The organism is Paenibacillus sp. VCA1, assembly GCF_031583795.1.
GTDB classification, from domain to species: Bacteria; Bacillota; Bacilli; order Paenibacillales; family Paenibacillaceae; genus Paenibacillus_AQ; species Paenibacillus_AQ albilobatus.
Map to the genome: position 1 here is coordinate 230,686 of NZ_JAVLSX010000003.1, position 230,686 is coordinate 461,371.

A 230,686-nucleotide genomic window follows, 5' to 3' on the forward strand; every position below is an offset into this window, starting at 1 on the left:
AAGCCAGCTGCCCAGGCTGATTTCGCTAACCTTTAGTCCGCTTTTGCCAAGTCTCCGATATTTCATCGCCACAAGCAAACCCTCCCCGTTAGAATATTCTTCCTCCCTTATTGTAAACAACCGCCGTTTCGATGGAAAGCGGGCCGGTTTCATTTCCTTAAAATATGGAAATAACTATGGTGTTGAATATGATGAGGAGGATACGCCATGCAACAATCAGAATCCTTTTCCCGGCGGTTGCCGCAGTTCCCCGAATCCCTATGGAGAGCGACGACGGAATTGCCCTCCTTCCCGCGGTTGGACGAGGATATCGAGGTCGACGTTGCGATCGTCGGCGCGGGCATCGCCGGCATTACGACAGCCTACCTGCTGTCGAAGCAGGGAGTCAAGGTGGCCGTGCTGGAAGCGGGAGTCATTTTAAACGGCACAACCGGCCATACCACCGCAAAAATTTCCGCCCAACACGGAAAAATTTACGATGAACTGCTGCACCATTTCGGCGAAGAAAAAGCGCAAATGTATTACAAAGCCAACATGGATGCCAAAGCTTTTATTCTGGGCACGGTAGGCGAGCTTGGCATCGAATGCGATCTCCGGCCCGAAAGCGCCTATATTTACGTGGATAAAACCGATGACATCCAAAGTTTGAAAAAAGAGTTCGACGCCTACATCAAAATCGGTATTCCCGGACAGTGGAGGGACGAGCTTCCGATCCCGCTGAAGGTGAAAGGCGCCATCGAAATGCCGGACCAAGGCCAATTCCATCCTCTGCATTATTTGAAGCCGCTCGTCGACGAAAGCGTAAAAAACGGCGCCAAAATTTACGAGCACACGACGATCACCAGGCTTGAAGAAGGCGGGCCTCCGTATACGCTTAGCGCCTATCACGGCAAAGCCAAAGTACGCTGCCGCCGGATCGTTTCGGCTTCCCATTTCCCGTTCCTGGACAAAAAAGGGCTGTACTTCGCCCGTCTGCATGCCGTCCGTTCCTATGCGGTGGCGTTCAGACCTGAACGTCCGTTTCCGGGCGGCACATACCTTAGCGTCGGCAACGCTTCTCCCAAACGTTCTCTGCGCACGGCGAACTATAACGGCGAAGATGTGATCATTGCCGGGGGCGAAAACCATAAAACCGGCCAAAGCATCCGCACCCACGACCATTACGAGCAGCTCGAAAAGTTCGGCTCGGAGCTGTTCGGCATCAAGGAAATTCCGTTCCGCTGGTCCGCCCAGGATTTGGAGACGCTCGACAAAGTACCGTACATCGGGCAGCTGACGCAGGGCGACGAAGGGATTTATGTGGCGACGGGCTTCTACAAATGGGGTATGACCCAAGGCACGTTGTCGGGGATGATCCTCTCCGATCTCATTTTGGGCAACGATAATCCGTATGCGGAGCTTTATACCCCTTCGCGTTTCAAAGCCGATCCTTCAATCAAAAACGTCGTCGTGCAAAATGCGGACGTCGCCGCCCATTTTGTTGCAGGCAAGGTCGGCCTCATCCAGCGAAAAGCGGACGATCTTAAACCCGGGGAAGGCGGCGTCATCTCGCATAACGGGAAACGGGCCGGAGGCTACCGGGACGATCAAGGCAACCTGTTCATCGTCGATACGACCTGCTCCCATATGGGCTGCGAAATCGAGTGGAACGAAGGCGAGCGCAGCTGGGATTGCCCATGCCATGGCTCGCGTTATACGTATGAAGGCGAGGTCATCGAAGGGCCTGCGACCAAACCGCTTGACAAGCTGGAGGAACGGATTTAATCTGCGGGCACAGATTTGCATACTGTAAAGGGGTTGCTTGGCCGTTTCGGGCGGATGTCTGGAATATAACGTAAAAAGGCGTTCTTCTTGCCGTGCGGCAAAAGGAGCGCTTTTTTATTGACAGAACTTGCCTGGGGACATACGCTGATTTCCATAAGCAACCTTTTCAGGAAATCATCCGTCATGATCATTGGAAGAAAAAAAGCAGCGATCCCTTCCGGGCTGCGAAAAGGAGAATTAGGATGAAAAGCACCCCATTTCATTTGCGGACCGCGCTTGGCATCATCGCAGCCGCGCTATCATTAACCGCCTGCTCCGGTCAAAGCGCGAGCGAACCGCCCGCCGCCAAAACTTCGGGACAACCCGTTTCCGAGCAAAAAAGCGATGCCGGGGCCGGCTCCGTTGCCGAAAAGCAGAAAACGCCGGAAGAAGCCTTCTACGCCGCATATAAGGAAAGCTCGTCCGATCAGGAAAAAATCGAAAACATGATGAGCCGCATCACCGATTTGGATTGGAAAACGTATCGCGAGCTCCAAAAAGACGTTCCTCTCATGGACGAAACGCTGGGCTATCTATACAGAAACCGCAGCATGATCAAGCCGGAACATTACAAAGCGATGTTCTCGGCCACCCAAAATCTGGACGGGGCCGGGAGCGAAAGCTACGCCGCACTTGTGAGCGAGCTGTTTTGGGCGGACAAAAAAGCCGCGATTCATGCGTTGTCCGTCATGGACAATCCGAATCGGCGGCAATCGGTCGTCGGCATGATTGCCTATGGCTTAAGTTATAAGGATACAAAGCAAGTCAAAGAGGAAATTGCAAAATGGCAAGCCGACGCCACCCTTTCGTCCACGGAAAAGGAGATCGTCCAGGAACTGCTTGAAGCCGTTGATCATCCTTATTGAAGATCTCTGTTTATAACACTCTGGCTTCTTATCCTCAAAGATATTTAGTAAGGCCGCTCCTGATAAAAGAAGTTCGGATAAACGATCGTATTGTCGTAAGATTGATGAAAAATATGAGTCGTCGCCGGAGACACCGGCGGGATGAGCCAATTCCAATACCCGGTCAGCTTCCGGCCGCATTTGGCTTCGCGCTGCTCGAACAGCTGGAACTGCGCCGCCGCGGTATGGTGGTCCACCATGCTGACGCCCGCCTGCTTGTACGAATGCAGCACGGCCACGTTCATTTCAACCAAGGCCCGGTCGCGCCACAGCGAGGTCTCGCTTGCGGTCGACAGCCCCATCAGCTCGGCTACTTGCGGTAGAACGTTGTAACGTTGTTCATCCGCGAAATTGCGGGCGCCGATTTCCGTTGCCATGTACCAGCCGTTAAACGGCGCCGCCGCATAATGAATCCCGCCGATGACCAGCTCCATATCGGAGATGATCGGTACGGCATACCAGCGCAGGCCCATATCCCCAAAGGCGGGGTAATCGGGATGCGTCAGCGGCACCTCCAGCACCAGTTCCTCCGGTATAGGATACAACGCCGGCTCCCGCCCTTCCGCCTGAATGACGAGAGGAAGAACGTCAAACCGCGTGCCCTTGCCCCTCCACCCCATCTTCAGACACACATTCGTAAACGGGACCGAAGCGGGATCGCCGACGATCCCGTCTTCCGCCCCGTATCCCGCATACCGGATCAGCTGGTGATTCCAGATGCGGACCCCGCTCCCCGACGGCCCCGCGGGCTTGAAAACCGACAGCGTCGGGACGATTTTGCCGCCGTTGGTCGCCTCTCCGATATGCGCCAGCAGGGCGGAATAGATGTCGTCCGGGTGCTCCAAATGCCGCTGGTCCCGCACAACCATCGAATCCCAAAACAGTCTTCCGATGCAGCGGTTGCTGTTCCGCCAAGCCATTTTCGCCCCATGCTCCAGTTCCTCGAACGTATGCCCGTAGGTTCCGGTCGACTCGATTTCCTTTTGAATGTCCGCAAGCCTCGCGGCAGCTTCCCGCTCCGTTTTTCCGAGCTCGGCATAACATGCCCTTATATAATCTTCCGCTTCCCGCAGCAGAACGTTATGATCCATCATCATCGCCCATCATCCTTATGCTCCGTCTATTGTTTTCGAACCTATTATAGCCCTAAAAGAGGCCGCGGGTTCGGGGCAAACTTGATATCTTCGTGAACTCGCTTTCTCGTTCTATCTCTCTACATGCACCGCTTCTTCTTTGACTTCGGCCGGTCTCGACGGCCAAAATGCGAAACGCCCGAGCAGCGTCGTGATCGCCGGCACCAGGAACGGCCGCACGATAAACGTATCCAGCAGCACGCCCACCGCCGTAATGATGCCGAATTGGACAAGAACCTGGATCGGCAGCGATGCCAGTACGGCAAACGTTCCCGCCAAGATCAGGCCGGCAGAGGTGATGACCGAACCCGTCTCCCCGACGCCTTCCTTAATTGCCTGCTTGAGCGGCATTTCTTTTCTCTTTTTCCAAATGCTCGAGATCATAAAAATGTTGTAGTCTTCGCCGAGCGCCACCAGGAATACGAACGAATACAGCGGAATCGCGCTCTGGATGGCATCGGCCCCAAGCCCGTAATGGATGATGATCCAGCCGAGGCCCAGCGCCGAAAAATAAGACAGAATGACCGTCAGCACAAGATATACGGTGGCGGTAACCGAACGCAAATAAAGGAGCAGCAGCAGCGTGATCATGCCGATCACGACCGGAATGATCACCATCGTATCCCGGTCGCCCGTTTCCCTCGTATCGTATTGGGTCGCCGTTTGGCCGCTGATCCATACTTTATCGGCAGGCGAGGCGATTCCGGCCTCCTGCAGCGATCGTTCCGCAATGCCGCGCAGATCCGGGATGAGGCCGATCGCCTCAGGCGAATACGGATTGATGTTCAGCTCGATATCGTAAGCGAGAATATTTGCATTTTTTTCTCCTTGTTTCGGCTCGGACACGCTGCTGACAAAGGACATGCCTTTGAGCTTTTCGCCCAGCAAATCTTCTTGGCCCCCGGTATCGACCATCAGCTTGACGGGCGCAAGCGTTCCAGGGGAAAACTGTTTGCCGATCAGGTCGTATCCTTCCCGCGATGCCATATTTTTCGGGAAAGAGGACATGATGTCGTTGGTGAATTTCACCTGGCTTGAAAAGGCTGCAAGTCCTCCGAGAACGACCAGCGTGACGATCACGATCAGCCACGGTTTCGTTACGACCCAGCGGCCGGCAAAGCTTTCCTTTTTCCGCTTCGGAGAACGAACCGGTTTGCCCTTGCGCCGGGCACGTTCTTCCTCCATCTCCGGCGTGCGCGGAATAAACGGGTAAAACGAAACGCGGCCAAAGATCGCGAGCAGCGCGGGCACAAGCGTCAAACTCGCGATGACCATCACGAAAATCGATACGCTGAACGGAACGGCAAAACGGTGATAAGCGCCGTATTTGGCCAGCAGCAACGCAAACAGCGACAGTACCACCGTAAACCCGCTCATGGCGATGGCGCCGGAGGTTTCGGTAATGGCGCGGACCAGCGCCTTGCCTTTGCCGGCCTCTTCCTTGAGAAGATGGCGGAAATGGGAGATCAGGAAAAGGCAATAGTCCGTACCTGCGCCGAACAGCAAAACCGTCATGATCGAGACCGCCTGCGAATCGACGGTAATCCAGCCTTTAGCCACCATCAGTCCCAGCAGCGGGCTGATGGCTCCGTATGCAAAGCCTACGGCCACAATCGGGATCAGCGCCAAAATCGGAGAACGGTAAATCAGCAGCAAAATGATCAAAACCAGCAAGACGGTCGCCATCATCAGCTTAAAGTCGGCGTTTTTAAACAGCCCGGACGCATCGATAGAGATGCCGGCGGGTCCCGTCACCCGGGCGCTTAGCTCATTGCCGGACTCCGCACTAGCCGCAAACAGATCGGCGCCGAACGTTTTGGCCGCCCGCTCCTTCAGCTGCTGCGCCCCTTCCTTCAGCTGGTCGCTGCTTGCGCCGCTGCTGAAAAGAACCGGCGTCACTAATGTGCTCCCGTCTTTGGACAACTGCGCCGTCAAAGCCTGAACGGGCACCTTATCCAGCGGCGGGACGAACTCCTGGTGCTGGACAGGGGTTGCTCCAAGCTCGGCGTACAGTTTCTGGACATGCCCCAGATCGTCATTTTTGAGGCCGCCTCCCCGATGCCAAACGATCAGAGCAGGGATGCCGGAGCTGCCGAATTGCTCTGCGGCCACCTTTTCCGCCTGAACGGACGGAGTGTCCGCCTGCAAATTGGCGGCATTGTTTTTCACCTCTTTGTTTACCATCGGCCATAAGGCACTGAGCACGCCCACGACGATGATCCAGACGGCAAGCGTGATCCATTTGCTTCGTTTTCCGGCAACGAATCGCCCAAATCCCGAATGCTGTTCCATAGTCTCCTCCTCACCCCGATCCGGGTGTAAATGGTATAGTTGTGTATATGCATGATCTAGAAGTGGTATATTCGTAAGGGATTACCTTATTCATACGTTCGCTCAATAATTAAATATACTGGAAGGTTAATTATTGAACAAGCATTTTTCTACGGAGGTAAACATGGAGCATTCCGCACACCAAGCCAAAACGAAACGTCCTCCCGGCCGCCCGAAACGGCAGGAACACGAGGAGGCGACCAGCCAGTTTATTTTAAAAACCGCTTCCGACCTGTTTATGGAATACGGCTATGAGCCGATATCGCTGCAGCAAATTGCCGATGCATGCGGAATTACCAAAGCGGCCATCTATTATCATTTCGAAAATAAACCGCAGTTGTTCACCGCGGCTGTTACGACCATGATGGAAAGGGCGCGGAAAACGTCGGAGGAGATCATGCAGCAGGAGCTGCCGTTATACGATCGGCTTGTTATGTTGGCCGAACGCAAGCTCCGGTTCCCGCACGGCGATTTCGAGACGATTCTGCGCAAGGCGTCCGATTCTCTTACCAAAGAGCAGCTGGAAAGCATCCGCCGGAGTGAGGAAAGCATTCATCATGTCCTGACGGTCAGCTTCACGGAGGCGATTCAAAAAGAGGAGGTTCGTCCGTTGCACCCGCTGCTGATGGCCCATACGCTGGCCTCGATGCTGATGCTCGGCAACCGGGAAGTGGCCACGGACATCAATCCGTCGCCCCAGGAGCTGGCCCGCGACATCATCGAATTGTTCTGGAACGGCGTCGGGATTGAACCGAACTTCCGCTCCGGGGGCGCCCAATGACCTTAACATGAAGCCGAATCCGATCGAACCTTTCTTTCTTCGCTTGCATAAGGTATATTAGCCCATCAAGTTGGAGAGGAGACCAGCCCCTTGAATCTATACGGAGCCTACTACCGGCCCTCAACGAGTCCCGACGCCGCGCTGGCCGGAGATCTGATCAAAGCCATCAATGGCGAATTTAGCTCGGTAACCTGTTACGAGCAATTGGCGAAACTCGCCCCATCCGAGAATGCCAGAAAACGCATTTTGGAAATTCGCGACGACGAAGTACGGCATCTGCGTTTTTTTCAGCAGGCATACCGTCATCTGACCGGACAAACGTCCGAGCCCGTTCAGACGGAAACGTGCCCGAAGCAGTACAAGGAAGGTTTGATATCTTCGTTCCTCGACGAACAGGAAACCGTTGATTTCTATTTGAAAATGTCCGACCGGGCGCAGGATCCTACCCTGAAGGACACGCTTCGCCGTATCGCCATGGATGAGCAAAACCATGCCGTCTGGTTCTTGTATTTGCTGAATCATGGTTAGACGGAACCGGAAAAAAGAGGCTTTCCCGGGGAAGGCCTCTTTCTATTGGAAGAATCTCTAAAGGAACGAATATTCTAGACAAGCAGAACTGAATAAAGCCGAATCAGCCGGAATAGAGAACGCGAAAAAGGATAGCATGCGCAGATGGCCACCTGCGGGTGCTATCCTTTTTTTATAAAGCGACAAGACGGTGCTCATTCCCGTTAACATTTATGAGGCGATGTCAGCCTCCACCTCGGCCTCCATCTCGGCCTGCCGGACCCGGCTGCGGTAAGCTTCGAGGGATTCATCGATGATGCTGCTTACCATGACCTTATCCGCCTCGGGAAGCAGGGTCAGCGCGTAATTCCACGCATTCTCTTCGATTTGGAGGGCCGCCCGCATTCGCGTTCCTTCGCTGAGGCTCATATCCTCCGTTTGTTCGCACAACGAGGACAGATCCGGATCTGCCGCATGACCAAGCTCATGGGCCAGCACAATCGCAAAGTATTCCTCCACCCGTTCAAGCGAGCCGAACATCTGCATGCACTGCTCCTCGATCGCCCCGGTGTACATCGTAATGCTTCTGGAATGCATGCCGAACTTCCCGCCGACCAGACGCCCGCCATAAAAACGGGATTCAAGCCGAACGGTAACATCAACCTCCGACCGCTCCAGCAGCTTTTGGGCGATCTGATTTAAGCGTATAGTCTCCAATTCCGTATCTTTATCCCCTTTTTCATCGAAATTCACAATAGTCATTATACGAGGAATTGGAAATAATGCAACAAGTTAGCAAGCATTTTCTATATATGATATTCGAAGTTGTTAGAGATTGATGATTTTTTTATGCCCCGGTTTGCACCTCAGCTTCCTTAGGCTTGGAGGACAAAACCTCTTTCTTCAAAAACCAGCACAATATGAACACGATGATCATCGCGGCAAAGGAGTACGTGTAGATATACTGGAACGACTCTACGAACATCGTTTTTACCGTCGTGACCAGATTTGGCGCAAGATCTTTAGGTATCCCGCCTGCGGCCAAATCCTGCATATGTCCTTTGACGCTCTCAGGCAGCTGCGGGCCTAAGCTTCCTATTTTCGAGATGAGCGTCGACGATAAGAGATTGCCGAACAAACTAACACCGATGGTTGCGCCAATCGTTTGAAATAATGGAACGGTTGCCAAGGCAACCCCTATGTGCTCTTTTTCAACAGACTCTTGTACAATCAAGTTATCGCTGCCGAACAGAACGCCCATGCCAAGGCCCGAGATCACGAAGAAAATGATAATCTGTACGATGGTCGTATCCATATTGATATGTGAAAAGAGGTAGAAACCGATCATCGGCAGAATAAATCCGATGCCAAATATTTCGCGGTAGCGAACCTTCGTTAACAAAAATCCGCAAACCATGGACGAAGCTACTGCGCCAACCATCATGGGCAGCTGCAAATAACCGGATTCCGTCGGCGTGAGCCCTAACACATTTTGCCCGAAATACGGAAACGACGAGAAGGCACCCATCAGTCCAAGACCCACTATAAATACAATCGTTGATAAAACCACAATATTGCGGTTCTTGAACAAATGCAGCGGAACGATCGGTTCCTTTACCTTGGACTCAACCCATACAAAGATTCCAAGCAACGCAGCTCCTAATACGAGTATACTTACAATGAGCGGTGAGTCCCAGGCGTATCCGTTATTTTGAACGAGCACGGGCGTGATCAACAGCGATACGATCGAAGCGACCAATAGAATGGCCCCGCCCCAGTCTATAGCCACTTTCTTCGCCTGCTTCGACTCGCGAAGTCCGCTTGCCAAAAAGATCGCCGCGATCACTCCGACCGGGATGTTCACGAAGAAGATCCAATGCCAGCTCACTTGGTCGACGAAAAAACCGCCCATCAATGGACCGAGCAGCATGGGAATGAACATGACCGGTCCCATCAAGCCCTGCACTTTAGCACGCTGCTCCACCGGAAACAGATCGCTCGATATAGTCATCGCAAGCGGCATCAAACCGCCGGCGCCGATCCCCTGAATGCCGCGTCCAATCAATAATAAGGTCATCGAATGCGATAATCCGCACACGATGGAGCCGCCGATAAATAAGGCCATACATATCAAATAAATCTTTTTCCGGCCAAACAAGTCCGCCAATTTCCCTAGAATCGGCATGAACGCCGACATGGCCAGCATGTAAATCCCGGCTACCCATCCATATAGGGACAGTCCGCCGAGCTCGCGGATGATCGTCGGCATCGCGGTACTGACGACCGTTTCGTCCAGTTCGGAAAATATAATTCCTATGAGCAAGCCGATCATGACAAGGACCTTGTGATTTTTCTTCTCTAGGATCCCCTGACCGCCTTTTAATGCATTTTCCATTTTTTCAGCTCCTTTAACTTTTGTACCACGATTATAAAAGGGCTGTATGAACTGAATATGAACTGAAATATTTTCAGAAAAAGAAGAGGGCCTCCCGGCGGGGAGTGCCCTCTCTTCTTTTTGGTGATGAAATTTCACATGATGCTTAGAATGCCGCTTTAAAGAATCGTGACGTATTTTCCGTAAACAAACGCCGTTTTCCCTTGGTAAACGACTTTAACCCAGCCGTAAGGCGCCGTTCCCGTCACTTCAAGCACAGTTCCTTTCGGAGCCGCGCCCAAAATTTTTGCCTTGGCGGAAGCCCCTGCCCGAATGTTCAGGTAATCCGCCGTAATTTTCGCCTGCTTGCCGGAAGACGGCTTCGGAGCCGGGTTTGCCGGTTTCTCAGGATTTGCAGGCTTGGCAGGGTCCGGTTTCTCCTCCGGTTTGGTCGAAGGTTTTTCCGCTTCAGGTTTTTCCGGCTTGTCCGGTTTTTCTACCGGCTGTTCCGGTTTGGCTGCCCCTTTGCGCGCCTCGTTCAGTTCGTGGTACAACTCGCCGTTCGTTTTTACGCCCGTCAGCAGCGCAGCGTCGACGCCCGCTTTTTCCGCCAACAAGGTCACGTCCTCCGCCTTGACCGGATCAAGGATATTGATGGAAGCGATGTTGGTATATTTGCCGTCCTCCGTGGCCGGCACGGTCAGAATGCCTGCATTGATCAGCTCCACCACGTCCGCGCGTTCTTTGGAGTTCGTATCGACGCCGACGATTTTCCAGTTGTTTTGGAGTTTCGCTTCGTATTTCCCGTTCATGACCTCCTTCAAGTATCGGATCGCAAGGTTGCGGATCGTGCCGCCGGTTTCGCCATAGGCGCTTTCCGCTTTCGACGTCCACAGCTTTTCGAATTTGCGGCCTTCGAGCGCGCCGCCTTTGGCAACCAAAGCGTCCATGCGGTAAGAGTTCATGCCGAGCGTCAGCGTATCATTCATCTGAATCGGCGTGCCGTCCATACGTCTCAGGTTGGCGATCCGGCTGCCGTAAGGTTGGGACAAGTCGATATCGTATTTGACGCCGCCAAAGAAATCGTTGGTGCTGTATTTGGAGGATCTGCGCTTTTTGTCGAAGCTGACCGTCACGTCGCCCGGACGGGTGCTGTTGAAATAACCTACGGCCCATTCCATATAGTCTTTTAAATCCTTGCCGGTGACTTTATAGTTGGTCACCTCGCCGAGCGCGAACTGATAGTTGTAGGCGATATCCTTTTTGCGGATCGGGCCTACGTCCAGTCTGGCTTTATCATTGTCGATCTGGTGCGCCACGACGTCCGCTTTGCTGTAATGCAGCATGACTTCGCTGAAAAAGTCGGACAGCGGCGTTTCCTGAACCTGCACGGCCGGAATACCCTTGATTTCATTTTCTGGCACCATATTATGCTTCCCGACCAACTCGCCGACGACGATATTGGCGTCCTTGCGGGCGAATTCATGGTAGGGCAGCAGCTCTTTTTCCAGATCCGGGTCGGAAACCGCCGGCGTGCCGTCTTCGCCTTTTACCGGAATGGCGGTGGCCGTTTTGTCTTTCAGCACCATTTTGCCGTCTTTATTGACGAAGGTGAGATCGATTCGGGACACATGCGTTCCGTATTTGTCCGGTTCGCCGATCAGCACGCCGTTGACCGTTGCGCTTTTCACCAGCGTGTGCATATGGCCCGCGAAAATGGCGGTCAGCTCCGGCACTTCATTGGCGATGTCCGTCACGCCGGTGCCCGGCAGGGCGTTTTCGTTATCCAGCCCCATGTGCATCAGGCCGATGATGACGTCGACTTTGCCTTCGAGCTCTTTGACGGCCTTTTTCGTTTCATCGATCGGATTTTTGACGACCAGCCCTTTCAGGTGATCGGTGTCTTTCTCGAAATCGGTAATGAGCGGCGTCGTCATCCCGATGATGCCGACCTTGATGCCGCCTCTATCGATGATCGTCGTGGCCGGCAGGAAACGTTCACCGTTCTCTTTGTACACGTTGCCCGCCAGCTTCGCGGCTTTAAACTGCCCCGTAATTTTGTCGAAGGTATCGAGGCCGAAATTAAATTCGTGATTGCCCATCGCCCAAGCATCGTACCCCATCTCGTTCATGGCGACCATCATCGGCGATTTCGGCTGGTCGTTAAACAGCTCCGCTGAATTGTCCTGAATGACGTCGCCCGCATCGAGCAGAATCGTGTTCGGGTTTTCGGCGCGAACCTTTTTGATCAGGGTGTACAACTGGGTGAAGCTGCCGTTCGTATTGGCCGTATCCATCGCGTAATCCCACGGCATAAACCGGCCGTGAACGTCGGAGGTAGCCAGCAGCGTAATGTGCGTCTCCTGATCTGCCTCGGCTTTGGCGCTTGCCGGCTGCAATCCGGCGGCTGCCGATACGGTCAGCACGGAAGCCAAAGCGAACCCCGCCAGCCTTTTAAAGCGGCTTTTGATGTTAAACATGTTTGAGTCCCCTTTTCTTTTTATACTTTTTTTGGAAAATGGTAGCGCTGTCAAAAGTTTTCCAAAGGCTCATTTTAATCTATAAATTTCCATACGTAAACCTTTTTGCTTAAAATAGTCCCGCAGGCGCAGTGTCTTGGCTTTCAAGCCGATTCCGGCAATTCCCGGTGGACGCTGAATTACACCCTTGCAGATTTTCAAAAAAAGAACGCCCCTCGTATCCGGAGCGTCCTCGTTTATGGATCAAGTCAAAATCCCTGAATTTTATGGCCGTTTCATCGGCCGTCTAGCCGACCTCCTGCACTTTTCCGCCCGTAAACTGGCTGTTGTACAGGTCGGCGTAAAAGCCGCCTTTGGCCAGCAGTTCCTCGTGCGTGCCTTTTTCGATGACGCTGCCGCCGTTCATGACCAGAATCAGGTCGGCGTCGCGGATCGTGGACAGGCGGTGCGCGATGACAAAGCTGGTCCGGCCTTTCATCAGCTCGTTCATCGCTTTTTGGATGTACACCTCGGTCCGGGTGTCGACGCTGCTTGTCGCTTCGTCGAGGATCAGGATCGACGGATCGGCCAAAATGGCGCGGGCGATCGTAAGCAGCTGCTTTTGCCCTTGCGAAATATTCGAGGCTTCTTCGTTCAGAACCGTATCGTAGCCGTCCGGCAGCGTCCGGATAAAATGGTCGGCATGCGCCGCTTTGGCTGCCTCCACCACATCCTCCTCGGTCGCGCCGCTGCGTCCGTAGGCGATATTTTCGCGGATCGTGCCGTTAAACAACCATGTATCCTGCAGCACCATTCCGAAAATGCTCCGCAGGTTGCTGCGCTTCAGCTTCGTAATATTGACGCCGTCGATCGTAATCGCCCCGTCATTGATTTCATAGAAACGCATCAGCAGGTTGATGAGCGTCGTTTTGCCGGCGCCGGTCGGCCCGACGATCGCAATCGTCTGTCCCGGCTTGACGTCGATGTGCATGTCCTCGATCAGCGTTTCGCCCTCTTTATAACCGAAGTTCACATGGTCGAAGGCAACCGCGCCTTTCGGGTTTTTCAGTTCCACCGCTTCGGCCGCCTCCGGCACCTCCTCCTGCTCGTCGAGAAGCTCGAAGACACGTTCGGCGGATGCGATCGTCGATTGAATGATGTTTGCGATATTCGCCGTTTGCATGATCGGCTGGGTGAACTGTCTGGCGTACTGAATGAACGCCTGCACGTCCCCGATGGTGATCGTTTTATGCGTCACGAAAATGCCGCCGACGACGCAGACCAGCACGTAACCGATGTTGCCGATAAAGGACATCATCGGCATGATCATGCCGGAGATGAACTGGGCTTTCCAACCCGAATGGTACAGCTTTTCGTTGATTTCGTTAAACGTCGCCACCGACTCGTCCTCGCGGCCGAACGCCTTGACGATTTTATGACCGGTGTACATTTCCTCGACGTGCCCGTTCAGCTGGCCGAGGGAACGCTGCTGCCCCATAAAATGCTTTTGGGAACGCGATGCGATCATACGGATCACGATAAAGCTGAGCGGAAGCGTCACGATCAGAATCAGCGTCAGCCATGGGCTGATCGTCAGCATCATCACGATGACCCCGACCAGGGTGACGATGGATGTCATCAGCTGCGTCAAGCTCTGCTGCAGCGTTGTGCTGATATTGTCCACGTCGTTTGTCGCGCGGCTGAGAATTTCGCCATGCGTTTTCGAATCGAAATATTTCAGCGGCAAGCGCGAGAGCTTGCGGTTGATCTGCTCGCGCATGTCGTACACGACCTTTTGCGCCACGCCGGCCATAAAATACTGCTGGAAGTAGCTGAAGACGGCGCTGAACAGATATAATCCGACCAGCATGAGCAAAATTTGCGTAATATAGCCGAAATCGATGGAAGCGCCAGGCACGCCTTGCATTTTGGCGACGATGCCTTCGAACAGCTTCGTGGTCGCTTTCCCTAAAATTTTCGGACTTACGATGCTGAACACGGTGCTCAGGATCGCCATCAGAAAAATGAAGGCAAGCGTCACGCGGCGCGGCCGCAAATAACCCAAAAGTCTTCGCAGCGTGCCTTTAAAATCCTTGGCCTTCTCGGCAGGCATCATCTGACCGGGATGGCCGCCCGGATGGCGGGGTCCCGGAGGACGGCCGCCGGGATGTCTTCTCTGCTCGCTCATGCAATCTCCTCCTCCGACAGCTGCGAGGATACGATTTCACGGTATACGTCGCAGGTTTCCATCAGCTCGCGGTGTTTGCCGATGCCGGCAATCCGGCCTTCGTCCAGCACGATGATCCGGTCGGCGTCCATAACCGTGCTGGCCCGCTGAGCCACGATCAACACGGTCGCGTCCGCCGTCACCTCTTTCAGTGCCGTGCGCAGCTTGGCGTCCGTCTTGAAATCAAGCGCGGAGAAGCTGTCGTCGAACAAATAAATTTCGGGTTTTCTGACCAGCGCCCGGGCGATGGACAAACGCTGCTTCTGTCCGCCGGATACGTTGTTGCCGCCCTGGGAAATTTCGGACTGAAAACCGTCCTTCATCTTGGAGATGAATTCAGTCGCTTGCGCGATGTCCGCCGCTTGACGAATCTCATCGTCCGTGGCGTCGGCTTTGCCGTAGCGGAGATTGTCCGCGATCGTGCCCGTAAAGAGAACCGCCTTTTGCGGCACAAAACCGACTTTAGCCCGAAGCTCCTCCTGGGTCATTTCCCTGACGTCCCTGCCGTCCACCATCACGCTGCCGCTTTCCACGTCATAAAATCGCGGGATCAAGCTGAGCATCGTCGATTTGCCGGAGCCGGTGCCGCCGATGATCGCCGTCGTTTCGCCCGGTGTGGCGCTAAACGAAATATGGCGGATCGCCGGCTGCTCGGCGCCCGGATAGCTGAACGTCACATCCCGGAACTCCAAGTAACCGCGTTTTTCCCCTTCTTTGCCTTCGGCGGCCGAATGGGCGGGATCGACGATTTGTGGCTCCATGTCCAGCACTTCGTTGATCCGGGTTGCCGACGCGGATGCACGGGGCACCATGACGAAAATGACCGACACCATGATCAGCGAGAACATGATCTGCATCGCGTATTGGATGAACGCCATCAAGGAGCCGACCTGCATATGGCCGTTGCTGATCCGGATGCCTCCGAACCAGACGATGGCGATCGTCGAAAAGTTCATGACCAGCATCATGATCGGCATCATGGCCGCCATGATTTTGTTGACTTTGACCGCCGTTTGCGTCAAATCGTAGTTCGCTTCATTAAAACGCTTCTGTTCGTGTTCGATCCGGTTAAAGGAACGGATGACCCGGATGCCGGTCAGGTTCTCGCGCAAAACGCGGTTGAGCTTATCCAGCTTGACCTGCATCGCTTTAAAGAGCGGCATCCCTTTTCCGGCGATGATAAAGATCGCCCCCGCCAAAACCGGAACGATCACGACGATCACCAGCGACAGCGTCGCGTCCTTGGATACCGCCATAATGATCCCGCCGATGCACATCATCGGCGCGCTGATCATCATCCGCAGGATCATCGTCAGCACCTGCTGCATCTGCGTAATGTCGTTGGTCGTGCGGGTAATCAGCGAAGCGGTGCCCAGCTTGTCGAACTCCTGCAGGGAGAAATGCTGAACATGCCGGAACACCCGGCTGCGCAAATTTTTGGCGAAACCGCCCGCCACCTTGGCCGACAAATAACTGGCTCCGATGGAACAGAATGCGCCGCCCAACGCTACGAGCAGCATAAATCCGCCGATTTTCCAAATATAAGGGATATCCCCGTGCACGATGCCTTTATCCACGATGTCGGACATCAACGTAGGCAAATAAAGATCCGACAGCGACTGGATGAATACGAGCAAAAAAACAAACAGAATCGGCGCGCTGTAAGGCTTCAAAGTCCGAAACAGCTTTAGCATGTTGGCACTTCACCTCCATCCGATGAATCATTCCGCATGTTACTTTCATAATACTGATAGGCCTTGTTCAGCAGCTCGGACAGCTTCTCGCTTTCCTCGATGCCCAAGTGATCGACAAGCCCCTTGAAGGAATGGATCGTCGCTTTACGGGCCTGTAAAATCACATTCCGCCCCTCTTCGCTGAGCTTGATCCGAACCACCCTCCGATCCACCTCATCCGGAGTCCGTTCAATCCATTTCTTCTTCTCCAGCGCTTTGACGAACTGGGTGACGGTCGGAGAGGTGACGCGCAGCATCGCGCTGATCTCAGACACTTTCAGTCCCGGGGTACCCGGCTCGACATGCCGCATGAGCAAAACCATCAATCCCATCTCGCTGAGCTTCAATCCTTCGACCACCCGCTGGCGAAACTCGCCTCTGTTAAACCGCATGACAGCCTGAAGCAGCTGGACAACGGTTTCGTGATGCCGATCATGTTCCTGCGGTTCTGCAGCCTGGCAGCCGTGTTCCTGCCGGTTATTGCCATCGTCGTTCATGACGCAGATCATCCTCCTTTCCAAAGCGTGTTATAAAGGGATGTTATCCCACACCAAAAAATAATTAGGTTACCAATTAAATAGGCAACCTAATTATATAACCTTTCCGATTTTTATGTCAATTAAAACATATATAAAAAAGTCCAACAATGGTGTACTTGCCTTTTTCCTTGGCTTTCCCGAAAAAAATGACGGTCAATGATGACCGTCTACTCCCTGTCTCCCATCAAGACCTTCTGCGTAAACGAAATCCACTCCCGCGCGGCAAACGACAAGTAGCGGTCCTTGCGCCAAATCATGCCCAGCTGCCAAGGAATGGAGGGGTTGATCAGGGGCAAAATGCGGATCCGTTCCTGGTCCAGTTCGCGGCAGATCGTTTCCGGCAGCAGCGCGATTCCAAGATTGGCGGCCACCATGCCGCTGATCAGATCCCACTGGGAGCTTTCGTACACGATGCGCGGCTGAAAGCCGACGCGAAGGCATTCGGTAATGATGCGGTCATGCAATGCAAAATCCTCCCGGAACAGCACGAAGCTTTCCTCCGCCAGTTCGTTCAGCGGTACCGCATCATGTCCGGCCAGCCGGTGGGAGGGATGGACGAGCAGCATCAGATTTTCCATGACGAACGAAAAATGGTGGAACAGATTTTCGTCGGTCGGCAGAACCGCCACGCCAACGTCGAGCAGTCCGCTCTCCACGTCCTTCATGACCTTTTTCGCCCCGTCCTCGAATACCTGCATCGTGACCTGCGGATAGGTTTTATGAAACCGCCCGATCACTTCGGGAAAAAAGCTGGAGCCGACCATGGGCGGCAGTCCGAGCCGGATATGCCCTTTTTGCAAATTTTTCAAATCGCCGAGCTCGGCGGACAAGCTTTGAAAAGCTTTTACAATCGGCTGCGCCTGCTCGTAAATGATTTTGCCGGCGTCGGTCAGCTCGATTTTTTTGTTGGAACGGTCGAACAGCGTCACCCCCAGCTCTTCCTCGATATGACGGATGGTCTTGCTGATGGTCGGCTGGGTGATATACAGCGTCTCCGCCGCCTTCGTAAAGCTCTGCAGCCTGGCGACCTCCATAAAATACTGCAAATGCCGGATATCCATGGCTGTCTCGCACTCCTTTCAAAGCGCCTTTGTCAGGTTCAAATACCTTGCTCCTTATTATAGAAAAAAGGAATGGTGATCATTCTTTTTATTCATTTTACTCATGAAAACAAGGGGTGTAAAATTTTCACGTAAATGAAAGGAGAGAATCCCTGTGAACAACATGGTCAAAGGAACGGTGCAGGTGGCGGCACTGATGGCATTTTCGCTGCTGATGAACAAGCTGGCCGGACTTTTGCATTTGCCGATTCCCGGCAGCATTCTGGGGATTATCGTGGTGTTTATTCTGCTGGAAGCCCGTGTTATCCGCCTGGAGTGGATCGAACTCGGCGCCAATTGGCTGCTTGCGGAACTGCTTTTGTTCTTCATTCCCGCAGCTGTCGGCATCATGAAATATATCCCGATGATGGAAAGCGACGGTATCCGCATTTTGATCGTGGTCGTTTTCAGCACATTCATCGTCATGGCCAGCTCGGGGCTGCTTGCATCCCGAATCGCCAAACAAAAAGAACGGAGGGCTTCGCGATGATCGGCCTTGTCTGCCTGCTCGTTACGCTCGGCATTTATTTCGTGTCCAAGCGCATTTACGGCAAATACCGCAAAATTTATTTATCGCCGCTGTTGGTTACGCCCATCATCCTTGTCCTTATTTTGATCTGGGCCAAAACACCTTATGAATCCTACAATTCCGGAGGCAAATGGCTGAGCACCATGCTGCAGCCGGCGACGGTCGCGTTTGCGGTGCCCCTGTACAAAAATTTCAAGGTACTCAAAAAGCACGCCGTCGAAATTATCGTCAGCGTGCTTACCGGTTCGTGTATCGCCATGGTTTCGTCGGCATTTCTGGCCAAATGCCTTCATCTGAACGGATCGCTCGTCACGAGCATGATTCCCCGCTCCATCACGACGCCGATCGCGATGAACGTCTCGCAGGTTCTCGGCGGCGTGCCTAACATCACTGCCGTGTTCGTCATCATTTCCGGACTTCTCGGTCCCGTGATCGGGCCGTTCGTGCTTCGCCTGTTCAAAATCGAAAGCGAAGTGGCCCGGGGCATCCTGTACGGCACCAGCTCGCATGGCGCGGGCACCTCGAAAGCCTTTGAGATGAGCGCCTTATCCGGCACGATCTCCAGCATTTCGATGATTTTGGCCGCCTTGTTTACGCTGGGTGTGGCCACCTTCATGACGGCCATCTCGTAGGATCAAAAAGATCATGCAGTCTCATTCATAACCGACGCGTACCGGCTTTCCGGTACCCGCGGATTCCAGCGCGGCGCAGGTGACGGCCTGCGTCTTGAACGCGTCGGCATAATCGGAACGGATCCGGGAGCGGTCACCCGTGCGCAGCGCATGGAGGAACGCTTCCGTTTCTTTTTGGTAAGGATTCGTGGATTCGCGGTATTCCGTCCGCTCTCCCGGCTGCATCCGGCATAGACGTTGCGGGTTCCAATCCAGCACTCCCTGATCCGTGTAAAAGGCCAGTCCGACGCCGTCCGCTTCGGTTCCCGCCGGCAGTATGCACGTATTGGATATGTTTGCGATCAGACCGCTTTCCAGTTTAAGCGTGACCGTACCTACATCCGCCACGTCCACCCCTTCCTCCTGCTCATGTTTGACGCGGCTCCCGTAAAGCGCATACACTTCCTGCACCTCGCCGGCCAAATAACGAAGCAGGTCCGCCAAATGCGTGGTCTGTTCGATAAACTGTCCTCCGGAACCGTTTTGCTTCCTCCACCAGGCAACGCCGGGCATGCTGTCCATCCAGCGTCCGAGAACCATGCCCGATTGCTGCCGCCGAAGAAGCTCCCTCATCCGGTCCACGTTGGATTGGTAACGGAAATGGTACCCGGCCGAAGTGATCAGTCCGGTTTCCTCGACCTCTGTCATGATGCTTCGCGGAAGCTCCGCGTCCAGTCCGAGAGGTTTCTCCACCAAAAACGGAATGCGGCGCCGGATCAGCTCCCGTTCAATCGCCCCGTGCGACATCGGAGGCACGCAAACGTATGCCGCGTCCAGCTGCTCCGTATCCAGCATTTCCGTCAGGTCGCCATAACCTGCTGCCCCGTAGGGCAGTGCCATACGCTCGGCCTTCTCCTTGCTTGTGCCCAAAAAAGCCCGTACCTTGACGCCTTCGGCCGCCGCCAACAAATCCGCGTGTACCTTGCTGAACCAACCTGTCCCGATCATTCCGATCTGCAGAGTCATGACAGATCCCACCTCTCGCTTATTTATCCCATATCATACAGGACACCGGGAAGGCTGACCATCACTTTATACTCAACATTTCTCCGACAGCGGCATCAATCTTTCCACTCCTCGGGAAGCAGCGCCCGGTAATGCGGATGCGTAAAACGGTCGTCGATCAGCATCAATACGCCGGTATCCTGCTCCGAGCGAATCAATCGGCCGCCGGCCTGAAGCACCTTGTTCATTCCGGGCAAAACGTAAGCGTAATCGTAGCCGCTTTTGCCTTCGCGGTTAAAATGGTCGCGAATCAGGTTCCGTTCCAGCCCAAGCTGGGGCAGCCCGACGCCGACGACGGCCACGCCGATCAAGCGGTCTCCCTGAAGGTCGATGCCCTCCGAGAAAATGCCGCCAAGGACGGCGAATCCGGCCAGCGTCTCCGTATTGTCCGCCTGAAAAGCGGAAAGGAATCGCTCGCGTTCCTCCTCGGCCATGCCGGGACCCTGCACGATCGTCCGGACTTCCGGGTATTTTGCCGCGAAAACGTCGTACACGCTTTGCAAATATTGATAGGAAGGGAAAAAAGCCATGTAATTGCCGCGTTTTCCGCTAACCAGCCCATGCAGCAAATCCGCCAGCGCCTCGCGCGTCCGCTCCCGGTCCCGGTACCGGGTGGACAGCGGATGGATCTGAACCTCAAGCTGCTCCCTCTTGAACGGGGAGGGGATGGATACGGCATAATCGTCCGCGTCCGCCCCAAGCATGTCCCGGTAATAGGAAAGCGGGGTCAACGTCGCCGAAAAAAACACCGTCGAACGATACCCTTTTTCCGCCTGCGCCAGCAGATGGGACGGGTCCAGGCAAAACATGCGGATCATGACGTCGCCGCGCAGAACCTCCGCGTAGGTGACGTAGCGTTCGTCGTACAGCTTGGACGTGCGGATAAAATTTTGGGCGGCAAAATAAACGTCCAGCAGAAGCTGGTGCTCCCCCGAGCCCGCGGCCAATTCACGCTCCGCCTCGGCCGCAAAAACCTCGAGCAGACTTGCCAATTCCCCGGGAGCCTCCTGCGATACAAGGGTCCGCTCTTCGCCGCAAGCCTTCTTCAGCTCGATAAAATATTTGTTGACGGCGTCCGCAGCCTGGGAAACGGCCCGGTTTTGCTGTTTATAATCCCGTTTGATCTGCAGAAAACCGGCTTTTTCGATCCCGGCCGAAAACATCTCCCGCCCCCGGTCCACCAGGTTATGGGCTTCGTCCACCAGCAGGGCCGTCCGTCTCTTTTGCTCCTCCGGCAGTCTTTTCAAGGACACGCGCGGATCAAACACGTAATTGTAGTCGCAGATGACGGCATCGACCGCATAAGCCGTGTCGAGCGAAAACTCGAACGGGCAGACCCGGTGTTTCCGGGCGTAACGCTCCAGCACCTGACGCGTCATGATCGTTTCGTTTGCGAGGATGTCGAGTACGGCGTCGTTAATCCGGTCGTAATACCCATCCGCATAAGGACAGGCTTCCTTCGTACATACGGTCTCCTCCTGAAAGCAGATCTTTTCCTTGGCGGTGATCGTCACAGCCTGAAGGCGGAGCCCCTTCTCCTGCATCAGTTCTAACGCCTGCTCCGCAGCGGTTCGAGTAATCGTTCTTGCCGTCAGATAAAAGATTTGCCCGAGCAGCCCTTCTCCGATCGCCTTCACGGCCGGAAAAAGGGTCGACATCGTTTTGCCGATGCCGGTCGGCGCCTTGGCCAGCAGCTTTCTTTTCTCCAAAATCGCCCCGTAGACCGAACCGGCAAGTTTTCTCTGCCCTTCGCGGTACGCAGGAAAAGGAAACGGCAAAGCCCGGATGCTTTCATCCCTGCGCCGAACATTGTTCATTCGCAGAACTGCATAAGGAGCATAGCGCCGAATGGCATCCGTGATAAAATCCGTCAGCTCGGCGATCGTGCGGACGCGTTTGAACCGCCGTTCTTCGCCTGTTTTCGCGTCCACGTACGTCAGCTGAACGCCGATGCTCGCAAGCCCGTGATCCTTCGCTACGATATAAGCGTATGTTTCCGCCTGCGCCCAATGGACGGCCCTTCCGCCCTCCAGCATGTCCAAACCGGACGAGACCGATTTGATTTCGTCGATGGTCAGACCCTCGTCCGTTTCGATCAAACCGTCGCATCTTCCTTCAATTTGGTATATAATTCCGTCAAACGGAATCTCGGTTTTGAGGTATACTTCCTTTTGATCCCCTTCCCGGTACAAACGCTGCACCTGCTGATGAATCCGGGTGCCTTCAAGCATCGCCGACGCGGTCCGGAAGCCGGAATCAATGCTCCCGCCGCTGAATACATATTCCACGAGCGGCCTCACCGAAATATGGACGGTATTTGTTTGTTCTTCTACGCCAGTCAATGGGATCACCCGTTCCCCTTCTGTTTTTAATATCATACCACATCGTTTACCCCCGGCCCACCTCATATTTCCAGAAAAAGGTTTTCCGTTCCAGAATATTGTCTGAAATGTTTCGGAACGCAAAAAAAATATTGCCTGTTTAAAGTATTAAAGGGTTGAAGATTTCCGACACTCTCGTGTATAATTCTTGTTTAAATACAGATTCATGCTTACCGAATGCGTAAGCCTTAAGCAAGCTTCTTAATGCTTCAGCATTCTGTAATTTTGAATCCAGGATAAGGAGAGAAGCCAATGACATTTTTGCATGTAGAATTGCCTGCGGAAAAAAAAGCCAAAACGTATGTCAATGAAGTCTTCGAAACGGTGTGTAAAAGGAACCCGAATGAAAGCGAATTCCATCAGGCCGTAAAGGAAATCCTCGATTCGCTAGTTCCGGTGCTTGCCAAAGAGCCCAAATACATGGAAAACGGCATTCTGGAAAGACTCGTAGAGCCTGAAAGACTCATCACCTTCCGCGTACCTTGGGTAGACGATCAAGGAATCGTACGCGTCAACCGCGGTTACCGCGTTCAATTCAACAGCGCAATTGGCCCTTACAAGGGCGGACTTCGCTTTCACCCCTCTGTAAACTCCAGCATCATCAAATTTCTCGGTTTTGAACAAATTTTGAAAAACTCCCTGACAGGCCAGCCGATCGGCGGCGGCAAAGGCGGTTCGGACTTTGACCCGAAAGGCAAATCGGATGCGGAAGTCATGCGCTTTACCCAAAGCTTCATGACCGAGCTGTACAAATACATCGGATCCGACGTTGACGTTCCTGCCGGCGATATCGGCGTAGGCGCCCGGGAAATCGGATTTTTGTTCGGCCAATACAAGCGCATTCGCAGCGGCAACGAAGCCGGCGTCCTGACAGGAAAAGGCATCACTTACGGCGGAAGCTTGGCTCGTCCCGAAGCGACGGGTTACGGCACGGTATATTTCGTCAACGAAATGCTGAAAGCGCAAGGCGACAGCCTGGAAGGCAAAACGGTCGTCGTCTCCGGCTCCGGCAACGTGGCGATTTACGCGATCCAAAAAGCGAATCAATTCGGCGCCAAAGTCGTGGCCTGCAGCGACTCGGGCGGTTACGTGTACGATCCGGAAGGCATTGATTTCGAAACGGTAAAACAGCTGAAGGAAGTCGAAAGAAAACGGATCAGCGAATACGTGAATCTGCATCCGGGCGCAAAATACTTCGAAGGCTGTTCGGACATCTGGACCATCCCTTGCGACATCGCCCTCCCTTGCGCGACGCAAAACGAAATCGACGAAGATGCGGCGAAGCTGCTTATTGCAAACGGCGTGAAAGCCGTAGCGGAAGGCGCAAACATGCCTTCGACGCTGGCAGCCATCGACGTATTCCTTGAGAACGGCGTTCTGTTCGGGCCTGCCAAAGCGGCCAACGCCGGCGGCGTAGCGGTATCCGCGCTGGAAATGTCCCAAAACAGCATCCGCACGTCCTGGACTTTCGAAGAGGTGGACGAGAAGCTGCATCAAATCATGATCAACATTTACAACAACAGCGCCCAAGCGGCCGAGCAATACGGCTATCCGGGCAACCTCGTCGTCGGCGCGAACATTGCCGGCTTCGTGAAAGTGGCTGACGCGATGATCGCTCAAGGAGTCATCTAATCCCGGTATCATACGTTTATGGTCAAAAGCATCCGGTTCCGGAAGAAATTTGCCCCTGCGGTAAATAATTTTCTTCCTGGGTCCGGATGCTTTTGTTATTGGCGATTGAACGGCTCATTTACCGCTTTTTAACCTGAAATCCATTGTCAGGGGCTTTGACTTCTGTTCCTGCGAGGGGCATAATATTTTTATTATGATCCGGATTTTGCAAGCTCCCGACTCATGAAAGCTCCGAAAATTTCCGATGGATTGCCTGCTTCGCTGCCCGTTCGCGGGCGGCTGATTGTTTTTTAACGGAGGGAAGTCGTATCGTGTCACGTGAATCCATTGCCCAAGTACTAAAAAAACCGTTTGCGATCTTTACCGTCCTCTTGCTGTTAAAAGGATACCTTGCCTGGGCCGTAACGTTTGGCGACTGGCTCCCCTGGAGGGTGCTGATCACAGAGCTTCCTTTCATCTGGCTCGTATTTAGCCTGATTGAATGGTGCGCCTCCAAACGCAAGCTGATGGCCTATACGATCGTAAACATCATCCTAACCGGTATTTTTTTCGCGGTCATCATGTATTTCAAATATTACGGCGTTATCGTCACGTACCATGCCCTGGCGCAGGTCAACCAGGTAACCGAGGTCAAAAGCAGCGTTTTCTCGCTCATGGACCCGTATTACCTGCTTGTTTTTGCCGACATTATCGTGCTGGTCGTGCTCCTGCTGAAAAGCCGGAAGGTGAAGGAATGGAGAATCAGCATCAAACGCAAGACGAAAAAAAGCGTCGTGTCCGTCGTTTTCATTTTGTGCCTTGTCGTCTGCCTGTTTAACATTTGGCCGAACCGGGCCAGCATGAACGAAATCAAAAAAGCCCAGCAAATGGGGATTCTCAACTACGAGGCTTTCACGATTTTATCGCAGAAAAAGGAACCGCTTGTTCCGCTGAAAAACATCAACCAAGCGGCCATCGATAAGCTGAAGGGGATCAAGGTTCCGGAGCACCCGCAATTTTTCGGGAACGCCAAAGGGAAAAACCTGATCATCATCCAGCTCGAATCGTTCCAGAATTTCCTGATCAACCTGAAAATCGACGGCAAGGAAATTACGCCGAACATGAACAAGCTTGCCAATGAGCAGCTGTATTTTTCGAATTTCAACCAGCAGGTGGGGCAAGGAAATACGTCGGACGCCGAATTCGTCGTGAATACGTCCTTTTACGTCCCGCCGGACGGCGCGGCCACGCAGAAATATGTGGATAAAAAACTGCCAAGCCTGCCGCGGTTGCTGGGGGAAAACGGATATAACACGCTTACGCTGCACACGAACCAGGTCCACTTCTGGAACCGCGGCGAGCTTTATTCTTCGCTTGGCTTTCAGCATTATTACGACCAGTCCTTCTTCGGCGAAGAGGACATGGTATTTTTCGGCGCATCGGACGAGGTGCTGTACGCGAAGTCGGCCGAAAAGCTGCAGGCATTGGACAGGGAAGACAAACCGTTTTACGCCCAGATCATTTCGATGTCGGCGCATCACCCGTTTACCATTCCGGCCAACAAATACAAGATGGAGCTCCCTGAACGCTATCAGGGAACCTTTGTCGGGGATTACATCCGGGCTCAAAACTATGCCGATTACGCATTGGGGCTCTTCATTGACGATTTGAAGCAAAGAGGGCTATGGGACGACAGCCTGATCGTCATTTACGGTGATCATATGGGACTGCCGATTTATTCCCTCGACCATGACGACAAAGCGCTGATGAAGGAAATTTACGGGCATGAATATTCGTACACCGACATGCTGAACATACCGCTCATCATTACCGGCAGCGGCGTTTCGCACGAGCAAATCCGCGAGGAGGTCGGCGGGCAAACCGATATTATGCCGACGGTGGCGAACCTGCTCGGCATTTCCATGAAGGACCACATCCATTTTGGCCAGGATTTGCTTAATCAGACGTACAATCTGCTGCCTCAACGGTATTACCTGCCGTCCGGCTCGTTCCTGAACGACAACGCCATGTTTATGTCCGGCAGCGGCTACGAGGACGGAACCCAATACCCGCTGAGCGGAAGGGATTCGATCGGGAATGGCACCACCAAAGACGAATACGACCGCGCGCTCAAGCTGCTGAAGCTGTCCGACAGCTACGTGAACCAGCAGCCGCTTAAGTGAGCCTGCAAAAAAGCAGCAAGCCCCGCTTCTGACCTTTTGTCAGAGCGGGGCTTATTTGTGTTTTTAAGCTTCATAGGCAAGCTGGAATAGCAAATCCATGAGCACCTGCACGCCTGCCTCCAAATGCTCAGGTTTCGTATATTCCAAAGGCGAATGGCTGACGCCGTTTCGGCTCGGCACAAAAATCATCGCCGTGCGGCAGCATGCGGCCAATATTTGGGCGTCATGGCCCGCTCCGCTCGGCATCCGGCGGTAACTTAAGTTCCGCATTTGGCATAAGCGCTCGATGGCGCCCGTCAGCTCCGCATCCATGTCAACCGGCGCCGTATTCATCCAGCGTTCGACCTCGATACCGACATCCCGCCGCTCGGCAATCGAACGCAGCAGCCCGATCATGCGGGCGCAAGCTTCTTCCAGCCGGAGGCCGTCAGGATGGCGGACGTCGATGGTAAAAATGACTTCCCCGGGGATGACGTTTGGCGTGCCGGGAATCAGCTCCATTTGTCCAACCGTAGCGACAAGCGGAGCCCCAATCTGATCGGCGCTGTCCATGACGGCGGCCACCATTTCGCTTGCCGCCCGCATCGCATCCTTGCGGTATGACATCGGCGTCGTCCCGGCGTGGTTTGCTTCCCCTTTGACGCGGACGGTATAACGCTGCAAACCGACGATTTGCTCGACGATGCCGATCGTTTTCCCTTCCCGCTCCAAAATCGCCCCCTGTTCGATATGCAGCTCGATAAAGGTATCGATATCCTTGCGCGGTCCCCGTCCGTGGCTGCCCGGACCAAACCCCGATTCCCTCATCGCCTGCATGAAGGAAACTCCCCGCCGGTCGTGCGCATGTTCGATGTCCTTGTAATCCGCAGCGCCCGTCATAAAGGTCGATCCCCAATAGTTATAAGGGAAACGGCTTCCCTCCTCCTCGCAAAAAGCCGCCACTTCAATCGTTTTCCTGGGAGCGCCGTATCGATCGCGAAGTCGGGAAAGCGCCGCAAGGCCCGCCACGATCCCGTACGCGCCGTCGTATTTGCCTCCGCGCTGCACGGTATCCACATGCGAACCGGTTAAAATGCAAGGCGACTCCGGATCCGTCCCCTGCAAACGTCCAAACAGATTTCCGGCATCGTCAAAAGCCGGCTGCAAGCCAAGCGACTTCATCTTGTCCGCCAGCGCCTCCTGCGCTTCCTTCCAGGAACGCGTATATAAAAGGCGGGTAACCCCGCCGTCTTCATCCGCTCCATAACGGCTGAGCCACTCGATAAGTTGTTCTGTCGTCTCCATATGTTCCTTTGCTCCCATCTTAAGGTCGTCGGAAGCCTCCTGCAAAATCCGGTCCGAAAAACGGTTTATTGCATACTCTTCCTCACATCTATACACCATATCACTGCCGCGGGAAAATTTCTATGTATCGGTTAAGTCCGCTATTTTCTTGTCTCATCCGATCCAATTAATCTATAAATACGAACATTAATGACTGTGATATTGCACAAAGTTCGCTTTTTCCTTTGACGTGTCCGAAATGTACATGATATAGTTACAAGGCAGAAGAAACGAAAACACAACAAGACAAAGGAGTCCTTCAGCAATCATGAACACCACGAAATTATCTTGGTTAGATCGCTTCTTTAAGCTCAGCCATTATAAGACGAATGTTAAAACCGAAATTCTTGCCGGTCTCACCACATTCGTTACGATGGCATACATCATCGTCGTTCAACCGGACCTGATGAAAGCCGCAGGCATGGATCAAGGCGCCGTCATGGTTACGGTGCTGATTGCATCCGGCCTTTTCAGCATTATCATGGGTCTGTATGCCAAACGGCCGTTTGGCGTCGCGCCCGGCATGGGCGGAAATGTGTTTTTTGCTTACAGCATCGTGGCCGCAGGACTGGCGACATGGCAGCAGGGACTCGGGATGGTGTTCATCTCGGGCGTGGTTTTCCTGCTTCTGACCTTCCTTGGGCTGCGCGAAACGATATCACGCATCATTCCTAAAAATATTAAGCACGCCATTGGCGCCGCCGTCGGCCTGTTCATCATCGGCACCGGCTTTGCCAATGCAGGCATCATCGTACAAAATAAAACCGGAACGCTCACGCTCGGCAGCTTGCATTCGCCAACCGTGCTGCTTTCCTTGATCGGGCTGGTCATCATCATCGGCCTGATGGCGCGCAAATTGAAAGCGGCGGTGTTCATCGGGATCATCATTACGTCCATCATCGGGATCCCGATGGGCATTACGAAGCTTCCGCATTCCTTCGGCGATTTATTCTCCCTGCCGCCGGATCCGTCCTCGATCATCTTCCAGGTCGATATTCCGGGAGCTTTGAAGCTGGCGTTTTTCCCGCTTATGTTTACCTTCTTTACAGGGGAGTTTTTCTCCACCATGGGTACGGTGCTTGGCGTTGGCGCCAAAGCGAATTTGCTCGATAAAGAAGGCAATCTTCCGGACATCAAAAAGCCGTTTATCGTCGACGGCATCGCTACGGTCGGCGGTTCCCTGCTCGGACAAACGACCATTACGACCTACATTGAATCCGCAAGCGGCGTTGAAGCCGGCGGACGCACAGGCTTGACGGCCGTAACGACGGGGATCGTGTTCCTGCTCGCTTTGTTCGTCACGCCGCTCATTCTGCTCATCCCTAGTGCGGCAACGGCTCCGGCGCTGATCGTTATCGGCTTGTCCATGCTCGCGACACTGAAAAACATCAATATGGACGAATTGGAAGAAACCCTTCCCGCGCTGCTTACGGTCATTTCTGCAGGACTTACGTTCAGCTTGGCGAACGGAATCGTATTCGGCATTTTGTCTTACGTCGTCATTAAAGTATTTATGGGCAAATTCCGCGATATCCACATCGGACTCTGGATTTTGTGCATACCGCTCATTTATTACCTCTGGCTTAAATAATCTGGGATAAGGAGATCGATTCAGCATGAACCGCAAACTTATAGCCGCAGCGCGCGGCGATCATCCACTGGATTTGGCAATCAACAACATTCGGTTGGTCAACGTCTTTACCGGGGAAATTTATCCGGCGGCCATCGGCATCGTGGACGGTACCATCGTTCACGTGACCGCGCCGGGCGAAACGGAGCTTGAAGCCGCCCAAACGATTGACGGCCAAGGCAAGTTCGCCGTTCCCGGCCTGATCGATACGCATCTGCACATCGAAAGCAGCATGCTGACGCCCGCTCACTACGCCGAAGCCGTCCTGCCGCACGGTACGACCCTGATCGTCACCGACCCGCATGAAATCGGCAACGTCCTTGGCGAGGAAGGCGTCCGTTACATGGTCGAAGCCAGCAAAGTGCTGGATTTGCGCGTCATGACGCTGGCGCCTTCTTGCGTGCCGTCCGCTCCGTCCGTGGAAACGGCCGGAGCCGATTTCACCCCTGAGGTCATCGAACGGATGCTCACCTGGGACGGCATTGACGGCGTCGCCGAAGTCATGAACTATCACGGCGTCATTCATGAGGATCCGCGCATGATGGGCATCCTCGAAGCGAACGAACGCGCCGGCAAAATTCCGCAGGGCCACGCGCCGACGGTCGTCGGCCGGGAGCTTTCGGCATACCTCGTTGCCGGACCGGACTCCGACCACGAATGCCGCACGATGGAAGAAGCGATCGCCAAGCTTCGCGCCGGCATGATCGTGGACATCCGGGAAAGCTCCTTTTCGCTGAACATGGCCGAAGTGGCCAAAGCGATCGTCGGCAAAGGTTATCTGCCGAACGTCACGCTTTGCACCGATGACGTGCTTGCCTCCGATCTGGTCGAACGGGGCCATATCAACCATGTCGTCGTCCGGGCGATCGAAGAAGGCATTCCGGCCGTGGACGCGATCCGTTATGCGACGCTGAACGCCGCGAACCGCTTGAACCGCAAAGATGTCGGAGCGATCGCTCCGGGACGCCTTGCCGACATCGTGCTTGTCGACGCGCTCGAAACGATGAACGTGTCCGATGTTTTCATCGGGGGCGAAAACATCGTCAAGGAAGGCAAGCTGATCAAGCGCCAGCAGCATTTGGAGCCGCCGCAGGAGTATTTGCAAACCGTGCATCTTCCGGAAATCCATGCTGAGGATTTGCGCCTTGAGGTCGAAGATGCGAACGCGACCGAAGCGCGCGTACGCGTCATTGAATACGATTTTGCGCCGGGCCTTCCAACCGGTTTCATCGAAACGGTACTGCCGGTGAAAGACGGGGAGCTCGTCCCCGAAGCCTACGAGGGGCACAAAGGACCGCTGAACCGTGTCGCTGTTTGGCATCGCCACGGCTTGAACAACAACAAGGCGCTCGGGCTGCTTGCAGGCTTCGGCATTATCGAAGGCGCGGTAGCGACGACGGTCGCGCATGACAGCCATCATTTGGCGGTGCTTGGCGTCAATACGGACGACATGGTCATGGCAGCCAACGAGCTCCGCAAACGCCACGGCGGCATGATCGCCGTCAAAAACGGCGAAGTCGTCGCGTTCCTTCCGCTCCCGCTCGCAGGACTCATGAGCCTCGAAGAAGCCGATACGTTCGCGCCGAAAATCAAGGAATTTATCGATACCATCCATGGCGGCATGATGCCGGGCAAAAATCCGATCCACCGTATGATCGTCGCAACCCTCCCGGTCATCCCGGCGGCAAAAATTACGGACCTGGGATTGGTTGACGTCAATAAACAAGAGCTTGTTCCGCTCATCATCGAAACCAAATAACGTCGTTGAACCTTAAAAGCCCCCGAACCGCACCGGACATCCATGTCCATGCGGCTCAGGGGCTCTTTTTCGGTGCGGACCGAGTCCTAGGTTGTTTACACGACCGGCTCGCTTTTAGCCGGTTCCGGCAAAGGGGACAAATAGCGGTTTACAAAACGGGCGATGCGCTGCGCATACTCTTTTTTGTTCACAAAATAGGCGTTGGCATGGGCCGCAGTAGGCACGACATACAAGTCTTTCTCCCCTCCCGCTGCCGCCGCCAGACGATGTACCATAGGGAAAGGAACAAATGCATCCCTGTCGCCGTGGATAAACAAAATCGGAAGGCGCGTCCGGGCAACCTGTTTTAAAGCCGAACCTTCGCCGAAAAAATATCCCGCACGCAGTTTGCACACCAAGCTCGTCACCGGCAGCAGCGGAAACGGTGGCAGCTTGTACATCTGCTTCAATTGGTACGTCAAAATATCCTTAACCGAGGTATACGCGCAGTCCGAAACGATGCATTTCACCTGATCCGGCAGCTGCTCGCCGCTGGTCATCAACACCGTCGCGCCGCCCATGGAGACGCCGTGCAACATGATCTGCACATCCGGCCCGCTCCGCTCCAGGATATAATGAATCCACTGTACGATATCCCTGCGGTCATGCCAGCCGAAACCGATGTAATTCCCGCCGCTTTGCCCATGGCCCCGATTATCCGGCATCAGTACATGAAAACCCATTTCGCTGTAAAGTTTGGCGAAAGCGCCCATTTCCCTTCCTTGGCTGTTATAGCCGTGAACCACGATGGCCGTCCGGTTCGACGGCAGAGGGGCCGGAATGTAATATCCCGTTAAAGGAAGCCCGTCCTCTCCTTGAATATGCAGGGTTTCGACCGGCTGGCTGCCGAGCCATTCCTCTTCCATTTCCCACGGATGGTCCACCTTGACAAGCGCCGGATCCGTCTCGAGAAATTCTTTTTGGCTGCGCCTGATTCCGACATTATAAAAATACATGCTGGCCCCGATCAGGATCAGCACGATGACAATTGCGCATATAAGGACAATCGATGCCGCAGTCATGTTTTCCTCCTTGGCCTGAATTCGCGAAGAACATCCCCAGTAATCAGGGCTTTGCAAAATCCCCCAATATGTTCCTTTTTAACATACCATCTGGCGAAGTCTTTCACAATGTCCCATCGACGCAAATCCCCTCCGAAAGGGGCTTATATCATCAAAAAAGCAGCACGCGGCTTGACCACCACTGCTGCTTTTTAAGGCTTTTGAATCCAGATATCAGTCCTTCTTCTGTTTGCGGGCCATGGCCCGCAGCGCTTCGCGGTAGGCATCGTCGGAGCTTGGATCGGGTTTCGTTTCCGCCTTCGCCTGCTGAACCTCTTCCGGAGCATAACCCGCAAACTTGCGCAGCGCCTCGCGGTAAATACGGTCGCTTTCGCTTGCGGATCGGTGCGCCTCCGATTCGGCTTCGGTCAGCGCGGTCCTGTCCGCTGTCCGGGGCGCAACCGTCTTAACCGGCTCGGGCTTGGCCGCGGCTGGGGGCTCAACTGAAGGAGGAAGATCCTGAATGGACATCGCGGGCGGAGCTTCAGGCGTTGTTGGCGTTTCTTGCTTTGCAGGCTCTTCCCTTTTTTCTGCACGTTTGCCGGACCGTTTGGCGGCACGGGAGTTGTACACGAAAAGAAAAACGAGCGCTGCAACGGCGAGCACCACAAAAGCAATGACCATGTCCCGCTCACCTTACCTTGAAGCCGATGCAACCAGTTGTTTGGTTACTTCAGCCACCCGTCTGCCCAAAGCGCGCCCGAGGGCCAGGTCGTTTTCGCTCGGCAGGTTTTTGGGGTCCTCGTCGGACAATTCCACGGGACATGTGACACCGACGCCATAATAGGAGCCGTACAGCGCGTTTTCCGGAATGTTGCCGGGAAGCCCGACGACAATCATGCCGTTATGCAGCATCGGCGTGATCAGATTGATCAACGTCGACTCCAGGCCACCGTGAACGGTAGCGGTCGTGCAAAATACGCCGCCGACTTTTCCGACAAGTTTGCCCTGGGCCCATAAATAACCCAGACGGTCGATCCATGTTTTCAAGCCCGCACTGATCGTGCCGAAATGCCCCGGGCATCCCCAGATAATCGCATCCATTCCTTCAAGTTTATAAATATCGGCGTCGTTGACATGGGCGATCTCCGTTTCCGCCCCGTCAACCTCGCGTGCGCCTTCCGCCACGGAACGGGCGAGCGCTTCGGTATGTCCATTTTCGCTGTCATAAACCACGTAAATTTTCATGCGGATGATCCCCCTTAACCAGCTTTGATGCCTTATTTATCTCCATTACCCTCTGATTTATCCATAAGCGTTGCCGAATCTTACAAAAATCGACACGCCTGAATACGTCTTCCCCAATTAGGGGATGCTCTGTTTATCTGGCTGCAACTAGCTATCCAAGATTAGGAGGAGACTTAACACGTATGAACTCTCGCGCGCTACTCGTCAATGTCCTTGTCGTCATCATCGTGCTCGCGTTGGGCGGTGCGGCAATCTACTATTACAATCAAACGTCGAATTACGTCAAAACCGATAATGCGCAGGTGACCGGACAAGCCATTTCCATTAATGCGCCGGTGGCCGGAAGGCTTGCGAGTTGGAACGGGCAGGTCGGACACAATTACCAAACGGGCGAAGTGGTGGGAAGCATCGTGGCGCAAGGAACCCGGATGGATATCACGTTTCCGGTCAGCTCCACGATCGTACAGCAAAATGCCATTCCCCATACGTACGTCGCTCCCGGCACCACGCTGGCAAGGGCTTTCAATTTGAGTAATTTATGGATCAGCGCCAATATCGAAGAAACGAAGCTGGACAAAATCAAGGTCGGCCAAACGGTCGACGTCTATGTCGACGCATTTCCGGATACGACGCTGACCGGTAAAATCGACCAAATCGGCCTGGCTACCGCCTCGACGTTTTCGATGTTCCCGACGACGAACTCGAATGCCAACTACACGAAAGTGACGCAAGTCGTTCCGATTGTCATCACGATCGAAGGCTACAAAGGTCTCGGGCTTGTTCCCGGCATGAACGCTACGGTCCGAATCCACATTTAGCGAGGGGGCATGCCTGCCATGGCAAATGCTAGAGAATTTCATATGGGCCGAACGCTCACCGTCCTGCTGCTGGGAGCTTTCGTCTCCATTTTGAACCAGACGCTTCTGAACGTGGCCATCCCCCACTTGATGAATGAGTTCAACGTTTCGGCCACGACCGTCCAGTGGCTCTCCACCGCTTACATGCTCGTCAACGGCGTGCTTGTGCCGGTTACGGCGTTTCTGATCGAATCGTACGGAACACGCGCCCTGTTCATGTCGGCGATGGGGCTGTTTACCGCCGGAGCGGTCATATGCGCCATCAGCAACACGTTTGTCATTATGCTGATCGGGCGGATCATTCAGGCCAGCGGCGCCGGGATAATCATGCCTGTCGTCATGAACGTGTTTTTAACCGTTTTTCCGCCGGAAAAAAGGGGAACCGCGATGGGTACGATGGGGATCGCCATGATGTTCGCCCCTGCGATCGGGCCGACGCTTTCGGGGTGGATCGTCGAGCATTACACATGGCGCATTTTGTTCATCATGGTGATTCCGCTTGCGGTGCTGGACATTTTGTTTGCTTTCCGGTGGCTGACGAACGTCAACAAACTCACCAAGCCAAAGTTCGATTTCTGGGGAGTCGTCTTCTCGACGCTCGGTTTCGGCGCACTGCTTTACGGCTTTAGTTCGGCGGGGGACAAGGGCTGGACAAGCGCGATCGTGCTTGGCTCAATGTTCGTCGGGCTCGTCTTCATCGCTTTGTTTGTCGTGCGCGAGCTCAACATGAAAGTTCCGATGCTCGATTTCAGGGTGTTTCAGTATGATATCTTTACGTTTTCCACCATTATCGGCGGTTTGGTCAACATGGCCATGTTCGGCGCGATGCTCTTGCTTCCGATCTATTTGCAAAACATCCGCGGATTCACCCCGCTTCAGTCCGGTCTTCTGCTTCTGCCGGGCGCTCTATTGATGGGCGTCATGTCCCCGATTTCCGGGGCCATTTTCGACAAAACCGGGGCGCGGCCGCTGGCGATCATCGGCCTCCTTATTACGGCGCTGATGACGTTCGAGTTCAGCAAGCTGACCTCGGACACCACCTTTCCGCATCTGATGCTGTTGTACACGATCCGCAGCTTCGGCATGTCGCTGATCATGATGTCGGTGCAGACCGAAGGGCTGAACCAGCTTCCTCCCCGGCTTGGGGCCCACGGCACGGCCATGTCCAACACGATGCGGCAGGTGGCCGGTTCCATCGGGACGGCGCTGCTTGTGACGGTCATGTCTACCCGCACGACGATTCACGTTGAGCAGGCCGCGGAACTGTATACGCCCAACAATCCGTTTATGGCCGAAAACCTGGCCGCGGTGAGTCAAAGCATCGCCGCCTCTGCCGGGGTTCCGGCAGAAACGGGGTACGCGCTTGCACTGCAAAGCGTCATTGGCGTCGTGACCGAAAAAGCCACCATCGAAGGCATTAATGACGCTTTTATCGTGGCAACCTGGATCGCCATCATCGCATTGGTGTTGTCCTTCTTCCTGCGCCGGGCGCGAAAAGCCAAAAGGACCAAACCCGCGAAATAGACGAAACGAAAAATCCGCCCTTTTAATAAAGAGCGGATTTTTTGACGTTTCGAAAAGGTATCTTTATTTTTTCACGCCCCATGCTTTCAGGATCGCGTCATGCACGTACGTGTTTTCGTGAACGCCCGTAAAGAGCTCCGCGCCGCTTCCCATCGCCGTCAACGGGATGTCCACGCCGGTATGTCCGGAAGTCGTCCAATCGACGTAAAACTGCTCTTTCGACCCGAAGATGCTGAACGGTCCGTCCTCTTTCGAAATGCCGTCGCCGGATTCGTCCTTGTCGTCGACCGGCTCCAGCGAAAAGCCGCCGGTTTCATGGTCGGCCAGCACCAGCACGAGCGTGTCCGGATGTTTTTTCGCGAATTCTTTGGCGACGCCTACCGCTTTGTCCAGCTCCTGCCCGGCTTTGATCGTCAGCTTCGCATTGTTTTCATGCGCCATTTCATCGGTTCCTTCCTCTTCGACCATCAGGAAAAAGCCTTTTTTGTTGGAGGAAAGCGTATCAAGCGCTTTTTGCGTCATATCCTTTAGCGAAACGACCGGGTTGTATACATCCCCTTCGCCTTCCGGTTTTTGCTGGAACATTTCTTCATTGGCGAACAGGCCGAGAATTTTGCCGTTTTTCGCTTTTTGCAGCTCTTCCTTGCTCGTTACATATTGGTAACCCAGTTTTTTCGCATGCTCGACGAGATTGCCTTCCGTTCCTTTGCTTTCTTCGCTTGGATCTTCGGCCGGATGATCCGGGAATTTGCCGGGATTGCCTGCAGGATACCAAAAGTCTTCCCCGCCTCCCAGCAGCACGTCGACTTTGCTGTTATCCAGATACTGCTTGGCGATTTTGCTTTGCTGCGAACGGTCTTCGACATGGGCGCCAAACGCGGCCGGCGTGGCGTCGGTGATTTGGCTTGTCGTTACCAGCCCCGTCGATTTGCCGAGGCCTTTCGCCACTTCAAGCAGCGTTTTGACCGGTTTTTTGTTGGCATCGACGCCTACTGCTCCGTTATACGTTTTGACGCCGCTGGCAATCGCCGTTCCCGCAGCGGCCGAATCGGTCACCGCGACCGTGGAATGCGTGCGCAAAAGCGCCGAATAAGGCATATCGTCCATCTGCAGCTTACCGTTCAAACCGACCGTGTTCAGGCGGATGGCATCGCGCTGCGCCGCTCCCATGCCGTCCCCGACGAATAAAATGACGTTTTTCGCTTTGGCGGGCGCCGCGGCGTTCCCTTTGGCTTGGACGACTCCCCCGGAAATCACCAAACTGGCTGCCGCCGTGAGGCATAAAGCGGCTTGTACGATACTGCGTTTCTTTTTGCTCATCCCAATTCCTCCTTTATATCGGTCCTTCTTGAAGCAAGTATAGAGGGCAACTATGAAAAGAAATGAGGAGAAATGTAAACGCTATGTTTAATTGTTTTTCGTTTCGCGGCACTTTCTTTTTTTCGATTTCAATGAGGCGGAAGATTATGATATATTTCATATGGAGACAGGTCGGTTTCTTTCGGCCGGGTTGGCCTGGAAATGCGCCTTGGAAACGAATATGAACTCACGAGTGGTGAAGGAGGAAATGCTAGTGGAATTCAGAATCGAAAAAGACACCATCGGCGAAATTAAAGTTCCCGCGGATAAGCTGTGGGCAGCCCAAACGCAGCGGAGCTTTGAAAATTTCAAAATCGGTACGGAAAAAATGCCGCTGGAGCTGATCCGCGAATTTGCGATCCTGAAAAAAAGCGCGGCTCTCGCCAATAAAGAGCTTGGAAAGCTGAACGCCGAAAAAGCCGATGCCATCATCGCGGCGGCCGATGAGGTGATCGACGGCAAACTGAACGAACACTTCCCGCTGGCCGTATGGCAAACCGGAAGCGGCACCCAGTCCAACATGAACGTCAATGAGGTTATCGCAAACCGCGCCAACCAAATGCTGCAGGAAAAAGGCAGCGAGCAGCGCGTGCACCCGAACGATGACGTCAACAAATCGCAAAGCTCGAACGACACGTTCCCGACCGCGATGCATATTGCGGCCCTGATTGCCGTCGAGGATCAAGTCCTCCCTGCGATCGCAAAGCTGAAGGAAACGTTCCGCGAGAAAAGCGAAGCTTATATGGATATTATCAAAATCGGCAGAACGCATCTGCAGGACGCGACTCCGCTTACGCTCGGACAGGAAATCAGCGGCTGGCACCGGATGCTGGAAAAAAGCGAAGGCATGATCCGCGCAAGCATCGAATCGCTGCGTGAGCTGGCCATCGGCGGAACGGCGGTCGGCACGGGGATCAATGCGCATCCGAAATTCGGCGACATGACGGCGGCCAACATCAGCAAGCTGACGGGCAAAACCTTCACCTCCGCCGCAAACAAATTCCATGCCCTCACCAGCCATGACGAGCTCGTGTATGTTCACGGCGCGCTGAAAGCGCTTGCCGCCGATCTCATGAAAATCGCCAACGACGTGCGCTGGCTGGCCAGCGGTCCGCGCTGCGGCATCGGGGAACTCACCATTCCGGCGAACGAACCGGGAAGCTCCATCATGCCGGGCAAAGTGAATCCGACCCAAAGCGAAGCGATGACGATGGTCGTCTGTCAGGTGATGGGCAACGATGCGGCGATCGGTTTTGCCGCGAGCCAAGGCAATTTCGAGCTGAACGTGTTTAAGCCGGTTATCATCTATAACTTCTTGCAGTCTGCGCGTTTGCTCGCCGATGCGATGGTATCCTTCAACGACCACTGCGCGGTCGGCATCGAACCGAACCGTGCCGTCATCGAGCGCAACTTGAACCAGTCCCTGATGCTGGTGACTGCGCTGAACCCGCATATCGGCTACGAAAATGCCGCAGCGGTTGCCAAACTGGCGCATAAAGAAGGGCTGACCCTGAAAGAAGCGGCCCTGAAGAGCAACCTGCTCACCGAAGAGCAGTTTGACGCCGTTGTGCGACCGGAGCAAATGATCCATCCGAAAGAATAATGTTATATTTGCGAGGCGTGCATCGCTTGCTATGATTAATAAGGAGCCGTTCCAAAAGTCAGATGACCCCGGGCGGCTCCTTTGTCTGTTATAATTCTTGGTAAACTGGAAATACGATCCACCATTTACGAAAGGAACGGTATTTTGTTATGACTTGATGTATACGACTAAGAACATCCGTTAGCATCTGACTTGTCATGAAAGAATTTAACTATAGGGGTTAGAGTGTACCAAGATAGTAGTACATCAATACAAAAATGAGAATAAAGGTTAAAACTGCCCCTAATACATTTTGATTATGTGTGCTTTTATTGTTTTTTAAATTTTTGAGGAAATTAGTGAAATTTAAGAACCATAAAACCCCCAATAACGGCCCAACAACTAAGAGAGCATATACCATAAAAATAAGATCCCCCCATCATTCTACTTTTAAAAATATTATACAAAAAAATAAGAATTTACTTGATGAATTGGAAAAAACGCATGATTTTTGGTTTTTTCTTGCACAAAGCAAAAAAAACGAGCATTAGATAAACTCTCTAAAGCTCGTTTCCCTCTTTTTTTCAGAATTTATTAGTATTAATCAAAACTCCTTTTATTATACTCCGGAAAAGAAATTCCAATGATTGGAGTCTCCAATAATCGCTAACGCTAGTAGGGGCGTGACCTCCTTCTGAATTAAAAACTTTGATCAAAAAAGGCAGCTCGTCGACCGAGCTACCTTTTTTTCTGTACATTCTAACCCTTTTCTATATACTCATTGCTTTTAGCATTCCATTACAGAACAGATTATTTCTTCACCATGCTTTTAGCGAAGTTGATTACATCCATTTTTGCATTCTTAGCCGAAATCGAATAGTGCACCTGGTTTGCTGAATCCGTCCAATCTAAGTGATCCCTCCCATTTAACTCCGTTGTGTAAGTACATTCAACGCCATTGATTCCGAGGGTTTCCGTTTTTTGATCGGGATTGGAGCCTGGCACAGGTGTGCCGCCTATGGGATCCGAGGGCTTCACAAATGACGCAACCACTGACACCTCTACTTTGTTTTTCACGAACGTAAGAACGGCACTGGATTCTTCGACGACCTCCAAAGGTTTGGTGTACAAGATGTTCTTTCCTTGTGCTGCTTGTTCTTTCAATTCTTTATCCAATTTCTCGTATAATGCCGATGTTGGATCCGGATTTTGGGGATATAAGAATCCAGCTTTGAATGTATAACCTTTTGGTAAAGATACAGGCTTCGCGAGTGAAGGCGCGTTTATGTTCTTGATTTTGGCCAAATAATCGTTGTATTTCTGGAACACAAAACCTCTCCCTGCAAATGAGATCCGATCGGACGGGTTAAGCTTTGGATCCTTCACATAATAAGCGATGACTTGGCCTGGCTTAAGACTTGCGTACAGCTTATCAATCTGATCTTGTACAGTTGCGGGCTTTGGGTCTGCCTTGATTAGTGCAACGGCACCCCCCTTATTCAAGTCTTTTGGCAATACTGACGAAGTCGAGGCGTATGCGCTGACCGCTCCTGCAATGCTCATGACTGCCACAAGTGAAATAACGGTTTTCAATTTCGTTCCTAACATGTAAATTCGTGCTCCTTTCGGCCGCAAGGCCTTGCATATTTGAATTGATTACATAACATATAACAATCTGTTAACCCGAAAAGGGACACTTTTTATACAATTACGAAAACATTTCCACTCGTTCATTCACCCATGATTCCGGCTGCAATTTTGGCAAACTCTTCTTTGGGCAGAGGGTCTCTCGCGTCATCCGTGATGTTATATAATACATGTCCGGTCGCGTCAAGCCACGTTAATCTGCGATGATAGGATACGGCTGAACCCAATTCAGTTAATGACAGGAGCATCTCCTTTCCGTTTACCATCAGTTTCTCGGCATTTCCGGAAGGGACCTGAACGGTTGAATCCGTGGGCTTGGAGAAGGCGATGATGTTGATCTGATAGTCCCCTTTGCGATAACGAACCATCGATGATGCCCCTTTCGTTGGAGGAATCATTTTGTAAAATAACGCTTTGTCATTCGGGGATTTCTCCGCCATCGCCTTCAGTTCTGCGAGAAGATGTTCATATTCAGGAGTTCCCACGAAAGGTTCAGGTTTGGCCTGAATACTGCCAGAGTCAAATAAATACCCTTCCGGCATATAGGTTGGCTCTCGTAATTGGGGCGTATCCGTAGCTTGCATTTCTTTGGCAAATTCATCATAACTGCGGTGCATATACGGGACATACAGGAAATGAACCGGGTTTAGCGTCTCAGCCGCCTGTATTTGTTTGTCCTTGATATAATAGGCAGCCATCTCGCCAGGCTTTAATTTCTTCTTCAGCTCTGCTTCATACTTGTTCAATACGTCTATGTAATGGTTTGCGTAAGGGTATGATTGCTCTGCAATCGAAGTGATGACGATCTTTCCTTCATGATTTCTAATTTCAATGAATCTGGTGCCCGCGTATACAGTAATGGATGAGAGCAGGACCACAGCGCAAAATGAGGCGATAAGAACCATCCTCCGACGAGCACCTGAACGCTGAGAAGAGTTTCTTTCCTCGTATTGATAAATTTTGCGCATTACAGCGGATGTAACGTCGATTTGATCATGACTTTCCGTGCGTTCCATGTTTCTCAGAGCTTGACCTTGACCAGACCTTCCTCTATCTTGCATCCCTTCTCACCTTCCTTCTCGTTGATCAGCCGGATTACTTTTTGTTTTAATCGCGTATTTTTTTTCTTCACCGCATCGGTGCTTTTACCGAGAATGTCGGCGATCTCGGCGAATGTTTTTTCCTCGAAAACTCTTAGAATCAGAATACTTCGCTCATCCGCCGATAACCTGGACAGGGCATATTCAAGCGACGGACTGAACAATTGATGGTCGAGCTTCTGCTCCGCGCTTTCGGTGTACGTTGCAGGTTTAAAAAGTCGATATACCCGATCACGAATTCGGCGTTTACGAAGCATATTAAGACAGTGATGATAGGCAATCTTATATAACCATGATGAGAACGTCGCTCTCGACTCATATAAATCAAGCTTCGTGTAGGCCTTGAATAAAATATCCTGAACCGCGTCTTGCGCATCTTGCTTACACCCAAGCATACGCCTGCAGTATACATAGATTTGTTGTTGGTACATTTCTACAATCGGTCGAAAAGCTTCCCGATCGCCTGCTTTCACCCGACTGACATACTCCTCTGCTGAGTCCAACTCAGAGTTCACCCCCCACTTCTCTGTTTATCTGTTATAACACTTCAGATTGCTTAAAAGGGACATTTGAAATTTTTTGAATTGATGTTTTTTTGAGCTAACACGCCTAAGAAGGGAGTTGTTCGAGCAGCTATAGAACAAAATGGGCTGCCTATAAGGGCAGCCCTATGATTAGAATTAATTCACATAAAATTCTGTATTCACGACGCCCCATCGACCGAAGCGCTCTGAATCATTCCGTGCTATACGTTCCGGCGGCTCGTCGCCACGGGGTTACGCAGATACGCTTCGGCTCTTCCCCGTCAGCGGCTTCCCGTTTCGATTGGCGTAATATCGGGCGAACTTCACGGAATAAGCCAGCACGTAAACAACCAGCAAGGAAGCAAGAATATTCAGGACGATCAGCGACACGTTCATGTCGAAGAAATAGGTCAGCACGCCGGTGCCGACGACCGGAACGATGAATCCCGAATATCCGGCGAAATAGAAGGTCGAAATGACCTTCGACCGGGCTTCTGGATTCGGCAGTTCCCCGGCCAGGCGCAAACTGACCTGGAACGTCCACCCGCTGCCGAGCGCCTGAATCAAAACGCCAGCCCAGAGCAAGCCAATGCTTCCTGTCGAACCCGAAAAGACGACCAGCCAGGCGCCAAGCGACAGCAATGCAATGCCGACGCGCAGACGGTGGACCGGGTGTTTGACGAATGGCAGCAGCTGCAGCAGCGCGCCGCCTCCAAGCAGCAGCAAAATCAGCAGCCCGGATACCGACAAGTTCGACGAATGAAGCACGCTTTTCACAAACGAAGGAATCAAGGACAGGATGATGCCGTTCAGCGTAAACAACGTAAAGATCGGCAGCGCGCTGAAGGACCAGAAAGGGCTCCGTATTTCATCAGGAACTCCGAGGGAAATCGGTGCCGGAGGTGTTTTGGCAAGCTGTTTGCGAGCCTCGAAGTCCCGGTCTTTTAACGTTTCAAACGTGATAAGCCCGCTAAGCAAAAACAATGTCAAAATCCAAAACGGCACCCTCAGCGGCATGAGGTGAAGATATTGAATGACAAGCCCGGTAATGGCCGGCCCCAGGCCGAAGCCGACGGATACCGTTATTCCCGACAGCGCTAATGCTTTGCCCGTTTGCTCCTTCGGAGTCTGCTTTAGCAGAAAGGCTACGGCCGTTCCCGTAAAGGTGCCATACGCGATGCCTTCGAGAATTCTGGCGGCATAAACCAGCCATGCCTGCTGGCTCACCATAAAAACAAGCGTGGCGATGATGGATAACCACACGCTGAAGCGCAAAACTCTTTTAAGCCCCCACCTGCTCCCTTTGGATCCGGAAATAAGCAGGGACGGAAGCAAAAACAACGCATAAACCGCAAATAAAACGGTGATTTGCAGACTATTCAATCGATAGTGCTCCTGGTAAAGTGGAAATAAGGGCGAAGTAAACGTAGCCCCGATGGACATCATCAAAAACACCCATAACATGCGTTTCATTGGATTCTCTCCTTTTTTGGAATGTTCGTTCAAGAAAATAGAAAAAGAAAACCGTCTATCGACGTATTTTGAAAGATGACAGACGTATTTTCACAAACATTTAAAAGCGCCATAACTGAAAAAATAATACTTGAACGGTAATTCAAGAATTAATTAAAAAAAATTAGAACACGGTCGAAATCGTCACCTTGACAAAATCCTCCAATACGCTGCGGTCAGCCGCGCTCCGGGCCATGACATGCAAGCCTTGTTTGGCCCCTGTCAAAAAACGGGCCAATTCACGGGGGCTGTTTTTGCTCTTAAGACAGCCTTTTTTCTGCGCGCGCATCAAATAGCTGAAAAACAAAGATTCCGAGTTCGTGTAATACGCCTCCAGACGGCGCGCCACATTCGGCACGTACGCCACCGGCCCGAGCGTCGTATTTGTCATCAGGCAGCCGCGCCCGCGCGCCGCGTTGTTCATCGACACGTCGATGACTCTGGAGAAAAAGCGCTCCAGCTGTTCCCGCGGCGAATCGGCGTCCTCTTTTAAGATATAATTGTAATTTTCGTCCGCACGCTGGCTGAACCGGTCGAGGCAGGCCAAAAACAGCTCGTGCTTATCCCCGAACGTATCGTAAAGGCTGCCCCGATGGATGCCCAGATGATCGCACAAATCCTGGATGGAGGTGCTTTCGTAGCCCTTTTCCCAAAACAGGTCGAGAGCCTGGTCGACGGCTTTTTCCTGGTCGAACTCTTTATGTCTGCCCATGGCATTGCCCTCCTTTTCGTGTCTTATACTATAATTTTTCTTGAACGATAAGTCAAGTATTGGACATGGGTAAAATAGATAAATGGGCTGCATCAGAGCGGAAGGCAGATGGCTGTAACGACAAACAAGGGTGTCCCCACGAGTCATAGACCCGAAAGACACCCCTCGTAATCGCGATGATTTAGCTATGTTTTGTCCTTGAAGTTCGCCTCTAACTACTCGGATTGCTTCTCGCCGAACGCCTCTTTCGCGTCCTCGACCATTTCCTTCGCAAATTCCTCTCTTTGCTTGTTAGGCACCGGCATTTTGTTCAGCTCGGTTCTTTGCACTTCATATTTGCTCGGCTCTTGGGAATTGTTGTTGTCAACCATTCGATCGCACCCCCTTCGCATGCCATTTTAACCATATATAGGATGCGCGGATTTTGCGATCTTATTCATTCCCTTTACCATCCAAACTCCGGCCGGTCAAGCCGGTACAACCGGCGGTACCGCTCCGACGCCTCCATCAGCTCCGCATGGGAGCCCCTCATTTCGATGCGGCCGTTCTCCATAAAAATGATTTCATCCATATGCTCGGCACCCGTCAAATGATGCGTCACCCAGATGAGCGTTTTGCCCTTCATCGTTTCCAGCATCGTTGCAAGCAGATCCCGTTCCGTACGCGGGTCAAGCCCCACCGTCGGTTCGTCCAGGATGACCACCGGATTGTCCTGCAGCAGCACCCTGGCCAGCGCGATCCGCTGGCGCTCGCCGCCGGAGAAACGCTGCCCGGTTTCGTGCATCGGCGTCCGGTAGCCGAGCGGCAGCGATTCGATCAGACGGTCCAGCTTCGCCTGCGCCGCCGCGCGCCGGATCTCCTCGTCGGTCGCGTCCCGGTCGCCGAGGCGGATGTTGTTCGCTACCGTCGTATCGAACAGATGCGGGTTTTGGTTCAGCACCGAAACCACCTGCGGCATCGCGTCGCCAATGGCGCAAGCTTCCGTCCCGTTCAGACGAACGCTGCCGGACGTCGGCGCCAAAGCTCCTTCGATCAGCTTCAGCAGCGTTGATTTGCCGGCGCCGCTGCGCCCAATGACGGCAATCCGCTTCCCTTGCGGCAGGTCCAGGGAAATATCCTGCAGCGCCCAAGGGGAATGATCGTCATAACGGTAACACAGGTTCTTCACCTGTAAATGGACATCTTGTGAGTTTTCCCTGCTGAACCATCCGGCCTTCGCCGTTGTTCCGGCCATGTTTTCGCTGTTTGCCGCCCCCGAATGCCGGCTAATCTCGTGCAAACGCTGCAAAGAGCTTTGATACCCCGGAATTTTTTCAAGCGCCTCGGACACCGGCAGAAACGCATCCATCATCGGGAACACGACAAGCGCGAACGCGGCGATCAGCACGGCCGGGATATGTCCGGCGGCGTATTCCCCGGCGGACCAGACCACCATCGAAATGACACAGAGTCCCACCACGCTTTGCCCGATCAGCTGCCGCCAGCGCGCCCAGCTTTTGAGTTGGCCGTCCACTTTGGCCGCCTCCTGTGCCGCCGCTTCGTATGCAGTCAAAAACTGCAGCTCTCTCCCGCTGATGACCCAATCGCTCATGCCCAGCACGGCGTCGGTCAGCTTGGCGTACAGCCCGCTGCGCTGTTCTTTCGCCAAGCGGCTTTTCGCCCTGGTGATGAGTAGCGACACCCATGGCAGCACGGCGATCAACACCAAAATGTACAGCGCCATCATCAAAGCAAAACGAAGGTCGAACCGTCCCAAAGCCGCGATCGAGCCGATATACAGCACAAGCGCCGCCACGCTCGGAAATACCGTCCGCAGGTAAACGTCCTGCAAATATTCGATATCGTCGGCGAGCACGCCAAGCACGTCCCCGGTCCGGAACCGGGAAGAAAGAAACAAAGCTTGCGGCTCCAGCACGCGGTACAGCCGGGTCCGCATCCGCGACACAATTCGCAGCACGGCGTCATGGCTGACCAGCCGTTCCACGTAATGCACGACCGCACGGCCGATCCCGAAGGTGCGCACGAGTACGATCGGCACGTACACCATCAAAATGTTTTCCGGCCGCAGCGCCGCTTTGGAAATGAGAAAACCCGAGGTGAACATGAGCATCGCCGCGGTCAGGAGCGTGAGACAGCTTAGGGCGATAATGACGAGAAACCGTCCGAAATACGCCCGAAAATAAGGCCGAAGCCAGCTTTCTTCTCTCAATGGACTCCCTCCCGTTGCGATTCAATCAGTTCATAATAGGCTCCCTTGCGGGAAAGCAGCTCCACGTGGGTGCCGATTTCAGCCAGCTGCCCACCTTCCAGCACGATAATCAAATCCATGTCCGGCATCCAATGCAGGCGATGCGTCGCCAAAAATACCAGCTTCCCTTCAAACAGCGGCATCATCGTCTGCTTCAGCTCATATTCCGTCTCGATATCGAGATGCGCCGTCGGCTCATCCAGCAGGATGACGGGCCGTTCGCTTAAAAAAGCCCGGGCCAGCGCGACGCGCTGCCCCTGCCCTCCGCTTAACTGGCGCCCGCCTCCGCCGATAGTCTCTTGCACGCCGTGAGGCAGGCTCTGCGCCAGCTCCTTCAGCCCGGCCGCCGCCACTGCGCGCTCCACATCGGAGTCGGACGCATCCGGCGCATAAAATCGGATATTGTCCGCAAGCGTACCGCTAAAAATAAAAGGGTGCTGCGGAATATACGTGATCCGCTTTCTCCATTCCGCCAGCGAAGACGAATCCAACCGCCGGCCATCCACCGCCATGAACCCTTCGGAAGGCTTCAGAAATCCGCCAAGCACATCGATCAGCGTGGATTTGCCCGCGCCGCTGGCGCCGATAATCCCGATTTTGCCCATCCCTTGCAAATCGAGCGATATATTCAGCAGCGAATGCGGCCCCTCCTGCTGATGCCTCACGCCCACATTCGATAAGATCAGGCGGCTGTTCGCCGTCCAGTGCAGTTCCCTCTTTTCCCGGCCGGTTTTCACATCATCCGCATCTTCATTAAGCGGCTCATCGATGATGCTCCGCATAGCGGCTCCGGCTTCTTTGCCGTCCAGCGTGGCGTGGAAATCCGCGCCCACCATCCGCACGGGCAAAAAATACTCCGGCGCCAAAATAAGCACCGTCAGCCCGGTCACCAGCGCCAGATCGCCGCTGATCAGCCGCAAGCCCAGCCCAACGGCCACGACCGCCACCGACAGCATCGTAAAAAAGTCGAGCGAAAAAGAAGACAGGAACGCCACGCGCAGGGTGCGAATCGTCGCCGACCGGTACCGGTCGCTGACCCGTGCGACGCTCCCGATATGCTCCCGGCTTTGTCCAAGCAGCTTCAGCGTCTCGAGCCCGCGCAGCGAGTCGACGAAGTGGTTGGACAGCGTGCGGTACGTGTCCAGCTGCTTTTCCGTCGTTTTGCGCGCAGCCAGCCCGACCAGGATCAAAAACGCGATCAAAATCGGCATCGACAGGATCAGAATGATCCCCGAAGTGATATCCTGCAAAAAAATGTACGCCAGGATGATCCACGGGATGAGCGCCATCCCGGCCATCCGCGGCACGATCAGCTCCAGATAGTTGCGGAACTTCGACGTTCCTTCCAGAATGAGCGTGACCAGATTGCCCGTTCCCTCCTGCCTCGCGAACCTCGGCCCAAGCTGGAACAGCTTCTCCATCACCTGCTGCCGCAGGTCGGCTCCGGTACGTTCGGCGAAGGCATAACTCATTTTTTGCTGAATGAAACCGATGATGTGCCGGACCAGGAATGCCCCCAGAAACATCATCAATTTGTTGTATTGACCATGAAGCGGTTCGCCGGCAAAAAGGGCGGAGAGAGCCTCCGCCAGCCATCTTGCCAGCAGGATGATCGACAGGCTTTGTGCAAGCGTTAACGCCAACGAGGCGGCAAGAATTGGCTTTATCCCTTTATAGCCGAGCAAATTCCGATCCATTAATATTCCAAATGCCCTTTCTCGTGAACCCGTTTATGGAAAACAAAATAGCTCCAGATTTGATAGCCGAGCACGAAAGGCAGCAGGGATAAAGCCACGATCGTCATTACTTTCAGCGAATAATGTCCGGAGGCCGCATTGTCCACCGTCAGGTTAAAGGCGGCATCGATCGAACTGATCATGACGTTCGGGAACAATCCGATGAAAAACGTCGCGATCGCCAGCGCGATCACCGCGCCCGTCATGCCAAACGCCCAGCCGTCTTTTTTCTTGCCGGAAAATACGACCGCCAGCGCAAACGCGACGGCTAAAGCAGCCAATACGGCAATCAGAATGCCGCCGCGCGCTTCAAAAATGCCGGTATTGAAATACGTCAGCGTAAAGAAAGCGACAACCAGTACCGCCAGCGGAACCATCAGGCTGCGGGCCATGCGGCGCGCGCGCTGCTGAAGGTCGCCTGTTACCCGCAGCGTCGCAAACAGCAAGCCATGCACTAGGCAAAGCACGACCATCGTCAAACCGCCGACAACGGAATAGAAATTCACGATATCGCCGAAAAACGAAGCTTTCATTTCCATCGCCCGGTCGATCGGCAAGCCTTGAATCAAATCGGCGAACACGACACCCAGCAGAAGCGGCGGCAGCAGGCTGCCGATCAGGATGACGATGTCCCATGTTTTTTTCCAGGAAGCCTTCTCCACCTTGCCCCGGTATTCAAAGGCGACCCCTCGCCCGATGAGCGCAAGCAGGAGCAGGACAAGCGGCGTATAAAATCCGCTGAACAGCGTGGCGTACCAGTTCGGGAAAGCCGCGAACATCGCGCCTCCGGCCGTCAGCAGCCACACCTCGTTGGCATCCCAGAACGGGCCGATGGAATTGATCAGCACCCGGCGTTCGGTATCGTTTTTCGCCAAAACGCCCGTCGCCATCCCGATGCCGAAATCAAAGCCCTCGAGGAAAAAGAACCCCGTGAACAGCACCGCGACGAGCACGAACCACAGCTCATTAAGAGATAGCATGGCGGTATTCCTCCTTATCAAATGGATCGCTGGACGTTTCCGCCGGCGTCTCGGCGGCGTACGGTCCTTTTTTGATGACGCGGATAAACAGGTAGACCATAACGACGGCCAATACGGCATAGATTCCGGTAAATGCGATCAGGGAAAACAGCACCTGGCCTGCGGTTACGCTCGGCGATACGCCGTCCGCGGTCGTCATCAGCCCGAATACCGTCCATGGCTGGCGGCCGATTTCCGTCATAATCCAGCCCGAAGTGTTGGCGATGATCGGCAGCGAAATGGCAAATACCATAAGGCCCAGGAACCATTTGTTCCGGTTCTCCAGCTTTTTGCGCGCCGCCAAATACACCCCGTACATGCTGAGCAAAATGAGCAGCGAACCGCTGGCCACCATCACGCGGAAACTCCAGAAGGTCGTGCGCACCGGCGGAATATAATCGCCCGGGCCGTACTGCTGCTCATATTGGGCCTGCAGTTCTTTCATGCCCTGCACTTCCCCTGAAAATTTGCTGTACGACAAAAAGCTGAGCAGATAAGGGATCTGGAACTCTGCGGTATTTTTCTGATTTTTCGTATCGATGAACGCCGTCACCGTCCAAGGCGCAGGGTCGCCGCTGTTTTCCCACAGCGCTTCGGTTGCGGCCATTTTCATCGGTTGGGTTTTAACCAGGTATTGGGCCTGCTGGTGACCGACAAGCGCCACGCCGATCGAAGAAACGAGGCCGATCACGGTCGCAATGACGAACGATTTTTTGAAAAACTGCACATCTTTTTTCTTGAGCAGCTTATACGCGCTGACGCCGGCAACCAGGAACGCGCCCGTCATAAACGCGGCCAAAATCGTGTGCGGAAACTCAAGCAGCAGCTGGCCGTTTTTGATCAGCGCGAAAAAGTCGTTCATTTCGGCCCGGCCGTTGTTGATCGTAAAACCGACAGGGCGCTGCATGAAGGAGTTGGCCGCCAAAATCCAGAACGCCGACATAATCGTCCCGATGGCAACCAGCCAGATGCAAAGCGCATGCACTTTTTTCGAAAGCCGTTCCCAGCCGAAAATCCAAAGTCCGATAAACGTCGATTCCATGAAAAAGGCGAGCAGCGCCTCAACCGCCAGCGGAGCGCCGAACACGTCGCCGACGAACCGGGAATACGACGACCAGTTCATGCCGAACTGGAATTCCTGAAGAATGCCGGTGACGACGCCGATCGCGAAGTTGATCAGGAACAGCTTGCCCCAGAACTTCGCCATATGTTTGTACTCTTCCTTGCCTTTGACGACGTACATCGTCTCCATGATCGCGATCATGAACGCCAGACCGATGGACACGGGGACGAAGAAAAAGTGAAAAATCGTCGTTGCCGCAAACTGAATCCGCGACAGCATAATTACGTCCATTGTTCTTCCCTCTTTCTAATAGTTTTCAGTTCGAACCCTTGGGCGATGGATATACCCCATCCATTTGCTCCCCTAAAGATGCTGCAAACTTTCTTCAATCGTTCCCGATTGAAAAATCTCTTCTTCCTGTATTCTGGCAGACCGTCGTCATTCTAAATGTGATTTATGTCACAACCACAGGTCCAAAAGACCCAATATGTGAATTATGTCACAAAATATTAAAAATTTTAGACTTCGAACCAAACAAAAGGGACTCTCCCAAGCCCATACGGCCCGAAAAAAGTCCCCTAAAATTCGATATTTCCTCTATGTCTTCACCCGAACGACGGGCGTTTCGCGCAGATCCTGCTAGTCCCTCGCTACGTAATATTTGTTGGTCATGTACCAGGCATCGCCTTTGTCCGTAGCCACTTTGCCCTTTTTCTTGTCCAAAAACACGATCTCGTTGCATTTGGAACAATACCATTTGGTCGTGTAGTACTGGGAATAGGTCGTATAGGTCGTGCCGCATTTGCAGTCGACTTTGAAGTACACGCGGTTCTCTTCGTACGCTTTGGACAGCTGCTCGGTATTATCCGATTCCGCCTGGCGGTTGCCCACCGGCTTCAGCACTTCGGCGTAGTTGGAAAAACGGTTATGCACTTTGAAATCCGCAACCAGCTCTGGATTGAGGCCGAAAAACTCCTTACCAATAGCCGTGATGAATTTCGCGTCGGTACGATAGCACTCGATCCATTCCTGAATTTGCTTATTCGATAAAGGTACAGTTCCTTTAATGCCACTATTCAAGGTGTAGGTCATGATGGTCAGGTTCTCATTGTCTTCATAGAACATTAATTCAGAAACCTCCTTATGATTTCATCTATTAATGTACTACTTCTTTGAACCATAATCAAAGTGTGAAATATAGGCAGGAAAGTGCAAATGTTTTTCTTGGAAAAAAGACCGGGTAATTTTACCTATAAGGTACTTAAGACGCAGGCAGCTCGCGGAAAGCCAGCTTCCAAGCAACCAGATTAAGGATGAGCAGCAGGAGCATGTATAAATACTCTCCGTACGGTAAAAATGTAAAGCCAAAATGCGCACCCGCGAAGACGCCAAGCAGCACTATTAGCCCAAAAATAACAAACCCGCCGCCGGACTGGGCGTTCTGAAACGGCCTCGAAAACGGCAGCCCTTTTTCTAACGCCATAAAGCTGACGACCACATACAGCAGCACCCCGAGCAAAATGACGATGAGTTCCGGAATAATTCTCGCGCCAAAAATGATCAGGAAAATGACGGCCTGCAAAATGAATACCGGAGCGAACAGCCGGACGACCATCGCTTTCAGCGCTCCTTTATAGACGGAGGCGACGTCCGTTAACGGCGCGGTTTGATAAATCCATGCCCCTTTATAGTTTCCCGAGAATTTGAGCATCATGATGATGCTTGGGATCATAAGCCCGCAGAAGTACAAAAACAAATACCCTTTGCCCATTCGCATGGCGGCAAAACCGCCCTCCGAGCGCAGCATATTAAACATGAAAATAAACGGGAATATGATGGAAAAGCCCAGCTGCGGATAGACTTTAAGCTTAAAGTCCCGTTCCCGGCCCATCATGTCCCAGGAAAAGCGGAAAAAGAGCCTCTCAATCCGGCTCCGGCAAAAGAAACTGCCCAGCCCTTCCTGCAGGCGGAAACGGCTTGTATTGCCCCGCCCGTGATGGCTGGCGAGCTTCTGCAAATTCCGTTCGAATGAAGGCATCAACAGCGAATACAATCCCCAGGCGGCCGCCGTCCCGACGACCGAAAGGACGGAAAAGACGATGACCAGCGGCGACTTCCCTTCGCCAAGCAGCCATTCGAACGGGGAGGCGAACCAAGCCGGAAATATGAAAATCTCCCACCACTGCGGCCTAAATGCAACCTTCAAATCGATGACGCTGAACAATCTGGAGATAAACTGATACCCTACAGTCATAACGATCGTCAGCCCGATCTGAACGTAATTGATGATGTCCTTCAGCTTCTCCCCGTCGAAAAAGCGCAGTACAAGCCAGTAAAGCGCCGCCGTCAGCGCGACGATAAAAAAGTCCATCAGCACGATTTCCACAAGGAAAAGTAGGAAAAACAAGACGCCGTGCTTGAATAAACCGACCAGAAGCGGCACCACGGTCAACGATCCGGTCAACAGCAGCAGGTAAATCATCACGTGAAGCATTTTGGCCATACTGATCGTGCGGCGCTGCACCGGCTTGGAAAACAAAATGTTCCGGTCGCGTACGTCCAGCATTACGGATGAAAAGTCGGAGATCATGGATGTCGTGATCATGAACATCAGGATGCCGAACACCAGGCTCATCTGAAACATGTAATTCGTCTTCATGACGACAAACGGCACCAAGATGACGCTGATAATGACGTAAATCCACAGCGACTTGATAAATTGGTTGGACTGCTTGTCAGGGTCGGCATTTTTGGAGGATTTCTGAATAAGCGTCGGCACCCTGCGGCCGTCCATCAACAGCTTGACCTCCAAGATGCGGCGCATCATTTCGTAGTCGATCCCGGATCTTTCGAACAGCCCCCGCAGCGGATCCAGAATTTGCAGCCATTTCACGCTACCCATCCGCTACACCTCCTGAACGATCGACACGAACGAAGACGCCACATCCTTGTATTCGTGAAATCCGGTCAAATCATTAAAAATTTGCTCCAGCGACCGTTCATGCGACTGCTCCCGCAGCTCCTCGAAGCTGCCGTCGGCGACGATCCGCCCCCCGTTAAGCAGCAAAATGCGGCTGCTGATCTTCTCGACGACGTCCATAATATGCGAGGAATAGAAAATCGTTTTGCCTTCGGCCGCCAATGCCGCCAAAATCTCTTTTACGATCATGACGCTGTTGGCGTCCAGCCCGCTCAGCGGCTCGTCGAGGAACAAGATGTCCGGGTTATGAAGCAGACTGGAGATGAGAAGCACTTTCTGCCGCATCCCTTTGCTGTACGAGGAAATCCGGTCGAAATAAACCTCTTCGAGCCCGAATTTGGCCATCAGCCGTCTCGCTTTGTGATCCGCTTTTCGCTGCGCGAGCCCGTACAGCTCCCCCACAAACACCAAATACTCCTGTGCGGTCAAGCTGTCGTACAGCTCCGCCACCTCCGGCACATAACCGATGCGCCGCTTGTATTCGATGTCCCCGTCCGCGATGTCCCTGCCAAAAATCCGCACCTCGCCCTGGTACCCTTCGACCAGACCCAGCATGATTTTGACCGTCGTGCTTTTGCCCGCGCCGTTCGGGCCGATATAACCGATGATTTGCCCCTTATGCACGTCCAGATCGATGCCCTGCAAAATCGGCTTGCTTCCATAACTCATTTCCAGATTGCGGATCGATATGACCGGCTCCTGCCGATTTCCCGCCGTTTCAATCAATTCGTATCACTCCCTTGTTGCTGCTATATGTATTTTAAAAACTTATAGATGCGAGCGGCTGCCTTGATTATGGACCGTTCTTCCAAATAATAGCACATAATCCAGATCAACATGGCGGTTGAAAAGATATTTTTCCGGCAGTTTCGGCTCAGCAGATAAAAAAACTCCGACGAACAAGTTGGTTGCTCATCGGAGTCTTTACCTCGAATATATCCCATTCAAGCCCTAAAATGCTGTACAACCTTCCCTCGCCCAGCTTCCACTTCAACCTCGGCGTATGCGCCGTTGATGAAGGTAATCTGCGGAGGCACATGGCCGCAGTCGATGTCATAGATGACAGGTACCTGCAGTTCTTTCGCAAGCTCGCGGTATACATCCTCGGCGGTGTAGTTTTCCACCGGACGGTTGGCCGGACTTCGTCCGAACATCAGGCCGGAACAATGATCGAACCACCCCGCCAGCTTCATCTGCACCAGCGACCGGCGCAAATCGGCCGTATTCAGCTCGCAATTTTCGAGATACCACAAAATCGGTTCCCCGCCGATCCGCTCCTGCTGAAAAGTGCGGACATCGCCAAACGGCGTGCCGATCAAATGCCGGATCACGTCGACGCAGCCGCCGAGCAGGCGGCCCTGAACATGAACCTTGCCGCCGGTTACCGTTTTCCAATCGGTCGGTTCCGTCAAATGAAAGATGCATGGCGCCGGATTGGCATGGTCCCATTCTTTCTGAAACTTTGGCGACGAATGCTGCACAACCGATTCCCCGGTTTTCGTCGACAGCACGGTGCGCCACATTGCCGTCGTCTCGTCGGAATATTCGCCCCTCAAATCCACCAGATTCGTGCCATGGGCGGTGGCCAAGCCTGTTTTTAACGTCACGGCAAGCAGCAGCACGCTAATGTCCGAATAGCCGAGCATCCATTTTTCCGGCAGCTTCTCCAAATCGAGATGCTCCAGAATCTCAACCAGCAGCTCCCCGCCCCAAGGCGGCACGATCAGGTCAACCCCCTCGTCCCGTACCATCCGGTTCAGCTCGGCGGCGCGTACCTTGGCGGGAGCGGACTTTGCTTTGTTTTGAGTCCATACGGTTTCCCCGGTTATGACCCGAAAGCCATCCTTCTCCAAACGCCGGGTCGCTTCCCGAATCAAACCGTGCATGGTTTCCTCCACGCCGGACGAAGGCGCGGTCGTGCCGATGACGGCCCCCTCTTTTAAAATGGGATAACGTATCATTGCCGGTCCCTCCGTTTTTCACCTGACTTATAAAAGTAATGATAAATGAGATACGCTATCATCAGAAATAACGCGAGAACGAGCAAGCACCAAAACACGATGAGAACGGTCGAAGGGGTAAATTCCGCCAAGAAGTAGACAACAAAAACCAAAATCATGTAGACCCCGAAAAATAAGGGGATTCTTTTGTAAAAACCCATCACCGGTTCACCTCCAGCCGCTGCACGGTAAAACGTCCTTATCCATTAAACAATGGCGGCAGGCAAAAGTTAGCGCTTTTTTTCCGGTGTATGGTCCCAAACGGAGGATTTCGCCTTCCGTACCTACTCTCTGCTCTCCAACCTAACTGTCAGAGCGCTTTTGGACGGCATCTCCAGACGCAATACCTCTTTTCCGCGCAACTGGATAGCCGTGCTCTCCGAAACCTCGCTCTCGTTAAACAATACGGCTGCGATGGAACCATCCGTATTTTTAAAAGCAACGGAGCGAATCCGATCATGGCTGGTTGAAGCAATCCGCAGTGCCTTCGGACGGATCACCTTGCTGAAATGTGCCAGCGCGTAGAAATCCAGCGTATAAGTAAGCTCCTTCGTCTGTTGATTAACGGTAACAATCCCGCGACAGGTGCTTTCTCCAAAACCCGGCACAGTAGGTCCATTTTTCTCGTCCAGTGCCATATTCCACAGCACATAAGACTTACTGTGATTGCGTAGAATCTCAATGCCCATTCGCATCACATTGGAGAAGGCTTGCTCAAATGGCGGAATCCACTCCCCGCCTGATCCTTCCGTGAAATGAACCTCTTTGCCGGGAAAAGCCTCGAACACTTCCGATTGGGCCGACGGACTGCCGCCGTACCAATGCCAAGCAACCCCATCCACCGCGTCGCCCGCTTGCTCCAAGACGGTTAGCGGATAGTCCGGCTTATCCCAGTTATGGTCATAACAAAGGATTTTCGTATCGATATTGTTCTTCACGAATTGCGGCTTCAGATGATTCTTGATGAAGTCGCACTGCGCCTCAGGCAGCATGATCATACCGGGATAATGCCCCGGCGAATAGAGCGCTTCATTCTGTGGCGTGATTGCATAAATCGGCAGTCCATTGGCTTTATATCCCTGAATATAACGTACGAAATAATTTGCATACACCGAATAGTATTCCGGCTTCAGTTCTCCGCCGATCATCGATCCGCTCGTTTTCATCCAGCCTGGCGGACTCCATGGGGAACCCACCAGCTTCACATCCGGATTCAATCGCAGCGCTTCCTGCAGAAGCGGTATAATATCTACCTCGTCGTGCGCAATGGAGAAATGCTCCAGCCGGACATCCGTTTGACCTTCCGGCAGATCATTATAGCTGTAAAAATCCCGTGCGTAATCGGATGCGCCCATGGGTTGGCGCAATACCGATAAACCGATTCCTTCCTTCACATCGAATAATTGCTTCATGAGCTCCGAACGCTGCTCTGATTCCAATACTTGATGAATCAGATAAGCAGCGGAATCCGTAAATGACGCTCCAAAGCCATCTATTTCCTGAAACGTCTGCTCCTCGTCGATCAAAACCGTATTTAGCTGTGCATCCGGGGATACGGGTGAAAGCTGCTCCCTGGTTTTCTTAACGAATAATTCCTCTTCACCGTTTGACTGGTAGATGGTGATGTTCAGCATGTTGTTTCCCTCCGTATTTCTTATGGTATTCCTATCCCATGGCTATTTCAGCCCCAGCTTCTCTTTATTGGCCTTCATTTTCTCATTGCGGACTTCAACGATTTTATCCCAGTTGTTATCGCCTAAGAACTTTTTATATTCATTTAAGAGACTGTCGAATGTTGCATCGTCCTTCGAGCGAATCATACTCACGAGCGTGGTGTTCCATTTCGTATTGATCGCCGCCAAGGAGCGCGCTTCCGGTGTTCCCTGGTCAGGGTTGATATTCTCCAGAATAAAGTGAGGGGTCAGCTTTCCTTTGCCCCATTCCTGCATTTGCTTGATTGCATCCGGGAAGGCATCCCCGCTCAGCGCCTTGTGACGGTCATGCCCAAAGAACATGAATTCGCCCATACGGTAGTCTTTCTTGAAGGTATCCGGATTGTTCATTTGGAGATCCTTCACGGCAGGGAGAAACTCCACCGTTCCATCCGCATTCACTTGATAAGTCTCACCTTCAATGCCATAGTTCATCAGCATTTGTCCTTCTTCGCTCAACAAGTATGTAAAGAGCTGGATAGACTTGGCAGGGTCTGCGTTTCCCTTCGTAATAAAGCTGATCATCCAGCCCGTGATTCCGGATTGGTTCAGCGTCGGCGCATGTCCAACCGTACTTTGAGGTCCGTCAATAGCGATGTATTCTTTTCCTTTGTTATTGCTGTAGAAGCTTTGCAGATTACCGCCCTGCTGCGGCGTACCGTCCAGCATCATTGTTGCGTATTTACCCGCTTTGACTTTCTCCTCAAAAGCTGTTCCGTCATCGGCAAAGCTGTCATCACTGATTGCTCCGTCACGGTACACGGTATTGAGTGCCTTCACCCATGTCAGATAGTCTTTATCCAGGTTTCGGTTATAGAAGCCACCATTCTCGTCTTCCAGCGGAACGCCGATGAAATCCTGCAGCACGTCGCCAAGTGATCCCGTTCCTTCGCCGATGGAGTTGAATCCTAGCGGAATCAGAGCAGGAAATTTCTTTTTAATATCCGCGAGAACGGCCCGGAATTCTTCTGGCGTTCCCATGGACGGCTTGCCTAGAGCTTCATATACGTCCTTGCGGATGACAAATGCCGTTTTGGCGGGAATATTACCGCTGTCATAGTCTTTCTGCGTATTGGAGTAGTTCGGATATCCGTATGTTTTGCCGTCCTTCAGTTGGAACCAGTTCAGTGTATCCTGTGCTGCCACTTTATTGAAATAAGGATCGTATTTCTCGGCAAGGTCGTTCAAAGGCAACGCCCATGTCGCCGCTTTTTGCACGACCGGAGAGTTCGAATCAAACGTTGTGATCAGATCCGGCATCTTCCCACCAGCAAAAAACGTATTCAATTTGGTGTCGTCGCCCGTAATGAATTTGATGTTGATGTTCAGATCCTCCTTGATTTTCTTTGTCACCACGTCCTTGCCGAAATCCGTATTCCACCAGTCTGCATTCACATACCAAGTCAGCTCGGTGGGCTCTTTCTTTTTGTCCAGCTGCCAAGCCGGCTTCTCCGGGTCCGGCGTGTAACGGTCTTCGATCGAAATCCAATTTTCCTTCTTGGAATCGGTTTTGCCGCCTGATCCACCGCAACCGCTTACAATCAATACAAAAGCCATCAATACAGGAATCAGTGTAAGTCCTTTCTTGCCGAAAGCCTTGTTCACAAACATTCTTTACCCCTCCCTTTTCATAAAAGCGCTTGCCTCTTCGACTCTGGCTTTACATGTTAGCTTCCTTTCCACTCCCTTAAAGAGCAGCTCCCTACTCTTTAACAGCTCCGAGCATCATGCCGGAGATAAAATATCTCTGTAATATTGGATACATCACAACAATTGGCAGCGTAGTCACGACAATTGTTGCTAGTTGGACCCCTTTGGTGGTCGTTTGGATCGCCACAGAGCCGATATTTTGCATCGATTGCGTCTGAGACTGCACAATAATCTCATAAAGCATCATCTGTAACGGGTACAGCGATTGATCCGTGATATACAATTTGGTGGTCATAAAATCATTCCATTGCCCTACCCCATTAAACAAAGCAATCGTGGCCATGGCCGGCATAGAAAGAGGAATGAATATGCTCAGAAAAATTTTCCAGTCGCCCCCTCCGTCTATCTTCGCTGATTCTTCCAGGGAATCCGGTACATTACGGAAAAAATTCATCAGAATAATGACATCGTAAAAGCTCAATAGGGCCGGAATAATGTATACCCAGAAGCTGTTTAAAAGACCCAGGTCTTTAATCAACAAGTACGTCGGAATCATGCCGCCTGAGAAAAACATAGTGATGACGCCCATCGCAACATAGAACTTGCGACCGCGGACATATTTTTTACTCAAACCATATCCAACCATGGCACAGAAGAACACATGCGTGATGACCCCGACAACGGTTTTGGCCACAGAGACGAAGAAAGCTTGCCATATGCTCGAATCCCTGAATACAGCCTGATAATTCTCGAGAGAGAATTCGGCTGGCCAGAAAATAAACCCGCCCTCGGCAAGGGATCTGCCGGAACTGAAGGATGAAACGACAACGTTCCATAACGGAATGACAATGATAATAGTGAACATAACCAATATAATGATGTTAATCGCATCAAAGATTTTGCTGTCGATATCCCCTTTTACTGCTTTTAAATTCACCGTGCTACCTCCCTCTGCATGACCTATAAAACAGATTGATTATCATTTAATTTACTGGTCACCTTATTCGCCGTAATGAGCAGAATGACGGAGATGATGGATACCCCCAAACCAACGGCGGTCGCATATGAGAAATCGCCCTGCGTCATACCCATCCGATAAACGTACGAGTTAATGACTTCCGCCTTTTCTCGGTTCTGCGAGTTCATAAGAACCAAGGTTTGATCCAGATTCGAACCCAATAAACCGCTTACAGTCAGAATCAGATTCAAGCTGATGATCATTCGCATGTTCGGTATGGTAATGTTCCAGATTTGTCTCAATCGGCTGGCTCCATCTATTTTGGCGGCTTCATAGTAGGTGGGGTCAATCTTGGCCATAACCGCCAGGTACAAAATCGTCCCCCACCCTGCTTCTTTCCAAATATCCGATAGCGTCGCGATCCACCAATACTTGCTCGGGTCAAGCAGAATGTTTTGCGGCTGCGAGATCAGTCCTAGACCAAGCAATATTTCGTTGAACAAGCCTGATGTCGAAAACCAAGTAATGAGCATCCCGCCCAATACGATCCAGGATAAAAAGTGAGGGAGATATGAGATCGTCTGCACGAACTTTTTGAAACGTCCCATACCCGCCTCATAAATCATAATGGCCAGAATGATCGGAATGACAAAACCAACCGCCAATTTCAAGAAGCTGATGCCAAGCGTGTTGACTACTGAGTCCCAAAAATACTTGTCCGACAAAATGATTTTGAAATTATCCAGTCCAACCCATGGAGCAGAGTTCAGCGTGTCGATAACGGTGTAGCTCTTAAACGCAATCGTCAATCCATAAATTGGTATGTAGCAGAAGATAACCATAAAGATGACGCCGGGAATGATCATCGATTGAAGCTCCCACTGCCGCCTGAAATCGATGAAGCACTCCTTCATTTTCTGCCCCATTGGCTTCTTGCCGGCTGGTTGAACCCTATCCGTGCCAGTTGACTGGGCTGCAGCTGTTTTGCTCACCTACTTAGCCTCCTTTAATTAAATTCGTTTTGTCATAAAAACGTTTTTATTTTTAGAGAAAAAATCCCTTTATGCATGAAATCATTTAAAAAAAATAAATCTGAACTGGTATTCTGCCGCTTAAACTGAATCCTTCCGATCCACCCTCACATGACTGGAGCCTCGAACGACAAGCTCCCCTTGCAGCTTCTGAATCTTTCCCTTCTCTTTCTTCTGAATCATTCGAACCAGATGATCCACAGCCAAAATACCCTGTCTGGCAATCTGATTACGTACCGTCGTTAGAGACGGCGTAAAATACTGCGCGATATCGATATCATCGAAGCCCACAACGCTGATATCTTGCGGAACCTCGTAACCAAGCGACTTAAGGGCTTTGATGCAGCCAATTGCACTCACATCGTTACCTGCCAGAAAAGCATCCGGTACTTTGCCGGGATGCAGATGAAGAAGCGATTTCACCGCCGAATAGGAGCCTTCTTCCTCAAAATATCCCTGTAGTATGTAATCTCCATCAATCGGGATTTGATATTCCCGCAATGCAGACAGGTACCCTTCCTTCCGCCGAACGCTGTCAAACATGGTATCCACGCCGGAAATATAGGCAATCTTCTTATGTCCCAGGTTGAGCAGATATTTGGTTGCTTCATAGCCGGCTACATAGGAATCGAAAACGATGCTGCCCATTGTCTCATTCTGAACCTCGCGATCCAGGAAAACCGCCTTAATCTTGTCCTTCTCCATGGCGGCGATGTCTTTATCATCGATCTTCAGCTCTTCGAAGATGATGACGCCGTCCACCCGGCCGCCCATAATGTTGCTCATAATCACTTGCCGATCCCTTGTAACAAACACGTTCAACCCATAACCTAAACGGTCGCATTCGCGTGACATTGACTCCACCAGTGTGTAGAAGTAAGGCCCAGATACACTTGTTGTAAAGAAGCCAAGCATCTTGGTCTTCCCTGATTTCAAAAGCTTTCCGTTCAGGTTTGGCACATAATTTAATCTCTCTGCCACCTTAAGCACATGTGATTTGGTCTCCGGGTTCAATACATCTACATCATTCAATGCGTTTGAAACCGTAGAAATGGAGACTCCGGCTTCTCTTGCCACATCCTTGATCGTAACCTTGGCCATATAACCCCATCCATTCCTGTTTTGCGATAAAAACGTTTTTACATTCACAAGTTACCATACTTGTGAGGCGAACACAACAACTTTTTGGAAGGGGTTACAAATTTTTTTCGTCCATCCGCTTCAGATTGGCCAAAGGGACTTTTCGGAAAGGACTCCAGGTTAGATGTTCGATACCGCCTTGTATTTCAACCCAAGTTGACCGCAAGCACGGGCAAGACCTTCACCATCAAGACCAAGCCCGCCAACGATCTAACCCGAAGCCTTCTGCGATTTCTGAATATCTGCCGTTATTTGCCCGGTAGGCCAAAGAATCCTTTGACAAATGAGGCAGGCCGATCCGATGATCAACACGACGACGCCTAATATGATAAATACCCTATTTACGCCCCATCCATGAATTAGCGCCCCGCCAATTAAGGGTGCGGCAATCATGATGGTGCTGGCGGACATGTTTTGGATGCCGAAAATTCTTCCGGTCATGCCTTCCGGCGTTTCCCGCTGCAGCACATAGTTGTAGGTGACGATGAACAGGCCGTTTCCAACGCCGATGACAAGGCCCAAAACAATGCTCCACAGTTCAGGCGAACCCGGCGTAAGCAGCCCCATGCTTCCAAAGGCCGCTCCAACGAGAACGACACCTCCGCCGATGCCGATTCCGTACTTTACTTTGCCGAGACGATTGAGGATCAGAATGGTGATGACCGCGCCTACCCCTGTCGCCGATACCATCCAGCCGAGCAGGGATTCATTATGGGGAGCGATTTCCCGATACAACGTCGGAAACTGAAAATCGATCATGAGAATAACGAGCATGACGGCCATGTTAACGATAAAGCTGCTGAGCAAAATCCGGCGCTGCAGAAGCGCGCTCCAGCCCTGCTTCCATAACTCGGCGAAACTTTGCTTGTGCTCCTCATCGCTCTGCGAATCACCGGGTCCTTTCGCCTTTCCTCCTGCCGCATTTGCGTCGATTTGCCGCAGCGTAAACAACAGCAAGCAGGAAAGCAGGCGCGTCATCGCATTCACAAGAATGCATAATTGCGGGGAGATGACCGCCAAAGCTACAGCCCCGAGGAGAGGACCCGCGATTTTGGAAAATTGGTTCACGAGGCCGTTGTAAGAGGTGGCCTTCAGCAGCTGATCTTCATGAACCACTTGGCGGGTCAGCGCCTGATGCGCCGGTACGCGGAAAACGCCCATGGCGGCACGCAGCGCAAGGAGCGGCAGCAGCCAGTACATGCCCGGGGCAAAAAGAAGCAGAACGGTAAGCACCGCTTCGGCCGCGTCGGCGATCAGCATCAGATTAACCTTTTTCCACCGGTCGGCGACGACGCCGGCGAACGACCCGAGCAGTATGCCGGGCAGAGCCATCATCACCGGAATCAGGGCGATCATAAACGGATCGGCGTGCCAGCGGTAAGCTACCAAAATTTCGATCGCAAAAGCATCGAACCATTCGCCGAAAGACGCCATGGCGTAGGCCGCGAACATTTTCGAATACGTCCGGTTGCCCCAAATCGATGCCGGACGGCTACCGGGTGCGGATGATACAGTTGACATGAAAGTTCCTCCATGAATCAGAATGCTTCCATATTAACGGAGAAATATCAGAAGAATATCAGACGGAGTCTAGAATCCGCTCGATCATCCGCTCAAGCGGCTGTTGATGCCCCGAAAGCCCGTACATCCGTTCAAATTCATCATAACGCGCTTGAAACTGCCGCTGCAGAGGAGGATCATGATGTACCGTTTCAAGGAAATCCAGCGTGCCTGCGACCGAACTCACCAGCAAAGGTGCATTATGCGCCGCTTCCCCGACTTCGAGGCCATGTTCAAAAGCGGCCAGCGCTTCTTTACGGCGGCCTTGTAGCAGAAGGAGCCTTCCTTTTAAGCCGTGATAGGTGCAGATTTCCCTTAAATAAGGAGCGTCGGCCAGCATGCCCTCGATCCGCTTCGAACATCGCTCCGCCTCCGGTACATGCCGCGCCTTCAGATGAATGTACATTTCCGACGTGGCCACATGCACCTTAAAACTATCAAGCTCTCCATCTAGCCTTTCGATGATCCGGTATGCCTCTTCGACTTTGAGCAAGTCTTCTTCGATGCGCCCGTTGTCTGTGTAAAGCCCGATGATGTTCAGCATTTCTAGTTCCCGCTGCATTTGAAACGGCATGATATTGGCCTTGATGGCCCGCTCAAAGTAATGGAGACATTTCTGCGGCTCTTTGTAAAAGGCATAATAGGAAACCAGCAGCCAGTATAATTTATCCCGGTCCTTCGCTTCCGTGCTGTGCAAAAACCAATCCAAATCCGCCTGCACAAAACGGAGAAACATCAAATGGAAGGTATCAATGTTCACGCCAAGCAGCTCCTGTTGGTTCGCGAGCGCCAGCATCGACCGGCTTTGTCCAAGCTTCTGATAGGTATCCAATAGCTCCGCGATTTGCTGCTGCAGGCCTCCGTCCGACCATGACGGGATATTGAACACCGGGGTGTCCTGCATGATTAAGCTGTAACCGAGTCCCCGCACGGTAGCCAGCCGGATCTTCCCGCTCCATCGCTTCAGCTTCTTCCGCAAGCGGTAAACATGATCGTCGACGGTACGTTCCCCGGGATATTCCATCGGCCATACCTGGTCCAGCAGCTGCTCCCTCGTGAAGGTCCGGCCTGCATGCTGATAAAGAAACCTCAGAAGCGCATATTCTTTCGCTAACAGCCTGACGGTCTCCGAACCATAGGACACCGAATAATCGTTTGGGTGAAAGTTCAAAAAAGCCATGCTTGTTTCTCTCCCCCTTGCGCTCCATTCAATAGTAGTAAGCCTATTAAATCATATACAGGATTTTACAGACAAGATCCCGCTGCATAACAGGCTGTGCTGACGTACTCGCCCTCTTCCCGCCAAGATTTTCAATGTTGAATCACAGCATCCAGGCTAAAATGGTTCCTTATGCAAAAACGGCTGCCCGCACCCCTTTTCGGAATGCAAGCAGCCGTTCCCTTTCAATAACCTGTGAAGTCAATCTGCAGCCTTATTTGATGCTGTCGCCGACTTCCTTCACCATTTCCTGCACGGACAGCAGACCGCCGCCGGAGAGGTACCAGTAGTTCGGATCGAGATACACGATATGCCCGTCTTTATAGGCATTCGTGTTTTTCACAAGGTCGTTTTCGACGGTTTGCTTCGCTTTTTCCCCGTCTTTATCGGTCGCTACCGCAGCGTCGCGGTCCACGACAAACAGATAGTCCGGATTTTTCTCGGCAACGTATTCGCTCGTTACGCTTTGGCCGTGCGTCGATACTTCAATTTTGTCATCCGAAGGGGCAAATCCGAGAACGTCATGGATCAGGCCGAAACGGGAATTCGGGCCGTACGCGCTCAGCTTGCCTTCGTTGGAAAGGACGATCAGCGCTTTTTTGCCGGAAGCGGCAGCTTTGTCATGCACTTCGGCAATCGACTTGTCGATTGCTTCGAGTTCGGTTTTGATTTCGTCTTCCTTGCCGAAGATTTGACCGACGGTGGTCATGTTTTCTTTAAAGGAGTCCATGAATTTGGTTGTATCCAGTCCAAGGTACACGGTCGGAGCGATTTTGCTCAGTTCATCGTAAGCGTCGGATTGTCTGCCGGAAATGATGATCAGGTCTGGGGACAAGGCGTTGATTTTTTCGAAATCGGGCTCTTTCAGGCTGCCGACATTTTTATAAGCGTCTTTATCGGCGTATTTGGACAGGTATGGAGGGATGTTCGCCTGCGGCACGCCCGTCACCTTGATGCCCAGCTTATCGAGCGTATCGAGAATCCCGAAGTCGAATACGACGACTTTTTGCGGGTTTTTCTTCACTTTTGTTTCGCCCAGCTTATGTTTGATCGTCAGTTCTTCCGAACCGGATGCATCGGAGGAACTGCCGGACGCATTGGCCGACGTTTCCGTTACCGGCGTTTCCGCCGTTTTGTTATTGTTGCCGCAAGCTGCCAGCACGAACACCAGCATCGCGGATAGGATCAGCATGAACATGTTTTTTGTTTTCACGGGGGTCACCTCATATTAAATGAATTTTTTCAACCTTTGCACGGCTCTCTTCTTACTACTAAGGTAACTAAATATGGTTCAAAAGGAGCGAAGGGGACGGAATCGTTTTGAAGAAGCGAAGCGTTCGCCTTTGTATCCGAATTTCTACATTTATGAAAAAATATAATAAGAAAATTTGGATACAACAGCGATCGGAAGAACGATCCGTCAACGTAGCGGGTTCACCGCACGCAATGCTTAAACAGAGCAAAATGTATAAATAATGCGACGCGAGTCCGTCCTGCCGGGCCCTGGCAATTGGCGGTGCATCGATCTCATTACCAAAGTCGGGAAACGCAGGTTTTACGCAAAATACACGCAAATGCGATGATTGTTGATCGTTTCGATCGGGATGTCCATGCCGTACACCTGCTTCAGCACGGACGAATCGATGATTTCCGCTGCCGGCCCTTCCTTGACGACTTGCCCGTTTTTTAGGGCGACGATATCGTCGGAATAGACCGAAGCGAAGTTAATGTCGTGAATGACGATAATGACGGTTTTGCCAAGTTCGTCGACCATCCGCCGCAGCACCTTCATGATTTGCACCGAGTGCTTCATGTCCAGGTTGTTCAGCGGTTCGTCGAGAAGCACGTATTCCGTGTTTTGCGCGATGACCATGGCGATAAACGCCCGCTGCTGCTGGCCGCCGCTAAGCTGATCCAAATATTGATGCTGCAAATCCTCCAACTCCATATAACGGATCGCCTCGTCGACGTATTGCCAATCCTCCGGCTTCAGCTTGCCCTGCGAATACGGGAAACGCCCGAAGCTCACCAGCTCGCGGATCGTAAGCCGCACATTGATATGGTTGGACTGCTTGAGGATCGATATTTTTTTCGCAAGATCGCTGCTTTTGCATTTGTCGATGGGCTGCCCTTCGATCCGAATGTCGCCTTCGTCCTTTTTGTTCAGGCGGCTGATCAAGGACAAAAGCGTGCTTTTGCCCGCGCCGTTCGCGCCGATGAAGGAAGTGATTTTCCCTTTGCGGATCGTGACGGACACGTCGTCCAAGACCGTTTTGTTGTTGTATCGTTTGGTTACGTTTTTGACCTCGATCACGACGATTTACTCTCCTTTAGCAGCAGGTAGAGGAAGTAGATTCCTCCGGCCAGATTGATGATAACGCTTAAGGTCGTGGAGAAGGTGAATACCCGCTCGACCAGCAGCTGCCCGCCCACCAGGGCGATGATGCTCAGCAGCATGGAGCCGAGAATCAGGAAATGATGTTTGTAGGTTCTCATGAACTGGTAGCCGACATTTGCGACAAGCAGCCCGAGGAACGTGATCGGGCCGACGAGCGCCGTCGAGATCGAAATGAGCACCGCCACCACCACAAGCATTCTTTTGACGACCTTGTCGTAATCCACGCCCAAATTCACCGCCTGGTCCTTTCCCAGGGCAATGACATCCAGGTACTTGGCATAACGCGCGAAGTATACCGCCACGCCCGCCATCAGCACGAGCGACAGGATGAGCAGCTCCGTGTTGACGTTGTTGAAGCTCGCGAACATTTTATCCTGGACGATCTGGAATTCGTTCGGGTCGATCAGCACCTCCATGAAGGTCGAAAGGCTCTGGAACAACGTGCCGAAGATCAGCCCGAGCAGAAGCAGGAAGTAAATGTTTTGCCCCTCCCGCTTGAACAGCAGTTTGTAAAAGACCACCGAAAAAAGCGCCATCAGGCCGACCGAGATGATGAAGTTCACGTTTTTGCCCATCGCCGTCAGGCCCGCCGAACCGAATATGTAAACCATAAAGGTTTGGAACAGCATATACAGCGAATCCAGTCCCATGATGCTTGGCGTCAGGATGCGGTTGTTCGTAATCGTCTGGAACACGACGGTCGAAAAAGCGATTGCCCCGCCGGTCAAAATCATGGCCAGCACCTTTTTGCCCCTGCGCGGAAGGACGTAATCCCAATGGCCTCCGGCCTGGATCAGCATGAACACGGCGATGAGGGCAAGTGCGATAACTGCCAGAAAAATGAGCTTTTTTTTCATGACGCATATGCCTTTCTTCTCAGGAGTAGGAAAATGAAGATCGCGCTGCCCAGCACGCCGACCGTCAGGCCGATGGAAATCTCATACGGATAAATGATGATCCGGCCCAAAATGTCGCAGAACAAGACGAACACGGCTCCGAGCAAAGCGGTATGCGTCAGGTTTTTTTTCAAATGGTCGCCCTGGTACATCGTCACGATGTTCGGAACGACCAGCCCGAGGAACGGAATCGTGCCGACCGTCAAAATGACGACCGACGACACCGCCGCGACCAGCACCAGCCCGATATTGACGACCGCCTTGTAGTTCAGACCCAGGTTGACCGCAAACTCCTCGCCCATGCCTGCGATGGTGAAGCGGTTCGCGAACAGGTATGCGATGATCATCAGCGGGATGCTGACGTACAGCATTTCGTAGCGCCCTTTCAGCACCGTCGAGAAATCGCCTTGCAGCCAGGCGGACATGTTCTGGATCAAATCGTTTTTGTAGGCGAAAAAAGTCGTGATCGAGCTGACGATATTGCCGAACATCAGACCTACCAGCGGAATGAAAATCGCGTCCTTGAACTTTACCCGATCCAGAATCCGCATAAAAATAAAGGTGCCCAACAGTGCGAACACGAAAGCGACCAAAATCTTCTCCAGCGTGCTCGCGTTCGAAAACAGCATCATCGCCACCAAAATGCCGAACCTGGCCGAATCCATCGTCCCCGCCGTCGTCGGCGAAACGAACTTGTTGCGCGTCAGCTGCTGCATGATCAGGCCGATGATGCTCATGCTGGTGCCGGCGATGATAATGCTGACAAGCCTAGGCAGACGGCTGATCCACAGTACCTGCTGCTGTTCCGGGGTCAGATGCAGCAAATCCCAAGGCGCGATGTCTTTGACTCCCACGAACAGGGATATGATGGATAACACGATAAAAGCTGCCCACAAGTACCAAATTTTCATTAGGAATCAGACTCTTTCTATCCAGACTATATGTCATCATATTACATATACTAAGAATGATATTCATTCTCAATTAGATCAACTCTGTTTATCATTCTACCAGCTGGACCGGTTTTGTCAATCGTTAAATCCCGATCAAATCAAGGAATTTTGGGATCAATACAAAATCACCGGACAACGAAAAAGCCGTAATCACAAGGATTACAGCCTGCCCACTTTGTGGATTTATGCACAAAACGGTATACAATTTATGCAAATACCGTCAGCAGCACCGCCACCGTGTTGGTCAACCCGTGAACGATCATGCCGGGAACGACGGAACGCGTTTTTTCATAGGTCCAGGCGAAAATCAGCCCGCTAGCGAAATTGAGGGGCAGCGTGTTATACGTCGGGATGTGGGCGACCGTAAACAATGCGGAGCTGAGAAAAAGCGCCCATCCCGGCCCGCAGCGCGTCCGAAACCAGCGGTATAGAAAACCCCGATACAGAATTTCCTCATAGATGGGCGAAATGACGCCTGCGGCCGCAACGGCGATCAGGATGCCCAGAACGCTCGCATGGCTTTGCAAACTATCGGTTTTACTGTTTTCGTAGCCGCCGCCAAGCACCGTCATCAGAAGCAGCATAGCCGCCCCGAGCGCCAGGATCGCAGCCGACCACAGCAGAATGGCGCTCCAATATTTGCGCGGAAAAGAACGGAGACCCACCTCGGACCATCCGGCTTTATGCGGGTAGAGCGCAATAAGATAAAGACTTGCCATGTACACGATGCTCAGGATAAAGCCCATCAGCGTACCCGCATACAACAAGTTGCCGAACCATTTTTCCAGAAACGCGTATAATTTGACTTCCACCAGCCATGGCACCAGCAGAAAAGCCAAAAAAACGATGGCGGCCAGCTCTTTGACCGACCAAGGATCTTTGGCCCAAGCTTGTTTGTTGTTTGCTTTCATTTGCACATTCCCCCTATATTTTCCTTCGGTTAAGGTGTAGTCTACAAGGTGACGCAACGTCACCTGCAAGCACAAATTTTTAAACCTGTAAGAAAGCGGGGGTTGATCGCCATGAGTCATACATGGACCACGGGGCAAGCGGCCGCGAAGCTTGGGGTGTCCATCCGCACCATTCGCTATTACGACCAAATCGGACTGGTCATCCCCGGCAAAAAAGAAGCGGGCGGCAGGCGGCTTTACACCGAAGAGGATTTATTGCGGCTTGAAAAAATATCGCTGCTGAAGTCCTTGTCGCTTCCGCTCGATGAAATCCGGCATCTGCTTGATGAACTATCCATCGGACAGATTTTGGAGGCGCACCGGAAGCATTTGAAAAAAAAGCTGGAGAATCTGCAGGAAAGCTTGAACAATACGAACGCCTTGCTGAATCTGCTCGAAGCGGAGGGTAAAATCCGGTGGGAGACGCTGCTGCCGCTGGTAAAAGGATCAAAAGAACGTACCGTCAGCTGGGAAAGTTATTTTGAAGAAGAGGAGCTGCTTGTACTGAAGGCGAAACTGCCCCGCCTCGAGGGCAGCGATGAACTGACGCGCGGCTGGGTGCAGGTGATTGCCCGGGTCGAGCGGTGTTTGCGGGAAGGTCTGGAACCAGAATCCGGGGAGGGAAAAGCGATTGCCGAAGAAATGGAGCGGCTGTCCGAGCTTACCTTCGGCGGCGACCGGAAACTGATGAACAAGTTCTGGGAGCTGCGCAGGGACCCGGCCTCGGCGAAGCACGGGCTCGCCCCGATCCGGGAAGAAGCGCTTGCCTTCGTGGAGGCATGCTTCGCATCCCATGAATTCCATTTGCCCTCTTCGGAAATCGTAACAGGGAACCCCATTTCCGAAGCAGAAGGGAGCGTGAATAAGAACATGACGGACAGCACGCGCGATTTCGTAAACAAGGTGCACGAGCAGCAGGAAAACCAGCGCAAAAACAAGCAGCGCGCCGCAGGCCAGCCTCAAGCTCAGCTGCAGAACAAACAGCACAGCACGAATAAGTAAGGCGCGATGAAAGAGCACCAGGCTCCCCGATTGGGGGGCGGGTGCTTTTTTCATGCTCTCGTGTCGGCAGGGTGTGTCGTCTCAAGCGGCGTTGCGCCGTTCCCGCTACATCCCCTATTCCGGGGCATTTTCATGAAACTTGCAGGGAACGACGGGTTTCCTCCGTCTAATTGAATATCGGGCACATGCAGGCACGGCCAGACCAAGGTCTAGTGCTTTAACTGGACCGCAGCCAGTTCCGAATGCTCTTCCGTTTCTTATAGAATGAACAATAGACGGAAACTCATTCCTGAAGATGTGAATGTTGTACTGCCCTTTGAATGAAACAACCGGACAATCCGGCCATTAGAGATAAAAGGAGATTGAATAATGGAGTGGATGAACCAACTGTTTGAACAATACGGCTACCTTGTGTTATTTTTCGGATTATTTTCGGAATCGCTGGCGCTTCCCTTCCCGGGCGAATTGGCGATGGCCATATCGGGCCATATGTCCTCATTCGGGGACTTCCATATACCCTTCATCATTTTTTATTCTTACGTGGGCGCGATCATCGGCACGACAGTGACCTTTTTTGTCGGCTACAGACTGGGGACCCCTTTTCTGGAACAGTACGGGAAATATGTGTTTCTCAATCAGGCCCGGCTTGCAAAGGTGACGGATTGGTTCGGGAAATACGGCAACAAGCTCATTCTGATCAGCTATTTCGTGCCGGGGCTTCGCCATTTTACCGGTTATGTGTCCGGGGTGCTGAAAATCCGGCCCCGCACCTTTTTCATTTTGAACTACATCGGCGGATTGGTATGGGTGCTGGTGTACGTCATGATCGGCAAAACGTTCGGCCCGAACATCGAGCAGCTGCTTCACGTCGCCTCCCGCTACTTTGCGCTGTCCATGGTCATTTTGGCGATCGTCGTGGCCGCGATATTTTGGTTCAAAAAAAGAAAAAGCAAAACAAAAAGACGCCTGTGATTCTAGGCGCCTTTTTGATGAAGCCGCACGATCCATTGTTTCAGGCAATACATCGGCGTGTGATTACGGCCTTTCAGACGCTTCGGCCGAATCCGCCGCGTGTTCGAGATTTTTAAACTGGCTTTCGAACATGCGGGCGTAAAAGCCCTGCCGCTTCATCAGCTGCTCATGATTGCCCTGCTCGACGATTTCACCATGGTCGATGACCATGATCGTATCGGCATCGCGGATCGTGTTCAGCCGGTGCGCGATAATAAAGGTCGTCCGGCCCTGCATCATCTGCAGGAGCGCATCCTGGATATGCAGCTCCGTCCGGGTGTCGATGCTGCTTGTCGCCTCGTCAAGAATGAGAATGGCCGGCCTCGCAAGCAGCACGCGCGCGATCGCCAGCAGCTGGCGCTGCCCTTGGCTCAAATTGCCGCCGTTCTCCGACAGCAGCGTGTCGTAACCATCCGGCAGACGCCGGATAAAGACGTCGGCATTGGCCATGGCCGCAGCCTCCCTGACCTCCTCGTCGGTCGCGTCCGGTTTGCCGTATTTGATGTTTTCCTTGATCGTCCCCGAAAACAAATACGTATCCTGCAGCACGAATCCGAAGCTGCGCCGGAGGCTGTCCCGCGTATAGTCCCGGATGTCCGCTCCGTCGATGCGGACCGAGCCTCCGGTCACGTCGTAAAACCTCGTCAGCAGGTTTACGATCGTCGTTTTGCCGGCCCCCGTCGGCCCCACGAGCGCTGTGCTGCTGCCGGGTTTGGCGGCGAAGCTGATATTTTTCAGGATCGGAACGTCCGGCCGGTACCCGAAGCTGACCTGGTCGAACACGACCTCGCCCCGAATCCGCTCGAGCACTTTGGCGTTTTCGGCATCGAGCGGCTCTTCCCGTTCATCCAGCACTTCGAAGACGCGCTCCGCCCCCGCAATCCCGGATTGCAGCAGGTTATAAATGTTGGCGAGATCGTTCAAAGGCCGGACGAATTGGCGGGAATAGCTGATAAAGCTGGCAATGACGCCGACGGTGATCAGGCCTTTGACGGCAAGCACCCCGCCGACCAGCGCCACGGCGGCAAATCCGATGTTGTTGATCACGTTCATCATCGGCATCATAAAGCCGGAACGGATTTGCGCTTTCAATCCCACCTCGAACAGCTTCCGGTTCACCTTCTCGAATTCATCGATCGCTTTATCTTCGTGGTTGAAGGCTTTGACCACTTCCATGCCCGAAATGCTTTCCTCGATATGCCCGTTCAGCATGCCCAGCTGCACCTGCTGTTCCTTGAACAGCACCTTGGTCTTCCGGGTAACCGTCCGTGTCAGCAGAAACAGGATCGGCACGGTGATCAGGCTCGCCAGGGTCAGGATCGGGCTTAATACGAGCATCATCACAAGCGAGCCGATGATCGTGATCGCGCCGGACATCAGCTGAACGGTCGACTGGGAGATGGTCGAGCTTACGTTATCGATGTCGTTCGTCAGGCGGCTCATGACTTCGCCGTGCGACCGCGCGTCAAAATACGATACCGGCAGCTTCTGCAGCTTTCCGAACAGCGCCCGGCGCAGCGAAGCGACGATCCGCTGGGATATGCCGGCCATCAGCCAGCCCTGCACGAAGTTGAGCACCGCGTCGGTCACGTAGGCCGCCGCCAGCACGGCGATCAGCACGAACAGCAGGTGAAAATCGACGCCGCCGATGCCGGGCGACATGGCGTCGATCGAACGGCCGATCAAATACGGCCCGACCAGCGTTACGCCGGCATCGACAATGATGAACAGCATAATCAAGGACAGCAGCTTCCGCTCCCTGCCGATATATCCCCACAATCGCCGGAGCGTTCCCGCAAAGTTTTTCGGTTTGCCGCCGGGGCCTCTGCCCATCATTCCCCGCATGGGACCCGGTCTTCCCCCGGGAACGCCCGGACCCTGGGGCGCAGGAGCCTGCGGCTGCTCGCGCGAAGCATCATGGTTCGGCATTCGGCTGCATCTCCTTTCCCATTTGGGACTTGTAAATCTCCTGGTACACGCGGCAAGTTTGCATCAATTCTTCATGCGTGCCGGTCCCGGCGATTTCGCCGCGGTCCATGACGACGATCCGGTCGGCGTCCATCACCGACGTGATCCGCTGCGCGATCAATATGCAGGTCAGCCCCTGCGCGTAGGTTCGCAAAGCCTGTTTGATCCGCCCTTCGGTCGCGACGTCCACCGCGCTGGTGCAGTCGTCCAAAATCAAAATTTCCGGTTGGCGGACAAGCGCCCTCGCGATGGAGAGCCGCTGCTTCTGCCCGCCGGAAAAATTGACGCCGCCCTGGCCGATCCGGCTCCGGTAACCTTCGGGCGAAGCCATGATAAAATCGTGCGCTTCCGCCATTCGGGCGGCCTGCTCCAGCTCTTCGTCCGTCGCGTCCTCTTTGCCCCAGCGCAAATTGTCCTCGACGGTGCCGGTAAACAGCATGATTTTCTGCGGCACGATCGCGATCGTCTCGCGAAGCTTGGCCGGATCCATATCCCGTACGTCCACGCCGTTCACTTTGACGGCGCCCGACGTCACGTCATAAAACCGCGGGATAAGGTGAACCAGCGATGTTTTGCCGGCGCCGGTCGAACCGATGATGCCGACGGTTTGTCCCGGCAGGCAGGTCAGCGTAAAGTCCCGGATGACCGGATCGCCTGACGAACCCGCATACGCGAAGCTGACGTGCTCGAAGTCGATTCTTCCCCGCTCCCCGCGCGAGGGCTCCGTCCCGGCCGCGCCGCCCGGCATCCCGCTCTCTTCGGCCATCACTTCGCCGATCCGGCCCGTCGAGGCTTTGGCGCGCACGAACATGTTGAACACGTTCGAAATCATCATGAGCGAAAACAAAATTTGCGTCATGTAATTAATAAAGGCGATGATGCTGCCGACCTGCATCTGCCCGTTGTCGACGCGCAGGCCGCCAAGCCATAACACCGCGATGATGCCGAAGTTGACCACCAGGGAAATGCCCGGGCCGAACACCGACATGACGCGCATCGAGGTCATGGACCGGGCCGTGAGCTCGTCGTTGGCCGCATTGAACTTATCCACTTCGTATTCGAACCGGTTAAACGCCTTGACGACGCGAACGCCGGACAAATATTCCCTCATCACGCCGTTTACCCCGTCCAGCGCGCGCTGAACCCGGATAAAAAACGGAAAACCGATCTTCATGTTCAGCAAGATGAGAACCGCTACCACAGGCACGACCACCGCGAGCACGACGGATAAATGAACATCGAGACGCACGGCCATGATCAAACTGCCGAGCCCCAGCAAGGGGGCTTTGACGAAAAAGCGCATCAGGCCGTTCACGAAATTTTGCACCTGCGTCACGTCGTTCGTCAGGCGCGTCACCAGCGACGCCCGGTCGAAGCGGTCCATGCGCTCAAACGAAAGCGACTGGATTTTGCGGAACAGATCCGATCGGACTTCCGCCCCGAAACGCTGCGACACGTGGCTTGAAATCACGTTGCGAATGGACGCGGACACGGCGCCGATTCCCGTCACCAGCAGCATCAGCCCGCCCAGCTCGAATACCTTGTTCATGCTCCCTTTCGCCACGCCGTCATCGATGACCTTGGACATGATGGTCGGCTGAAGCAGATCGCAGAAAGCCTCCAGCGTCAAAAAAAGCACCGCCACGCAAAACAGCTTCCCGTATTTCCGGACATACTTCCGCAAGAAAGACAAAGCAACACCCACCTCCCGCTCGTCAGACTTCAGTCCTTCTTTTCCGAACCCGAAACGGGTTTATGTACATATATACATACTCGCCGATTGGAGCGCTTCCGTCAATCTCTGAGCCAAACATCGAAAAAGTTTTTGTATCCTTCCTTCATCACCCGGCTCGAAAACTGGTCGAACGCATAATAACGGTTGTCCATCGAATGGGACTGCGGCAGCGCGGCCGCCATGTTCACAAGCTCGAACCAGTTCTCCTCATGCCCCGAAAACGAATGGCGGGCGTTAATATGACGATAGCAAGGATGCTCCGGCTTCACGACGATTTTGCCCATCGCAAGCGCCTCCGTAAGCGGCATGGCGAACGTATCGAAACGGGAGCAGTTCCAATACACCTTCGCGGTGTTCATCAACGCAAACACCTCGTCCTGGCTCAGCGCGAATTGCAGGCGCACGTTATCCGGGATATCGTATTTTTTCATGCTTTCCCGGTAGCGCTCGCCGCCGAATACCATAAACACTTCCTTGTCCGGATTCCGCCTGGCGTATTCTAGCACCAGGTCCGGCCGCCGGTTCTCCTCGTCCCTGCCGATCCATAAAATCCGGTTACGCACGACCTGCGAAGGATCAAAATGCTTTTGCGCCAAGCTTTCGCTAAATCCGATAGGGATGACGTCGACGTCGGTAATCCCGAAGTTTCTGGCAAATTCCTCTTTCAAAAATTCCGTCTGCACGATCGCCTTGTCCACGATTTGGTAAAAAGGCTTCATCATTTCGTATCCCGTCAAAGCCGGATCCGGGAAGCTGTGCGGAAAAAGGACGCTTTTTTCGATGAACATTTTCAGGTACGTAAAACCGGACACCGTGTAAATGACATGCTCGATGCCGTGTTCGTGGATCTGGTCCAGCACGATGTCGTAATTGACCAGATCCCCTTTTTCATGCTCGTATCCCGGCAGCCAATCATACCCGCTGACATGGCGCTCCGGGGAAATGAACACGATGTCCACGCCCAGCTCCTGCCCGATCGCTTTCAGGCGGTCCGCAAACACGCGCGGCCCCTGGTTTTCGCGAAACTGAATTTTTCTCATGACCAGTCCGACTTTTTTCATTGTTCAATCATTCCTTTATGTCTGTATGTTTATTCAAGCCAAAAGAGGCAGCGCGAGCAGCGCCATTTCCAGGCAAACGCGCCGCTCGGGCTCCAAATAATCTTCGCCCAAAATCTCCATCAGTTTATCCAGCCGGTTGTACAGCGTCTGCCTGTGGATATACAGCGCTTTGGCGGTATCGTTTTTGGAGCCCATGCATTTCAAATACATGTCGAGCGTCTGCAGCAGATGCAGATGATGCTCCTGATCATAGGCGATCAAGGCGCCCAGTTGGTCCTGAACGAACGATTCAAGCGATTCCGCCGGGATCGCCTTCAGAAGACGGTACACCCCGATCCGGTCATAAAAAAGACCGTCCTGCACCGCCACCCTTGATCGCGCCACTTCGAGCACCTGCTCGGCTTCCTTGAAGCTGCGGTGCATATCCGTCATTCGGTTGCGTACAAGGCCAAAACCGGCATGCAGCCGGAACAGGGGAACTCCGGAAGCCGGATGCTGCAGCCGTTCCACGATTTTGCGAATCGTCTGCTGCAAGGAAACCGGCGTATCCTCCTTGGCGGATCTATCCCGCGCGCACAGCACGTAGATCCGGCGGCCCTTTTGCATCAGCAGATTTTGAAGGGCGTATTTTTTCAAAAGCGCGCGCAACCGGACCAGCAAATCCTGCTGATCGGATTCGATCCTGTCCCGGTCCGCTTCTTCTTCATATTCGGTTTCGATCATCCCGCCCGCGAACCACATCTCGCTTTGCTTCGGCGGCCGCAGACCCATGCGCATTCGCGCTTCCTCTTCGTCTTTAATCTGGTGATTCAAAATGTCCTGGATGAGCTGGTTTTGATCGCGGAGCATTTTTTCCTCCAGAAAAAGCATCCTAAGGAGAAGCGAGGCAAGCGATTTGGCGGTGGAATCCAGCAGCAGCGTCAACCGCTCCTGCACGTGCCGGTTCGTCAGCACCAGCCCGACATGCGCCAGCGTCTGCCCGAGGCAGATGACAGGCTGCGTCAGCAGCAGCCTTTCTTGCGGCAGCGCAAACATGCCTGCCTCCTGGTGGGCCGATTCGCTTCCTTCTACCCGACCTCTGTACAAGGCCGTAATTTCTTCCGCTGCGGATGCGGAGATGCCGCGGGGCATAAATTTGTTCGTATCTACGGTGGAATAGTACACAACCTGCATTCCGGTGTATTCATATAATACATGGAGGATGGCGTTTACGTCGGTGCTCTGAAGCGTAATTTGCTGAAGCCTGCGGGAGAAAGCCTCCAAATCCTTCAGCATCTGGTGCTGCTGGTTGATCAGCAGCCCGTGAATATCCTGGGTGATTTCCACGAAGCGGACAGGCTGCTCGAACACGATCAGGGGAAAATCGGATGCGTCTGCAAGCTCGATGATTTCTTGGGGAATGTTTTCAATGCTCGTTCCGAGCTCCACGCACAGCCCCGCCGCTTCCTGGCGTATGAGCTGCTGCATGTAGGACAGGCGCTCCTGCTCATAATGCCGAAGCCAAAGCCCGGTCGTCATGATCAGATCGTTTTTCGTTACGTAAGGGGCCACGTTTGCGATTTCCAAGATGTGAACCCATCCGACCTTGCGGCCGGTTCCGCCCGCGCCTGCGATCAGCCGGGCTCTTTGAAACACGGGGCGCTCAAGCACGTCTCTGATATTTAGCGTAAATCCGCCCAAAGCCGTCACATCCCCTCTCTTTAATGGAGTCATTATAGAAGTTTGGCGTCCCATTTTCAATACGGCCGAAAAGCTCGTCCGGTTGAACATAATGTCCTGTCATGTGATCTATTCCATTGACAAGACGTATGATGCTTCACCCTAAAATCGATTGTAAACTTTTACTGTCAAGGTTTTGCGCGATCCGACAACACATGAATCTTAGGTTTGGAGAGGTGATCTGTCATGAACATCGGAATACCGAAAGAAATCAAAAACAACGAAAACCGCGTCGCCGTCACCCCGGCAGGCGCCCTGGAATTCATCCAGCATGGCCACCGTGTCTTCGTCGAGCGCGGCGCCGGTCTTGGAAGCGGATTCACTAATGAAGAATATGAACAAGCCGGAGCCGTCATTTTGCCGGAAGCCAAGGATGTATGGGGGCAGGCCGACATGATCATGAAGGTCAAGGAGCCGCTGCCAAGCGAATACGGATATTTCCGCAAAGGGCTGATCCTGTTCACCTACCTGCATCTGGCCGCCGAGCCGGAGCTCGCCAAGGCGCTTGTCGCATCAGGCGTACATGCCATTGCCTATGAAACGGTCAACGTCAACGGCACGCTGCCGCTCCTCATGCCGATGAGCGAAGTAGCGGGACGGATGGCCGCGCAAATCGGCGCGCAGCTGCTCGAGCGTCCGCATGGCGGCAAAGGGATTTTGCTCTCCGGCGTTCCTGGCGTCGCCCGGGGCAAAGTAACGATCATCGGCGGGGGCATCGTCGGCATGAACGCCGCCAAAATCGCCGTCGGATTGGGGGCGGACGTAACGCTGCTGGATTTGAGCATTCCGCGTCTCCGCCAGCTGGATGACATTTTCGGAAACCAGATCAGCACGCTCGCGTCCAGCCCGGCCAATATCGCCAAGGCGGTCGCGGATACCGACCTGCTCATCTGCGCCGTTCTTATTCCGGGGGCAAAAGCGCCCCGCCTCGTCACGGAAGCGATGGTCAAAACGATGAAGCCCGGTTCGGTCATCGTCGACGTGGCCATCGACCAAGGCGGCGTCGTCGAAACGATCGACCATATCACGACGCATGACGACCCGACTTACGTGAAGCACGGCGTCGTTCATTACGCCGTCGCCAACATGCCGGGAGCGGTGCCGCGTACCTCGACGCTGGCACTCACCAACGCCACGATGCCTTTTGCGCTCAAGCTTGCGGGCACGGAGCTGCAGCAGCTATTGGCGGCGAATCCGGCCATCCGCAGCGGCGCCAACGTCATTAACGGGCATGTGACGCATGAAGCCGTCGCCCGCGATCTGGGGTATGACTACGTTCCGGCTGAAAAAGCGTTCAGCCAAGTTACAATTTAACGGCTGCCGAAACGGTAATATAATGAAAAACAGGGTCCCTTCCGGCGGCCCTGTTTTTCTTTTCGTATGATGGCGTGCACCTAGATCAAGGTGCCCTTCTTCAGCATTTTGATAGGATGATCGTTGACGACCAAAGGCAGCATCTTCGTGCCGCTGACCATGGGCGAGTTGCAGTGGGCGCAAACCGGCTCCTGCTCAAAGGCAAAGTTATCCCGCATCCAGCCATTGCAGTCCTCGTTGGTGCAGGACCAAATCGCCGTATCCGCTTGAGGAATTTCCTCAACCACTTTTTTACCGAAGTACATTTAATCCCATCCTCATCCTATATTTTCGTCAGCATCCCAGCTGTTCCCTTAGTATGACCCGGAAGAGCCGAATTATGTTCGATCCGGAAAAGAATGGCCGGCCAGCCCTTCCGCCACTAAAAAGGGATGGTCTGTCTTACTATATATATTTCGTCATCCTACTAATATTGCATCTTTTTTACGGCATGCGCGAACGCCGCGGGTTCATCCAAAGCGAGATAAATGCTTTCGACCTGCTTCGGCATGAACAGCAGTCCTTGCACCGTCGTCGTTTCGGTAAGCGTAATTTTGACATTTGGGGTGACCATCGGCAAAACGGAATGTTTGCTTTCCGCCTTGCTTGGATGAAATTCGAGTGCGGTGTCCACGGCTGCAATCCATCGGTAAGGAATATCGGCCTGAATACGCATACCGTAGCGAATCCGCAGCCCGTCCGGATGCATTTCGATCGGCTGAATCGCCGAAGCGCGGCAATCCGCCCACAATATAAATAGCAGCCACAAATCCGCCGCTGTCAAAACCCACGCCGCGATTTCGGACCATCGCATCACCAGGACATGGACGCCGAAGGCTTCAATGGCAATGACATGCGTAAACACGGCCGCCATCACGGTTTGTCCTGACTTGCGGTGATAGGAAAACGCGGCGATGCCGGGCTGCTTCGGCTTCACTTTTCTTTTCCATGAAAAAAATAAATAATATGCGGCCAACAGATCATTGACCACCAAAGAGGAGAGGATCGACGGTTGTTTCATGCGTTGATCGAAGCTTAGCCTCAATGCTTCCGCCGGGTCTCCGCCGGTACGAAGCCCCCTCGCGTAACCGTTTGGCCAGTCCGTATACCAGTTTTGCTTCCGCGCCAATCAGCGCCGCTTCCAGCGCTGCAATCAGCATCTTCAAAGGCAGCGGGGCATGTTGCAACAGATCCCGTCCGGATGCGGGAAGCGCAAACCAAGCCAACAGAATACACGGGATCAAAACTTGGAGAACCTTAAGCCATCCTCTTTCCTTTTTTCGCGCAATCAACAACCAATACATAAAAGGAGCCACAAGGACAAAATCGAAGAGGAGCGCATAACTTAACCACTTTTGGTCGGAACCGAATGGCGTACTCCGAACAACGTAGCTGTCCGACAACATCATGAGGCACATGCAGCCTATAAATAGAGGCACGGCCCAATTGGCGGATTTGCGCGACGTCATAGCCAACCACCACCTTAACAAGGAAAATTTTTGACGGTGTTAAAACTTCTGGAAGTCCCCTTTAAATATATAATATGCCTGCGGAATATCCCAGAGGGAATCCGTTGACAATTCTGTGTAGCTGCAAGAAAAAACCACCCGACGGGGTGGCTCTTCATCTCATCATTTCTTTTCCATTTCATAATAGGCCTGATCCGCATAGGCCCGGTCGTTTCCCTTCAAGTAAGCCCGCACGATGCCCGGATTTTTAACTAAACACCAATCCCCATACTGGTCGAATTTTCGGCAAGAAGTCGTCATCAGCGCTTTCGTGACGGTACCGTATTTTTTTCCGTTCTGTTTACCCCATTTGTTCAGGCGGCTGGCAAATTCGATATCTTCGGCCATGAGCATCTGTTCGTTAAAACCGCCCACCGCTTCAAAATCCTTTTTGTAACCCCAGAAGAGCCCCACGGTTAACGGCCCGTATTTAAAAAGGAGCGGAACGATCAGCACAAGCGCCGACATTGCGATACCGAGCGAATTCCGTTCAAAAGCCGAGCGGACGCCGCCCCCGATATATTTGCCTGTCTGCAGCATCCGGTCGATTTCCGTCAGCATGTTGTCCGTCACCCAGCTGTCGGCGTCGATCGTGACAATGATCTCTCCCCGTGCGGCATGAATGCCGGCGTTCCGGATTTGGGACAAATTTTTGTTATCGATCGGCAGCGTGATAGCGCCGTAGGATTCGGCAATGTCGGCCGTCCGGTCCGTGCAGCGGTTGATCATCACGATCACCTCGACCTGTCCCGGATAAGCTTTGGCTGCGGCAACCAAGGAATCGAGGCAGCGGCCGATATACTTCTCCTCGTTTCGTGCGGGAATAATAACGGAAAACTTGATCTGTTGGTCGGAACCGGATGCAAATGTGCTCATTGTTCATCGCTCCTCAAGGAAATTGGGTTTATTTTTGAATCCCTTCGAGTAAAAGCTTCGTTGCTTTCCGGAAAAACTGTTTTGCATCTGCCTTGCCCATCATCTGGATATGGTCACTGAGGCCGGAATAATAACCGAGAATCATCATGGAAAGTTCCTGCGCATTGTCGCCCTTCCACTCGCCGCGGTCCAGGCCGGTTTGCACGAGTCTTTCGAAGCGCTGCATATACCCCATCAAAATACCCAGAAACCGCTGACCCACCTCGGAATCCGCGCCGACGCGGCTTATAAATTCCTCTCCCGCCTTATTGAGCGGCTTTTCGAGCGTGTCCACAAAATAATCCGCGTACTTATACAGCTGTTCCGTCGCCGTCATCGTTTCGTCGATCGCCTCATCCCAGTTCTGCCACGACACGGTAAACGCCTGATCGGCGATATAAATAAACAGATCCTCTTTGCTGCCAAAATGGTGGTAGAGGCCTCCCCTGCTGCAGCCGGCGGCGCTGCAAATATCGCTCATGGAGGTGGCCGCGTAACCTTTCACCGCAAACAGCCCCTTGGCGGCGTCCACAATATCCTGTTTCGTTTGTTCCGCTTCGTCTTTGCTTTTTTTCATGATCTCAATGCCTTTCGAATTTATGCGACCGACTGATCGGTCTGTATAAATTGTATCCCAGGTTTTCCCTTTTTGCAATATGTATTTGTGAACGTTTAAACAACCGGTGACACAAAATCAATCGTTACATACAAGGAAATGAAAGCGTTATACTTGATAACAGGGGACATTAAAAGACATCGGCAGGGATTTGAATAAACGGGCCTGTTCAGTTCACTTACTCACGAAGGCCATGCGGGCAACGGCAAGGAAATGCCTCCTTGTTGTCGAAGAAGTATAATAGACAAACAAGGATAGGAGCAACAAACCATGATTCGCAAACTGGCGCCGGAAGAGCTGGAGGCCATCCTCGCCTCGCTCGACCGCGAAAGACATCTTTTGTATTATTCGTATTTGACGTTCCGCAAGCCGCGCACGACGCATTACGGACAATTTACGGACCAAGGCGAGCTGCTCGGCGTTTTGGCTTTTCTGGAGGGGCTTCCGTTTTATGCTTTTTCCGTATTCCCCGTGCAACCATCGTTTGATTTCCCGGCCGTTCTGGCGTTGATGAAAAAAGAGCTCCGTCTGCCGGACGAGGCGATCGGCAGCTTTATCGTGCACGAGGAGGACATGGCCGATCTTTGCGGACAAATAGCATTCGCCAAACCCCCGGAAAAACTGCTTCTCATGAAGCATATACATCATCAGATGCTGCCTGCGGCCGATCCGCGGGTGCAGCGCTTGGGACCGCCCCATTTCGAACGGATTGAGGCTTTGATGAAAACGATCGGCACCATGGCATTTTCTACCGAAGAGCTTCAGTACCCTTTCTATGGTGTAATGGACAATAAACGGCTTGCCGCCGCAGGAGGGTATCACATTTACGGCAGGGATTACGTGGAGCTCGGAAATATCGGAACGGATCCCGCCTTCCGGAGACAAGGCATGGGGAAAATGGTTTGCGCACAGCTCACGCGCGCGGGTGCAGCCTTTTCTCCGAACGTTTACTTGAATGTCTTTGAAGAGAATGAAGCCGCCATCCGGCTTTACCGATCCATTGGCTACGAGACGGTCGCCATTCAGCACATCATCCAATTTTTCATGCCCGCTGATAGCCATAAATAACGCTTGCGAAAGGAAGTGAACCCCGATGTCCGATTTCAACGACGAATTCAGCTCCATGCTCATTCTGGACCGGATGAACCCCGATCCGCATCAGGACGCGCTGTACCCCTTTGCGCTCGACGAGCTGCTGTGCAAGGAGACCGGCAGGGGCGGACCGCCCTTGCTGCATATTTGGCGCCATCCCCGCTCCTTTATTATCGGTCTGCGCGACAGCCGCCTGCCGGGAGCGGCCAAAGCCTGCGCCTGGCTGGAAGCGCTCGGGTACAAGACGGCCATCCGCAATTCCGGCGGGGCGGCCGTGCCGCTCGACCTTGGCGTCGTGAACCTGTCGCTCATCCTGCCCAAGCAGGGCAAAGGCGACGAACGTTTTCGCGGCGATTTCGAGCGCATGTATGCGCTGATCCGCGAGGCGCTTGCCTCAACCGGCGTGACCGTCGACAAAGGGGAAATCGCCGGCGCGTATTGCCCCGGCGATTTCGACCTGAGCATCGGCGGCCGCAAATTTTGCGGGATCGCGCAGCGGCGGCAGGCGCATGCATTCGTGGTGCAGGCCTTTGTCATCGCCGACGGCTCGGGGCAGGAACGGGCCCAGCTCGTGAGGGAGTTTTACGACCGGGCGGGCAGAGGGGCGGACCCCGGCGAATTCCCGCAGGTGGACGGCGGCAGCACCGCCTCCCTTTCCGAACTGGCCGGTCTTGGCAAGGGAGCCGCGGCAAGCTTCGCAGAGGCGGTCAAAACCGTCATCCGCAGCCGTCAATCGGCCGAAGGCATCGCGGCTTCGGCCGCGCGGCTGACGCTCCCGGGCACGCGGGAGGTCACGGCGATGGCGGAGCAGCTCAAGCAGCGGTACGCTCCAAAGGAGCAGGTTTGACCCCGGAAAAGATACATTGCATTAGGCTGCATCCAACATCGGATGCAGCCTTTTTTCATGCCTTTCGCCTTCATCACGTACCGGGAAAAACCGTTATTGCATAGGATTCACTTGCGGGGTTATTTGCGAGGTTGTTTGCTGGGTTGCTTTGCGCTGTCGGACCTTCATCTCAGACCACAGACCGAGAATGATTTCCTTCCCGCGCCGTTATCCGGAAAAATCAGGATATTGTACACTCATATCAAATCCTGCGGCCTGGGGATTGTACGGAAGTCAGCCAGGACGCGAGTACCGGATAAAATTTATAAAAAGAAATGAGGCATACCCTTATGGAACTTTTCCGCAACGCTATGTTTGTCAGAATGTTTCTGGCCGCCTTCGCGTCCCAGCTCGGCTCGATGGTCGGCAGCATGGCCTTCGCCTTCTATTTGGTCGACCGGTTCAGCAATCAGCCTGCTTACGCTTCGGTCGCCGAACTGATGTATTCGCTGCCGACGCTGGTCGTCTTCCTGTTCGTCGGCGTGCTGGCCGACCGGCTGGACCGCAAGCGGATCGCCGTGCAGAGCGACTGGATTCGTGCCGTCTTGTCCGTCGTGCTGCTGCTTTGCATTCATCAGGACTGGATTATCCCCGCCTTCGCCATCCTGTTCCTGCGCAGCGCGATTTCGAAATTTTTCACTCCTGCCGAAATGAGCTTGATGCAGGGCATCATGAAACCGGAGCAATATGTGAAAGCATCCAGCCTGAATATGTCGATCATGGGCATCTTCATGCTGTTCGGTATGAGCCTGGGCTCCGCCGCTTACTATTACCTCGGCATTGAAGGAGCCATCATCATCGATACCGTAAGCTTCATCGTATCGGGCATCCTGCTTGCGACATGCCGTTTCCCGGCCGAAGTGCGCCAGCCGAACGGCAAAGCGAAGCTGAGCGACCTCAGCCTGAAAAGCATGGCGGCCGACTTTGGCGCAGGCTTCAAATATATCGTCCGTTCCCGGCTGCTCCTGGCCATCATTCTCGGCTTCTTTTTCTTCGGCATCGTGAACGGCGTGTTTTCCATTCTCCCTCTGTTCACGATGAAATACGAACTCAGTCCCGACCGTTATCAAGTGTATACCCCGCTGGTCATGGTGTTCCTTGGCATCGGCTACCTTGTGGGCAGCGCAATCAGTTCCCTGCTCATTAAAAAATGCGGCAAAGTCGCCGTGCTTATCACCGGGCTTTTCCTGACCATGGCGCTGACGCTCGCTGTCGGTCTTTGCGGAAACATTCAAATCTACCTGGGATTCATGGTGCTGCTCGGCATCCTCCTCGCCCCGGTCAACGTCGTGCTTGGCGGGTGGCTCCCGGAGCTGGTCGAACCGCAAAACATGGGCCGCGTCAGCGCCTGGATCGAACCGCTCAACACGACCGGGCAGGCGATTGCCCTCGGCTTTATCTCCGTGGCGTTTCCCGCTATCGTGGGCGTCACTGCTCTCTATTGGATTTTGGCCGTCAGCATGCTGATCGTCAGCGTATATTACCTGATCGCCCTACCGGGGCTCCACCGCAAGCATCAAAACGCTGTAAAGGCCGAAATGACCGCATAAACCGCATCTTGTCCGAATGCAACATTTGACTTTCCGGGAGAAATGTTTATGTTTAGATATCAGGATGCCAACTTTTAGACTCAATAAAAACGCAATCCTGATACCGCAACAAAACATGACTCCCGGACGCTTATCCGCCTTTTTTCGGTAAAGGGCAGGCAGGCGTTTGGCTTCGGGAAGCAAAGAGCAAACGGGGTGAACCGGCATGCGGCTCCTGGTAATAGAAGACGATAAGCATTTATCCGACACGATCTGCGCAACGACGCGGGATTTATACGAAACGGAGCAGGCGTTTGACGGCGAAGAAGGCCTGTATCTGGCAGAGCAGAACATTTATGACGCCATCGTTTTGGATTTGATGATGCCGGGTCTCAGCGGCTACGAAGTGCTCGGACGGCTCCGGCAAAAAGGCATTCTGACGCCGGTGCTCATCCTCACGGCCAAGGACGGGATCGACGATAAAATCCGCGGTTTCAAGCAAGGCGCCGACGATTACCTCGTCAAGCCCTTCCACCGCGAAGAGCTGCTGCTGCGCTTGGAGGCGATTTTACGGCGTTCGGTCGGCGGGTTCAAGCAGCATACGCTCTTGTTCAAAGAACTCAAGCTGAATTTGAAAAGCCGGGAGGTTCAGATCGGCGAAGACCTGCTTGCGCTGAACGGCAAGCAGATCGATTTGCTTGAATATTTGGTCAACAACAAAAACATCATTTTGACGAAAGAGCAAATTTTCGACCGCGTCTGGGGGATGGATTCCAGCACCACCAACACCGTCATCGAAGTATACATCAGCAATTTGCGCAAAAAATTCAAGCCTTTCGGTTACGACAAATACATCAAAACGATCCGGGGCATGGGCTACATGCTGTCCGAAAACGGAGACGACCATGAATAAAAACAAAGTCATCCGCAGCCAGCAGCTGCGGTTCATGGTCTATACGCTGATTGCATTTACCATGTTGTTCGGCATTTTCGGGGCGATCATTTTCGGCCAGATCAAAGCAACGCTGTACGCCAAAACCGATTCCGACCTGCTTGCGTCCAAAAGGATGCTCGAAACAGGCGGAGCCGCCGTGGAAGGCGGCAACGAGCCGTTCCCGGACAAATACGGCTTTATTCCCCGCGCCAAAGGCCGCTGGCCGCTTACTCCGCGGGTGATTCCGCTTCTGTGGAGCGACGGAAAAATCGTCAACGCCCAGCAAATCGGATTTATCGTTTACAATCATTATTTTAGCGACATGACCTTTAACCCCTCTACGATTGGCGTCATTTCCAACGTGACCGTTCAAGGCAAATACCATTTCCGGACCGTCTCCATCCCCTATCCTGAGGCTGACGGAGCCTATGTCCAGCTGTTAATCAACGTGGATTCCGAGCAGAATTTGATCGACAACTTCAGGCGGATCATTATTTTATGCTCGGCGGTATTCATTTTGCTGTCGATCAGCGCGAGCTATGTTTTGTCGCGGAAAATGATGAAGCCGATCATCCGCTCCTGGGAGAAGCAGGTGGAATTCGTGGAAAACGCCTCGCATGAGCTGCGGACGCCGCTCACGATCATCCAGAACAAGCTGGAGCTGCTGCAGACGATGCCGGAGAAGCGGATCATCGACACGTTTGAAAATATCGCCCTCTCCCTCTCGGAAACCCGGCGGCTGTCGCGCATGACGTCCGACCTGCTGACGCTGGCCAGGGCCGATTCCACCGAAACGCAGCTGGAGAAACAAACGATCGAGCTGGACGAATTCGTGGATAAGGTATGCAGTCCTTATAAGGAAATCGCGGAGCTGTCGGAGAAACGAATGTGGCTGAGCCTAAACAGCGGAATCCGGCTGAACGCCGACCCGGGGCGGCTGCATCAGCTGCTGGTCATCCTGCTGGACAACGCCCTAAAATATACCGGCGAGCATGACAGCATCGGCATCAGCACGTACGTCAAGGAGAACAAAACGTTCATCGAGGTCAGCGACACCGGCATCGGCATCAGTGAGGAAGGCCTCTCCCGCATCTTCGACCGCTTTTACCGCGAAGACCGGGCGCGCTCGCGCGAACAGGGCGGCTCCGGCCTCGGCCTCTCCATCGCGCAGTGGATCGTTCACAGCCATCACGGCACGATCCAGGCGCTGCACAACGAGCCGAAAGGCGTCATTTTCCGGATCCGGCTTCCGAAGCAGTAATCTTTGGATCTTCGAATATTCCGCCGTCTGTTCCAGTTCTTTCGGAGCTTGGAACAGGCGGCTTTTTAGCTTTGCCAAGATTGCCTGGCGATCCTATTTTCCTGGCGGTCCAACAAATAACCCCGCAAAGTGGGACCTATGGCTTCGAAGCCGATTAGGAACTTTGCGGGGACACCGGAAATGATAAATGCTTTTAGATGAGGATTTTGCAAAACCTTGAGATAAGAAAAAACGTCTATCGACGTATTTTCCTGGAAGACAGACCGCGAATCCCGTCCATAGCAATAAGGATCAGAAGGTTTCACGGTCTGCGTGCGGACAGCCGTCCTAACGAGTGCCGGAATCTGCCGCGGGGGCGCTTCATCGCTTTCCGCCTTCCCGCACTCTTCTCGACACCAATCTAACCAGATCGACGGTGAGCACCGGCAGCGACACCCAGTTGGGATAGGCCAAAAATCGCGGTTCCCATTCGGGGGCGAACTTTTCCTTGTATCTTCGCAGCCCCTTGAACCCGTACCAGTGCCCGCAGTATTGGAAGACGAGCGCGGCAAGCCTTTCCTCGCGCAGGGCGCTTTTGCTTTCTCCGACGCTGGAGAGCGGCGCATTGCCGAGGTTGAAGATTTGATATCCCTGCTCCTTGCACCATTCGAGCAGCTTTATAAAAAGGTAATCCATCGTACCGTTCGGTGTGCCGCTGCGGTGCCGCATCAAGTCGATCGACATCGTGCGGCCTTCGTCATACCCCGGCGCAAGCGAAGCGAACGCCAGGATGAGCCCCTGCGGGTTTTTCAGGAGCGCGACCGGAGCCTCCTCCAAATAGATGCGATCGAACCAGCCAAGCGAAAAGCCTTTTTCCCGCCTTCCCCGGATCCACTCATCCGATACGGTCTTGAGTTCTGCAAACAACGCATCGGCAAAAGGCGGCGTTACCACTTCAAAAAGATAGCCTTCGCGCTCAAAGCGGTTGCGGACGCTGCGCAAATCGGCCGCTTTTTTGCCGCTGAGCGTGAAGTTTTCCAAATGAACCAGCGCTTCTTCTCCCAGCTTGAAAAAACGGTAGCCGTATTCATGATAGATGGGCAGAAACTCGGGTGTCGCCTGATAAAACACGACGGACATGGCGTATTCATCGGCATATTGCTGGAATTCGGCGATCGCGTCCGGCACCAGCTTCGTCGGACCAAGCGGATCGCCAAGCACCACCAGTTTGTCCCTGGCTTTGGCATACGGGATCAGCACCTGATCCTGCTGGGCCCAAAAGAAGCTTTTATCTCCCGTAAACAGCATATGGGTGAGCAAATTGCCGTGGTGATCCTGAAGAAACAGCCGCAGCTTCCGAAGGTCCTCCGGCCCGGCTCCGGCCGCCATGCGCCGGTTCGGACGCAGCAGCAGCATCATCGTAAGCAGCAGCCATGCGCCGGCCAATCCGATGCAAGCGGTCATCGCATAAGGTTTCGGTCCGAACATCCAATGGATGCGGTCCGCCGTCGGCAGATGCCGAAGCCACCCGTGATGGACATGGCTTCCGATCCAGAAATACAGAAAAGCGATAACCGCGGACAATACGTACCACATCAAGTAGTTCCGAACGTCGATGGCGGCGCCTTTGCGGTAAAATCTCGATCGGGCCAGCCAAAGCGTGACGCCGACAACGAGCAGAAAAATCGCCTCCTCGAAATCAAACGCCTTGGTAAACGTGAAAATCGCGCCGGCAAGCAGCAAAATGCCCGTCCAGACATAGGCCCGGCGGATCCGCAGCGAGATGCCGCGCGAAAGAATGATCAGCATGAAACCGATGATGACCGACAGCAGATGGGAAATCCGCATGATCGGCATCGACAGGATTTCCTCCGACAGCTTAAGCCGGTACAGCAATCCCGGGGTCGCCGCCGACAGCAGCAGGACGATGCCGCTTATAAACACAAGCTTGCCGAGCGCCCATGCGCCCAGATCGCTGAGGAAGCGGAACTGGCCCGGCCAGCGCCACAGCCGCTGCCAGGCGTTCAAAGGCAGCTCCGTGGCCGGGTCCGCGCTCTCCCCGGCGCGCTTGGCCGCGCTGCCCAGCTCGAAGGCGGAGAGGATCAAGCCGATGAGCCACGGCACGATATAATAAAAGAGCCGGAACAAAACGAGCACCGCCATCGCCCGGCCGGATGGAAAACCCATCTGCTCCAGCCCGAGCAGCACCGTCAAATCGAACGCACCGATGCCGCCCGGCGCCATGCTTAAAATGCCGGCGATCGCGGCAATCGAATACATGCCGATCACGTCCCGAAAGGCTACGTCATGCAGAACGCTGGCGGTAATCAGCCAGAAGGTGACGCCGGCGCAGGCCCATTCCAGAAACGAAGCGCTGAGCGATACGCCGACGGTCGTCCACGGCGTTCTCCCCTCGCCGCGGTTAAACCATTTCGCAAACAGCGTGGACCGCTGCATCAAAACAAACAAGGGCAAATACAGCGCCATTCCCCACACGGCGAAAACAAGCCATCGATGCTCCTGCAGCAATCCGCCCACGGTAAACCATCCGAAGATGATCCCCCAGGAAAGGATCGACAGCCCCGTCACAACGACCGGGGAAAGGAACACGACGGCGGAAGCCATCAATGCAGGCGAAATCCCGCTTTTTTTATAAAGGATCGTTCGAAGGCCCGCTCCCGTCAATCCGGCGAATCCGATAATGTTGTTGAAGGTATTGGCGATCCACGCATACCGAAAGGTGCTCCAAAACCCTACCTTTAACCGGAAATGGCGGCGGATCATGAAATCGTAAAGGCTCATCGCCGCCACGGAAAAAAGGGCAAACAGGAAAATTTCCGCGACCGAGGAGGCCGGCAGCCTGCGCAGCTCGCCAATTGTTCGGCCAAAGGAAATCTGGCGCAGCTCCCGCTGGCCTTCCCAGTATACGAACCCGATCACGGCGATCGGGATCAGCAGGCGAACCGCCTTGATCCGGTATATAGAAGCCAGAATGCGGAAGATTTTGTACCGCTCCAGCTTTTCCTTCATATCAAGCACCCTTTCACTTGAAAAGATTGGAATTTCAGTCCCCTCCTATCCTAACATAAAGCCTGTCCGATACAAATATTTGGTCATTTTTCGGAATGGATATTTACATTTCTATAAAAATAGATATAATAAGACCCATGGATATATTATTAACGATCAAAGCATTGTCAAACGAAACCCGGTTCAACATTTTGGAATGGCTGAAGCATCCGGAAGAGCATTTTGGACCCCAGGAGCATATGCCGGCATCTTGCGATTTTAAAGGCGGCATTTGCGTCGGTTCGATTTCGGCGAAAACGGGGCTGGCCCAATCGGTGGTTTCGGGTTATCTCGTCAAATTGCAGAAGGCAGGCTTGCTGGAATCCCGCCGCGCGGGACAGTGGACTTATTACAGACGTAATGAGGAGGGAATAAGCCGCTTTATCGAACAACTCAAGAAAGAGCTTTAGGCTTAAGAGCTTTCATAATCATGGTCTGCCACTAAGCATAAAGCTCCTTCTTTTGATCTTATATATCTATTTTTATAGAAATGCAGAAAAGTAAAACCTAAACTTGGGAGGATACCATACATGAGCAATCAGCAGCAAAACGTCCGTTCTACCGCATCTCTATTTGAGCCCTACACGTTGGGCGGCCTGACGATTCCGACGCGTGTCGTAATGGCGCCGATGACCCGCAGCTTCTCGCCGAACGGCGTGCCCGGTCCGGATGTGGCCGCTTATTACCGCCGCCGTGCCGAAAATGGCGTCGGCCTCATCATTACCGAAGGCACGCTCATCGACCACCCGGCAGCTACCGACGACCCGAACGTGCCGAACTTCCACGGCGAAGCGGCACTGAACGGCTGGGCTGAAGTTGTCAGACAGGTCCATGAAGCCGGCGGCAAAATTATGCCGCAAATCTGGCACATCGGCATGACGCGCCCCGTTGGCGCCCAGCCAAACCCCGAGGCGCTGCCGATCGGTCCATCCGGACTCGACTTGAACGGCAACCCCGTGACCGAGCCGATGACGCAAGCGGAAATCAAGCGCGTCATCCAGGCTTACGCCGATGCGGCTGCCAACGCGAAACGAATCGGCTTTGACGGCGTGGAAATCCACGGCGCCCACGGATACCTGATCGACCAGTTCCTGTGGGAAAGAACCAATCGGCGTACCGACGAGTACAGCGGCGACATGATGAAGCGCGCCCGCTTTGCCATCGAAGTCGTGGCAGCCGTTCGCGCCGCGGTGGGACCGGACTTCCCGATCGCCATCCGCCTCTCCCAATGGAAGACGACCCATTACGACGCAAAGCTGGCGGACACGCCGGAGAAACTGGGACAGCTGCTGACCGCCTTGTCCGAAGCCGGCGTCGATATTTTCCACTGCTCGACGCGACGTTTTTGGGAACCGGAATTTGCAGGCTCTGACCTCAACTTCGCCGGATGGGCCAAAAAACTGACCGGCAAAACGGTAATTACCGTCGGTTCCGTCGGCCTGGACGAAGCGTTCACCAGCCTTTTCACCGAAGGCAAAGGCGCCGGCCAAAAGGACATCGACGAACTGCTGAAACGACTGGAGGACCAGGAATTCGACCTTGTAGCCGTCGGACGGGCGCTTCTGGCCGATCCCGAATGGGCTGCCAAAGTCCGCGAAGGACGTTTCGACGAGCTTAAGGCGTTTACGCCGGAAGCCTTAAAAACACTGGTTTAAGGCAGCCCGCTCCCCCTCTGAGGCATCACCTTAAACCTTGACATAGATTAAGAACCGGAAAGAGCCAAGGCTCCTTCCGGTTCTTTTGCTTTTTGCCTTCCTTACATAGGTTTGCCTCCGGTATCCTTGCCGCTTACATGGGCGACGTGCAGCTTGTTGCTGCTCCGCTTTTGCAGCTGCTCCGGCAGTGTGATCATCGCCGGAACGAGCATCGGCAGCAGAATGAAGCACAGCACGACCAATCCCACGATGACCGCCGATGCCAATTCGATCAAGAGGACCAAACCGGACGGAATCAAGGTGGCGAACGTTCCGCCCAAAATCACCATGGCGGAAATGATGACGCCGCCGACGCTTTTCGCCGCTTTGACGATCGCTTCGCCAGGGGCCATGTCGCCATGCTCCCGGTACCGTTCCATCAGGAAGATGCTGTAGTCGACCCCTACCGCCACGATCACGATAAAGGAGAAAAACGGCACGAAGGAGGAAACCCCGTCGGCTTTGATGATATAGGTCGTCACCAGATTGGATGCGCTCATCGCCACATAATAAGAAGCGACAAGCGACGCCACGATGAATACCGACGGCCAGAAAGAACGGATGACAAACAAGAGAACGACAAACACGCTCACGATCACGATCACGGCGGTGCTGTTAAAGGAATTCAGCTGCTCCTTGTTCATATCGTACGTCGTCGAGCTTGGCCCGGCCGCGCCGTACGTGGCGTTGCCCAGCACGGTTCCTTTCAGGCTGCTGTCGACCGTATCGTTGATTTTTTCGATCGTTTTCAGCGCCGCCGGAGAATAAGGATCATTGTCCAAAATGACGAGCAGCTTCGTGATTTTCCGGTCCTTGGACATAAAGCTGTCCTCGGCCTTCTTGAAGTCCTCGCTTTCCAGCGCTTCGCGCGGGATAAAGAAGGTCTTCGAACCGCTGAGCTGGGTCAGGAAATCGCCGGTTTTGCCCAGCCCCTCGGAAATGTCCCCGAGCCCGTTTCCGCTTTTGCCGATGCCGTCCTTCAGCTGCGACATGCCGCCTGTGAGGCCGGACAGCCCGTCGATCAGCCGTTTTTGGCCGCTTTGCACCTCCGCGAGCGCCAGGTTCAGCTTTTTCATGTTCGCTTCGATTTCCCGGGAGCCGCTGCTGCCCTGCTGAAGCCCTTTTTGCAGCTCATCCGCGCCTTTTTGCAAAGCCGCAAGCCCTGCGGACATCTGCTTCTGAGCAGCCTGGATTTGACCGAGTCCGCCCGAGGCCTCGCCGAGGGAAGCATTCAATTTCGTGAAATTGGCTTCCAGCTGCTGCAGCCCTCCGTTCAACTGGGCCAAGGAAGAGGCCAGCGTCGCACCCGTCGCCTTCAGCTTCGCATAATCCGGATCGTCAGCCAGCTCGCCGTGTTTTGCGCCCAAGCCGTCGATCAAAGCGTTCATGCCCGTCAACCCTTGCTCGATTTGCGGAATTTGTCCGCCAATCTGCTTATAGCCAGCCTCAAGGCCCGCGTAACCTTTGGCGATTTCCGACAGGCCCGCGCTGATTTTGCCGGTATTCGCGCCGACCGTATCCAATCCGCCTTTTAAACCGGCGATTCCTTTGCTCAGCTCGCCCGCGCCGCCGGCACCCTTGCCGATGCCCGCGGCAACCTGGCCGAGGGCGGCCGTAATTTGATCGTAGCCGTCTTTGACCTGTCCCGTGCCGTCCACGAGCTGATTGGCGCTCGACGTATCCGGCGTCGTCAGTTTGCCTGCGATCTGGTCCAGGCCGCTTTTGATTTGGTCCACGCCTTTTTTGGAGGCCGAAATGCCGTCCGTTACCGTTTCCGACTGGTTGCTGATATAAAACTCGTCGATCGGCTTCGACTGCGGCTGCGTCACGCTCGCCACCTGTTTTACCCCGTCGATGGCTTTCAGCTTATCGGTCAGCTTGTCGATGACGCCTAACGCGTCGTTATTGTCCATGGCCTTGTCGGCTTCGATCACGACGCTTGTAGGCAGCGCCTGCCCGCGGCTGAAGTGTTCGGCCACGATGCTGAAGCCTTTGGTGGACGGATAACCGTCGCCAAGCTCCTTGAGCTGGTCGAAGGAGAGCTTTTGCCCGCTCGTGAGCAGGGCCGGAATCATCAAAACGACGATGATCACCGTTACGATAACCGGATATTTGACCGATACGGACGTAAGCTTCGCCCAGAACCGGCTCTCTTTATGCCCCGCCGCCTTTTTCGAAGGCCAAAACAGCTTGGGACCAAACACCTTCAGCATAAACGGCGTCAGCGTCAGAATCTGCAGCACAAGCACGACGGTGCCGATGGCGACCACATTGGCCGATTTGTAGATGCCGAAGCTGGAAAAGCTCAATCCCGCAAAGGCGATAAAGACGGTGGCGATGCTGTAAATGATCGTTTTGCCGGCCGTTTTGTACGATGCGATGATCGCCTCGTCGACGGTGCGCCCATGCGACAACTCCTCTTTGAAACGGTTGAACAGCAGGATATTGTAATCCGTGCCGATCCCGAACAAAATGAGCACGAGCAGCATCTGCGTCACGCTTGTGATGGGAAAATTAAGCTTGTCGATGATCTGCGCCGCAATTCCCATGGAGCACAAATACGTGATGCCGACCGTCAGCAGCGAGACGAACGGGGTCAGGATCGAACGGAACATCACGACCAGCACGACGAGAATGAAAATGACCGTAAGGGCGGCGCTTTTTTCCACGCCCGCGGTTGTCGCTTTAATATAGTCGTTTTGGATGAAATCCTCGCCGCTCAAATAATACGGCACGTTGACGTCCTTCAGGACGTCTTTGAACTGTGTATCGATTTCATCCACGTTGCGTCCCATTTTATCCAGGCTGAAGCTGACCATCAGCGTGGTGTTGTCCGCGGATACGAGGGATGATTTGGCGTCGGGCGTCGTCACCGGATCGATCAGCTGGCTGAAGCCAAGCTCCGATTGGTGCCGGATCATGTTGTTGATCCCCGCCTCGATCTGTTTCATGTCTTGGTCCGTCAGCTTGCTTTCCCGATGAAATACGATGATGTCGCTGGTCCCGGTGGTGCCCGTCATTTTGTTCAGCAGCTTCCCTGCGACCTTCGACGGACTGTCTTCTGTCAGAGGGTCCTGCCCCCGCTCATGCAAAATGGCGTTTACGTCCGGCTGAAACACGGTCAGCAGTACGGTAGCCACAAGCCAAAGCACCAGGATCGCCCAGCGCCATTTGATGATTTGCCGCATGCTCTTGAATTTCCTCCTCGGCTGAAGTGTTAGTAAACAGGTGTTCATTTTTCAAACAAAAAAATAGAGCTTCCTATGCATCATATAAAGACGTCAAAAAAATTATTCGTGCCGAGCCCGGGCGGGGCGCCTCTTTATTCCGGACGCCCGCACATCAAGCCCGTATGGTATAGGCAAATGAACTCGTTGACGAGCCGCTTGACCGTCTCCCCGTCCTCGTGCTCGCGCAAAATCAGGCAGACGCCTTCGACAACGGTGCCCGCAAGCATCCGCGCGCTTTGGCGCTGCTCCGGCGTGAGCTTATCGACATGTTCGCGGCCTGAGGCAAACGCATCCTCCAAAATCGTGGCGATCAGCTTGACCATGTCGGCCTTCACCCCAGCGTACTTTGAGCCTGTGCTGCGGTTCATCAGGATCGTCAGCTCCGCGCTGTACGCGTCAAAAAGGCCAACGACCGTATCCTCGATCATGCCAAAATACTTGAATCCGTCGTTTCCGTTAACGTAGCTGCGGTCCAGCTCCTTTTTCAGGTCAAGCAGGTATTCAAGGAGCTTTTCGTAAACGGGTTTGACGAGCGCTTCGAACAATTCCTCTTTGTTTTTGAAATACCGGTAAATGTTGCCCGTCGTGATGCCCGCCGCCGCCGAGATCCGGCGCATGGAAGCATCGGCGTAATCATGGGATTTGAACTCGGTCAGGGCGGCCCGCAAAATGTTGAGACGGACGTCTTCTTTCAGCGTTTGCATAAATAAACACCTGTTTACTATTATTTTGATGAATTTTATTATAAAGCGTCCAATGCCGGTTGGCAACTCGCGGCCCAAACCGTAAATCAAAAGCGGCATACGAAGAAGGGCTAAGCCTGGCAGCCGCCTGGTTTAACCCTCTGTCGGGGGAGGAATACGTTCATGGGGAACGATCGGGGAGAAAGACGGGGCGCATAGGAGGCGAATTAAGCTTGTTTGCTTTCTCACCATCAGATTAGCAAGAAAAAGCTCTGAAAAAAACGAACTAAAGTTAGATATTTAAACATCATTTCCTTTTTCCAGGTCATAACTATTCAAATATACGGCGTGAAAAACGTCGCTTCCTGTTGATTTTTAGGTTCTCCCGTTGTTGTATCCGTCCCAATCATCTCTCTTCTTCATATCCGTTCGATGCCGTCCATCCGGTATTTCCGTCATTCCGAAAGATCCAAAAACCGGCCGATACCTTCACGGTATGGCCGGTTTTGAATGCTGGCATTTAAACATCTTCAACATCGATGTGATATCTTCTTTTTAGATAGCGGTATATCCGCTTGAAGTCTTCCGGCGTCAGCTCCTTCAGCTGCTTCCGGTCCGATTCGTACCCGAGGATAATGCCGATCGTCTGCGCCGCCAGCGCGTTGTTCGCCATGATCCGGGACGAGCCGTAGGCTTTGATGTCGGCCCCGATGTTTTTTCCGACGACAAGCACGTTGTCATATTCCTTCAGCTCGAAGGAGCGCAGCGGAATCCCGTAAGGACCCGGCACGCCGAGCCCGATCCCGTGCGGAATATGGACCGTGCCCTGCAGATCGACCGGATAAGCGCCGATGCTGACGTTATCCCAGAACATTTTGCCGCCCATCACATCCTCGTATTTCAGCACGTATTCCGTTTCGAACCGGTTGAAGTCGCGGATATACAGGTAGCTCGGAAATCCGTTTAATTCCGCCTTTTCGAAACCCGGCAGGTGGGTCCGCAAATAACCGAGGATACGCGGCGCTTCCGCTTCGCCCTTCCGCAGCGCCTCCTTGACGGAGGCATCGCTGGACGGATCGACGTTGTACATGATCAACCCGTTGATGATCACCTTCCCGTCTCCCTGGTTCGCCATGTTCAAGCCGCGGAGTCGGACGAGCTTCTCGGACGGTGTGTATTTGGCCATGACGTTGCTGAATCCCACCGCGAAATTCCAATCCGCATAGGTGTTGGGGCCGTATACCTTCTGAACGTTGGACAACGGGTAATGCTTCAGCACGTCTTTATTCAGCTCTTTCCAGTCCACGTTTTTCAAATTCAGCATGTAAGTCGCACCCATGTAGTCGGGGCTGTTGCTTTTTTCGATCGATTCCATGCCCGGAATCCGTTTCTTATGTTTCAGCTTGGCGGTGAGCGCGTTAAAATCGGTGTTTTCCACCCAATATCCGGCTTCCACTTTGTACATTTGATGGTTCCGGTCCTTATAGACAAGCGATTTTAAAATATGGCTTTTGCCTGCCGCCGCTTCTTCCACGCCGCTGATCGTAATGCCGCTTTTCAGCGTGACGTCTTGGATCAGCTTATCGTAATAAGCCTGGAATTCGTGCAAATCGCGGATTCGGCCCTTGTTGTAGCCGTCAAACAGGTTTTTGATCTCGCCTTGAACCAGGCTTCGCCGTTTTTGATCCATGGGTTCGTCGAGAAAAAGCATTTGGCCCTGGATCAGCTCCCCGCCGGGTTTCTCCCGGGGGTCGAGGATCAGGACGCTTCGTCCGAGATTTTGGGCTTCCCTGGCCAGAAGAACTCCCTGAATCTCGCTGCCGATGACCACGATGTCATAACGGCTGCAGCCTTCCCCGCACGAATCGGGCTGACTGATCTTCGTCAATCCGCGAGGAAGGAAAAAGGTAAGGATAAGCAGGAATATCATGGCCAGGAGCATAAGCTGCCAAGTTCTTTTTGACCGATGCACAGGCTATAATCAGCTCGCTTCTTGATAGAATGAGAATGAGAGCAGGTTTGAAAAATCATAATGTTCAAGCGTTTATTTCTATTTATTACTTTTTCTTCAAATCGCCTCCGTTCCCAATATACAATATTTAACACTCCGCTTACAATCATCGGGATGATTGTTAAAAAGTATATGCTAATTTTAGGGTTTACCTTCCATTTTTCGATCTAAAAAAGCCATCCTGTTAACAGGACGGCTTTCATTCGTAAAAAGTTACGTGAATGTAAAAAATATGAAAACATCAGCTTGGCGTTTCTTTTTGTGGATCGCCTTTCTTTTGCCGCGCAATGCGCCCGAAGACGCCCAATACCGGGAGCAGCAACACTCCCGCAGTCAAAATCGATGCCCGAACGGACGCCCTGCTGCCGATCCAACCGACCACGGGTCCGCCTGCGGTTTGGCCGAGCGCGTCGGATTGGCTGACCATGGACAGCACGGTGGCGCGTGTTTTTCTTTCAATCTATTTACTTTTTTTTGAAAAATCCTAAAATTAATTTGGTTATAAGCGGTTTCATATCGGGGTCACAATAATGTTTCGATCTCTTCCACCGTCAGCGAGGAACACGCCGCCCGGCCAGGATTCGCCATCTTGGACAGCACGTCCGTATCTTTGAGCAGGTTTCCTGTCAATATGCAAAGCGCCGTCTCGTCTTTATCGATGACTTTCTCGGCCAAAAGCTTGCGGAGGCCGGCCAAGGAAGCGGCCGACGCCGGCTCGCAGCCGATCCCGCTTCGATCGATGATTTGCTTCGATAGCAAAATCTCCTCATCCGTCACGCTGCAGGTGACGCCCCGGCAAAATTCCAATACGCGGCGCGCAGCCTTCCAGCTTGGCGGGTTCCCGATGTTCAGCGCGGAAGCGACCGTCTGCGGTTCCGGTTCGGGGCGCAGCTTCTCCGCCCCCGCCGCCATCATTTTATGAAAAGGGCTTGCCCCTTCGGCCTGAACCAGCGCGATCCGCGGGCACTTCGGGATCATCCCGAGCGTCCATAAATCCTCAAGCCCTTTGCCGATTGCAGTGACGTTGCTGAGCGCGCCGCCGGGTACAATAATCCAGTCCGGCAGCTCCCAATTCAAATATTGGGCCGCTTCATAGATGATGCTTTTCTGGCCCGCGATCCGAAACGGATTGATGGAGTTGCAGACATAAAGCCCCAAATCCTTTGCATACTGCTCCAAAAAAACGATGCCGTCATCATATGTGCCGTCAAAACGGATCACCTTCGCCCCGTACGCCAAAGTTTGCATCACTTTATTTTCGGAAATGCCGCTTTCCGGCACGAATACGAACGAAGAGCTTTCCCCCATGGCAGCATACATGGCCAGCGACGCGGACGTGTTCCCGGTCGATGAGCAGGCAAAACGCGTATAACCGAGATGCCGGCCATGGGAAACCGCTACGGTCATTCCGTTGTCTTTAAAAGAACCACTGGGGTTTTCGCTTTGGGCTTTGAAGTGCAGCCCGCGAATCCCTATGTTTTTCCGGATTGGTTCCGATGCGTAAAGGCCGGTATTCCCCTCGTATTTCGTCACGATTCTGTCCTTGGGAAGCTCCGGAAAGATTAATTCCTTATACCGCCATACACCGCTTGCGTATACCGACATCCGTTCCCTTAACCGTTCCCGAAAAATCTCCTTCAGCCTCTCCCCGTCAAGCCCGGCCACATCCCGTTTGATCTCCAGCCTGCCGCCGCATGGGCATTTTAAGATGAATTGCTGCCAATTCCATGTTTGGCCGCAGTTTAAGCACTCCAGTTTCATCCGCCGGTTCATCCTCTCCATTTTGAACTTGAGCATCGGATATAGCCCTTGCCCCAAGCTACTTGTCAGGATTAGAATAAGCAGAAACATCCTATAAATCTAATATATTATATTTCTGTTTTCATAAAATTTTGTTATGAGTTGGCCATCGAAGCTGCAAGAAAGGACGGAAAACCCGATGAACTTACATGCCCTGAGGTTTTTTAGCAAAGTGGCGGAAACCGGCAGCGTAACGCTCGCTTCCGAGATGCTTAGAGTCAGCCAACCGGCGGTAACGGCACAGATCAAGAGGCTGGAGCAAGAGCTTGGCATCCGGCTTTGGATTTCCCAGGGCCGCGGCGTGGCCTTGACCGATGCCGGGAGAATGCTGGCCGCCGAAGCGAAAAGGCTGTTTGACCTGGAACGATCGATCGAGGAACGGTTGGAAGGAATCAAAGAGGGCAAGGAAGGCAGACTGCATATTTCGGCGACGTATTTGCCCGCCAACTTTTTGCTGCCAAGGCTTGTTGCGGAGTATAAAAAACGGCATCCCGGCGTGGTGCTGGAATGGACGACGACCAACTCCGCCCAGGCGCTTGAGTTGCTCCTCCATTACAAAGCCGACATCGCGATCGTCGGCGGCATTCGCGAGGAACATCCGCTGCTGGACAAGACGGCGCTGCTGGAGGACCGTATGTGTTTCGTCGTGCATCCGAGCCATCCCCTCGCCGGCAAGAACGTTTCGCTGGCCGAGATGCTCGAAGTACCCTTTATTTACCGGGAAGAGGGGAGCTTCTCCCGGGAGCAGCTCCTGGCCTTGTGCAAAGTCCGGCGCCTGCCCGCCCCGGCCGCCGGTTTACAGGTAAACGGGCTGCATGAAACCCTTCGGGTGGTGATCGAGGGTTACGGCGCAGCCCTTCTTTCCTCGCTCGAAACCGAAACCTTTATAACGGAGGGACGTTTGGCTGTCGTACATGTGCAGGACGCGGAGCTGAGCAATCCGATCTCGGCGTATACCCGAAAAGAGCCGCTCTCCCCTGCCGCCCGGCGTTTTTTCGAAACGCTCGCCCGATGCGCCAAAGCATAGATCGTCCATCCGATACCCGGGCGATGCCTGCCCTTTTCGTGCTGCCGTTTTTCATGATTTCACAGTTCAAAAAAAGCGTCGTACAAATTAGAACAACGCTCGTCAAAATCCGTCAAAATGACCGTTTTTGCGCGGTTTGCCGGAAGAAGGAACGAAGGGTCATCAAAGCGAATGTAAGAATGATAAGATCCCGGATCGCAAGAACCGGTTGTTGAAAAACCAAATTCGTTCAAGGGATGGAGGATGAGGCATGGATTATCGGATCGTTGAAAAAGGAGCATTTACCGTGACAGGCAAAATTCGCGAGGTGTCTACGCAGGACGGCAGCAATTTGAGGGAGATCCCGGCATTTTGGCAGGAATGCGCGCAGGATGGAACCGCCATGAAGCTGGAGGCTTTGAATGAGGGAGGGGAGATGTACGGCATCTGCATGGATTTTACGGGGGAAGGCCGATTCAACTACATGATTGGGGTAGAAGCCGCTGCGGGTGCAGAAGGAACTGAAGGACTCGCCTCTCGTGAGATCCCGGCGTTGAACTGGGCCGTCTTTACGTCCACAGGTCCGATGCCTGGCGCCATCCAGCAGGTGTGGCAGCAAATTTACAGCGATTGGTTTCCGTCCAGCGGGTATGAGCATGCCGCCGGCCCGGAGATGGAGGTATATCCTCCCGGGGATACGACAAGCCCGGAATACCGGTGCGAGGTGTGGATTCCGGTGGTGAAAAAGCCTTAATGGAGGACAGGCCGCATTCCATGAAACCTTTCGGGAGATGGAAAAGCGCGTATTCCAGAAATTCAGCAAGGTTGCATGTGACAATATTTAAAACAAGCCTCGGAGCGAAACTCCGGGGCTTGTTGAATTGCGCTACAGGATTTTGCAAATTTCGATTCCGGCCGCTCCCGAGTATAATATACAGACGAATTAAGCCGCTTCGCTCTATATATGCTGATTGAAAGTCGCTTCTTTGGATTTTTTGCAATATCCTCATTATTTAGACCTAACTCAGCGTCGCGGCATTTTCCCCGACCTGCAAAGCGTTATGAAGTTCCATCAAGGCGATGCGATTTGCAATTATATGGGCCCTTTCGTCCTCATACGTATGATTGCCAAGTATGCATGTTTTCATAGGAAATGATCAGCGTGCCTCCTCCGCCTGCAGATGCTGCAACACGAGCCCTGCCGCTCCGATCGCGCCCGCCTTATTGCCCAGCAGCGCGGGACGCACATCCGCGTTCAGCTTCAGATTCGCCATCGATTCCGTCAATAAAGGCCACCAGATCCGCTGCGAATCGATCAGCCCTCCGCCCAAAATGATAGCCTGCGGATTCAGGCCCAAATGGAGATGGTTGACCGCAATCGCCAAATGCTCCGCAAACCGTTTCATTACGTCGGCCGTTTGGGGCACGCCTTTCACGTAGTCATCCAAAACTTCCATACCGGATGCATACGAACGGCCCGCCGCCTCGCTCGCCGCCCGGACCAAAGCCGTTCCCGACAAATATTGCTCCATGCAGCCGCGAAGACCGCAATTGCATGGAAGTCCGCCCGGCACCAAAATGGTATGCCCAAACTCGCCTCCATTCCAGTGGGCTCCCCGGAACAGCTTGCCTTCGATCATATTGGCCCCGCCGACCCCCGTCCCAAGCGTCAGCATGGACACGTCGTCCAGGTCCCGGCCCGCTCCAAGCCAGGCTTCCCCGGCAAGCGCCGCATTGACATCGTTGTCCACGAACACGGGCAGGCCGCGGGCTTGCTCCAAAACCGCCTTCACGTTCGTTCCCTGCCAGCCCGGCAAGTTGTCGGTCGCATACACGACCTCCCCCGACCGCACGTCCACCCGGCCTGCCGTACCAACTCCAATCCCTTGAACGTCGGCATGATGTTCCAGCAGCGTATCAAGAAGGGACAACACATTGGCCAAAATCCGCTCTTTGCCTTCCCGGGCATCGGTTTTGATTTTCCCATGGTGAAGCAGCCGGCCCGAGCCGTCCAAAACCATCCCTTTTATGGAGGTTCCGCCAATATCGATGCCGATGACCTTCATCATTCCCCATCCTTTCGCGTTTTGGTCGGCCGCTAGTGCACTTGTCCCTTCCTTACGCCGCGAATCGCGCCCGCAAACCTTTCCGTGATCAGCTTCGGCCTTGTAATCGCCGACCCGACGACTACCGCGTGCGCCCCAAGCTTCAAGCTGTTGGCCGCCTGCTCCGGCGTGTTGATCCTTCCTTCCGCGATCACCGGAATGCGGATACGGCGCACAGCCTCCTGCAGCAGGTTGAAATCCGGATCTATTTGCTGCGGAGAATAAGGCGTATAACCGGAAAGCGTGGTTGAAATGCAGCTAACGCCGATCGATTCGGCATAAAGCGCTTCCTCAATTGTCGAAATGTCGGCCATCACTTTCTGACCATGCCCCTTCATGAAGGCGACCAGCTCTTCGAGCGTTTCCCCGCCCGGTCTTTGACGGCTCGTCGCATCGAGGGCAATGACGTCTACGCCGGCTTCCATCAGCTCACGCACCTCGCGAAGGGTCGGCGTAATATAGATCTCGCTGTCCTCGTAATCCCGTTTAATGATGCCGATGATCGGCAGCTTCGTCGCTTTCTTGATCGCGGCGATATCCTGAACGCTGTTGGCGCGGATGCAAACCGCCCCTCCCTGATCGGCCGCCAGAGCCATTTTGGCCATCGTGTCGCTCCCGTGAAGCGGCTCATCCTCCAGCGCCTGGCAGGAAACGATCAAACCGCAGCGAATGCTTTCAAAAAACACGTCACCCATGGATTCATCTCCCATAACATTCTACCTGCACGTTAATCGGAACTTTTTCCCATTGCGGATGGATCCATTATAGCAGCGTTTAGATATTTTCTCCATTATTTATTTGCCAAAAGGAGATTATTTCCCTTATGTATAAACAGGCAGCCCGTCTCAAATTTTCAAAAAGAAAAGCCCACAACTCCCGAAAAAAAGGGACCTATGGGCTGCATGTTTCCATTTAATGCCGCGATTAATCTTCGTCCACGGCAATTCCTTTATCCATCAGATAATCCATCTCGGCATCAAGCACGGCTTCGACGGTCACTTCATCCAGTTTCACGTCTTTACGGCTCATGACGTAGTCGACCAAATCATCGCTGTCGATTTCCACTTCGCCATGTTCATTTGCTTCCGCCGTATTGATATACGTTTGTTCATGCTTCAGGACAACCCTGATGCTTTCGGGCTCAGCGCCCGTCTCAGCCGCTATGTACTGCACAAGCTCCTGCTCGTTGATTGTGCCGCTCATGGCTTTTTCATCTCCTTATTTCATGTCCTAGGGACCATTGTAACATAAAAAGCGCCCGGTTCCATTTTTTCATGCAGCAATTTTACAAAATTTACAATGAATTAACGATTTAAGGATTCATAATGTTCATATGTCTTATAGAGAGCTATTCCCATTCTTATGCATCTGTTATACGGTGTAGGCGGAATTTTACGCACCCGCCGCAAAAATCATGTAAAATGGAAAGAGAAATTAGGTACAAGGAAGGCAGGAATGAACTCGTGTTCAAAAAGGTGTTCAATACATACTGGAGCCCTTACCTGGTCATGGCCGTCGCCGGCGTGCTGAGCGCGCTGTACTTTGGGATCACGGGCACCGTTTGGGCCGTGACCGGCGAATTTACGCGTCTCGGGGGACATATCCTCGAATGGTTCGGCGTAGACATTTCGGGTTGGGCTTATTTTAACTTGATTCACATGCAAGGGACGACATTCACCCGGACCGACGGCTGGATCGTCTGGGGCATGTTCGTCGGCGCGCTGCTGATGGTGCTCCTCAGCAACAATTTCAAAATCCGGATGCCCCGGCAAAAACGCCGGCTGCTGCAAGGGTTGGTCGGCGGATTCGTGGCCGGCTTCGGCGCACGGTTGGCGCTCGGCTGCAATCTGGCGGCGTTTTTTACCGGCGTGCCGCAGTTTTCGCTTCATGCCTGGTTGTTTATCGTGGCGACAGCCGTCGGCACCTTCGCTGGAGCCAAAATCGTCGGCACCTCCTGGTGGAAAGGAAAACCGGTCCTGCAAAAAGGAAACACGGCGCGGATGATGAAGGAACGCAAAAAAATCCAGCCCTACATCGGCGGCGTCCTCGCGCTGGCCTATGCCGGACTGGTCGTATACCTTTACGCGACTGGCAAAACGATGCTTGGCACCGCCGCCTTGTTCGGCGCAGGGTTCGGCATATTGATCGAGCGGGGGCAAATTTGCTTCACGTCGGCCTTTCGCGATTTGTGGATCAGCGGGCGCGCCACGATGACCAAAGCGATTACGCTTGGCATGGCGGTCAGCTCGGTCGTCACCTTGATCATTATCGTTGCGGGGGGGATGGACCCCATCACCAAAATAGCTGCCCCAAGCACGCTGATCGGCGGCCTCTTGTTCGGGATCGGCATCGTCATGGCCGGCGGCTGCGAAACCGGGATGATGTATCGATTGATGGAAGGGCAGGTCGTTTTCCTGCCGGTGTTCATCGGCAACATTGCCGGGGCTACCGTGCTTGCGTATGGATGGGATCATCTCGGCATCCAGAAGGCGCTTGTCGCTATGGGCAAACCCGTCAATCTTATCACGGTGATGGGGCCCGCTTGGGCGCTCGTCGTTACGCTTGTTCTGCTGGCTGCAGGGTTCGCTACGGCCGTTTTTTGGCAAAAAAATTACCGCTTCGGCGTCGGCTTCAAGAAAGGGGAAACGCACCATGTCCATTGATTACACGCTTGATCTTCGCGGGGAATCTTGTCCTTATCCCGTCATTTACACTCTGGAAACGCTGCAGGGTATGAAAAAAGGGGAGCTGCTCCAAGTGATCGCCGATTGCCCGGCGGCTTTCCGCAACGTGCCGGAGGAAGTCGTCAAACACGGTTACACGCTGGAACAGGAGCCGGTCAAAAACGGCCGCGAGCTGCTGTTTTATATCCGGGCGTAAGCCAAAAAAAGGATTAGGTGCGTCTCAATCGCCCTAATCCTTTTCAATATGGAGATGTTCCGCCACCCATGCCACAAACGAAACCCGGGCGGGCACATCCAGATCCTTCAAATGAATAAACACGTCACGGTCCGCCTTCATCGTAAAACGGATCCAATGGTCGTAAATCAGCACCTTTTCCACGTCTTTGGCCTCAAACGTTCTCGTACCCTGAATATTCACGATTTTGACCCTGCCGTCCTGAATGCGGATAAAACGGACATAAACGTACACGAACCGGAAGGACAGCAGCACGAGAGCTGCCACCAAGACGATATTCCATGCGCCTTGCATCCGCGTATAGTCGGAGGTCCACTGCAGCAGGAGCCGGATCAATGCCGCAACCAGCAGCAGCCCGAACACCGCGATATTCATCTTGTTGCCTTTAAATTGTGCAGTCATCGTCAGAAACATCCTTACCTTATAATTTCAGCCTGCCCCAAAACGGGAACAGGTCTTCACTATAACTCTATTTGGCATGCCTGCACAAGTCGATCGCGAAAAAAAGCCCCCAACCCGAACGGTAATTGGATCATAAAACAGGGAGGCCCCTTTTCATAAAAGCAAAAAACCCGCATCCGATAGCGGAAGCGGGCTTCGTTTTATAGCATAAAATCAGGTAAGCCGCTGATCTGCGACACGTTATTCCGCGGCTGATGGTGACCAGCTTACCCTACTTTAACAAGCATTTTGCCGAGGTTCGCGCCCTCAAACAGCTTCAGGAAAGCGTCAATGACATGATCGAACCCTTCGATGATCGTTTCCTCATATTTCAGCTTGCCTTCGGACAGCCATTTGCCGAGCTCCACCATTCCTTCCTGCTGCCGGGAAGCATAGTCCCCAAGGACAAAACCTTTCATCAGCGAGCGCGTTTTGATGATTTTCGTTTGAATGCGAGGACCTACATCCGCATCCGTGGTGTTGTAGGAGGAGATGGCGCCGCAAAGCGGAATCCGCGCATAGTCGTTCAGCAGGTTCATGACCGCGTCCGATACCGGGCCGCCGACGTTGTCGAAGTAGACGTCGACGCCGTTCGGGCAGGCTTCCGCCAGCGCTTTGTCCAAATCCGCCGTTTTGTAGTTGACCGCAGCGTCAAAACCCAGCTCGTTCACGAGATAAGCGCATTTTTCGTCCGTTCCGGCGATGCCGACGGCGCGCGCGCCTTTGATTTTCGCAATTTGGCCGACAAGCATGCCGACGGCGCCGGCGGCGCCGGAGACGACGACGGTTTCTCCCGCCTTCGGCTGGCCGATGTCGAGCAGTCCGAAGTATGCGGTGAGCCCCGTCAGGCCAAGCACGCTCAAGTAAGCGGACAACGGCGCGATGGATTCGTCGACCTTGCGGACAAGCTTCGCGTCCACCACGTTGTACAGCTGCCAACCCAGCATGCCGATCACTTTGTCTCCCGGCTTGAACTGATCGGATTTGGACTCGACGATTTCCCCGACGATGCCTCCGCTAATCACTTCATTCAGACGATACGGCTCGACATAAGATTTGGCATCGCTCATCCGGCCGCGCATGTAAGGATCGACGGACAGGTAGATAGAGCGCACGACAACTTGTCCCTCGGCAGGATCCGAAACAGGCGCTTCTCGGAATTCGAAATTGTCCATGGAAGGCAAACCGACCGGACGGGATACAAAAACGATGGATTTATTCATTAGCTGACTCATGAAGCAGAAACATCTCCTATATTCTTATTTTGTGGTTCAAGGATGGTATAAGATCCTTCATTCAAAAGAAAACATCCGCAGGTTACGCACAAAATTATCGCAGACGGACCATCTTTGGTTGGATAGTTTTAAAACTTTAAAACTATCTGCCGGAAATAAGGGTTTCCCGTCCATCATAAGGTGTCCAGGAAACCCGGCAAAAATTCGTTAAACGTCTCTTCTTTCAGCTGGCTGAGCCGATTTTGGCCCGCCCGGCTCACTACGATCAGGTCGGCTTCGTACAAAATTTTGAGATGGTACGATACGTTGGACTTGTCCATTCCCATCGCTTCCCCGATCGTCCCGCAGGTGTTGTTGCTGCGGTGCGCATGCAAGTAACGAATCATTTCAATCCGTTTTACTTCCGACAGCGCCTTAAAAATTTTGGCCCGCTTCTCGTCTTCTTTTGATAGTTTAATTGTCATACAACTATACTAGTACTCGCTTTGGAGGAAGTCAAACCGCCACGGCTTCCTTTTTATGGGTGCCTGGAAATAGAATGATCGGCAAGCGCCGCCGCTAAATTTTTCATCGATTAGGAATCGGCGCTTGCGACCCGCTTTATTTCCGCTCCATCAAATATTGAACGATCTTCTGCTCCTCCGGGCCCTGGCCCGTGAACTGAGCCTGGTAGCATACGCCCTCGTCCAGCCAGAAATAGCTGACCAGATCGGTTTCGTTCGGGCTGCTTAACGGACCGTCAACTTTGTATTTGTCCGACCGTAGAACTTCCCTGCCGCCAACGAGGATCGGCTGCAGTTTAACCTGGTGACGTTCGCCGTCGATTCGCTCGAAGGAGACCGTATTGCCTTTTTTCATATCCCCATACATCTGTCCGTCAAGCATTTGCGTGAATTTGACGCTTTTAATGCCCGAAGTCTTTTTCTCTTTATTCGTTTTGTCCTGGTCCTTCCGGTTGTAGGTCACTGCAAGCAGCTTTCGCATGGAATCCGCTTGGTTTTCCGGATAGTTGAAGTTTACTTTTCTTGAAACATACGATCCGGTTGCGATGAAACCTCCGGGCAGCCGGCGCGGAAAAGCGGCGTCGTAACCGATCAGTTTTTGCGCCCGCCTAATATCATCGGTATCAAACAGATAGTTGATGGTTTTCCCGTGATAGTCATTGTTTTCATACCGATGGTTCAGCTCCGCATCCGGGGATTTCATCGACGAAATCATCGTCTCTAAATCGCTGCTCGGCAGCCGGTCTAAGCACTTCATTTGATACGTGACGCCTTGATCCTTCCAGACGTAGTAATACTGCTCCGGCTGCCCTTTCCATCCGGTCATGCGGAGGGTAATTTTGAGCCCGTTTACGCCCGGGAGCGCAATCGGCTCTTTTTCGACGACGAGACCGGCCTTTTCATCGTAGTTGCCTTTTTCGGATTCGGCAATCCTTTCATAGGCTTCCTGCAAACCGGAGCCGCGTGTCATGTTCAAGCTAATATGTCCAAAAGTCGTCGTCTCGTTCGATTTTAAGAAGTCAAACCGGATTTCGGAGTCGGCAGACGACGTGTGAGGTTTTAAATCAAACGTCACGGCGTCAAAATGATAGCCTTCCGGGAGCTTCGCGGGCACCTTAAACGGGAAAGGCGCCATACGCGCCGCTTTCTCCAGGTTATCATATTCGCGAAAGTTTTCCGGAAACAGCACCTCATTCCCGCCCCTTTCGGCATGAACCCACTCGGCACCGTCCGCTTCCGTTACCTTTCCGTTTGTCAGCGTTAAGGTGCCGATCAGCAGCATAAGGAGGATCGCCAGCATGGAAAATTTATAGGAACCCTTTTTATAAGATTGAATCATCCGTATCCTCCTCACAATGTCTTTTTCCCCGGTCAAGCCCTTAAAATACAGCAGCTGAGGTTGGCTTTCCCGTAAAGAGTAACGTTTCAAAAAACTGATGATCGTCATGCCGTAGGCCACAGCCTCCGTTTCGCCCAGCGCCTCGAGGACGCAGGCATCGCATGCCAGCTCGCGGTCGGCCTTCATTCTGCGTATGATCAGCCACGCAAACGGGTTCATCCAATGAACGGCAAGGACCAGGCTGCCCAGCATGTTCCAGGCCATATCTTTTCTTTTGTAATGGGCCAGCTCATGCGCGATGACATGCTTCAGGCGGGCGGCATCCTCCCGTTCATGACCGAACCCTTCGGGCAGGTAAACGGCAGGACGCCGGATTCCCGTGATGTAGGGACTGCGAACCCATCGTCCCGAATAAACGGAAACCTCCCGCTTGATCGAAAATAAACCGCGGCATTCCTCGACCACGTTCAGAACGACCGGTTCGCTGACAGGGCTGATGTTTTTATGCTTTCTTTTCATTCGCAGCAGATAAACGAAATGATAAGTCAAAAAAATTGCCGTACCCGCCAGCCAAACGACGGACAATACGCGCACCGCGGGATGCGATTCGGTGTCGGCGGCCGCCGCTCTCTTTGGAGAGTCTTGCGGCAAGAAGGTTTGCGGGATGTTCCCGTCATGTTCTTTCGTTGTATAATGTGGTTGGATCAATGTATTTTGTTTGCTGTTTTCGGCTTCGGTAGCAGGTTCGTCCTGCGAAAACAAAAGCCCGGAAACAGCCTTTTTTATGTCTGCGGCTTCGGGCATCATGTTGAACAAACTGACCGGGCTTTCCGGAACTACCGGCAGCATCAGCCTGGCCAGAACGATCAGCCATAACGCATACCTTAGACGGGCGCTAATACGCCTGCGAAGGACATGCTGGACCGCCATGACCAGCACAGCGGCGAGACTTGCCGTCAACGTGGATAGGGCGAACCATCCGAAGAGGGTTTCGGCTACACTCATTTGGAATGACCTCATTTAATTTCAAATTTCACGGTTTTGGCCGTGATGCGTCCTGCGAACCTTTCCCCTGCTTTTCCGTCAAAATCCGCTGCAAACGTTCGATCTCCTGATCGGACAGCGGGGTTTCCTCCAGAAAATTGGTCATCATCAGCCCGGCCGCCCCGTTAAACACGCGGTTCAGAAAAGACCGGCTTTCCTCCCTCACGCATTCCTTTTCCGATATGCGCGGGAAATACAGGTAACTCCGCCCCGACTTTTCATAACCGAGCGCTTTCTTTTTCACCAACCGGTTGATGAAGGTGCGTACGGTCTGGTCGCTCCATTCCATGCCTTTCGGCAGCATGTGCACGATTTGCTCCGCCGTCAGCGGATGCTCCTTCCAGACGATTTTCATGATCTCCCATTCGGACTCCGAAATTTTCGGCATTTGTTCCATTCTCATCTCCTCCTTCCCACTTCGACTTAACTATTACATTTGTAAATATAATGGATTCGGCGAACTATTACAATTGTAATTTTAAAACCAATAAAAAAGCGTGCCCGGAAAGCCCGAAAGACTTCCTGCACGCAAGAACCGATCAGTGTTTTTCTTTGACGGCAACAAAAATGTCCACGACGGCATCCGCCGGGTCAAATCCGCGCAAATCATACCGCTCGAAGTCGCCCGTATAAGCGCGTTCCGCATCACTGTTTTGGAAATAAGCCCAAATGTCCTGCCACAGCTCAGGCACCACCCGCTGAACCGGCCCCCGTTTGGACGTAAATTTGATGTATGCCGCATCCGGGGTCGTTGCGGTCGCTGCCGTATTCAGACTGGTTTCCCCAGCTAAACGAGGCTCGACCTCATGCCCGAGGAGCAGCGTATAATCTCCGTTCACGTCGCTTTCGTAGTCGGTGTATAAAGCGTAAAGAACATGCGGATTTTTAAGGCTCGGCTGCTGCTGAAGCCCGCCTGCGAAATATCTCTCCCACAAGAGCGGTATTTGCGCTTCCGGACCGCTTTCCCGCAGGTTGGACGTCCTAATGGAGACGCCTGTCAGCACGGTGGAGGGCATATGCGTCATCGTTTCATTCATGGTTACATCTCCTTTTGATCAGATGCACCATTGTACCCGGCTTAAGTGGACAGCATCGTGTCCGCATTCCGGTAGCGACGCAAAATATTTTCCGCGCGACGGATCACTTCCTCGGCGGCAAGCGCCGGCTCTTCGACGACCACTAGATCGCCGCAGCCGAGGACCATGCCGTAAAACCATTCATCCAGCGGAAACTCCCCTTGCACGCGCAGGCTTCCATCCTCAAGGATTTGGACTTGGTACCGATCGAAAGCATCGCCGATTCGATGCCTTGCCGAAGGCGAAAATCGAAGCGTCACGTGTCTGACCGGCGCATCGCCCGACCATTCCGGGTTCCAATCGTAGCGATCCTGCGGCGGTAACTCCCGGGGCTCGAATGTTTCATCCAGCATGTCGATCTCCTGTACGCGCGAAAGGCGAAAAAACCTGAATTCTCCGCGAAGCAAGCAATAAGCCTGCACATACCACACATTCCCTTTTAAAATGAGCCTGCCCGGTTCCACCACTCGCCTACTGTCCGTTCCGTTCATGTTGATGTACCACAGCCTAACCCTCCGGGACTGGTTGATGGCTTGCCGAAGCAGGCCCAATTTCTTTCTGGCGTCTTTTCCTTGGCCCCACGGGTTTAGATCGAACAATACATTCTCGGATAAAGCTGCCGCCTGCCCTAAACGGGGTCGGTGAAGCAGCGCCCCCACCTTTTCCAGCAGGCCGTCCAGCGTACGGTCGTCGAGAGCCGCCTTGACGCCTTTGACAGCCGTAAAAATAGACGCGATTTCTTCAAGGGTCAAAAACTGTCTTGAAATCGTGTAGTGCTCCATCAATTCAAATCCGCCGCTAGTCCCCGGATAAGCCGTCACCGGAATGCCCGCGCGGCTTAAGGCGTCCATATCCCTGTATATGGTTTTGGTCGAAACCTCGAACCGTTCGGCCAGTTCCTTGGCGCTGATCCTTCCCTGATTCAGCAGGAGCACCGTCATGGCTAATAAGCGGTCTATTTTCATGGGTGTTTCCTTGCTCCTTCTCCGCGATTCGTCTCCGCTTCAGAACCATACCTAACTTCGTTATACCGGTCAACGATGCGGTTGACATCCTTCGGGTCGAGCCCCGTGTAATCGTCCTTGGACGTTAGCCGGGTTCCATTCTCGGATGGAGTAAGACTCGCGCGAAACCCGTATCCCTGCTTGACGGCGCGGCGAATCAGGCTTTCATAAGCCCTGCGCGGATCGCCGCCCCCGGCTCCGTCCAGGGCGTCCCCGCGCTTTCTCCGCCATCTGCCGGGACGCTTCTGCACGCGTTCGATTTTCTCCACTTCGTCGACGTAAGCTCCTTCGTCCAGCGTTGTCCGCCGGATCTCGCGCATCAACCGCAGCCGCTGCGCCAGCCGGGCCAGCAAGGCGCGAAGGCTTTCGGGAAGCCAGCGCCGCAGCAGCCGGTACAGCAAGGCGAGCAGGACAAGCGCTACGACGGCCGCCAGCAGGTAAAACAGGATTTGGCTTGCGACCTGCACCCAATGCGGGGTAGGGGACGCCGGCGGAAGCCCCATGTCGGGCTGCTGCGGCTGAGCCGGCGGTTCCTCCACGGCCTGCGGCTGATCCCCGCCGCCCAGGCCGCGCAGCCATTCGGCCAGCCAATGCTTTACATATGCCAGCCCCTGGCCGAGGCCGTTCCATAAACTGAGCAGCGCGATGACGGCAATCGTAAGCCATGTCATCCGGCGGTTTCGGGCCAAAATGCGGCGGAGAAGCTGACGGTCGGTTTCCTGCGCATTCGAGGCATCGCGGACGCGGTCCCCGTTCCACCGCAACAGAACGGTAAACAGCGTAAACAAGCTCATGAAATAGAGCCCGATGCGGTATGGCTCAAGAGCGTCTACCCTCGATGAGACGCCATACACGATCAAAGCGGCCCCAAGCCCTGCCAGCGGAAGCTTCAGATCGATTTCCCGCCACAGCTCCTTGCGGCCGACGATGAGTCCGCGAAAAACGGCGATGAGCGAAACGAGCGCCGCCAGAACGCCGGCCCGAAGGCCGGCTGCCGCAAGCGGAATCAAGGCGGCGGCGATAAGCGCCGCGACCGGCAGCAGCGCTTTTTTTCCTCCCGCCTGCCGGATGCCCGCCAGCGTTCCCAAGGCATGCAGCAGCCAAATGAGCGGAGGCATCCAGCCGGGAACGAGATCCATGGCAAATACCATGTAAAGCAGTACAAAGGGGTAACAGGCCGCCGTCTCAAGGAGCGAGTTCCCAAGCAGGGCCAGCACGCGTCGCATAACCATGTCTTTTCCCAGCTTCGTCATGCCCCGGCCTCCTCGATTCCTTCGTACAGATCGGCGATCGATACGCGGTGGCCCCGCTGCTCCAACAGCCGGACCGCATCCCGAATTGCAGGGGACATATGGGGCGTGACCAGAAAGTAATCGATCGTTTCCTCCCTCTCCGCCTCCGCTTCTCCCCTGAGCAGCTCATGAAACGGCCTTTGGACCTTCATCTCGACGGCGGCCATCGCCTCAAATACATCCTCCAGATGGGCACGGCCGTAATCCGGCGTCAAAAACGACCGGTCTGCATCGGCATGCGGCGAAAGATAGGCGTTGCTCGCAAACCCGGCTGCCATTCCCTGCCCAATGAGCGCGGCGGCGCAGGTAGCCGCATAAGACAACGCCTCTTCGATGACCTCGGGTTTCGTCACCACGTTCCACATCTGCTCCGACACTTCGACGTTGAGCAGGATCATCGCCTTTGGATCGGCCGAATAACCATGCTGATGCACCTGAAGCTCCCCGCTTCTGGCGCTGGCTTTCCAGTGGATGCGGTTCATCCCGTCTCCGGGCGCATAACTTCTGACCCCCGTATACAGGAACGGGTCTTCGACGATCCACCGGCGGACGGCCAATTCGCCCTGCCACGTTTTCCAGGATGACGGCAGCTCGTCGTCCCTCCGCAGCGCCGGATAAACCACCAAACGTTTATTTAGGGTTACCTTCAGCGAAGGCGTGTACATCGCAAACAAATCGCTCCCGGTCATCGTTGCCGTATCCATCCGGAATATACCGCGGCTTCGGCACTGGATCTGATGCGTCCGCGTAATCCTCGTTCCGGCGGGCAGCGAAAAAAAGCTCGTATGGTTTTGGTAGATCTCACCTTCGCTGACCCAGGTCTCTTTGCTCCGTTTGAACCCCAGCGATGCGGGAAGCATCGCTTCCAGGCGAAGCCACGGGATCGGCACGCGGCGTTTGTTTTCGATGACTTCCACCATTTCGATCCAATCCCCCGCATAACAGGTCCGGGTGCTGAAATGGCGGTCATAGTTCAGCTTGCCAAGCGCGTATTTTCCGAGAACCAGCCCCTGCAGCGCCATCACGATCCCGCAGGCCAAAAACAGCCACAGCACCGCCATTTACTTCACGCCGCTTTCAAGTTCTTTTTCGCTCGGAACCGGGATGCTGTTCAAAATCCCTGTCAGGATGCGTTCGGCCTGACTTCCCGCTTCGTGCCGCTTTCTGAGCACCAGCCGGTGCGACCATACCGGGAGGAGAAGCTGCTTGATATCGTCCGGCAGCACGTAATCCCTGCCCTGCAAGGCCGCATAGGCCTGAACGGCGCGGAGCAGCGCCTGCGTGCCGCGTGGGCTGATGCCAAGCGCCGTTTCGTCATGGCTTCGGGTCGCTTCGGCCAAAGCGACGATATAACCCATCAAATCGTCCGCTACCCGGACCTGCCCGCACAGCCGCTGCGCTTCCAGAACTTCCTCCGCGGTTGCCGTCCGCGTCGTTTCTTCAGGCTTCAGGCTGCCCGCGGCCGCCGTTCTCCGTAAAATCTCCACGCCTTCGGCAGCCGAAGGATATCCCAGCTTCATCCGGATCAGAAAACGGTCCATCTGGGCTTCCGGTAGCGGAAAGGTCCCTTGGTTATCCACCGGGTTTTGCGTGGCGAGCACCATAAACGGGCTTTCCAGCGGCATCGTGCGCCCCTCGATGCTGATTTGCCGCTCCTCCATGCATTCCAGCAGGCTGGACTGCGTCCGCGGCGTCGCCCGGTTGATTTCGTCGGCAAGCACAATGCGGGAAAACAGCGGTCCCGGCCGAAAATGGAACTCCCCGTCCTTCTGATTGAAATAATGAATGCCCGTCAAATCCGAAGGGAGCAGATCCGGCGTAAACTGAATCCGCTGGAAGCTGAGGCTGAGCGATGCGGCCAGGCTTTTGGCCAGCAGCGTTTTACCCGTTCCCGGCACGTCTTCGAGCAGCACATGCCCTGAGGCAAGCAGCGCCGTCAGCAGCAGGTCGACCTCGCGTTCCTTGCCTACGATGACGTTTGCGATGTTTTGCTTCAATTTTTGCCCAAGCTGGCGAACGATCTCCATATGTTTCCCCGTCCTTCCTTCCCTTTCTCCGTCCCGAACGCCTTCATTCAAACCACAGTGCGGCAAAACCCGCCTCATTAAAGCGTTTGCAAAAAGCGGAGAAGGTTTCCTGTTAAGATCGGCAGTGCCGTGTCTTCCGTTTTCCTCTCCCAACCATTTTAACAAATTATTCTCTATAAATGGAGATTGCTTAAAAATACCGGCAGCATTGACGCCTGCCCCATCCCGTCGGTAATATGGGCTTAAGAGGTGATATCATTTGAGTACGATGCTGATGCTTGGCGGGATCATGCTGTTTCTTGCGGTGGCGCTCGGCGCTTTCGGCGCGCATGCCCTGAAGGAGCGCCTGAACGAAAGCCAACAGAAGACATACCAGACCGGCGTGTTATACCATTTGGTCCACGGGCTTGGCCTTGTGCTGATCGGGCTTTATGCGGGAATGGCGCAGCATGCCTCCATGGCCGTATTGGCCGGATGGTTTATTTTTGCGGGGATGCTTCTGTTTTCCGGCAGCCTGTACGCGCTGAGCCTGACCGGCATCCGGAAGCTTGGCGCCATTACGCCGCTGGGCGGCGTGGCTTTTTTGGCCGGATGGGTTCTGTTTATCGTGGCGGCGGCACAAGGGTGAGCGAAGCTGCAGTATACGTTTTAACCGGAAAAAGCGCATCCCGGGCTTGAGGGAATGCGCTTTTTTCATGGAAATTTTCATCTTCCCGTTATTACTCGTTCGCGGCCCGGCTTGCTTTCGCGCTGCGCCCGCGTTCGCTTTGGATCTGCTTGCTGCGCAGCTGTCCGCAGGCCGCATCTATGTCGGTGCCATGCTCGAGCCGGACGCTTACGCTGATGTTGTTTTTCTTTAGCGTATCGTAGAAGGCGGTAATCGTCTCCTTGGAGCTCCGCTGATATTGGCTGTGCTCGTCTACCGGATTATACGGGATCAGGTTGACGTTGGCCAGATGTCTGCGGCTGCTCACCAGCTGTGCCAGCTCTAGCGCGTGCTCCGGCTGGTCGTTGACGTCTTTTAGCAAAATATACTCCAGCGTAATCCTGCGGTTCGTTTTCTCCAGGTAATAATCGATCGCCTCCATGAGCGGCTCGATCGGGTAAGCCCGGTTGATCTTCATGATCCGCGTCCGGATTTCATTGTTTGGCGCGTGCAGGGAAATGGCCAGATTCGTGCCCAGATCGCTGTCGGCGAATTCGCGGATTTTCGGCACCAAACCGCTGGTGGACACCGTGATATGCCGCGGTCCGATGGCCAGGCCTTTATGATCGCGAATAACCCGGATGAAATTCGACATATGCTCGAAGTTGTCGAACGGCTCGCCGATGCCCATGACGACGATATGGGTGACCCGCTCGCCCTTTTGCCGGCTGTCCAGATAAAGCTGGACCTTCATCACCTGCTCGACGATTTCGCCGCTCGTCAAGTCCCGGCTTTTGCTCAGCAGACCGCTGGCGCAGAAGCTGCACCCGATATTGCAACCCACCTGCGTCGTCACGCAGACGGACAGGCCGAATTTATGGCGCATCAGCACGGTTTCGATCAAGTTGCCGTCCTGCAGCCGGAACAAAAATTTGATCGTGCCGTCGGCAGATTCCTGCCGGGTATGCTCCTCCAGCGTCTGGATCGCAAAATGTTCCTCCAGCAAAGCCCGGCACTCCGATTTTAGCTCGGGCATCTCGGAGAATTCGGTCACCCGGCTGCGGTACAGTCCTTCCCATACGAGCCGGGCGCGAGATTTTTTATGTCCATGCTCAGCCAGCCATGCGGCAAGCTGATCCAAAGTGAGTCCATAAATGGATGGTTTATTCATCGGTTTACGTTCCTCTTTTCAAAAAAGCGTAAAATTGTCGTACCTCTCTACTTTAACAGATCGGAACGGAAATCTGTCATTATTGTCCCAAAATTTTATTAGCAAAACAAGGGGAGGCAGGCAGGATTTGCGGCCACCGAAGCCAAGCGCCGGCCAAAGCATTGGATAGAACCGCAGCAACTCCTGCCGGTTGTGTACGTGCAAATCCACACCGCCGAACCGGGTAATCAGGCTTCCATCCTATTTTTTCGATCCCATTTGATCCGCCAGCTCGCGCAGGCTTGCCAATACCTCTTCCCAATGGCTTTTCATCGCCTCTCTGGCGCTCATGTCCTCAAGCTTCTCCTGATGAAAACTGACGGTCGCTTTTCCCTGCGCCGCAGGCAAAACGCGGATCTGCAGCGTGGACGGATGCTCCCATCCGGGGAGCTTCCATCTCATGCGCAGCTGCTCCGGCGGCTTGACCACCCGAAACTCGCCCGTGATCCCGCCGGCCGCGGCAAAGGTTTGTCCAAGCTTCAGCTCCAGCTTGTCCACTTCCCCGATCCACAACTCCATTCCTTCGGGAGAGATCAGCAGCGACCAGGCTTGCTGCACGGTCGAAGGCAGGGTTCTTCTTACGCCGATTTGAAAACCCGCCGCGGCCGTCATGCCGACAGGCTTGGCATGCTGCGCCTTTTCGGATTTGCTTTCGGTCCGGGATTGCTTCATGTCACGTTCCTCCTCCGTTTTCGAATCGTTATGTTTCCTCATGAAGTATTCGTCTAAACTCCGCGGCGAGTGTCTTTGGAGGCGGCTCTTCTGCAGCTCCTTACCGTTATGGGATCCATCGCCGCGGCAGGCAATGTCGTGAATGCGAGCTTGTTGTTCATCGTCTCCATCCTCTGCTTCGTTTAGGGCGGTAACCTTCACTAACAGCTTGATATTACCTCTCGGTATTCGGGATGTAAATATATGGGATGCATCACAACAAAAAGATCGCCAAAACGGTTGTGGCAAAGAGACCGATCAACACCGGCTTCAAGTTGCGGCGGGCCAGCTCGAACGGGCTGACGCCGCAAATGGCGGCCGCCGGGATCAGCGCCCATGGAATCAGCGTACCGCCTCCGACCCAAATCGCCGCTACCTGGCCGAGGGCAGTCAGCGTCGCGGCTCCCGTATGGGTTGCCGCGGCAAATAGCTGGGCGATAGAGCCTGCGAGTGATATGCCGGAAAAACCCGAACCGTCCAGCCCGGTGATCGCTCCCGTGATGGTCAAAGTGACGGCCCCTACGACCCCGTTGAGCGGCACAAGTCCGGCCAGCGCTACCCCGAGGTCGTTGACGATCCCATGCGATGTCTCGGGCAGCACTTTTCCGAACAAATCGGTAAACGCCGAATCGCCAAGATAAAAAAAGGCGGCGATCGGTATGACCGGGCCAAACACTTTAAAGCCGAAAACGAAGCCGTCGATCAAATAAGAGGTGATTTTTTCGAGCCCGCCGTTTCTGTGGGCGATAAGCGAAATGACGATCAGAATGAGCACCGCCGTGCCTCCGACGAGCGCGGTTGCATTCCCGCCCTGAAGCTTCAGCACGAGCATGGCCGCCACATCGGCAAGAAAAAGAAGCACAATCGCCAGCGCCAGCGTGTTTTTGGCAACGGCAGGCAGCCGAAGGGCCTGTTCATCTTCTTCTTCGCTTGCGGCAAGGGTATTCCCTGCGCTTTTGATCTTTACCAATCCGTCTCTCCACGTCCCGTTTTTCATGTCCTTGCGCATCATCCAGAAAGCGGTCACCGTCGTGACAAGCCCCATGCAAACCACGAGCGGCACGCTCGCTTCCATCACGCTTGCCACGGGCAGCCCGGCCGCGTCGGCCGTCAGCTTCGGCGCGCCCTGAATAATATAGTCGCCGGATAACGCGATGCCGTGGCCGAACAGGTTCATCGCCATCGCCGCACCCAGGGCGGGCAGGCCGACCCGGATTGCAACCGGAAGCAGAACGGCGCCGATCAGCGCGACGGCGGGTGAAGGCCAGAAGAAAAAAGACGTGACCATCATGATGATCCCGATGCCCCAATAGGCCATGGCCGGCGTGCGCAAAAACCTCGTCAGCGGCGCCACCATCGCTTCATTGATGCCGGTCCGGATCAGCACGCGGCTCATCGCCACGATAATGGAGATGATCATGATCGTTCCCATCAGCTCTTTGGTCGCGTAGATAAACGAGTTGAACACCCCGGATACCGAGCCGCTGACCGTGCCCGTCGCCAAAACGCCAAGCGCCAAAATTCCCGCGACGCAAATCATCGTCGTGTCCCGCCGCCGGATGAGCAGCGCCATAATCAGCACGATAAACGCCAAATACACGTAATGAATTGCCGTTAAATGAATGACCATGTTGTTGGGTCACTCCCTTCCCCTGCTGCAAATTGTGTTATATGTTATGCAGGGGCCTGGGCATGGGTTCATGTCCCGGCTTTCCGGCCGTCCAAGCGAAAGCGGGGACATGGCTTTCGGTGATTTAATCTCAAGCACTTTGCAGAAGACGACTCCTTGCAAACATGCCGCCTATGTAAAAAGCCGCTCCGAAGAGCGGCTTTGGCCTTTGATATCTATCTATATAGATTTTACCTGTAAACTTCATTTCTTTAGTTCATTCTGTCTAGGTCAATCGATACGTCGCAAAAGGCTTGCCGTACCGGAACGCCTCGCTAATCTCGTTCAGCTGTCGCAGAACCTCCGAACCCGGATTCAGCTCCAAGCTTTTCAGGTTTTCGTCCAGCTGCTCGGGACGGGTTGCCCCGACGATCACGGTCGAAACGGCGGGCCGCTCCATCAGCCAGGCGATCGACAACGTGCTTGGCGTGCAGCCTTGCTCCCAGGCAATCCGGCTCACCTGCTCCGAAAGCGTCAGCGTCTGATCATTGATAAACCGGCCAAAACTCGGGTCGGTCTGCGCCCGGGATTTCAGCGGCGCCCGATCGGCAAAGCTGTATTTGCCGGTCAGTATGCCTCCGGCCAGCGGGAAATACGGAATGATGCCCACGCCCTGATCCAGGCAAAGCGGCACCATCTCCTGCTCCGGCGTGCGATCCGCCAGCGAATAGCTGGTCTGAATTGACACGTAGCGGCTTAGCCCCTTCATGTCGCTGATCCCAAGCGCCTTCATAAGCTCCCAAGCTGCATAATTGGAAGCGCCGATGTACCGGATCTTGCCGGCTCGCACCATGTCGTCCAGCGCGCGGAGCGTCTCTTCCAGCGGCGTATTCGGGTCGAACGTATGGATCTGGTACAAATCCACGTAATCGGTACGCAGCCTTTTCAGGCTGATTTCAAGCTCCTGCATCAGGTGAAAGCGCGAGGACCCTCGCGAATTGGGGCCTTCCCCGCGGACCAGCCCGGCTTTCGTCGCCAGCACCACTTCATGCCTTCTCCCGGCCAACGCCTCTCCGATGATCCGCTCCGACTCCGTGCCTGCATAGATATTAGCCGTGTCGATGAAATTGATGCCTTGATCGATCGCATGATGAAGAATCCGCGTCGAGGTTTCCTGGTCAGCCCTTTTTCCGAACGCATTCGTCCCGAGCCCCAGAAGGGATACTTCCAGACCGCAGTTTCCCAGACGGCGGTATTTCATGAACATCTACTCCTTTGCGCAGTAATTAAAAAGATGGCCATGCGGAGAAACCGCAGCTGCATTTTCCCGCTATGCCTGCCGCTCCGCCGGGGATGTGGCCGCTCCAGTGCGCATCCATGGCGACGAACAAACCGGCCGTTCCGATGACGATCCCGAACAGCTTCCGCAGGCGAAGCCGTTCGCCCGGCAGCCAAAAATGCGCCATCAACGTCAGCCACAACGGCATGCTGTATGTGAGCACCGAAGTCAGCCCCGCACTCAAATCCTTCAGGGAAAGCTGAATGGCCAAGTTAAAATACATCGTTTGCAATATGCCGCAAAGCATATACCATTTCAAATCCCGCAGCCGGGGCAGCGGCACTTTCTTCGCCAAGCATACCGCAACCAGCACCAGCGCTCCAAGCGCAAACCGGTAACCCGCGAACAGCACCGGCGGAAACACCCCGTTCGCCAGCTTCATAAACACCCAGTTAAATCCCCAAATCAGGCAAAGCAGGCCGATCCACACATTCATAACCACACCTCTGATGTCTCAGGATTTTGCAAAATCTATAGACGAACGAAATCGTTTCGATCTATATATTGCCGTTTGGAAGCCGCTCTTTGGATTTTTGCAACATCCTCGTCCGAAAATAATATGCCCTTTTAGCGGAACGTTTTGTTGTTAGGAAACTATATGTTCTCCGCCCGGATTTGTCAATGAAAGTCCAAGGTAGTTAGCAATCGCTGCCCCAGCCTTTGTGCTATTGGTAGATGACCTTGACCGACATTCACCCTCACCGTGTAACGAGCCGCAATGCCTGAGCCGATAATTTTTAGGTTTACAAAAAATGGACTTATTATATAATAAAAACAGATTTGCCTTCAATAAGCACCCTATTTTGTTTGCAAGGGAGGAGATGGAGCGGATCTTTTTTTAAGTGTCCTTAATAAAACGCTTACATTACGAGAATGAGAGGGATTCGACTATGGAAATCACCCCCCGCTCCAATGAGCGTGCACAAACCAAAAGAACGCCTGAAGAGTATTCCGCCATCCGGAAATCCGCCTATTTTCAACAGCTGCTCCGCGAAAAGAAAAGATTTATCATCCCTTTGACCGTATTCTTTTTCTGCTTCTATTTTGCCCTGCCGATTTTGACCTCCTACACCACGATTTTGAACAAACCCTTTTTCGGCAGCATCACTTGGGCTTGGGTGCTTGCCTTTTTGCAGTTCGTCATGACATGGGTTTTATGCATGCTCTATTATAAGAAAGCCGCCAAATTCGATCGGCTCTCCGAGCAAATCCGGGAAGAAAACGGAGGTAAAAAATGAATACAGCCGCGTTTTCCATGTTTTTGGTCATTGTCGCGTTTACGCTTCTCATTACATACTGGGCGTCCAAAAAAACGAAATCCGCCAGCGAATTTTATACCGCCGGTGGCGGATTGACCGGCTGGCAGAACGGGCTCGCCATTGCCGGCGACTATATGTCCGCCGCTTCCTTTCTCGGGATCGCCGGGACGATCGCGCTTGCCGGATTCGACGGTTTTTTTTACAGCATCGGATTTCTGGTCGCCTATCTCGTCGTTTTGTTCCTGGTGGCCGAGCCGCTGCGGAATCTGGGCAAATATACGTTTGCCGACATGATCGCCGTGCGTTTTAACGCCCCCAAAATCCGGGGGTTTGCGGCGTTTAACACGATCGCCATCTCCATCTTCTACATGCTTGCCCAACTGGTTGGCGCAGGGGCCTTGATCAAGCTGCTGCTGGGCATCGATTTTACGACCTCCGTCATCGTGGTCGGCATTTTGATGACCGTCTACGTCATTTTCGGCGGGATGCACGCCACCAGCTGGGTGCAGATCGTCAAAGCGCTCCTGCTCATGGCAGGTACGTTTATCATCTCAATCATCGTGCTGTATAAATTCAATTTCAGCATTACCGATATGTATGCCAAAATGAGCACCGCCACGCCGCTGAAGGAAGCGTTTCTGGACCCGGGCGTCAAATACAAGGACGGTCTCGACACCCTTTCGCTGACCATGGGTCTGGTGCTGGGTACCGCGGGGCTGCCGCATATCCTGGTCCGTTTCTTTACCGTCCGCAATGCCAAAGTCGCGCGCAGCTCGGTCGTTTATGCCACCTGGATCATCGGCATTTTTTACGTGATGACGATTTTCCTCGGTTTCGGAGCCGCCGCCTTCGTCGGCAACAGCGATATCGTCGCGGCCGACAAAGCCGGCAACATGGCAGCGCCGCTGCTTGCGAAAGCGCTGGGGGGCAACTTCCTGTTCGCGTTTATTTCCGCCGTTGCTTTTGCCACCATTCTGGCCGTCGTCGCCGGTCTGGTGCTGACCGCAGCCGCCGCCTTTTCCCATGATTTTTACAATCAAATTTTGCGCAAAGGCAAAGCGACCGAGAAACAACAAATCAACATGGCGCGTTATGCGTCGATCGGCATCTCCCTGCTCTCCATCGTGCTGGCTCTGTTCGCCAAAAACCTGAACGTTGCGTTTCTGGTGTCCCTGGCCTTTGCCGTTGCCGCCAGCGCGAATCTGCCGGTTATTTTGTACACCATCTACTGGAAACGTTTCAACACGAACGGCGCCATCTGGGCGATGGTGGTCGGGCTGGTGACATCGGTCGGACTGGTCATCGTGAGTCCGAACGTCTTCAACCCGGTCGAAGGCAAAGCGATGTTCGTCGGCGAGGCGCTGTACCCGCTTAGCACCCCGGGAATCGTCTCGATCCCGCTCGGCTTTATCGCCGGCTACGTCGGCACGCTTGTTTCACGCAAATCCGCAAACCGGAACGACCAGGCCAGTTATGATGAAATTTTGGTCCGTTCCAATACGGGAATCGATACAAGCATTTAACAGGTAAAAAGAAGACCCGGTTGGCTTAAAACCTCCCGGGTCTTTTCTATTGCCGTTCGTTAAGCGGATTGCTGGGCGGACAGGTTTGGATCGGATGTTTTACGGCTCCGTGAAGCCTTGTTCGCCACCAGCGTGATTATCAACGCCAGCAGCAGCGCGGCTGCCATGGAAATCGTAAATCCGATCACGTTGTTCGAAAGCAGCGGCCCCATAAACGAAGGTACGTAAGCCGTTCCCCGGACTTGGAATACGCCGACCAGACCGCCTCCGACTCCGGCCGCCGCGATTGCTCCCCCGAACACCCATTTGTTTGAAAACATGAATGGATAAGCGGCTTCCACGAACGTGCCGAAACCCATATTGATCAGAAAACCGGGGGCGGCCACCGCAGCTTCGCCTTTATCTCTGGGCGCAATCAGGTTCGCCAACGTAATGCCCGCAGATACCATCACAAGTCCGACCATATCGATCGCGCCGAGGAAGCTGTTGCCCGTCTTCTCCATTTCAAGGAGCACGATCGGCAAAATCGCGGCATGATACACCCCGCCGAGAATCGCAGGCCAGATCAGCAGGCCGCCGATCACGCCCGCTACAATCGGGTTGAAGGAAATGGCCAGATTGATCAGGTGCTTGATCCATTCTCCCGCCTGCAGCGCAAACGGGGCGACCAAATAGTACATGATCAGTCCCGAAATGAGCCCGGCAAAACCTCCCGCCACGATGTTGACCGTTGTCATTGGAAAACGCCACTGCACGCATTTGACGAACAGGAACTGCACCAGCAGCCCTGCGCCGATCCCGCCGAGTATGCCACCGATAATTCCGCCGTTCATGGACAACGTTCCCGCAATAACGCCGGCCACAATTGACACTTCATCGAGATCGGAGATTTGCTTCGCCGCGATGACCGCCAAAACGACCGGCAGCGCCTTCAGCATGATGTCGAACACCGTGCTTAAACCTTTGAGCGCCGGAATTTGGCTAAGTGCAAGTACGATCGCCATGGCGATGAAACCGGGCAGCGATGACTGCATAATGCCTTTCAGATTGATTCTCCGCCAGGGTTTGCCCGAAGGCAGTTTGGAACCGCCGGGGCTTCCGAGCACCGGAACAAATTTGATGCCCCAATGCTTGCATAACGAAGTCATAAACGATACCGCCCTTGTTCGGTTCGTCGTTCCGGTCGTACCCGAGGTGGCGATGACATTGGCGCCTTTCGAAGCTATCAAAGCCATGGATGTGCCGCCCGTACCCACCACGGGAATGGCCTGCGCCGCTGCTGCCTGAATCGTCCGGCCGTTCGCTCCTTCAGGATCGGCGCTCATGACGATCAAGCCGTCGATTTTTCCGGATCCGACCAGCCCAGCCATCTCGCCATCCATCCCGAAAGCCGCTTCGTTCACTTCCTTCAACGAACCTTCCGCCTGCTTTATCAGCCGTTTTTCGTCCGGATGCCATACATACAGAACCGCCTCCGTCGTTTCTTTGGCCGTATCCATCGACTCCGATGCCGCAATAAACTGCACCGCGCCGATTTCAATGCCTGCGCCGTGGCATTGGGCCGCGATTTCCCCAATCAGCTTGTCCGGGTCTTTGCCCCCTAAATTATATAAATTGCCGCCGCTGCTGCCGATGACCGCTATCCGTTTCATGATGTGCCCCTCTATTCGCAGTATTTTCGCTTTATTATGGTACCGTATTACCATATTATAAGAGTAATACGTCATAGGGACAACCTTTTTCGAAATGATGCAGAAGGTACGCTTGATTCTTATTCATGCTCCCGGCGCTTCTTAAGGCAGGGTTAAAAATATCGCTTTTTGCAATCCGATAGATTCCGCTATAATAGACGCATAATCCAAAATGGATATCTTTAACAATTGCGGAGGTTCTATGAATCAGCAAAACGAAGCAACGTTATCGGACGTCATTACGGAAGGAATCAACAAGACGCTCGCAAGGGAGCTGCCGAATGCCGGTCCGGATGAACTGGAACAACGCCGGAGACAAATGAATAAGGCGGAATTAATGGACGCTTATCTTCAATCATTCGACCGGGAACCGACGGGGAATGTCATTCATGGGGTCGTTCAGCGGCTTTTCGGCATAGACTTGGATCATGTGTCCCTGCTTCCAGAGGCCGAGCATGAAATTCAGGCCGCCGGCGGACTTCAACAGTCGGGAACTCATCCCGACGGCAGCACGCCCGTTCCCCGCGAGATCATCGACATCAAGCTGGCTACCGGCGGCAAACGTTGGTCCGGCCCGGAAATCCGCCGCCTGCTGAACAGCCTGTTCGGCGTCAACCTTGATGCCATATCGGCGCTGGATCAAGCAAAAATATCGCTGTTTTCCAAAGGCCAATGGGTCGTGCGGAAGGATCATGACCTGTTCGTCGTGTATACGGGCGAAGGAGACGTGGATGTCAGCGTATACCCCACCGCGTATTTCCTTGAGCAGACGGGGATGGACGGGCTGCCGGAAGATCTGAATCAAGCCTTAACGGATTTGGGTTATCGTCCCGATGGGGAGCGGAAAAGCTTATATTACGCCGACCCCGACGGCCGACCCGTGCCGGATGCCTTTAAAGGCCAAACTATGGGCGCGATCATGGCAGCCATCCGGAACTCATACAGCCATTTATAGTTTGATGTTTCACAATATGTCGGCTGTTCCCGGCTTCAGCCGGGTTCATTCGGTTTAAGAAAAAACGTCTATCGACGTACTTTCACAGAAGACAGACCGCGCTTAGCGGAAATTTTCCTTGAGATATGAGGAAGCCATCGCTTCGAAACTTATACATTCTTATATCTTCAAAAAAAAGGGCCCTGATCCTCGATCAGAGCCCTTTTTGCTTTCGTTATTTGCCGAAGGAAGACAGGAATTTCACGCGGTCTCCCATCGGAGGGGTGTTATTGTCCACCAAAGCGACCTCAAGAACTGCAGGTCCGCCTGCATTCAGCAAGCCGCTCAGCGCTTCTTCATTCAGGTCGCCAAGGTCTTCCACGCGGTAGCTTGGAATATCCATCGCCGCCGCCATCGCCGCAATGCTGATTTCCTTTTGAGCAAAGGAAGCATGCGACCGTTTATACTGCAGCTCGTGCCCGTGGTACACCATGCCCAGCCGCGCGTTGTTCATGACGACGAACAAGATCGGCAGGCGGTATTCCTTGGCGGTCAAAATTTCCATGCCATGCATGAAGAAGCAGCCGTCTCCCGTAATGCACACAACCGGGCGGTCCGGATTGGCGAACTTCGAACCGATGGCGGAGCCGATGCCGCTGCCCATCGCGCCGAAATGAACGTTGATGTCGAACGTGTTGTAATCCAGGACGTTCATATAATGGATCACATAGGACATGAACTCGCCGATATCGACGGTGTAACGCGTATCCGCAGGCAGATGCTTTTGCAGGCTTTTCAGCACGTTTTGCGTGTTGTATTCTTCCGTCGCGACATATCCTTGCGGCTTCTCCAACGCTTTAACGTCTGTTTTCGGCAATCCAAGCGCCCTAAGTTCTTCGAGCAGGAACGTCAGGCTCAGGTTGATATCGCCCAGAACCGGGATGTCGATTTCGTACTTGCGGCCGAATACCGTCTCGTCAAAGTCCATCTGTACGCAGAAACGGTTTTTCGTGAGGTTCATATTCCAGTTGTTTGTTGCCGTTTCGCCCAAGCTGGAGCCGAGAATCAGCAGCGCTTGTCCGTCGCCTTCGTTGACGAGCGCCGACGTGCTTTCGTGTCCGGCAAAACCGAATACGCCGGAGAGAAGCGGATATTCTTCGGGAATCAGCCCTTTCGCCTGCGGCGTCGTCAGGATCGGCCAGTTCAGCAGCTCGGCCAGCTCAAGCACTTGATCCACCGAATTGCGGACGCCTTGTCCGATGAAAATATATCCGCTCTCCCGCTTTGCGAGCTCTTCCGCCGCCTTTTTGACGGTGTCCAGCTCCGGCACGATCGGCGTTCTTTTTGGCGGCCCGGGAATGGTGACCTGCACTTCCCCTTGCTGCACGTCGATCGGCATCGCCACATGGACCGGACCGGGCACGCCGGAAATCGCGATCTCGACCGCTTTAACCACTTCGGCAAGCAGATCCTTGGACTCGCGCACCGTGACGCTGTATTTGGTTACGGAACGGTATACCGGCTCGGCATCCAGCTCTTGCGAAGCGTTAAGTCCAACGGTATTGACCGGAACCGCGCCCGTCAGAAACAACACCGGGAGATGTTCGCGCATCGCGTTGGCCGCGCCGGTCACGAGATTGGTCCCGCCAGGGCCGCTGCAGCCGATAACGACGCTGAGTTGGTTGGCATATTTTGCGTAAGCCGCCCCCATGTACGATGCGGCTCCTTCATGTTTGGTAACGACCGGTGTAATTTCTGGCATCTCCACCAGCTGGTCGAACAAAACGTTGACCGATCCTGCCGGAATGCCGAAAATATGCCTTATACCGAGTCCTTTCAAATACTCTAAAACTGCGCGTGCTGCTTTCATATGAAAAACCTCCTAAAAAATTCTATTTATCTATGATGTAATGGAGTGAACGTGGCCCGCCAGGACTTAGTTCACTCCGCAGGATAGGTACAGTTCGGCAATGTCCTCCGCCTTCATCGGGCGGCTGAAATAATAACCCTGCATCAAGTAGCAGCTGCGGGCGGCCAAAAATTCGGCCTGCTCCTTCGTCTCGACCCCTTCGGCAATGACGTTCAGATTCAAATTTTGGGCCAGCGTAATAATGGTGTTCGTAATGGCCGCATTATCGTCGTCTTTGATGATGTCCTGCACGAAGGATTTATCGATTTTGAGCGTGCTGATCGGAAAGTTTTTAAGATATCCCAAAGAGGAATAACCTGTCCCGAAATCGTCGATGGCGATGTTGATGCCGAGGCCCTTAAGCTGCTCCATCGTTCTGAGCGTAACGTCGGTGTTTTTGATGATCTGGTTTTCGGTAACCTCCAAATGGAGAAATTCGGGCGAAAGGTCCGTTCTTTTCAAAATGTTTTTGACCGTGTTGAACAAATTGTTCTGTTCGAATTGCCTGACCGACAGGTTGACGGATACGCTGATCTGCGGAAACCCTTTTTTATGCCACTCTTTGATCTGCATGCACGCGTTCCGCAGCACCCATTCCCCGATCGGGACGATCAGGCCCGTCTCTTCGGCGATCGGAATGAACTCGTCCGGCGGCACCATGCCCTCGGTCGGATGATTCCAGCGGAGCAAAGCTTCCACACCGACGATGGCATTCGTTTCGTAGTTGATTTGCGGCTGGTAGTAGAGAATGAGCTCTTCCTGATCCAGCGCTTTATATAAGGCGTTTTCAAATTTGACGATTTCGAACGTTCGCGTATCCATGCCCGTGCTGAAAAAATGGTAGCTGTTCCCCGATATCTCCTTCGATTTGTACATCGCCGTGTCCGCGTTTTTGATCAGCGTCTCGCTGGTATCGCCGTGGTCCGGGAACAAGCTGATGCCGATGCTCGTTTTGATGTATACTTCGTTGTCTTTGATGTAAAACGGCTCCGCAAAGGAAGCGATGACCTGGTTGACGACTTTCAGGATCTCTTTTTTGCTGTTGATATTCGGCAGGAAAATCGTAAATTCGTCTCCGCCTTGGCGCGAAACGGTGGCGCTTTTCGGAATGGAGTCGACGAGGCGTTTGGCAACGTCGCGCAGAAGCAGATCCCCGTAGGTATGCCCCAGCGTGTCGTTGATAAACTTGAAACGGTCCAGATCCAAATACAGAAGCGCTATTTTTCCCCCATTCATTTGAGCATATTTAATGCCCTGATTGAGCCTGTCCTTGAGCAATACCCGGTTGGGCAGGTCCGTGACGCTGTCGAAATAAGCGTGGTATTTGATTTCCTCCTCCATCTGCTTCCGCTGGGTAATGTCTTTGAACGTCACGACGTCGCCGACGATTTTTTCCCCTTCCTTGATGGAAGAAATGACGTATTCGACGGGGAAGCTGGTGTTATCCTTGCGGTAAAAGAAGTCATCCGTATGGCATTTATCCCATTTGCGGCCGCCGAAGCCGTCCTCGTCTTCCTTTTCGTAATCTTTGCCGTAAAAAATGACGCTGGCCGGCCGACCGATCAGCTCTTTGGCTCCATAGCCGAGCATCGCCTCGCCGGCGGGGTTGCAGAAGGTAATATTGCCCTGAAGATCAAGGCCGAATATTCCTTCCCCCGCCGAGTTGAGGATCAGCTCCTTTTCCCGGCTCAGCTGCTGCAGCTCGGCAACAACCCTTTCGAGCTCCCTGTTCTTGAACGTGATCTCCGAGGTCCTCTCCTCGATGATCACCTCCTGCTTTTCCATGTAAAGCAAATTCGACAACGTCGAGGCGGTGGCTTCCACGATGGATTGGCACAGCTGGATGGTGGCTTCGGAATAGGTCATCTTTTTTTCGCCGAGATTGACCACCGCGATCACGCCCAGCACTTCGCCCATCGATACAAGCGGGAACATGTACATCCCTTTGATTCCGAAATCGCGGCAAGCCTCGTGGTTCGGCCTGTCATCCTTGGAAACGTCGGGGATGATGATCGCCTTTTTCGTGCGGACCACCTCGTGGAAAACGCGATCATTTTCCGGGTCGATTTTGACCCTCTGATGCGTGCGCATCCAGTCTTCTTCGGACCAGTCGCTGTCCTTGCTCAGCTTGGCGGGTTTGATTCTTTTTCCGGCGAGCGGGTCCAGCAAATGAGCTCCGATATTGTAGTTGTTCAGCACTTTGGCGATATAATAAAAGCAAGTGTCCAGTCCCTGCTGCATGGTCGAGCACATCGACAGGTTGCGCGTCACGTCGAGCAGGAGCTGCTTTTCGGCGATCAGGTTTTCCTTATGCGTCAAGTTGTTGGCGTTGCGGATGGCGACGGCCGCCATATTGACGTAAGCCTCCACCGTCTGAATCTCCGATTCCGTCAGATTCATCGGAATGCCGTAATCGAACAGAAAGACGAGCCCAAACAGCTCTTGTTCATACGAGATGGGAAGAACGAGCAGCGATTTGATCTCGAAGCCTTCGATCGCCCAGGTGTCGGGGCGTTTATCTAGCGATGTGTTCGGAATGTAGATCGTTTTTTGCGTTTCGATCACTTCTTTGGCGAGCAGATCACGGTTGGTATCGATGATGTGCATATCCAGCGTCATTCCATTGATGGTCTCAGGTTTGCCGACGTACCCCCTGAAAGTCCCATCGCCTTGCGGCAAATAAATTCCGACGGAGTCGCATTGGACGATTTCCTCCGAAATGGCTGTCGTGACATGCTGCAATACCTCTCGCAGTTCCAGCTTGGTGTTGATCAGTTTCGTAATGTTCGCGAGCCGGGAATACCTCGTTTGCTCCTTAACCATCACACGCTCTCTCCTTGTCATCTTCGTTTGACATCGATGTATGGTCCTGCTAAATATGAACTATTCATGATATATAGGCGTATGATCTCTCTACCCTAGACTTCCGTCTTACATGAAGTGATAATATAAGGTCCTATTTTCCTTATTTTAACTCAGAACGGTATCTTTTTTATATATCGAATGCTAAAAAAATTAGTAATAATTAGTTGTTTTCCCCGCAATACACAAAATCGAGCCGCTAAAAAGCGAAAAGTGTCGCGGGTGAGCGATTTTTTGGGATGATAGAACACATTGTTTTTTCATATATAAGGAGAAATGGCCGAGAAAGGGGATGGCCAAGAAAGGTTTGCAGGATGGACGGTCAAACGCTAAAAAGCCCCTTTGTGCGAGACAAAAGGACTTTTGATCCGATGAAGTTACCCCATCATTTTCTTTACGAGTTCTTTATTGCGGCCCTTGAAGGCTTCATTATGCGAGGAGACCATGGCGATGGCATCGGCATCGGGCTGGATAAACCGCTTCGCCTTATTGACGGCGTTCGCCGCGTCCTGAAAAGCCCCTGCGATCAGATGCAGCTTGCCTTCATGCGTCAGGATGTCGCCGGCCGCATAAAGGCCCGGAACGGAGGATTCGCTGCCCGGCGTGCCTGCTATGTAATCCCCGCCAGCGATATCGATCTTCAGGTCGCTGTTTTGCAGCAAACTCGTGTCGCGTTCATAGCCATGATTGATGATCACGTCGTCCACGTACAGCTCCATGACTTCACCGGTTTGCTGATGGGTCAGCTCGACGCGTTCGATCACCTCATGATCAGCCCGGGCATGCAGCTTCGTAATCGTCCGATGGAACAAACATTCCACCGAACTGTTCAGCAGGTGGGTAACCGTCGCCTCATGGCCGCCGAGTGCATCCTTGCGGTAAGTAACGTATACTTTTTTCGCGAGCGGCTCAAGCTCGTTCGCCCAATCGATGGCGGTATTGCCCCCGCCGGAAATAATCACCGTCTTATCCTTGAACCGCTTCAGGGACTTGACCGTATAATGCAGATTTTCCACCTCGAACCGGCTTGCTCCTTCGATGTCCAGCTTCTGCGGATTCAAAATGCCGCTGCCGACGGCAACGATGACCGTTTTGGACAAATGGACGCGCCCCGAGCTGCCGTGAAGCTCGAAAATTCCGTCTTCCCGCCGCGTAATGGATTCAACCTTTTCGTTCAGCACGACCTCCGGATTAAACGTCAACCCCTGCTGTACCAGCTGCTCGATCAGCCGGGCTCCCGGAATCGGCGTCAAGCCGCCGACGTCCCAAATCATTTTTTCCGGGTAGACATGGATTTTGCCGCCCAGCTCAGGCTGAAACTCGATGATTTTCGTCTTCATTTCCCTCAGGCCGCTGTAAAAAGCGGAGTAAAGACCGGCCGGTCCCCCGCCGATGACCGTCATATCGAAAATGTCTTCCTGCACCATATCCGCTCGCTCCTCAAAAATTTATATAGTCACCGCAGTTATTATTGATAACAATTCTCATTCTCATTAAAAATATACATTTGTTTTTCTTCTTTTTCAAGATTCTATTGACATCTTCCCGAAATAAACTTATTCTTTAAAACGATATTGAGAATCATTATCAGTTGTTGTCCAAGAACATTTTCCGCCGCATCGGCGTGCGGTTCGGCAGACATAACGCGATTTCCAAAAATATAATCCATCTAAGGGGGGCAAGTCATGGTTCGGCTGTACACAACGGAACTGAACATCGGTTACGGCGAACGTTCCATTGTCAAAAATCTCAGCGTGAACATACCCGACAAAAAAATTACCGCCATCATCGGTTCCAACGGCTGCGGCAAATCCACGCTGCTGAAAGCGATCACCCGGATTATCCCGCATCAGGGCGGAGCGGTCGTGCTTGACGGCGAGGATATCGCCAAAGAAAACACGAAGCTATTGGCCAAAAAAATGGCGATTCTGCCGCAGACGCCCGAAAGCGCTGCCGGGCTTACGGTCGGCGAGTTGGTATCATACGGCCGTTTTCCGTATCAAAAGGGATTCGGACGCTTGACGACGCGCGACTATGAGGTCATCGATTGGGCGCTTGAAGAAACGGGCACCAAAGATTTCAAGTTCCGGGCGGTGGATACGCTCTCCGGCGGACAACGCCAGCGGGTATGGATTGCGATGGCGCTCGCCCAGGAAACCGACATTATTTTCCTCGACGAGCCGACTACATACCTCGATATGGCGCATCAGCTGGAAGTGCTCGAGCTTTTGCAAAAGCTCAATGTTGAGCAGCAGCGCACCATCGTGATGGTCCTGCATGACATCAATCAGGCGGCGCGTTTTGCCGACCATCTCATCGCGTTGAAGGACGGGGAAGTCGTAAAAACCGGCAGCGGCGAGGAGGTCATCTGCCCCGAAGTGCTGAAGCAGGTCTATTCCATCGATGCGGCCATCGGACGCGATCCCCGGACCGACAAGCCGATGTGCATTACCTATGATTTGATCAAAGCCTAGCGGATTTCAATATATTTTTAAAAAGGAGCGTCATCCCAATGAAAAAAGCATTCCTGCCACTTTTGTTATGCCTTATTCTCGTTTTAAGCGCCTGCAGCAGCAAAACCGGAGCCGACGGAAAAGTCGAAGGCAACGCGGCCGCGAAAGAAGCCGACTCCGAAACGATCACCTATCAATCCGAAAGCGGCCCCGTCGAGGTGCCGGCCCATCCGAAGCGCGTCGTGGTCCTGTCCTCCTTCGCCGGCAACGTCCTGTCTCTGGGCGTCAACCTGGTCGGCGTCGACTCCTGGTCGAAAATGAACCCGAACTTCAAAGACAAGCTGAAAGACGCACAGGAAGTTTCGGATGAAAATTTGGAAAAAATCATTGAACTGGATCCCGACCTGATTATCGGACTGTCCAACATCAAAAACATCGACAAGCTGAAGCAAATCGCGCCGACGGTCACGTTTACGTACGGGAAAGTCGATTATTTGACGCAGCACCTGGAAATCGGCAAGCTGCTGAACAAGGAAAAAGAGGCTCAAGCTTGGGTGGATGATTTCAAAAAACGCGTCGATGAAGCCGGTAAAGAAATCAAAGCCAAAATCGGCGACAAGGCTACCGTATCCGTCATCGAAACCTTCAACAAGCAGCTGTACGTGTACGGGGATAACTGGGGCCGCGGCACCGAAATCCTGTATCAGCAAATGAAGCTGAACATGCCTGAAAAGGTGAAGGAAACCGCATTAAAAGAGGGCTACTATGCGCTTTCTCCGGAAGTGCTGCCCGAATTCGCCGGCGACTACATCATTTTCAGCAAAGACCAGGACTCGGGCAACTCCCTCGAGGAAACGGAGACGTACAAAAATATTCCTGCCGTTAAAAACGGCCACGTCTTCGTTGCGGACGCCAAGGCGTTCTATTTCAACGATCCGCTCACGCTGGACTACCAGCTCGACTTCATTACAAAACATTTTCTTGGGAAGTAGCGCACCATGAACAAAGTGGCTGGACGTATCCCTTTCACCTATAAAATACTAACCGCGCTGCTGCTTTTGGCCGCCGTCTTCATCCTGTCGATGGTCGTCGGGGCTGCAGACATTTCGGTAAAAGATGTATGGCTCGCGTTAACAAGCAAGGAAGCCGGGGAAAAATTATCGATCATCCGCGAAATCCGGCTGCCGCGCGAAGTCGCGGCGATCTTCGTCGGAGCGGCGCTCGCCGTGGCCGGAGCGATCATGCAAGGCATGACGCGCAACCCGCTGGCCGATCCGGGCCTGCTCGGACTGACGGCGGGCGCCAATGCGGCGCTGGCGGTCACGCTGGCATTTCTGGCATCCGCCAATTACTACGGCCTGATGATCGCCTGCTTTATCGGCGCAGCCGCAGGCGCGGCGCTTGTCTTCGGGATCAGCGCCGTTAAAAGGGGCGGCTTCTCCCCGCTGCGGATCGTCCTGGCCGGAGCGGCGATTTCCGCGTTTTTGAACGCCGTCGCGGATGGCGTAGGCATCACGTTCAAAAAATCCAAGGACGTATCGATGTGGACCTCCGGCGGCCTGATCGGCGCAAACTGGAGCCAGCTTCAGACCATCGTGCCCTTCATCGTCATCGGCATCGTCGTGGCGCTGCTGCTGTCCAAGCAGCTGACGATCCTCAGCCTCAGCGAAGAGGTGGCCGTCGGGCTCGGACAAAAGACCGCGCGGATCAAAGCGATTCTGTTCGTCGTGACGGTGCTTCTCGCGGGCGCTTCGGTCGCTCTCGTCGGCAGCCTGACCTTCCTCGGGCTGATGATTCCGCATATCGTGCGGGCCATCGTCGGCACCGATTACCGTTTTATCATACCGATGTCGGCCGCCCTGGGAGCCGCCTTCATGATAATCGCCGATACGCTCGCGCGAACGATCAGCGCTCCTTACGAGGCTCCCGTCGTCGCCATCGTGGCGGTGCTCGGCCTGCCCTTCTTCCTGGTCATTGCGCGTAAAGGAGGGCGAGCAAACTTATGATTCATCCGGCACTCATTCGGAAGCAGCGGCTTATCCTGCTGATTCTGCTCATCCTTATCGCGCTGACGGCGATCGTCAGCATGGGACTCGGTTATGCGTCCCTCTCCTTCGACCGGCTGATTCCGACGCTGCTTGGCCATGGCACGTTCAAGGAAAATTTCGTGCTTTTCTCCGTGCGGCTGCCGCGGATCGTCATTACGCTGCTCGCAGGCATGGCTTTGGCGCTTTCCGGTTCGATTTTGCAGGGGATCACCCGCAACGATTTGGCGGACCCAGGCATCGTCGGCATCAACTCCGGCGCAGGCGTCGCCGTATCGCTGTTCTTTCTGTTTGCCCCGATTGAAGCCGGGTCGTTTATTTACCTGCTGCCCGTGATGGCTTTCGTGGGGGCGATGATTACGGCCTGCTTGATCTATGTTTGCTCCTACAGCCGTAAATCCGGACTGCAACCGGTGAGGATGGTGCTGATGGGCGTCGGCTTTTCCATGGCGCTTTCGGGGGTGATGGTCGTGCTGATCTCGTCCGCCGAACGGGAGAAGGTCGACTTCATAGCGAAGTGGATTGCCGGCAGCATTTGGGGAACGGACTGGCCGTTTATTTGGGCGCTCCTGCCTTGGCTTGTGGTGCTGATTCCTTTTACGCTGTACAAGGCGAACAAGCTGAACATGTTGTCGCTGAGCGAACCTGTCGCCATCGGCGTCGGCGTATCGCTGAATAAAGAACGCGTGGTGCTGCTGTTAACCGCCGTTGCGCTTGCTGCCTCCGCCGTTTCGGTCACGGGAGGGATCGCGTTTATCGGGCTGATGGCGCCGCATATCGCTAAAGCGCTGGTCGGGCCGCGGAACCAATTGTTTATTCCGGTTGCGATTTTGACCGGAGGCTGGCTGCTCCTGCTTGCCGATACGATCGGCCGCCAGCTCGCGGACCCGGACGGCCTGGCGGCGGGTATCGTGGTCGCCTTGATCGGCGCGCCGTATTTTATCTATTTACTGCTGAAAAAGTAGCAGGTTTTCTTTGAAAAAGAAATAGACCGCCCTCGCCAAAGGTATGCGGTCTATCATACATCTAGACACCTATTAAGCTGACCGCCCTTACAGCGGCTGTTGTGCAGAGAGTAAGGATGTTCCCTCATCCTTGCTCTTTGTTTATTTATACACGTCTTTACCATGTAGTATACTATCACGGCATGGAGCATACCATTCATTTGCCGTATTTGGGGCCGCTGTTACCTTTGCATCGGCTCGATCCGGTACGCGCCGGGTCTGCCGGGTTCATCGCGGATCACCCAGCCGTACGAAATGACGGACGCAAGGCGCTCCTTCTGTGCGGGAGTCAGCTCCGCGGTCACCGCTTCCTGCCCCGGTTCGCGGTTGACCTCCGGCTCGAAGCCGCAGGCGACCAAGATCCAGGAGCGAAGTCCGCCAAGGGTATTGTATTTGATGGAATAACCGTTCGTTACCGCAGACTCGAACAACTCGGGCTCTGCGGCCGCCAATTCGGCCAATGCCTCATAATCGAATTCGAACATGCTCGTATCCTTCGGCAAATCGCGTTCGCGCACTCTGCGCAGCAGCTCCTCATCGGACCAGCCGTATGCCCGGAGTCCTTCCAGCATTAACGCATCCCATTGGGACAGTTTGACGCGTTGGTTCTTATCCATGCTTTGTCCGCACCTCTTATCTTTTAATGATCTGCCACAAAGTGGCCCGGACTCACTTCACGCAGCTCAGGCACTTCGCCGTCTTTGGCTGTAGGCACCTCGTATTTCACGGCCATTTTTTCGTTTGCCGTACGCGGATCGGGAATCGGGATGGACGACAGCAGCGCCTTCGTATATGGATGCAGCGGATTGTCGTACAGCTCGTCGCTTTCCGCCACTTCGACCAGGCGGCCTCTGTACATGACGCCGATCCGGTCGGAAATGTGGCGCACCATGGACAAATCATGCGCAATAAACAAGTACGTCAGCCCGAACTCCTCCTGCAAATCTTCCAGCATATTGACCACCTGCGCCTGCACGGACACGTCCAGCGCCGAGATCGGTTCGTCGCATACGACGAAATCGGGACGCACGGAGAGCGCCCGCGCGATCGAAATCCGCTGCCGCTGCCCGCCGCTGAATTCATGCGGGAAACGGTACAGATGCTCGCGCTTGAGCCCGACCTTTTCCAGTAAGCCGGCCACGAATTCTTTCCGCTCATCGGCTTTTTTATAAAGGCCGTGGATATCAAGCGGTTCCCCGATCAAGTCCAGCACGCTCATGCTCGGGTTCAGTGAGGAATACGGGTCCTGAAAAATCGTCTGAATCCGCCGGCGGAACGGCTTGAGCTGCTTGTCCCGCAGCTTCGACAGGTTTTGCCCGTCAAAATAAACTTCCCCGTCCGTATAATCATACAGTCGGATCAGGCAGCGGCCGACCGTCGATTTGCCGCTCCCGGATTCGCCGACGAGACCGAACGTCTCGCCCTTGCGGATTTGAAAGCTGACGCCGTCCACGGCTTTCAGCACCTCGCCGCCTTTCGTGAAATGTTTTTTCAGGTTTCGCACGTCAACCAGGATCTTTTCGCTCATTGGCCTGCCTCCTCCTCACCTAGCGCCTCTTTCAGCGTCTTCTTGTCCTGTACGAGCCAGCACAAGGAACGGTGGCCTTCCCCAAGGTCCGCCGCAGGCGGCAGCTCCGAGCATTTGCCGAACGCGTACGGGCAGCGGTCTTGGAACGGGCAGCCGGGAGGCGGATCGATGAGGTCCGGCGGCGAGCCTTCGATCGGCACGAGGCGCTCACGGTTTGCGCCTACGCGCTTCGGCAGCGAACGCAGCAGCCCTTGCGTGTACGGATGACCGGTCCGGTAGAAAATATCCTCGACCGTTCCTTCTTCCATGACCATCCCGCCGTACATCACTACGACACGGGAGCAGACCTGCGCAACGACGCCCAGGTCGTGGGTGATGAGCAGGACGGCCGTATCCGATTCTTCCTTCAGCTGCTTCAGCAAATCGAGGATTTGCGCCTGGATCGTCACGTCAAGCGCCGTCGTCGGTTCGTCGGCAATGAGCAGCTCCGGATTGCAGGAGAGCGCCATCGCGATCATGACCCGCTGACGCATCCCGCCGCTGAATTCATGCGGGTATTGCTTGACGCGGCGCTCCGGCTCGGTGATGCCGACTTTGCGCAGCATGTCCACCGCTTCCTGCAGCGCCTCTTTTTTGCCGAGTCCGCGGTGGCGGCGGATGACCTCCGCCATTTGAAAACCGATCGTCTTGACCGGATTGAGCGACGTCATCGGATCCTGAAACACCATCGCGATGCGGTTGCCCCGGAGCTTCCGCCACTCGCGTTCCGTCAGCCGGCCCAAATCCTCCCCTTGGAAACGGATTTCGCCTTCCGTGATTTTCCCCGGCGGCGCGATCAGCCCCATGACCGCCTTGGCCGTGACGCTTTTGCCGCTGCCGGATTCACCGACGATGCCGACCGTTTCGCCGGCGCCCACGTGAAAGCTGACGCCGCGCACCGCTTGGTTTTGCCCGTCCCTGGTTTGGAATGAGACCTTGAGCCCATCGACGGTTAGCAGTTGTTTTGTCATCTTGGTTTCTCACTCCTTCATCGCCTTACGCCGGCGGTTTATCTTTTGCCAAGCTTCGGTTCGAGACCGATCCGCAGAATATCGCCAAGAATATTGAAGCAAAGCACGGTCACAAAAATAAGCAAGCCCGGGAACAGCGCCATATACGGCGCGTTGACCACGTAACCCTGCGCCCCGTTCAGCATGCTGCCCCATGTCGCATCCGGCGCCTGTACGCCAAAGCCCAAAAAGCTAAGGGACGACTCCATCATGATCGCCGAAGCGATGTTGTTGGTGGCGCTGACGATGATGACCGATAAAAGTCCGGGCAAAATATGCTTCCAAATGATCCCGAATGCACTCTGGCCCGACGCCTTGGCGTACAGGACATATTCCCTCTCCTTCAGCGCCATCGTCTCCGCCCGGACGACCCGGGCGATGCTCATCCACATCAGCAGCGAAATGATGACGATGATGTTGCCTACGCTCGGTTTTAAATACACGCTGAGCAGCAGCAGGATCAGGAAAGACGGAATCGACATAATGATATCGAGCAAACGCATCAGCAGGCCGTCAAGCCATCCGCCGAAATATCCGCTGATAATACCGACCGTTACGCCGATGACCGTCGCAAAAATCATGGACAGAAAACCGACGGACAGCGAAACTCTGCCGCCGTAAAGCGCCCTCGTGAACGTATCCCGCCCGTAATCGTCGGTGCCGAACCAATGCGCCTTGCTTGGCGGCTTGAGCCGCTCCAGCGCATTGATCTGGTTCGGATCCTTGGAGGACAGAAACGCAAAGATCGCGGCCAGCGCGATGATGAATAATAGAATGACGGCGGCGATCCCCAGCTTGTTTCCTTTAAGCTCACGGGCAACATTTATCCATTTACTCCGTTTCATGAGATCACCTCGATGTTGTTTTAATTCTCGGATCAACGATGCCGTATAAAATATCCGCGAGCAAATTACCCAGGATCAAGAGAACCGACGAAAACAGCGTAATGCCCATAATGATCGGGTAATCCATGCCCTTGACCGCCGTCATGCCAAGCGAGCCGATGCCCGGCCACGAAAATACCGTTTCGGTAACGATCGCCCCGGCAACCAGATCGCCCAAAGACATGCCGACCAGCGTAATGACCGGCAGCACGACGTGTTTCAGCACATGCCGGAACAATATGATCCGTTTGGCCGAACCGAAAGCGTATTGGATTTGCACATAGTCTTCTTTCAACTGGCTGATCGTGCTGGAACGGATATACCGTACATAGACCGTTAAAAAGCCGATCGCCAGCACCGTACAAGGCAAAATGCCGTGCCTGATGACGTCAATCGCGGAATTCATGCCGATCGTGCGCATCCCCATGCTTGGCAGCCAGTGCATTTTAATGGAGAAAAAGTACATCAGCAAAATCGCCACCCAAAAAAGAGGAAGCGAAATGCCGATGTAAGCGACCATGTTGACCAGCTTGTCCACCCAGCGGTTGCGGTTGGCTCCCGCGACCAAACCGAGCGGAATCGCCAAAATGACGGCCAGCGCAATCGCCGATCCCATGAGTCCGGCCGTTGCGGGCAAGCGCTCCAAAATCTGCCCCAGCACCGGTTTATGGTTCACGAGCGAATAGCCGAAATTCCCCGTCAAACAATTTTTAAGCCATATGAAATATTGAATGTATGCGGGCTTGTCCAAGCCGAGATTATGCCTGACGCGTTCAATGTCCGCCGCATGCATATTCGGTGTAACAAAAGAACGCACGGGGTCCCCGGGCGCCGCTTTCACCAAAATGAAGCAGACGATCGACACAAAAAACAGCATCGGCACGGTTTGCAACAATCTTCTGACGATCAGTCTTTTCATGCTTTTAGTCCCCTAGCTTAACATCCTGATTTTAAATATGCCTACTGACGAATCAATTTCATCATACCGTTAGCAGCTTTAATCAAAACGATATATAGATCAAAACGGTTCATTTGTCTATATATCGTTTCGTTATCGCATGTTTTATCCATTATGAAATGGATTCTGACGGCAGTTGAAAAAAATAAAGCTGGTTCCGGCACCGGCAGGCGGGTCCTCCCGCCGAATCCGATGCCGGATGACCGGCCCTCATTGTCGTCTATCTTCCCGGGCTTGACGCCCGGATTCGAGTGAAACCCTTATTTCTGGTACAGCTTGGACGGATCTTCGAAGATCACGACCGGCTTCAGCACCGCTTCGTCCAGGCCGCCGAATTTTTTATCCACGGCCACGATCGTTTTCGTATAGGCAATCGGGTAGATCACCGCATCGGCCGCAATCGTTTCCTGCAGTTTCTTGTAGATCTCTCCGCGTTTGGTTGTGTCGGCTTCGCCGGCGCCTTCCTGGAAGAGCTTGTCTACTTCCGGGTTCGAGTAATGCGCATAGTTGGAGTCGCTTCCCGTCGTGTACAAAATGCTGTATGCGTCAGGATCGAAGCCCATGATATAACCGCCGACGGTCAGTTCGTAATCGCTGGTTTCCGGATTCGTAAACTTGTCGCTGAACGCCGATGCATCCATCGATTGGATTTCCACGTTGACCCCGACGTCTTTCAGCTTTTGCTGTACGTAAAGCGCGATCGCTTCCTGCGCCTTGTTGCCGCTTGTCACGATGAAGCGCAGCGTTTTGCCGACGACGCCGTTTTTCTGCAGCAGTTCTTTCGCTTTTTCCACGTCGTTGTCGTACGTCGTTACGTTGTTGTCGTGATACAGGCCGTCCGGGGTCACGAAGGATTTGGCCGGATCGGCGTAATCAGGCGAAGTGTAGGCCACTTGAATCAGCTCTTCGCGGTTCAAAGCATAAGATAAGCCTTCTCTCACTTCTTTGTTCTTCATCAGGCCCGTGTCGCTATTTTCGTTAAACAGCATGTAAGCCAGACGGCCTTCGCTGTAGTTCTTCATTTCGAAATTGCCTGTCGCCTCGATCGTCGCAGCATCCTGCGGGTCAACGTATTTGATGTTGATTTCGCCGTTTTGCAGGGCGAGGTTCGACGCGTTGGCGTCCTTGGAAATGCGGTACGTGATCGTATCCAGGTGCGGCTTGCCGCCGAAGTAGTTGTCGAAACGCTCCAGCGTCACGTATTCGCCGGTTTTGTATTCCTTGAACTTAAACGGGCCGGAGCCGATCGGCGCATTGTTTTTAGGGCTCTTTTCGATATCCGCTTCATGCTCGAAAATATGCTTCGGAATCGGCGTCACCTGTACAAGCGTCGCTTCAAACGCCGGGCTGACCTGCGGCAGCTTGAATTCGACCGTCGTGTCGTCGACTTTTACCGCCTTGATCGGTTTGCCGTTAATGATAAAGTTGCTTCGGAGCATGCTGTTTTGCTTCGGATCGAGAATTTTGTCGATGGTGAACACCACGTCGTCCGCCGTCAATTTCTCTCCGTCATGCCAAGTCAGGCCGCTTTTGAGCTTCAGTGTATATGTCAGGTTATCTGCGGACGGCTCCAGGCTGTCGGCGAGATAAAAAGTCTTTTTGCCGTTGTTGACTTGGAAAAGAGGTGCAAAAAGGGCTTGGTCAATCGTCAGGCTGACGCGGTCCCCTGCATAGTTCGGGTTCAAAATGACCGGATCAGCCTGTACCCCGATAATCAGATTGCCTCCGTCTTTAGGCTGGTCGCCGGATGCTTGCGATGCGCCGGAAGACGAAGCGTCCGAAGGCGCTGCCGAATTGCCGGCGTCCCCGGAGCATGCCGTGACCAGCATGGTCAATAAGGCTAAAATAATGACCCCCGAAAAATATTTGCGCATGATGTTTATCCCCCACTCTCTGTAGACTGCTTTCAATTGTATATCGGATTACTAGGAATTACAATCCTTACCCGATGCCTACATGTTTTTCCCAATTTAGTCTTTTAACTGACTAAAATCTCTACTAACTTTATTTTAGTGTTAAACTGTAAAAAATGCTATAACAAATTTTCGAATTTTGTCGAAGTTTCGTGTCGAAATTGGGTGGTTTTATAAGAAAAAAAGCCTCGCCGACTTTTATCGGCAAAGCCAACATATCCGGACGGGCTTTTTCAGGTATTTGATGCCGTACCGCGATCGCTTGCAAGCCGACCTGCATCATAACTGCCTGGAGACGACGCCAAACACTTCCCGGACGCGGTTCAGCAATTGGTGCACATAATCGGCATCCGGCGAGCGCCGGGCAACGATCCCCAACCTCCTCACACCGATCCATACGGCCCAAAGATCGATCTCCAGCTGATCCCATGCCGTCAGGGGAACGACGCTTCGGTAGCCTTCGAATAAGGCAGGAAATCCTCTATATCGCTGCCCATCGTGAAGTTTGAAATGCCCCAGATCGTATAAAGGGCTGCTTCCCTGAATCTCACCAAAATCAATGATGCCCGTGTAGGTCCCATTGTCCTGGAAAATATGCGAATCGTCGAAATCCCCATGAACGAGCCGCGGTTCATATCTGCTCATCAGCGGAAGCCCGCGTTCCATGATCCTGCGAATGATGGAAGCCTCCTCTTTGTTGATTAGCTTTTCCGATAAAAATTGCACGTCGTCCTCCAAAAATTCCAGCAGCTGTTCATTCGCAGAACGATTCTCCCCCCGCAATACCGACTTGTCTTCCTCCCGCCCTCTCCTGATCCAGCCAAAACCCTCTACCGGTATCCCGTGCACTAAGGCAATCTGGCTGCCGGCATCCAACATGACCCGTTCGTATGATTCTTGAGACGTTACCCGTCCGGCATGCGCCCCGGGGATTTCCCGCACCAGCATCACGGACAGGCCCAGCTCCTCATGAACAGGCTCAAAATGGAGCACTTCCGGAACCTGCACGCCTTTTTTTCGAAGCAGTTGATGGACGTGTACCTCGGGGGCAAAGCTCATGTCCTGCTCCGGAAGAATCCGCAGATAAAAAACTTCGTCTTTAGCATTAATTCGGTATACGTAAGTGGAGATGCCCGACCGTTCCCTCTCGATGCGAAAGTCAGTCGTTCGCAAATATTGGCGGACCAGCTCGGAAACCAGCCCGACCTTCGGTTCTTGTTTTTTGTTCACCACGCAGCCCTCCCCAAGTTTTTCTAGGAAGGATTGTAAACGATGAACGCGCGTTTCTCCCGGGAAAGTTTATTTATAATGAAAGATGACGTCTTGGCAGGCACCCCCTGCAAAAACACATAAAGAAAGAGAAGCGCATCAGATCATGCACTCCTCTTCACGGGGTTGATTATTCTTTCGTAAATTCAATCGTGCTGCGTACAGTGTCGATCGGACGAACCAACTTTTCGATTTGTTCGCGTTTCGGCTCAAGGAACGGAGGCAGCGACAGCTTTTCGCCAAGCGTTTCATACGGCTCGTCGCCCATGAAGCCCGGACCGTCTGTCGCGAACTCGAACAAAATTTGCGGCGCCACCCGCGCGTACAGCGATTCGAAGAAGTGGCGGTTCACATAACCGGAAGTCGAAAATCCGAACTGTTCCATACGTTTGATCCAGTGCTCCAGCACGGTGCGGTCCTCGACGCGGAAAGCCGCATGGTGAACAGTGCCGAAGCCTTGGCGGGACGGCGGCAGCACGGCATTGTATTCGACGACGACCTGCGCCCCGTTGCCGCCTTCGCCTACCTCAAACAGGTGGAAGGAGCCCTCTTTCGCAATTTCCTTGAATTCCATCACTTTCTCCAGCATTTCTTTGAAATATTCGAAGTTTGCGATTCGTACAAAAATCGGGCCAAGACCCGTAATCGCGTATTCCAGCGGAATCGGTCCTTTTTGCCATGGCGTTCCGGACGGTACGCCCTTGTTGTTTTCATCGGAGATGAGCTGATACTGCTGATCGTCAAAGTCTACGAAAGACAGCGTCTTTTTCCCGAACATCTCTTGAATGCCGAAATGCTTGACGTCCAAGCGGTCGAACCGTTTTACCCAATAGTCCAGAGCCGCATCGCTGGGCACCCGAAACGAAGTCTTGGAGATTTCATTCGTGCCGTGAACCCCTTTCGGAATGCCCGGAAAATCGAAAAACGTCATATCCGTGCCCGCGCTTCCTTTATCGTCGGCAAAAAACAGGTGGTACGTTTGAATGTCGTCTTGATTGACGGTTTTCTTCACCAAACGCATACCCAGCACATAGGTGAAAAATCGATAGTTTTTTTCAGCGCTGCTCGTGATTGCCGTGACGTGGTGAATTCCTTTTAATCCATTCATGTGAAACTCCTCCTTAAAATTAATTTTCCCAATCGGGGGATTTAAATTATGTGAATCGACGCCGATAACTTTTAATAAAGAATCTTTAATTCGAGATAAATATACCACGCAAGATCCTTATTGTCAACTCCCTCGGCGAGGTGGTCAAAAGGCATGTGGACAAGGGCCGGCACGGTTGCCTGAAGACCAGACAGATAAGGCCACCCCTTCGAGGGATGGCCTTTTGCCGTGAACCGCGTTATTCTGTCAGACTTGCTTTCGAATCCGGAACTTTATCGGCGCGCCGGGCGAACCAAGTGGCCAGCAGCGAACCGGAAATGTTGTGCCATACGCTGAAGATCGCGCTTGGAACGGCCGCTACCGGACTGAAATGCGCCGAAGCGAGCGTCGCCCCGAGGCCGGAGTTTTGCATGCCGGTTTCGAACAATACCGCTTTGCGTTTGCTTAGGTTCATTCGGAACAGCTTGGCGAACAAATAACCCAGCGCATAACCCAGCAAGTTGTGCAGGATAACGACGGCAAAAATCAGCAGCCCGCTCTCGATAATTTTCGTTCTGCTGCCGCTGACGACAATCGCCACAATGAGCACGATCGCCAGCGTGGATACGAGCGGAAGGGCTTGGGCGCTTGCTTCGGCCTGTTTTTTAAACAAAGCCTTGACGATGACGCCGAGAATGATCGGCAAGATCACAACCGTCAAAATATCCTTGATCAGCGCGCCGGCGTCAATCGGCATCCAGCGACCCGCCAGCAGGCTGATCAAAGCCGGCGTGGCCAGCGGAGCGACCAGCGTCGACACGGACGCGATCGATACGCCCAGCGCGACGTCGCCTTTCGCGAGCAGCGTCATCACGTTAGACGCCGTACCGCTTGGGCAGCAGCCGACGAGAATGACGCCCACGGCGATGTCCGGCGGCAAATTCAGCACCAGCGCCAGCACGTAAGCAAGCAGCGGCATGATAATAAAATGGCCGACGACGCCAATCAGCACTTCAAGCGGACGGCGGAATACTTCACGGAAGTCGGCGGAAGACAACGTGAGCCCCATGCCGAACATCACGATGCCTAGAAAAAGAGATACGTACCCCTTTAAAGGGGTAAAGACCTCGGGCATAAAAAAACCGAAACAAGCGAACAAAATGACCCAGACGGAAAACGTTCCTCCGACAAAACGGCTTACTTTTGCTACGGCGTTCATAGCCTAACCTCACTTCCCATGTCACGTCAACGTAGAGTATTAGGCATCATTTTACGCCGATATGAAGAAATTGACAATGGTAAAAATTTCATATAATGACTTGCCGACTGAACTAAGACCAAATGAAAAAAGAGAGGCATCATGCCCCTCTCTCCGATTTTATTCCTGCGGTTCGCCCGCCGCTTCCCATTTCGCTACTTCCTCGCGCACGATCGGCGCGACCTTCGTTCCGAGCAGCTCAATGGCTTTCATCACGTCCTCATGCGGCATGCTGCCTACAGGCACGTGCAGGAAAAAGCGGGTAACGCCCACCCGTTTGCGGAGGTGGATGATTTTCCGGGCCACCGTCTCCGGATCGCCGACATACAGCGCGCCCTCGAAGCTGCGCGCCATATCGAAGCTGCTGCGGTCATAAGGGCCCCAGCCCCGCTCCCGGGCGAGAATATTCATGCTGTATTGCGTCGAGGGGAAAAATTTATCCGCAGCAAGCTCCGTATCCTCCGCGACGAAACCATGCGAATGGGAGGCGACGGGCAGCTTCGAAACGTCATGTCCCGCATGAGCGGCCGCTCTTTTGTAAAGCTGTACCAGCGGCGCAAACTGCGTCGGTCTGCCGCCGATAATCGCCAATACGAGCGGCAGGCCCAGAAGACCCGCCCTCACGACCGACTCCTGGTTGCCGCCGCTCCCGATCCAAACCGGAAGCGGATCCTGAACAGGCCGCGGATAGACGCCGCGATCGTGGATTGCCGGCCGGTGTCCGCCCTTCCAGGTCACCTTCTCCGAAGCCCTGATCTTAAGCAGCAGCTCCAATTTCTCATCGAACAACTCGTCGTAATCGTTCAGATCATAACCAAATAGCGGGAACGATTCGATAAAAGACCCTCTGCCTGCCATGATTTCGGCCCGTCCATTCGAAATGCCGTCCAGCGTGGCGAAGTCCTGGAATACCCGAACCGGATCCGCGGATGACAGCACCGTCACCGCACTCGTCAGCCGAATCCGCTTCGTCTGCGGCGCCGCCGCCGCAAGCACCATCGCCGGCGAAGAAACGGCGTAGTCCTTCCGATGATGCTCTCCGACGCCAAAGACGTCAAGCCCCACCTGATCCGCAAAAATGATTTCCTCCACGACCTCCCGAATGCGCTCGGCATGGCTGAGCACCTTGCCGGTGCGAACATCCGGCGTCGTTTCCGCAAAAGTACTGATTCCGATCTCCATGGGCAGCCCCTCCCTTATCCATATATGTTTCGCCGCCAGGCAGCTTAAACATATGTATTTTAATAATTGATATCTTCATATTGAACTATTTGGCGGAGTTTTTCAAGCATCGGATTTTCTTCTATATATTATGATGGCTTAGCTTCCTCGTAAAATGAACCGGGCTGGGAAACATGGCCATGCCTGCTATTTTTGCGATGTCCAACCCGCCCCCCCCCCTTTGTCTTCCAATTATCAAACGTTTTATTTAAACACGCGAAGGCTGAGCCTTGCCACCCCATCTTCCATCATTTGGTACAAAACCAATTCAGCATGACGTCGTCCAACTATACGAAGAGAAATGTTGGGAACTCTTAACATCAGTCAACAAGGAGATGAAAGTATGTCAAAAAGCAAAGCGTTGCTTCTTTCTCTATTAACGGCCTCGCTCCTGCACGCCGCCCCGACGCATGCGGCAAATGCGGCTTATGTTCAGGAAGAAGCCAAGCCGGTATCGATTTTTCTGGACGGGCGCCAGCTTCAGACTGAAGTGGAGCCTTACAACGTAAACGGTACCTTGCTCGTTCCGATGCGCGGGCTGTTTGAGGCGGAAGGCGCCAAATTAACCTGGGATAACGCCACCAAAACGGTCACGGCCCAAAAAGGGAATATGACGCTGGTGTACCGCATTGGCGAACATGCCGCTTCCTTAAACGGAAAAACTTTATCCGTCGCGGTTCCCGGTCAAATTGCGGACGGGTATACCTTGATCCCGCTGCGTTTTGTCAGCGAGGCGTTCGGAAGCACCGTCAAGTGGGACCAAAACGCGCGGACGGTCCGCATCACCTCGGCGATCGACGCCGAAACGTCCATTTTATGGGGAGTAAATCTGCGGGACAAGCCCGACGTCGATAAAGGCGCTTCGCTTTCCATGCTGAACGCCGGAACAAAGGTTCATGTCCTTCAGGAGGTCAATGCCTCGTGGCTGAAGGTGCAAACGCCGGACAACCGCATCGGATACATATCCGCCAAACCGAAATACACCGATTACACGAGCCCAAGCCTCGCCGAACTGCAGGGAGACGCGCTGATCGCTTACGGCAAAACCTTTTGGGGCGCGCCGTATGTTTTCGGGGCTTCACCGGATCAGACGAAAACGTTCGATTGCTCCTCCTTCGTCAAACGCGTGTTCCAGGACACGCTTTCGATCGATCTGCCGCGCGTGTCGTATGAACAGGCCAAGGTCGGCAAAGAAGTTCCTTTGGATCAGCTGCGCAAAGGGGACCTGCTCTTTTTCTCCGCGCGTGATTTGCCGATCGGCCATGTGGCCATCTACGCAGGCAATAACCAAATCCTGCACACCTATTCCAAAGAATTGGGCGTTCACATGGAAGCCTTTGACGGACAGTGGAAAAAACGGTTCGTCACCGCGCGGAGAGTGTTTTAGGCTTCTGTCCTTGTACAGTATGAAGGGCCGTCTGCGGACGGCTCTTTTTCTTTTTCCCGGTACCTAAGCTTTTTCGGCGTATTTTTTGCATGTAACCTGAACCCGATTTTTCCGTATATAGGCATATGTACTCTGAAAACCACATGGGATGGGAGGGAAATGATTGATTTTGTCAACCGATCAGGATTGCATTCATGAACGAGCCGATCGGCGTATGGAACCTTTTTACTGGATATTGACCTTCGAGGTCATGACGTTCGTGCTTGCGCTCGGCGCCGCGCTTGTCATCGGCCCGCTTTATTTGGCCTACCGGTTCCAATCATGGGCCTTCTTGCTCCTCGTCCTGCTGGTGCCGGGCTTGTGGCTTATCCGGTTCTCCGTCCGCTACCTGCGGTCCGCAATCCGCAAAAACCGTCTTCTCAGCCGGTACAGACTGTACCGCGACCGGATCGAATACCGGATCTACCATCATCCCGACACCAAGGCCAGCGAAGGGGCCGTCCCGTTGGACCGGATTGAACGGATTTACGTTTCTTATTACGTCGCGCTGTACCACTATGCCTACCGAAAAAGCAAATTCAATGAACAGCAACCGACGTATCACATTTTGCCGATGGTTAACGTCGTTTACCGGGATGAAACGAACCGTCGCGTGCTGGGTGTTCCTTTTTACGAATATTTCGACGCCGAACAGTGGCTGAAAGAGCTGCAAAGCCGGGACATTCCCATTTGGGCAACCGCCGTGCTGCCAGGCGCCTTGCCGGAAGAAGAGCAGCTGCGGCTGCTTGAAGACGAATCCAATTCGAGGCCGTTTCCTTTTCACCACCACTTGCAAAAAGAATTGGAGCAGCTGGTTAGCGAAATCGAACAAAGCAGACCGGAGGAAGCCGGCGGCGCAGACGGCACCGCTCCACAGCAAGAAGCCGGGGAACGGCCTCCCGCGGGGATTCAAAGATTCAAGCCGCAGTGGACCACGCTGGTCATTTTTGCGCTGTTGTTCGCTTTCGTTTATGCCTTTCTCAAGTTCTCCTTTAAAGGGAGCATTTCTTCGGACGGCTTCGGCATCAGCTTTGCGGTTTCGCTCGCGGGCGGACTGATCTATCTGTTTTTGGCAAAACGCCTGACGTTCTGGGTTCCTCTCCGTTATGCCATCGCATTATTTCTGGGATGGGCACTTATCGGCGCATTCATGCCGGAGACCGATGCCGGGATCGGCGAAGAGTATTATATCTCCATGTTGACGGCCGGCGTGTTCACGGCGTTTGCCATCTGGCCCGTCTTCGGTATCCTTTACTGGATTCGCAAAAAACGCGGGAGACGCCCTTAACGAAAAAAGCGGGTCGGTGTGAAATAAAGCAAAATGAAAGGAGGCGTCTGCGCTGTCGCTATTTACGGAGATGTTTTTTTCCAAGTGGCATTGGATTACCCTTGCCCTCATCGTGATCGCCTGGGTGGCGCTCATTGCGGGCGGGTATGAACGGCGCGTGGTGCTGCGCAGCGGATTCGGGGCGGTCGTCCTGCTGTACATCGTCACGACGATTCCCATCGCAACGATCACGTATAACGAAAAATCCATGGAAATGAAGATGCGCGGCGAGGTCGCGCGCCACTATGAATATAAAATGCAGCAGCTCGGCGGTTCCGTGCGCGATATCGACCGTTTGGCGCTTGCTGCCGGGTCGTTCCAAAATGACGACTCGTTCAAAATCAAGTTTTACGCCGGAAATTACAATGATTCATACCGTTTCACCGGAACCCTGATTGTCACAACCTATGACGAGCAGGACAAAGAGCTGGATCGGAAAACTTACGAAAAGCTGACCATCGAACCCGGCGAAGTCAAGGAAATTGACACGTATTACTCATCTTCCTCGTTCGAAAAATACAGGTACGAGTTTATACCGCAAAATCAATAAAACGTTTGGATGGATATCGATTGAAATGTAAAGGCCATGAAGGGCACCCGACGGGTGCCCTTTAGCTTTTAAACGGTCTGAAATGGTTTGGCAGTTCCCTTTTTCGCCAAGGATTCTCGTTATTGCTCTCTTAGATCTGCCTCGCTGTAGGCGTCCAAAATGGCACGGAAGCTTGCAACAACCTCCCTGGGGTTTTCGTAGTCAGCTTCAAACATAAACGGACCGTTGTATCCGTTGTCGACGAGCGCACGCATCACTTCCCCCCAGCGTACGATACCGCGACCGGGAATCCAATGCCGTTCGTCCACGCCGTCATAGTCGGAAACATGCAGCGTCCGGATGCGGCTGCCGATAGAGCGGATAAAATCTTCCGGCGTTTCGGTCAGAAGATGGTTCGTATCACAGCACACCGCCGCTTCCGGGGCTTCCTTAATCATCGCCGCGATTTCCGCCGCATTGTTTCCCAGGCAAGTACGCGGAAGGTCCTCTACGGCCAGGCGCAGCCCCTGCTTCACGGCCTCCCCGGTCAATAGGCGGATGGATTCACTGGCTCTGGCAAGCCGCTCTGCGCGCTCCCCATCCGGAATCGGCTCAAAGCTCGGATGAATGACAAGAACCTCAGCCCCCCAGCCCTTGGCCCAATCCATGATCTCGATATTTCCTTCGAGAGCCGGCTCGCGCACCGCGTCGTCCAGATCGGAAATATCCCACAAGCTGCCGAACGGCAGGTGTACCGACCATATTTCGAGTCCCAAATCCTTGGCTGTTTGCACAGCGCGGTCATATCGCGCAAAATTGTCGATTGTCACGGTGTCCGAAGGCGCCTTGTAGTTATCCAAGTTCAGTTCGATGCAGGCAAAACCGGCCTCCTTGATCTGTTCAAGAGTATGCGGCTCCTTGTCGTCCCAATACGTACCCAGCTTCCATTCCGCAGGATTGATCGCCATCGCGTTTGATCCTCCATTCAAAATTTATAGTCATGGTGTATTTCTCGGAAGATCGGCGGTCTTTGACATGTACAGTCTGCTGGATTCGGTGGTCCCGCCGGTTACTCCTATCTTACACCGCTGTGCCTTGGGAATCACCTTTATTTCTCCTAGAAAACAACCTAAACCTAACACTGTTTTCAGTAACAGTTCACCAACGTAAAAACAGCCCCCGCAATAACATGCGAGGGCTGCTTCGATTGAAAATCGGTTCGTAAATCTATTGCTTAGTCAATCAATTTCGTTACTTTCAGTAAACGCTCCATCAATGCTACCGTCTCGGCACGCGTCATTGGAGATTTGGGGCCAAGTTCCTTCGCATTGCCTTGGACCACGTCCTCGGACAGCAAGGTCGCCACGGAAGGTTTAGCCCATTTGGCTACCTTGGATCCATCCCCGTATCCCGAAAGCAGGCTGTTGATCTCCGATTCGCCGATCGTATGGCCCGGGCGAATCAATTGATATCCGCGGGCAATCATCGCCATGCCTTCTTCTCTCGTGATGTTCTGATTGCCGCGGAACGCGCCGTCATCATAACCGAGGACGATGCCAAATTCGCTGGCAATGGAGATCGCGCTGCGGTACCATGCGTCGGAATGCACGTCATTGAACGTATTTTTCGGCCCCTCTTGGCGCATCAGTCCAAGGCCCAAAACAACAATCTCCGCAAATTCGGCACGGGTTACGTTGCGGTTGGGCGAGAACGTGTTGTCGCCGTTTCCTTCCAAATCAAGCCGAGCCGCAATATTGTTGACATTGCGCTGCGCCCAGTGGCTTCTTACGTCATCGAAATCTTGAGGATTCCAAATGACCGAATAGGTACCGCTGCTGCGCAGGTCATGAATTTCCGCATAATAACGGTTGCCGATTTTCGTCACAACCGTCGGCAAATGGAATACGGTTCCGTCAGGGTTGACGACGACGCCGGTCGTAATCCGGTTCGGATCGACGCCTTCCGGCAGCGCGATGTATTTTACGGCATATCCGTTTAATTGCCCGGATCTTACCGTAGAGCCGTTATGCGTAAAGGTCATGTCCAGGTCGACCGGATCCACCACCAGGTCGTATCCTTTGGATTTCGCCTGGTTTTTGGCGTTTGCGATGACGGCATCCGCAGAACGTTTAATGTCGATATGCACGGCGATATCGCCTGCTGCCGCGTTGCCCAGCTGCTGAGCGATTTTGCTCACATCCAGCTGTCCGCCGGGAACCGGGTAAATGGCGAGCTGATTGCCGATTTCAAGGCTGGCTTTTTTATCGGCCAGTTTTTGTACATCGGCTGCCGTCAAACCGTCGACGCTCAGGTTGCCTTCATTCGGGGATTGGATGGCAAGCTTTTGCCCATTTCCGCCCGATAAAATATCGTTCAGTTTGGAAGAGTCGACTTGAACCGACGTTTGCTTTCCATTATCGGTTGTGGTCGTTTTGCCTGTGGCAAACGGCGTATCGTTACCGTTTACGGACGTATCAATACCGGAATTGCCGGATGGCGGTGCAGGCGTTGGGCTTGTCGTACTTCCGCCGCCGTTGTTGCCGTTGTTGCCGTTGTTGCCGTTGTTGCCGTTGTTGCCGTTGTTGCCGCCATTGCTTCCGCTGAATTCTCTATAGATCGTAATGGTATATTCTTTAACATTGTTATCCGCATCCGTTACGCGGACGACGATCGTATTCTCGCCTGCATGCAGCGGAAGCTTGTCGCTTGCCGTGCCATTAGCCGTTTCCGTGAACGGACTGCCGTTGAGCGAGATTTCGATTTTGGAATTCGGATCAAACAGCTCAGGGTTGATCGTCACGCTGTACACATCGTTCGTAACGGAAGCCTGATATTTTGTCGCGCCATTAAATGGTGGAGACAACGGGATTTTCGTTCCGTCCCAGCTGTTTACCTCCAGCCCGGCAAGCGCGGTATGATCCGTGGTGTCGACTTGAATTTCTTTTGCGGCTTTGGACACCTTGGTGTCTTTTTCGGTTGCTGCTTCTACTTTATAATTTTTTCCGTTTTCCAGCGGCTTGGATGGCGTAAAGCTCCAGTTGCCGTTTGGATCGGCCGTCACGTTCTGCACATCGATCTGAGTCCCGGACTCATCGTAGACGGCAACGGTTACCGTGGCGCCCGGTTCGGCTGAACCTGTAATTTCCGGCTGCGCGGACGTTACTTTCTCGATGGCAGGTCCATCGATGGAGAGTTCGGGCAAAACCGTATTGACGGTCAAATCTTTGCGTCCTGTCGTGGTCTCGAGCTGATCCTTTTTCGCGCTGACTTCGTAGGTGTATTTGCCGTCTTTTAATCCCGGTTCGGGAACGTAGGACCACTCCCCGTTCGGGCCGGCGGTCACCTCGACCGGTTGTCCAACAACGTTGCCGGCTTCGTCATAGACAGCGACCGTTACCGTCGCGCCAGGAGCGGATACGCCGCTAAACGCAGGTTTTGCCGTATAAACGGTGTCGCCGCCCGGTTTTGTGACCTCCAGCTTGAGCTTCAGGCTGTCTTGCGCCTTTTTCAAAGTTTCCGCAGCCGCATCGACATCGGCTTGGGTTTTGCTGGTTTGGTTCAGAATGTTTTGTGCTTTTTCCAAAGCACGCTCATAATCCTTCCAGCTGTTGTCGTCATAATCCGCTTGATTCAAAGCGTCGCCGGTTTTGATCTCCTGGTTCAAATCGGTGACATCGACGAAGTTGACCGTTTTGGTGGCGCTGATTTGGATATTGTTATCGTTATCCATGCCGCCGTACTCGACAATATAGCCTTTTACGCCTGCATTGTTGGGGGCGTAGTCATTCCACTTCCCGGTCTTAGCACCCGAGTCCGGCCCGAAAATATGGGCAACATATTCGTTGCCGCCAGTGTCATTTGGCTCGCCGGCATCCCAATTGGCATATCCAACCGCACTGTGGGCTATCTGATAGTACCCTGTATAAAATTGCAATCCGTTTTTGTTGTCCCTTTCACCTTCAGGGCCTGTAACCCAACGCCAATCCCCGGTATTTCGCGGTTGCCCGCCTTTTCTTTGAATATCCTCCGCACCAATCCAGCCGAGGCCTTGCGCTTTTTCCGTTACGAAGTTATTTTCTTCTTGGTCGGTGATCGTCACGAGATAACCTTGACGCCCGAAGTAATTCCTGTTTTCAGCGGCTGCTTTTGCATTAGCCCAGGTAATTGCGGTTTCCTGACCGTTTACGACATTTTTGATATATTCATAAAAATGCCCGTTCCCGTCAAACGGCAGCGCGCTGCCAAGCGAAAACTTAATGGTTCTGTCCGACACCTTGCCTGAAGCAGGCGTAAACAGAACGCTGTTCAGCGCATCGATGTACTGCTGGGCGGTCGCGGCCCCCGTTAATTTAAGGATCCCGTTTTTGGCGGTATAGACGCCCTTGATTTCGTTGGTATCCGTAAATTTCAGCACGTCCCCCGGTACAAATCCTTCAATGAGAACCGTTGCCGCATCCAAAGGCTGATTGTAATCGATGGACAAATCTTTGTCGATGATTACGCTTTGGGCCGATCCATTTCTGTCGTAGTTTACGCTGGTTGTCCCATCCGACGTCTTGATGGCCACAGCGGGTTCCGCTGCCGCATTTGCCGTTAGCGGAGCTAACCCGACGGGCAGTCCGCCTACGGTTAGTACGCAGGTCAACAATACTGCCGCCGGCTTTTTCCATTTCAACTTACTTTTTCGTGTAGACACGATCTCTCGTCCCCCAATCATGTTTTCGGAGAAATCGCCTTGCTCTTGGTGGTTGACTCCTCGACGGAATTCTACAATTTCTCCATTTTTATCATTGTAACAACCAGGACTATACAGAACCTATACAGGCTATTCCGTGAGTATTTAGAGAAAAAGGGATGCCCCCAATTTAGTCGGAGCATCCCTTTTTTCAATTTCTACAGCTGATTACACATATACGCATGCCATGTCACTGGGCGCCGATCTCCCGACCGGCTATTCATCCTCGCCAAACACCGGATGCATCTTCACCTCGAACGCAAACGACTTTTCATTCAGCTGGTACGTCTCCATGAGACGCGGCCCGCAGGAATTGGAGCCGACACCGCTCATTTTGTAATCGAGATGCACGATCGTTTCTTCACGACGCACCAGCTCGACGTTATGCCGGGCCTTCGTCAGATCCCCGGGCGTATAATGGCTCGCATTGAAGGAGAAGCTGTCCGGCGCCGTGAAGCGGAGCCCCATGCCCAGATGATTGCTTACCGCCGCCCATTCGGTATGATAGCGGGAGCCGTTTTCCTGCGGCATGATGTAATCCGTATGCATCTGATCGACGCTCGTATGATATACATCGCGCTTCACGCTCATCTTCTTGTCGATGTAGCTTTCATGTGGGCCCAGACCATAATAGGTTACGACCTCATTTCCTTTAGGCATCGTAAGCTGCAGGCCGAACCGCGGCAGGAAATCGACCGTTTCCGCGACTTCGACGTCGGTTTTGAGCGCAATGGAACCGTCAGCTTGAACGGTCCAAACGGCCATCCCCTTCAGGATGTTCCGGATCGAATATCCGCCTAAGGAATAGTCCACTTTGATCGTTACCCGATCTGAAGCAGGCTGATCCCAGCTGACGCCGTAAACTTTGGTAACAGCCCGGTCGAGTCCGGCGTTCGTCCAGGCATGTTTTTCGTTGCGGTCATTGTCCGTCGGTGCGCGCCACACCTCAAAATGCGCCGGAGCCGCAAGCATACTGACGCCCTGCTTCGTGATGCCGGTAAAGGTGCCCAAGCTCAAATCAAACGTATGCTTAAAATCGAAACCTTCGAGGACGAGCAGCCGTCCCTCTTCAGCAGCCTGAACCGTCCTTGCAGGGCTTAATGCGCCGCCTTGCCCCGCAGCCCCCCTCGCCGTACGCGGTTTGACTTCAAATTGTACGCATGCAAGCTCATATCCCGCTTCCGCCCAAACCCGATCTTCGTTCAAGACTACGCTGAACTCCAGGTCGACGGCGGCCGCCACCGAGTCGGGAATATTCAGGTCCATCGTTACCTCCGCGCTCGCATGCGGAGCAAGCTCCGGTACGGCGAGATCTCCCTGCTGAAGCAGCGTGCCTTCGGCTTTTAGGCGGTAACGGATCGCAAGCTTGCTCAGCGTGCTGAAATCATAGCGGTTTTTGATGCTGAAACGCCCCTTCTCATCCATCGCTTCGATCGCCACCGGAGCGTATACTTCCTTCAGCTCCAAAAGCCCGATATTCGGCTTGCGGTCCGGGCTTACCAGGCCGTCGATGCAGAAGTTGCCGTCATGCGGCTTTTCGCCGAAATCGCCGCCGTATCCATAAAACGGCCTTCCGTCTTCGGTATACGTTTGAATACCGTGGTCGACCCATTCCCAGACGCAGCCGCCCATCAGCTTCGGATAGGCATACATCACCTCCCAGTAGTCCTTCAGATCACCCGGGCCATTGCCCATTGCATGGCTGTATTCGCAAAGAAACATCGGCTTCTGCTTACTGTCGTCCTTCGCGTAAGCCTCCAAATCGGGAACCGACATATACATCCGGCTCTCCATATCCAGGCAGCTTTGGTCGAATTCGTGCTCCGGATCATGGGCCGCGCTCTCGTAATGGACGAGTCTGGACCCATCGCGGGCATGCGTCCACTCCGCCATCGCGACATGGTTCGGCCCGTAATAAGATTCGTTGCCAAGCGACCAGATGATGACGGAGGCATGGTTTTTGTCCCGCTCCACCATGCGGATTTGGCGATCCAGAAAAGCTTCTTTCCACTCCGGATTTCTCGGAAAGCTCCGATTGTTTTTGGTTCCGTAATGCAGCGAGAAATCGCCGTGGGACTCTAGATCCGCTTCGTCGATGACATAAAATCCGAATTCGTCGCAAAGATCCAGAAAACGCGGATCATTCGGATAATGGGATGTGCGGATCGTATTGATGTTATGCCGCTTCATCAGCTTCAAATCTTCGATCATATGCCGAAGCGGAATCGTTTGGCCGAGCTCGGGATGCGAGTCGTGGCGGTTGACCCCTTTGAGCTTGATGTCTTGTCCGTTTATGCGGAATACCCCGTCTTTGATCTCGATATGGCGGAAGCCGACCTTAAAGCGCAGAACTTCCTCCCCGCTCGAAATATAAACCTCATACAAGTACGGATGCTCGGCGTTCCAAAGCATTGGAGAATTAACCTGAAGATCGAAGGCGTGTGTCCCGTCAACGTCCGCGCGCTGGTTCGCCAGCTCCTGCCCGCTCGAATCCTTTAGCAGAACGGAAACGGACGCAGCACCGGTTGTGTCCAGATCCACCTTGAGTCGGGCGGACTTCAAGTCCTCCGCAAGCTCCGTCCGGCAGAATACGTCGCGTACATGGGCTTTATCGCGAGCCAGCAGGTACACGTCCCGGAAAATGCCGGTATAACGCCACTGATCCTGGTCCTCCAGATAAGAGCCGTCGCACCACTTCAGCACCATCACGGCGATTTTATTGCTTCCTTGCCGCACATGCGAAGCGATGTTGAACTCCGCCGGTACGCGGCTTCCCTGGCTGTACCCCACGTAGGTGCCGTTAATCCATAAATAAAAGCAAGCGTTTACACCTTCAAACATAACGTACGTATCTTTGCCGGACCATTCCGGCCCGATCCGAAACTCCCTGACGTATAAGCCGGCCGGATTGTCGTCGGGGACGTACGGCGGATCATAAGGGAACGGATAATTGACGTTCGTATATTGAAGCTGGTCGTAACCCTGCACCTGCCAGCAGGAAGGAACAAGCAGGTCATCCCAGCCCGATGTATCGTATCGTTCCCCGGCCCAATCCGTTTCGACGTCCTTCGCCCGCGGGCGGTAACTGAATTTCCAGCTGCCGTTCAGCGTTTGATACCATGGCGAGCGTCCTCGTTTGCCTGATTGCGCGCTCTCCATGTCTCCGTAAGGAATATAGGAAGCGCGTGCTTCTTCGCGATTCTCATGCAGTATGTTCGGATTTTCCCAATAAGCCTTTAAGGTCATTTTGATTCCGACTCCTCTCGGCAGGTGAACGACGGCTCGGCAGCAAGATGTCTAGCGGAGCTAAAACCTGCTTCGCATGACGGCCTTTTCCCAGGCTCCCATCAAACGCCGCGCACTTTCAAAGTCCATCGTTCCCATGTCATCATTATGTTATATTAACATTATAAAAGGGTCGTACCGCCTGATACAGAACGTGATTTTCTTATTTGTTCAAGGATTTTCGCATCATGCGGCGATAACGATGAGGTGTTGAAGACCTATGGCGAACAAGCTTGGATTTCTTATGCAAACCGATACGGTCATGAAGCTGCCTGTCTATATGACGGGTGCCGGGCATTGGGATCATCAGGAGCCGATCCACAGGCCCGACGGTTATCCCCAATTCCAATGGCTGCATTGCGTATCCGGCCAAGGAGAATTGGTGGTACGCGGACAGACCTACCGGGTGAAACCCGGTTCGGGCATGTTTCTGTACCCGGATGAAGAACATGCTTATTACGGAGTTGAAAAACCTTGGGAAGTGTACTGGGTTACATTCATGGGGCAAGAAGCGAAGGCGATGGCGCAGCTTGCCGGAATGAACGAATCCGCCGTCTATTCGGTGCATAGCCAGGAGCTTATTCTCAACCATATGAAAAATGCGCTGTCCTTAACGCTTTCCGATAAACCGCTTGCCGGGCTCGAATGCTCAAAGCTAGCCTACATGTTTTTCATTGATCTGATGACCGACATGACCCTGCATTCACCGTCCACCGACCAAGGATATTTGCGACTTCAGCCCGTGTTTGACTACATGGAAGAACATTACCGCCGTGATATTCCGCTGCATGAGCTTGCCCGGCAAATCGGGGTGTCCGTCCAGCACTTATGTCTCCTGTTTCGGAAAATACTGAACAAACGCCCGATGGAGTACCTGAACCAGCTCCGCATCCACAAAAGCAAAGAACGCCTGCTGGAATTTCCCGAAGCCCGGATCGGCGAAATCGCAAGGCAAGTCGGATTTACGACGCCGGGGTATTTCAGCACGCTATTCAAGCGCACCGAGGGGATGACCCCGGAGGCTTTTCGCAAGCTGAACGGGGTGAGGTGAACCGCGCGGCGGCTAAATTGCTGTCCTCAGGGCATTGAAATGACTTGCCTCTCCCCATCATTGCCCAACAAAAAAAAGGAGCATGGGCCTGCAGCCCCCATGCTCCTTGCGCTTCTTGCGACTACCTGCATCTTTAGAATGTTTTGACCGGTCGAAACCTTAGTTTTTCAAGAAATCCGGCTTCAGGAAGCTCGGATTCGGATATTTGTAAAAACCTTCTCCCGTCGCTCTTCCCAGTTTACCTTTGTCGATATATTCGGTCTTCAGCAAATCGGCGATCTTTTTGAACTCTTCGTCTCCCGTCGCTTCCGCCTTTGCATGGCCGATATGATATGCGGTATTGATGCCCACCACGTCCAAAATCGCAAACGGCCCCATCGGTGCGCCAGTCGCAACCATCCATGTTTTATCGATCGTTTCGACGTCGGCCACCTCTTTGACCAACAGGCGCTGAGCCGCATCCAGCAAAGGAACCAGCAGCGAGTTCAAAATATACCCCGGCTGCTCTTTATGCAAAGGCAGCGCAACCATGCCGATCGCTTTCGCGAATTCGATCACGTCCTGGAACACGTTCATGTCCGTTCCCGGATGCTTCATGATTTCCGCCGTATTGTTTTTCCAAATCTCGTTGGCGAAATGCAGCGCCAAAAATTTCTCCGGACGGCCTGTGGCTTCCGCAAATTGGCTTGGCAACAGCGTGGAGGAGTTTGTCGCAAACACCGTTTTTTCCGGAGCGGCCTTTCCCAGGTTCGCGTAGAAATCGGTTTTGATCTGCACCACTTCCGGAATCGCTTCAATGACCAGGTCGGCATCCGCTACCGCTTGGGACAGATCGCTGTTGAAGGACATACGGTTATAAGCGCTATCCACCTCTTCCTGCGTCGCGCCAAGATCCGCTTGATAATGCGGCTTCAGCTGCATGATTCTTTCTTTTGCACGTTCCAAAGCTTCGTCATTGATATCGTATACCGTTACTTGAAACCCTTTAAACGCAGTTTGGTACGCGATTTGGCTGCCCAAAACGCCGCTTCCGGCAACGGTAATGTTTCTATAATTCATGATCGTTCCTCCTTAAATCACGATGTCTTTCATGGGATGATTGAAGATGCCGGGCCGCTTGCCGGGAAGCCCGGATCGACGACGGAAAAGGCGATGACTGCACATCCCGTAGTCTCTCCTGCTACAGCCGTCTGCTATTCCCGACAAGCTTGCAGCGTTAGCGCCATCATCTTATGAGGCATTAATCCTGGCGGAGTTTTTCGAATCCGCCCTTCAGCTTGGCCAATCCTTGAAGCAGCGAATCGATGTCGCTTTCCCCGAATTCGGATACGAGCCGATCCATTAAGGAAAGGAACAAAGGCGTCATTTCCTTCACTTTGTTTAAGCCGGTCTCCGTCATCGAAATGACCATGCCGCGCCGGTCACGGTCATCCAGCTCGCGCGCCACGTATCCGCCCTTTTCGAGGGCGTCGATCATGGAGCTTACCGCAGCCCGGGTTACCTTCAAATGATCGGCCAGCGCCGAAGGATTGGACCGCCCGTCCGGCTGATACCGGAGCACGCACAGCAACATGTATTGCCCGTACGAGATTCCGAATTCACGCGCTCGCCGTTCCAAGTCCTTCTGAATTTCGGTGGTGAGGAAAAACAGGTCGGCCAGCACTCTCCCCGTCTTGTATTCCGATTCGGAGAGATTTAACTGTCCGGAATAGCGTTCAATCGCATGCAAGAAATGAAACATCTTGTCCTCCCATCCTTTTAGTTCACTTTTTAATAATAAACCAGTTAACTAATTTTCGTCAAATTTTAACCGCTTCGAATATCCCGACAAACATAATGATGCCGGCCATCGTTTTGCGACGCAAAGCTGCTGTTTCTAAGCACTTGCTTTGAAACATATCCTTAGACCTGGGATGTGTTTCTTATGAGCGATCGGCCGTTATCCTCAGGCTGCCTCGAAAATCCCAATTTCCTCGTGCTTCTTGTGGATGAAGAGCGTTACCCACCGGTGTATGAAAACAACGAAATCCAGGCATGGCGCAAACAAAACCTTATAACCCACGAGCTGCTCAAAACCCATGGGCTGGAATTCGACAGGCATTACATCGGCAGCGCCGCCTGCTGCCCCAGCCGGGCCACGCTGCTCACGGGTCATTATCCGTCGCTTCACGGCGTCAGCCAAACAGACGGAATCGCCAAACGGGCGGCCGACCCGGACATGTTTTGGCTGGATCGAAACACCGTTCCGACGTTGGGAGACTATTTTCGCGCGGCGGGTTACCAGACCTATTTCAAGGGGAAATGGCACGTATCCTTTGAAGATATCGTCGTTCCCGGTACCCGCAGCAGCGTCGCCAGCTATCATCCTTTAACGGGGTTGCCCGATCAAAACGCGGCATTGTACAACCGCGCCGACAGGCTGAACGATTTCGGGTTTTCAAGCTGGGTCGGTCCGGAACCGCATGGCAAAAACCCGCGGAACTCCGGTTCATCCGCCGGTTACGGCATCGCCGGGAGGGACGAGGTTTATGCTGCGGAGACGACCGGACTCATTGAAGCTTTGGATCATCAAAAAAGAAACAACCCGGACGCAAATCCGTGGCTGATCGTCGCTTCATTCGTGAACCCGCATGACATTGTGTTATACGGGGCGATCACGGCCGGGCTGCCGTTCTTCCGGTTTGACGTCGAACCTATGCCCGATGTTCCCCCGCCGCCGTCGTTTTACGAGGATCTGCGGACGAAACCCCGCTGCCAGGCCAGCTACCGCGACATTTATCCGAGAGCGCTGCAACCGATCACCGATCAGCCTTTTTATCGAAAATTGTATTACCAGCTTCAGAAAAACGCCGACCGGCAAATGCGTAAAGTTTTTGAGGCTTTGGTCCGTTCCTCCTTCTACGACAACACGATCGTGATTTTTACCTCCGACCACGGGGATTTGCTTGGAGCGCACGGCCATCTGCATCAAAAATTTTATTGCTCCTATGAAGAAGTGCTGCATGTGCCTCTCATCATTCACAACCGTCGTCTTTTTCCGCGGCACCGCCATTTCCATTCCTTGACCAGCCATGTGGATCTGCTGCCGACCATGCTTGGGCTTGCGCGCGCGGATATCGACGGCATCCGGTGCAAGCTGCAGGACCGGTTCACCGAGGCCCGGCCTTTCGTCGGCCGCAACCTGACCCCGTTTCTTCATGGAGCGCACACGTATGGCGTCGATGAGACGATCTACTTTATGACGGAGGATGACGTTACCAAAGGCCAGCACCAGGTCAATCCGCTAGGGAAGCCGTATCCGTCCGTCACGCAGCCTAACCATATCGAAACCGTCGTCACGCCCATTTACCGGAATCAAAAAAGGGAACTGTGGAAATTTTCCCGTTATTACGATGATGCCCGATTCGGGACCCATCCCGGTGTCAAAAATGATACTGCTCAACCGATCACCTACGAGAATGACGAACGGAAAGGCTCTTTTGCAGCCCAAACGAAAACGTCTCCCGTCCCTGACGAATACGAGCTGTACAATTTGACCGAAGATCCGTCGGAAACGGTGAATCTGGCACACCCGTCCCGTGCAACTCCCTGTACCGCCGCCATTCAAGCTTTGATGATGAAACTGCTTAATGAGCAGCGAATTAAAAAACGGTTGTACCCCTTCTTAAGCCCGATGCAATGACAAACTGAAAAGCTATGTATAAAAGAGGGCTTGGCCCTCTTTTTATTGGTGCTGAAAAAACAATGCTCGACGTAAGAAACTAGGGCAGCCCCTCTATAAAAAGTTACCGTCCTTCTCGATCCGCCATCTGCTGCTGCGCAAGCCGGATCATTTCGCGGACCATCGAACCGCCGATTTTGCCGCCGACCTGCCCTGCCGATTCCGTCGTCAAATCACCGTTAAAGCCCGGCTCGAGCGGAACGCCAAGCTCCTTCGCCACTTCGTATTTCACGTCATCCGGATGGTTCGGGTCCACGTGATAACCCTCGCGCCGCATCACTTCGGCCTTAAACGCCTGCATGCCGCGCTCCGCTCCGGGAACCGCATACCTTCTGTTTCTTCTGGACATCCTCTTCACTCCTACACATGTTTTCAACTAACCTTCCCGAAAAGAGGAGCGTTCATCCTTGTTAGTTTCTGCCGGATTGCTTTAAACGTGAAAAAACGAAAAGAGGATGCCCTCAAGGGTCATTCCCTTTGAAGTACATCCTCATTTCTTTTATCCTTAAGCTTGTTTCGACGCCCAGATGGATTCGATTTCCTCCAGCGACTTCTCTTTCGTCTCCGGTACCACGCGCCATGTGAACAGGACGGTGACCAGCGACATGATGCCGAAAATCCAGAACGTCAAGGCCGGACCGGCCGAGCCAAGCATTGGAGGAAACGCCTGGGATACCACGTAGTCGGCCGCCCACAAGGCCATCGACGAGATGGAGGTGGCAATGCCCCGGACGCGGTTCGGGAATATTTCCGAAATGACGACCCATACGACCGGCCCAAGGGACACGGCGAAAGCAGCCACATAAATCAGAATGAAAATAAGCACGAGCGGTCCGGAAGCATGTCCGGTGTGGAATGCGATGCCGATCACGGCAAGGCAAACCGTCATGGCGGCAGACCCCACGAGGAGCAGCGCCTTGCGTCCGACTTTATCGATCAGCCAAATCGCGAGAATGGTGAACAGCAAGTTGATCACGCCGACCAGAATGGTTTGGATCAGCGCTGCATTCGTACCTGCCCCGGCTTCTTTGAAAATTTCCGGTGCGTAATACATGACCGCATTGATCCCTGTAACCTGCTGCAAAATGGCGAGCGCCACGCCGACAATCAGCGCCATGCGCAGGCTTGGGCTGAACAGCTGCCGGAAGGAGCCTTTTTCCTCTTTAAACGATTCTTTGATCTCCAACACTTCCTGCTTCGCCAGCTCTTCACCGTGAATGCGGAGCAGGATCGGGAGGGATTCGGCGGCCCGTCCCTGCTTGATCAGCCATCTTGGGCTTTCCGGCACAAGGAACAGTAACACGAGAAACAATACGCCGGGAACGACGCCGGCTCCGAACATCCACCGCCATGCGGTGGAAACATCCCACGCATCGTCGCCCAATCCGGAAATCCACAGATTGACGAAGTAGACGAGCGAAATCCCCGTTACCGTGGCCAACTGGTTCAGCGCAACAAGCCGTCCCCGGTATTTGGCGGGAGCGATCTCCGCATTATAAAGAGGGCTTAACGTAGATGTAATCCCTATTCCCAGGCCCCCGATCATCCGGGCGATGATAAACCCGCTAAACGTGTCGGGGATGGCCGAACCGATGGAACCGATCACAAAAAGAATCGCCGCCATAATCAAAATTTTCTTCCGTCCAAACTTATCGCTGAGCACGCCGGTGGCAAGCGCGCCGACGATACATCCTACGATCAGGCTGGAAACGGCCCAGCCTACCTGGAATTCGTTCAGGTCAAAGCGCTTCTGCATAAAGCCGACGGCGCCCGACACGACCGCGGTATCGAAACCGAATAGCAAACCGCCGATCGCCGCGACGATCGATACCAGCGTAACGAACTTCATGCTGATTTGCTGCCCGCTGAGTTGCGCTTGTCCGCTTAATTGCTGTATGTTTGAGCTCATCGTCCGATGTCTCCTTCTATGATGTAATGAATTCAATCCGCGGGTTCAACCCGCTTAAAATTCCTTACCACCATTGTAACACCGGCCTTTGCTGCGTATGCGGTTGAATGCCTTCACTTATTTGCGTTATGCAAGCATAAATTTGCCCCCAGGTTTTCTTGGACGAAAAGTCCTTGAGCACTAGCACATTTTTGACCGCCGATAACAAAAAAGTCCATGCCTTCCGGCATGAACCCTCTCCTGCAGTCGGTTCCACATTTAAGACTGAAGCTGGATGCGGTATTCCGATGGGGAAACTCCTGTTACCTTTTTAAAAACGCGGCTGAAATAATTCGGATCCTTGTAGCCCACCGCATAACAGACCTCTTTCAGGCTCAAATCCCCGTTTTTGATCAAGTCCTTGGCCTTGTCGATGCGAAGCCGCGTTACGTAATCGATAAAGGTTTCCCCGGTTTGCTGCTTGAAAACTTTGCTGAAGTAATACGGATTCAAATGAACGTGCTCCGCGGTGTCTTCAAGCGAAATCTCCTCCTGGAACCTGTCGCGTATATATGCCAGCGCTTTATCCAGCATGTTCGTCGTGTTCTGCTCCCGCTCCTCCCGAATCTGCCTGATCGCCAGCTCGACGTACGTGCTCTCTTCCGGTGGACCCCCACCGTTTACTGGTTCCGTTTCATTTCCGCTCCGTTCGGCCGTTTTCAGATCCTCAAACCGGTACAAGCTTCCCCATTTGTCGTCGAATTTGGAGGCAAACACAGCCTCATAATAAGAGCGCCGGATCCCTGCCGTCCCGCTTTGCACCGACCCGATGCCGACGGAAATCGTAATGCCGCATTGATCCGCGAGCGCTTCGGCAAGCTTCGTGCCCAGTTGCACCGCGCCTTCACGGACCGCGTCGACGCCGGCGTGCGGATTTACCAGCAGAAATACGGCCATATGGCTGTGGACCATGGAACTGACGACGGCGCCGCAGCGGTCTTTGGCGATATCATGCGTGTACGTTTTAACGGTATCGTAAGCCTTTTTCTTCGTGTCCCCGATATCCGGAAAAGCAAGCACGATCGCGCAGCCCTTGTCCACGGACAGCTTCAAAATATCCGCCAGCTGCGAGACCTCGGTCTCGTTGACCTGATCGGACATCAGGTGCAGCGCCAGTTCCGTTTCCGCAAGCGGCAGCAGCTGAAAAAACTTGTCCCGAACCGCAAGCTGCTCGTTCCGATCCCGCCGGTCCTCCGTGATTTCATCCACGAGCCGCTTCAAAACGGCCGCGATTTGATCCCGCTTGGCGGGTTTGACCAAATACTCCTGCACGCCGAGGGACAAAGCCTGCTTGGCATAGTCGAAATATTCGTAAGCCGTAATCAGTACCATTTTAACCTGGGGATTCAGGGCTTTGATCTCCCTTAGGGCGTCCAGCCCTTGAATGCCCGGCATTCTGACATCCATCATGACGATATGGGGATGGAACTCGGCCGCCTTCTGAATCGCCATCCGTCCATTTTCCGCGTGCATGATCCGGAACGTATCCGGCATCATCCGATTGACGATCCATTCGATCCCTTCCCGCTCCAACGCCTCATCATCGGCGATCAACAGGCGATACATGGTTTTCCTCCTTTCCCGAACGGGGTATCCGCAGCACGACCGTCGTCCCCATTCCCGGCGCGCTTTCGATGCGGACCAGATCCTTTCTGTCGTAAAAAAGCTCCAGCCGCTTGAAGACGTTGCGCGTGCCGAGCCCGGTGGAATGGCCCGTTTTGCCCTCCTCCCCGTCCTTCGGAGGTTTCTCGTCGTAATGGAGCAGCGAATCCCTCACTTCCTCGGTCATGCCGGCTCCGTTATCCGATATCGACACCCATGTCTCGTCGGATTGGCACTTCACAGCCAGCCTGATCACGGCTCCTTCCTCCATGCCTTCGATGGCATGCACAAAGACGTTTTCGAGGATCGGCTGCAGCGTCAGCACCGGCACCAACACATCTAGACCCGCTTCATCGACGTCGGTTTCAAACCGGATCCGCTCCCGAAAACGAGCCTGCTGGATGATGAAATATTCCTTGGCATGCTCCACTTCATCCCGCAGCGGCACCGGACGGTCGAGCTTCCGCAGATTATAGCGCAGCAGGTTCGACAGGGAGACGGTAAGATCGCTCGTTTTTTCGGCGCCTTCGATCAAGGCCAGCTTCGACAGCACGTTCAAGGAATTGAACAAAAAATGCGGGTTGATCTGGTTTTGCAGCACCGCAAGCTCCAGCTCCTTGACCAGACGGTCCTTTTCAAGCCCTTCCTTTTCCTTTTGAATGAGCTGCTTCAAATTCTCCTGCATTTGCTCGAATGCCTCCGATAAAATACGAAACTCGTCATGTGCTGCCATTTGCGGCGGAACGGCTTCCAGATTGCCTTCGGAAATCTGCTCCGCCGTTCGGACCAGCCCCTGGATCGGCTTCGTGATCCGCAGCGAAATCCAGTAGGCAAACACGAGGCTGATCGCCGTATTGGCCACAAAAACGGCCACTCCCCAATGGTTCATCAAATCCGTCTGCGTGAGAATTTTCCGGTAAAACGGCTGGTAGTAGCTCAGCTCTTGATCGATCAATTGGTAAGCCTGCTCCTGAATGAAACTTGCCGTCGTTTCCGCTTCGGCGTAAAAAGGGGCATACGCAAGAGGCGTCCGGCTCCCAAGCGCATCCAACACGTTTTTTTCCTGCGAAATGAAAGTATCCAGCATATGCCGGTAACTCCGGGCGGCCAGCTCCGCGGCAGCGACCGGCTGCTGGGCCGACAGGCTGGCCTGCAGCGCCTTCAGCTCAACGTTTTGCCGTTCGAAGTCGTGAAGGCTGCCTGGGCTGCGATCCATAATGTAGACGTTGACCGCCCGCAGATTCTCCCGGGTTTTCTCGTCGATTTGTTTATATAATAATACCCGATCCAGCATCATATTATAGCTTTGCTGCACGGTCCGCCCGCTTTGAAAAATAAAAAACGATACCGCGTTATTTAATATAAAAAGCAGCGGAATGACGATAAACAGCATCCTGCGCATGTTCACGGGCCGCTCCCCCCGGTCTGCACGGACTTCCGGTCCAGAAGGGTGGTCGGAATGAAAAGCTGCGCGGGCAGTTTTTGGCCTTGAAACCATTGAGCAAGCAAATGCACCGCTTGACCTCCGATTTCCAGCGGCTGCTGCACGATGGATGCCTCAATGTCCCCGTCGGCGATGCCCTTCCGGGTCGCCTCCAAATCGTCAAAGCCATACACGCGCACGCCTTCTTTGCCCGCCGCCTTGATCCCCTCAACGATTCCTCCGGCATCCAACGAGCTGAACCCGACGATCGTGCCGATCTCTCCATGCTGCCGCAGCATCGCTTCCGCCTGTTCGGCCGCCCCGATCCGCGAAATGTTGGACGAACGGACGTCCACGACTTCATATCCGGCGGCCGTTGAAATGACGGACCGGAAACCCTCGAGCCGTTGCCGCTGGTTGTCCGCGAATTCGCTGCCGACGATGACCCCGATTCGGCCCGATCCGCCCGGATGGTTCAGCACCAGTTCTCCCATCCGCCGCCCCGCTTCCCTGTTGTCCGTGCCCACGTAAGCCAGACGGCGGCTTCCCGGCTCATCCGCATCGACGGTCAGCACGGGAATTCCCTGATCGACCGCTTTGGCGATCAACCGGTCATATTCGGCGTTTCCGACGCCCTGTATCAAAATGCCGTCCGGTTTCGCGGCAATCGCTTTCTCCAGCAGCCTTGCCTGTTCCGCAGGATCGATCCGGATGGGCCCCGTATAATCGATTTTCATCCCCAATTTTTGCGCCTCTTCCGCTGCTCCCTGCTCCATTTCCCGCCAGAACGGGTTGTCCAGCTCCTGCGCGATCAGAACGATATGTTTGGCGGGCTGCGCCGCCGGTTTGACCGGTCCCATCCGATGGATCAAGTCGTCCACCTTCGTCGTGGAAGCAAAAAAACGAATGAGGACATAACCAAAAATAAGAACGACCACGACCAGTCCGATCCACCACTTCCGGTTCGACATGCTTTACCCGACCTTTCTTTCGGCGCACCGTTTCTATCGTTAACTTGCCCATTCCAATAGTATATCATGAAGCGCCGCAGCCTGGTTTCGTGAGCAAACCTTCACGTCGGGATCGTGATCTGAAACGTCGTGCCTTTGCCTTTTTCGCTTTCAACCTCGATGAATCCTTTCAATTTGTCGACGGTGCTGTAAACCATGAGCATGCCAAGGCCCGTCCCTTCCTCTTTGGTGGAATAATACGGTTTGCCGAGGCGGGATATCTCCTCTCTCGTCATTCCGACGCCGGTATCTTGAATGCGGATGACGATGTTTTGCTTTTTTTCCGAAATATCGATGGACAGCGTGCCGCCGCCCTTATCCCTCATCGCTTCGATGCCGTTTTTGTACAAGTTGATGAGGCACTGCTGGACTTGATTCCGGTCGTAATGCTTTTGGAGCGAATTGTTAAAATGGAACTCCACCCGGACTTTATGAATGGACGCATACGGCATGATCACGTTTTTGGTATACTCCAGCTCTGTGCTCATGTCGGAATAGACCATGTTTTCGGATTGCGGCTTGGCAAACGAAAGGTAATCGCTCACGATTTTTTCCGCCCGCTTAAGCTCCTGCAGGGATAATTCCACGTACTGCATCTCTTCCGGCCCGATGGTTTTGGACTTGTTCAGCAGCTGCAGAAAACCGCTGGTCACCGTCAAGGGATTGCGGATTTCATGGGATACGCTGGCCGCCAGCTCGCTGACGACCTTCAGTCTTTCCGACTGCATGATCCGGTCGCGGTTTTTCATGTTGGCGATGATCTTTTCGATCAAAATCATGAGAATAACCATGAATACCACATACGTTGTCAAGGCATTGAGGACGAGGATCCAAAATTGCTTGTTTAGCGCCCCTTTGGCAAAGCTGAGCGTAAGCAAGTAAAACCCGGTCGTCAAAAATGAGGCGATCGCAGCCCATAAAACGCGTCCTTTGGAGCTTAGCTTCAGAAATTTGGCGCTATAATACGGCACGATAACCATCATCGTCGTCGAAAAAAGAAAAGACTGCATCGTTCCTTCCCCGCCGACGTAAAGCCGGTACAGATTCAAAATGATATATAAAAGGAAAACGTTCCGATACCCTCCATACAGAGCCACAAGGAGAAAAGGGATGTATCTTAAATCGACAATAAACCCGATGCTGAGCTGGATCGGCATCGAAATGCAAAGAATCATCGACACCGCCGACAGCAGAACAAGGATTTTGCCGTGAGAGGCGTACGGACGGTTTTCAAAGAAAATGAGAAAAATGACGACCGGAACCAATAAAAACAGGAAATTCAAAAGCAAAGTTTCAAACAACGGCTGACTTCCTTTCGAACTTTTGGTAGCTTGTTGGACATCGATCCGTTTTAAATCATTACTATAAGACCTTACGCCAAACCGATGTTATAAGTAAAGTTAAAACTGTTAATTTATGTTTACTTTATTATGGCAACGGCCATCGTGCAACGTTTCGCTCAGACGGCCGCATCCCTTGCCACTTCTTTTGCAGGCAGGCGCAAAAAACCGCTCCAGGACTGGAGCGGTCTCGCCGCGATTGTAAAGCCGATTCATATTGATTCGAAAAAGAAGCAATGTCCGCGCCTTCTCTTCTCGTTCCTTCCCGGCTTTGAATGCATCCTAGTGAACCAATCCGCCAATAAAGGCTTCGAAGTTCGGAGCCAGCTTTGTTATTTTATAATTCTGCTCTTTATCCACGAAGATCACTTCCGGCTCGCCGTCATTGCCCGACGGGCGATAGTCCAGCATGACGATGCCGGATTCCGAAGGACAATGGCAGATCGCGACGCCAAATTCCGGATATCCGCCGTTTTCGATTGAATGCCTGCTGCCTTCGGCGCCGCATAGCGAATAGGTTTTCTCCCGGCCAATCCCCATGATGCCCGAAATCGTAATATACCCCGCTTCTCCGGACTCGGCTCCGCCGATCGGGAAACGACGGTTGCGGGGAATCCCCCCGTTATGCTGTTTCATCATGTCGATATAAGAGGCAGGCAGCTTAAACACCAGCGATTCTTCCACGGAAGCGATCAAATCGTCCGTCGGCGGATCGGATATGTACTGTTCCGCGCCATCCGCATGGTCATCCCAAAAACCCGCCGGGTCGGAATCGGTGCCCTCGACGGGAACGGCGGCGACAGCAGCGGCTGAAGCGGCGGGTTCCTCCACGGGCTCCGAAACGGGTTCGTCTGCCGAATCCTCGTCCGGCGAAGGCTCCGCCAGCTTTTGCCGAATGGACTCCAGAAACTCCAGCGTATCCTCATCGCCCGGATCCAGCTTGTCCGCAGCTTCAAACTCCCGCAAAGCATCTTCGTACCGGTCCAAATAATAATAAGCGAGCCCTATCCGGTAATGCCAAAGCGGATCGTCTGTTCCTTCTTCGGCTACGGTCAAAAGCTGCCCGACCGCCTCTTCGTAACGTCCGAGATTGTTCATCGCCCTGCCCAATTGGCCGACCAACTCGTAATCCCGTTCTTCCTTCGGAATCTCCGCAATCGCATCCACGATTCGCTCAAATTCGTCCTCTTCATGCCATGCTTCCAGCTGTGCCAAAAGTTCGTCGCTTATCATGATATCCCCCTTTGAAAGCCTTTTTCAGATTATACCATTTTGAAGGCGGGGGGCTCCAGCGCGTGGGGATGGATCGATCGGGAAATGTACAGGATTACCTTCCCGACACGAAAGAAAGAATGGTAATTGCTATTTATTTTTACTTTGCGTGGCAAGGTCTCCTAGACCTTTTCCAGTTTATGCCTTTGTCCCGTAATCTGCGGCACATTATAATGCATCCTAAAGGAGATGATGTCAATGAAAGCTTATAAGTGGAAATTATTCGCTATCTTTATCGTCCTCTTTGTCGTTTATTGCTCAGGTTGGGAGGAGGACAAGGCCGAGGCGGCTTCCATTCTCAAACCGGGCAGCGAAAACCGTGAAGTCCGGGATGTGCAGTATCGGCTGAAAACGTTGGGCTTTTATGACGGGGCGCTTGACGGAAAATATGGTCCAGGTACGTCGTCGAGCGTCATGGCATTCCAAAAGGAATACGGCGTTAATCCAGACGGGACCGTTGGGCCCGCAACATGGAGAAAGCTCAAGAAGTACACTTTAAGCGAAAGCGAAATGGAGATCATGGCTAAAATCATCTACAGCGAAGCCCGCGGAGAATCCTACAAAGGACAGGTTGCCGTCGGAGCCGTCGTGATGAACCGGATCCAGTCGGACGATTTCCCGGACACGATTCAGGGCGTCGTATTTCAAAAAAACGCGTTTACCGCCGTCAGCGACGGACAATACGGGATGAAGCCGAACCGAACGGCTTACCGTGCCGCCCTCGATGCCGTCCGCGGCTTTGACCCGACCCGCAACTCCCACTACTACTATAATCCGAAGACGGCGACCGACAAATGGATCTGGACGCGAACGCCAACGATAAAAATCGGCCGCCATTTATTTGCCAATTAAATCGTATGAATTCGTGGGGCTGGAGGATGCAGCCCCAAAAAGAAAAGGCCGCATCAGCGGCCTACATTGCCGGGTTCCCCCGAGCAATCCATTCTAAATGTTTATTAACTTAATCCCGGCTTGCCAGCTTCGAAAGCAGGCGGATGATTTCCACGTACAGCCATACGAGGGTCACCAGCAGCCCGAAAGAGCCGTACCATTCCATGTACTTCGGGGCGCCCTGCCGGGCCCCTTCTTCAATAAAATTAAAGTCGAGCACGAAATTCAGCGCGGCGATAATGACGATGACGACCGAAATTCCGATGCCGATCGGCGTGCTGTCATGCAGATACGGAACCGTCACCCCGAATAAACCGAGGATGAAGCTAAGCAGGTACACAAGCGCGATTCCCGCCGTGGCGGCGAACAGCCCTTTCTTGAAGCCCGCGCTGGCTTTGACCAACCCGGTCTTGTACACGAGCAGCATGGCCAGAAATACGCACATGGTCAACAATGCCGCCTGCATGGTAATGCCGTAATATAAAGATTCGTAAGCTGCCGATAAGGCCCCTAAAAAGAAACCTTCCGCAATCGCATAGATCGGCGCCAAAAACGGTGCCGTTGTAGGCTTAAAGCTGATAATCAGAGCCAGAACCAAAGCCCCGATCGCGCCGCCGATCATGTACGGGTACATATCGTACCCATTAAAAAACATCACCCAGGATACGACCGCCGCCCCGATCAGAAGCGCCAGCAGCATAAACGATTTGTTGACCGTTCCGCCGATCGTCATGGTTTCTTGCCCATTGTAATGCCCGGTTTTCTCGAACGTTTTTTCGTTAAGCGTCGGATTTCCGCTGCGACCTATCAAATTCATTGCCTCCCCAAATATTTTTACTGCCATTCTAGCATATGTTGGGATATATTGGGATATACAAAAATATCATTTAGGATCATTCCCGCGCCTCGGCTTCATTTCGTCCTCTAATATAAGCTTCGATTGCCTTCTTGTTGTTCTCGTCGATCCGCAGCGGGATCCCGGCGCAATTGACGACGATGCCGTTCATGTTTTCGGACAAGGCCAAAAGGTCGCCGAAAGCGGCGACATTGCTGCTCCACACCGTTTTGTCATAAACCTTCTCGAATTCGGGCCAATCCGTAAACGCCGGCAGCCACGTCGAATCGTTTTCGGCACCCAAAACGCCAAACCGGATCTCCGTTCCTTCCGCGATCGTTTTAATGCCCTGCTCATCGGAAGGTGCCGGCTTTTTTTCTAAAAGCTGCATCGGCAGCAAATACTTTGCCCGCAGGACTTCTTCAAGCATTTGCCCCTCGAGTGCATGAAGAAGCTGTTTATCAGTTTCGCCGTCCTGACGAGAATGCAAGGTTTGAAAAAAACGGATGAGCGCATGCTGCAAACGGGGATTGGTTACGGGAATGTTGATTTCCGGAATGCCGGTCCAGTCCGGCGGCGGCAAAATATCGTCCCCGTCGATTTCGATATGGTATTGCCCATTGTCCAGAAGGACTTTGGAGAGACCAAGGATATGAAGCTCTGCGAAGGTTCCGAGGATTTCCTCCCGGCCGATTTTTTTCATCTCGAGCATCAAAAGCTGCTGCCGAAAATAATCCTCCGCGCTCGCGGCATATTGCTCGTTCGAAAACATCCATACCCGGTCATCGGCATCGACGTAGGGGTAGTTCGTGTGTTTGTCATAGGCGAGATACAGCGCTTCGGCATCTTTGACCTTTTCTTTCAACACGGTGAAAAATGACCGTATTTTCTCATCGGCATCCTGGCCGGTTAACGTCTGCTCTTTCCTGAAATGCTTGGCGGAATGAATCAAAAATATTAATTCCTGGATCGCCAGTTCCCTGCATTCCTCCACCGCTATCCGTCCGTTTAACAAAAATTTCACTCCGACTGCATTTTTTCTTACTTCGTTCATCGGTACGCCGCCCCTCCACGTGTTTGCCTCATTATATCTTTATAGCGATGAATATGAAAAGTAACGCCCAGGTTCTGTTAAAACAAAAACAGGCGAAATATCGCCTGCATGTAAGGATTTGTGCTTATTACTTTATTACTATTGGGCTGCGTTTTAATTTCCTTGCTTTTCGTGGTTAATAAGCCACTGTTTGCGCGTCAGGCCGCCGCCATAACCGCCAAGTCCGCCATCGCTGTTGATGACCCGATGACAAGGCACGATGATCGCAAGCTGGTTCATCCCGTTGGCTTGGGCAACCGCGCGAAAGGCCGACGGTTTTCCGACCGCAGCCGCCAGTTCGGCGTAAGACCGGGTTTCGCCGGCCGGGATGTTCCGAAGTTCATCCCACACGGATTTTTGAAAAGGCGTTCCGAGGTAATGGACAGGCGTCTTGAATTCTTTTGACTTCCCGTCAAAATAGGCATGAAGCTCTTCCGCGATCGACCGGATCGGACCAGCGGAACCAGGGATGATGGCGCATTTTGTTTTTTGCCTAAGCCGTTCAATTTCACGCTCAAGCCCCCTTCGGTCCACGAATTCCAATAGATAAAGCGCTTCGTCGTCGGCAATCGCAACCATGGGTCCCAGTCTCGTATCCAGCCATTCCGCCTTTAGAACTTGGCCGTTTCCGAGCTGGCTTGGAGCCGCGCCCATAATGCGGGAAAACGCGTCCCTGAATCCGCTGCTTGATTCGTAACCGGCCGAAAGCTGTGCATCCATCACATTCTCACCCTCCCTGATTTGTTTCATGGCCATCCCGATGCGTCTTGCCCGCGCGTATTCAACGAAAGTCATGCCAAACCGTTTTTTGAATTGGCGGCGCGCCGTCGAAGCATCGATCGACAAATACTCAAAATCCCTCTCCTTCCACCGCTTTTCCGGGTTCGCCTCAATGGCCTCCACCAGCATTCGGACGATCTCCGGGACATGATTCGGGTGGGATAGGGGGCGACATCGTTTGCAAGGGCGAAAGGAAGCCAACAGCGCCTCCTTGGCCGTCTCGAAAAATTCACAGTTCTCGAATTTCGGCTTTCTCGCCGGGCAGGTCGGGCGGCAAAATACGCCGGTTGTTTTGACCCCGACGTAAAAAAGACCCTCATATTCGGAATTTTTTTCAATCAACGCCTGATAATATTTTTGTTTGAGCTCGGCTTTCATCATTCCGCCACCCCCGGTCGGCTTTCAACGCTTGGATTCTGTTTCTTATTATAGTCTACAGGCTCCGGGCCGTCCGCCGAAAATCAGGCATCCATTTTATAAAATTGGATCGCGATTGTACAGGTTCATGTTCGCCGCCGAAACAGGCTATAATGGATTCAAAGGACATCCGAACATAGGCAGGAGATGAAATTCAATGTCTAAATCTATCGTAGAAAAGCTTGGCTTGCAAAAGTACAAGCATGTGGCGATTTTGAACCAGCCGGAAGGAATGGATTATTTTGCGGGGTTGACCGGCTATGATACGGAGCTTACGGAGAACGCGTACGATCTTATATTTGCTTTCGTGCTGGATCTGGAATCTTTAAAGGAATTGATACACCGCGTAATCGAGCGGAAACTTCTTCAAAGCAACGGCTATCTTTTTGCCGCCTATCCCAAGAAGGGGAACAAAGTATATCCCACATTCATCCACCGCGATGAACTGTTTCCGGGCTTGGGAAGCGACGAAGAAGGATACATCGGGGACAGCGGCATCAAATTTGCGCGCATGGTCGGACTGGATGAGGTTTTTACGGTTGTCGGCTTCAAGCAGGAGGCCAAAGGCAAAGGAAAAGGAAAAGAACAAGCCGCTTCCCGGTCAAGCCAGCGCGTGGACGATTACATTTCGATGATTCCGCGCGTGGAAAAAGATTTGGAAGATGCGCCGGAGCTGCTTGCATTTTACCAATCGCTTACCCAGGGGTACCAAAAAGATTGGGCGCGTTATGTTTATAGCGCCAAGCAGGAGGCAACCCAAGTCAAACGCCGGGAAGAGATGAAGGCGATTCTTCAGGCCGGTTATAAAAGCCGCGACCTCTATCGCAAAGATCATCCTTAACCCCGAAAAACAACCATTCCCTTAAAACATTTAAAACGGGCTGCCATTGCCCAATGGCGGCTTGTTGAAGATGATTGAAATCGGTTAACACCGGCGTATCCAATGATGGAACAATAAAAGCAAGATGCCCGGACTTATGAAAGGGCATCTTGCTTTTTTGGGTTAATGATTGATCCTCGGGCATCGCATTCCATTCCTTAACGCCGATGATCGAACCTCGAATCTCGCTGCCCCGCTGCGTCGCTTAGGGTATGGTTCAGCTTGCGAGTCTTACCGGAGAAAATCGGACTCGATCACGTCCCGCAATAAGTGCGGTAAGGTTTTGCCGACGTAGGCACGGTGCAGTATTCCTCCTGTTCGGCGGCGTACGCGTAGGGGTTCGATAAAGCAGCGAGCAGCCGCTCCATCACGCCAAAGTCGCCCCGTTCCGTTGCGGCTTCCAGCGCTTCCTCGACCCGGTGATTCCGCGGGATGACGGCAGGATTGCTCTTTTGCATCAACTGCTTCGAGGAGGCTTCCGATTCCCGCTGCCTGCCGCGTCTCGCCATCCAACGCTCATGCCACTCCGTGAATTCGGGAGCCTTAAACAGTTCCGTATCTGCGATGGTGCCCATGGTTAATGACCGGAAAGTGTTGGTATAGTCCGCATGGTAAGTTTCCATCACATTCAGAAGATCCTCAAACAGTTTTTTATCTTGTTCTTCTTCGTTAAAAATCCCCAGCTTGGCTCTCATGCCTGAAAGCCAATTCGCTTCGTACAAATCCATGTAACCGGAAATTTCCTTCTGGGCCATTTCGACGGCCCGTTCCTGATCCTCATGCAACAGCGGCAACAACGTTTCGGCGAACCGCGCAAGGTTCCACCCGCCGATGTACGGCTGATTGCCATACGCATAACGGCCTTGCGAATCAATGGAGCTGAACACCGTGGCAGGATTATAGACATCCATGAAAGCGCAAGGACCGTAATCGATCGTTTCGCCGCTAACGGTCATGTTGTCGGTGTTCATCACGCCGTGAATGAAGCCGACAAGCTGCCATTTGGCTATAAGCGAAGCCTGACGTTTGATCACTTCAGCAAGCAGCGCAAGATATCGGTTGCCGCCCGCTTCGATGTCCGGATAATGGCGCTCGATGGTATAGTCGGCAAGAACGCGAAGATTTTCGGTGGTGCCGAAATGCGCTGCATACTGATAGGTTCCGACGCGAATATGGCTGGCAGCTACGCGCGTCAGTACGGCCCCCGGAAGCTCCCTTTCGCGGGTGATGGGCTGCCCCGTCGTCACCACGGCAAGGCTGCGGGTGGTTGGGATGCCTAGCGCATGCATCGCTTCGCTGATGATGTATTCGCGCAGCATCGGTCCAAGGGCGGCACGCCCATCCCCGCCGCGAGAGTATGGCGTTCTGCCCGAACCCTTCAGCTGGATGTCCATTCTGTCGCCTAGAGGCGTGATCTGTTCCCCCAGCAGCACGGCCCGGCCGTCCCCTAACATGTTAAAATATCCGAATTGATGACCCGCATAAGCTTGGGCAAGCGGCGCCGCCCCTTCCGGCACTTGATTCCCGGCAAGCACAGCCACGCCGGCCCCGCTTTGCAGCGCCTGAACGTTTAAACCGAGCGTCTCCGCCAGCGAATGATTAAGAATGGCCAGCTTCGGCGAGCGCACGGGAGCCGGCTCGATCCGGGAAAAAAACGATTCCGGCAGGCGGGCATAGCTATTGTCGAAGTTCCATCCTGTTTCGTTATGTGTTGTCATAGACTCTCCTTATTTTATGGCATGTATAACGCTGCTGCCTTATCGCTTTTTTGATGTCCATTTCTTCTCTTTATTATACCGTCTTCGGCGGAACGCTGTGAGGTGATCATTTTTCTCGTTCCGGCACCTGCAAAAGATTGCAGGCAAAACAAAACGGCCTTTGGTTCCATGAGTTCAGGATAAAGGCCGCTTAATTTCATTTTATTTTGTTACTACATTGCTACATAACGGATTTCAGTTTCTTTAGGCCAAGCGTCCGCGCCGTCGAAGTACGAATCTCATGGATAAGCTCCGGATGTTCCACCAACTGCAAGCCAAAAGAAGGAATCATCTCTTTTATTTTCGGTTCCCACGCTTTTAAATGTTGCGGGAAGCATTTTTCGATGACCTCAAGCATGACGGAAACGGCGGTCGAAGCACCCGGCGAGGCTCCGAGCAATGCGGCGATCGACCCGTCGGCGGCACTCACCACTTCCGTACCAAATTGAAGCGTTCCTTTGCCGGCAGGCGTATCTTTAATGACCTGCACGCGCTGGCCGGCGACCAGCATATCCCAATCTTCGCTTTTGGCGTTCGGGATAAACTCCCGCAGCTCTTCCATGCGTTTTTCTTTCGATAACATCAATTGCTGGATCAGGTATTTCGTCAACCCAAGGTTTTTTGCGCCTGCGGCCAGCATCGTCAACAGATTATTCGGCTTTACAGAGCCTATCAAATCAAACATGGACCCGGTTTTTAGGAACTTCGGCGAGAAGCCGGCAAACGGTCCAAAAAGCAGCGATTTTTTATTGTCGATAAATCTCGTGTCCAGATGCGGCACAGACATCGGAGGCGCGCCGACCTTCGCTTTGCCGTATACCTTGGCATGATGCTGCGCCACAACCTTCGGATTGTTGCACACCATGAATAGGCCGCTGATCGGGAATCCTCCGATATGCTTTCCTTCCGGAATGCCGGATTTTTGCAGCAAAGGAAGGCTTCCCCCGCCGCCTCCGATAAAGACGAACTTGGCCTTATGGCGTTCGACTGTACCGCTGGCATTCTTTATTTTCAATTCCCACGCGCCGTCGCCGGTGCGTTTAATATCATCAACACTATGTTTGTAATGGATATCGACGTTTTTGGTTTTTAAGTGATCGAACAGCATGCGCGTTAAAGCGCCAAAGTTGACGTCCGTTCCGGAGTCCATTTTGGTCGCTGCGATCGGTTCTTCGGATGTCCGGTCCTTCATAATAAGCGGAATCCATTCCATCAGTTTTTTCGGATCATCGGAAAACTCCATCCCTTGGAACAGAGGGTTTTTGGACATCGTTTCAAAACGTTTTTTCAAAAAGGCTACATCTTTTTCACCTTGTACTAAACTCATGTGAGGCAATGGCATGATAAAATCCTGCGGATTGCGAATCAGATTGCTGTTAACAAGATAAGACCAAAACTGCATGGAAACTTGAAAATGCTCGTTAACGACGACTGCTTTGCTAATATCTATGGATCCGTCCGGTTTTTCGGCCGTGTAGTTCAGTTCGCACAGTGCAGCGTGCCCCGTCCCCGCGTTATTCCATTCGTTAGAGCTTTCCTCTCCTGCGCTAGCCAGCTTTTCAAACACTGTAATTTTCCAGTCCGGTGCTAATTCTTTCAGCAAAGTCCCCAATGTCGCACTCATGATTCCGGCACCTATTAAAATAACGTCTGTTTCGGTTTGTCTGTTACTCATCTTTACCGCCCTTACACGCTAGTATTTGAAGAAAAGATGTAGGCGCTCTCACAGAAATCAGAGTACGAATCGGCACACATCTTTTCAGGATGAATGATAACCTGATCTTAGTATATCACTATTTTATGGACTATTAAATGATTGTTATATGCCATTTACAAGCCGATTACACGGATGAAGCGGAAAATGGGCGGTAAAACCTTGAGAAAACATCAAAAACCGAAGCTTTACCCCGGCAGGCGGAGAAAGGGGTAGGTTTTGGAGAAGCGCGGAAGAACTACTGCTTTTTTCAGTTAGCGCAAGTGACGGATGCCGCCCGGTTGAATGAACCATCTTTGTTCAAAAGATCATGAGGCAAAATCACATCAATGATACCGGGTATAAGAACGTGGTCGAGTATTTTGATGATGAGGCCAAAAGGATTTATCTGTAACATGAATAGGCTTGGGAACGTTATTTTACCATGGGAAGAAAAAATGAAAGGGAAAGGAGAGCTACATACCTATTATACTTTTGAAGGGCTCGAGAGGAACATTTAGACTTACATCCACTTTTACAATTTGAACTATTATAGTAAAGCTAATCGGCCACAGTCCAATGGAGTTTTGGGGAACAGGGCCGATTATTTTGTTTTTTTGAACTGGCGAATCCATTTGGTATTTAAAAACAATTATCTAACTAGGTTAATAATACCGTCTCTAAAAAATTGAAAACTTATTGATTTATTATTCCATGGATCCATATGTTGTGCTATTTTGGCAGCAGCCTCTGTCTTAACCAACCCTTTCCGATACCCATATTGAATAAGTACCTTATCTAATGCCTCCCATGTCCCTCCGGGAATCTGATCGGGATTTCTAAAACGAATCTGCTCTCCTAAGCTTTCGGGGATACGTGGGTACACTGCCCTTATGGCTGGTATATCTCCAAAAAACCACGCCTCAAGCTCTTCCACCACAATTCTACATAAAGAAATATCCGCTACACCACTTTTATTGGCAACGTTAACCAGAAACTGTTTTAATTCTCTACAATTTTGACGGTCTTCATCGATTAATATTACTATCTTGAATTCCCATGAGCTTCTTAATTTTGAGTATCCACGTAATCGTTGTTCTAATTTTGACATAAGGTCTTGTTTGCTTCGAAAATTGTGAACTTCAAAACTATGGTTCGAATCAATGATTTTTGGAATCAGTATATCTAGGGCTTTTTTCATAGATGGTTCTTCTACAAGCACTTCTAAATGCACTAAATATTACCCCTTCCAAAGTACCCCTCGTACCAGAGACTACCTAAAGAAGCACCTTCCGAAATAAATTGAGGAATATGTTCAATTTTATCAGCTCTAACAATACTTGCATAACCCTTATCATTACGTTTCATAATCCATAGTTCTTCCGGCCTTAAAGCATCAATAAAATAAGGAGAATGGGAAGATACAAAAACTTGAGTTCCGTGCTCCCCTTTCCCTCCTCTAGCATGAGCCCGAAACTCTTCAGCTAAAATATTTAATAATTTTGGGTGAAGACCATTTTCCGGTTCTTCTACACAGAGTAAGGGGGGTTGGGTCATAAAGTAAAATCAGGTATGCAAACATCTTCAAGGTTCCATCGGATACATGTCTTGCAAGAAACGGGTCTTTAAAAGGCCCATCCTTAAATTGTAATACAAGTCTGCCATCAACTGTTCGTTCCGACTTTATTGTCTCTAACCCAGGGATTCTTTCAGCTACCCTAGTTAATATTTGTTCAAAGGTATCAGGATGTTCTTCGCTTAAGTATTGAACAACATTTGCCAAGTTGTCCCCTGTACGAGAAAGGTGCTCTGCTGCACCAGACTCGGGAATTTGCCTAGCCTTATCAGGTATAAAATACGAAAGAAACCAGCCTTCAATAAACCTTCTTAGACTTGCAACCCTAGGATGCTCTGCTAGTTGCCCAAGACTTTTGATTGCTAGGATATCTGGACTATCCATTCGGATGGTTTGCCTTTCGTCACCTTCTTCTGGAGAATCTCCGGTAATAACAATTCCCTCTCCATTTCGAATATCGAGAAAGCGATACGGTGAACCATATTGTTTACCCCGTCTCCATTGTAAATACTCATGAGAAACTATGGGCCTGCCGTTTTTTTCATCAATCGATAAATGATAAGTGATTGGGGTTGAATTCTTTCTATTCAAATAATCTTCTTCTCTATATTTAATCGTAAAGGATATTGGACCATCTGCATTCCTTGAACGTACTTCATTGAATCTTCCTCGGGATTCTAATGCTTTTCTTACATTCGATTGTAGGCAATCAGCCAAGAATCCAAAAACATCAAAAAGTGTCGATTTTCCTGTACCATTCGGGCCAAGCACTACATTAATTGGCTGCAAATCAGTTAGGGTTACATTTTGAAGAAGTTTATAATTTTTAATTGAAATCTGCTCAATGAAAGGCACTTTTTTTCAGCCTCCTTGTGTCAACTATATTAAGTTTATTTCCAAAATAAACCACAGTCAAACAAAAGATTGTCCTTACTTTATTGATACGATTGAATTTACAAGTCTTGCTACAAAAATTAAAGGCCTTTGTCAAAATACCTTTTTAAAAATGCAACCAAGAACAACCTTTTGCAGAATGATCAAGTCAGCAAAGGTTGTTCTTCTTGGTTAACTATATCCGCAGTTTCGGATTCTTCCAATCAACACCATTACTCCAAACATTTCCTCTTATTGCTCCACCTCATACAAGGACGGATCCGCCCCTTGAATGAACGGCGTCCACTCTCCTTCTGCAAAAAGCAGAAGCCGGTGCATGGCACGCGTGCATGCCGTATAAAACAGCTTGCGCTCACTTTCCCGATGATACGTCCGTGAGGACGCGTCGTAGATGAGAACGGCATCGAATTCAACGCCCTTGGCGAGATAGACGGGGAGAATCAGCGTCCCCTTCTCAAAGTTGGGCGTATTCTTCGTCACAAGCTTCAGCCCGTGGCACCCCTGCGACGTCAAAAGATCAAAAGCTTCTTTGCTTTCGGCTGCCGTCTTCGTAACGATCCCGATGGAAGTAAAGCCCTCCTCTTGAAGAACTGCAAGGTGCTCGGCAATCCGCTTCGCCCGCTTCGCCCCGTTTTCCACCTTAGAGAGGAGCGGTTTCCTGCCGCTTCGTTCAAACGGTACGATCTCCCCCGCGTTCGGCAGCACAGGTTTCGTGAATTCCACGATTTCCTTGGTTGACCGGTAACTGCGAACCAGGCGAAAGAGGGTCGTTTCGGATTCGCCATAAAGCCCGATGAGCGGCGAATCCTCACCGTACAGCTCCGTCGACTGGGCAAAAATGGCCTGACCGAAATCGCCGAGCACCGTCATGCGGGCACGGGGAAACAGCCTTTTAAGGAATTCATATTGAAACATCGAATAATCCTGGCCTTCGTCGACGAATACATGGCGGATTTCGGTGTTTGTGCGGACGCCTTCGATAAGCTCTTTTAAATACAGGTACGGCGTCGCATCCTCATAGAACAGCTCATGCCGTTCAAGCTTATCCCTGGTCTGCCCGCAGATTTCCGCCCAGAGTGAAGGGATTTCGGATGCATCCGTCATCTTTTTAAACGCATCATCGTTTTCGAACAGTTGAAGGTACAACCCTACCATATCAATAAACAACATCCGCTTCACGCTTCGCTTGAGCGGTTTAAATTGCTCTTTTACGATCATCCGCCGCAGCAGTTGTTCCTCCCGATCGGCGTAGTCGAAGTCGCCTTCATCCGGCCTGCGCTCGCCTTGCAGTCTTTCACGGACTTCTTCATACTGCTCGGCAAAGTCAAAAACGCCTCTCTCTTTGTGCAGTTGTTGATATGCTTCGGCGTATTGATCTTTGTCGAGGTAATCAAGCTCCTCCTGCACCCAAAGCGCCTCCTGCTCCTTGCTCTCCAGCGAAGCCAGCTCGCGCAGCAGCCATTCCTGCAGCATTGCAATGCGGTTGGTCATGCGGATGGAAGGGTCATAGCCGTAAAACTTGGATTTCATTTGCTCCGCGGTGATCAGATCGCGGTCCCGAAAGCGAATGCTTTTGAACAGCATACCCTCCCGCTCCAACCAATGGGCATAATGCTGAAGGGCATGAAGGAAGTCGACGGATGCCTTGTATTGGATCCCTTTTAACCGGGCCTCGTACCCTTGCGCCGATTGTTCCGTAAGCACGTATTCCATTTGATCGAAAGGATCTTCCAGGCGAAACGTTCTGCCAAGCCAGTAGTCAAGGTATTCCTGGAACGTCGTCTGCTGCATGTTTTCTTCGCCGAGCTCGGGAAGAACGGTCGAAACATAGCTGTTAAACATCGGATTCGGCGAAAACAGAACGATTTGGTCCGCCTTGAGCCGCTCGCGATGTTTATACAGCAGGTACGCTACCCGCTGCAGCGCCGCCGAGGTCTTCCCGCTTCCGGCCGCCCCCTGCACGATGAGCATCCGGCTTTTGTCCTCGCGGATAATGGCGTTTTGCTCCTTTTGGATCGTCGCGACGATGCTTTTCATCTGATTGTCCGCGCCCTTGCCGAGCACCTGCTGCAGCAATTCGTCGCCGATCGTCAGGCTCGTGTCGAACACATTCTGCAATTTGCCCTCGCGAATCTGATACTGCCGTTTCAGCTTCATCTTGCCGGAGACGTGTCCACCCGGCGTATCGTACCCGGCTTCTCCCGGGGAATAATCGTAATACATGCTCGCAACCGGCGTACGCCAGTCATAAATCAGAAAACTCATGCCGTCCGAGTCGACGAAGGAGGACACGCCAATATAGATTTGCTCGGTAAAACTCAAGCCATCTTCATGGAAGTCGATGCGTCCAAAATAGGGTGACGGCAGCAGCCGTTTCATGTTTTTCCATTGCTGCACGCGCAGCCGGTGGCTCCGCTCCCGCTCGGACAACAAAGCTTCCTGCTGCCGGATACTATAGAAGGTCTCTTCAAAGTCTTCGTCCGTGCTGGTGTTGACGGTGACCTCCTCCCAAAACTGTTTGCGGATGTCCGTCACCTGACCATGCAGCCCGACCACTTCCGGCTCCAGTTCGGCAATTCTCGCTTGCAGCTTATCCGTAACCGCATCCAGCCGCTCCTGCTCCTGCTTCCAATCCTCCGCGTTGATCATCTTCCGCCACACTCCTTCATTCGAATTTGGTGAAAAAAGAATGTTTGACAAATCCCAATGCCCTGTGATAAGATTAAAGTGTAAATAAGATGGGATATCTATGGTGATTTTAAAGACATTGACAGTTCTTTAATCATACCATAGTGTCTTTTTGCGTGCAACTTTATTTAGTTATAAGATAACCCCGGCAGAATCTGCCGGGGTTTTTTTGCGGTTTAAAATCCAAGACTGCTTGGAGCTCGGCTCCAAGCGCTTGCAGCATAAAACGAGTGTTGTGGCTTGATTCGAACTCCTGTTGAATTTGAATATGCGATGCAAGAGCCCTATAAGACAAGCTGAGTGTGTTCCCGATGATTTTCGGAGGGTTTTGGGCCAAAACACAGAGGGAATCGGGAACGGCTATTCCCGCGCTGTTTTTTCCTCCCACTTCTCCTTCAAAGCTTTCAAATCCTCGACGAAAAACCTTAGTAAATTGGGCCTCCTTCTTACTGCCAACGGGTGATAGGTGAATCCGATCGGCATACCCCCGAACTTGTGCCAGTTCCCTCTCAACTCTTTGACGGTGGCATTCTCCTGCTGCGGGAACAATGCTTCCGCAACGGCATTCCCAAAGCCGAACAATACCGATGGCTGCTTTTGAAGGAGCTGCAATTGCAGATGGGAAAGGCATGCCGCTCGGGTCGCGGGTTTATTGTAAGCACGGATTGGGCGGCGTTTGAGCAAATAAGTGACGTAAACCGCGTGGATATCCATCCCCGCTTCCCTCATCCCGAGTTGGAGAGTTTCCCGCGTGCCGCACAAGAACGGATTTCCTTCCCGGTCCTCCCGGGCTCCCGGATTATCAAGGATCAACATCAGCGAGCTTTCCGGATTACCTTCCCCCCAGATGATGCGATTCCGCTGTTTGAATAGTTCGCAACGTTCACAATGTTGAGTACCTTCGGGAGCTTGCTCTTCAGGCAAGATGACACGGGGATGACCCATTTCCGTCGTCATGCATATCCCTTCCTTTCTATTGCACGACATGATTCCATTATGCCCAGTTATCGAAGTAGGCTGTCTGTTGATTTTCTTGAGAAGCCGGCAAAACCCGAAAAAACGTACCCTCAACCCAAAAAATGACGCCTGTTCTTCCGAATGCGGTATTCGATAGAATGAAGATGGCTCCATCTGTAAGCGTTTTCTTACCCGCTCAGCCAGCTGGAGATCCAATATTTTTTAAGGGGGGTATTTATGAAGCGATCTTACGCTACGGAAAGGCTGTTTAGGAAAAAGGCAGTAAGTCTGTTCCTGGCGATCTTGATGCTGGCCGGCGTCGGCCTATGGCCAACTTCGCAGGTTCAAGCCGCCGGGACGGCCGGAACCACCATTACCTCGATGTCTTATTTTTCGGCATCAGACGGACCCGTCATCACAAAATCGGGGGTTGGCCAGGCCAGCTACGGTTTTGTCATGCCCGTATTCAACGGGGGCTCCGCCACCTGGAATGACGTGGCCCAAGACTTGGGCGTCAAAGTGAAAGTAAACGGCAACTGGGTCGATATCGACAGCGTCGGCAGCTTTGTTTATAACCAGAACTGGGGGCACTGGAACGACGGCGGCTTTACCGGCTATTGGTTTACCCTCTCCGCGACGACCAATATTCAGCTGTACTCCAAAACGAATGGGGTTACTCTGGAATACACCCTTGTTTTTCAAAATGTCAACAAAACTACCATTACGGCGATGACCCCGACGCAAGGGCCGCAAATTACGGCCGGTTTTACGGGCGGTGCCGGGTTTACCTATCCGATTTTCAACAATGACCCGTCCATTACCTATGCGGCTGTCGCGGATGATTTGAAAGTGTTAGTGAAGCCTGTAAACAGCAGCGAATGGGTCGATATCGACAACAATGCAGCCAGCGGGTGGATCTATGATCAGAACTTCGGCCAATTCACCGACGGAGGCGGCGGCTATTGGTTTACCGTCAAGGAATCGATCAACGTCAAACTGGAATCCAAAACCTCTTCGGCTAACGTCGTGTATACGATCACCTTTCCCGGTTCCGCGAGAAATTCATTTGTCCTTACGCCTTATGAAGGAACAACCTTTACCGCGGATGCAAACGGGGCCATCGGCATCCCGCTGCCTAAAATCGACGGAGGGGCGCCAATCGGCACCGAGCTTGACAAATTCGTATATCAGATTAACATCAACGGGCAATGGGTGGATTTGGACAATTCGAGTCAGAGCCGATTTGTATATTCAGCGAACGGCTACAATCATATGTCCGATGCCAATCAGTGGGGATATTGGGCCGACTATATCTATGGCCTATGGTTCCAGCCGATTCAAGAGGACATGCAGATCCGGATCGGCTATCCGCTAAATGGACAGGCAGGTGGAAACGTGGGCAACAATTTCGTCAATTACACCTTGATCGGCAATCCGGATGCTCCCCGCCCGGACGTCACCGGTCAGGAGGACATTCCGATCGGAACGCCAAGCGATCCGGCCATCGAAGGCATGAATCTTGTCTGGCAGGATGAATTTAACGGGACCTCGCTTGATCGAAGCAAGTGGAACTATGAAACTGGTTATTATCTCAATGACGATCCCAACACCTGGGGCTGGGGCAATTCGGAGCTTCAGCACTACACCGACAGCGCGCAAAATGTTTTTGTGCAGGACGGGAAATTAAATATCAGAGCCTTAAACGAGCCGAAATCCTTCCCGCAGGATCCGAATCGGTATGCCCAATACTCTTCCGGGAAAATAAACACCAAAGACCGTTTTTCCCTCAAGTACGGCCGGGTGGACTTCCGTGCCAAGCTGCCGACAGGCAGCGGCATCTGGCCTGCGCTCTGGATGCTTCCGCAAGATAATGCATATGGAACATGGGCATCCTCCGGTGAAATCGATGTGATGGAAGCAAGAGGACGCTTGCCGGGCGCGACGAGCGGCGCCATCCACTTCGGCGGGCAATGGCCGGCGAACCGGCATCTTTCCGGCGAATACCATTTCCCTGAAGGGCAAACCTTTGCCAATGACTATCATGTGTATTCCGTGGTCTGGGAAGAGGACAACATAAAATGGTACGTGGACGGCAAGTTCTTCTTTAAAACGACCCGGGATCAATGGTATTCCGCGGCAGCGCCGAACAATCCGAATGCACCTTTCGATCAGCCGTTTTACCTTATTATGAACTTGGCGATCGGCGGGGCCTTTGACGGCGGCCGCACGCCGGATCCGTCCGATATCCCTGCAACGATGCAGGTGGACTATGTACGGGTGTACAAAGCAGGCCAAGGCGGGCAGAATCCCGGAAACGTGCCGGTGACCGGCGTCACGGTGAACCCGGCTGCGGCACAGGTAGAAGTCGGACAGAACGTACAGTTAACCGCCGCTGTGACGCCATCGAACGCAACGAACAAGCAGGTCAACTGGTCCACAGCCAATAGCGGCATCGCTTCCGTGAGTCAGAACGGTCTCGTGACCGGACTCGCTCCGGGCACGACAACCGTTACGGCGACAACCGCCGACGGCAATAAAACAGCCAGCGCCACAATTACCGTCGTGCCGGCGCCGTCCACCGTCATCGTCATCGGCGATGAGGTGAAGGGCTTGAAAAAAATCGGCGACGACCTGCTGTTCTATGTCAATGGCGCAACCTTTGCCGATTTGCACTACAAGGTCAACAACGGCGTGCAGCTGAACGTCGCCATGACCCCAACGGGGAACGGCAACTATACCTATCCCGTCCAAAACCTGAAACAGGGGGATAAGGTCGAGTACTTCTTTACGTACAACCCGGGGCAAGGGGCGCTGGATACCCCTTGGCAGACGTACGTTCATGGGGTAACTCAAGGGACGGTAGAGTAACTCCCCCATAACATGCTCGGAATGCACCTTTAGCCGTACGGATGATCCTCCGTACGGCTATATCGGTTTATTCCGCTTACGACATATGGATTACTTCCAGATCTCTTCGGCAATTTCTTTAATAAAAGCAAGCTTGCGCCACTGCTGCTCCTCGGTCAGGTGGTTGCCTTCTTCCGTGGAGGCGAAGCCGCATTGCGGGCTCAGGCAAATCCGGTTCAGATCGACGTATTGCGTCGCTTCCTCGATCCGCTTCAGAATATCCTCCTTGCTTTCAAGCTCGCCGAATTTGGAAGAGAACAGGCCCAGCACAACCTGCTGATTGTCCTTCAGGAAGCGAAGCGGCTTGAAATCCCCTGCCCGTTCGGTATCGAACTCCAGATAGTAGCCGGAATAGTTGTCGATGCCGAGGAGCGTTTGCGCGATCGGCTCGTAACCTCCCCCTACTCCGGCATAAGTGGAAACATAATTGCCGCGGCATACATGCGTCGTTACGACGAGGTCTTCCGGCAAACCCGATACCACTTCCTCGTTCAATTTGGCGAATTCGTTCGCATATTCCGCTACGTCCACGCCAGCCTGCTTCATGAATGCCATAAACTGTTCGTCGCAAAGCGCCCCCCACGTGCAATCGTCGAATTGAATGCTGCGGCAGCCGGCTTCATAGAAGGCAAGAACCGCCGCTTTGTACGCTTTGGCAATATCCGAAACAAGCTCTTCCCGATTCGGGTAGACGGCCTTCGTGCTTTCCTGATTTTCTGCCCGGTCCAGCTCGAACAGGAACTGCGCAGCCGCAGGAATGGATTGACGCGCAACGACGTCTTCGCCTGCAACCCCTTTTAAAAAAATATAGTGCGAAACAAACGGGTGACTGCTGTAACCGATTTTACCGGTCAGGCGGGCGGTTTCGGGTCTGGATTCCGCGCCGTTAAATTGATAGCCTTGGTCAATAGAGGTCCGTTCTACGCCGTCAAAACCCCAGAAAAAGTCCAAGTGCCACCAGGAGCGGCGGAACTCGCCGTCAGTTACGGCTTGAAGACCAACCTCTTTTTGTTTCTGTACAAGCTTAACGATTTCGGCGTTCTCCACTTCATTCAACTGCTCGGCGGTCAGTTCGCCGTTTTGAAATTTTAGTCTAGCCTCTTTCAACGCCTGAGGGCGCAGGAAGCTGCCAACGATATCATATCGAAACGGAGTAACGGTTCTCTTTTTAGGTTCGGTTTGTATGCTCATCGATTAATCTCCTCGGAAAATAATAATAAGATCAATATAGCACATGGGATTGGTTATACCGTTCTACCAAAAGGTTATAGCTTGTTATAGCTATTAGCTATAACAAATGTTTGGACTCCTGCAATGCGGGATCGACAAGTCAAAGCAACCCTCGATGCTTGTCAGAAGAAAGCCCCGCCACCACTTTATTGTCAAAACCTTCATGTTGCCGTATCCTTAATCTTGTTGTAAGCATTTTCCTTCATGTACATAGAAGTGGAGACTAAAAACGCAATGAAATCATCGATCCTAACCCGTCCTTTCTATTTCCTGTGGACCACCCAGACTGCGGCGAATGCTGCGGATGTGCTCTATATCATGGCGCTTACCGTATTGGTATTAAACCGGACCGAATCGCTGGTGTCGGCGGCGTTTATGCCGCTGATGCGCAGCGGGGCCCAAATGGTGAGCGGCCTGATCGCGCCGCTGCTGATGAACCGCTTTAAACTGCCGGCTCTGCTGCTTCTTTCGCAGACGGGCCAGTTTCTCCTGTTCATATGCTTGGCCGTATACCTGCAGCTTCAAGGAAGCGATGCTTTGCTTGTTCTTGTGTTTGCGCTGGTTTTTGCCATGTCTTTCCTCGATGGATGGACGGTTCCCGCCCGCAACGCGCTGGTTCCCCGGCTGGTCGCCCATGAACAGGGCCTGCTCAAAGCAAACAGCCTGATTAGCGTCAGCGATCAGGTCGTCATGTTTGCCGGCTGGGGGCTGAGCGGCGTGATCGTCGCCTTGCTGGGGCCAAGTCACACGCTGCTGCTGACAGCCGTCATCTACGGGTTGGCGGCAGCTTTTACGCTGGGCGTCAAGGAACCGACGGAAGCCCAGTCCGGGCCGCAGTCGGCCGATGTCTTGCCTGAAGGCAGTGCAGCGGCAGCTTCCACTACCAAATGGCACACCTTGACCGAGGGCTGGAAAATAATCTGGCAGGTGCCGCGATGCTGACCTTTATGGACATCATCGACATGCTGGGCGGTTCGGTATGGGTCGGCGCCTTTACGCTGGCCTTCGTTCAAGCGGCGCTTGGCAAGGGCGAAGAATGGTGGGGCTTCATTAATGCGGCCTATTTTGCGGGGTCGGTTGGCGGCGGATTGCTGGTTCTGGCCATGGCACGCGCCATCGGCAGCAATTTCCTGGCCGCCATGCTGATCGGCATGGCGGGTTATGGCGTCCTGACGGCCATTTATGCGCTCAATACCCAGCCCTTTATCGCACTCATTCTCGTGCTGCTGATGGGCCCGTTCGCCGAGCTCTCGATGATCAATCGGCGCACGTTGATTCAGCGCAGCGTGGACAATGACATGCTGCCCAAAGTGATGTCCGTCCAAGCCTCCCTGCTGAATCTGGTGTTCTGCATTTCGCTGCTGGTCATGGCGGCCCTTGCCGAATGGCTCGGTATCGTGAACCTCTACTTGTTAGCGGCAGTCCTAACTTTGCTGGCGCTCGGAGTCGGCTTGATCGGCCGCCGGGCCTTCCATAACGAAGCCGGCACCATAGGCAGTTAAATTTTTCAAATGCTCCGAAGCAAAGGTTATTTCCGTTTCGATGGAAAAGGCCGGAGTTTTCAGGCGCTGTTACAACGTCAAGGCCATCCTGTGAGGGATGGCCTTTTTAAGATCGCTTTGTTCAACTGGCAATGAAGGACAGTCGTATATTTATTATGCTTTTTCATGATGGACAAACCCCGTCACCCCGCGCACCCGGCACCGATTGTCGAATTGGCACTCTCGCGGCCAGGCGATTGGGTACCGACATGGCTGTCAGGTCAATACGCCGTCAAGCCCTTATTTGGACTCGATTCGGCCATGCGGGTTGTTACCCTCCTCCAAAGCCGCGCGGGCTGCCGCCCAGCTTGAATCGTCGATGCCGAGCGCGCTGCGCAGATAGGCCCATGTGACCCGCTGGAGCAGGGCGACCCGTTCGGGGTTCTCGTCCGTCGTCTCCGTGACGTTGTATCCGGGAATTCCGCCCAGCGAGTGTTCACCCCCGAAAAGGGTGAGCAGGCTCTTGCTGCCCGGGCTCAGGAAGTACGGGTCGGCGAACCAGTCCGGCCCCCGGGTGGACAGCCGGGAATGATCCTGGTCCCCCGCAACCACTAGGGTCGGCGTGTTCATGTCCGCGAAGCTCGGATTCATGAAAGGGAAGTGCTCGGCCGCGAACGGGCTTAAATCGGCGCCACCCTTACCAGTCGTGGCAAGCAGGACGCCGGCCTTAATCCGCGGGTCGGACATATCCTCTCCCGGCTTGCCGTCGGCATCGAGTACCCGCGCGCCCAGCAGCGTGCTCGCCGTCTGACCTCCCCAGGAATGTCCGGCTGCGGCAATGCGGCTTCGATCCAGGCGCCCGCTGAGGCCGGGCACGAAAGCTTCAATCCGATCAAGCTGGTCGAGGATGCGCTTCAGGTCATCGACCCGAATGCGCCAGATCAGCGGTGTTCGGGAATCTTCAGGAGGAAGGTTCAGCGTTCTCGAGTCGAGGTGGGTGGGTTGAATGACCACGAAGCCGTGTGCGGCCCAGAAGTCCACCAACGGGGCGTAGCCGTCCATCGACGAACCAAAGCCGTGCGAGAAAACGATAATGGGCAGCTCGTGCCCCGTTGCGGGCGCAGACACCCGCACTTGCAGATCCTCACCCCGTTCCGGGGCGGGCAGGACTATCGGTTTTACCGAGATGACTGGAGTAGGTGTATTAACGTTGATTTCCATAATTAAAGTTCCTTTCGTTGAGAGAGATTGGGTTTGGATCAATCACTAGAGTCTGCATTACCATGGGAGCGGGCCGTCCTCGTTCGAAAACGTGCCTGTCGGACCGTTTTGATCGAGGAGCGCCAGGCGCACGGGTTCGCGTGCCCCCTGTTCGACGGTGCGCGTGCCCGCGAAGTTGTTGAGGTCCGTGCCGGTGAAGCCCGGGCAGGCTGCGTTGACCTTGATGCCCGTCGACTCGAGTTCAATGGCGAAAGCAAGCGTCACGGCGTTAAGGGCGGTCTTCGACGGGCTGTACACGGCACCGAACATCGGGCGATGCGGATTGGCCGGGTCGGCGTTGAGCGTCAACGACCCCGCTTCGCTGGATACGTTGACAATGCGTGCCGCCGGCGCCTTACGCAGGAGCGGCAGCATCGCTTGGGTGACAGCGATAACGCCAAACACGTCGTCTCAAACACCGTGCGTACCTCGTCAAGAGAAGCGACGCTTGGCCGGCACGATTTCGCTATTTCCTCAAGCGGCCGGCCCGGATTACCTGCATGCGAGATGCCCGCATTGTTCACAAGCACGTCGAGACGGCCGAGCTCAAGGCGGATACGCTCTGCCGCAGCGTCGATGGAGGCCTGATTTGTGACGTCGAGCTGGAGGGCGCGCGCGTCCGCTCCGACGCTTTTTGCGGCCTCCTTCCCATTCTTAAGGCTGCGCGACCCGACGAGTACGGTGAATCCATGTGCCGCGAGTTCTTTGGCAATTTGAAGACCGATTCCTTTGTTGGCCCCGGTAACCATGGCGACGGGTTTATCCTGCACCTGAAAAATCTCCTTTCGTGCATTGATGTGCGCTATTTGTAAATGCTCCAGGTTGATACGCCAACTTCGTATCCAAAATGGATCACTGGGTTGATATGTCAACCCAATGGGTAAAAAAACTTGGTTGCGCCTCAACCCGTCATGTGTGATCACACCTTAGTTGACACATCAACTTGGAATCCATTGTAACATGTTGTGGTTGACGCATCAACCGTGATATGATGTTTCTATGGATAAGAACGAGCTAAATGAAGAAGAAATGCGAATATGGCATATGTGGAAAGGCTCCTTCCAAACCATCTTCGGCCGCGTAATCAAAGAAATATCCGAGCAGACCGGACTATCGGAAGGTGATTATGGCGTATTGGACCGGTTAGACCTGCTTGGGGACGGCAGCCTTCGCCAACAGGAATTAGCCGACTCGATGGACTGGGATAAGAGCCGATTGTCGCATCATTTGACGCGGATGGAGAAACGTGGACTCGTGAGGAGGAAGCCGCTGAACACGGATCGTGGCGTACAAGTCATCATCACTCCCGCCGGGAAATCGGCGTTGGATGATGCCCGTCCCATTGCCTCCAAAGCAATACGCAGGCATTTCTTTGATCAATTAACCGAACAAGACAAGGAGTCGATTACCAGGCTGGCGGAGAAGACAAGGTCTTCGTCTTGTAAAGCTCCGCCGCCTTGACCGCATTCATGAAGCAGTTATGCACATCGATCGACCAGGAACCGGCCTCTTCCGCCAAAAACGCGGAGGGGGCCTTTGCTTTCCGCAAGCAAAAGTCCCCCTCTTATTCCCGTACTCGGAACCCAACGAATATCATTTCAAAACACGCTATTTTGAAACCCGGGGTCTCGAATCTCGCTGAAAATCATCCGTTTACCAATACATGTCCTATACATTGCACTGATGATCGTTTTTAAGTCTTTTTCATGGGAGTTGAATCATTAAAGCGGGGCGTACTCCATAACCGGCTACGCTGTTATTCCCATAGCTGCGAATACTGCAACCCGTACCGATAAAACATACACGCGAAGGTTTGTTTCCTTGTGTTCGCAGCCACCACCAGGAACAGCCAAGTTCTTCGCCGTCTTTGACCATATAGTTATCTTTGTTCGCTTTATCATATTCATACAAGCTGCATCCATCAGGTTTTTTTGTTTTGGCGAAGTCCGTTCCAACCGCACGCAGCAAATCCTTGCCGTGTGTATCAGCCAATGCCTTGATCTCGTTCACGCTAAGCAAAAAAACCTTGTCTTCCGTATCCGGGCTGCCTTTTCCGTTGTCCGTGCAATGCGCCGTCTTGATCCGTTCCTTCTCCGTGTCACTGAATGCGGTACGATAGAATTCATCGTTCAGCCACTTGCGCAAATCACAGTCACGCCACGTCATATCCACGCAATCACGCCACGTAATGTCTGCACTCTTGCCGTGATACCGCTTGCAGTCTAAAATATACTCGCTTAGAACAAACAATTCACGGCCCGAGTTTTGGAGAACACGCCATTTGATCGGCAGTTCCATGCCTTCTTTCGAGTGCGGATACGTTCCGAATGTAATGATATCGCCGGTTTTTATGTTCCGGTGCGGCGTGAAAGCAACATAACCGTTTTCCAATAAAGTCTCCCCTCCTTATCTCTTCCTGATTTGATCATAGAACATTCATGCAAGATTTCATTTGACGTCCCGAGAATCCTTGTAGGAAGGACCTGCAGTTCTTATAATATTGTTGCTGAGGTTTAAGGTTTCACTTTAAGGAAAGGGATCGCCAATGGACAAAAACTATACGCCGAAACAAATCGCCAATAGACTTCATGTCAGCACCACCACCTTGCGAAGATACGAAGATCTCGATTTGGTGCCCGATGTACCACGAACAGCCAGTAACAGAAGATATTACACACCGCTCCATGTTCAAGCATTCATTGCTTTGCGTGCCTTAATCAAAGGATTCGGCATTTCGGTCAGCTACGATGCCATGAGTATGTTAAAAAAAGGAAGAACCGAGCAGGCACTTTGGAAAATCAACTTACATCAGTACAACATCCAAGTAGAGAAACAACGAGTGGAAGAGATTATGGGACTCATTCAAAAAACCGACTTCTCCAAATACAGGAATATCCAGGTAACGGAGGAGATGAAAATCGGGGAGGTTGCCGCTATCGCTGGCGTTAACGCATCCGCAATCCGACATTGGGAAAAGGAGGGGCTCATCCGCTCCAATCGGAACCCGGAAAACGGATATAGGACCTTCACGTCGGGGGAATTAAAAAAGATTATCGTGCTGAGCAGCTTAAGGAAAACCGTCTATTTTATTGAAAATATGAGACAGCTCCTTACGGCTTTAGAGACATCCGATTTCGCTGCGATTGAACGCTCCTTCAAGATGGCTCTGCAGCAGCTAAACGAGCAATTGAAAAATCAAATGCACGGCATATCCGAAATGATGAAATATATTGAGCTTCAGTCAACCCTATCTGTCGAAGCGCCAAAATTGTAATGCTAACATACAGCACCAGAAGACGCTTAGTTCTATCTTCTACGTTTGAGATCCGGCTCTTATTTGCCGTTATTTATGATACGGTTCTTTGTAACTGGGCTAATGGCGAAAAACAAAAGAAGCTGCCTGCGTGGCAGCTCCTTCGTTATTCGTCAGGTGTGAGAAGATCCCCATCTTCTCCAAGCGGGAAACACGGACCTTTCGCCTCCCTCAAAAGCGATCAGTTCGTGGTATTGCGGCTAAACCGATTCACGGCGCTAAACAGCGCTTTTACCGATGAGGTCATAATGTCGGCGTCGATGCCGCAGCCCCAATATACGCTGCCGTCGGAAGTCTTGATGCCGATATAAGAGACAGCTTGCGATTTGGAACCCGTTTCCAGGGCATGCTCCGTATAGACCAGATCGGAATAGTTCAGCCCAAGATCGGTTTGCAGCGCATTGCTGATCGCATCGAGTCTTCCGTTTCCGGTGCCTTCGATTTCCTTGACTACATTGCCGGTCCGGATCGTGACAGTGGTATGGAAATCTTCATTGTCTATCATACGATATTTGACGAACTCGACAGGCGTTTTGATATTCACGTATTCCTTCACGAAAATATCGTAGATCTCATCGGGCATCAGCTCCTTCTGTTGCTGATCCGATACGTTTTTCACGAAGTAACCGAAGTTTTCGCGCATTTTCGCCGGGAGGTCGAGTCCGTATTTCATTTGCAGCACGTACCCGATTCCGCCTTTGCCGGACTGGCTGTTAATGCGGATAATATCACCTTCGTATTCCCTGCCGATGTCCTTGGGATCGATCAGCAGATATGGAACCGACCAATGCCGGGGTTCCTTTTCTTCGCGCCATTTCATGCCTTTGGCGATGGCATCCTGATGCGAACCGGAGAACGCGGTAAATACGAGCTCGCCTCCGTAAGGATGTCTTTCGCTTACTCTCATTTTGGTCAGCCGTTCATACACGGAGGCAATCGCAGGAATGTTTTCGAAATTCAGCTTCGGATCCACCCCGTGCGAGTACATGTTGAGCGCCAGCGTTACGATGTCCACGTTCCCCGTCCGTTCTCCGTTGCCGAACAAAGTGCCTTCCACGCGCTGGGCTCCGGCCAGCATCCCCAGTTCGGCGTCAGCCACGCCCGTTCCTCTGTCGTTATGCGGATGGACCGACAAAATCACGTGCTCCCGGTAGTTCAGGTGCTCGCTCATATACTCGATTTGGCTGGCGTAGACGTGAGGCATCGACATGGATACCGTTGCAGGAAGATTGATGATGACCGGATTCTCCGCCGTCGGCTGCCAAACGTCCAGAACGCTATTACAGATGTCCAAGGCAAAATCGATCTCCGTCCCGGTAAAGCTCTCCGGCGAATACTGGAATTGAAAGTTCCCTTCCGTCTCCGATGCGCATTCTTTCAGCAGCTTGGCGCCGCTCACGGCGATGTCGATAATCTCTTCCCTGGATTTGCGGAATACCTGCTCACGCTGCGCCACGGAGGTTGAGTTGTACAGATGGACAACGGCCTTTTTCGCGCCTTTCAGCGATTCGAACGTTTTGCGGATAATGTGCTCTCTTGATTGGGTAAGCACTTGGATCGTGACGTCATCCGGAATCAAATCCTGCTCGATCAATGTGCGCAAAAAGGCAAACTCCGTTTCCGACGCCGCGGGAAATCCGACTTCAATCTCCTTGAACCCGATATCCACGAGCATCTTGAAGTATTCCAGCTTCTCCTCCAAATTCATCGGAACGATCAACGCCTGATTGCCGTCGCGAAGGTCAACGCTGCACCAAATCGGCGCCTCTGTAATATATTCCTTTTGGGCCCACTTCAAGCTGGTCTCCTGAGGCATAAAATATCCTCTGGCGTATTTGTTTACATTTTTCATGGATATCCTTCCCTTCATCGATTTCCTGCGTTGACCTGCCAAAGATCGAACGCACAAAAAAAGCCTTCCATCTCCACCAACAGAGACGAAAGACTTTGACATCTTACGCGGTACCACTCCGAATTCATGCCGTCGCCCGGCATGCACTCTGCGGATACGGGTTTGCAAAAAACGGACAAACCTGGCATCCTCCTGATGATAACGGTCAGGCTCCGGCTCCACCTACTTACCGATTCAGCGAGCAACTCCAAGGCGAGTTCCGATCTTCTCCGCGGCTGTTTCGCACCGTCCAACAGCTCTCTGTTCGCTTCAAAAACCGTACTATTCCTTTTCAACGTAGTTTAATTATTAGGATTAATGTTATATAACCAACGCGAAGGTGTCAAGTGGAATCTAAAACGTATTGTTCTTCAGTTCATGCTTTTTTATTTGGCGAATGAGCTATAGGTTCATACAGGATTTATTTTTGATTTCGTTCCGTCAAAATGTAGGCGGAGTGGAAACTGCTATGAGCAGCGTTTCACCGTCCCAGATATTCTTATAACTATGGGGGGTTCTGGCATCATAATAGATGCTGTCCCCTTCTTCGAGCGTATAACGTTCATTGCCAAGCACAAACTCCAAACGCCCGGAGTGAACGAATAGAAACTCCTCGCCTTCGCTATGGCCGACGCTGACGTCACCGTAAGATGCTCCTTCTTCCAGTACTCCCCAGATCGGTCCCATTTTATTGCTGCTTCCTTGGCTGAGCGCGTACCAGGTAATGCGGGAACCCTCGGAATGCACCAAAGGTTTGCGCTCGTTTTTTCTAACGACAATACTTCGCTTCTCCTCGCCGAACAAATCCGTAAAATTCACGTTTAATGCGTTCGCTATGCGCTTAAGTACACTGATGGAGGGATTCGCCTTATCCCGTTCAATTTCACTGAGAAAAGACAAGGATACAGATGCCGCTTCGGCTACCCTCTTGAGCGTTAATTTCTGTTTTTTTCGCGTGTTTCGAATGGTTTCACCGATCGAATTCATGTGCCGTCCTCCCAAATTCCGGAAATGATTTCGCTGATAGCGAAATTTTTAATTTTATAATAGGGGTAAACATGAGCAATATCAAGCCCTTTTACTAGGACAGAATTACGGTGTAAAAACGTTGATTTGTCAGTTTTATTGGACTACTATTTTATTAGGGTCGACGAACGAATTTTACCCGGGTATGACAGATCGTTCATTCTCAACAGAATAATTTTCATCTGCAGCGAAATTTTTGATGGTTACGAGGCACGATCACATGATGGCAACGGAAAGCCGATCCTTGTTATTCGGATTCATATAAACGTGTCAGAAGGACGAAAGGGGCATAAAGAATGACTAATAAAATTCCCAAGGTCTATCAAGTAGGTGATGTTACCGTTACACGTGTCACGGAGATGATGCTTGACGGTGTTCCACCGGAAGTGTATTTTGCGGGATCGTGGGACCCCAAATTTCTGGAGGAGAATCGGGACTCTCTTCCGGCTGGCCTGATCGATGGCAATTCTCAGCTTATCGTTAGTATTGGAACATGGGTAGTGAAAACTCCGAAGCATACGATCCTTATCGATACGGCTACAGGAAATGATAAAAACTTGCCTTTAAATCCGGATCTCGCCAATCTTGATCTCCCTTATCTCGAGCGGTTGAAAGAGGCGGGAGTTACACCGGAGGAAGTCGATTACGTTCTGCTGACGCATCTGCACGTGGACCATGTCGGTTGGAATACGAAGCTCGTTGACGGAAAATGGGTACCGACGTTCCCAAATGCCAAATACGTATTTCCCCTCGCGGAGCAACAATATTACTCGAGCGAGGCCAGCCACAACAAAGCGAACGAAGCAAACTTTAACGTTTACGAAGAAAGCGTATTGCCTGTTGTTGAAGCCGGCTTAACGCAAACCATTGGTCCTGAGGGTGGGGAATTTCTTGATATTTTCACATTCATTCCGACGCCCGGCCACAGTATCGGCCAAATGTCGATCCGACTTAAAACTGGCGGAGAAGAAGCCTTATTTGGCGCCGATGTGATGCACCATCCGTTCCAGGTTTTTAACCCCGAATGGAATTCCATGTACTGCGAATTTACCGACCAAGCCCGAATTTCACGGCTCCAGGTGCTGGAGAACATCGCGGATCGTCCAGTCATTTATTTCAGTACGCATTTTCCGGAAAGCGCGGCGGGGTACGTGACTCGAAGCGGTGACGGATACAAGTGGGACTTTATTTAAAACGACCTGACACAAACACAATACGAAAGGCGTTGAGCTTATGACAACCCATAATTTTCTTAATGATGTAAATATCGTGACCGAAGACCTTCGTATCCCAAGCGATACGCCCGGAATCGAACTTTATGTGCGAAATAAACGGCCAGCTTCCATGAATACCTTCTCCAACGAAAAAACGATCGTGATGGTTCATGGCGCTACCTATCCAATTGGCAGTCTGTACGATGTGGAGCTTGACGGCTTCACTTTTCTGGACTATCTTGCCAGCCATGGCTATGACGTGTACGCCGTGGACGTCCGCGGCTATGGCGGCTCGACAAGACCGCCTGAGATGGAGCAGCCTGCCGACCTTAATCCACCGCTTGTCCGTACGGAAACAGGGGTCCGAGATTTTGGCACAGCCGTGGACTATGTTCTCAAACACCGGAATTTAACGAAGGTGAATGTTCTGGGCATGTCTTGGGGAGGAACGGTTGCGGGGGCTTATACCAGCCAAAACAACGATAAGGTAACCAAGCTTACGCTTGTCGCTCCGCAATGGCTGAGCTCCAAACCGGTTCCGATCGATACCGGGGGTCCGCTTGGTTCGTATCGCCTTGTTGCTGTTGGCAGCACGAAGGAACGTTGGCTGAGCGCTGCGCCGGAACATAAACGCGGAGATTTGATTCCGGAGGGCTGGTTTGAACAATGGGTCAAAGCCACCCTTGCTTCCGACCCAGGGAGCCTAACCGATCATCCTGAGCATATTCGGGCGACTAATGGCCCTATTCTGGATATCCGCGAATACTGGACGGCTGGTAAAGCTTTCTATGATCCCAAGGAAATCACCGTTCCCGTCCTTCTTGTTCATGCCGAGTGGGATATTGATGTACCCCTTGAGCTAGCCCAGAATTTCTTCACTTCCCTGACAGGGGCTGCCTATCGCCGCTGGGTCGAAATCGGAGAAGGGACGCACATGGTTTTGCTGGAGAAAAACAGACTTCAGGCTTTTCAAGCCATCCGCGGTTTCTTGGATGAAGCGTACGCACCTGCGAAATAAAGATGCCGCTGCAAGAGCGGATTTAATGATATCGCTCGCCTAATTAGAGAGGCCCGCGGCATTGTTGCCCCGGGCCTTTTATTACGAATTTATAAAAGACAGAGAGGAATTTCATACGATGAGCCATACCGCCATAACAACAACAAAAGCACCGTCAGCTATCGGCCCTTATTCGCAAGCCATCGCTTTGGGAAATACCGTCTACACTTCGGGCATGCTGCCAATTGATGCCGAAGGAAATCTGAAAGAAGGCATCATTGACCAAACCCATCAAGCATTAAAGAACCTGCAGGCCGTCTTGGCTGAAGCCGGATTTTCCTTAGAAGATGTTGTCAAAACATCCGTTTTCATGACGGATTTAGGGCAATTTCAACAGATGAATGATGTGTACAGTCAATATTTCAGCGATCATCACCCTGCCCGAACAACCGTAGAAGTGGCTAAACTTCCAAGAGACGCCAAGATTGAAATAGAGCTTATCGCAGTCAAACGCATTTAAACCCGCCCCGTCATCTCTATTTCTTTGAAAGAAGGCGCATCTGCTTGCGATCTTATTTGCTTCTCTTATTTTGTGCAACCCTTTACGGGAGCAATTTCGTCTTAGGCTCGTTGCTGCTGCAAGCATTTCCCGCCTTGCACCTGTCGGCATACCGGCTTATGGTTTCATCGGTGTTCCTGCTTATTTATTTGGCTGCAACCCGTCGCTTAACGAAGATTACGTTACGTGACTCCGTTTATTTGGTGCCTTTCGTCCTGATCGGGATGCTGCTGCATCAAGTTTCTTTCTTTACGGGGCTTCGGACAACGGACGCAACGACGGCTTCGCTCATCTTGTCGTTGGCTCCGATTTTTACAGCGCTGTTTGCCCGCTTATTTTTGAAAGAATCATTTACGATCCGCATGGCCGCAGGTGCGATTGTCGCCTTCGCCGGCGTCTTCCTCGTCGTTGGACATGGCGGAAGCTTGAGAATTGCCATCACTCCAGGCATCTCGATCATGTTTGTCTGTATGCTGGCGTTATCAGGATCCATTATCCTGATGAGAAAGCTGACGGAACGTATGGACGCGTTGGTCGCAACCGTGTATACGACGGTGCTGGGCTGCATTTCGGTATACCCGGTAGCGGTCTGGAGCGAGCCTCACGTACAGGCACAGCCCCGCTTCTGGTGGTGGGTTCTCTTGATCGGATCGGCGTTGCTTATTCAGGGCTTATGCGCGGTCATCTGGAATGGACAGATTCGAAAAGTAGGCGCGGCTAAAGCATCGCTGTTTCTGAATTTACAGCCGTTTGTTGCCATGGTTTTAGGTTATATCATTCTTGGGACCCCGATTTCCTCAACGCAAGTGGCAGGATCCTTTCTCATCATTTGCGGGGTAGTTCTAGCCACATTGCAGGGGAAGAGAACAAGGAAATCGCATGATGATAAATTAGAGCTATCCCCTGCGGAGAGATAATGGTCTGTAAAAAGGGGCGTACAGACCGAAGATGGGCTGGCTAACTCAGATATTTTTTTCTTTAAAATTGGAGCTGACTGTATGGAGATCGTACGGCAAGTTCAGGGCCATCCTGCGGGATGGCCCTTTCTTTGAGGTTTATTATTTTTCAATCAGACAACCGTTCTCCAAATAAAAAACACGATCACACAGCGGCAAAACCCGTTCGTCATGCGTAACCATAATTGCGCTCTTGCCCCGTTCTTTTGCCTCACCGGCAATCATTCGTACAACGTCCATTCCCCTTGAGGCATCTAGGCTAGCGGTCGGCTCATCCGCCATCAGCACGGCCGGGTCGTTCATGAGCGCTCTTGCGATGGCGACGCGCTGACGCTCGCCGCCCGACAACTTGTCGGGATAAGCATTTCTGCGGTGGTTCAAGCCCAGCGTATGAAGCAGCTCCCGGATACGCTCATTCGCCTTCGCTTTGTTCATGTCCCCCAACTTTGCGACCAGCATCAACTGTTCTTCCACCTTCAAGTAGGGAATCAGGTTGGCATTTTGGAAAATAAATCCGATTTTGTTCAGCCGCATGTCGGACAACGCCTGCTTCTCTTTACCGGTTATCGATTCTCCGTCCAGCAAAACCGCACCGCTCGTAGGCTCCAGGAGCGCGCCTGCGATCGACAGGAACGTGCTCTTACCGGATCCGGAAGGCCCCATGACAGCGACAAATTCCCCTTCCGATACTTGCAAGCTTAGGTGATCCAGCACCGTTCTTTGCGTGCCCCCATCCTCGTAGGTATGCGTAATATTGTCCAGGATCAGTCTGTGTCTCATGCTGCACTCCTCCCAATCGCATCCAGCGCGTCTATTTTGGTTACTTTCCAGACGGAAAGCAATGATCCGGCGAGCGACATGGCGATAAAGGCGCCGCTAGTATACGCCAGCGTAGAAGGTTGAAGCTGGAACGGCATTCCGCCGGGCAAGACGGCTTCAATCGCTTGGACAAGAAGCATACTGACAATAAGGCTCCCTGCCGATAAGAGCAACACTTGCAAGGTGACGCTTCGCACAAGGTACGCCGTCCGTGTGCCAATCGCCTTCAAAATACCAAATTGGCTGCTCTTCTGAATGGTGATGACATAGAAAAACACCGCTAGGACAAATGAAGAAATGATAAACAAGAAAATGATCATCATCCACAGCGAGCCCTGCTCCTCCTTGTAGCCCGGGATGGCCGAAACGGCATCCGATTTTGTAACGATCTCCGAATCCGGGAGGGCTGAAACGAGCTGCTCTGCCTGGTGCTTATCCGCCTTTACGGCAATCGCACTGTAGGTCTTTTCGTCTCCGGATCCTCCTGTTCCCGGTCGAGCCATGGTTTCCAACTGAAGCTGCCGCCAGTCGTGTTCATTCAGAAATACCGCCGGCGAATGGCTGAACGATTCATCGCTGACAAAACCGCTAACGGTCCATTTCAAGCCCGAAGCCTGATCGACCAAAACCGTTCCGAGGCCAATCCCCGAATCCTTCAGCTTACGATCCACAAGTACTTGTCCGGTTCCGTTTGATGTGATAGCCGCACCTTCGGTCACCTTGGGCATCAACCAGCCCTCCGGCCTAATTCCGAGAAGCGTCACGTCCAGCTTGCCGGCCGTTCCCTCTGCCGTCATGGTGGTCATCTTGACGCCAAGCGGCTGCACGTTCTGCTGTCCTGCGATTGAACTTGCTTGCACCAATACTTGTCCGCTGAGTTGCGAACGGGTGAAGCGGTGATTCGAATCCTTCTCCATAATAAAATGCGTAGCGTCCATATTTTGAATCGACGCCGCGTTATCATAGGCGAGCCCGCGCGCAAGCCCTGTAACGAACAGAACCAGGAAGGCGACGAGCAGCATAATAATCGCAATGAGCGAATAGCGGACTTTTGCGAACCTCATTTCCCGAATGGCCAAATACATTGTGCTTCCCTCCTCTTAGATGTCTCCAGTTTAGGAAGCGAATATAAACGGCGCATAAATAACAAATTACAATTTGGGAAGCGTTACAATAAATCTTGTGCCAACCCCTACCGAGCTGCTCACTTCAATATTTCCCTCGTGCAGCTGCACGATCCTTTTCACGATGGCAAGCCCCAAACCCGTTCGGCCCGAAGCACGTTCCCGTGCGCGATCGACACGGTAGAAACGGTCGAATAGAAAGGGCAAATGCTCGGGAGCAATCCCTTCGCCAGTATCCGAAATGACGACGCGGATATGGGACTGCATTTCCTCCGCATACACTTCAATGCTTCGGCCTGACGGAATATGGCTTGCGGCATTGCTCAGCAAGTTTGTCCACACTTGCATCAGCAGCACTTCGTCTCCCTGAACCGAAATAGACTCCGGAACCGATAGTTTAAGCAGCAAATCTTTCTCTTCCAGCTGCCATTGCAGCATCTCGACGGCTTGACGGATATGGCCGCGCAGGTAAAAGCGCTTCTTGTTCAGCGCCTCTTCTCCTTGTTCCAGCGTAGAGAGCAGCAAAAGTTGTTTGCTTAGCATCGAGAGGTGGCGGCTTTCAGTTTCAATAATCGAGGCATATTGCAAACGTTCCTCTTTCGGCAAATCCCCTTGCGCCAATACTTTGGCAAATCCTTGGATGGAGGTGAGCGGCGATTGGATTTCATGCGATACATTCGATACAAACTGTTGGCGTGCCAGATCGACCCGCTCCAGTTCCCGGCCCATCGTCATAAAATGCTCGGCGAGCTGACCGATTTCATCGCGTCTTCCGGTTTTTAACCGAAGATTGTAGTTCCCTTGCGCAAGGCGTTTGGTCGCTTCGGTTAACCGCGTAATCGGCTTGACGATATAACGAGTGCTAATCAAGAAAAATAATATGCTAATGATGATGGTCAGCGATAAGACCAGTGCAAAGAAGGTACGAAGCTCCCCGAACTGCAGCAGTACATCCGGCCGCATGAACAAGGCATAGGCCTTCCCGGATGTTTGGATGGACACGCCTACCGTATTGCTTAAACGGTTTTCAAAGAAGCCGGTAATGAACGGCTTGTTCGGAAACTGCGCAACACCGTGATAGATGCCTCCGCTAAGGACGAACCGGATGTCTTGTTTGTCTAGATCCTGTTCACGGAAGGCCCCCCCATAAAAATGCGATTCCTCTTGCCCATCCGTCACATAGATTTCGTACCCTAACGAGGCTGCATTGCGAAGATATCGCTCCATACCGTCAGGATTGAATTCAATAAAGTCCTTCATCTGCTCGGCAATGGAAACAAGCTTCTTATCGTTATAAGGTTTGAGCTTCATATGGTAGTAAATATTTGAACCAAGCAACCCCAGCACGCTGCTGGCGAAGATGACGGCTAATGTGATCAGAAACACGCGATAGTACAGACTCTTCATTTGTCCCTCACCACAATTTTGTAGCCGATGCCGCGAACCGTTTGAATAACAAAATCGTCCGCGTAATCGGCAAAACGCTGGCGCAGCCTGTTGATATGCACATTAACCGTATTGTCGTCTCCTTCATAATCCTGGCCCCATACGAGACGGATCAACTCTTCGCGGGAAAATAGACGCCCCGGGTATTGCGCCAGCTGAGCCAGCAACTCAAACTCTTTCATCGGCAGTAAAATAAGAGATTGGCCGTCGGTCACTTCAACGTTTTTGCGGTCAATGGTAATACGATGCATCCGAATGATGTCATCCGCTGGCCGGTTATAGCGGCGGAACAGCGCCTTGACCCGGAAGAGCAGCTCTTCGGGCTCGAAAGGTTTGGTCACATAGTCATCCGTCCCTCTTAAATAGCCTTGTTCTTTATCGGACAACTGGTCTTTGGCCGTCAGCAAAATAATCGGGATATCGTATTGCTGCCGAATATGCTCACACAGCTCAAACCCGTCCATATGCGGCATCATCACATCAATGATCGCAATATCGATCGGCGAGCGTTCCATAACCTTTACCGCCTCGGACCCGTCTTGAGCTTCATGCACGCGATATCCTTCGCGGGTCATGACGTAACGCACCAGCGCTCTAATATTTGGATCATCGTCTGCCAGAAGCAGATGGTTCATCTTCAAAACCCCCAGTCTCTGTTCCTATTGTTCGTTACAAATTAGATACACTATGCATCATGTCCTTCTATTCCCCTTCTTCACGAGGAACATCAAAAAATAATAGGTCGCAGGTTACCATTCCCCGTAATGTATCCAAATGGGCGTTTTTTTGCAAGAGCGTTTTGCATTTTATGCAGAATTGGTAGATATGAACGGTCAGGTATTTTTGGATGAATCCAAAAAAATAGAGCCAAAGGATTATCAGGATGATGCCGAAATGCTGCAATCTCCAAGCTATGTGCGAATGATTCCATCCTCCCGCAAAAACCAGCCGATAAAGCGCTGGAGAAAGGCGAAGCAAGACATCGGCGCGAAAAAAAATTGGGATAGAAGTTTGGGGGATTAACGCACAGAGAGCAACTCAAGCGCATACCATGCTACGTGTCGTCTTCTCCGTTTCATTGGACCATTCCGGTTGATCGTATTATCAGGTGTAAGGTTACTTTCTCAAGAGAATCTTTCGCCGACACTTATGGTACGGTCCAGCTTAACGGAAATACCGACAAAAGACTGCTACGGCATGTTGAATGCCTTTAAATCGGATACCTCATTGGTTTTCGACACCGCCAAAAACGCTTGTTTCAAATTTCCTCTTGCTCAATACTGCCTATCCTGCTATTATGGAGAAGCATAATTTTTGGAAAGCGAATATTCGATATATGTAGGATCTTTCCAAGCAGATAATCTTTGACCACTTCCTTCGGGTAGTTAAGGCCATACGGACAGCCGGGTCAAATGCCGATTGGCAACTTTCGTTGCCTTATTGATTGAGTTAAAAGCTCAAATTTTATAAGTTGGTAACTTTATAACCAGTGCATACGCACACAACTTGTGAAACGGTCAATAAGAGTGGTAAAAGTAATTATTTGCTATATAGACTCTGATCCTAGGTAATATATTTGAATATTAAGAGCCTTCCATGAAAACGATGCGTTTTATGGCTGACTGGCGAGCGCGCTAGAGGTTTGTCCTGTCATGCTTAATGGAACTATCTTATTATTTGACTATATCAAGCAAGTGTGATGCGCATGGGTGCGTGTTTCGCTTGCTTTTTTTGTGCCGTTTTACAGAAAATTTTATTTTGGTGAGGAGATTGAGAAATGGGAAAAGCACTAATCATTGGCGCCGGCGGCGTAGCATCTGTAGCAGTTCATAAATGCGTTCAAAACAGCGAGGTCTTCGAGGAAATCTGCATCGCCAGCCGCACGAAGTCCAAATGCGACGAACTGAAAGCCAAATTGGACGGCGGCAAAACCAAAATTACGACGGCTCAGGTCGATGCCAACAACGTAGACGAGCTGATCGCTCTGATTAACGAAGTTAAACCGGATATCGTCATGAACCTGGCTCTGCCTTACCAAGATTTGACGATCATGGATGCTTGCCTGGCTACCAAAACGCACTATATGGACACGGCAAACTATGAGCCGGAAGATACGGCGAAATTCGAATACAAATGGCAATGGGAGTACCGGGAACGCTTTGAAAAAGCAGGAATTACGGCACTTCTGGGCAGCGGATTCGACCCAGGCGTCACCGGCGTATTCTCCGCTTATGCATTGAAACACTATTTTGACGAAATTGAATATATCGATATTTTGGATTGCAACGGCGGGGATCATGGCTATCCTTTCGCAACCAACTTCAACCCGGAAATCAATATCCGTGAAGTGTCCGCCAACGGCCGCTACTGGGAAAACGGGGAATGGATCGAAACGAAACCGATGGAAATCAAACGCGAGTACAACTTCGCCGAAGTCGGCAAAAAGGACATGTACCTGCTGTACCACGAGGAGCTCGAGTCTCTTGCGCAAAACATCCCTGGACTGAAACGCATCCGTTTCTTCATGACGTTCGGCCAAAGCTATCTCATGCACTTGAAGGCGCTTGAAAACGTAGGAATGACCTCCATCGAACCGATCGAATTCGAAGGCAAACAAATCATTCCGCTTCAATTCCTGAAGGCTGTGCTTCCGGACCCGGCTTCCCTCGGTCCTCGGACGGTAGGCAAAACGAACATCGGCTGCATCTTCAAAGGGAAAAAAGACGGCCAAGACAAAACGTATTATGTCTACAACGTTTGCGACCATCAAGAGTGCTACAAAGAAGTGGGCTCCCAAGCCATCTCTTACACGACCGGCGTTCCTGCCATGATCGGCGCGGCGATGGTCCTCACCGGCAAATGGAACAAACCGGGCGTATACAACGTCGAAGAGTTCGATCCGGATCCATTCATGGAAGAGCTGAACAAATGGGGACTCCCATGGGTTGAAGACTTCAATCCGGTGCTGGTAGACGCCTTGCCTGAAGAAACGAAAGAACCGGAGCTCGTTCGTTAATATGCGGTTCGAGGAATTGCCGACACCTTGTTTCGTCGTCGATGAAGCGCTCATCGAAAAAAACCTGAAAATTTTGAACGGCGTCATGCAGCGTACGGGAGCCAAAATCGTGCTGGCGCAAAAAGCTTTTTCCATGACCGAAATGTACCCGCTCATCGGACAATATTTAAGCGGCACGACCGCGAGCGGTTTATTCGAAGCACGGCTGGGCCACGAGGAAATGGGCAAAGAAAACCACGTCTTTGCCCCTGCCTACCGTGAAGATGAAATCGACGAGATTGTATCCATTTGCGACCATATCATCTTCAATTCCTTTTCCCAGCTGGAAAAGTTTAAAGGGAAAGCTCTTGCAGCCGGCAAAAAGGTAGGTCTTCGCATCAACCCGGAATGTTCGACGCAAGTGGGGCATGAAATTTACGATCCTTGTTCGCCGGGTTCTAGATTTGGCGTAAAGCAAGAGGATTTTCAGCCGGAACTGCTTGAAGGCGTGACGGGATTGCACTTCCATACCCTGTGCCAGCAGAACTCGGATGATTTGGAGACCACGCTGAACGCGGTCGAAGACAAGTTCCGGCCATGGCTGCCGCAAATGGAATGGATCAATTTCGGCGGCGGTCACCATATCACGCGGGAAGATTATGATATCCCGAGATTGGAAGCATGCATTAAGAGAATGCAGGAGAAATACGGTTTGGAAGTTTATCTCGAACCGGGAGAAGCCATTGCACTGAATGCGGGCTATATGGTTACTTCGGTCCTGGATATCCATCGCAACGGCATCGAGATCGCGATCGTGGACACGTCGGCGACCTGTCACATGCCGGATGTTCTGGAAATGCCTTATCGTCCGCCGCTGATCGGTTCGGGCGAAGCCGGGGAGAAACCGTACACTTATCGCCTTGGCGGTCCGACCTGCCTTACGGGCGACGTCATCGGAGACTATTCCTTCGATCACCCCCTGAAGAGCGGCGACAGATTGGTGTTCGAAGACATGGCGATCTACTCCATGGTCAAAACGAACACCTTCAACGGCATGCCGCTGCCGGCCATCGCCGTGCAGGAGAAAGACGGCAATTGCCGCGTCGTGCGCGAGTTCGGCTATCAGGATTTTAAGATAAGACTCGCTTAATGAATAACAAAGCCTTAGCCCTGTCATCAGGGTTAAGGCTTTTTGCATTTTCTCCGTTAATTATGACGCGGTTCACTTAGATGTATCCCCTGGACGATCTGCTCCGTAAAGCATATTCATGTGCTCGATATGTGCCGCTCCCCAATCGTTTAATGCCTGTAATACCACACTTAAACCTTTACCGTAATCCGAAATCGAATATTCTACTTTCGGAGGGATTTGGTTATAAACCTCGCGATGTACAATATCGTTATACTCAAGTTCCCTTAATTGTTGGGTGAGCATCTTTTTGTTTATATTCGGTATCGCTTTTTGAAGCTCGCTGAACCTCATTGTACCGTTTGAAATCAGCTGAAGCAGAATGACGGGCTTCCACTTCCCCACTAAAATATCCAGTGCCGATTCGAATTTGCAATACTCTTTCATTGAACCCCCCACTTCCCTTTTGCTTTGCAAGGTAACTTTTTGTTTACTATGTTTAGATAAAGTGCCTACTTCCGAAGTCGAATACCATGATCTATTATACCTTCAGAGGATATCGAAAAAGCAATCAGGAGGTTGGCACCGTTCATGAATTTTGTAATATGGATCATTCAAGGGCTTGTAGCCTTAGGTTTTGTCTACTCGGGGTGGCTGAAGGCATTTCAATATGAAAAAGCCAAAAAGTCATGGGGTTGGGTAAAAGATGTTTCCAAAGGATTCGTCGTTTTTATCGGGTTAGCCGAATTGGTCGGGGCATTGGGAGTTATTCTGCCTCAAGCGTTGGATATTGCGCCTGTATTAACGCCCATTGCCGCAACCGGACTTGCCGTCGTCGTTCTTTTGGGCGCCTTATTCCATATTAAACGCAAGGAGTACCGGGATATCGGCGTGAACATTGTCTTCTTCGCATTAGCTGTATTTGTTGCCATCTGTCGTTTTTAAGCCGATATGATATCTATGTGATGTTAGAGACATCCGCTATAAAGGTCCCTGTAAATGAAAATGAGTCCGGTATAAATTACCGGGCTCATTTCAAATAAACTGCTCAATACATATGGTGTCTGGCTGTTTAGGATACTTTACAACGGAACAGCCTTTAGATCATTAAGGCTTCGACACGGATACGAGAAGCTCGTTATCCCCAGAGATGACTGTCACTTCAGGCGGTAGGGTTAGGTCTTTCACGAAGCATGTATCCCCGATGTCCATCGCGCTGATGTCCAGCTCAACGGAAGTTGGCAGGTCTTTCGGCAAAGCCTCTACTTCAACATACGGATCCTGGATTTGCACAACTCCGCCCGACTTCGTTCCGATTGGAGTACCTACGAATTTCACCCCGAGCTTCGTACGAATGACCCCACCCGTCTGAACGAGCTGAAAGTCGACGTGCACAAGCGCGCGGGTTACCGGGTTCCGCTGAAGATCCTCCAGCAGCACCGTCATTGATCGGCCACCCTCCATCTGCAGCTCAATAAAGCCGGACGCCCCTTGCTTTAGCCATTTTTCAAATTGTTTAGTGGAAATATGAATGGGTTCATTATCTGCGTTTTTACCGAACACAACCCCCGGCAAACGCCCCTCTTGACGTAAATTGCGTAGTCCTGAAGAATTTAATCGCGGACGTCTTTCTGTATGAATACATGCAGCCATGCTCTACCTCTCCTTTACATGAGTGATCTTAGCGCCTTAACAGCAGCCGTCGAACCTCCCCTGAACGGGGATCAATAGAGAAACATAGCATCCGGACCTCCATCCTTTCAGATCGATAGCCATACATTAAATGTAAAAAACCCGCAAATACAGACGAAGGCACCCCACTCCGAGGAGTGGAATGCCTATGGGTTTTATCCACTATATCATAGATTGGTTAGTATTTCCAGAGCAGCTTTCATTTTTACTCCTCGTCACCTAACGCAAAATCAACAGCAGCCTCGGCATGAAGCCGTGTCGTATCATAAATCGGGATATTACAGTCTTCCTGTGAGATGAGCAGCGTGATTTCCGTACATCCGAGAATAACGGCTTCCGCCCCATTACGGATAAGACTGTCAATGATGTCGAGATATCTTTTCTTTGAATGTTCATTTATAATTCCCAGACAAAGCTCGTGATAAATGATATCGTGAACGACCGCCCGATCTGCTTCATCCGGAACAACGACCTCAAGTCCGAATTGATTGATAAGTCTGCCTTTGTAAAATTCCTGCTCCATCGTAAAGGCGGTCCCTAACAAACCCACCTTCTTTATTTTATCGCTCACAATTTTATTGGCTGTTGCATCTGCAATATGAAGTAAAGGAATCGATACCGAATTCATCACTTCGGGCGCCATCTTGTGCATCGTATTCGTGCATATGACGATGACATCGGCCCCGCCTGCTTCAAGCTTTTGTGCCGATTCAATCATGACCTTCGCAGCCTCCGCCCATTTCCCTTGATGCTGCAGATCTTTGACTTCTTGAAAATCCACGGAATACATCAGACTTTTTGCCGAGTGGTGTCCACCTTTCCTTTCTTTTACCCGTTCATTGATGATTTGGTAATAGAGCATGGATGATTCCCAACTCATGCCGCCTATAAGTCCTATTGTTTTCACTGCCTACTCACACCCATCCTTTTTATCTTATTTTGGCATAAGTATTCCGGGTTTGCATTAAGATGGATCAGAACTTGCAGTTACTTGTGATAGGGTTCAACTTAACAGGACTATCGGCGAAAAGCACACCTTAAATGTTCATTTCCAAAATGTAATTTTGTCAGAACCTAATCGGACCGACTCATATCCTTCTTCTTTGGCTTTTCCTATTGAAATAATCATGACTGGAGCATAGCGTTCTTCATCTAAATCAAATGCTCTAGCTAACCGATCAACTTCAAAGCCACCCATTGGATTCGTATCATAGCCATGTGCGCGAGCTACTAACATGAACTGCATGGCGAAGAGGCTGCTATCGACTTTTGCAACTTCAATTTTCAATTCTTTTGATAAAGCCGGATACATCGATAGAATGGTTTCGAGTTGACGATCCCGTACTTCAGCCGGCATTTTCCCTTGTTCCACAGCCATATTGTAAATTTCTTCAGCATAGAAGTAACTTTGAGTATCCCCAAAAATTAATAACATGGCTGATGAAGTGTCATTTTGCAACGTGTTGAAGCGCACAAGCGGTCTTAGTTTTTCTTTTCCTTCCGGAGTATCAACCACAACGACACGCCAAGGCTGCATATTTGCAGAGGATGGAGCCAAACTGGCTTCCGAAATCATTTCGCTCATCTCTTCTTTCGATATTTTAACGTTCTCATCATACTTTCGGACAGAACGCCGTCCCTTAACTATATTGGCGAAATCGTTATTTTGAATATTGTTAAACATAGAATCTTCTCCTTTGGATAACGTGAGATTTTTTTTGACATTGTATATGTCGTTCGTTATCATAAACGTATTATGAACTGTGAACCTAGGTTCATAGCAAGAAATAAAGAGGTCATCTGATGAAAATAAATGATGTTTCCAAACGAACGGGTCTGCCCATATCAACATTGAGATTCTATGAACGAAAAAAATTAATCCCGGACGGATTCGTTAAAAGAGATGAAAATAATTATCGTATCTATTCTGAAGAGATTGTTGAGTTTTTAGAGGATGTGAAGGCACTTTTATCCGCGGACCTTTCTATAGAAGAATTAAGTTTGCTTGTCAATCAACAACTCAACTTATCATACGAAGAAAAGAAGAACATTGTTGGACAAAAAATCAATCAAATTGACGATATCCAGAAGCGATTGGAAAAGTCGAAGAAATTTTTGAGTGCAGTCTTGGAAGGAAAAGCGAATTTTCAAACAAAGTGTTAAGGACTATTACCTAATCTATCTGTTATGGCTTTCCCAAAGTAAAAAACCATTGACGGCCCAGTACCGTCAATGGTTTTTTTAAATATTTCCTTACTTATCGATCAGATGGGTCACTTTCAGCATTCTTGCGATCAATGCGGTTACCTCGGCACGCGTCATTTCCGCTTTCGGGCTCAGAAGTTCAGGTCCGTTGCCTTGGATAATTCCCGAAGTGATCAGCTGGGCAACATCTGCTTTAGCCCAAGAAGCTACTGTTGCCCCATCCGCATATGGTGCCAATGCAGAAGCGATCTGCTCCTGACTCGGTACGTTTTCGGATTGAATCAAGCGGTACGCGCGGGCAATCATCGCGAAACCTTGCTCTCTCGTGATTTGCTGACCGCCTTTGAAGTTGCCGTCCTCATATCCGCGAACAATATCAAATTCATCCGCGAGCGCTACAGCATTCCGGTACCATGCCGTCGACGGTACGTCAGGGTAGATGTTTTGCGGTGCGTCCTGACGCATCAGACCCAGACCCAATACGACGATTTCAGCGAATTCGGAGCGTGTCACATATCGGTTTGGCGAGAACGTGTTGTCGCCGTTGCCTTTCAGGTCGAGTCTCGCGGCAATATTATTCACGTCAGCTCTGCCCCAATGATACTGCACATCGTCGAAATCCTGCGGATTCCAGATAACCGAATAGGTTCCGCTGCTGCGCAGATCATTGATGAGTGCGAAGTAACGGTTATCGATCTTCGTTACGACCGTCGGCACATGGAATACGCTGCCGTCCGGGTTCACAATAACGCCTGTCGTGATGCGGTTCGGGTCGACGCCTTCCGGAAGCGCGATGTATTTCGGCGCATAACCATTCAATAGTCCCGCTCTATCTGTTTTCCCGTCATGGTTAAAGGTCAAATCGAGGTCGACTGGATGCACAAGTAGTTCATAACCGCCTTGAGCTGCCTTCTCGCGGGCAACCTTAGCCAGATCGTCCGCAGAACGTTTGATCTTGATGTTAACGGCAATATCGCTGAGCGGCGCGTTGCCAAACTGTTTGCTAATGGCGTTCACATCGAGCTTCCCTGCAGGAACCGGATAAATCGCCAGCACATCTTCAATTTCCAGGCTGGAGCCGGTATCGGTGATCTTTTTCAAGCCTTCAAGCGTCAATCCTCGAACTTCAACATCGCCCTTACCCGGTACGCTGATGCCGAGTTTATGTCCTTTACCGTCCGCCAGAATGCCGGACAGCTTGTCCTTATCGATCGTAACCGTCGCCTGGTCTCCATTTACCGTACCCGAAGCAAACGATACATTCGAACCGTTATCGGTTGTTACGATGTTCCCTGGTTTCACAGGGTTGTCCGTCGTCGGTGGAGTCGGTGAAGTTGGTGTATTGTCTGTTCCGGAGTTGTCGTTACCGGAAGCTCTTGTTACGGTCACAGAATACGTTTTTCCCTTACCATTTTGATCCGTAACTTTAATTGTAATGACGTTTGGACCAACATTCAGGGCCAGATAGTCGCTAAGCTCACCGGTAGTTACCGTTTTCCATTCGCCGTTATTTACTTGAATCTGAATGGTCGCGTTCGGATCCTGCGCTGTTGGCGTCAATTGCAGTTGATTAACGCTATTCGCTACGCTCATCGTGTAGGATTCCTGATTCGGATCGAAAACCGGAAACAGGTGCCCTACAGATGGAACTAACGATTCCAGCTTGTTGTTGGCTGGTACAGCACTTTCGCGAACGATGACATAGGTATATTCGTTGATCAACTCACCGGCTTTGTCATAAACGCCGACTTTGATCTCGTTCTTACCTTCGATAAGCGGTAGCTTATTCCAATCGTCGGAAAGATACTCCTTACCTTCCACGAACACTCTCACCTGAGTATCGTCTGGATATTTCGCCACTGGATTCAGGCTGATGCCGTATACGTCATTCGTTACGGTTCCGCTATAGTTTTTGTATTGGTTTGGATCGAATGCTGGGGTTAACGTAATCTCCTTCTCGCCGTCTTGGGTAAGGCCAACATGATTCAATTCACCCAGTTCCCCGCCCAGTTTCACAAGATCCTTCTCTGCTTGCTCCAGAGCAGTCAACGCCTGATCCACTTCTTCTTGCGTCGCTGTCGGATCGTTCAGTACGCGTTCCGCTTCATCAAGAGCACGCTTTAAGTTGTCCCAGCTTGCTTGGGTGTAGTCGGAGTCGGTCAATTCGCCGGCAATAATCTTGCCGTCGATCTCATTCGCTTTCTTTTCTAGGGCGGACTTGTCAACCGCTTCTATGGTAATGTCTTTGCGTACTGGCATCGATGTTTTAGTATCTTTGGTCGCGGTTACTTCAACATTGTAAATGCCATTCGGCAAATCCATATCCGGCTTTACGCTCCAGTTGCCATTCGCATCTGCGATAGTTGTGAGCGTAATATTGTCATTGATCTTAACCATAACCGTTGCTCCCGGTGTTGCTGTACCCGCAAACTCCGGCTTTCCAGTGAACACTGTGTCGCCATTCGGCTGTTCTAGCGTTACCGTCGGTGCCGTTGTGTCTACTTCTATTGTTTTCGATACTGGCGCTGATGTTTTAGTGTCTTTGGTCGCGGTTACTTCAACATTGTAAGTGCCATTCGGCAAATCCGTATCCGGCTTTACGCTCCAGTTGCCATTCGCGTCTGCGGTAGTTGTAAGCGTAATATTGTCATTAACTTTAACCGTAACCGTCGCTCCCGGTGTCGCTGTACCCGCAAACTCCGGCTTTCCAGTAAACACTTTTTCTCCGGACGGTTGATCCATCGCCACCGCTGGCGCTAATGTGTCTACTTCTACGGTCTTCGATACTGGCGTCGATGTTTTACCGTCTTTGGTTGCCGTAATTTCAACATTGTAAGTGTCGTCAGGCAAATCCGTGTCCGGCTTTACGCTCCAGTTGCCATTCGCATCTGCAATAGTTGTGAGGGTAATATTGTCATTAATCTTAACCTTAACCGTTGCTCCCGGTGTCGCTGTACCCGCAAACTCCGGCTTTCCAGTGAACACTTTATCTCCGGACGGCTGTTCAAGCGCTACCGCCGGTGGCGTTGTGTCTACTTCTAAGGTCTTCAATACTGGCGCTGATGTTCTATCGTAATTGGTAGCTGTGATTTCAATATTGTATATATCATTTGGCAAATCCGTATCCGGCTTTACACTCCAGTTGCCATTGGCATCTGCGGTTGCCGTGAGCGTAATATTATCATCAATTTTAACCTTAACTGTTGCTCCCGGTGTCGCTGTACCCGCAAACTCCGGCTTTCCAATGAACACTTTATCTCCGGATGGTTGATCCAGCGTTACCGTTGGCAACGATTGCCACAACAGAGCATTACCCACGCCATAAACTGCAAAAAGAGGATAGTTATCAGCAATCAGATTTTCCAGCCCCGCCAAGTCGCCTGCTATTGCTTGTCCAAACTTACTACCTGCAGTCATACGATTTTGTGCGGTAATACCTGCTTTTCCGGTAAATGCGCCCTTTAGGGTAAGAAACGTATTGCCTTGCAGATTAACGTTTCGATCCTTTTGTTGGCCTGATTCTACTATTGTATTCCCAGTTATGCTTGCATCGCCGGAAAGATTGAACGTCCCTGCTTGCAGATCTACTCCACCGCCGATATTATCAGTAATCAGACCACCGGTCATAGTGAAAGTACCGCCACCAATCAAAACCGTACCTGAACTCGCATACGAATTACCTCTAATTTCCCCACCAGTCATTTCTACAACTGCAGTAGAACTCATGAGATAGACTGCACTTCCAGGAAACTTCGAGTAATTATTTTGTAAAACAGCACCTTCTGTAATGAACAGTTTTCCCGACCTATCGACATTCACTATTCTTCCCCAGGAAGGATCGGAATTACCGTCAATTATAATATTTTTCAAAGTTAGCCCGCCCGCTGTGAGATTAATTAGTGTGTCCTTTTGGGCACCAGTTGGGGTCCCACGTTTAATTACAGCAGGATTTACGACACCATCAGCCGTGGTGATCGTAATATTCTTTGCCTGATTAATTTCAAGGAATGAATTATTCTGTGCGGATAATGTGATATTGTCCAAGAGAAATATCGTTCCTCCGTCATTTATCTCTAAATAGGCCTTGCTCAATGTGGCATACGGAAACTTTTTAGTTCCATCCCCAGTGGTGTCATTGCCGCCACTGGCTACATAAACTTCCGAAGAAGCGGCATAACTGATCGGAGTCCCTAAGCTTGCCCCTATACCCGTGAAGACAAGAGAAAAAATCAGGAACATCATCCCTATTTTCCGTAAACTAATGTTATTGCTTAGCAAATAGATCATTCCTTTCTTGTGTGAAGTTATTTTAATGCACTCTTTTAGCTACCCTTGTCCACCTCTTTTGTTACTTTTTTAAAAAATGCTATGTCAGGATCACACGAGCTGCAGAAGTCAATTGGCACAAAAACGATAAGAATTACGGCCAGTCCTTACAGCAACGGGCTCCTTCAATAGAATAACTAAGAAAATAAAAACTCCATCCAATAGCAAGCGCCAGTAGACGGAGTTTCCCGTCGTATTCGGCAGCTGGCTGGCATAGGCACTTAGCTTCCTTTAGCCCCTTTAGCTTTGCGTCCCCGATTTTCAAGCGGGTTTGCTCTTTTCGTACGAGTGTATATATGTAAAATTTGCAGTAAAACTTCCTATTTGTTAGCCTTCCTCAAAATTATAGGCTAGTCAACTAGCCTCGATTTTGTTGAATTGTATCTCATGATGTCTGTTTTAGTACTTTAGTAGCTACTTTTGACATTATATGTGGCAATTCTGAATATTTTCTGAATAAACCTGCTGTTGTCAGAATAAAACCAAAAGAGTCTGTCCCTAAAGTAGTTTTGCTCACTTGAAGAGAAAGCTAGCTTGATGAAAGTGAAAAAAGAAATGGCGGTGCTAGGTGGTTATGCCTGCACCGCCATTTCTGGCTTTTGGTCAAAAGGCATCCTCTGCAGGGTGCCTTGATTCATACCTAACAAAAGATGCCTCATACTAAACTCTTTGAGAAGATTCTAGCGACTCTGACTGCCGGCCCCGATAATCAATTAACAGCTGCTGCATTTTTTCCACCGTCCCGTCTTGATGGGGAACATGAATGGAAACGGTCAAATTTGTATCGTTCAAATGCTGAAATGAAACAAAATCAAAATTCAAAATCCCGAGATTCGGACACTGCAGCGCTTTGGGAGCATCGATGGCATCGAGAATCTCATGGGAGTCCCAAAATTCCCGAAACTCGCTGCTGGCTTGACACAACGCCTCGAATTGACCAGACCACCAGGGGTCGTCAACGTGCCGCGCATACCCCGCATGGAAATTTGCGGCGACCCGCCGCGCATGCAATTCCCATTGGTCTCCCTTGAGGTAGCGAAAACGGGGCGAAGTAAACGTCATCCAGACAAAATTCCGCTCCCTTTCAGACATAGCCGCGAGATCCCCGTTCAACGCGCAATAGGCCTCATTCCAAGCAATAATGTTCATACGTGCATCCATCACATTTGACGGGGACAAATTTTGGCTATCCAAAAAACGTTGAAGCTCAGGTGTTACCTTAGAGGTTGGATTCGTTTCGACTAAGGGGATCTGCTTACGTGCAAGATAATACAGATGCCTGCGTTCCGATTCATCGAGCCGAAGCACTTCTGCTATTCGATCAAGAACCTCGGCGGATACGTTGATATGACGCCCTTGTTCCAAGTAGGTATACCAATCCAGTCCCACGTCTGCCAACAGAGCGACCTCGCTGCGGCGCAGCCCGGGTGTCCGTCTGCGTCCGGTTTCCGGCAATCCCGCTTGCTTAGGGGTCATTCGTTCCCGGCGTGAGCGTAAAAAACGGGACAATTCCTCATAACGGTCCAATCTGTACGCCATGATCTCCATGCCTCCTATCCATTGATGAACGTAGGATTCCCGATCCTACGATAACCAGATCTCTTCCTAGCCTCGTTAGGTGCATATACACTAGTCTATGTTCTCCTTAGGGAGAATAGCAAGTATGGATGAGACCGTGATGATCGGCTAAAGCCTGTTCATATCCATCCATTCTAACCAATATGATGAGGTGATGAAAATGAAAGTAGCTGCCATTGTCGGGAGCATTCGCAAAGAATCCTTTAACTTGAAGTTAGCCTATTATATTCAAAACCGTTATAAGCATCTTTTTCAATTGGATGTATTGAATATTCGGGATCTGCCTTTTTACGATCAGGATACGGAGTCCGCTCCGCCGCAGCCGGTTATCGATTTTAAAGGCAAAGTCGCTGCTGCCGACGCCGTTTTATGGGTCACTCCCGAGTATAATTCAACCATTCCCGGCGTCATGGCGAATGCGATTGACTGGTTATCCCGCGTTGATCGAGTCATGATCGGGAAGCCCTCATGGATTGTAGGGTCTTCCATGGGATTGTTGGGATCGGTAAAAGCGCAGGGTCATCTGCGCGACATTCTCTTTGCATCCGGCATTTCCTCGCCGCTGTTACCGGGAAATGAGGTGTACATCGGCCTTGTTCATGAGAAGTTTAATGAGATGGGCGTGCTGACGGATGAAGCTACCATAAAGCACCTTGATCTCGTAGCCGAAAACTTCGTGAAATGGATGAAGGAAATTTCCCTATTGCAGCAGTTCCAAAGTCAAAAATAATCAGCAACCTTGGAGGGAGAAAAATGTTTGAGCATATTGTGTTTTTGAAGTTTAAGCCCGATGTTTCCAATACGGAAAAAGAAAATGCGGTAAAACGCGCGCAAGACTTTAAAGGGAACATTCCAGGGATCATCGATCTTAGCGCCGGGATTAACGTTACGGAGGAAATAGAGCATATGCAAGGTTTTACGCTGGGGATCCGAGTTACTTTTGAGGATCAACAGGCTTGCCGGGAATATATTCAGCACCCCCTGCATCAAGCTTTATTGCAATCCATCGGCCCATTTGTTGAAGGAATCGTCGTTATGGATTACCCGGTTGCTTAACGTCACTCTTATAAATATTTTCAGAAAGGAAAATCATTGCAATGGAAAAGAAGCTTGCCGGTAAAGTTGCCTTGATCACCGGTGCGTCCAGAGGGATCGGCAAGACGATAGCCGAACATTTGGCACATCATGGCGCAAAGGTGGTCATCAATTTTGCGAACCGTGCAGATCAGGCGGCAGAGGTTGTTCGGAACATTCAAAAAAACGGCGGAGAAGCGACAGCGGTTCAGGCCGATATCAGCCGCTTGAGCGAGCTGGAGAAACTCTATCACGAAACACTTGAAACGTTCGGAAAGCTTGATATTGTGGTGAATAACGCGGGAATCATCATTACAAAACCTATTGGCGATGTAACGGAAGCGGATTACGACCAGCTGTTCGCGATTAATGTCAAAGGGACCTATTTTTCATGCCAGCTTGCCGCCAAGCATCTGAATCCGGGCGGCCGCATCATCAATTTCTCCACTTCGGTGGCGGGTCAAATGTTCCCGGCTTACAGTCTGTATGCCGGCTCCAAAGGAGCCGTCGAACAATTTACGCGTCAATTGGCCAAAGAGCTTGGAAAGAAAAATATTACGATTAATGCTGTAGCACCCGGCCCTATTCATACCGAGCTTTTCACGGTCGGCAAAACGCCCGAGCAAATCCAGGGGCTTGCCAACATGAACGCATTCGGACGTCTCGGGGAAACCGAAGACATTGCAGGTGTGATCCTCTTTCTTGCGAGCGAAGAATCGCAGTGGGTTACGGGTCAAACACTCCGCGTTAACGGCGGTTTTATTTAGCTTCTAGAAAGAACGTTTCCTCCCGATTCCTCACTGTGTATAATCCAATTCACCGCGCTGTCTGTAACGGCAACTATCAGGACCATCCTTTCGCAGGATGGTCTTTCTTTTTTAGAACTCACCCGCGAAATGGTGCTTGAGGTGTAAGGACTCCCGTCCATTCTGGCGGGAGTTTATTTTGTTGGACCTGGGGGACCTTCCGACAAACTTGCCGTTACTTATCGTACGGTTCACCGTTTCTTACCTAAACACCATGTTCCATTAGACCGAAGTCATTCCTAATCAACGGAGTGGTTGGGATGGTTCACGTCCTTGGATATATTGCTCGCCCCAATCGTTTAATTGGTCCAATATCGATTTTAGCGATTTTCCTAACTCGCTCATTTCATAGACAACTTTCGGCGGTACTTGGTTGTATACCGTTCGAATGATGATATTGTCTTCCTTCAACTCCCGGAGCTGCTGCGTTAACATTTTTTGTGTAATTTCCGGTATTTCCTTCTTTAATTCACTTGTTCTCATGGGTCCACAGTTTAAATGACACAGAATCAATAATTTCCACTTCCCCCCTATAATGTCCAACGTTGCTTCTGCGGGGATGTTATAAGCCCGAACGGATTGTTTCTCCACGGAATTGCCTACCTCCTGTACAAGATAGTCAAGATTTATGCCAAGGTACTTTTCGGTGCCTATATAACTTTTTTGTATAAATGATACAAAAAAGTGCGTACTTTTCAACATTCATTATATGTTACATAATCCATTCATACCAGCATTACGACATCCTCTCGTCTCTCGATCAACATGTCTCTAAACGAAATGAACCAAAAGTTCATGGAAAGGAGAAAAAATGAAAGTATTGACAGTTGTATCACACCCAAGAGTTCATTCCTTGACTTTTTCTGTTGCAGCCCAATTTACGCAAGGCCTGATGGATGCTGGCCACGAAACGGAGGTGTTGGATCTGCATCGCAGCGGATTTAATCCTGTGTTGTGGGAAGCAGACGAACCGGACTGGACAGCAGAACATAAAACATATTCACCTGAAGTAGAGAAGGAAATGGAGCGAATGAAAAAGCATGAGGCGCTCGCTTATATTTTCCCAGTTTGGTGGTATAGCTTGCCGGCCATGCTAAAGGGCTATATCGACCGCGTATGGAACAATGGTTTTGCATACGGTTCCAATAAGCTGCATCATAAACGGATATTATGGCTTGGTCTCGCAGGCGCTCCACTCGAGCACTTTGAGAAAAGACAGTATGACAAGATGATTCAGCACCAACTGAACATAGGAATGGCTAGTTATGCAGGAATCCCGAATTCAAAGGTTGAGATATTGTATGACACCTTGGATTCGAGGCCGGAAATTCATGAAAAGCTGCTGAAACAAGCTTATCATCTCGGTTTGCATTTTGACAGCAATCCAAAGTAATCATCGAACAATTCACAATTTTTCGAATCCAGGCCTTGCGAACAACGATAAAAAAGGAGAATGATGATGAACACTCAAAATCAACAAATTATTCTAATGAACCGTCCAGAAGGTATTCCAACAGAAGATGCATTTGGACTTCGAAATATTCCTATCAATAAACCCGAAAGAGATCAGGTGCTTATAAAAACCCTCTACTTGTCTGTAGATCCATACATGAGAGGGCGAATGAATGCTGGAAAGTCTTATATTGAACCATTTGCTTTACATGAACCTATTACGGGTTCCATGATTGGTGAAGTGATTGAATCCAACTCAGCGGAATTGAACGTTGGGGATAAGGTACAGGGCTTCCTACCTTGGCAACTTTACAACACGGTTGACTCAAAAACCGTTAGTAAGATCAATAACACCAATGTTTCCTTGTCCGCTTATTTGAGCGTACTAGGAATAACGGGATTAACGGCCTATTTTGGACTGCTTGATGTGGGTCAACCGAAAAAAGGAGAAACCGTTGTTGTCTCAAGTGCTGCAGGTGCGGTCGGCTCTGTCGTCGGTCAAATCGCAAAAATCAAAGGGGCCAGAGTTGTAGGCATTGCAGGCACGGATGAGAAAATTGCATATTTGGAAAATGAACTTGGCTTTGATAAAGCCATTAACTACAACACTACAGATGATTTACAAAAAGCTCTTGAAGAAGCTTGTCCGAATGGAGTGGACGTCTATTTTGATAATGTTGGCGGTAAAATTTCTGATGCAGTGCTCAGTTTGCTTAATAATTTTGCGCGTGTACCATTATGCGGCTCAATTTCATCCTATAATGCTGAGAATGAAGCGTTTGGACCAAGTATTCAGCCGAAATTGCTAAAGACACGTTCTCTAATGAAAGGTTTCCTCATCACGGATTATGAAGAGCGTTTTGGTGAAGGGCTTCAGCATCTAGCCGAGTGGCTATTTGAAGGGAAACTGAAATACGAAGAAACCATTGTAGAAGGCTTTGAAAATGCACCGAAAGCTTTTCTCGATTTATTTGCAGGGAAAAATGTAGGGAAACAGCTTGTAAAGGTCAGTGATCCATCTAAGTAAAGAAAATGAGATATTGTAAGACGAATAATATGGTTCACCGCGCTGTCTACGACTGCAGGTTTTCACTCAAAAGCCCCGGCTACCGGGGCTGCAAATACCTTCCTATTATTGCATCCATGAGAAATTAGGGAATTCAACACCGAGGAAAAAAAAAGAAGAGTCCATATAAATCTGGCCTCTTATCAGTTCGCCCCAATTACCATTGGCGCTTCCTTACAATCATCTTTTAACTTGGTTAAGCTCGGTCACTTCAATATCCTTTTTACTGAATTCATAGGCTACTGTAACATTCTTGATGATCTCCGTATCCTGATAGGCAAGGGAGCCCTCAAACTCCAACGTATCATTGTCCTTCCACTCTATGTTATTTGCAAAACTATAATTTTCATGATCAGGACGGATCCATGTATCTAAACGGTTTTGCGCACCAAATTTGACTCTTGCCGATTCAACTAATTCCGGGCTGACTCTACCTTTTTCAACATTTACAATTTCAATGAATTCGCTTTTATTCGAACAGGTGACGACAGCGACCAGCTTTCGATCCGGCGAAGGGATAAGTTCTTTAATGTACATGGATGGTTCTGAAAAACTTAGATACACTTTAAGGACGTTGTCTTTTATTCTCCATAATACATTTTGGCTCCCGTAATCCGAATAATGGTTAAACAACGTAAATATCATACTGCCGTCTGACAATTTATATATATAGGGGCTTTGATAACTTCTCGAAAGAACATCGACGGCGAAGGCAGCCGCATCAGCGATTTTTTGATTGTCATTTGCTGCAAACGGCTTCAGCTCGTTTAACGCTTTTATTCTTAATTTGGGATCATTAAAGCATTCTACCAGCCTATTAATCGCAATATACACATGCTCGTCATTGTCGCTTTTTAGAGCTCGCAGAAATTTTTCCGCATCGTACTCCTCAGCAGGCTCTAACTTCATGTCTTCCGCCGTTAAATATCGAATGTACAGCTCTTTACTTTGATGTTTATAATATTCAGTGGCTAATAAAACCGTGGAGGTAGAACTATATAAAACAAGGAATGCAACCAAGGCGGCAATCCACTTTTTCGAAAATCCTCTTTTTCCTTTCACTTTTTCATAGTTCCCGGCTGCCTCAATTAAATGATCATCAATGGATCCGATCTCCCTAAACAACTCTTCTCTTTTCACAGGTAACCCCCCTCTTTGTCCAGATAAGCTCTCAGTTTTTTTCTTGTTCTAAATAAAATGGACTTCACTTTACTACTGCTCATATTAAATCTCATGGCAAGGTCCTCGATGGAATCGGAGTACCAATACCTTCGAATAAATATATTTCTTGCACGTACTTCGGTGCCATATAAAAATTGACTAATCAAATTTGCCAGTTCACCCGCTTCATACTCTTTCTCTACAGTACGGGGGGAAGCCAAACATCCCTCCAATTCGGTCAGCATGACTTCAAATTCACGATTACGCTTTTTCGCTGTATTATAGCCATGTTTATCAAGCGCGATGTTGCGTGTAAGCCTCCCTAGAAATACAGGGAACTTCCTGGGCAGATGAGGCGGTATGGCGTCCCAGGCCGCTAAGTAGGTATCGTTCTCACATTCTTCAACATCGGAATAATTGGAAAGTATGTTCCTTGCAATCATTCTGCAGTATGCCCCGTATTTATTCTTAGTCTCCATGATGGCACGTTGTGAGCGTTGTAAGAATAAGTCGACTATTTCTTGATCCTCCATCCGGTCTTCTCCTCTTTTCCATCTTAACCCCTTTGATTATGTAGTAGAAATTTCGCTGAATGCGTTGCATTTCCAAAACAATAAAATTGAAAATTGTGATTCGATTAAACGTCACCGCGTCCGTTAGCCGTCCCTCACTATATAGGAATGGCCGCCGGTTACCAATAGCTAATCGATTCAAAATAAACCGTGCCATTCTTTGTGGAAAGACAGATTGTACTGGGTGTGATGATAAAATTTGGCTAAACGCAAGCACAATATATGAATAGCCCCTTTTCTTAAAGTCGAAAAGAGGCTGTAATACTTCCGGTCGAATTATGGATGCGATTGTAAAAATCACCGGCAACAACCCTGCCATAATTATTCTTACTCATTTTCACTGTAAATCCTTAACGATTAAAATTTATGCGGGGTGAAACCCCCATTACTTATGATACGGTTCAGCGCCAAATCGAAATCAGGAGACTAGTTTGGGACATTATACTCTTCGAGGGCACGGACCAACTTCCTTCTTACAGCTTCTCTTAATTCTTCCGGCTCGAGCACGACCGCTTCTGTGCCGAACGAAAAGAAATATTCAGCAAAGAATCGTATTTCTGAGGGGAAGATCCCCATCTCCAGTATGCCTGTGCCGTCATCGGAACTATGCACTTCTCCCCAAGGGAAAATCCAGCTCTTATCGTGGAATAACTCAATCCCTTTTGCCGTTAGTTTCACTTTGACATCTACGCTTTCTTGTTTGCTGTAGAAATGAAGTCCCCAGTTCGTTAAATCCACCTCTGAAACATCCACTGTAGACGATAACGCTTCAGAATCCGCCAAAACGGCTGACTCTATCCGATCTACCCGGAATAATCGGAAGGCTTTTCGCAAATAACAGTAAGCTGGGCAAAACCAATATCCCTCATGGGCATATATACCGATGGGCTGAATCGTTCTTTCGTTGGTCTCATCCTTTCGAGTTCCATAATGGATTGTTACGGGCAACTTTTGAATGGACGCTTGGAGCAATATCTCAAGGTAGCCAGCCCGTTCCGGGCGCGTATGCGTAAAGAAGTCAATTCGGTGTCGCATCTCGTCGATCTGAATTTTCACATCATCCGATAAATACCTGTAAAATTTTCGACGTGCGGATTCTGCAGATGCCTCGAAGGGCAGCGAACTGAAGTGTCGAAGAGCATGGGAAGCAAAAAATATGGAGAAGGCCTCATTCTCCGTAAATGAAATCGGTGGAAGGGTGCGCTCCGTAAGTACCTGGTATCCGCCTCCTGCACCAACTTGAGAGTATAAAGGCACCCCCATTCCGCTCAGTTCCTGCAAATCGCGCAGCATAGTCCGGGTAGACACGCCAAATTCTTCAGCAAGCTCTTTGACGGTGAATTTCCGCTTCCGATTGACTGTCATCATCAATTCAATCAGTCGCTTCGATTTTCCCATTTATATTCACCCCCAAAAATATAGTGACAAGTTCTGTCACATTTATATTATACACTATAAACAAGCCGGATCGCTTGAAGAGATTACGGTAGAAATCGAATTAAAAAAGGAAAAGGAGAACATCTTATGTCTAGAGAACAACGTAAAATTCTGGATAAAATGCTGCGGAGTCCCAAGCCCGGCAAGCCGCAAACCGTCGAGGAGATGCGCGCGAACTTCGCTGCCATGATGGCAACGATGAAAGTACCTGCGGGCGTGCGAACCACGCCGACGACCCTCGGTAATCGACCCGGTGTGAGCGTTGAACCCGCACAGGATACCCGCCCAGGAATCATTCTCTATTTCCATGGCGGCTCATATATTATGGGTTCCCCCTACACGGCCATGTCCCTTACCGCGAACCTGGTCGACAGGACCCGTATCCGATCCGTCTCACTCGATTATCGCCTGGCTCCGGAACATCCGTTCCCTGCGGCTCTAGAGGATGCTCTCGCAGCCTACCGTGAGCTTCTGGACAACGGAGCCCAGGCGGCGACTATTGCGTTTGCTGGCGACTCTGCCGGTGGCGGTATTGCTGTCTCGACTTGCCTGATGGCACGGGACGCAGGTCTGCCGATGCCAGCAGCGGTAGTGGCGTTCTCGCCGGGGCTCGATAAGACGCACTCCGGAGCAAGTATGGACAGCAAAACGGGGATCGATCCGTTCTTCACCCGTGAGGGCTTTGCAATGACGGACGAGATGTACCTCGCTGGGCAGGATCCGAATCATGAACTCGTGAGCCCAGCCAGGTTCGCCGATCTTAGCGGATTCCCGCCGATCCTGCTGCAGGTCGGAACCAACGAGCTGCTCCTTGACGACTCCACGCAGT

The 230,686-nt window shown here is 52.3% G+C and carries 193 protein-coding genes, 1 pseudogene, 1 riboswitch and 1 other annotated feature (2 of these 196 running past the window's edge); of the genes and pseudogenes, 62 read left to right on the forward strand and 132 right to left on the reverse strand.

Features of this window, described 5'->3' with window-relative positions; genetic code table 11:
• Positions 1-66, reverse strand: partial view of an aldo/keto reductase family protein gene (locus tag RJP21_RS07680; protein WP_310859000.1) — the 5' end (the start) only. It extends 876 nt beyond the left edge of the window; 66 of the gene's 942 nt are visible here — the first part of the coding sequence; the start codon lies at positions 64-66; its stop codon lies beyond the left edge, outside the window.
• Between the two features lie 141 nt (positions 67-207).
• Between RJP21_RS07680 and RJP21_RS07685 the strand changes: the two genes are divergently transcribed.
• Positions 208-1,764, forward strand: a complete 1,557-nt coding sequence (locus tag RJP21_RS07685; RefSeq protein ID WP_310858766.1) for an FAD-dependent oxidoreductase — start codon at positions 208-210, stop codon at positions 1,762-1,764.
• On the opposite strand, the gene RJP21_RS07690 is transcribed toward RJP21_RS07685, so the two are convergent.
• Complete coding sequence (locus RJP21_RS07690; RefSeq protein WP_310858767.1) at positions 1,761-2,027, reverse strand: hypothetical protein; 267 nt, start codon at positions 2,025-2,027, stop codon at positions 1,761-1,763. The two genes, RJP21_RS07685 and RJP21_RS07690, sit on opposite strands and share 4 nt — an antisense overlap.
• Here RJP21_RS07690 and RJP21_RS07695 point away from each other — a divergent pair.
• Positions 2,007-2,669 carry a hypothetical protein gene (locus tag RJP21_RS07695; protein ID WP_310858768.1) on the forward strand — a complete coding sequence of 221 codons (663 nt, stop codon included), beginning with the start codon at positions 2,007-2,009 and terminating at the stop codon, positions 2,667-2,669. The two genes, RJP21_RS07690 and RJP21_RS07695, sit on opposite strands and share 21 nt — an antisense overlap.
• Positions 2,670-2,713: 44 nt before the next feature.
• Here RJP21_RS07695 and RJP21_RS07700 read toward each other — a convergent pair whose 3' ends face one another.
• Positions 2,714-3,802, reverse strand: coding sequence for a nitric oxide synthase oxygenase (locus RJP21_RS07700; RefSeq protein ID WP_310859001.1), 1,089 nt, complete (start codon positions 3,800-3,802; stop codon positions 2,714-2,716).
• 111 nt (positions 3,803-3,913) lie between these two features.
• On the reverse strand, positions 3,914-6,133 hold the full coding sequence (locus tag RJP21_RS07705) for an MMPL family transporter (protein WP_310858769.1): 2,220 nt from the start codon (positions 6,131-6,133) through the stop codon (positions 3,914-3,916).
• A gap of 163 nt (positions 6,134-6,296) precedes the next feature.
• Here RJP21_RS07705 and RJP21_RS07710 point away from each other — a divergent pair, with 163 nt between their 5' ends.
• Both RJP21_RS07710 and RJP21_RS07715 read left to right on the forward strand, forming a co-directional pair.
• The gene (locus RJP21_RS07710) at positions 6,297-6,953 is read left to right on the forward strand and encodes a TetR/AcrR family transcriptional regulator (protein WP_310858770.1); all 657 of its coding nucleotides are present in this window, start codon (positions 6,297-6,299) and stop codon (positions 6,951-6,953) included.
• A 90-nt stretch (positions 6,954-7,043) separates the two neighbouring features.
• Complete coding sequence (locus tag RJP21_RS07715; protein WP_310858771.1) at positions 7,044-7,481, forward strand: ferritin-like domain-containing protein; 438 nt, start codon at positions 7,044-7,046, stop codon at positions 7,479-7,481.
• A gap of 210 nt (positions 7,482-7,691) precedes the next feature.
• On the opposite strand, the gene RJP21_RS07720 is transcribed toward RJP21_RS07715, so the two are convergent.
• From RJP21_RS07720 to cidR, 7 genes are all read right to left on the reverse strand, one after another.
• Positions 7,692-8,177: a hypothetical protein gene (locus RJP21_RS07720; protein ID WP_310858772.1), complete on the reverse strand. Its 486-nt coding sequence runs from the start codon at positions 8,175-8,177 to the stop codon at positions 7,692-7,694.
• A gap of 130 nt (positions 8,178-8,307) precedes the next feature.
• Positions 8,308-9,855 carry an MDR family MFS transporter gene (locus RJP21_RS07725; protein ID WP_310858773.1) on the reverse strand — a complete coding sequence of 516 codons (1,548 nt, stop codon included), beginning with the start codon at positions 9,853-9,855 and terminating at the stop codon, positions 8,308-8,310.
• 158 nt (positions 9,856-10,013) lie between these two features.
• Entirely contained in the window at positions 10,014-12,314 is a 2,301-nt protein-coding gene (locus RJP21_RS07730; protein ID WP_310858774.1) for a 5'-nucleotidase C-terminal domain-containing protein, read from the reverse strand.
• Between the two features lie 286 nt (positions 12,315-12,600).
• Positions 12,601-14,481, reverse strand: coding sequence for an ABC transporter ATP-binding protein (locus RJP21_RS07735; RefSeq protein ID WP_310858775.1), 1,881 nt, complete (start codon positions 14,479-14,481; stop codon positions 12,601-12,603).
• A complete protein-coding gene (locus RJP21_RS07740; RefSeq protein ID WP_310858776.1) occupies positions 14,478-16,214 on the reverse strand; it encodes an ABC transporter ATP-binding protein in 1,737 nt (578 codons plus the stop codon). Before RJP21_RS07740 ends, RJP21_RS07735 begins: the two co-directional genes overlap by 4 nt.
• Positions 16,208-16,750 carry a MarR family winged helix-turn-helix transcriptional regulator gene (locus RJP21_RS07745; protein WP_160042834.1) on the reverse strand — a complete coding sequence of 181 codons (543 nt, stop codon included), beginning with the start codon at positions 16,748-16,750 and terminating at the stop codon, positions 16,208-16,210. The genes RJP21_RS07740 and RJP21_RS07745 overlap by 7 nt, the downstream gene beginning before the upstream one ends.
• 209 nt (positions 16,751-16,959) lie before the next feature.
• Positions 16,960-17,853, reverse strand: coding sequence for a cidABC operon transcriptional activator CidR (gene cidR / locus RJP21_RS07750; RefSeq protein WP_160042835.1), 894 nt, complete (start codon positions 17,851-17,853; stop codon positions 16,960-16,962).
• Between the two features lie 154 nt (positions 17,854-18,007).
• Here cidR and RJP21_RS07755 point away from each other — a divergent pair, with 154 nt between their 5' ends.
• Both RJP21_RS07755 and RJP21_RS07760 read left to right on the forward strand, forming a co-directional pair.
• On the forward strand, positions 18,008-18,382 hold the full coding sequence (locus tag RJP21_RS07755; RefSeq protein ID WP_310858777.1) for a CidA/LrgA family holin-like protein: 375 nt from the start codon (positions 18,008-18,010) through the stop codon (positions 18,380-18,382).
• On the forward strand, positions 18,379-19,053 hold the full coding sequence (locus RJP21_RS07760; protein ID WP_310858778.1) for a CidB/LrgB family autolysis modulator: 675 nt from the start codon (positions 18,379-18,381) through the stop codon (positions 19,051-19,053). Before RJP21_RS07755 ends, RJP21_RS07760 begins: the two co-directional genes overlap by 4 nt.
• Positions 19,054-19,074: 21 nt before the next feature.
• On the opposite strand, the gene RJP21_RS07765 is transcribed toward RJP21_RS07760, so the two are convergent.
• Positions 19,075-20,058 carry a Gfo/Idh/MocA family protein gene (locus tag RJP21_RS07765; protein WP_310858779.1) on the reverse strand — a complete coding sequence of 328 codons (984 nt, stop codon included), beginning with the start codon at positions 20,056-20,058 and terminating at the stop codon, positions 19,075-19,077.
• Between the two features lie 95 nt (positions 20,059-20,153).
• A complete protein-coding gene (locus tag RJP21_RS07770; protein WP_310858780.1) occupies positions 20,154-22,448 on the reverse strand; it encodes a helicase C-terminal domain-containing protein in 2,295 nt (764 codons plus the stop codon).
• Positions 22,449-22,730: 282 nt separating this feature from the next.
• Between RJP21_RS07770 and gdhA the strand changes: the two genes are divergently transcribed.
• Both gdhA and RJP21_RS07780 read left to right on the forward strand, forming a co-directional pair.
• Positions 22,731-24,110, forward strand: a complete 1,380-nt coding sequence (gene gdhA / locus RJP21_RS07775) for an NADP-specific glutamate dehydrogenase (protein ID WP_310858781.1) — start codon at positions 22,731-22,733, stop codon at positions 24,108-24,110.
• 308 nt (positions 24,111-24,418) lie between these two features.
• Entirely contained in the window at positions 24,419-26,272 is a 1,854-nt protein-coding gene (locus RJP21_RS07780; protein ID WP_397386198.1) for an LTA synthase family protein, read from the forward strand.
• A gap of 63 nt (positions 26,273-26,335) precedes the next feature.
• On the opposite strand, the gene allC is transcribed toward RJP21_RS07780, so the two are convergent.
• Entirely contained in the window at positions 26,336-27,556 is a 1,221-nt protein-coding gene (gene allC / locus RJP21_RS07785) for an allantoate deiminase (RefSeq protein ID WP_310858783.1), read from the reverse strand.
• A gap of 307 nt (positions 27,557-27,863) precedes the next feature.
• Here allC and RJP21_RS07790 point away from each other — a divergent pair, with 307 nt between their 5' ends.
• Both RJP21_RS07790 and ade read left to right on the forward strand, forming a co-directional pair.
• Positions 27,864-29,186 carry an NCS2 family permease gene (locus tag RJP21_RS07790; protein ID WP_160042842.1) on the forward strand — a complete coding sequence of 441 codons (1,323 nt, stop codon included), beginning with the start codon at positions 27,864-27,866 and terminating at the stop codon, positions 29,184-29,186.
• A 25-nt stretch (positions 29,187-29,211) separates the two neighbouring features.
• Positions 29,212-30,984: an adenine deaminase gene (ade, locus tag RJP21_RS07795; protein ID WP_310858784.1), complete on the forward strand. Its 1,773-nt coding sequence runs from the start codon at positions 29,212-29,214 to the stop codon at positions 30,982-30,984.
• A 95-nt stretch (positions 30,985-31,079) separates the two neighbouring features.
• Here the strand turns inward: ade and RJP21_RS07800 are convergent, their stop codons facing one another.
• The 3 genes from RJP21_RS07800 to RJP21_RS07810 all read right to left on the reverse strand — a co-directional run bounded on the left by RJP21_RS07800 (position 31,080) and on the right by RJP21_RS07810 (position 33,272).
• Entirely contained in the window at positions 31,080-32,045 is a 966-nt protein-coding gene (locus RJP21_RS07800) for an alpha/beta hydrolase (RefSeq protein WP_310858785.1), read from the reverse strand.
• Positions 32,046-32,258: 213 nt separating this feature from the next.
• A complete protein-coding gene (locus RJP21_RS07805; protein ID WP_310858786.1) occupies positions 32,259-32,708 on the reverse strand; it encodes a hypothetical protein in 450 nt (149 codons plus the stop codon).
• Between the two features lie 12 nt (positions 32,709-32,720).
• On the reverse strand, positions 32,721-33,272 hold the full coding sequence (locus tag RJP21_RS07810) for an NAD(P)H-dependent oxidoreductase (protein ID WP_310858787.1): 552 nt from the start codon (positions 33,270-33,272) through the stop codon (positions 32,721-32,723).
• Between the two features lie 182 nt (positions 33,273-33,454).
• Here RJP21_RS07810 and RJP21_RS07815 point away from each other — a divergent pair, with 182 nt between their 5' ends.
• On the forward strand, positions 33,455-34,090 hold the full coding sequence (locus RJP21_RS07815) for an HlyD family secretion protein (RefSeq protein WP_160042847.1): 636 nt from the start codon (positions 33,455-33,457) through the stop codon (positions 34,088-34,090).
• 18 nt (positions 34,091-34,108) lie between these two features.
• Positions 34,109-35,653 carry a DHA2 family efflux MFS transporter permease subunit gene (locus tag RJP21_RS07820; protein ID WP_310858788.1) on the forward strand — a complete coding sequence of 515 codons (1,545 nt, stop codon included), beginning with the start codon at positions 34,109-34,111 and terminating at the stop codon, positions 35,651-35,653.
• A 63-nt stretch (positions 35,654-35,716) separates the two neighbouring features.
• On the opposite strand, the gene RJP21_RS07825 is transcribed toward RJP21_RS07820, so the two are convergent.
• A complete protein-coding gene (locus tag RJP21_RS07825; protein WP_310858789.1) occupies positions 35,717-36,973 on the reverse strand; it encodes an alkaline phosphatase in 1,257 nt (418 codons plus the stop codon).
• Positions 36,974-37,226: 253 nt separating this feature from the next.
• Between RJP21_RS07825 and fumC the strand changes: the two genes are divergently transcribed.
• On the forward strand, positions 37,227-38,615 hold the full coding sequence (gene fumC / locus RJP21_RS07830) for a class II fumarate hydratase (protein ID WP_310858790.1): 1,389 nt from the start codon (positions 37,227-37,229) through the stop codon (positions 38,613-38,615).
• Positions 38,616-39,404: 789 nt separating this feature from the next.
• Here fumC and RJP21_RS07835 read toward each other — a convergent pair.
• From RJP21_RS07835 to RJP21_RS07960, 26 genes are all read right to left on the reverse strand, one after another.
• The gene (locus tag RJP21_RS07835) at positions 39,405-40,202 is read right to left on the reverse strand and encodes a hypothetical protein (RefSeq protein ID WP_310858791.1); all 798 of its coding nucleotides are present in this window, start codon (positions 40,200-40,202) and stop codon (positions 39,405-39,407) included.
• Between the two features lie 122 nt (positions 40,203-40,324).
• Positions 40,325-41,302 carry a hypothetical protein gene (locus RJP21_RS07840; protein ID WP_310858792.1) on the reverse strand — a complete coding sequence of 326 codons (978 nt, stop codon included), beginning with the start codon at positions 41,300-41,302 and terminating at the stop codon, positions 40,325-40,327.
• Positions 41,263-41,814 (reverse strand): RNA polymerase sigma factor, encoded by a 552-nt coding sequence (locus RJP21_RS07845; protein ID WP_310858793.1) that lies wholly within the window; start codon positions 41,812-41,814, stop codon positions 41,263-41,265. Before RJP21_RS07845 ends, RJP21_RS07840 begins: the two co-directional genes overlap by 40 nt.
• A 303-nt stretch (positions 41,815-42,117) precedes the next feature.
• Positions 42,118-43,338, reverse strand: a complete 1,221-nt coding sequence (locus RJP21_RS07850) for an MFS transporter (RefSeq protein WP_310858794.1) — start codon at positions 43,336-43,338, stop codon at positions 42,118-42,120.
• A 163-nt stretch (positions 43,339-43,501) separates the two neighbouring features.
• On the reverse strand, positions 43,502-44,089 hold the full coding sequence (locus RJP21_RS07855) for a TetR/AcrR family transcriptional regulator (RefSeq protein ID WP_310858795.1): 588 nt from the start codon (positions 44,087-44,089) through the stop codon (positions 43,502-43,504).
• 215 nt (positions 44,090-44,304) lie between these two features.
• Positions 44,305-44,460 (reverse strand): hypothetical protein, encoded by a 156-nt coding sequence (locus RJP21_RS07860; protein WP_310858796.1) that lies wholly within the window; start codon positions 44,458-44,460, stop codon positions 44,305-44,307.
• A gap of 74 nt (positions 44,461-44,534) precedes the next feature.
• A complete protein-coding gene (cydC, locus tag RJP21_RS07865) occupies positions 44,535-46,298 on the reverse strand; it encodes a thiol reductant ABC exporter subunit CydC (RefSeq protein WP_310858797.1) in 1,764 nt (587 codons plus the stop codon).
• The gene (gene cydD, locus RJP21_RS07870; protein ID WP_310858798.1) at positions 46,295-48,034 is read right to left on the reverse strand and encodes a thiol reductant ABC exporter subunit CydD; all 1,740 of its coding nucleotides are present in this window, start codon (positions 48,032-48,034) and stop codon (positions 46,295-46,297) included. The genes cydC and cydD overlap by 4 nt, the downstream gene beginning before the upstream one ends.
• Positions 48,034-49,053 (reverse strand): cytochrome d ubiquinol oxidase subunit II, encoded by a 1,020-nt coding sequence (gene cydB / locus RJP21_RS07875; RefSeq protein ID WP_212958151.1) that lies wholly within the window; start codon positions 49,051-49,053, stop codon positions 48,034-48,036. The genes cydD and cydB overlap by 1 nt, the downstream gene beginning before the upstream one ends.
• Positions 49,040-50,446 (reverse strand): cytochrome ubiquinol oxidase subunit I, encoded by a 1,407-nt coding sequence (locus RJP21_RS07880; protein WP_310858799.1) that lies wholly within the window; start codon positions 50,444-50,446, stop codon positions 49,040-49,042. The genes cydB and RJP21_RS07880 overlap by 14 nt, the downstream gene beginning before the upstream one ends.
• A gap of 348 nt (positions 50,447-50,794) precedes the next feature.
• Positions 50,795-51,280, reverse strand: a complete 486-nt coding sequence (locus RJP21_RS07885; protein WP_160042860.1) for a hypothetical protein — start codon at positions 51,278-51,280, stop codon at positions 50,795-50,797.
• A 136-nt stretch (positions 51,281-51,416) separates the two neighbouring features.
• On the reverse strand, positions 51,417-53,057 hold the full coding sequence (locus RJP21_RS07890; protein WP_310858800.1) for a hypothetical protein: 1,641 nt from the start codon (positions 53,055-53,057) through the stop codon (positions 51,417-51,419).
• 3 nt (positions 53,058-53,060) lie between these two features.
• Positions 53,061-53,804: an ABC transporter ATP-binding protein gene (locus RJP21_RS07895; protein ID WP_310859002.1), complete on the reverse strand. Its 744-nt coding sequence runs from the start codon at positions 53,802-53,804 to the stop codon at positions 53,061-53,063.
• 275 nt (positions 53,805-54,079) lie between these two features.
• Positions 54,080-55,096, reverse strand: a complete 1,017-nt coding sequence (locus tag RJP21_RS07900) for a S66 family peptidase (RefSeq protein ID WP_310858801.1) — start codon at positions 55,094-55,096, stop codon at positions 54,080-54,082.
• A 323-nt stretch (positions 55,097-55,419) separates the two neighbouring features.
• Complete coding sequence (locus RJP21_RS07905) at positions 55,420-56,769, reverse strand: glycoside hydrolase family 30 protein (protein WP_310858802.1); 1,350 nt, start codon at positions 56,767-56,769, stop codon at positions 55,420-55,422.
• 42 nt (positions 56,770-56,811) lie between these two features.
• On the reverse strand, positions 56,812-58,458 hold the full coding sequence (locus RJP21_RS07910; protein ID WP_310858803.1) for a type 2 periplasmic-binding domain-containing protein: 1,647 nt from the start codon (positions 58,456-58,458) through the stop codon (positions 56,812-56,814).
• Positions 58,459-58,549: 91 nt separating this feature from the next.
• The gene (locus RJP21_RS07915; protein WP_310858804.1) at positions 58,550-59,434 is read right to left on the reverse strand and encodes a carbohydrate ABC transporter permease; all 885 of its coding nucleotides are present in this window, start codon (positions 59,432-59,434) and stop codon (positions 58,550-58,552) included.
• Positions 59,435-59,457: 23 nt separating this feature from the next.
• On the reverse strand, positions 59,458-60,447 hold the full coding sequence (locus RJP21_RS07920) for an ABC transporter permease (RefSeq protein ID WP_310858805.1): 990 nt from the start codon (positions 60,445-60,447) through the stop codon (positions 59,458-59,460).
• 120 nt (positions 60,448-60,567) lie between these two features.
• Positions 60,568-61,587 carry a LacI family DNA-binding transcriptional regulator gene (locus tag RJP21_RS07925; protein ID WP_310858806.1) on the reverse strand — a complete coding sequence of 340 codons (1,020 nt, stop codon included), beginning with the start codon at positions 61,585-61,587 and terminating at the stop codon, positions 60,568-60,570.
• Between the two features lie 249 nt (positions 61,588-61,836).
• Complete coding sequence (locus tag RJP21_RS07930) at positions 61,837-63,147, reverse strand: MFS transporter (protein ID WP_310858807.1); 1,311 nt, start codon at positions 63,145-63,147, stop codon at positions 61,837-61,839.
• A gap of 58 nt (positions 63,148-63,205) precedes the next feature.
• Positions 63,206-64,366, reverse strand: coding sequence for a winged helix-turn-helix domain-containing protein (locus tag RJP21_RS07935; protein WP_310858808.1), 1,161 nt, complete (start codon positions 64,364-64,366; stop codon positions 63,206-63,208).
• Positions 64,367-64,619: 253 nt separating this feature from the next.
• On the reverse strand, positions 64,620-65,603 hold the full coding sequence (locus RJP21_RS07940; RefSeq protein WP_310859003.1) for a siderophore ABC transporter substrate-binding protein: 984 nt from the start codon (positions 65,601-65,603) through the stop codon (positions 64,620-64,622).
• Positions 65,604-65,960: 357 nt separating this feature from the next.
• Positions 65,961-66,719 carry an iron ABC transporter ATP-binding protein gene (locus RJP21_RS07945; protein ID WP_310858809.1) on the reverse strand — a complete coding sequence of 253 codons (759 nt, stop codon included), beginning with the start codon at positions 66,717-66,719 and terminating at the stop codon, positions 65,961-65,963.
• The gene (locus RJP21_RS07950; protein WP_310858810.1) at positions 66,716-67,660 is read right to left on the reverse strand and encodes an iron chelate uptake ABC transporter family permease subunit; all 945 of its coding nucleotides are present in this window, start codon (positions 67,658-67,660) and stop codon (positions 66,716-66,718) included. The genes RJP21_RS07945 and RJP21_RS07950 overlap by 4 nt, the downstream gene beginning before the upstream one ends.
• A complete protein-coding gene (locus tag RJP21_RS07955) occupies positions 67,657-68,610 on the reverse strand; it encodes an ABC transporter permease (RefSeq protein ID WP_310858811.1) in 954 nt (317 codons plus the stop codon). The genes RJP21_RS07950 and RJP21_RS07955 overlap by 4 nt, the downstream gene beginning before the upstream one ends.
• 248 nt (positions 68,611-68,858) lie before the next feature.
• Positions 68,859-69,563 (reverse strand): CPBP family intramembrane glutamic endopeptidase, encoded by a 705-nt coding sequence (locus tag RJP21_RS07960; protein ID WP_310858812.1) that lies wholly within the window; start codon positions 69,561-69,563, stop codon positions 68,859-68,861.
• Positions 69,564-69,674: 111 nt separating this feature from the next.
• Here RJP21_RS07960 and RJP21_RS07965 point away from each other — a divergent pair, with 111 nt between their 5' ends.
• Together RJP21_RS07965 and RJP21_RS07970 are read left to right on the forward strand one after the other, a co-directional pair.
• The gene (locus tag RJP21_RS07965) at positions 69,675-70,604 is read left to right on the forward strand and encodes a DUF4023 family protein (RefSeq protein ID WP_310858813.1); all 930 of its coding nucleotides are present in this window, start codon (positions 69,675-69,677) and stop codon (positions 70,602-70,604) included.
• A 369-nt stretch (positions 70,605-70,973) separates the two neighbouring features.
• The gene (locus tag RJP21_RS07970; protein WP_310858814.1) at positions 70,974-71,576 is read left to right on the forward strand and encodes a DedA family protein; all 603 of its coding nucleotides are present in this window, start codon (positions 70,974-70,976) and stop codon (positions 71,574-71,576) included.
• A 63-nt stretch (positions 71,577-71,639) separates the two neighbouring features.
• Here the strand turns inward: RJP21_RS07970 and RJP21_RS07975 are convergent, their stop codons facing one another.
• The 4 genes from RJP21_RS07975 to RJP21_RS07990 form a co-directional block, all read right to left on the reverse strand.
• Complete coding sequence (locus tag RJP21_RS07975; protein ID WP_397386192.1) at positions 71,640-73,544, reverse strand: ABC transporter ATP-binding protein; 1,905 nt, start codon at positions 73,542-73,544, stop codon at positions 71,640-71,642.
• The gene (locus RJP21_RS07980; protein WP_310858815.1) at positions 73,531-75,276 is read right to left on the reverse strand and encodes an ABC transporter ATP-binding protein; all 1,746 of its coding nucleotides are present in this window, start codon (positions 75,274-75,276) and stop codon (positions 73,531-73,533) included. The genes RJP21_RS07975 and RJP21_RS07980 overlap by 14 nt, the downstream gene beginning before the upstream one ends.
• 101 nt (positions 75,277-75,377) lie before the next feature.
• The gene (locus RJP21_RS07985) at positions 75,378-76,379 is read right to left on the reverse strand and encodes a glycosyltransferase (protein ID WP_310858816.1); all 1,002 of its coding nucleotides are present in this window, start codon (positions 76,377-76,379) and stop codon (positions 75,378-75,380) included.
• Positions 76,380-76,412: 33 nt separating this feature from the next.
• Positions 76,413-78,092: a PucR family transcriptional regulator gene (locus RJP21_RS07990; RefSeq protein ID WP_310858817.1), complete on the reverse strand. Its 1,680-nt coding sequence runs from the start codon at positions 78,090-78,092 to the stop codon at positions 76,413-76,415.
• Between the two features lie 192 nt (positions 78,093-78,284).
• Between RJP21_RS07990 and ald the strand changes: the two genes are divergently transcribed.
• Entirely contained in the window at positions 78,285-79,412 is a 1,128-nt protein-coding gene (gene ald / locus RJP21_RS07995) for an alanine dehydrogenase (protein ID WP_310858818.1), read from the forward strand.
• Between the two features lie 80 nt (positions 79,413-79,492).
• On the opposite strand, the gene RJP21_RS08000 is transcribed toward ald, so the two are convergent.
• From RJP21_RS08000 to RJP21_RS08015, 4 genes are all read right to left on the reverse strand, one after another.
• Positions 79,493-79,717 (reverse strand): cold-shock protein, encoded by a 225-nt coding sequence (locus RJP21_RS08000; RefSeq protein WP_160042875.1) that lies wholly within the window; start codon positions 79,715-79,717, stop codon positions 79,493-79,495.
• 161 nt (positions 79,718-79,878) lie between these two features.
• Positions 79,879-80,580, reverse strand: coding sequence for a hypothetical protein (locus tag RJP21_RS08005; protein WP_310858819.1), 702 nt, complete (start codon positions 80,578-80,580; stop codon positions 79,879-79,881).
• A 502-nt stretch (positions 80,581-81,082) separates the two neighbouring features.
• A complete protein-coding gene (locus RJP21_RS08010) occupies positions 81,083-81,835 on the reverse strand; it encodes a glycosyltransferase (RefSeq protein ID WP_310858820.1) in 753 nt (250 codons plus the stop codon).
• A gap of 28 nt (positions 81,836-81,863) precedes the next feature.
• The gene (locus RJP21_RS08015) at positions 81,864-82,451 is read right to left on the reverse strand and encodes a TetR/AcrR family transcriptional regulator (protein WP_310858821.1); all 588 of its coding nucleotides are present in this window, start codon (positions 82,449-82,451) and stop codon (positions 81,864-81,866) included.
• A gap of 309 nt (positions 82,452-82,760) precedes the next feature.
• Here RJP21_RS08015 and RJP21_RS08020 point away from each other — a divergent pair, with 309 nt between their 5' ends.
• From RJP21_RS08020 to RJP21_RS08040, 5 genes are all read left to right on the forward strand, one after another.
• Positions 82,761-83,558 carry a GNAT family N-acetyltransferase gene (locus tag RJP21_RS08020; protein WP_310858822.1) on the forward strand — a complete coding sequence of 266 codons (798 nt, stop codon included), beginning with the start codon at positions 82,761-82,763 and terminating at the stop codon, positions 83,556-83,558.
• Between the two features lie 25 nt (positions 83,559-83,583).
• A complete protein-coding gene (locus tag RJP21_RS08025) occupies positions 83,584-84,429 on the forward strand; it encodes a lipoate--protein ligase family protein (protein ID WP_310858823.1) in 846 nt (281 codons plus the stop codon).
• Positions 84,430-84,758: 329 nt separating this feature from the next.
• On the forward strand, positions 84,759-86,018 hold the full coding sequence (locus RJP21_RS08030) for an MFS transporter (protein ID WP_310858824.1): 1,260 nt from the start codon (positions 84,759-84,761) through the stop codon (positions 86,016-86,018).
• Between the two features lie 205 nt (positions 86,019-86,223).
• On the forward strand, positions 86,224-86,910 hold the full coding sequence (locus RJP21_RS08035; RefSeq protein WP_310858825.1) for a response regulator transcription factor: 687 nt from the start codon (positions 86,224-86,226) through the stop codon (positions 86,908-86,910).
• Positions 86,903-88,192: a sensor histidine kinase gene (locus RJP21_RS08040; protein WP_310858826.1), complete on the forward strand. Its 1,290-nt coding sequence runs from the start codon at positions 86,903-86,905 to the stop codon at positions 88,190-88,192. The genes RJP21_RS08035 and RJP21_RS08040 overlap by 8 nt, the downstream gene beginning before the upstream one ends.
• A 360-nt stretch (positions 88,193-88,552) precedes the next feature.
• Here the strand turns inward: RJP21_RS08040 and mprF are convergent, their stop codons facing one another.
• Positions 88,553-91,201: a bifunctional lysylphosphatidylglycerol flippase/synthetase MprF gene (gene mprF, locus RJP21_RS08045; protein ID WP_310858827.1), complete on the reverse strand. Its 2,649-nt coding sequence runs from the start codon at positions 91,199-91,201 to the stop codon at positions 88,553-88,555.
• Between the two features lie 137 nt (positions 91,202-91,338).
• Here mprF and RJP21_RS08050 point away from each other — a divergent pair, with 137 nt between their 5' ends.
• Complete coding sequence (locus tag RJP21_RS08050) at positions 91,339-91,650, forward strand: ArsR/SmtB family transcription factor (RefSeq protein ID WP_160042885.1); 312 nt, start codon at positions 91,339-91,341, stop codon at positions 91,648-91,650.
• Between the two features lie 120 nt (positions 91,651-91,770).
• Positions 91,771-92,895 carry an NADH:flavin oxidoreductase gene (locus RJP21_RS08055; RefSeq protein ID WP_310858828.1) on the forward strand — a complete coding sequence of 375 codons (1,125 nt, stop codon included), beginning with the start codon at positions 91,771-91,773 and terminating at the stop codon, positions 92,893-92,895.
• 101 nt (positions 92,896-92,996) lie between these two features.
• Here the strand turns inward: RJP21_RS08055 and RJP21_RS08060 are convergent, their stop codons facing one another.
• From RJP21_RS08060 to thrC, 5 genes are all read right to left on the reverse strand, one after another.
• A complete protein-coding gene (locus RJP21_RS08060) occupies positions 92,997-96,122 on the reverse strand; it encodes an MMPL family transporter (RefSeq protein ID WP_310858829.1) in 3,126 nt (1,041 codons plus the stop codon).
• Positions 96,123-96,256: 134 nt separating this feature from the next.
• Positions 96,257-96,868 (reverse strand): TetR/AcrR family transcriptional regulator, encoded by a 612-nt coding sequence (locus RJP21_RS08065; RefSeq protein WP_310858830.1) that lies wholly within the window; start codon positions 96,866-96,868, stop codon positions 96,257-96,259.
• A gap of 499 nt (positions 96,869-97,367) precedes the next feature.
• On the reverse strand, positions 97,368-98,819 hold the full coding sequence (locus RJP21_RS08070) for an FAD-dependent oxidoreductase (RefSeq protein ID WP_310858831.1): 1,452 nt from the start codon (positions 98,817-98,819) through the stop codon (positions 97,368-97,370).
• Positions 98,820-99,099: 280 nt separating this feature from the next.
• A complete protein-coding gene (locus RJP21_RS08075; RefSeq protein ID WP_310858832.1) occupies positions 99,100-99,294 on the reverse strand; it encodes a hypothetical protein in 195 nt (64 codons plus the stop codon).
• 86 nt (positions 99,295-99,380) lie between these two features.
• The gene (gene thrC, locus RJP21_RS08080) at positions 99,381-100,619 is read right to left on the reverse strand and encodes a threonine synthase (protein ID WP_310858833.1); all 1,239 of its coding nucleotides are present in this window, start codon (positions 100,617-100,619) and stop codon (positions 99,381-99,383) included.
• Positions 100,620-100,797: 178 nt separating this feature from the next.
• Here thrC and RJP21_RS08085 point away from each other — a divergent pair, with 178 nt between their 5' ends.
• Together RJP21_RS08085 and RJP21_RS08090 are read left to right on the forward strand one after the other, a co-directional pair.
• On the forward strand, positions 100,798-101,685 hold the full coding sequence (locus RJP21_RS08085) for a LysR family transcriptional regulator (protein ID WP_310858834.1): 888 nt from the start codon (positions 100,798-100,800) through the stop codon (positions 101,683-101,685).
• 250 nt (positions 101,686-101,935) lie between these two features.
• Positions 101,936-102,418 carry a GyrI-like domain-containing protein gene (locus tag RJP21_RS08090; protein ID WP_310858835.1) on the forward strand — a complete coding sequence of 161 codons (483 nt, stop codon included), beginning with the start codon at positions 101,936-101,938 and terminating at the stop codon, positions 102,416-102,418.
• A 403-nt stretch (positions 102,419-102,821) separates the two neighbouring features.
• On the opposite strand, the gene RJP21_RS08095 is transcribed toward RJP21_RS08090, so the two are convergent.
• The 3 genes from RJP21_RS08095 to RJP21_RS08105 all read right to left on the reverse strand — a co-directional run bounded on the left by RJP21_RS08095 (position 102,822) and on the right by RJP21_RS08105 (position 104,972).
• A complete protein-coding gene (locus RJP21_RS08095; protein ID WP_310858836.1) occupies positions 102,822-103,733 on the reverse strand; it encodes an ROK family protein in 912 nt (303 codons plus the stop codon).
• 29 nt (positions 103,734-103,762) lie between these two features.
• Positions 103,763-104,464 carry an N-acetylmannosamine-6-phosphate 2-epimerase gene (locus RJP21_RS08100; protein WP_310858837.1) on the reverse strand — a complete coding sequence of 234 codons (702 nt, stop codon included), beginning with the start codon at positions 104,462-104,464 and terminating at the stop codon, positions 103,763-103,765.
• 229 nt (positions 104,465-104,693) lie between these two features.
• Positions 104,694-104,972 (reverse strand): hypothetical protein, encoded by a 279-nt coding sequence (locus tag RJP21_RS08105; RefSeq protein ID WP_160042897.1) that lies wholly within the window; start codon positions 104,970-104,972, stop codon positions 104,694-104,696.
• Positions 104,973-105,277: 305 nt separating this feature from the next.
• Between RJP21_RS08105 and yedE the strand changes: the two genes are divergently transcribed.
• Together yedE and yedF are read left to right on the forward strand one after the other, a co-directional pair.
• On the forward strand, positions 105,278-106,432 hold the full coding sequence (gene yedE, locus RJP21_RS08110) for a selenium metabolism membrane protein YedE/FdhT (protein ID WP_397386199.1): 1,155 nt from the start codon (positions 105,278-105,280) through the stop codon (positions 106,430-106,432).
• A complete protein-coding gene (gene yedF, locus RJP21_RS08115) occupies positions 106,422-106,649 on the forward strand; it encodes a sulfurtransferase-like selenium metabolism protein YedF (protein ID WP_160042899.1) in 228 nt (75 codons plus the stop codon). Before yedE ends, yedF begins: the two co-directional genes overlap by 11 nt.
• A gap of 33 nt (positions 106,650-106,682) precedes the next feature.
• Here the strand turns inward: yedF and RJP21_RS08120 are convergent, their stop codons facing one another.
• The 10 genes from RJP21_RS08120 to RJP21_RS08165 all read right to left on the reverse strand — a co-directional run bounded on the left by RJP21_RS08120 (position 106,683) and on the right by RJP21_RS08165 (position 116,649).
• A complete protein-coding gene (locus RJP21_RS08120; RefSeq protein ID WP_310858839.1) occupies positions 106,683-107,090 on the reverse strand; it encodes a hypothetical protein in 408 nt (135 codons plus the stop codon).
• A gap of 266 nt (positions 107,091-107,356) precedes the next feature.
• The gene (locus RJP21_RS08125; RefSeq protein WP_310858840.1) at positions 107,357-108,364 is read right to left on the reverse strand and encodes an NADP-dependent oxidoreductase; all 1,008 of its coding nucleotides are present in this window, start codon (positions 108,362-108,364) and stop codon (positions 107,357-107,359) included.
• Positions 108,365-108,537: 173 nt separating this feature from the next.
• Complete coding sequence (locus tag RJP21_RS08130) at positions 108,538-108,828, reverse strand: ArsR/SmtB family transcription factor (protein ID WP_160042901.1); 291 nt, start codon at positions 108,826-108,828, stop codon at positions 108,538-108,540.
• 136 nt (positions 108,829-108,964) lie between these two features.
• Positions 108,965-111,211: a M56 family metallopeptidase gene (locus RJP21_RS08135; protein WP_310858841.1), complete on the reverse strand. Its 2,247-nt coding sequence runs from the start codon at positions 111,209-111,211 to the stop codon at positions 108,965-108,967.
• A 28-nt stretch (positions 111,212-111,239) separates the two neighbouring features.
• Positions 111,240-111,647 carry a BlaI/MecI/CopY family transcriptional regulator gene (locus RJP21_RS08140; protein ID WP_310858842.1) on the reverse strand — a complete coding sequence of 136 codons (408 nt, stop codon included), beginning with the start codon at positions 111,645-111,647 and terminating at the stop codon, positions 111,240-111,242.
• Between the two features lie 142 nt (positions 111,648-111,789).
• Positions 111,790-112,287, reverse strand: coding sequence for a GyrI-like domain-containing protein (locus RJP21_RS08145; protein WP_310858843.1), 498 nt, complete (start codon positions 112,285-112,287; stop codon positions 111,790-111,792).
• A gap of 41 nt (positions 112,288-112,328) precedes the next feature.
• On the reverse strand, positions 112,329-113,291 hold the full coding sequence (locus RJP21_RS08150) for a helix-turn-helix transcriptional regulator (RefSeq protein ID WP_310858844.1): 963 nt from the start codon (positions 113,289-113,291) through the stop codon (positions 112,329-112,331).
• Positions 113,288-114,583: a hypothetical protein gene (locus tag RJP21_RS08155; RefSeq protein WP_310858845.1), complete on the reverse strand. Its 1,296-nt coding sequence runs from the start codon at positions 114,581-114,583 to the stop codon at positions 113,288-113,290. Before RJP21_RS08155 ends, RJP21_RS08150 begins: the two co-directional genes overlap by 4 nt.
• Positions 114,580-115,683 (reverse strand): DUF58 domain-containing protein, encoded by a 1,104-nt coding sequence (locus RJP21_RS08160; protein ID WP_310858846.1) that lies wholly within the window; start codon positions 115,681-115,683, stop codon positions 114,580-114,582. Before RJP21_RS08160 ends, RJP21_RS08155 begins: the two co-directional genes overlap by 4 nt.
• Positions 115,684-116,649 carry an AAA family ATPase gene (locus RJP21_RS08165; protein ID WP_310858847.1) on the reverse strand — a complete coding sequence of 322 codons (966 nt, stop codon included), beginning with the start codon at positions 116,647-116,649 and terminating at the stop codon, positions 115,684-115,686.
• A 259-nt stretch (positions 116,650-116,908) separates the two neighbouring features.
• Here RJP21_RS08165 and RJP21_RS08170 point away from each other — a divergent pair, with 259 nt between their 5' ends.
• Complete coding sequence (locus tag RJP21_RS08170; RefSeq protein ID WP_160042909.1) at positions 116,909-117,277, forward strand: DUF423 domain-containing protein; 369 nt, start codon at positions 116,909-116,911, stop codon at positions 117,275-117,277.
• Positions 117,278-117,368: 91 nt separating this feature from the next.
• Here RJP21_RS08170 and rlmN read toward each other — a convergent pair whose 3' ends face one another.
• The 5 genes from rlmN to RJP21_RS08195 all read right to left on the reverse strand — a co-directional run bounded on the left by rlmN (position 117,369) and on the right by RJP21_RS08195 (position 122,600).
• On the reverse strand, positions 117,369-118,466 hold the full coding sequence (rlmN, locus tag RJP21_RS08175) for a dual-specificity RNA methyltransferase RlmN (RefSeq protein WP_310858848.1): 1,098 nt from the start codon (positions 118,464-118,466) through the stop codon (positions 117,369-117,371).
• 240 nt (positions 118,467-118,706) lie between these two features.
• On the reverse strand, positions 118,707-119,177 hold the full coding sequence (locus tag RJP21_RS08180) for an SRPBCC family protein (protein WP_310858849.1): 471 nt from the start codon (positions 119,175-119,177) through the stop codon (positions 118,707-118,709).
• 253 nt (positions 119,178-119,430) lie between these two features.
• Positions 119,431-120,846, reverse strand: a complete 1,416-nt coding sequence (locus RJP21_RS08185) for a hypothetical protein (protein ID WP_310858850.1) — start codon at positions 120,844-120,846, stop codon at positions 119,431-119,433.
• A gap of 265 nt (positions 120,847-121,111) precedes the next feature.
• A complete protein-coding gene (locus tag RJP21_RS08190; protein WP_310858851.1) occupies positions 121,112-122,086 on the reverse strand; it encodes an aldo/keto reductase in 975 nt (324 codons plus the stop codon).
• Positions 122,087-122,111: 25 nt separating this feature from the next.
• On the reverse strand, positions 122,112-122,600 hold the full coding sequence (locus RJP21_RS08195) for a DMT family transporter (protein WP_310858852.1): 489 nt from the start codon (positions 122,598-122,600) through the stop codon (positions 122,112-122,114).
• A 454-nt stretch (positions 122,601-123,054) separates the two neighbouring features.
• Between RJP21_RS08195 and RJP21_RS08200 the strand changes: the two genes are divergently transcribed.
• Positions 123,055-123,402: a DUF485 domain-containing protein gene (locus tag RJP21_RS08200; protein WP_310858853.1), complete on the forward strand. Its 348-nt coding sequence runs from the start codon at positions 123,055-123,057 to the stop codon at positions 123,400-123,402.
• Positions 123,399-124,946 carry a solute symporter family protein gene (locus RJP21_RS08205; protein WP_310858854.1) on the forward strand — a complete coding sequence of 516 codons (1,548 nt, stop codon included), beginning with the start codon at positions 123,399-123,401 and terminating at the stop codon, positions 124,944-124,946. Before RJP21_RS08200 ends, RJP21_RS08205 begins: the two co-directional genes overlap by 4 nt.
• Before the next feature lie 59 nt (positions 124,947-125,005).
• Here RJP21_RS08205 and RJP21_RS08210 read toward each other — a convergent pair whose 3' ends face one another.
• Entirely contained in the window at positions 125,006-126,598 is a 1,593-nt protein-coding gene (locus tag RJP21_RS08210) for a PTS sugar transporter (protein ID WP_310858855.1), read from the reverse strand.
• Positions 126,599-126,839: 241 nt separating this feature from the next.
• Between RJP21_RS08210 and RJP21_RS08215 the strand changes: the two genes are divergently transcribed.
• On the forward strand, positions 126,840-127,592 hold the full coding sequence (locus RJP21_RS08215; protein WP_310858856.1) for a hypothetical protein: 753 nt from the start codon (positions 126,840-126,842) through the stop codon (positions 127,590-127,592).
• A 214-nt stretch (positions 127,593-127,806) separates the two neighbouring features.
• On the opposite strand, the gene RJP21_RS08220 is transcribed toward RJP21_RS08215, so the two are convergent.
• The 3 genes from RJP21_RS08220 to RJP21_RS08230 form a co-directional block, all read right to left on the reverse strand.
• Complete coding sequence (locus tag RJP21_RS08220) at positions 127,807-129,441, reverse strand: thiamine pyrophosphate-binding protein (RefSeq protein WP_310858857.1); 1,635 nt, start codon at positions 129,439-129,441, stop codon at positions 127,807-127,809.
• Positions 129,442-129,507: 66 nt separating this feature from the next.
• The gene (locus RJP21_RS08225) at positions 129,508-132,303 is read right to left on the reverse strand and encodes a bifunctional diguanylate cyclase/phosphodiesterase (RefSeq protein ID WP_310858858.1); all 2,796 of its coding nucleotides are present in this window, start codon (positions 132,301-132,303) and stop codon (positions 129,508-129,510) included.
• 416 nt (positions 132,304-132,719) lie between these two features.
• The gene (locus tag RJP21_RS08230; protein ID WP_310858859.1) at positions 132,720-133,769 is read right to left on the reverse strand and encodes an NAD(P)/FAD-dependent oxidoreductase; all 1,050 of its coding nucleotides are present in this window, start codon (positions 133,767-133,769) and stop codon (positions 132,720-132,722) included.
• A 258-nt stretch (positions 133,770-134,027) separates the two neighbouring features.
• Between RJP21_RS08230 and RJP21_RS08235 the strand changes: the two genes are divergently transcribed.
• The 4 genes from RJP21_RS08235 to RJP21_RS08250 are packed head-to-tail and all read left to right on the forward strand — an operon-like array spanning position 134,028 to position 137,805.
• Positions 134,028-134,816, forward strand: coding sequence for an ABC transporter ATP-binding protein (locus RJP21_RS08235; protein WP_160042922.1), 789 nt, complete (start codon positions 134,028-134,030; stop codon positions 134,814-134,816).
• Positions 134,817-134,854: 38 nt separating this feature from the next.
• Positions 134,855-135,787, forward strand: a complete 933-nt coding sequence (locus RJP21_RS08240; RefSeq protein WP_310858860.1) for an iron-hydroxamate ABC transporter substrate-binding protein — start codon at positions 134,855-134,857, stop codon at positions 135,785-135,787.
• A gap of 6 nt (positions 135,788-135,793) precedes the next feature.
• Positions 135,794-136,801 (forward strand): FecCD family ABC transporter permease, encoded by a 1,008-nt coding sequence (locus RJP21_RS08245; RefSeq protein WP_310858861.1) that lies wholly within the window; start codon positions 135,794-135,796, stop codon positions 136,799-136,801.
• Positions 136,798-137,805, forward strand: a complete 1,008-nt coding sequence (locus RJP21_RS08250; RefSeq protein WP_310858862.1) for a FecCD family ABC transporter permease — start codon at positions 136,798-136,800, stop codon at positions 137,803-137,805. The genes RJP21_RS08245 and RJP21_RS08250 overlap by 4 nt, the downstream gene beginning before the upstream one ends.
• A 221-nt stretch (positions 137,806-138,026) precedes the next feature.
• Here the strand turns inward: RJP21_RS08250 and RJP21_RS08255 are convergent, their stop codons facing one another.
• The 10 genes from RJP21_RS08255 to RJP21_RS08300 form a co-directional block, all read right to left on the reverse strand.
• Positions 138,027-138,461, reverse strand: coding sequence for a hypothetical protein (locus tag RJP21_RS08255; RefSeq protein WP_310858863.1), 435 nt, complete (start codon positions 138,459-138,461; stop codon positions 138,027-138,029).
• 23 nt (positions 138,462-138,484) lie between these two features.
• Positions 138,485-139,372, reverse strand: coding sequence for an ABC transporter ATP-binding protein (locus RJP21_RS08260; protein ID WP_310858864.1), 888 nt, complete (start codon positions 139,370-139,372; stop codon positions 138,485-138,487).
• Positions 139,369-140,382, reverse strand: coding sequence for an ABC transporter ATP-binding protein (locus RJP21_RS08265; RefSeq protein ID WP_310858865.1), 1,014 nt, complete (start codon positions 140,380-140,382; stop codon positions 139,369-139,371). Before RJP21_RS08265 ends, RJP21_RS08260 begins: the two co-directional genes overlap by 4 nt.
• 38 nt (positions 140,383-140,420) lie before the next feature.
• A complete protein-coding gene (locus RJP21_RS08270; protein ID WP_310858866.1) occupies positions 140,421-141,266 on the reverse strand; it encodes an ABC transporter permease in 846 nt (281 codons plus the stop codon).
• Positions 141,267-141,270: 4 nt separating this feature from the next.
• The gene (locus RJP21_RS08275) at positions 141,271-142,224 is read right to left on the reverse strand and encodes an ABC transporter permease (protein WP_310858867.1); all 954 of its coding nucleotides are present in this window, start codon (positions 142,222-142,224) and stop codon (positions 141,271-141,273) included.
• A 299-nt stretch (positions 142,225-142,523) separates the two neighbouring features.
• Complete coding sequence (locus RJP21_RS08280) at positions 142,524-144,137, reverse strand: ABC transporter substrate-binding protein (RefSeq protein ID WP_310858868.1); 1,614 nt, start codon at positions 144,135-144,137, stop codon at positions 142,524-142,526.
• Positions 144,138-144,455: 318 nt separating this feature from the next.
• Positions 144,456-145,406, reverse strand: a complete 951-nt coding sequence (locus RJP21_RS08285; protein WP_310858869.1) for an aminoglycoside phosphotransferase family protein — start codon at positions 145,404-145,406, stop codon at positions 144,456-144,458.
• Positions 145,407-145,575: 169 nt separating this feature from the next.
• On the reverse strand, positions 145,576-146,553 hold the full coding sequence (locus tag RJP21_RS08290; protein WP_310858870.1) for a ring-cleaving dioxygenase: 978 nt from the start codon (positions 146,551-146,553) through the stop codon (positions 145,576-145,578).
• A 238-nt stretch (positions 146,554-146,791) separates the two neighbouring features.
• Complete coding sequence (locus RJP21_RS08295; RefSeq protein WP_160042934.1) at positions 146,792-147,751, reverse strand: bile acid:sodium symporter family protein; 960 nt, start codon at positions 147,749-147,751, stop codon at positions 146,792-146,794.
• Positions 147,752-147,910: 159 nt separating this feature from the next.
• Positions 147,911-148,972 (reverse strand): LLM class flavin-dependent oxidoreductase, encoded by a 1,062-nt coding sequence (locus tag RJP21_RS08300; protein WP_310858871.1) that lies wholly within the window; start codon positions 148,970-148,972, stop codon positions 147,911-147,913.
• A 382-nt stretch (positions 148,973-149,354) separates the two neighbouring features.
• On the opposite strand from RJP21_RS08300, the gene RJP21_RS08305 reads away from it, so the two are divergent.
• From RJP21_RS08305 to RJP21_RS08315, 3 genes are all read left to right on the forward strand, one after another.
• Positions 149,355-150,398: a C40 family peptidase gene (locus tag RJP21_RS08305; protein ID WP_310858872.1), complete on the forward strand. Its 1,044-nt coding sequence runs from the start codon at positions 149,355-149,357 to the stop codon at positions 150,396-150,398.
• Between the two features lie 163 nt (positions 150,399-150,561).
• Positions 150,562-151,725 carry a hypothetical protein gene (locus RJP21_RS08310; RefSeq protein WP_310858873.1) on the forward strand — a complete coding sequence of 388 codons (1,164 nt, stop codon included), beginning with the start codon at positions 150,562-150,564 and terminating at the stop codon, positions 151,723-151,725.
• A 70-nt stretch (positions 151,726-151,795) separates the two neighbouring features.
• On the forward strand, positions 151,796-152,314 hold the full coding sequence (locus RJP21_RS08315) for a hypothetical protein (RefSeq protein WP_310858874.1): 519 nt from the start codon (positions 151,796-151,798) through the stop codon (positions 152,312-152,314).
• A gap of 119 nt (positions 152,315-152,433) precedes the next feature.
• Here RJP21_RS08315 and RJP21_RS08320 read toward each other — a convergent pair whose 3' ends face one another.
• From RJP21_RS08320 to RJP21_RS08330, 3 genes are all read right to left on the reverse strand, one after another.
• Complete coding sequence (locus tag RJP21_RS08320) at positions 152,434-153,261, reverse strand: sugar phosphate isomerase/epimerase family protein (protein ID WP_310858875.1); 828 nt, start codon at positions 153,259-153,261, stop codon at positions 152,434-152,436.
• 266 nt (positions 153,262-153,527) lie between these two features.
• Entirely contained in the window at positions 153,528-156,989 is a 3,462-nt protein-coding gene (locus tag RJP21_RS08325; RefSeq protein WP_310858876.1) for an S-layer homology domain-containing protein, read from the reverse strand.
• Between the two features lie 255 nt (positions 156,990-157,244).
• Complete coding sequence (locus RJP21_RS08330) at positions 157,245-160,274, reverse strand: glycoside hydrolase family 2 TIM barrel-domain containing protein (RefSeq protein ID WP_310858877.1); 3,030 nt, start codon at positions 160,272-160,274, stop codon at positions 157,245-157,247.
• A gap of 259 nt (positions 160,275-160,533) precedes the next feature.
• Here RJP21_RS08330 and RJP21_RS08335 point away from each other — a divergent pair, with 259 nt between their 5' ends.
• Positions 160,534-161,364: an AraC family transcriptional regulator gene (locus tag RJP21_RS08335; protein ID WP_160042940.1), complete on the forward strand. Its 831-nt coding sequence runs from the start codon at positions 160,534-160,536 to the stop codon at positions 161,362-161,364.
• 159 nt (positions 161,365-161,523) lie between these two features.
• Here RJP21_RS08335 and RJP21_RS08340 read toward each other — a convergent pair whose 3' ends face one another.
• A complete protein-coding gene (locus tag RJP21_RS08340) occupies positions 161,524-162,423 on the reverse strand; it encodes a 3-hydroxyacyl-CoA dehydrogenase (RefSeq protein ID WP_310858878.1) in 900 nt (299 codons plus the stop codon).
• 181 nt (positions 162,424-162,604) lie between these two features.
• A complete protein-coding gene (locus RJP21_RS08345; protein WP_310858879.1) occupies positions 162,605-163,105 on the reverse strand; it encodes a MarR family winged helix-turn-helix transcriptional regulator in 501 nt (166 codons plus the stop codon).
• A 183-nt stretch (positions 163,106-163,288) separates the two neighbouring features.
• Between RJP21_RS08345 and RJP21_RS08350 the strand changes: the two genes are divergently transcribed.
• Positions 163,289-165,046: a sulfatase family protein gene (locus RJP21_RS08350; protein ID WP_310858880.1), complete on the forward strand. Its 1,758-nt coding sequence runs from the start codon at positions 163,289-163,291 to the stop codon at positions 165,044-165,046.
• Positions 165,047-165,149: 103 nt separating this feature from the next.
• Here the strand turns inward: RJP21_RS08350 and RJP21_RS08355 are convergent, their stop codons facing one another.
• From RJP21_RS08355 to RJP21_RS08385, 7 genes are all read right to left on the reverse strand, one after another.
• On the reverse strand, positions 165,150-165,434 hold the full coding sequence (locus RJP21_RS08355; RefSeq protein ID WP_160042944.1) for an alpha/beta-type small acid-soluble spore protein: 285 nt from the start codon (positions 165,432-165,434) through the stop codon (positions 165,150-165,152).
• Between the two features lie 156 nt (positions 165,435-165,590).
• Entirely contained in the window at positions 165,591-166,994 is a 1,404-nt protein-coding gene (locus RJP21_RS08360; RefSeq protein WP_310858881.1) for a sugar porter family MFS transporter, read from the reverse strand.
• Positions 166,995-167,252: 258 nt separating this feature from the next.
• Complete coding sequence (locus tag RJP21_RS08365) at positions 167,253-168,599, reverse strand: AraC family transcriptional regulator (protein ID WP_310858882.1); 1,347 nt, start codon at positions 168,597-168,599, stop codon at positions 167,253-167,255.
• Positions 168,574-170,037: a sensor histidine kinase gene (locus RJP21_RS08370; RefSeq protein ID WP_310859005.1), complete on the reverse strand. Its 1,464-nt coding sequence runs from the start codon at positions 170,035-170,037 to the stop codon at positions 168,574-168,576. The genes RJP21_RS08365 and RJP21_RS08370 overlap by 26 nt, the downstream gene beginning before the upstream one ends.
• A gap of 2 nt (positions 170,038-170,039) precedes the next feature.
• A complete protein-coding gene (locus RJP21_RS08375; protein WP_310858883.1) occupies positions 170,040-171,029 on the reverse strand; it encodes a sugar-binding protein in 990 nt (329 codons plus the stop codon).
• Positions 171,030-171,130: 101 nt separating this feature from the next.
• Positions 171,131-172,369 (reverse strand): ATP-binding protein, encoded by a 1,239-nt coding sequence (locus RJP21_RS08380; RefSeq protein ID WP_310858884.1) that lies wholly within the window; start codon positions 172,367-172,369, stop codon positions 171,131-171,133.
• A 321-nt stretch (positions 172,370-172,690) separates the two neighbouring features.
• Positions 172,691-173,638 (reverse strand): SMI1/KNR4 family protein, encoded by a 948-nt coding sequence (locus RJP21_RS08385; protein WP_310859006.1) that lies wholly within the window; start codon positions 173,636-173,638, stop codon positions 172,691-172,693.
• Between the two features lie 240 nt (positions 173,639-173,878).
• Here RJP21_RS08385 and RJP21_RS08390 point away from each other — a divergent pair, with 240 nt between their 5' ends.
• The gene (locus RJP21_RS08390; RefSeq protein WP_236575658.1) at positions 173,879-174,532 is read left to right on the forward strand and encodes a cell wall hydrolase; all 654 of its coding nucleotides are present in this window, start codon (positions 173,879-173,881) and stop codon (positions 174,530-174,532) included.
• 109 nt (positions 174,533-174,641) lie between these two features.
• On the opposite strand, the gene RJP21_RS08395 is transcribed toward RJP21_RS08390, so the two are convergent.
• The 3 genes from RJP21_RS08395 to RJP21_RS08405 all read right to left on the reverse strand — a co-directional run bounded on the left by RJP21_RS08395 (position 174,642) and on the right by RJP21_RS08405 (position 177,660).
• Positions 174,642-175,382 carry a Bax inhibitor-1/YccA family protein gene (locus RJP21_RS08395; RefSeq protein ID WP_310859007.1) on the reverse strand — a complete coding sequence of 247 codons (741 nt, stop codon included), beginning with the start codon at positions 175,380-175,382 and terminating at the stop codon, positions 174,642-174,644.
• An 82-nt stretch (positions 175,383-175,464) separates the two neighbouring features.
• Positions 175,465-176,460 (reverse strand): SseB family protein, encoded by a 996-nt coding sequence (locus RJP21_RS08400; protein WP_310858885.1) that lies wholly within the window; start codon positions 176,458-176,460, stop codon positions 175,465-175,467.
• Between the two features lie 153 nt (positions 176,461-176,613).
• Positions 176,614-177,660 (reverse strand): bifunctional transcriptional activator/DNA repair enzyme AdaA, encoded by a 1,047-nt coding sequence (locus RJP21_RS08405; protein WP_310858886.1) that lies wholly within the window; start codon positions 177,658-177,660, stop codon positions 176,614-176,616.
• A gap of 193 nt (positions 177,661-177,853) precedes the next feature.
• Between RJP21_RS08405 and RJP21_RS08410 the strand changes: the two genes are divergently transcribed.
• Positions 177,854-178,537 carry a YdeI/OmpD-associated family protein gene (locus RJP21_RS08410; protein WP_310858887.1) on the forward strand — a complete coding sequence of 228 codons (684 nt, stop codon included), beginning with the start codon at positions 177,854-177,856 and terminating at the stop codon, positions 178,535-178,537.
• Between the two features lie 293 nt (positions 178,538-178,830).
• Here RJP21_RS08410 and RJP21_RS08415 read toward each other — a convergent pair whose 3' ends face one another.
• The 6 genes and pseudogenes from RJP21_RS08415 to RJP21_RS08440 all read right to left on the reverse strand — a co-directional run bounded on the left by RJP21_RS08415 (position 178,831) and on the right by RJP21_RS08440 (position 188,141).
• On the reverse strand, positions 178,831-180,294 hold the full coding sequence (locus RJP21_RS08415) for a protein adenylyltransferase SelO (protein WP_310858888.1): 1,464 nt from the start codon (positions 180,292-180,294) through the stop codon (positions 178,831-178,833).
• A 220-nt stretch (positions 180,295-180,514) separates the two neighbouring features.
• Complete coding sequence (locus RJP21_RS08420) at positions 180,515-182,008, reverse strand: malate:quinone oxidoreductase (RefSeq protein WP_310858889.1); 1,494 nt, start codon at positions 182,006-182,008, stop codon at positions 180,515-180,517.
• A gap of 670 nt (positions 182,009-182,678) precedes the next feature.
• The gene (locus RJP21_RS08425; protein WP_310858890.1) at positions 182,679-183,260 is read right to left on the reverse strand and encodes a DUF4276 family protein; all 582 of its coding nucleotides are present in this window, start codon (positions 183,258-183,260) and stop codon (positions 182,679-182,681) included.
• Positions 183,260-184,457, reverse strand: a pseudogene (locus tag RJP21_RS08430) (AAA family ATPase). Before RJP21_RS08430 ends, RJP21_RS08425 begins: the two are co-directional and overlap by 1 nt.
• A 270-nt stretch (positions 184,458-184,727) precedes the next feature.
• Positions 184,728-187,145: an RNA polymerase recycling motor HelD gene (gene helD / locus RJP21_RS08435; protein ID WP_310858892.1), complete on the reverse strand. Its 2,418-nt coding sequence runs from the start codon at positions 187,143-187,145 to the stop codon at positions 184,728-184,730.
• A gap of 399 nt (positions 187,146-187,544) precedes the next feature.
• Entirely contained in the window at positions 187,545-188,141 is a 597-nt protein-coding gene (locus RJP21_RS08440) for a uracil-DNA glycosylase (protein WP_310858893.1), read from the reverse strand.
• 237 nt (positions 188,142-188,378) lie between these two features.
• Between RJP21_RS08440 and RJP21_RS08445 the strand changes: the two genes are divergently transcribed.
• On the forward strand, positions 188,379-191,009 hold the full coding sequence (locus RJP21_RS08445) for a family 16 glycosylhydrolase (RefSeq protein WP_310858894.1): 2,631 nt from the start codon (positions 188,379-188,381) through the stop codon (positions 191,007-191,009).
• Positions 191,010-191,099: 90 nt separating this feature from the next.
• Here RJP21_RS08445 and RJP21_RS08450 read toward each other — a convergent pair whose 3' ends face one another.
• Positions 191,100-192,239: a 5-methyltetrahydropteroyltriglutamate--homocysteine S-methyltransferase gene (locus tag RJP21_RS08450; protein ID WP_310858895.1), complete on the reverse strand. Its 1,140-nt coding sequence runs from the start codon at positions 192,237-192,239 to the stop codon at positions 191,100-191,102.
• 273 nt (positions 192,240-192,512) lie between these two features.
• Here RJP21_RS08450 and RJP21_RS31245 point away from each other — a divergent pair, with 273 nt between their 5' ends.
• Both RJP21_RS31245 and RJP21_RS31250 read left to right on the forward strand, forming a co-directional pair.
• Positions 192,513-193,220: an MFS transporter gene (locus tag RJP21_RS31245; RefSeq protein ID WP_397386193.1), complete on the forward strand. Its 708-nt coding sequence runs from the start codon at positions 192,513-192,515 to the stop codon at positions 193,218-193,220.
• Positions 193,166-193,780: an MFS transporter gene (locus RJP21_RS31250; RefSeq protein WP_397386194.1), complete on the forward strand. Its 615-nt coding sequence runs from the start codon at positions 193,166-193,168 to the stop codon at positions 193,778-193,780. Before RJP21_RS31245 ends, RJP21_RS31250 begins: the two co-directional genes overlap by 55 nt.
• Before the next feature lie 279 nt (positions 193,781-194,059).
• Here the strand turns inward: RJP21_RS31250 and RJP21_RS08460 are convergent, their stop codons facing one another.
• From RJP21_RS08460 to RJP21_RS08470, 3 genes are read right to left on the reverse strand one after another with little or no spacing between them, the layout of a single operon-like run.
• Positions 194,060-194,980 (reverse strand): alpha/beta hydrolase family protein, encoded by a 921-nt coding sequence (locus RJP21_RS08460; protein WP_310858896.1) that lies wholly within the window; start codon positions 194,978-194,980, stop codon positions 194,060-194,062.
• A gap of 57 nt (positions 194,981-195,037) precedes the next feature.
• Positions 195,038-195,424 (reverse strand): SDR family NAD(P)-dependent oxidoreductase, encoded by a 387-nt coding sequence (locus RJP21_RS08465; protein WP_310858897.1) that lies wholly within the window; start codon positions 195,422-195,424, stop codon positions 195,038-195,040.
• Positions 195,325-195,768: an SDR family NAD(P)-dependent oxidoreductase gene (locus RJP21_RS08470; protein WP_310859008.1), complete on the reverse strand. Its 444-nt coding sequence runs from the start codon at positions 195,766-195,768 to the stop codon at positions 195,325-195,327. Before RJP21_RS08470 ends, RJP21_RS08465 begins: the two co-directional genes overlap by 100 nt.
• A 250-nt stretch (positions 195,769-196,018) precedes the next feature.
• Here RJP21_RS08470 and RJP21_RS08475 point away from each other — a divergent pair, with 250 nt between their 5' ends.
• Positions 196,019-196,480 (forward strand): MarR family winged helix-turn-helix transcriptional regulator, encoded by a 462-nt coding sequence (locus tag RJP21_RS08475; RefSeq protein ID WP_310858898.1) that lies wholly within the window; start codon positions 196,019-196,021, stop codon positions 196,478-196,480.
• 243 nt (positions 196,481-196,723) lie between these two features.
• On the opposite strand, the gene RJP21_RS08480 is transcribed toward RJP21_RS08475, so the two are convergent.
• Entirely contained in the window at positions 196,724-197,410 is a 687-nt protein-coding gene (locus tag RJP21_RS08480; protein WP_310858899.1) for a DUF6273 domain-containing protein, read from the reverse strand.
• Positions 197,411-197,564: 154 nt separating this feature from the next.
• On the opposite strand from RJP21_RS08480, the gene RJP21_RS08485 reads away from it, so the two are divergent.
• Positions 197,565-198,293: a MerR family DNA-binding transcriptional regulator gene (locus tag RJP21_RS08485; RefSeq protein WP_310858900.1), complete on the forward strand. Its 729-nt coding sequence runs from the start codon at positions 197,565-197,567 to the stop codon at positions 198,291-198,293.
• 220 nt (positions 198,294-198,513) lie between these two features.
• Here the strand turns inward: RJP21_RS08485 and leuA are convergent, their stop codons facing one another.
• Together leuA and RJP21_RS08495 are read right to left on the reverse strand one after the other, a co-directional pair.
• The gene (gene leuA / locus RJP21_RS08490) at positions 198,514-200,184 is read right to left on the reverse strand and encodes a 2-isopropylmalate synthase (protein ID WP_310858901.1); all 1,671 of its coding nucleotides are present in this window, start codon (positions 200,182-200,184) and stop codon (positions 198,514-198,516) included.
• 78 nt (positions 200,185-200,262) lie between these two features.
• Positions 200,263-200,528 (reverse strand) — a binding site (T-box leader).
• Positions 200,529-200,664: 136 nt separating this feature from the next.
• The gene (locus RJP21_RS08495; protein WP_310858902.1) at positions 200,665-201,210 is read right to left on the reverse strand and encodes a helix-turn-helix domain-containing protein; all 546 of its coding nucleotides are present in this window, start codon (positions 201,208-201,210) and stop codon (positions 200,665-200,667) included.
• 335 nt (positions 201,211-201,545) lie between these two features.
• Here RJP21_RS08495 and RJP21_RS08500 point away from each other — a divergent pair, with 335 nt between their 5' ends.
• From RJP21_RS08500 to RJP21_RS08515, 4 genes are all read left to right on the forward strand, one after another.
• Entirely contained in the window at positions 201,546-202,442 is an 897-nt protein-coding gene (locus RJP21_RS08500; RefSeq protein WP_310858903.1) for an MBL fold metallo-hydrolase, read from the forward strand.
• A gap of 40 nt (positions 202,443-202,482) precedes the next feature.
• Entirely contained in the window at positions 202,483-203,481 is a 999-nt protein-coding gene (locus tag RJP21_RS08505; protein WP_310858904.1) for an alpha/beta hydrolase, read from the forward strand.
• Positions 203,482-203,599: 118 nt separating this feature from the next.
• Entirely contained in the window at positions 203,600-203,980 is a 381-nt protein-coding gene (locus tag RJP21_RS08510) for a RidA family protein (protein WP_310858905.1), read from the forward strand.
• A 44-nt stretch (positions 203,981-204,024) separates the two neighbouring features.
• Positions 204,025-204,936 (forward strand): DMT family transporter, encoded by a 912-nt coding sequence (locus tag RJP21_RS08515; RefSeq protein ID WP_310858906.1) that lies wholly within the window; start codon positions 204,025-204,027, stop codon positions 204,934-204,936.
• Between the two features lie 141 nt (positions 204,937-205,077).
• Here the strand turns inward: RJP21_RS08515 and RJP21_RS08520 are convergent, their stop codons facing one another.
• From RJP21_RS08520 to RJP21_RS08535, 4 genes are all read right to left on the reverse strand, one after another.
• Entirely contained in the window at positions 205,078-205,755 is a 678-nt protein-coding gene (locus RJP21_RS08520; RefSeq protein ID WP_310858907.1) for an ABC transporter ATP-binding protein, read from the reverse strand.
• On the reverse strand, positions 205,752-206,879 hold the full coding sequence (locus tag RJP21_RS08525) for an ABC transporter permease (protein WP_310858908.1): 1,128 nt from the start codon (positions 206,877-206,879) through the stop codon (positions 205,752-205,754). Before RJP21_RS08525 ends, RJP21_RS08520 begins: the two co-directional genes overlap by 4 nt.
• A gap of 66 nt (positions 206,880-206,945) precedes the next feature.
• Positions 206,946-208,325 carry a sensor histidine kinase gene (locus RJP21_RS08530; protein WP_310858909.1) on the reverse strand — a complete coding sequence of 460 codons (1,380 nt, stop codon included), beginning with the start codon at positions 208,323-208,325 and terminating at the stop codon, positions 206,946-206,948.
• On the reverse strand, positions 208,322-209,005 hold the full coding sequence (locus tag RJP21_RS08535; protein WP_310858910.1) for a response regulator transcription factor: 684 nt from the start codon (positions 209,003-209,005) through the stop codon (positions 208,322-208,324). The genes RJP21_RS08530 and RJP21_RS08535 overlap by 4 nt, the downstream gene beginning before the upstream one ends.
• Before the next feature lie 133 nt (positions 209,006-209,138).
• On the opposite strand from RJP21_RS08535, the gene RJP21_RS08540 reads away from it, so the two are divergent.
• The 3 genes from RJP21_RS08540 to nspC all read left to right on the forward strand — a co-directional run bounded on the left by RJP21_RS08540 (position 209,139) and on the right by nspC (position 212,509).
• Positions 209,139-209,387: a hypothetical protein gene (locus tag RJP21_RS08540; RefSeq protein ID WP_310858911.1), complete on the forward strand. Its 249-nt coding sequence runs from the start codon at positions 209,139-209,141 to the stop codon at positions 209,385-209,387.
• Positions 209,388-210,141: 754 nt separating this feature from the next.
• The gene (locus RJP21_RS08545) at positions 210,142-211,380 is read left to right on the forward strand and encodes a saccharopine dehydrogenase family protein (protein ID WP_160042976.1); all 1,239 of its coding nucleotides are present in this window, start codon (positions 210,142-210,144) and stop codon (positions 211,378-211,380) included.
• A gap of 1 nt (position 211,381) precedes the next feature.
• Positions 211,382-212,509, forward strand: a complete 1,128-nt coding sequence (gene nspC, locus RJP21_RS08550; protein WP_310858912.1) for a carboxynorspermidine decarboxylase — start codon at positions 211,382-211,384, stop codon at positions 212,507-212,509.
• A 72-nt stretch (positions 212,510-212,581) separates the two neighbouring features.
• On the opposite strand, the gene RJP21_RS08555 is transcribed toward nspC, so the two are convergent.
• On the reverse strand, positions 212,582-212,935 hold the full coding sequence (locus RJP21_RS08555) for a winged helix-turn-helix transcriptional regulator (RefSeq protein ID WP_310858913.1): 354 nt from the start codon (positions 212,933-212,935) through the stop codon (positions 212,582-212,584).
• Positions 212,936-213,079: 144 nt separating this feature from the next.
• Between RJP21_RS08555 and RJP21_RS08560 the strand changes: the two genes are divergently transcribed.
• Positions 213,080-213,433, forward strand: a complete 354-nt coding sequence (locus RJP21_RS08560; RefSeq protein WP_310858914.1) for a DoxX family protein — start codon at positions 213,080-213,082, stop codon at positions 213,431-213,433.
• 162 nt (positions 213,434-213,595) lie between these two features.
• Here the strand turns inward: RJP21_RS08560 and RJP21_RS08565 are convergent, their stop codons facing one another.
• The 3 genes from RJP21_RS08565 to RJP21_RS08575 all read right to left on the reverse strand — a co-directional run bounded on the left by RJP21_RS08565 (position 213,596) and on the right by RJP21_RS08575 (position 215,864).
• Complete coding sequence (locus tag RJP21_RS08565) at positions 213,596-214,141, reverse strand: 50S ribosomal protein L25 (RefSeq protein WP_310858915.1); 546 nt, start codon at positions 214,139-214,141, stop codon at positions 213,596-213,598.
• Positions 214,142-214,385: 244 nt separating this feature from the next.
• Positions 214,386-215,087 (reverse strand): aspartate/glutamate racemase family protein, encoded by a 702-nt coding sequence (locus RJP21_RS08570; protein WP_310858916.1) that lies wholly within the window; start codon positions 215,085-215,087, stop codon positions 214,386-214,388.
• Between the two features lie 138 nt (positions 215,088-215,225).
• A complete protein-coding gene (locus tag RJP21_RS08575; protein ID WP_310858917.1) occupies positions 215,226-215,864 on the reverse strand; it encodes a nitroreductase family protein in 639 nt (212 codons plus the stop codon).
• A 119-nt stretch (positions 215,865-215,983) separates the two neighbouring features.
• Here RJP21_RS08575 and RJP21_RS08580 point away from each other — a divergent pair, with 119 nt between their 5' ends.
• On the forward strand, positions 215,984-216,343 hold the full coding sequence (locus tag RJP21_RS08580; protein WP_310858918.1) for a MerR family transcriptional regulator: 360 nt from the start codon (positions 215,984-215,986) through the stop codon (positions 216,341-216,343).
• 90 nt (positions 216,344-216,433) lie between these two features.
• Here the strand turns inward: RJP21_RS08580 and RJP21_RS08585 are convergent, their stop codons facing one another.
• Positions 216,434-220,627 (reverse strand): Ig-like domain-containing protein, encoded by a 4,194-nt coding sequence (locus RJP21_RS08585; RefSeq protein ID WP_310858919.1) that lies wholly within the window; start codon positions 220,625-220,627, stop codon positions 216,434-216,436.
• A gap of 280 nt (positions 220,628-220,907) precedes the next feature.
• Positions 220,908-220,997, reverse strand: a riboswitch (cyclic di-GMP riboswitch).
• A 374-nt stretch (positions 220,998-221,371) separates the two neighbouring features.
• Entirely contained in the window at positions 221,372-222,250 is an 879-nt protein-coding gene (locus RJP21_RS08590; RefSeq protein WP_310858920.1) for a helix-turn-helix transcriptional regulator, read from the reverse strand.
• 199 nt (positions 222,251-222,449) lie between these two features.
• Between RJP21_RS08590 and RJP21_RS08595 the strand changes: the two genes are divergently transcribed.
• From RJP21_RS08595 to RJP21_RS08605, 3 genes are read left to right on the forward strand one after another with little or no spacing between them, the layout of a single operon-like run.
• A complete protein-coding gene (locus tag RJP21_RS08595) occupies positions 222,450-223,019 on the forward strand; it encodes an NADPH-dependent FMN reductase (protein ID WP_310858921.1) in 570 nt (189 codons plus the stop codon).
• A 23-nt stretch (positions 223,020-223,042) separates the two neighbouring features.
• A complete protein-coding gene (locus RJP21_RS08600) occupies positions 223,043-223,345 on the forward strand; it encodes a Dabb family protein (protein ID WP_310858922.1) in 303 nt (100 codons plus the stop codon).
• A gap of 41 nt (positions 223,346-223,386) precedes the next feature.
• Complete coding sequence (locus tag RJP21_RS08605; protein ID WP_310858923.1) at positions 223,387-224,130, forward strand: SDR family oxidoreductase; 744 nt, start codon at positions 223,387-223,389, stop codon at positions 224,128-224,130.
• A gap of 282 nt (positions 224,131-224,412) precedes the next feature.
• On the opposite strand, the gene RJP21_RS08610 is transcribed toward RJP21_RS08605, so the two are convergent.
• Positions 224,413-224,760 carry a winged helix-turn-helix transcriptional regulator gene (locus tag RJP21_RS08610; RefSeq protein ID WP_310858924.1) on the reverse strand — a complete coding sequence of 116 codons (348 nt, stop codon included), beginning with the start codon at positions 224,758-224,760 and terminating at the stop codon, positions 224,413-224,415.
• A 220-nt stretch (positions 224,761-224,980) separates the two neighbouring features.
• Between RJP21_RS08610 and RJP21_RS08615 the strand changes: the two genes are divergently transcribed.
• Together RJP21_RS08615 and RJP21_RS08620 are read left to right on the forward strand one after the other, a co-directional pair.
• Complete coding sequence (locus RJP21_RS08615; protein ID WP_310858925.1) at positions 224,981-225,562, forward strand: NAD(P)H oxidoreductase; 582 nt, start codon at positions 224,981-224,983, stop codon at positions 225,560-225,562.
• A gap of 66 nt (positions 225,563-225,628) precedes the next feature.
• Complete coding sequence (locus RJP21_RS08620) at positions 225,629-226,648, forward strand: NADP-dependent oxidoreductase (RefSeq protein WP_310858926.1); 1,020 nt, start codon at positions 225,629-225,631, stop codon at positions 226,646-226,648.
• A gap of 219 nt (positions 226,649-226,867) precedes the next feature.
• Here RJP21_RS08620 and RJP21_RS08625 read toward each other — a convergent pair whose 3' ends face one another.
• The 3 genes from RJP21_RS08625 to RJP21_RS08635 form a co-directional block, all read right to left on the reverse strand.
• Positions 226,868-227,827, reverse strand: a complete 960-nt coding sequence (locus RJP21_RS08625) for a hypothetical protein (RefSeq protein ID WP_310858927.1) — start codon at positions 227,825-227,827, stop codon at positions 226,868-226,870.
• Positions 227,824-228,381: an RNA polymerase sigma factor gene (locus tag RJP21_RS08630; RefSeq protein ID WP_310858928.1), complete on the reverse strand. Its 558-nt coding sequence runs from the start codon at positions 228,379-228,381 to the stop codon at positions 227,824-227,826. Before RJP21_RS08630 ends, RJP21_RS08625 begins: the two co-directional genes overlap by 4 nt.
• A 465-nt stretch (positions 228,382-228,846) precedes the next feature.
• Positions 228,847-229,818: a helix-turn-helix transcriptional regulator gene (locus RJP21_RS08635; RefSeq protein ID WP_310858929.1), complete on the reverse strand. Its 972-nt coding sequence runs from the start codon at positions 229,816-229,818 to the stop codon at positions 228,847-228,849.
• Between the two features lie 126 nt (positions 229,819-229,944).
• On the opposite strand from RJP21_RS08635, the gene RJP21_RS08640 reads away from it, so the two are divergent.
• A protein-coding gene (locus RJP21_RS08640) for an alpha/beta hydrolase (protein ID WP_310858930.1) crosses the window boundary here: on the forward strand, positions 229,945-230,686 show its 5' portion. It continues 152 nt past the right edge of the window; 742 of the gene's 894 nt are visible here — the first part of the coding sequence; its start codon is at positions 229,945-229,947; its stop codon lies beyond the right edge, outside the window.

Coding starts and splice junctions, on each gene's coding strand:
- RJP21_RS08040 (WP_310858826.1), top strand. CDS start 86,903: ATGAATAAAAACAAAGTCATCCGCAGCCAGCAGCTGCGGTTCATGGTC.
- RJP21_RS07975 (WP_397386192.1), bottom strand. CDS start 73,544: ATGCCGAACCATGATGCTTCGCGCGAGCAGCCGCAGGCTCCTGCGCCC.
- RJP21_RS07955 (WP_310858811.1), bottom strand. CDS start 68,610: ATGAAAATTTGGTACTTGTGGGCAGCTTTTATCGTGTTATCCATCATA.
- RJP21_RS07885 (WP_160042860.1), bottom strand. CDS start 51,280: ATGTTCTATGAAGACAATGAGAACCTGACCATCATGACCTACACCTTG.
- RJP21_RS08095 (WP_310858836.1), bottom strand. CDS start 103,733: ATGATGAAGGTCATCGGCATCGATATTGGCGGAACCTCCATAAAAGGG.
- RJP21_RS08540 (WP_310858911.1), top strand. CDS start 209,139: ATGGGCGTTTTTTTGCAAGAGCGTTTTGCATTTTATGCAGAATTGGTA.
- RJP21_RS08575 (WP_310858917.1), bottom strand. CDS start 215,864: ATGTTTAACAATATTCAAAATAACGATTTCGCCAATATAGTTAAGGGA.
- RJP21_RS08370 (WP_310859005.1), bottom strand. CDS start 170,037: ATGCGCAGGATGCTGTTTATCGTCATTCCGCTGCTTTTTATATTAAAT.
- RJP21_RS08470 (WP_310859008.1), bottom strand. CDS start 195,768: ATGGTTACCGGGGCCAACAAAGGAATCGGTCTTCAAATTGCCAAAGAA.
- RJP21_RS08280 (WP_310858868.1), bottom strand. CDS start 144,137: ATGCGCAAATATTTTTCGGGGGTCATTATTTTAGCCTTATTGACCATG.
- RJP21_RS07805 (WP_310858786.1), bottom strand. CDS start 32,708: ATGGTCATTGCTTTTGTGGTGCTCGCCGTTGCAGCGCTCGTTTTTCTT.
- RJP21_RS31245 (WP_397386193.1), top strand. CDS start 192,513: ATGAAATCATCGATCCTAACCCGTCCTTTCTATTTCCTGTGGACCACC.
- RJP21_RS07990 (WP_310858817.1), bottom strand. CDS start 78,092: ATGACTCCATTAAAGAGAGGGGATGTGACGGCTTTGGGCGGATTTACG.
- RJP21_RS07695 (WP_310858768.1), top strand. CDS start 2,007: ATGAAAAGCACCCCATTTCATTTGCGGACCGCGCTTGGCATCATCGCA.
- RJP21_RS08030 (WP_310858824.1), top strand. CDS start 84,759: ATGGAACTTTTCCGCAACGCTATGTTTGTCAGAATGTTTCTGGCCGCC.
- RJP21_RS08220 (WP_310858857.1), bottom strand. CDS start 129,441: ATGAAAGCAGCACGCGCAGTTTTAGAGTATTTGAAAGGACTCGGTATA.
- nspC (WP_310858912.1), top strand. CDS start 211,382: ATGCGGTTCGAGGAATTGCCGACACCTTGTTTCGTCGTCGATGAAGCG.
- RJP21_RS07855 (WP_310858795.1), bottom strand. CDS start 44,089: ATGGGCAGACATAAAGAGTTCGACCAGGAAAAAGCCGTCGACCAGGCT.
- RJP21_RS07890 (WP_310858800.1), bottom strand. CDS start 53,057: ATGGGTAGCGTGAAATGGCTGCAAATTCTGGATCCGCTGCGGGGGCTG.
- RJP21_RS08545 (WP_160042976.1), top strand. CDS start 210,142: ATGGGAAAAGCACTAATCATTGGCGCCGGCGGCGTAGCATCTGTAGCA.
- RJP21_RS08505 (WP_310858904.1), top strand. CDS start 202,483: ATGACAACCCATAATTTTCTTAATGATGTAAATATCGTGACCGAAGAC.
- mprF (WP_310858827.1), bottom strand. CDS start 91,201: ATGAAGGAAAAGCTGGAGCGGTACAAAATCTTCCGCATTCTGGCTTCT.
- RJP21_RS07810 (WP_310858787.1), bottom strand. CDS start 33,272: ATGAAAATTTACGTGGTTTATGACAGCGAAAATGGACATACCGAAGCG.
- RJP21_RS08240 (WP_310858860.1), top strand. CDS start 134,855: ATGAAAAAAGCATTCCTGCCACTTTTGTTATGCCTTATTCTCGTTTTA.
- RJP21_RS08355 (WP_160042944.1), bottom strand. CDS start 165,434: ATGTCCAGAAGAAACAGAAGGTATGCGGTTCCCGGAGCGGAGCGCGGC.
- RJP21_RS08345 (WP_310858879.1), bottom strand. CDS start 163,105: ATGTTTCATTTCTTGCATGCGATTGAACGCTATTCCGGACAGTTAAAT.
- RJP21_RS07705 (WP_310858769.1), bottom strand. CDS start 6,133: ATGGAACAGCATTCGGGATTTGGGCGATTCGTTGCCGGAAAACGAAGC.
- RJP21_RS07710 (WP_310858770.1), top strand. CDS start 6,297: ATGGAGCATTCCGCACACCAAGCCAAAACGAAACGTCCTCCCGGCCGC.
- ade (WP_310858784.1), top strand. CDS start 29,212: ATGAACCGCAAACTTATAGCCGCAGCGCGCGGCGATCATCCACTGGAT.
- yedE (WP_397386199.1), top strand. CDS start 105,278: ATGGCCGTCGCCGGCGTGCTGAGCGCGCTGTACTTTGGGATCACGGGC.
- RJP21_RS08265 (WP_310858865.1), bottom strand. CDS start 140,382: ATGACAAAACAACTGCTAACCGTCGATGGGCTCAAGGTCTCATTCCAA.
- RJP21_RS08135 (WP_310858841.1), bottom strand. CDS start 111,211: ATGAGTGTAGCCGAAACCCTCTTCGGATGGTTCGCCCTATCCACGTTG.
- RJP21_RS08450 (WP_310858895.1), bottom strand. CDS start 192,239: ATGAGCATACAAACCGAACCTAAAAAGAGAACCGTTACTCCGTTTCGA.
- RJP21_RS08050 (WP_160042885.1), top strand. CDS start 91,339: ATGGATATATTATTAACGATCAAAGCATTGTCAAACGAAACCCGGTTC.
- RJP21_RS08105 (WP_160042897.1), bottom strand. CDS start 104,972: ATGAGCGGCACAATCAACGAGCAGGAGCTTGTGCAGTACATAGCGGCT.
- thrC (WP_310858833.1), bottom strand. CDS start 100,619: ATGAAACTGGAGTGCTTAAACTGCGGCCAAACATGGAATTGGCAGCAA.
- RJP21_RS08020 (WP_310858822.1), top strand. CDS start 82,761: ATGATTCGCAAACTGGCGCCGGAAGAGCTGGAGGCCATCCTCGCCTCG.
- ald (WP_310858818.1), top strand. CDS start 78,285: ATGAACATCGGAATACCGAAAGAAATCAAAAACAACGAAAACCGCGTC.
- RJP21_RS08085 (WP_310858834.1), top strand. CDS start 100,798: ATGAACTTACATGCCCTGAGGTTTTTTAGCAAAGTGGCGGAAACCGGC.
- RJP21_RS08150 (WP_310858844.1), bottom strand. CDS start 113,291: ATGAAAATAGACCGCTTATTAGCCATGACGGTGCTCCTGCTGAATCAG.
- RJP21_RS08290 (WP_310858870.1), bottom strand. CDS start 146,553: ATGAATGGATTAAAAGGAATTCACCACGTCACGGCAATCACGAGCAGC.
- RJP21_RS08090 (WP_310858835.1), top strand. CDS start 101,936: ATGGATTATCGGATCGTTGAAAAAGGAGCATTTACCGTGACAGGCAAA.
- RJP21_RS08140 (WP_310858842.1), bottom strand. CDS start 111,647: ATGGAACAAATGCCGAAAATTTCGGAGTCCGAATGGGAGATCATGAAA.
- RJP21_RS08065 (WP_310858830.1), bottom strand. CDS start 96,868: ATGCAAACGCTGAAAGAAGACGTCCGTCTCAACATTTTGCGGGCCGCC.
- RJP21_RS07880 (WP_310858799.1), bottom strand. CDS start 50,446: ATGGACGTAATTATGCTGTCGCGGATTCAGTTTGCGGCAACGACGATT.
- RJP21_RS08100 (WP_310858837.1), bottom strand. CDS start 104,464: ATGGGTGACGTGTTTTTTGAAAGCATTCGCTGCGGTTTGATCGTTTCC.
- RJP21_RS08410 (WP_310858887.1), top strand. CDS start 177,854: ATGTCTAAATCTATCGTAGAAAAGCTTGGCTTGCAAAAGTACAAGCAT.
- RJP21_RS08630 (WP_310858928.1), bottom strand. CDS start 228,381: ATGGAGGATCAAGAAATAGTCGACTTATTCTTACAACGCTCACAACGT.
- RJP21_RS07725 (WP_310858773.1), bottom strand. CDS start 9,855: ATGGAAAATGCATTAAAAGGCGGTCAGGGGATCCTAGAGAAGAAAAAT.
- RJP21_RS08420 (WP_310858889.1), bottom strand. CDS start 182,008: ATGAGTAACAGACAAACCGAAACAGACGTTATTTTAATAGGTGCCGGA.
- RJP21_RS08010 (WP_310858820.1), bottom strand. CDS start 81,835: ATGAGCACATTTGCATCCGGTTCCGACCAACAGATCAAGTTTTCCGTT.
- RJP21_RS08055 (WP_310858828.1), top strand. CDS start 91,771: ATGAGCAATCAGCAGCAAAACGTCCGTTCTACCGCATCTCTATTTGAG.
- RJP21_RS08335 (WP_160042940.1), top strand. CDS start 160,534: ATGGCGAACAAGCTTGGATTTCTTATGCAAACCGATACGGTCATGAAG.
- RJP21_RS07950 (WP_310858810.1), bottom strand. CDS start 67,660: ATGAAAAAAAAGCTCATTTTTCTGGCAGTTATCGCACTTGCCCTCATC.
- RJP21_RS07815 (WP_160042847.1), top strand. CDS start 33,455: ATGAACTCTCGCGCGCTACTCGTCAATGTCCTTGTCGTCATCATCGTG.
- RJP21_RS08525 (WP_310858908.1), bottom strand. CDS start 206,879: ATGTATTTGGCCATTCGGGAAATGAGGTTCGCAAAAGTCCGCTATTCG.
- RJP21_RS08230 (WP_310858859.1), bottom strand. CDS start 133,769: ATGGTGCAGGAAGACATTTTCGATATGACGGTCATCGGCGGGGGACCG.
- RJP21_RS07735 (WP_310858775.1), bottom strand. CDS start 14,481: ATGAGCGAGCAGAGAAGACATCCCGGCGGCCGTCCTCCGGGACCCCGC.
- RJP21_RS08130 (WP_160042901.1), bottom strand. CDS start 108,828: ATGACAATTAAACTATCAAAAGAAGACGAGAAGCGGGCCAAAATTTTT.
- RJP21_RS08205 (WP_310858854.1), top strand. CDS start 123,399: ATGAATACAGCCGCGTTTTCCATGTTTTTGGTCATTGTCGCGTTTACG.
- gdhA (WP_310858781.1), top strand. CDS start 22,731: ATGACATTTTTGCATGTAGAATTGCCTGCGGAAAAAAAAGCCAAAACG.
- RJP21_RS08195 (WP_310858852.1), bottom strand. CDS start 122,600: ATGAATGTGTGGATCGGCCTGCTTTGCCTGATTTGGGGATTTAACTGG.
- RJP21_RS07900 (WP_310858801.1), bottom strand. CDS start 55,096: ATGATACGTTATCCCATTTTAAAAGAGGGGGCCGTCATCGGCACGACC.
- RJP21_RS07740 (WP_310858776.1), bottom strand. CDS start 16,214: ATGCTAAAGCTGTTTCGGACTTTGAAGCCTTACAGCGCGCCGATTCTG.
- RJP21_RS07825 (WP_310858789.1), bottom strand. CDS start 36,973: ATGAGCAAAAAGAAACGCAGTATCGTACAAGCCGCTTTATGCCTCACG.
- RJP21_RS07935 (WP_310858808.1), bottom strand. CDS start 64,366: ATGGCTTTTTTGAACTTTCACCCAAACGATTATTCGGTGTCCTATGGT.
- RJP21_RS31250 (WP_397386194.1), top strand. CDS start 193,166: ATGGCACACCTTGACCGAGGGCTGGAAAATAATCTGGCAGGTGCCGCG.
- RJP21_RS08245 (WP_310858861.1), top strand. CDS start 135,794: ATGAACAAAGTGGCTGGACGTATCCCTTTCACCTATAAAATACTAACC.
- RJP21_RS07850 (WP_310858794.1), bottom strand. CDS start 43,338: ATGAAACGCATGTTATGGGTGTTTTTGATGATGTCCATCGGGGCTACG.
- RJP21_RS08590 (WP_310858920.1), bottom strand. CDS start 222,250: ATGGCGTACAGATTGGACCGTTATGAGGAATTGTCCCGTTTTTTACGC.
- RJP21_RS08350 (WP_310858880.1), top strand. CDS start 163,289: ATGAGCGATCGGCCGTTATCCTCAGGCTGCCTCGAAAATCCCAATTTC.
- RJP21_RS08390 (WP_236575658.1), top strand. CDS start 173,879: ATGAAAGCTTATAAGTGGAAATTATTCGCTATCTTTATCGTCCTCTTT.
- RJP21_RS08400 (WP_310858885.1), bottom strand. CDS start 176,460: ATGAACGAAGTAAGAAAAAATGCAGTCGGAGTGAAATTTTTGTTAAAC.
- RJP21_RS07940 (WP_310859003.1), bottom strand. CDS start 65,603: ATGTTCATGCTGATCCTATCCGCGATGCTGGTGTTCGTGCTGGCAGCT.
- RJP21_RS08180 (WP_310858849.1), bottom strand. CDS start 119,177: ATGAAGCAATCCCGGACCGAAAGCAAATCCGAAAAGGCGCAGCATGCC.
- RJP21_RS08210 (WP_310858855.1), bottom strand. CDS start 126,598: ATGAAACGGATAGCGGTCATCGGCAGCAGCGGCGGCAATTTATATAAT.
- RJP21_RS08125 (WP_310858840.1), bottom strand. CDS start 108,364: ATGAGTCAGCTAATGAATAAATCCATCGTTTTTGTATCCCGTCCGGTC.
- RJP21_RS07965 (WP_310858813.1), top strand. CDS start 69,675: ATGAGTCATACATGGACCACGGGGCAAGCGGCCGCGAAGCTTGGGGTG.
- RJP21_RS08235 (WP_160042922.1), top strand. CDS start 134,028: ATGGTTCGGCTGTACACAACGGAACTGAACATCGGTTACGGCGAACGT.
- RJP21_RS08405 (WP_310858886.1), bottom strand. CDS start 177,660: ATGATGAAAGCCGAGCTCAAACAAAAATATTATCAGGCGTTGATTGAA.
- RJP21_RS08000 (WP_160042875.1), bottom strand. CDS start 79,717: ATGTACTTCGGTAAAAAAGTGGTTGAGGAAATTCCTCAAGCGGATACG.
- RJP21_RS08360 (WP_310858881.1), bottom strand. CDS start 166,994: ATGAGCTCAAACATACAGCAATTAAGCGGACAAGCGCAACTCAGCGGG.
- RJP21_RS08605 (WP_310858923.1), top strand. CDS start 223,387: ATGGAAAAGAAGCTTGCCGGTAAAGTTGCCTTGATCACCGGTGCGTCC.
- RJP21_RS08305 (WP_310858872.1), top strand. CDS start 149,355: ATGTCAAAAAGCAAAGCGTTGCTTCTTTCTCTATTAACGGCCTCGCTC.
- RJP21_RS07820 (WP_310858788.1), top strand. CDS start 34,109: ATGGCAAATGCTAGAGAATTTCATATGGGCCGAACGCTCACCGTCCTG.
- RJP21_RS08185 (WP_310858850.1), bottom strand. CDS start 120,846: ATGGTCATTCATTTAACGGCAATTCATTACGTGTATTTGGCGTTTATC.
- RJP21_RS08615 (WP_310858925.1), top strand. CDS start 224,981: ATGAAAGTATTGACAGTTGTATCACACCCAAGAGTTCATTCCTTGACT.
- RJP21_RS07730 (WP_310858774.1), bottom strand. CDS start 12,314: ATGTTTAACATCAAAAGCCGCTTTAAAAGGCTGGCGGGGTTCGCTTTG.
- RJP21_RS08445 (WP_310858894.1), top strand. CDS start 188,379: ATGAAGCGATCTTACGCTACGGAAAGGCTGTTTAGGAAAAAGGCAGTA.
- RJP21_RS08635 (WP_310858929.1), bottom strand. CDS start 229,818: ATGGGAAAATCGAAGCGACTGATTGAATTGATGATGACAGTCAATCGG.
- leuA (WP_310858901.1), bottom strand. CDS start 200,184: ATGAAAAATGTAAACAAATACGCCAGAGGATATTTTATGCCTCAGGAG.
- RJP21_RS08595 (WP_310858921.1), top strand. CDS start 222,450: ATGAAAGTAGCTGCCATTGTCGGGAGCATTCGCAAAGAATCCTTTAAC.
- yedF (WP_160042899.1), top strand. CDS start 106,422: ATGTCCATTGATTACACGCTTGATCTTCGCGGGGAATCTTGTCCTTAT.
- rlmN (WP_310858848.1), bottom strand. CDS start 118,466: ATGAATAAACCATCCATTTATGGACTCACTTTGGATCAGCTTGCCGCA.
- RJP21_RS07685 (WP_310858766.1), top strand. CDS start 208: ATGCAACAATCAGAATCCTTTTCCCGGCGGTTGCCGCAGTTCCCCGAA.
- RJP21_RS08375 (WP_310858883.1), bottom strand. CDS start 171,029: ATGTCGAACCGGAAGTGGTGGATCGGACTGGTCGTGGTCGTTCTTATT.
- RJP21_RS07960 (WP_310858812.1), bottom strand. CDS start 69,563: ATGAAAGCAAACAACAAACAAGCTTGGGCCAAAGATCCTTGGTCGGTC.
- RJP21_RS08315 (WP_310858874.1), top strand. CDS start 151,796: ATGTTTTTTTCCAAGTGGCATTGGATTACCCTTGCCCTCATCGTGATC.
- RJP21_RS07835 (WP_310858791.1), bottom strand. CDS start 40,202: ATGTTAGGAACGAAATTGAAAACCGTTATTTCACTTGTGGCAGTCATG.
- RJP21_RS07970 (WP_310858814.1), top strand. CDS start 70,974: ATGGAGTGGATGAACCAACTGTTTGAACAATACGGCTACCTTGTGTTA.
- RJP21_RS08415 (WP_310858888.1), bottom strand. CDS start 180,294: ATGACAACACATAACGAAACAGGATGGAACTTCGACAATAGCTATGCC.
- RJP21_RS08255 (WP_310858863.1), bottom strand. CDS start 138,461: ATGGATAAGAACCAACGCGTCAAACTGTCCCAATGGGATGCGTTAATG.
- RJP21_RS08560 (WP_310858914.1), top strand. CDS start 213,080: ATGAATTTTGTAATATGGATCATTCAAGGGCTTGTAGCCTTAGGTTTT.
- RJP21_RS08215 (WP_310858856.1), top strand. CDS start 126,840: ATGAATCAGCAAAACGAAGCAACGTTATCGGACGTCATTACGGAAGGA.
- RJP21_RS08015 (WP_310858821.1), bottom strand. CDS start 82,451: ATGAAAAAAAGCAAAGACGAAGCGGAACAAACGAAACAGGATATTGTG.
- RJP21_RS08155 (WP_310858845.1), bottom strand. CDS start 114,583: ATGACGAAGCTGGGAAAAGACATGGTTATGCGACGCGTGCTGGCCCTG.
- RJP21_RS07860 (WP_310858796.1), bottom strand. CDS start 44,460: ATGGTTGACAACAACAATTCCCAAGAGCCGAGCAAATATGAAGTGCAA.
- RJP21_RS08200 (WP_310858853.1), top strand. CDS start 123,055: ATGGAAATCACCCCCCGCTCCAATGAGCGTGCACAAACCAAAAGAACG.
- RJP21_RS07985 (WP_310858816.1), bottom strand. CDS start 76,379: ATGAAAAAAGTCGGACTGGTCATGAGAAAAATTCAGTTTCGCGAAAAC.
- RJP21_RS08600 (WP_310858922.1), top strand. CDS start 223,043: ATGTTTGAGCATATTGTGTTTTTGAAGTTTAAGCCCGATGTTTCCAAT.
- RJP21_RS07790 (WP_160042842.1), top strand. CDS start 27,864: ATGAACACCACGAAATTATCTTGGTTAGATCGCTTCTTTAAGCTCAGC.
- RJP21_RS08165 (WP_310858847.1), bottom strand. CDS start 116,649: ATGGAGATCGTTCGCCAGCTTGGGCAAAAATTGAAGCAAAACATCGCA.
- RJP21_RS08365 (WP_310858882.1), bottom strand. CDS start 168,599: ATGTATCGCCTGTTGATCGCCGATGATGAGGCGTTGGAGCGGGAAGGG.
- RJP21_RS08160 (WP_310858846.1), bottom strand. CDS start 115,683: ATGGCGGTGCTGTGGCTGTTTTTGGCCTGCGGGATCGTGATGGCGCTG.
- RJP21_RS08565 (WP_310858915.1), bottom strand. CDS start 214,141: ATGGCTGCATGTATTCATACAGAAAGACGTCCGCGATTAAATTCTTCA.
- RJP21_RS08520 (WP_310858907.1), bottom strand. CDS start 205,755: ATGAGACACAGACTGATCCTGGACAATATTACGCATACCTACGAGGAT.
- RJP21_RS08475 (WP_310858898.1), top strand. CDS start 196,019: ATGGATAAGAACGAGCTAAATGAAGAAGAAATGCGAATATGGCATATG.
- cydD (WP_310858798.1), bottom strand. CDS start 48,034: ATGGATCGGAATTTGCTCGGCTATAAAGGGATAAAGCCAATTCTTGCC.
- RJP21_RS08330 (WP_310858877.1), bottom strand. CDS start 160,274: ATGACCTTAAAGGCTTATTGGGAAAATCCGAACATACTGCATGAGAAT.
- RJP21_RS07910 (WP_310858803.1), bottom strand. CDS start 58,458: ATGTTTGTGAACAAGGCTTTCGGCAAGAAAGGACTTACACTGATTCCT.
- RJP21_RS08260 (WP_310858864.1), bottom strand. CDS start 139,372: ATGAGCGAAAAGATCCTGGTTGACGTGCGAAACCTGAAAAAACATTTC.
- RJP21_RS07760 (WP_310858778.1), top strand. CDS start 18,379: ATGATCGGCCTTGTCTGCCTGCTCGTTACGCTCGGCATTTATTTCGTG.
- RJP21_RS08275 (WP_310858867.1), bottom strand. CDS start 142,224: ATGAAAAGACTGATCGTCAGAAGATTGTTGCAAACCGTGCCGATGCTG.
- RJP21_RS08270 (WP_310858866.1), bottom strand. CDS start 141,266: ATGAAACGGAGTAAATGGATAAATGTTGCCCGTGAGCTTAAAGGAAAC.
- RJP21_RS08495 (WP_310858902.1), bottom strand. CDS start 201,210: ATGAATTCGATCGGTGAAACCATTCGAAACACGCGAAAAAAACAGAAA.
- RJP21_RS08500 (WP_310858903.1), top strand. CDS start 201,546: ATGACTAATAAAATTCCCAAGGTCTATCAAGTAGGTGATGTTACCGTT.
- RJP21_RS08320 (WP_310858875.1), bottom strand. CDS start 153,261: ATGGCGATCAATCCTGCGGAATGGAAGCTGGGTACGTATTGGGACGAC.
- RJP21_RS07925 (WP_310858806.1), bottom strand. CDS start 61,587: ATGGCCAAGGTTACGATCAAGGATGTGGCAAGAGAAGCCGGAGTCTCC.
- RJP21_RS08555 (WP_310858913.1), bottom strand. CDS start 212,935: ATGAAAGAGTATTGCAAATTCGAATCGGCACTGGATATTTTAGTGGGG.
- RJP21_RS07930 (WP_310858807.1), bottom strand. CDS start 63,147: ATGTCAACTGTATCATCCGCACCCGGTAGCCGTCCGGCATCGATTTGG.
- RJP21_RS07895 (WP_310859002.1), bottom strand. CDS start 53,804: ATGAGTTATGGAAGCAAGCCGATTTTGCAGGGCATCGATCTGGACGTG.
- RJP21_RS07690 (WP_310858767.1), bottom strand. CDS start 2,027: ATGAAATGGGGTGCTTTTCATCCTAATTCTCCTTTTCGCAGCCCGGAA.
- RJP21_RS07745 (WP_160042834.1), bottom strand. CDS start 16,750: ATGAACGACGATGGCAATAACCGGCAGGAACACGGCTGCCAGGCTGCA.
- RJP21_RS07905 (WP_310858802.1), bottom strand. CDS start 56,769: ATGCTGAACATCACCATCTACCAGTCAAACGGTGAAGAGGAATTATTC.
- cidR (WP_160042835.1), bottom strand. CDS start 17,853: ATGGATATCCGGCATTTGCAGTATTTTATGGAGGTCGCCAGGCTGCAG.
- RJP21_RS08145 (WP_310858843.1), bottom strand. CDS start 112,287: ATGAATGAAACGATGACGCATATGCCCTCCACCGTGCTGACAGGCGTC.
- RJP21_RS08025 (WP_310858823.1), top strand. CDS start 83,584: ATGTCCGATTTCAACGACGAATTCAGCTCCATGCTCATTCTGGACCGG.
- RJP21_RS08225 (WP_310858858.1), bottom strand. CDS start 132,303: ATGGTTAAGGAGCAAACGAGGTATTCCCGGCTCGCGAACATTACGAAA.
- RJP21_RS08060 (WP_310858829.1), bottom strand. CDS start 96,122: ATGCGGCAAATCATCAAATGGCGCTGGGCGATCCTGGTGCTTTGGCTT.
- RJP21_RS08530 (WP_310858909.1), bottom strand. CDS start 208,325: ATGAAGAGTCTGTACTATCGCGTGTTTCTGATCACATTAGCCGTCATC.
- RJP21_RS08250 (WP_310858862.1), top strand. CDS start 136,798: ATGATTCATCCGGCACTCATTCGGAAGCAGCGGCTTATCCTGCTGATT.
- RJP21_RS08620 (WP_310858926.1), top strand. CDS start 225,629: ATGAACACTCAAAATCAACAAATTATTCTAATGAACCGTCCAGAAGGT.
- RJP21_RS07700 (WP_310859001.1), bottom strand. CDS start 3,802: ATGATGGATCATAACGTTCTGCTGCGGGAAGCGGAAGATTATATAAGG.
- RJP21_RS08295 (WP_160042934.1), bottom strand. CDS start 147,751: ATGAACGCCGTAGCAAAAGTAAGCCGTTTTGTCGGAGGAACGTTTTCC.
- RJP21_RS08120 (WP_310858839.1), bottom strand. CDS start 107,090: ATGACTGCACAATTTAAAGGCAACAAGATGAATATCGCGGTGTTCGGG.
- RJP21_RS07765 (WP_310858779.1), bottom strand. CDS start 20,058: ATGACTCTGCAGATCGGAATGATCGGGACAGGTTGGTTCAGCAAGGTA.
- RJP21_RS08300 (WP_310858871.1), bottom strand. CDS start 148,972: ATGGAGATCGGAATCAGTACTTTTGCGGAAACGACGCCGGATGTTCGC.
- allC (WP_310858783.1), bottom strand. CDS start 27,556: ATGGAGACGACAGAACAACTTATCGAGTGGCTCAGCCGTTATGGAGCG.
- helD (WP_310858892.1), bottom strand. CDS start 187,145: ATGATCAACGCGGAGGATTGGAAGCAGGAGCAGGAGCGGCTGGATGCG.
- RJP21_RS08440 (WP_310858893.1), bottom strand. CDS start 188,141: ATGACGACGGAAATGGGTCATCCCCGTGTCATCTTGCCTGAAGAGCAA.
- RJP21_RS08460 (WP_310858896.1), bottom strand. CDS start 194,980: ATGGAAATCAACGTTAATACACCTACTCCAGTCATCTCGGTAAAACCG.
- RJP21_RS08580 (WP_310858918.1), top strand. CDS start 215,984: ATGAAAATAAATGATGTTTCCAAACGAACGGGTCTGCCCATATCAACA.
- cydB (WP_212958151.1), bottom strand. CDS start 49,053: ATGCTATCTCTTAATGAGCTGTGGTTCGTGCTCGTCGCGGTGCTGTTC.
- RJP21_RS08035 (WP_310858825.1), top strand. CDS start 86,224: ATGCGGCTCCTGGTAATAGAAGACGATAAGCATTTATCCGACACGATC.
- RJP21_RS08510 (WP_310858905.1), top strand. CDS start 203,600: ATGAGCCATACCGCCATAACAACAACAAAAGCACCGTCAGCTATCGGC.
- RJP21_RS07800 (WP_310858785.1), bottom strand. CDS start 32,045: ATGACTGCGGCATCGATTGTCCTTATATGCGCAATTGTCATCGTGCTG.
- RJP21_RS08340 (WP_310858878.1), bottom strand. CDS start 162,423: ATGAATTATAGAAACATTACCGTTGCCGGAAGCGGCGTTTTGGGCAGC.
- RJP21_RS08585 (WP_310858919.1), bottom strand. CDS start 220,627: ATGATGTTCCTGATTTTTTCTCTTGTCTTCACGGGTATAGGGGCAAGC.
- RJP21_RS08190 (WP_310858851.1), bottom strand. CDS start 122,086: ATGAAATACCGCCGTCTGGGAAACTGCGGTCTGGAAGTATCCCTTCTG.
- RJP21_RS07840 (WP_310858792.1), bottom strand. CDS start 41,302: ATGCAAGATAGAGGAAGGTCTGGTCAAGGTCAAGCTCTGAGAAACATG.
- RJP21_RS08485 (WP_310858900.1), top strand. CDS start 197,565: ATGGACAAAAACTATACGCCGAAACAAATCGCCAATAGACTTCATGTC.